Source organism: Nocardia sp. NPDC101769 (genome assembly GCF_044766925.1).
GTDB lineage: Bacteria > Actinomycetota > Actinomycetes > Mycobacteriales > Mycobacteriaceae > Nocardia.
In genome coordinates this window covers 1-217,802 of record NZ_JBIWMX010000014.1, presented here as the reverse complement: position 1 = coordinate 217,802, position 217,802 = coordinate 1, and the positions used below count along the sequence as shown (strand labels likewise).

The 217,802-nt window shown below is 68.0% G+C and carries 210 protein-coding genes, 8 pseudogenes and 3 riboswitches; of the genes and pseudogenes, 119 read left to right on the top strand and 99 right to left on the bottom strand.

What is annotated here, in order from left to right; genetic code table 11:
- The first annotated feature begins 178 nt into the window (after nt 1–178).
- The 6 genes from ACIRRA_RS22975 (at nt 179) to ACIRRA_RS22950 (ending at nt 6,138) form a co-directional block, all read left to right on the top strand.
- Entirely contained in the window at nt 179–874 is a 696-nt protein-coding gene (locus ACIRRA_RS22975) for a DUF2993 domain-containing protein (RefSeq protein ID WP_402771429.1), read from the top strand.
- Between the two features lie 90 nt (nt 875–964).
- Complete coding sequence (locus ACIRRA_RS22970) at nt 965–1,399, top strand: DoxX family protein (RefSeq protein WP_402771426.1); 435 nt, start codon at nt 965–967, stop codon at nt 1,397–1,399.
- A gap of 49 nt (nt 1,400–1,448) precedes the next feature.
- Complete coding sequence (locus ACIRRA_RS22965) at nt 1,449–1,991, top strand: dihydrofolate reductase family protein (protein ID WP_402771423.1); 543 nt, start codon at nt 1,449–1,451, stop codon at nt 1,989–1,991.
- Nucleotides 1,992–2,062: 71 nt separating this feature from the next.
- Nucleotides 2,063–3,763 (top strand): protein kinase, encoded by a 1,701-nt coding sequence (locus ACIRRA_RS22960; RefSeq protein ID WP_402771420.1) that lies wholly within the window; start codon nt 2,063–2,065, stop codon nt 3,761–3,763.
- 144 nt (nt 3,764–3,907) lie between these two features.
- Nucleotides 3,908–5,305, top strand: a complete 1,398-nt coding sequence (locus ACIRRA_RS22955) for a polysaccharide pyruvyl transferase family protein (protein WP_402771417.1) — start codon at nt 3,908–3,910, stop codon at nt 5,303–5,305.
- Nucleotides 5,302–6,138: a glycosyltransferase family 2 protein gene (locus ACIRRA_RS22950; protein WP_402771414.1), complete on the top strand. Its 837-nt coding sequence runs from the start codon at nt 5,302–5,304 to the stop codon at nt 6,136–6,138. Before ACIRRA_RS22955 ends, ACIRRA_RS22950 begins: the two co-directional genes overlap by 4 nt.
- 6 nt (nt 6,139–6,144) lie before the next feature.
- Here the strand turns inward: ACIRRA_RS22950 and ACIRRA_RS22945 are convergent, their stop codons facing one another.
- Together ACIRRA_RS22945 and ACIRRA_RS22940 are read right to left on the bottom strand one after the other, a co-directional pair.
- Nucleotides 6,145–6,768 carry an MspA family porin gene (locus ACIRRA_RS22945; RefSeq protein ID WP_402771412.1) on the bottom strand — a complete coding sequence of 208 codons (624 nt, stop codon included), beginning with the start codon at nt 6,766–6,768 and terminating at the stop codon, nt 6,145–6,147.
- Nucleotides 6,769–7,008: 240 nt separating this feature from the next.
- Nucleotides 7,009–8,106 carry a transferase gene (locus tag ACIRRA_RS22940; RefSeq protein ID WP_402771409.1) on the bottom strand — a complete coding sequence of 366 codons (1,098 nt, stop codon included), beginning with the start codon at nt 8,104–8,106 and terminating at the stop codon, nt 7,009–7,011.
- Nucleotides 8,107–8,120: 14 nt separating this feature from the next.
- Between ACIRRA_RS22940 and rfbC the strand changes: the two genes are divergently transcribed.
- The gene (gene rfbC / locus ACIRRA_RS22935) at nt 8,121–8,690 is read left to right on the top strand and encodes a dTDP-4-dehydrorhamnose 3,5-epimerase (protein ID WP_402771407.1); all 570 of its coding nucleotides are present in this window, start codon (nt 8,121–8,123) and stop codon (nt 8,688–8,690) included.
- Here rfbC and ACIRRA_RS22930 read toward each other — a convergent pair.
- The 4 genes from ACIRRA_RS22930 to ACIRRA_RS22915 are packed head-to-tail and all read right to left on the bottom strand — an operon-like array spanning nt 8,674 to nt 12,397.
- The gene (locus ACIRRA_RS22930; RefSeq protein WP_402771404.1) at nt 8,674–9,702 is read right to left on the bottom strand and encodes an NAD-dependent epimerase/dehydratase family protein; all 1,029 of its coding nucleotides are present in this window, start codon (nt 9,700–9,702) and stop codon (nt 8,674–8,676) included. The genes rfbC and ACIRRA_RS22930 overlap by 17 nt on opposite strands.
- Nucleotides 9,703–9,705: 3 nt before the next feature.
- A complete protein-coding gene (locus ACIRRA_RS22925; RefSeq protein ID WP_402771401.1) occupies nt 9,706–10,356 on the bottom strand; it encodes a PIG-L deacetylase family protein in 651 nt (216 codons plus the stop codon).
- The gene (locus ACIRRA_RS22920; RefSeq protein ID WP_402771400.1) at nt 10,353–11,135 is read right to left on the bottom strand and encodes a sugar phosphate nucleotidyltransferase; all 783 of its coding nucleotides are present in this window, start codon (nt 11,133–11,135) and stop codon (nt 10,353–10,355) included. The genes ACIRRA_RS22925 and ACIRRA_RS22920 overlap by 4 nt, the downstream gene beginning before the upstream one ends.
- Nucleotides 11,132–12,397, bottom strand: coding sequence for a methyltransferase domain-containing protein (locus ACIRRA_RS22915; RefSeq protein ID WP_402771452.1), 1,266 nt, complete (start codon nt 12,395–12,397; stop codon nt 11,132–11,134). Before ACIRRA_RS22915 ends, ACIRRA_RS22920 begins: the two co-directional genes overlap by 4 nt.
- 517 nt (nt 12,398–12,914) lie before the next feature.
- Between ACIRRA_RS22915 and ACIRRA_RS22910 the strand changes: the two genes are divergently transcribed.
- The 3 genes from ACIRRA_RS22910 to ACIRRA_RS22900 all read left to right on the top strand — a co-directional run bounded on the left by ACIRRA_RS22910 (nt 12,915) and on the right by ACIRRA_RS22900 (nt 16,612).
- Nucleotides 12,915–14,426 carry a sugar transferase gene (locus ACIRRA_RS22910; RefSeq protein ID WP_402771397.1) on the top strand — a complete coding sequence of 504 codons (1,512 nt, stop codon included), beginning with the start codon at nt 12,915–12,917 and terminating at the stop codon, nt 14,424–14,426.
- A 159-nt stretch (nt 14,427–14,585) separates the two neighbouring features.
- On the top strand, nt 14,586–15,812 hold the full coding sequence (locus ACIRRA_RS22905; protein ID WP_402771395.1) for a cytochrome P450: 1,227 nt from the start codon (nt 14,586–14,588) through the stop codon (nt 15,810–15,812).
- A gap of 71 nt (nt 15,813–15,883) precedes the next feature.
- Nucleotides 15,884–16,612 (top strand): TetR/AcrR family transcriptional regulator, encoded by a 729-nt coding sequence (locus ACIRRA_RS22900; RefSeq protein ID WP_402771392.1) that lies wholly within the window; start codon nt 15,884–15,886, stop codon nt 16,610–16,612.
- 12 nt (nt 16,613–16,624) lie between these two features.
- Here ACIRRA_RS22900 and ACIRRA_RS22895 read toward each other — a convergent pair whose 3' ends face one another.
- The 3 genes from ACIRRA_RS22895 to ACIRRA_RS22885 all read right to left on the bottom strand — a co-directional run bounded on the left by ACIRRA_RS22895 (nt 16,625) and on the right by ACIRRA_RS22885 (nt 20,865).
- A complete protein-coding gene (locus ACIRRA_RS22895; protein ID WP_402771389.1) occupies nt 16,625–17,083 on the bottom strand; it encodes a GNAT family N-acetyltransferase in 459 nt (152 codons plus the stop codon).
- 21 nt (nt 17,084–17,104) lie between these two features.
- Nucleotides 17,105–19,333, bottom strand: a complete 2,229-nt coding sequence (locus ACIRRA_RS22890; RefSeq protein ID WP_402771386.1) for an MMPL family transporter — start codon at nt 19,331–19,333, stop codon at nt 17,105–17,107.
- A 140-nt stretch (nt 19,334–19,473) separates the two neighbouring features.
- Nucleotides 19,474–20,865, bottom strand: coding sequence for a threonine/serine exporter ThrE family protein (locus tag ACIRRA_RS22885; RefSeq protein WP_402771449.1), 1,392 nt, complete (start codon nt 20,863–20,865; stop codon nt 19,474–19,476).
- 132 nt (nt 20,866–20,997) lie between these two features.
- Between ACIRRA_RS22885 and ACIRRA_RS22880 the strand changes: the two genes are divergently transcribed.
- The 5 genes from ACIRRA_RS22880 to ACIRRA_RS22860 all read left to right on the top strand — a co-directional run bounded on the left by ACIRRA_RS22880 (nt 20,998) and on the right by ACIRRA_RS22860 (nt 25,932).
- Nucleotides 20,998–22,896, top strand: coding sequence for an acyl-CoA dehydrogenase (locus ACIRRA_RS22880; protein ID WP_402771384.1), 1,899 nt, complete (start codon nt 20,998–21,000; stop codon nt 22,894–22,896).
- A 224-nt stretch (nt 22,897–23,120) separates the two neighbouring features.
- The gene (locus ACIRRA_RS22875; protein ID WP_402771381.1) at nt 23,121–23,417 is read left to right on the top strand and encodes a hypothetical protein; all 297 of its coding nucleotides are present in this window, start codon (nt 23,121–23,123) and stop codon (nt 23,415–23,417) included.
- Nucleotides 23,418–23,535: 118 nt separating this feature from the next.
- Complete coding sequence (locus tag ACIRRA_RS22870; protein ID WP_402771379.1) at nt 23,536–24,603, top strand: catalase family peroxidase; 1,068 nt, start codon at nt 23,536–23,538, stop codon at nt 24,601–24,603.
- Nucleotides 24,600–25,232 carry a cytochrome b gene (locus tag ACIRRA_RS22865; RefSeq protein ID WP_402771376.1) on the top strand — a complete coding sequence of 211 codons (633 nt, stop codon included), beginning with the start codon at nt 24,600–24,602 and terminating at the stop codon, nt 25,230–25,232. The genes ACIRRA_RS22870 and ACIRRA_RS22865 overlap by 4 nt, the downstream gene beginning before the upstream one ends.
- Before the next feature lie 31 nt (nt 25,233–25,263).
- Entirely contained in the window at nt 25,264–25,932 is a 669-nt protein-coding gene (locus ACIRRA_RS22860) for a phosphatase PAP2 family protein (RefSeq protein WP_402771373.1), read from the top strand.
- On the opposite strand, the gene ACIRRA_RS22855 is transcribed toward ACIRRA_RS22860, so the two are convergent.
- A complete protein-coding gene (locus ACIRRA_RS22855) occupies nt 25,907–26,797 on the bottom strand; it encodes a nuclease-related domain-containing protein (RefSeq protein ID WP_402771370.1) in 891 nt (296 codons plus the stop codon). The two genes, ACIRRA_RS22860 and ACIRRA_RS22855, sit on opposite strands and share 26 nt — an antisense overlap.
- An 83-nt stretch (nt 26,798–26,880) precedes the next feature.
- Entirely contained in the window at nt 26,881–28,575 is a 1,695-nt protein-coding gene (locus ACIRRA_RS22850) for a GMC oxidoreductase (protein ID WP_402771367.1), read from the bottom strand.
- Nucleotides 28,576–28,790: 215 nt separating this feature from the next.
- Between ACIRRA_RS22850 and ACIRRA_RS22845 the strand changes: the two genes are divergently transcribed.
- From ACIRRA_RS22845 to gcvP, 7 genes are all read left to right on the top strand, one after another.
- Nucleotides 28,791–29,408 carry a CDP-alcohol phosphatidyltransferase family protein gene (locus tag ACIRRA_RS22845; RefSeq protein ID WP_402771364.1) on the top strand — a complete coding sequence of 206 codons (618 nt, stop codon included), beginning with the start codon at nt 28,791–28,793 and terminating at the stop codon, nt 29,406–29,408.
- A 62-nt stretch (nt 29,409–29,470) separates the two neighbouring features.
- The gene (gcvH, locus tag ACIRRA_RS22840; RefSeq protein WP_402771362.1) at nt 29,471–29,869 is read left to right on the top strand and encodes a glycine cleavage system protein GcvH; all 399 of its coding nucleotides are present in this window, start codon (nt 29,471–29,473) and stop codon (nt 29,867–29,869) included.
- A gap of 185 nt (nt 29,870–30,054) precedes the next feature.
- Nucleotides 30,055–30,522, top strand: coding sequence for a glycogen accumulation regulator GarA (gene garA, locus ACIRRA_RS22835; RefSeq protein WP_354850581.1), 468 nt, complete (start codon nt 30,055–30,057; stop codon nt 30,520–30,522).
- A 44-nt stretch (nt 30,523–30,566) separates the two neighbouring features.
- Entirely contained in the window at nt 30,567–31,352 is a 786-nt protein-coding gene (locus ACIRRA_RS22830; protein ID WP_402771358.1) for a MerR family transcriptional regulator, read from the top strand.
- A 147-nt stretch (nt 31,353–31,499) separates the two neighbouring features.
- Complete coding sequence (locus tag ACIRRA_RS22825; RefSeq protein ID WP_040807814.1) at nt 31,500–31,973, top strand: bifunctional nuclease family protein; 474 nt, start codon at nt 31,500–31,502, stop codon at nt 31,971–31,973.
- 207 nt (nt 31,974–32,180) lie between these two features.
- Entirely contained in the window at nt 32,181–32,747 is a 567-nt protein-coding gene (locus ACIRRA_RS22820) for a MerR family transcriptional regulator (protein ID WP_402771355.1), read from the top strand.
- Nucleotides 32,748–32,886: 139 nt separating this feature from the next.
- Nucleotides 32,887–32,982: riboswitch (glycine riboswitch) on the top strand.
- A 163-nt stretch (nt 32,983–33,145) separates the two neighbouring features.
- Complete coding sequence (gcvP, locus tag ACIRRA_RS22815; RefSeq protein WP_402771352.1) at nt 33,146–35,986, top strand: aminomethyl-transferring glycine dehydrogenase; 2,841 nt, start codon at nt 33,146–33,148, stop codon at nt 35,984–35,986.
- 153 nt (nt 35,987–36,139) lie between these two features.
- Here the strand turns inward: gcvP and ACIRRA_RS22810 are convergent, their stop codons facing one another.
- Complete coding sequence (locus ACIRRA_RS22810) at nt 36,140–36,751, bottom strand: TetR/AcrR family transcriptional regulator (protein WP_402771350.1); 612 nt, start codon at nt 36,749–36,751, stop codon at nt 36,140–36,142.
- Between the two features lie 75 nt (nt 36,752–36,826).
- Here ACIRRA_RS22810 and ACIRRA_RS22805 point away from each other — a divergent pair, with 75 nt between their 5' ends.
- The 3 genes from ACIRRA_RS22805 (at nt 36,827) to ACIRRA_RS22795 (ending at nt 39,673) form a co-directional block, all read left to right on the top strand.
- Nucleotides 36,827–37,849, top strand: a complete 1,023-nt coding sequence (locus tag ACIRRA_RS22805; protein WP_402771347.1) for a GlxA family transcriptional regulator — start codon at nt 36,827–36,829, stop codon at nt 37,847–37,849.
- Nucleotides 37,850–37,961: 112 nt separating this feature from the next.
- A complete protein-coding gene (locus tag ACIRRA_RS22800; RefSeq protein WP_402771344.1) occupies nt 37,962–38,927 on the top strand; it encodes an alpha/beta hydrolase in 966 nt (321 codons plus the stop codon).
- A 29-nt stretch (nt 38,928–38,956) separates the two neighbouring features.
- Nucleotides 38,957–39,673 (top strand): alpha/beta fold hydrolase, encoded by a 717-nt coding sequence (locus ACIRRA_RS22795; protein WP_402771341.1) that lies wholly within the window; start codon nt 38,957–38,959, stop codon nt 39,671–39,673.
- 127 nt (nt 39,674–39,800) lie between these two features.
- On the opposite strand, the gene ACIRRA_RS22790 is transcribed toward ACIRRA_RS22795, so the two are convergent.
- The 5 genes from ACIRRA_RS22790 to ACIRRA_RS22770 form a co-directional block, all read right to left on the bottom strand.
- Entirely contained in the window at nt 39,801–40,211 is a 411-nt protein-coding gene (locus ACIRRA_RS22790; protein ID WP_402771338.1) for a hypothetical protein, read from the bottom strand.
- A gap of 85 nt (nt 40,212–40,296) precedes the next feature.
- The gene (locus tag ACIRRA_RS22785; RefSeq protein WP_402771336.1) at nt 40,297–41,991 is read right to left on the bottom strand and encodes a VWA domain-containing protein; all 1,695 of its coding nucleotides are present in this window, start codon (nt 41,989–41,991) and stop codon (nt 40,297–40,299) included.
- Between the two features lie 130 nt (nt 41,992–42,121).
- Nucleotides 42,122–42,388, bottom strand: a complete 267-nt coding sequence (locus tag ACIRRA_RS22780; protein ID WP_356996389.1) for a WhiB family transcriptional regulator — start codon at nt 42,386–42,388, stop codon at nt 42,122–42,124.
- Nucleotides 42,389–42,465: 77 nt separating this feature from the next.
- The gene (locus ACIRRA_RS22775) at nt 42,466–43,011 is read right to left on the bottom strand and encodes an HNH endonuclease (protein ID WP_402771333.1); all 546 of its coding nucleotides are present in this window, start codon (nt 43,009–43,011) and stop codon (nt 42,466–42,468) included.
- A 53-nt stretch (nt 43,012–43,064) separates the two neighbouring features.
- Entirely contained in the window at nt 43,065–43,190 is a 126-nt protein-coding gene (locus tag ACIRRA_RS22770) for a hypothetical protein (RefSeq protein WP_402771331.1), read from the bottom strand.
- 275 nt (nt 43,191–43,465) lie between these two features.
- Here ACIRRA_RS22770 and ACIRRA_RS22765 point away from each other — a divergent pair, with 275 nt between their 5' ends.
- From ACIRRA_RS22765 to ACIRRA_RS22755, 3 genes are all read left to right on the top strand, one after another.
- Complete coding sequence (locus ACIRRA_RS22765; protein WP_402771328.1) at nt 43,466–44,455, top strand: LysR family transcriptional regulator; 990 nt, start codon at nt 43,466–43,468, stop codon at nt 44,453–44,455.
- Complete coding sequence (locus ACIRRA_RS22760) at nt 44,403–45,215, top strand: amidohydrolase family protein (RefSeq protein WP_402771326.1); 813 nt, start codon at nt 44,403–44,405, stop codon at nt 45,213–45,215. Before ACIRRA_RS22765 ends, ACIRRA_RS22760 begins: the two co-directional genes overlap by 53 nt.
- 83 nt (nt 45,216–45,298) lie before the next feature.
- Nucleotides 45,299–46,441, top strand: coding sequence for an RNA-guided endonuclease TnpB family protein (locus ACIRRA_RS22755; RefSeq protein ID WP_402771446.1), 1,143 nt, complete (start codon nt 45,299–45,301; stop codon nt 46,439–46,441).
- 80 nt (nt 46,442–46,521) lie between these two features.
- Here ACIRRA_RS22755 and ACIRRA_RS22750 read toward each other — a convergent pair whose 3' ends face one another.
- Nucleotides 46,522–46,746, bottom strand: a complete 225-nt coding sequence (locus ACIRRA_RS22750; protein ID WP_402771323.1) for a hypothetical protein — start codon at nt 46,744–46,746, stop codon at nt 46,522–46,524.
- Between the two features lie 134 nt (nt 46,747–46,880).
- Between ACIRRA_RS22750 and ACIRRA_RS22745 the strand changes: the two genes are divergently transcribed.
- Genes ACIRRA_RS22745 through ACIRRA_RS22710 form a run of 8 tightly spaced genes read left to right on the top strand, consistent with a single transcriptional unit; the run spans nt 46,881 to nt 58,039 of the window.
- Nucleotides 46,881–49,607 carry a phosphoenolpyruvate synthase gene (locus ACIRRA_RS22745; RefSeq protein ID WP_402771320.1) on the top strand — a complete coding sequence of 909 codons (2,727 nt, stop codon included), beginning with the start codon at nt 46,881–46,883 and terminating at the stop codon, nt 49,605–49,607.
- Entirely contained in the window at nt 49,604–53,143 is a 3,540-nt protein-coding gene (locus tag ACIRRA_RS22740; RefSeq protein WP_402771317.1) for an AMP-binding protein, read from the top strand. Before ACIRRA_RS22745 ends, ACIRRA_RS22740 begins: the two co-directional genes overlap by 4 nt.
- Nucleotides 53,140–53,421: an acyl carrier protein gene (locus ACIRRA_RS22735; RefSeq protein ID WP_402771314.1), complete on the top strand. Its 282-nt coding sequence runs from the start codon at nt 53,140–53,142 to the stop codon at nt 53,419–53,421. Before ACIRRA_RS22740 ends, ACIRRA_RS22735 begins: the two co-directional genes overlap by 4 nt.
- A complete protein-coding gene (locus ACIRRA_RS22730) occupies nt 53,418–54,527 on the top strand; it encodes an SDR family oxidoreductase (RefSeq protein WP_402771311.1) in 1,110 nt (369 codons plus the stop codon). Before ACIRRA_RS22735 ends, ACIRRA_RS22730 begins: the two co-directional genes overlap by 4 nt.
- Nucleotides 54,524–55,459, top strand: coding sequence for a nucleoside-diphosphate kinase (locus tag ACIRRA_RS22725; RefSeq protein WP_402771309.1), 936 nt, complete (start codon nt 54,524–54,526; stop codon nt 55,457–55,459). The genes ACIRRA_RS22730 and ACIRRA_RS22725 overlap by 4 nt, the downstream gene beginning before the upstream one ends.
- On the top strand, nt 55,456–56,463 hold the full coding sequence (locus ACIRRA_RS22720) for a ScbA/BarX family gamma-butyrolactone biosynthesis protein (RefSeq protein WP_402771306.1): 1,008 nt from the start codon (nt 55,456–55,458) through the stop codon (nt 56,461–56,463). The genes ACIRRA_RS22725 and ACIRRA_RS22720 overlap by 4 nt, the downstream gene beginning before the upstream one ends.
- Nucleotides 56,463–57,095: a nitroreductase family protein gene (locus ACIRRA_RS22715; RefSeq protein WP_402771303.1), complete on the top strand. Its 633-nt coding sequence runs from the start codon at nt 56,463–56,465 to the stop codon at nt 57,093–57,095. Before ACIRRA_RS22720 ends, ACIRRA_RS22715 begins: the two co-directional genes overlap by 1 nt.
- Nucleotides 57,092–58,039 (top strand): hypothetical protein, encoded by a 948-nt coding sequence (locus ACIRRA_RS22710; protein WP_402771300.1) that lies wholly within the window; start codon nt 57,092–57,094, stop codon nt 58,037–58,039. Before ACIRRA_RS22715 ends, ACIRRA_RS22710 begins: the two co-directional genes overlap by 4 nt.
- Before the next feature lie 5 nt (nt 58,040–58,044).
- Here the strand turns inward: ACIRRA_RS22710 and ACIRRA_RS22705 are convergent, their stop codons facing one another.
- Both ACIRRA_RS22705 and ACIRRA_RS22700 read right to left on the bottom strand, forming a co-directional pair.
- A complete protein-coding gene (locus ACIRRA_RS22705; RefSeq protein WP_402771299.1) occupies nt 58,045–58,824 on the bottom strand; it encodes an ABC transporter permease in 780 nt (259 codons plus the stop codon).
- On the bottom strand, nt 58,821–60,098 hold the full coding sequence (locus ACIRRA_RS22700) for a glycosyltransferase (RefSeq protein ID WP_402771296.1): 1,278 nt from the start codon (nt 60,096–60,098) through the stop codon (nt 58,821–58,823). Before ACIRRA_RS22700 ends, ACIRRA_RS22705 begins: the two co-directional genes overlap by 4 nt.
- A gap of 119 nt (nt 60,099–60,217) precedes the next feature.
- On the opposite strand from ACIRRA_RS22700, the gene ACIRRA_RS22695 reads away from it, so the two are divergent.
- Complete coding sequence (locus ACIRRA_RS22695; RefSeq protein ID WP_402771293.1) at nt 60,218–62,770, top strand: cytochrome P450; 2,553 nt, start codon at nt 60,218–60,220, stop codon at nt 62,768–62,770.
- A gap of 12 nt (nt 62,771–62,782) precedes the next feature.
- Here the strand turns inward: ACIRRA_RS22695 and ACIRRA_RS22690 are convergent, their stop codons facing one another.
- Complete coding sequence (locus ACIRRA_RS22690; protein WP_402771290.1) at nt 62,783–64,000, bottom strand: cytochrome P450; 1,218 nt, start codon at nt 63,998–64,000, stop codon at nt 62,783–62,785.
- A gap of 99 nt (nt 64,001–64,099) precedes the next feature.
- Here ACIRRA_RS22690 and ACIRRA_RS22685 point away from each other — a divergent pair, with 99 nt between their 5' ends.
- From ACIRRA_RS22685 to ACIRRA_RS22650, 8 genes are all read left to right on the top strand, one after another.
- Nucleotides 64,100–64,525 (top strand): hypothetical protein, encoded by a 426-nt coding sequence (locus ACIRRA_RS22685; RefSeq protein ID WP_402771287.1) that lies wholly within the window; start codon nt 64,100–64,102, stop codon nt 64,523–64,525.
- Nucleotides 64,519–64,746, top strand: coding sequence for a helix-turn-helix transcriptional regulator (locus ACIRRA_RS22680; protein WP_040857236.1), 228 nt, complete (start codon nt 64,519–64,521; stop codon nt 64,744–64,746). The genes ACIRRA_RS22685 and ACIRRA_RS22680 overlap by 7 nt, the downstream gene beginning before the upstream one ends.
- Nucleotides 64,743–65,705, top strand: coding sequence for an NAD(P)-dependent alcohol dehydrogenase (locus ACIRRA_RS22675; protein WP_402771284.1), 963 nt, complete (start codon nt 64,743–64,745; stop codon nt 65,703–65,705). The genes ACIRRA_RS22680 and ACIRRA_RS22675 overlap by 4 nt, the downstream gene beginning before the upstream one ends.
- Before the next feature lie 104 nt (nt 65,706–65,809).
- Complete coding sequence (locus tag ACIRRA_RS22670; protein WP_402771282.1) at nt 65,810–66,289, top strand: ester cyclase; 480 nt, start codon at nt 65,810–65,812, stop codon at nt 66,287–66,289.
- Nucleotides 66,286–66,783, top strand: a complete 498-nt coding sequence (locus tag ACIRRA_RS22665) for a DUF3237 domain-containing protein (RefSeq protein ID WP_402771279.1) — start codon at nt 66,286–66,288, stop codon at nt 66,781–66,783. The genes ACIRRA_RS22670 and ACIRRA_RS22665 overlap by 4 nt, the downstream gene beginning before the upstream one ends.
- Nucleotides 66,780–67,493, top strand: coding sequence for an aquaporin (locus ACIRRA_RS22660; RefSeq protein WP_402771277.1), 714 nt, complete (start codon nt 66,780–66,782; stop codon nt 67,491–67,493). Before ACIRRA_RS22665 ends, ACIRRA_RS22660 begins: the two co-directional genes overlap by 4 nt.
- A complete protein-coding gene (locus tag ACIRRA_RS22655) occupies nt 67,490–67,837 on the top strand; it encodes a hypothetical protein (RefSeq protein ID WP_402771274.1) in 348 nt (115 codons plus the stop codon). Before ACIRRA_RS22660 ends, ACIRRA_RS22655 begins: the two co-directional genes overlap by 4 nt.
- A 338-nt stretch (nt 67,838–68,175) precedes the next feature.
- On the top strand, nt 68,176–68,427 hold the full coding sequence (locus tag ACIRRA_RS22650) for a hypothetical protein (protein WP_402771271.1): 252 nt from the start codon (nt 68,176–68,178) through the stop codon (nt 68,425–68,427).
- A 34-nt stretch (nt 68,428–68,461) separates the two neighbouring features.
- On the opposite strand, the gene ACIRRA_RS22645 is transcribed toward ACIRRA_RS22650, so the two are convergent.
- The 3 genes from ACIRRA_RS22645 to ACIRRA_RS22635 form a co-directional block, all read right to left on the bottom strand.
- Entirely contained in the window at nt 68,462–69,511 is a 1,050-nt protein-coding gene (locus ACIRRA_RS22645) for an alkylmercury lyase family protein (RefSeq protein ID WP_402771268.1), read from the bottom strand.
- Nucleotides 69,508–69,912, bottom strand: coding sequence for a MerR family transcriptional regulator (locus ACIRRA_RS22640; RefSeq protein ID WP_402771266.1), 405 nt, complete (start codon nt 69,910–69,912; stop codon nt 69,508–69,510). Before ACIRRA_RS22640 ends, ACIRRA_RS22645 begins: the two co-directional genes overlap by 4 nt.
- 106 nt (nt 69,913–70,018) lie before the next feature.
- Nucleotides 70,019–70,858 (bottom strand): alpha/beta fold hydrolase, encoded by an 840-nt coding sequence (locus ACIRRA_RS22635; protein WP_402771263.1) that lies wholly within the window; start codon nt 70,856–70,858, stop codon nt 70,019–70,021.
- Between the two features lie 109 nt (nt 70,859–70,967).
- Here ACIRRA_RS22635 and ACIRRA_RS22630 point away from each other — a divergent pair, with 109 nt between their 5' ends.
- Nucleotides 70,968–71,942 carry a helix-turn-helix transcriptional regulator gene (locus ACIRRA_RS22630; RefSeq protein ID WP_402771260.1) on the top strand — a complete coding sequence of 325 codons (975 nt, stop codon included), beginning with the start codon at nt 70,968–70,970 and terminating at the stop codon, nt 71,940–71,942.
- A gap of 55 nt (nt 71,943–71,997) precedes the next feature.
- Here ACIRRA_RS22630 and ACIRRA_RS22625 read toward each other — a convergent pair whose 3' ends face one another.
- From ACIRRA_RS22625 to ACIRRA_RS22615, 3 genes are all read right to left on the bottom strand, one after another.
- On the bottom strand, nt 71,998–72,591 hold the full coding sequence (locus ACIRRA_RS22625) for a TetR/AcrR family transcriptional regulator (RefSeq protein ID WP_402771257.1): 594 nt from the start codon (nt 72,589–72,591) through the stop codon (nt 71,998–72,000).
- 88 nt (nt 72,592–72,679) lie between these two features.
- On the bottom strand, nt 72,680–73,267 hold the full coding sequence (locus tag ACIRRA_RS22620) for a Uma2 family endonuclease (protein ID WP_402771254.1): 588 nt from the start codon (nt 73,265–73,267) through the stop codon (nt 72,680–72,682).
- Between the two features lie 102 nt (nt 73,268–73,369).
- Nucleotides 73,370–75,553 carry a malate synthase G gene (locus ACIRRA_RS22615; protein ID WP_402771251.1) on the bottom strand — a complete coding sequence of 728 codons (2,184 nt, stop codon included), beginning with the start codon at nt 75,551–75,553 and terminating at the stop codon, nt 73,370–73,372.
- Between the two features lie 183 nt (nt 75,554–75,736).
- Here ACIRRA_RS22615 and ACIRRA_RS22610 point away from each other — a divergent pair, with 183 nt between their 5' ends.
- From ACIRRA_RS22610 to ACIRRA_RS22600, 3 genes are read left to right on the top strand one after another with little or no spacing between them, the layout of a single operon-like run.
- On the top strand, nt 75,737–76,483 hold the full coding sequence (locus ACIRRA_RS22610; RefSeq protein WP_402771248.1) for an SDR family NAD(P)-dependent oxidoreductase: 747 nt from the start codon (nt 75,737–75,739) through the stop codon (nt 76,481–76,483).
- Entirely contained in the window at nt 76,480–77,121 is a 642-nt protein-coding gene (locus tag ACIRRA_RS22605; protein ID WP_402771246.1) for a TetR/AcrR family transcriptional regulator, read from the top strand. The genes ACIRRA_RS22610 and ACIRRA_RS22605 overlap by 4 nt, the downstream gene beginning before the upstream one ends.
- A gap of 2 nt (nt 77,122–77,123) precedes the next feature.
- Entirely contained in the window at nt 77,124–78,413 is a 1,290-nt protein-coding gene (locus ACIRRA_RS22600) for an acyl-CoA dehydrogenase family protein (protein ID WP_402771244.1), read from the top strand.
- 67 nt (nt 78,414–78,480) lie between these two features.
- Here ACIRRA_RS22600 and ACIRRA_RS22595 read toward each other — a convergent pair whose 3' ends face one another.
- The 5 genes from ACIRRA_RS22595 to ACIRRA_RS22575 all read right to left on the bottom strand — a co-directional run bounded on the left by ACIRRA_RS22595 (nt 78,481) and on the right by ACIRRA_RS22575 (nt 83,323).
- The gene (locus ACIRRA_RS22595; protein WP_356996420.1) at nt 78,481–78,984 is read right to left on the bottom strand and encodes a DUF4231 domain-containing protein; all 504 of its coding nucleotides are present in this window, start codon (nt 78,982–78,984) and stop codon (nt 78,481–78,483) included.
- Between the two features lie 102 nt (nt 78,985–79,086).
- Nucleotides 79,087–79,809: a PaaI family thioesterase gene (locus tag ACIRRA_RS22590; protein WP_402771241.1), complete on the bottom strand. Its 723-nt coding sequence runs from the start codon at nt 79,807–79,809 to the stop codon at nt 79,087–79,089.
- 145 nt (nt 79,810–79,954) lie between these two features.
- A complete protein-coding gene (locus ACIRRA_RS22585; protein ID WP_402771239.1) occupies nt 79,955–80,953 on the bottom strand; it encodes an adenylate/guanylate cyclase domain-containing protein in 999 nt (332 codons plus the stop codon).
- 133 nt (nt 80,954–81,086) lie between these two features.
- Entirely contained in the window at nt 81,087–81,749 is a 663-nt protein-coding gene (locus ACIRRA_RS22580) for a DUF305 domain-containing protein (protein ID WP_402771238.1), read from the bottom strand.
- Nucleotides 81,746–83,323 carry an LVIVD repeat-containing protein gene (locus ACIRRA_RS22575; RefSeq protein WP_402771236.1) on the bottom strand — a complete coding sequence of 526 codons (1,578 nt, stop codon included), beginning with the start codon at nt 83,321–83,323 and terminating at the stop codon, nt 81,746–81,748. Before ACIRRA_RS22575 ends, ACIRRA_RS22580 begins: the two co-directional genes overlap by 4 nt.
- Nucleotides 83,324–83,545: 222 nt before the next feature.
- Between ACIRRA_RS22575 and ACIRRA_RS22570 the strand changes: the two genes are divergently transcribed.
- Nucleotides 83,546–83,824, top strand: a complete 279-nt coding sequence (locus tag ACIRRA_RS22570; RefSeq protein WP_402771233.1) for a hypothetical protein — start codon at nt 83,546–83,548, stop codon at nt 83,822–83,824.
- A gap of 92 nt (nt 83,825–83,916) precedes the next feature.
- On the opposite strand, the gene ACIRRA_RS22565 is transcribed toward ACIRRA_RS22570, so the two are convergent.
- Nucleotides 83,917–84,252, bottom strand: coding sequence for a winged helix-turn-helix transcriptional regulator (locus ACIRRA_RS22565; protein ID WP_402771230.1), 336 nt, complete (start codon nt 84,250–84,252; stop codon nt 83,917–83,919).
- Between the two features lie 74 nt (nt 84,253–84,326).
- Between ACIRRA_RS22565 and ACIRRA_RS22560 the strand changes: the two genes are divergently transcribed.
- A complete protein-coding gene (locus ACIRRA_RS22560; RefSeq protein ID WP_402771227.1) occupies nt 84,327–84,899 on the top strand; it encodes a carboxymuconolactone decarboxylase family protein in 573 nt (190 codons plus the stop codon).
- Here the strand turns inward: ACIRRA_RS22560 and ACIRRA_RS22555 are convergent.
- The 4 genes from ACIRRA_RS22555 to ACIRRA_RS22540 form a co-directional block, all read right to left on the bottom strand.
- Nucleotides 84,879–85,850, bottom strand: a complete 972-nt coding sequence (locus ACIRRA_RS22555; RefSeq protein WP_402771444.1) for a 3-methyladenine DNA glycosylase — start codon at nt 85,848–85,850, stop codon at nt 84,879–84,881. The genes ACIRRA_RS22560 and ACIRRA_RS22555 overlap by 21 nt on opposite strands.
- Nucleotides 85,850–86,914 (bottom strand): hemolysin family protein, encoded by a 1,065-nt coding sequence (locus tag ACIRRA_RS22550; RefSeq protein ID WP_402771224.1) that lies wholly within the window; start codon nt 86,912–86,914, stop codon nt 85,850–85,852. Before ACIRRA_RS22550 ends, ACIRRA_RS22555 begins: the two co-directional genes overlap by 1 nt.
- The gene (locus ACIRRA_RS22545; RefSeq protein WP_402771441.1) at nt 86,907–88,283 is read right to left on the bottom strand and encodes a hemolysin family protein; all 1,377 of its coding nucleotides are present in this window, start codon (nt 88,281–88,283) and stop codon (nt 86,907–86,909) included. Before ACIRRA_RS22545 ends, ACIRRA_RS22550 begins: the two co-directional genes overlap by 8 nt.
- 338 nt (nt 88,284–88,621) lie before the next feature.
- Complete coding sequence (locus ACIRRA_RS22540) at nt 88,622–90,058, bottom strand: GuaB1 family IMP dehydrogenase-related protein (protein WP_356996428.1); 1,437 nt, start codon at nt 90,056–90,058, stop codon at nt 88,622–88,624.
- A 95-nt stretch (nt 90,059–90,153) separates the two neighbouring features.
- Between ACIRRA_RS22540 and ACIRRA_RS22535 the strand changes: the two genes are divergently transcribed.
- Complete coding sequence (locus tag ACIRRA_RS22535) at nt 90,154–90,594, top strand: nuclear transport factor 2 family protein (protein WP_402771216.1); 441 nt, start codon at nt 90,154–90,156, stop codon at nt 90,592–90,594.
- A gap of 8 nt (nt 90,595–90,602) precedes the next feature.
- On the opposite strand, the gene ACIRRA_RS22530 is transcribed toward ACIRRA_RS22535, so the two are convergent.
- The 7 genes from ACIRRA_RS22530 to ACIRRA_RS22500 form a co-directional block, all read right to left on the bottom strand.
- Complete coding sequence (locus ACIRRA_RS22530; protein ID WP_356996430.1) at nt 90,603–90,986, bottom strand: hypothetical protein; 384 nt, start codon at nt 90,984–90,986, stop codon at nt 90,603–90,605.
- Nucleotides 90,987–91,200: 214 nt separating this feature from the next.
- Entirely contained in the window at nt 91,201–92,910 is a 1,710-nt protein-coding gene (locus ACIRRA_RS22525; RefSeq protein WP_402771213.1) for a DEAD/DEAH box helicase, read from the bottom strand.
- Nucleotides 92,903–93,844 (bottom strand): M48 family metalloprotease, encoded by a 942-nt coding sequence (locus ACIRRA_RS22520; protein WP_402771210.1) that lies wholly within the window; start codon nt 93,842–93,844, stop codon nt 92,903–92,905. Before ACIRRA_RS22520 ends, ACIRRA_RS22525 begins: the two co-directional genes overlap by 8 nt.
- A gap of 43 nt (nt 93,845–93,887) precedes the next feature.
- Complete coding sequence (locus tag ACIRRA_RS22515) at nt 93,888–94,289, bottom strand: BlaI/MecI/CopY family transcriptional regulator (RefSeq protein WP_354831823.1); 402 nt, start codon at nt 94,287–94,289, stop codon at nt 93,888–93,890.
- 78 nt (nt 94,290–94,367) lie between these two features.
- Nucleotides 94,368–95,195 carry an ABC transporter ATP-binding protein gene (locus ACIRRA_RS22510; protein WP_402771206.1) on the bottom strand — a complete coding sequence of 276 codons (828 nt, stop codon included), beginning with the start codon at nt 95,193–95,195 and terminating at the stop codon, nt 94,368–94,370.
- Entirely contained in the window at nt 95,192–96,262 is a 1,071-nt protein-coding gene (locus ACIRRA_RS22505; protein WP_402771203.1) for a FecCD family ABC transporter permease, read from the bottom strand. The genes ACIRRA_RS22510 and ACIRRA_RS22505 overlap by 4 nt, the downstream gene beginning before the upstream one ends.
- A gap of 191 nt (nt 96,263–96,453) precedes the next feature.
- Nucleotides 96,454–97,491, bottom strand: a complete 1,038-nt coding sequence (locus ACIRRA_RS22500) for a FecCD family ABC transporter permease (protein WP_402771200.1) — start codon at nt 97,489–97,491, stop codon at nt 96,454–96,456.
- 113 nt (nt 97,492–97,604) lie between these two features.
- On the opposite strand from ACIRRA_RS22500, the gene ACIRRA_RS22495 reads away from it, so the two are divergent.
- Complete coding sequence (locus tag ACIRRA_RS22495) at nt 97,605–98,309, top strand: hypothetical protein (RefSeq protein WP_402771197.1); 705 nt, start codon at nt 97,605–97,607, stop codon at nt 98,307–98,309.
- Between the two features lie 55 nt (nt 98,310–98,364).
- Here the strand turns inward: ACIRRA_RS22495 and ACIRRA_RS22490 are convergent, their stop codons facing one another.
- From ACIRRA_RS22490 to ACIRRA_RS22465, 6 genes are all read right to left on the bottom strand, one after another.
- Nucleotides 98,365–98,664 carry a hypothetical protein gene (locus tag ACIRRA_RS22490; RefSeq protein WP_402771195.1) on the bottom strand — a complete coding sequence of 100 codons (300 nt, stop codon included), beginning with the start codon at nt 98,662–98,664 and terminating at the stop codon, nt 98,365–98,367.
- Nucleotides 98,665–98,680: 16 nt separating this feature from the next.
- A complete protein-coding gene (locus tag ACIRRA_RS22485) occupies nt 98,681–99,418 on the bottom strand; it encodes an LpqN/LpqT family lipoprotein (protein WP_402771192.1) in 738 nt (245 codons plus the stop codon).
- 239 nt (nt 99,419–99,657) lie between these two features.
- Entirely contained in the window at nt 99,658–102,735 is a 3,078-nt protein-coding gene (locus tag ACIRRA_RS22480) for a BTAD domain-containing putative transcriptional regulator (protein ID WP_402771189.1), read from the bottom strand.
- A gap of 119 nt (nt 102,736–102,854) precedes the next feature.
- On the bottom strand, nt 102,855–103,865 hold the full coding sequence (locus ACIRRA_RS22475) for a nucleotidyl transferase AbiEii/AbiGii toxin family protein (RefSeq protein WP_402771186.1): 1,011 nt from the start codon (nt 103,863–103,865) through the stop codon (nt 102,855–102,857).
- Nucleotides 103,862–104,512, bottom strand: coding sequence for a hypothetical protein (locus ACIRRA_RS22470; protein WP_402771183.1), 651 nt, complete (start codon nt 104,510–104,512; stop codon nt 103,862–103,864). Before ACIRRA_RS22470 ends, ACIRRA_RS22475 begins: the two co-directional genes overlap by 4 nt.
- Before the next feature lie 54 nt (nt 104,513–104,566).
- Nucleotides 104,567–105,991 (bottom strand): amidase, encoded by a 1,425-nt coding sequence (locus ACIRRA_RS22465; RefSeq protein ID WP_402771180.1) that lies wholly within the window; start codon nt 105,989–105,991, stop codon nt 104,567–104,569.
- Between the two features lie 157 nt (nt 105,992–106,148).
- Between ACIRRA_RS22465 and ACIRRA_RS22460 the strand changes: the two genes are divergently transcribed.
- Both ACIRRA_RS22460 and ACIRRA_RS22455 read left to right on the top strand, forming a co-directional pair.
- Nucleotides 106,149–107,126: a LuxR C-terminal-related transcriptional regulator gene (locus ACIRRA_RS22460; protein WP_402771178.1), complete on the top strand. Its 978-nt coding sequence runs from the start codon at nt 106,149–106,151 to the stop codon at nt 107,124–107,126.
- 357 nt (nt 107,127–107,483) lie between these two features.
- Complete coding sequence (locus ACIRRA_RS22455) at nt 107,484–108,467, top strand: AraC family transcriptional regulator (RefSeq protein ID WP_402771176.1); 984 nt, start codon at nt 107,484–107,486, stop codon at nt 108,465–108,467.
- A gap of 12 nt (nt 108,468–108,479) precedes the next feature.
- Here the strand turns inward: ACIRRA_RS22455 and ACIRRA_RS22450 are convergent, their stop codons facing one another.
- On the bottom strand, nt 108,480–109,439 hold the full coding sequence (locus ACIRRA_RS22450) for a helix-turn-helix domain-containing protein (RefSeq protein ID WP_402771173.1): 960 nt from the start codon (nt 109,437–109,439) through the stop codon (nt 108,480–108,482).
- A 492-nt stretch (nt 109,440–109,931) separates the two neighbouring features.
- On the opposite strand from ACIRRA_RS22450, the gene ACIRRA_RS22445 reads away from it, so the two are divergent.
- The 7 genes from ACIRRA_RS22445 (at nt 109,932) to ACIRRA_RS22415 (ending at nt 114,886) form a co-directional block, all read left to right on the top strand.
- Nucleotides 109,932–110,801 (top strand): helix-turn-helix transcriptional regulator, encoded by an 870-nt coding sequence (locus ACIRRA_RS22445; RefSeq protein WP_402771170.1) that lies wholly within the window; start codon nt 109,932–109,934, stop codon nt 110,799–110,801.
- Nucleotides 110,802–110,997: 196 nt separating this feature from the next.
- Entirely contained in the window at nt 110,998–111,441 is a 444-nt protein-coding gene (locus ACIRRA_RS22440; RefSeq protein ID WP_402771167.1) for a PaaI family thioesterase, read from the top strand.
- Nucleotides 111,442–111,570: 129 nt separating this feature from the next.
- The gene (locus tag ACIRRA_RS22435) at nt 111,571–111,873 is read left to right on the top strand and encodes an urease subunit gamma (protein WP_356996447.1); all 303 of its coding nucleotides are present in this window, start codon (nt 111,571–111,573) and stop codon (nt 111,871–111,873) included.
- Between the two features lie 5 nt (nt 111,874–111,878).
- Nucleotides 111,879–112,190 (top strand): urease subunit beta, encoded by a 312-nt coding sequence (locus ACIRRA_RS22430; protein ID WP_402771164.1) that lies wholly within the window; start codon nt 111,879–111,881, stop codon nt 112,188–112,190.
- On the top strand, nt 112,190–113,911 hold the full coding sequence (locus ACIRRA_RS22425) for an urease subunit alpha (RefSeq protein ID WP_356996449.1): 1,722 nt from the start codon (nt 112,190–112,192) through the stop codon (nt 113,909–113,911). The genes ACIRRA_RS22430 and ACIRRA_RS22425 overlap by 1 nt, the downstream gene beginning before the upstream one ends.
- 121 nt (nt 113,912–114,032) lie before the next feature.
- Complete coding sequence (locus ACIRRA_RS22420; protein WP_402771161.1) at nt 114,033–114,704, top strand: O-methyltransferase; 672 nt, start codon at nt 114,033–114,035, stop codon at nt 114,702–114,704.
- A 44-nt stretch (nt 114,705–114,748) separates the two neighbouring features.
- A complete protein-coding gene (locus ACIRRA_RS22415; RefSeq protein WP_402771158.1) occupies nt 114,749–114,886 on the top strand; it encodes a hypothetical protein in 138 nt (45 codons plus the stop codon).
- A 41-nt stretch (nt 114,887–114,927) separates the two neighbouring features.
- Here ACIRRA_RS22415 and ACIRRA_RS22410 read toward each other — a convergent pair whose 3' ends face one another.
- Entirely contained in the window at nt 114,928–115,482 is a 555-nt protein-coding gene (locus tag ACIRRA_RS22410) for a PadR family transcriptional regulator (protein WP_402771155.1), read from the bottom strand.
- 87 nt (nt 115,483–115,569) lie between these two features.
- Here ACIRRA_RS22410 and ACIRRA_RS22405 point away from each other — a divergent pair, with 87 nt between their 5' ends.
- Nucleotides 115,570–115,977, top strand: a complete 408-nt coding sequence (locus tag ACIRRA_RS22405) for a nuclear transport factor 2 family protein (RefSeq protein WP_402771152.1) — start codon at nt 115,570–115,572, stop codon at nt 115,975–115,977.
- 4 nt (nt 115,978–115,981) lie between these two features.
- Nucleotides 115,982–116,392, top strand: a complete 411-nt coding sequence (locus ACIRRA_RS22400) for a YchJ family protein (RefSeq protein ID WP_402771149.1) — start codon at nt 115,982–115,984, stop codon at nt 116,390–116,392.
- A 30-nt stretch (nt 116,393–116,422) separates the two neighbouring features.
- On the opposite strand, the gene ACIRRA_RS22395 is transcribed toward ACIRRA_RS22400, so the two are convergent.
- From ACIRRA_RS22395 to ACIRRA_RS22380, 4 genes are all read right to left on the bottom strand, one after another.
- The gene (locus tag ACIRRA_RS22395; protein WP_402771146.1) at nt 116,423–117,364 is read right to left on the bottom strand and encodes a formylglycine-generating enzyme family protein; all 942 of its coding nucleotides are present in this window, start codon (nt 117,362–117,364) and stop codon (nt 116,423–116,425) included.
- An 11-nt stretch (nt 117,365–117,375) separates the two neighbouring features.
- Nucleotides 117,376–119,727 carry an arylsulfatase gene (locus ACIRRA_RS22390; RefSeq protein ID WP_402771143.1) on the bottom strand — a complete coding sequence of 784 codons (2,352 nt, stop codon included), beginning with the start codon at nt 119,725–119,727 and terminating at the stop codon, nt 117,376–117,378.
- 179 nt (nt 119,728–119,906) lie between these two features.
- A complete protein-coding gene (locus ACIRRA_RS22385; RefSeq protein ID WP_402771140.1) occupies nt 119,907–120,497 on the bottom strand; it encodes a cadmium resistance transporter in 591 nt (196 codons plus the stop codon).
- Between the two features lie 409 nt (nt 120,498–120,906).
- A complete protein-coding gene (locus ACIRRA_RS22380; protein ID WP_402771137.1) occupies nt 120,907–121,575 on the bottom strand; it encodes a TetR/AcrR family transcriptional regulator in 669 nt (222 codons plus the stop codon).
- 113 nt (nt 121,576–121,688) lie between these two features.
- Between ACIRRA_RS22380 and ACIRRA_RS22375 the strand changes: the two genes are divergently transcribed.
- A complete protein-coding gene (locus ACIRRA_RS22375) occupies nt 121,689–123,188 on the top strand; it encodes an MFS transporter (protein WP_402771135.1) in 1,500 nt (499 codons plus the stop codon).
- 74 nt (nt 123,189–123,262) lie between these two features.
- On the opposite strand, the gene ACIRRA_RS22370 is transcribed toward ACIRRA_RS22375, so the two are convergent.
- Nucleotides 123,263–123,400, bottom strand: a complete 138-nt coding sequence (locus ACIRRA_RS22370) for a hypothetical protein (protein ID WP_402771133.1) — start codon at nt 123,398–123,400, stop codon at nt 123,263–123,265.
- Nucleotides 123,401–123,512: 112 nt separating this feature from the next.
- Between ACIRRA_RS22370 and ACIRRA_RS22365 the strand changes: the two genes are divergently transcribed.
- Entirely contained in the window at nt 123,513–124,415 is a 903-nt protein-coding gene (locus tag ACIRRA_RS22365; RefSeq protein ID WP_402771130.1) for an SDR family NAD(P)-dependent oxidoreductase, read from the top strand.
- Here ACIRRA_RS22365 and ACIRRA_RS22360 read toward each other — a convergent pair.
- Complete coding sequence (locus ACIRRA_RS22360; RefSeq protein WP_402771127.1) at nt 124,404–125,381, bottom strand: zinc-binding dehydrogenase; 978 nt, start codon at nt 125,379–125,381, stop codon at nt 124,404–124,406. The two genes, ACIRRA_RS22365 and ACIRRA_RS22360, sit on opposite strands and share 12 nt — an antisense overlap.
- Nucleotides 125,382–125,585: 204 nt before the next feature.
- Here ACIRRA_RS22360 and ACIRRA_RS22355 point away from each other — a divergent pair, with 204 nt between their 5' ends.
- From ACIRRA_RS22355 to ACIRRA_RS22340, 4 genes are all read left to right on the top strand, one after another.
- A complete protein-coding gene (locus ACIRRA_RS22355) occupies nt 125,586–125,813 on the top strand; it encodes a hypothetical protein (protein WP_402771126.1) in 228 nt (75 codons plus the stop codon).
- Between the two features lie 61 nt (nt 125,814–125,874).
- Nucleotides 125,875–126,507, top strand: a complete 633-nt coding sequence (locus ACIRRA_RS22350) for an urease accessory protein UreF (RefSeq protein ID WP_402771124.1) — start codon at nt 125,875–125,877, stop codon at nt 126,505–126,507.
- 67 nt (nt 126,508–126,574) lie between these two features.
- Nucleotides 126,575–127,288: an urease accessory protein UreG gene (ureG, locus tag ACIRRA_RS22345; RefSeq protein WP_354831895.1), complete on the top strand. Its 714-nt coding sequence runs from the start codon at nt 126,575–126,577 to the stop codon at nt 127,286–127,288.
- Nucleotides 127,278–127,928, top strand: coding sequence for an urease accessory protein UreD (locus tag ACIRRA_RS22340; RefSeq protein ID WP_402771439.1), 651 nt, complete (start codon nt 127,278–127,280; stop codon nt 127,926–127,928). The genes ureG and ACIRRA_RS22340 overlap by 11 nt, the downstream gene beginning before the upstream one ends.
- Nucleotides 127,929–128,139: 211 nt before the next feature.
- Here ACIRRA_RS22340 and ACIRRA_RS22335 read toward each other — a convergent pair whose 3' ends face one another.
- Nucleotides 128,140–129,150: a nucleotidyl transferase AbiEii/AbiGii toxin family protein gene (locus tag ACIRRA_RS22335; protein ID WP_402771120.1), complete on the bottom strand. Its 1,011-nt coding sequence runs from the start codon at nt 129,148–129,150 to the stop codon at nt 128,140–128,142.
- A 151-nt stretch (nt 129,151–129,301) separates the two neighbouring features.
- Here ACIRRA_RS22335 and ACIRRA_RS22330 point away from each other — a divergent pair, with 151 nt between their 5' ends.
- The gene (locus tag ACIRRA_RS22330) at nt 129,302–129,502 is read left to right on the top strand and encodes a hypothetical protein (protein ID WP_402771117.1); all 201 of its coding nucleotides are present in this window, start codon (nt 129,302–129,304) and stop codon (nt 129,500–129,502) included.
- A gap of 66 nt (nt 129,503–129,568) precedes the next feature.
- Here ACIRRA_RS22330 and ACIRRA_RS22325 read toward each other — a convergent pair whose 3' ends face one another.
- The 3 genes from ACIRRA_RS22325 to ACIRRA_RS22315 are packed head-to-tail and all read right to left on the bottom strand — an operon-like array spanning nt 129,569 to nt 131,245.
- On the bottom strand, nt 129,569–130,414 hold the full coding sequence (locus ACIRRA_RS22325; RefSeq protein WP_402771114.1) for a helix-turn-helix domain-containing protein: 846 nt from the start codon (nt 130,412–130,414) through the stop codon (nt 129,569–129,571).
- Nucleotides 130,411–130,935, bottom strand: coding sequence for a DUF6879 family protein (locus ACIRRA_RS22320; protein WP_402771111.1), 525 nt, complete (start codon nt 130,933–130,935; stop codon nt 130,411–130,413). Before ACIRRA_RS22320 ends, ACIRRA_RS22325 begins: the two co-directional genes overlap by 4 nt.
- Nucleotides 130,907–131,245 carry a hypothetical protein gene (locus ACIRRA_RS22315; protein WP_402771109.1) on the bottom strand — a complete coding sequence of 113 codons (339 nt, stop codon included), beginning with the start codon at nt 131,243–131,245 and terminating at the stop codon, nt 130,907–130,909. The genes ACIRRA_RS22320 and ACIRRA_RS22315 overlap by 29 nt, the downstream gene beginning before the upstream one ends.
- A gap of 23 nt (nt 131,246–131,268) precedes the next feature.
- On the opposite strand from ACIRRA_RS22315, the gene ACIRRA_RS22310 reads away from it, so the two are divergent.
- Together ACIRRA_RS22310 and ACIRRA_RS22305 are read left to right on the top strand one after the other, a co-directional pair.
- Nucleotides 131,269–131,733: a helix-turn-helix domain-containing protein gene (locus ACIRRA_RS22310; protein WP_402771106.1), complete on the top strand. Its 465-nt coding sequence runs from the start codon at nt 131,269–131,271 to the stop codon at nt 131,731–131,733.
- Entirely contained in the window at nt 131,730–132,095 is a 366-nt protein-coding gene (locus ACIRRA_RS22305; RefSeq protein ID WP_402771103.1) for a hypothetical protein, read from the top strand. The genes ACIRRA_RS22310 and ACIRRA_RS22305 overlap by 4 nt, the downstream gene beginning before the upstream one ends.
- A gap of 298 nt (nt 132,096–132,393) precedes the next feature.
- On the opposite strand, the gene ACIRRA_RS22300 is transcribed toward ACIRRA_RS22305, so the two are convergent.
- On the bottom strand, nt 132,394–132,954 hold the full coding sequence (locus ACIRRA_RS22300) for a TetR/AcrR family transcriptional regulator (RefSeq protein ID WP_402771100.1): 561 nt from the start codon (nt 132,952–132,954) through the stop codon (nt 132,394–132,396).
- A gap of 100 nt (nt 132,955–133,054) precedes the next feature.
- Between ACIRRA_RS22300 and ACIRRA_RS22295 the strand changes: the two genes are divergently transcribed.
- The 7 genes and pseudogenes from ACIRRA_RS22295 to ACIRRA_RS22265 form a co-directional block, all read left to right on the top strand.
- Nucleotides 133,055–133,489, top strand: a complete 435-nt coding sequence (locus ACIRRA_RS22295; RefSeq protein ID WP_402771097.1) for a DoxX family protein — start codon at nt 133,055–133,057, stop codon at nt 133,487–133,489.
- A gap of 6 nt (nt 133,490–133,495) precedes the next feature.
- Complete coding sequence (locus tag ACIRRA_RS22290; RefSeq protein WP_402771094.1) at nt 133,496–133,654, top strand: hypothetical protein; 159 nt, start codon at nt 133,496–133,498, stop codon at nt 133,652–133,654.
- A gap of 51 nt (nt 133,655–133,705) precedes the next feature.
- Nucleotides 133,706–134,311: pseudogene (locus tag ACIRRA_RS22285) on the top strand (enoyl-CoA hydratase-related protein); the annotation flags it as partial.
- Nucleotides 134,311–134,799: pseudogene (locus tag ACIRRA_RS22280) on the top strand (acyl-CoA dehydrogenase family protein); the annotation flags it as partial. The pseudogenes ACIRRA_RS22285 and ACIRRA_RS22280, both read left to right, overlap by 1 nt.
- A 154-nt stretch (nt 134,800–134,953) precedes the next feature.
- Nucleotides 134,954–135,454: an acyl-CoA dehydrogenase family protein gene (locus ACIRRA_RS22275; RefSeq protein WP_402771091.1), complete on the top strand. Its 501-nt coding sequence runs from the start codon at nt 134,954–134,956 to the stop codon at nt 135,452–135,454.
- A 24-nt stretch (nt 135,455–135,478) separates the two neighbouring features.
- Nucleotides 135,479–136,224: pseudogene (locus ACIRRA_RS22270) on the top strand (SDR family NAD(P)-dependent oxidoreductase).
- A 13-nt stretch (nt 136,225–136,237) separates the two neighbouring features.
- Nucleotides 136,238–136,812 (top strand): annotated as a pseudogene (locus tag ACIRRA_RS22265) (AMP-binding protein); the annotation flags it as partial.
- On the opposite strand, the gene ACIRRA_RS22260 reads toward ACIRRA_RS22265, so the two are convergent.
- The gene (locus ACIRRA_RS22260) at nt 136,770–137,240 is read right to left on the bottom strand and encodes a hypothetical protein (RefSeq protein WP_402771436.1); all 471 of its coding nucleotides are present in this window, start codon (nt 137,238–137,240) and stop codon (nt 136,770–136,772) included. The pseudogene ACIRRA_RS22265 and the gene ACIRRA_RS22260 sit on opposite strands and share 43 nt — an antisense overlap.
- Between ACIRRA_RS22260 and ACIRRA_RS22255 the strand changes: the two genes are divergently transcribed.
- Nucleotides 137,148–137,390, top strand: coding sequence for a hypothetical protein (locus ACIRRA_RS22255; protein WP_402771455.1), 243 nt, complete (start codon nt 137,148–137,150; stop codon nt 137,388–137,390). The genes ACIRRA_RS22260 and ACIRRA_RS22255 overlap by 93 nt on opposite strands.
- The gene (locus ACIRRA_RS22250; RefSeq protein ID WP_402771088.1) at nt 137,380–138,252 is read left to right on the top strand and encodes a VOC family protein; all 873 of its coding nucleotides are present in this window, start codon (nt 137,380–137,382) and stop codon (nt 138,250–138,252) included. Before ACIRRA_RS22255 ends, ACIRRA_RS22250 begins: the two co-directional genes overlap by 11 nt.
- Before the next feature lie 231 nt (nt 138,253–138,483).
- Here the strand turns inward: ACIRRA_RS22250 and ACIRRA_RS22245 are convergent, their stop codons facing one another.
- Complete coding sequence (locus tag ACIRRA_RS22245) at nt 138,484–139,353, bottom strand: hypothetical protein (RefSeq protein ID WP_402771085.1); 870 nt, start codon at nt 139,351–139,353, stop codon at nt 138,484–138,486.
- Between the two features lie 316 nt (nt 139,354–139,669).
- Between ACIRRA_RS22245 and ACIRRA_RS22240 the strand changes: the two genes are divergently transcribed.
- Nucleotides 139,670–139,873, top strand: coding sequence for a PadR family transcriptional regulator (locus tag ACIRRA_RS22240; protein WP_402771082.1), 204 nt, complete (start codon nt 139,670–139,672; stop codon nt 139,871–139,873).
- A complete protein-coding gene (locus ACIRRA_RS22235) occupies nt 139,873–140,376 on the top strand; it encodes a hypothetical protein (RefSeq protein WP_402771079.1) in 504 nt (167 codons plus the stop codon). The genes ACIRRA_RS22240 and ACIRRA_RS22235 overlap by 1 nt, the downstream gene beginning before the upstream one ends.
- Before the next feature lie 554 nt (nt 140,377–140,930).
- Here the strand turns inward: ACIRRA_RS22235 and ACIRRA_RS22230 are convergent.
- From ACIRRA_RS22230 to ACIRRA_RS22210, 5 genes are read right to left on the bottom strand one after another with little or no spacing between them, the layout of a single operon-like run.
- Nucleotides 140,931–141,962, bottom strand: a complete 1,032-nt coding sequence (locus ACIRRA_RS22230; RefSeq protein ID WP_402771078.1) for an ABC transporter ATP-binding protein — start codon at nt 141,960–141,962, stop codon at nt 140,931–140,933.
- Complete coding sequence (locus tag ACIRRA_RS22225; protein WP_402771075.1) at nt 141,959–143,530, bottom strand: ABC transporter permease; 1,572 nt, start codon at nt 143,528–143,530, stop codon at nt 141,959–141,961. Before ACIRRA_RS22225 ends, ACIRRA_RS22230 begins: the two co-directional genes overlap by 4 nt.
- The gene (locus ACIRRA_RS22220; protein WP_402771073.1) at nt 143,527–144,549 is read right to left on the bottom strand and encodes an iron ABC transporter substrate-binding protein; all 1,023 of its coding nucleotides are present in this window, start codon (nt 144,547–144,549) and stop codon (nt 143,527–143,529) included. Before ACIRRA_RS22220 ends, ACIRRA_RS22225 begins: the two co-directional genes overlap by 4 nt.
- Before the next feature lie 56 nt (nt 144,550–144,605).
- Complete coding sequence (locus ACIRRA_RS22215) at nt 144,606–145,898, bottom strand: Dyp-type peroxidase (RefSeq protein ID WP_402771070.1); 1,293 nt, start codon at nt 145,896–145,898, stop codon at nt 144,606–144,608.
- A gap of 8 nt (nt 145,899–145,906) precedes the next feature.
- Complete coding sequence (locus ACIRRA_RS22210; protein ID WP_402771067.1) at nt 145,907–147,124, bottom strand: hypothetical protein; 1,218 nt, start codon at nt 147,122–147,124, stop codon at nt 145,907–145,909.
- Between the two features lie 238 nt (nt 147,125–147,362).
- Between ACIRRA_RS22210 and ACIRRA_RS22205 the strand changes: the two genes are divergently transcribed.
- The 5 genes from ACIRRA_RS22205 to ACIRRA_RS22185 are packed head-to-tail and all read left to right on the top strand — an operon-like array spanning nt 147,363 to nt 153,496.
- Nucleotides 147,363–148,883 carry an ABC transporter substrate-binding protein gene (locus tag ACIRRA_RS22205; protein ID WP_402771064.1) on the top strand — a complete coding sequence of 507 codons (1,521 nt, stop codon included), beginning with the start codon at nt 147,363–147,365 and terminating at the stop codon, nt 148,881–148,883.
- On the top strand, nt 148,868–149,878 hold the full coding sequence (locus ACIRRA_RS22200) for an ABC transporter permease (protein ID WP_402771061.1): 1,011 nt from the start codon (nt 148,868–148,870) through the stop codon (nt 149,876–149,878). Before ACIRRA_RS22205 ends, ACIRRA_RS22200 begins: the two co-directional genes overlap by 16 nt.
- Before the next feature lie 20 nt (nt 149,879–149,898).
- Nucleotides 149,899–150,687: an ABC transporter permease gene (locus ACIRRA_RS22195; RefSeq protein ID WP_402771058.1), complete on the top strand. Its 789-nt coding sequence runs from the start codon at nt 149,899–149,901 to the stop codon at nt 150,685–150,687.
- On the top strand, nt 150,684–152,255 hold the full coding sequence (locus tag ACIRRA_RS22190) for an ABC transporter ATP-binding protein (RefSeq protein WP_402771055.1): 1,572 nt from the start codon (nt 150,684–150,686) through the stop codon (nt 152,253–152,255). The genes ACIRRA_RS22195 and ACIRRA_RS22190 overlap by 4 nt, the downstream gene beginning before the upstream one ends.
- The gene (locus ACIRRA_RS22185) at nt 152,252–153,496 is read left to right on the top strand and encodes a hypothetical protein (RefSeq protein WP_402771052.1); all 1,245 of its coding nucleotides are present in this window, start codon (nt 152,252–152,254) and stop codon (nt 153,494–153,496) included. The genes ACIRRA_RS22190 and ACIRRA_RS22185 overlap by 4 nt, the downstream gene beginning before the upstream one ends.
- A 270-nt stretch (nt 153,497–153,766) precedes the next feature.
- Here ACIRRA_RS22185 and ACIRRA_RS22180 read toward each other — a convergent pair whose 3' ends face one another.
- The 3 genes and pseudogenes from ACIRRA_RS22180 to ACIRRA_RS22170 form a co-directional block, all read right to left on the bottom strand.
- Nucleotides 153,767–154,312 (bottom strand): ferritin, encoded by a 546-nt coding sequence (locus tag ACIRRA_RS22180; RefSeq protein ID WP_402771050.1) that lies wholly within the window; start codon nt 154,310–154,312, stop codon nt 153,767–153,769.
- A gap of 615 nt (nt 154,313–154,927) precedes the next feature.
- Nucleotides 154,928–155,380: pseudogene (locus ACIRRA_RS22175) on the bottom strand (transposase); the annotation flags it as partial.
- 728 nt (nt 155,381–156,108) lie between these two features.
- A complete protein-coding gene (locus ACIRRA_RS22170) occupies nt 156,109–156,729 on the bottom strand; it encodes a TetR/AcrR family transcriptional regulator (RefSeq protein ID WP_402771047.1) in 621 nt (206 codons plus the stop codon).
- A 121-nt stretch (nt 156,730–156,850) separates the two neighbouring features.
- Here ACIRRA_RS22170 and ACIRRA_RS22165 point away from each other — a divergent pair, with 121 nt between their 5' ends.
- From ACIRRA_RS22165 to ACIRRA_RS22155, 3 genes are all read left to right on the top strand, one after another.
- Complete coding sequence (locus tag ACIRRA_RS22165) at nt 156,851–157,360, top strand: anthrone oxygenase family protein (RefSeq protein ID WP_402771045.1); 510 nt, start codon at nt 156,851–156,853, stop codon at nt 157,358–157,360.
- 54 nt (nt 157,361–157,414) lie between these two features.
- Nucleotides 157,415–157,807, top strand: coding sequence for a hypothetical protein (locus ACIRRA_RS22160; RefSeq protein ID WP_402771042.1), 393 nt, complete (start codon nt 157,415–157,417; stop codon nt 157,805–157,807).
- A gap of 185 nt (nt 157,808–157,992) precedes the next feature.
- Nucleotides 157,993–158,577 (top strand): DJ-1/PfpI family protein, encoded by a 585-nt coding sequence (locus tag ACIRRA_RS22155; protein WP_402771039.1) that lies wholly within the window; start codon nt 157,993–157,995, stop codon nt 158,575–158,577.
- Nucleotides 158,578–158,828: 251 nt separating this feature from the next.
- On the opposite strand, the gene ACIRRA_RS22150 is transcribed toward ACIRRA_RS22155, so the two are convergent.
- The 6 genes from ACIRRA_RS22150 to ACIRRA_RS22125 all read right to left on the bottom strand — a co-directional run bounded on the left by ACIRRA_RS22150 (nt 158,829) and on the right by ACIRRA_RS22125 (nt 164,542).
- A complete protein-coding gene (locus ACIRRA_RS22150; protein ID WP_402771036.1) occupies nt 158,829–159,557 on the bottom strand; it encodes an MgtC/SapB family protein in 729 nt (242 codons plus the stop codon).
- Nucleotides 159,558–160,217: 660 nt separating this feature from the next.
- The gene (locus ACIRRA_RS22145) at nt 160,218–160,886 is read right to left on the bottom strand and encodes a phosphate signaling complex PhoU family protein (protein WP_402771033.1); all 669 of its coding nucleotides are present in this window, start codon (nt 160,884–160,886) and stop codon (nt 160,218–160,220) included.
- A 63-nt stretch (nt 160,887–160,949) separates the two neighbouring features.
- The gene (locus ACIRRA_RS22140; protein ID WP_402771031.1) at nt 160,950–161,075 is read right to left on the bottom strand and encodes a hypothetical protein; all 126 of its coding nucleotides are present in this window, start codon (nt 161,073–161,075) and stop codon (nt 160,950–160,952) included.
- Between the two features lie 96 nt (nt 161,076–161,171).
- Nucleotides 161,172–162,914 carry an NRAMP family divalent metal transporter gene (locus ACIRRA_RS22135; RefSeq protein ID WP_402771028.1) on the bottom strand — a complete coding sequence of 581 codons (1,743 nt, stop codon included), beginning with the start codon at nt 162,912–162,914 and terminating at the stop codon, nt 161,172–161,174.
- A 92-nt stretch (nt 162,915–163,006) separates the two neighbouring features.
- Complete coding sequence (locus ACIRRA_RS22130; RefSeq protein ID WP_402771025.1) at nt 163,007–163,189, bottom strand: hypothetical protein; 183 nt, start codon at nt 163,187–163,189, stop codon at nt 163,007–163,009.
- Between the two features lie 330 nt (nt 163,190–163,519).
- Nucleotides 163,520–163,691, bottom strand: a riboswitch (M-box (ykoK) riboswitch).
- Between the two features lie 107 nt (nt 163,692–163,798).
- Nucleotides 163,799–164,542: a hypothetical protein gene (locus ACIRRA_RS22125; RefSeq protein ID WP_402771023.1), complete on the bottom strand. Its 744-nt coding sequence runs from the start codon at nt 164,540–164,542 to the stop codon at nt 163,799–163,801.
- A gap of 283 nt (nt 164,543–164,825) precedes the next feature.
- Nucleotides 164,826–164,997: riboswitch (M-box (ykoK) riboswitch) on the bottom strand.
- A 760-nt stretch (nt 164,998–165,757) separates the two neighbouring features.
- Between ACIRRA_RS22125 and ACIRRA_RS22120 the strand changes: the two genes are divergently transcribed.
- The 3 genes from ACIRRA_RS22120 to ACIRRA_RS22110 all read left to right on the top strand — a co-directional run bounded on the left by ACIRRA_RS22120 (nt 165,758) and on the right by ACIRRA_RS22110 (nt 169,750).
- Complete coding sequence (locus ACIRRA_RS22120; protein ID WP_402771020.1) at nt 165,758–168,307, top strand: DUF4118 domain-containing protein; 2,550 nt, start codon at nt 165,758–165,760, stop codon at nt 168,305–168,307.
- Nucleotides 168,308–168,600: 293 nt separating this feature from the next.
- Complete coding sequence (locus ACIRRA_RS22115; RefSeq protein ID WP_402771017.1) at nt 168,601–169,302, top strand: SDR family oxidoreductase; 702 nt, start codon at nt 168,601–168,603, stop codon at nt 169,300–169,302.
- A gap of 28 nt (nt 169,303–169,330) precedes the next feature.
- Nucleotides 169,331–169,750, top strand: coding sequence for a tautomerase family protein (locus tag ACIRRA_RS22110; RefSeq protein ID WP_402771014.1), 420 nt, complete (start codon nt 169,331–169,333; stop codon nt 169,748–169,750).
- A gap of 195 nt (nt 169,751–169,945) precedes the next feature.
- Here the strand turns inward: ACIRRA_RS22110 and ACIRRA_RS22105 are convergent, their stop codons facing one another.
- From ACIRRA_RS22105 to ACIRRA_RS22085, 5 genes are all read right to left on the bottom strand, one after another.
- Entirely contained in the window at nt 169,946–170,077 is a 132-nt protein-coding gene (locus ACIRRA_RS22105) for a hypothetical protein (RefSeq protein WP_402771011.1), read from the bottom strand.
- Nucleotides 170,078–170,329: 252 nt separating this feature from the next.
- Nucleotides 170,330–170,854 (bottom strand): hypothetical protein, encoded by a 525-nt coding sequence (locus ACIRRA_RS22100; protein WP_402771009.1) that lies wholly within the window; start codon nt 170,852–170,854, stop codon nt 170,330–170,332.
- A 120-nt stretch (nt 170,855–170,974) separates the two neighbouring features.
- On the bottom strand, nt 170,975–172,423 hold the full coding sequence (locus ACIRRA_RS22095) for an NAD(P)/FAD-dependent oxidoreductase (protein ID WP_402771006.1): 1,449 nt from the start codon (nt 172,421–172,423) through the stop codon (nt 170,975–170,977).
- 215 nt (nt 172,424–172,638) lie between these two features.
- Entirely contained in the window at nt 172,639–173,529 is an 891-nt protein-coding gene (locus ACIRRA_RS22090; RefSeq protein ID WP_402771003.1) for a tat pathway signal sequence, read from the bottom strand.
- 89 nt (nt 173,530–173,618) lie between these two features.
- On the bottom strand, nt 173,619–173,771 hold the full coding sequence (locus ACIRRA_RS22085) for a hypothetical protein (protein ID WP_326361853.1): 153 nt from the start codon (nt 173,769–173,771) through the stop codon (nt 173,619–173,621).
- Nucleotides 173,772–174,002: 231 nt separating this feature from the next.
- Between ACIRRA_RS22085 and recC the strand changes: the two genes are divergently transcribed.
- Genes recC through recD form a run of 3 tightly spaced genes read left to right on the top strand, consistent with a single transcriptional unit; the run spans nt 174,003 to nt 182,894 of the window.
- Nucleotides 174,003–177,323: an exodeoxyribonuclease V subunit gamma gene (gene recC, locus ACIRRA_RS22080; RefSeq protein WP_402771001.1), complete on the top strand. Its 3,321-nt coding sequence runs from the start codon at nt 174,003–174,005 to the stop codon at nt 177,321–177,323.
- 49 nt (nt 177,324–177,372) lie between these two features.
- A complete protein-coding gene (locus ACIRRA_RS22075) occupies nt 177,373–181,005 on the top strand; it encodes a UvrD-helicase domain-containing protein (RefSeq protein ID WP_402770998.1) in 3,633 nt (1,210 codons plus the stop codon).
- A complete protein-coding gene (recD, locus tag ACIRRA_RS22070) occupies nt 181,002–182,894 on the top strand; it encodes an exodeoxyribonuclease V subunit alpha (protein ID WP_402770995.1) in 1,893 nt (630 codons plus the stop codon). Before ACIRRA_RS22075 ends, recD begins: the two co-directional genes overlap by 4 nt.
- Before the next feature lie 67 nt (nt 182,895–182,961).
- Here recD and ACIRRA_RS22065 read toward each other — a convergent pair whose 3' ends face one another.
- Nucleotides 182,962–184,656 (bottom strand): serine/threonine-protein kinase, encoded by a 1,695-nt coding sequence (locus tag ACIRRA_RS22065; RefSeq protein WP_402770992.1) that lies wholly within the window; start codon nt 184,654–184,656, stop codon nt 182,962–182,964.
- Between the two features lie 493 nt (nt 184,657–185,149).
- Here ACIRRA_RS22065 and ACIRRA_RS22060 point away from each other — a divergent pair, with 493 nt between their 5' ends.
- Nucleotides 185,150–185,992, top strand: coding sequence for an alpha/beta fold hydrolase (locus tag ACIRRA_RS22060; protein WP_402770990.1), 843 nt, complete (start codon nt 185,150–185,152; stop codon nt 185,990–185,992).
- Between the two features lie 34 nt (nt 185,993–186,026).
- On the top strand, nt 186,027–187,481 hold the full coding sequence (locus ACIRRA_RS22055) for a flavin-containing monooxygenase (RefSeq protein ID WP_402770987.1): 1,455 nt from the start codon (nt 186,027–186,029) through the stop codon (nt 187,479–187,481).
- 35 nt (nt 187,482–187,516) lie between these two features.
- Here the strand turns inward: ACIRRA_RS22055 and ACIRRA_RS22050 are convergent, their stop codons facing one another.
- Nucleotides 187,517–188,056, bottom strand: a complete 540-nt coding sequence (locus tag ACIRRA_RS22050) for an SRPBCC domain-containing protein (RefSeq protein ID WP_402770984.1) — start codon at nt 188,054–188,056, stop codon at nt 187,517–187,519.
- Nucleotides 188,053–188,364, bottom strand: coding sequence for an ArsR/SmtB family transcription factor (locus tag ACIRRA_RS22045; RefSeq protein ID WP_402770982.1), 312 nt, complete (start codon nt 188,362–188,364; stop codon nt 188,053–188,055). The genes ACIRRA_RS22050 and ACIRRA_RS22045 overlap by 4 nt, the downstream gene beginning before the upstream one ends.
- A 75-nt stretch (nt 188,365–188,439) precedes the next feature.
- On the opposite strand from ACIRRA_RS22045, the gene ACIRRA_RS22040 reads away from it, so the two are divergent.
- Nucleotides 188,440–188,784, top strand: a complete 345-nt coding sequence (locus tag ACIRRA_RS22040; protein WP_402770979.1) for a hypothetical protein — start codon at nt 188,440–188,442, stop codon at nt 188,782–188,784.
- 226 nt (nt 188,785–189,010) lie between these two features.
- Here ACIRRA_RS22040 and ACIRRA_RS22035 read toward each other — a convergent pair whose 3' ends face one another.
- Genes ACIRRA_RS22035 through ACIRRA_RS22025 form a run of 3 tightly spaced genes read right to left on the bottom strand, consistent with a single transcriptional unit; the run spans nt 189,011 to nt 190,960 of the window.
- Entirely contained in the window at nt 189,011–189,850 is an 840-nt protein-coding gene (locus ACIRRA_RS22035) for a helix-turn-helix domain-containing protein (protein ID WP_402770976.1), read from the bottom strand.
- Entirely contained in the window at nt 189,847–190,383 is a 537-nt protein-coding gene (locus tag ACIRRA_RS22030; protein WP_402770974.1) for a DUF6879 family protein, read from the bottom strand. The genes ACIRRA_RS22035 and ACIRRA_RS22030 overlap by 4 nt, the downstream gene beginning before the upstream one ends.
- On the bottom strand, nt 190,361–190,960 hold the full coding sequence (locus tag ACIRRA_RS22025; RefSeq protein ID WP_402770971.1) for a hypothetical protein: 600 nt from the start codon (nt 190,958–190,960) through the stop codon (nt 190,361–190,363). The genes ACIRRA_RS22030 and ACIRRA_RS22025 overlap by 23 nt, the downstream gene beginning before the upstream one ends.
- 183 nt (nt 190,961–191,143) lie before the next feature.
- Between ACIRRA_RS22025 and ACIRRA_RS22020 the strand changes: the two genes are divergently transcribed.
- The gene (locus ACIRRA_RS22020) at nt 191,144–191,551 is read left to right on the top strand and encodes a hypothetical protein (RefSeq protein ID WP_402770968.1); all 408 of its coding nucleotides are present in this window, start codon (nt 191,144–191,146) and stop codon (nt 191,549–191,551) included.
- Here the strand turns inward: ACIRRA_RS22020 and ACIRRA_RS22015 are convergent.
- From ACIRRA_RS22015 to ACIRRA_RS22005, 3 genes are all read right to left on the bottom strand, one after another.
- On the bottom strand, nt 191,499–192,416 hold the full coding sequence (locus ACIRRA_RS22015) for an NADP-dependent oxidoreductase (protein WP_402770965.1): 918 nt from the start codon (nt 192,414–192,416) through the stop codon (nt 191,499–191,501). The two genes, ACIRRA_RS22020 and ACIRRA_RS22015, sit on opposite strands and share 53 nt — an antisense overlap.
- A 62-nt stretch (nt 192,417–192,478) precedes the next feature.
- Nucleotides 192,479–192,841, bottom strand: a complete 363-nt coding sequence (locus ACIRRA_RS22010) for a hypothetical protein (RefSeq protein WP_402770963.1) — start codon at nt 192,839–192,841, stop codon at nt 192,479–192,481.
- Between the two features lie 50 nt (nt 192,842–192,891).
- Entirely contained in the window at nt 192,892–193,599 is a 708-nt protein-coding gene (locus ACIRRA_RS22005) for a TetR/AcrR family transcriptional regulator (RefSeq protein WP_402770960.1), read from the bottom strand.
- A gap of 90 nt (nt 193,600–193,689) precedes the next feature.
- Here ACIRRA_RS22005 and ACIRRA_RS22000 point away from each other — a divergent pair, with 90 nt between their 5' ends.
- The 3 genes from ACIRRA_RS22000 (at nt 193,690) to ACIRRA_RS21990 (ending at nt 196,771) form a co-directional block, all read left to right on the top strand.
- Nucleotides 193,690–195,261, top strand: coding sequence for a succinic semialdehyde dehydrogenase (locus tag ACIRRA_RS22000; RefSeq protein WP_402770957.1), 1,572 nt, complete (start codon nt 193,690–193,692; stop codon nt 195,259–195,261).
- 34 nt (nt 195,262–195,295) lie between these two features.
- Nucleotides 195,296–196,123, top strand: a complete 828-nt coding sequence (locus tag ACIRRA_RS21995; RefSeq protein ID WP_402770954.1) for an SDR family NAD(P)-dependent oxidoreductase — start codon at nt 195,296–195,298, stop codon at nt 196,121–196,123.
- Nucleotides 196,124–196,357: 234 nt separating this feature from the next.
- A complete protein-coding gene (locus ACIRRA_RS21990; protein ID WP_402770952.1) occupies nt 196,358–196,771 on the top strand; it encodes a VOC family protein in 414 nt (137 codons plus the stop codon).
- A gap of 112 nt (nt 196,772–196,883) precedes the next feature.
- Here the strand turns inward: ACIRRA_RS21990 and ACIRRA_RS21985 are convergent, their stop codons facing one another.
- A complete protein-coding gene (locus ACIRRA_RS21985) occupies nt 196,884–197,915 on the bottom strand; it encodes an alcohol dehydrogenase catalytic domain-containing protein (RefSeq protein WP_402770949.1) in 1,032 nt (343 codons plus the stop codon).
- Between the two features lie 232 nt (nt 197,916–198,147).
- Nucleotides 198,148–198,546 carry a VOC family protein gene (locus ACIRRA_RS21980; protein WP_402770946.1) on the bottom strand — a complete coding sequence of 133 codons (399 nt, stop codon included), beginning with the start codon at nt 198,544–198,546 and terminating at the stop codon, nt 198,148–198,150.
- A gap of 103 nt (nt 198,547–198,649) precedes the next feature.
- On the opposite strand from ACIRRA_RS21980, the gene ACIRRA_RS21975 reads away from it, so the two are divergent.
- On the top strand, nt 198,650–199,645 hold the full coding sequence (locus ACIRRA_RS21975) for a helix-turn-helix transcriptional regulator (RefSeq protein ID WP_402770943.1): 996 nt from the start codon (nt 198,650–198,652) through the stop codon (nt 199,643–199,645).
- 24 nt (nt 199,646–199,669) lie between these two features.
- Here ACIRRA_RS21975 and ACIRRA_RS21970 read toward each other — a convergent pair whose 3' ends face one another.
- A complete protein-coding gene (locus tag ACIRRA_RS21970; RefSeq protein WP_402770940.1) occupies nt 199,670–202,933 on the bottom strand; it encodes a protein kinase in 3,264 nt (1,087 codons plus the stop codon).
- 282 nt (nt 202,934–203,215) lie between these two features.
- Between ACIRRA_RS21970 and ACIRRA_RS21965 the strand changes: the two are divergent.
- Nucleotides 203,216–203,403, top strand: a pseudogene (locus ACIRRA_RS21965) (helix-turn-helix domain-containing protein); the annotation flags it as partial.
- A 94-nt stretch (nt 203,404–203,497) separates the two neighbouring features.
- Here the strand turns inward: ACIRRA_RS21965 and ACIRRA_RS21960 are convergent.
- Nucleotides 203,498–204,757 carry a PucR family transcriptional regulator gene (locus tag ACIRRA_RS21960; protein WP_402770937.1) on the bottom strand — a complete coding sequence of 420 codons (1,260 nt, stop codon included), beginning with the start codon at nt 204,755–204,757 and terminating at the stop codon, nt 203,498–203,500.
- 89 nt (nt 204,758–204,846) lie between these two features.
- On the opposite strand from ACIRRA_RS21960, the gene ACIRRA_RS21955 reads away from it, so the two are divergent.
- From ACIRRA_RS21955 to ACIRRA_RS21930, 6 genes are all read left to right on the top strand, one after another.
- Entirely contained in the window at nt 204,847–205,788 is a 942-nt protein-coding gene (locus tag ACIRRA_RS21955) for a TauD/TfdA dioxygenase family protein (protein WP_402770934.1), read from the top strand.
- 93 nt (nt 205,789–205,881) lie between these two features.
- Entirely contained in the window at nt 205,882–207,327 is a 1,446-nt protein-coding gene (locus ACIRRA_RS21950; protein WP_402770931.1) for an aldehyde dehydrogenase, read from the top strand.
- A gap of 65 nt (nt 207,328–207,392) precedes the next feature.
- Nucleotides 207,393–208,757: an MFS transporter gene (locus tag ACIRRA_RS21945; protein ID WP_402770928.1), complete on the top strand. Its 1,365-nt coding sequence runs from the start codon at nt 207,393–207,395 to the stop codon at nt 208,755–208,757.
- A gap of 64 nt (nt 208,758–208,821) precedes the next feature.
- Complete coding sequence (locus ACIRRA_RS21940) at nt 208,822–209,121, top strand: alpha/beta hydrolase (RefSeq protein WP_402770925.1); 300 nt, start codon at nt 208,822–208,824, stop codon at nt 209,119–209,121.
- A complete protein-coding gene (locus tag ACIRRA_RS21935; RefSeq protein WP_402770922.1) occupies nt 209,121–209,381 on the top strand; it encodes an alpha/beta hydrolase in 261 nt (86 codons plus the stop codon). Before ACIRRA_RS21940 ends, ACIRRA_RS21935 begins: the two co-directional genes overlap by 1 nt.
- Nucleotides 209,378–210,142, top strand: a complete 765-nt coding sequence (locus ACIRRA_RS21930; protein WP_402770919.1) for a hypothetical protein — start codon at nt 209,378–209,380, stop codon at nt 210,140–210,142. The genes ACIRRA_RS21935 and ACIRRA_RS21930 overlap by 4 nt, the downstream gene beginning before the upstream one ends.
- 154 nt (nt 210,143–210,296) lie before the next feature.
- Here ACIRRA_RS21930 and ACIRRA_RS21925 read toward each other — a convergent pair whose 3' ends face one another.
- Nucleotides 210,297–210,749, bottom strand: a complete 453-nt coding sequence (locus ACIRRA_RS21925; protein WP_402771434.1) for a MarR family transcriptional regulator — start codon at nt 210,747–210,749, stop codon at nt 210,297–210,299.
- Nucleotides 210,750–210,890: 141 nt separating this feature from the next.
- A pseudogene (locus ACIRRA_RS21920) lies at nt 210,891–211,013 on the bottom strand (helix-turn-helix domain-containing protein); the annotation flags it as partial.
- 225 nt (nt 211,014–211,238) lie between these two features.
- Between ACIRRA_RS21920 and ACIRRA_RS21915 the strand changes: the two are divergent.
- The 6 genes and pseudogenes from ACIRRA_RS21915 (at nt 211,239) to ACIRRA_RS21890 (ending at nt 217,571) form a co-directional block, all read left to right on the top strand.
- Nucleotides 211,239–212,138, top strand: coding sequence for an alpha/beta hydrolase (locus tag ACIRRA_RS21915; RefSeq protein WP_402770916.1), 900 nt, complete (start codon nt 211,239–211,241; stop codon nt 212,136–212,138).
- 352 nt (nt 212,139–212,490) lie between these two features.
- Nucleotides 212,491–212,817: a helix-turn-helix domain-containing protein gene (locus ACIRRA_RS21910; protein ID WP_402770913.1), complete on the top strand. Its 327-nt coding sequence runs from the start codon at nt 212,491–212,493 to the stop codon at nt 212,815–212,817.
- Nucleotides 212,818–212,933: 116 nt separating this feature from the next.
- A complete protein-coding gene (locus ACIRRA_RS21905) occupies nt 212,934–213,476 on the top strand; it encodes an ATP-dependent Clp protease proteolytic subunit (protein WP_402770910.1) in 543 nt (180 codons plus the stop codon).
- A 586-nt stretch (nt 213,477–214,062) separates the two neighbouring features.
- A complete protein-coding gene (locus ACIRRA_RS21900; RefSeq protein WP_402770907.1) occupies nt 214,063–215,214 on the top strand; it encodes an alpha/beta hydrolase family protein in 1,152 nt (383 codons plus the stop codon).
- A gap of 289 nt (nt 215,215–215,503) precedes the next feature.
- Nucleotides 215,504–216,507 (top strand): annotated as a pseudogene (locus tag ACIRRA_RS21895) (alpha/beta hydrolase).
- Between the two features lie 44 nt (nt 216,508–216,551).
- Entirely contained in the window at nt 216,552–217,571 is a 1,020-nt protein-coding gene (locus ACIRRA_RS21890; RefSeq protein WP_402771432.1) for an alpha/beta hydrolase, read from the top strand.
- Nucleotides 217,572–217,802 lie beyond the last annotated feature (231 nt).

Genomic DNA, 217,802 nt, shown 5'->3' with positions numbered 1-217,802 from the left:
CGCTGAACGCCTTCGACATCACCTTCGAAGGCCGACTCACCGCCGGACGGAAATAACTCAATCAACCCGAGTTACACCGTTATCTGGACAGACCCTACGCCGGACCCGGTGGCGGGTCGGAGGCGGCGGATGGTCGCGATCGACAGCATGATGGTGGGATGGCTGAGCGGGTGAGTGTATGCGTGCGTTGTTGATGTTGGTGGTTGTGCTCGCGATTGCGGCGGTCGTGGGCGACCGGGTCGGGGTCGTGGTGGCGCAGAACGAGATCGGGCGCCGGATTACCACCGGGTACAACCTTCCACAGCAGCCGCGCGTGGAGATCGGTGGCTTCCCGTTTCTGACGCAGGCTTTCGACGGCAGTTTTCATGACATCGATATCAGGGTCGGCGACTGGAGTGGACAGCAGATTTCTGTTCACAATCTCGATGTCAGCCTGACCGATGTATCTGCGCCGCTGAGTGATGTGGTGCACGGCCGTACCTCGAATCTGGTTGCTGCGACGGCGACTGCGACAGCTCTGGTTCCGTACGACACCGTGCAGGCTTCTGCCCCGGAGGGGGTGGAGTCGATCTCCTATGCTCCGGACGGACTGCGCGTCACGGGAACGTTTTCGGTGGAGGGTCTTTCGGTGCCCGCGACGGTGGTCGTCACTGTCGCGCCGACCGAGGACGGCATCGTGGTCACTCCGGTCTCGGTCCAGGCCGCAGCCGGTGGCCCGACGATTCCGCTGGCCCTGCTACAACGAAATCTCACCTTCACCGTGCCATTGCAGCGGCTGCCGCTCGGCGCCCAGCTGACGTCCATTCAGCCGAGCGCCAACGGCCTGCAGGTAACCGCCGTCGCTCACACCGTGCGCTTCTCCGACCTGGCGTAAGAACACTCCCGCCCCGGGCGCTGTCACATTTCCCGCGTGTCGATGGTCGAGGAGATGACACCGAAGAGTGCATCTCGACAGGAGAAGACCATGGCCACCATCACGCAGCAGATCTCGCACCGGACCACTCCGGCCGCGCGGGGCCGGATTCGCACGTACGCCTACTGGGCGTGCACGGTGAGTCTGGCGTTCATGATGGTCAGCGGCGCCTACGGCGAGTACACCCAGCAGTACGGGACCCTGGAAACCCACACGATTCTGGGGTATCCCATCTACTTCCTCACACTCATCGCAACGTGGAAACTGCTGGGCAGCGCCGCGATTCTGGTTCCCGGCTTCCCGCGCTTGAAGGAATGGGCCTATGCCGGAATGTTCTTCAACATGACCGGAGCCTTCATCTCGCACCTGGTCGAGCGCGACTACGGTGCCGCCGGCATGCATCTGACCGTCACCGCCGCCATCGTGGTACTGGTCCTCGCGTCCTGGGCGCTGCGGCCCGCGGACCGCATGCTCCCGTGCCGATAGTCCCCGCCGCCGTCGATGAGTTTGCGCCTCCCGACCCGTCTCCACCCCCATGATGCAGGTTTTGTGGCACATCACGATGTCAGTGGACGGGTTCATCGCACCGGAGGACGACTCCACCGAGTGGATGTTCGGGCACGGGGCCGCGGGCCCGCTCGGGGTGGAGGCGATGCGGCGGACCGGGGCCGTCTTGTCCGGGCGACGCGGATACGACCTGGGCAACAGGCCCGGGACCGGCGATCGGAAACTGTACGGGGGCATGTGGTCCGGGCCGATATTCGTGCTCACCCATCGGCCCGGGGAGGCGCCGCACGATCCCGATGTCACTTTCTTGTCCTGCGGTGTCGCGGAGGCGGTCGCCACGGCGAAGGCCGCCGCGGGGGAGGGCGACGTCGGTATCTTCGGCGCGAATCTGGCCCGGCAATGCCTCGAAGCCGGGCTCGTGGACGAGATCGTCATGCACCTCGTGCCGGTTCTGCTCGGTCGTGGAGTGCGTCTGTTCGAAGGGACCGCGCCGGTTCGGCTGCGCAAGCTGCGCTGCGATGACTCCGGCCAGATCACCGATCTCCGATTCCAGGTCGAGCCCGGCGATTAACGCCGACGCCGCGCTGCCGGATCTGGGTTACGGTGATCGGCGGGCACGATGTGGTCGGAGGTAGGCAGGCTGTGGGGCGGACACTCGTGCAGGGGCAGGTTTTCGCGGGGTACACCGTTGAACGGCTGCTCGGGGTGGGCGGGATGGGTGAGGTCTATCTCGCGCAGGACCGGGATCTGCCACGCTCGGTGGCCTTGAAGCTCTTGGCTTCCGGCAAGGCCGACGATCCCGAGGTACGGGCGCGCTTCCTCCGGGAGGCCGATACCGCTGCGCGACTGTCGCATCCGAACATCGTCGCGGTGTACGCGCGGGGCAACGACGACCACCGCCTCTGGATGGCCATGCAGTACGTCGAGGGCACCGATGCGTCGGCGATCCTGCGGGAGGGCCCGATTCGGCCCGACCACGCGGTGCGCATCATCGGGGAGACCGCGCGGGCACTGGACCACGCGCACCGCGCCGGCGTGCTGCACCGGGATGTGAAACCAGCCAATATCCTACTGGCCTGGGGCCCGGATCAACGGGTGTACCTGGCGGACTTCGGCATTGCGAAGGCCGTCGACCACACCAGCGGGTTGACCCGGACCGGCGAAATGTACGCCAGCTTCCAGTACGCCGCACCCGAACAGTTCGAACTGCGCAGCGACACCGACCATCGGGCGGACGTCTACGCCCTGGGCTGCACGCTGTTCCACATGCTCACGGGTCGGCTGCCGTATCCGGGCGAGAGCACGGCACAGCTGGTGGCGGCCCACCTCGGCGCCGAGATTCCCCGGCCGAGCCTGGTGCACTCCGGCGTTCCCGCCGCCTTCGACGCCGTCATCGATCGGGCGCTGGCCAAGAACCGGGACCAGCGCTTCGGCAGCTGCGGGGAACTGGCCGCGGCCGCCGAGCAGGCACTCACGGCCACCGCGGGCCCCTGGGGGCCGGGGTTCCGCCAGGATGGACCCGCCGAGCAAGGCAGCCTGCCGCCGAATCCCGCTGCGGCGCAGTGCCGGATGGGCTTCGACCCCAGCAAGTTCACCGGCGCGACCACCGAACCAAGCATGCCCACCCAGCCCGCGCCGGTCCCGTACGGTGAGCTGCCGACCGAGCTCAATGCGCAGCGTCCACGGTTCGCGGCGCCGCAGACCCAGATCACGCCTCAGCAGGTCCCGCCCACCGCGCCGCCGCTGCGGTACCACGGCCCGGCCGGCAGCGACCCGCATCCCGTCGACACCACCTCTGCTCCGCCCGCCTCGCCGCGCCGCCGCGCCCGCAAGGTTCTCCTCGGCGCCTTCCTGGCCGCCCTGCTGCTCGCCGGTGGATTGGGCGTCGGATTCGGAACGGGCGCAATCCATTTCGGTAACCGAGGCGGCGGCTCCATCTCCCCGCCGCCGGTAGCCGGTGACGCCTCCCAGGCCGCAGCCACCAAGGCCGCCTGCGACTACGCCGAACTCATGACCACCTACGACTACAGCAACGGCGACGACTGGCAGTCCAAGGTCATCGCGGGCGCGACCGGCACCTGGAAATCCGAGGCCGAGACGCTACTGCCGACCATCCGCGTGCTGCTGGAGTCGGATTCCGAGCACACCCGCGCCGCCGACGCGGCCTGCACGGTGACCTCGGGCAGCAACACTCATTACGATCTGGCCGTCGACGTCACCCAGATCAACTCCACCCAGGGCAAGGCCGACACCACCAACCACCAGAAGATCACCCTGTCCATGGACTACGTGGACGGTAAGTGGCTGTGCAGCAATCTGGTGAGCCCCCTGTTCCCCAGCTGACCGGTCGGTTCGCCCGCGTCGATGATCCTGCAACTGAAACGTTTTCGCACTCTGGGACCCCCGCTGTGTATAGCGCGAAGCACTGGACGTGCGATAGATTCGCTGCGGATTCGTGCTCGGAGCGGGCGTCGGAAGGAATCGAGCGTGGGGAACTCTGGCGCGGGGGATGGTGCCGGGAAAATAAAGGTGCTCGTCGACAATGGCGAGTACTGGTTACGCAATCGCGGCGACATCGCCATGATGGTGATGACCGTCGAACGCCTACGGGAACGCTGGCCGCACGCCCGCATCGGCATGCTCACCGACGAACCCCACGTTCTGCGCGGCGTCCTGCCGCAGGCGGAACCCGTGCCCGCCCACGCCGGCGGGCACTGGGGCAGGAGCGGTCTCGCGGGTCGGCTGGAGGAGGCGGCCGGAGTCCACCTGCTCGGCCCCGCCGCCATGCGCTGGCGCTCCGCCACCGAGGTGCCCAAGCACTATCTGCGCGGGGCCAAGAACTGGGCTCGCAAGGAGGTCCGCGTCCTCACCGCGGGCGGTCGGGAACCCGAACCCGCCGGCATGCCCGACCTGCCGCCGGTGCCCGCCGCCCTCGTCGACGCGGACCTGGTCATCGCCCAGGGCGGCGGCTACATGACCGATGTCGACCTCTACCAGGCTCATCGCACCCTCAATCTGCTGGAAGCCGCCCAGCGCCATGGCATTCCGAATGTCATGATCGGCCAGGGGTTGGGCCCCATGCGCGATGCGCACCTGCTTCGCCGCGCCGCCGAGGTGCTGCCGGGCGCCGATCTCATCGCCCTGCGCGAGGGTCGGCGCGGCCCCGAGCTGCTGGCCGAACTCGGCGTCGCCGCCGAGAAAATCGTGGTCACCGGCGACGACGCGGTGGAGTTCGCCTATCGCCTGCGGCGGCCCGGCATCGGCACCGATCTCGGCCTGTGCCTGCGTATTTCGGACTATTCCAAGGTGAGCGACTCGGCCCGCGACACCCTCGGCGTGGTGGTGCGCCGCGAGGCCGCCGAGCTGAACACCGCGCTGGCCCCGCTCATCATCTCCGAATACGATGACGAGGACCGCCGGCACACGCTGCCGCTGCTCACGGGCGCGGCGAGCACCCGGCCCGTCATCGGGCGTGCGGGCACCGCGCAGGACGTGGCGCGTCAGGTCTCGCGCTGCCGGGTGCTGGTGACGAGCGCCTACCACCTCGCGGTTTTCGCACTCTCCCAGGGCATTCCAGCCGTGGCTGTAACGGCGTCGGAGTACTACGACGACAAATTCTATGGGTTGGCCGACATGTTCGGCGCGGGCGCGGCCGGGGCCGGTCTGCGCATCGTGCACCTGGACGTGGACAACCTCGACGCCGAACTGTCACGTGCGATTCGCCAGTTGTGGGAGTCCGCGCCAGAACTGCGGGATACGCTGCAGCAGAGGGCAGTTGAACAGATCGACGCCGGCCGCGCGGGTCTGGATCGGGTGTACGGGCTCGTGGCAGGAGGTGAGGGCGCACCCGGCGAACCAGCCGAACCAGTTCAGGGGGAACGATGAAGAACCTTTCGGTGTGCGTCCCGGCCTACAATTCCGGCCGCACCCTGGAGACGACGCTGCACTCGATTCTGGACCAGGACACCGACATCGAGGTGCTCGTCCTGGACAATGCCAGCTCCGACGACACCGGCGCCATCGCGAAATCCTTCGACGACCCGCGGGTGCACGTCCACCGCAACGAGGACACCCTGCCCATCGGTGAGAACTGGAACAAGGCCGTCTCGCTGACCTCGGGCCGCTTCGTGAAGGTGGTCTGCGCCGACGACATCCTGCTGCCCGGCTCTCTCGACAAGCAGCTGGAGATCATGGGCGACAACGGCATCGCCATCTGCTCGTCCAAATTCCAGGTCATCGACGAACACGGCGCGGTCGAGGAGACGGACCTGGGCCTGCCGAACCTGCTGGGCCGCCGCAACGCCCGCGCCCTCATGCGCACCATCGTGCACCGCGGCCCCGCCGACTTCGGCCCCACCGCGGCGGCGATCTTCCGCCGCCAGGACTTCGATCGGGTGGGCGGTTTCCGCGGCGATCTGGTCTTCCCGATGGACGTGGACCTCTTCGCCCGCGTGTGCGCCTTCGGCGACTTCTACGGCATGCCGGACATCCTTGCCGCCTGGCGTAATTCGAGTTTCAACCTGTGCAGCCAGACCTCGACGGTCAGCAAGCTGACCGAGATGCTGCGCTTCCATCACCGCCTGGGCGCGGAGTACCCGCAGTACGTCGGCCGCGGCGCGGTCCTCGGCGGCGACTGGCGGCTGGTGCGCGCCGCCGCCGAGCGGGTGCGGGTCCGGACGATCGCGACCGCACTGCGCCGCCCGGACCTGCTGCACTGACAACCGCTAGATGCTCGACAGCGGCCCGTAGGCGACAACGGTGTCGCCGCCGCTGCTCACCAGCCGCACGAACGGCCGGATGGTGGTGGTGCCCAGCACCCCGGACACGGTGCCGTGGAAGCCGGACATGGTGATGCAGCCCTCGGTGCCGGACACATCGCCGCCAGCGGCGTCCACCGACTGGATGCCCGGGCCGAAGCCGACGTCGAGGGTCACGCCCAGCGTCGGAATCAGGTTGAAGACATCGGCTTTGGGGTCATTGCCGATCTCCAGCTCCAGGCCGGGAGTCTGGTACTGGAATTCCAGCTTGCCCGACAGCGTGGCCGGATAGCCGACCTGGTAGCCGAGGGTGATGTGGCCGGTCCACGGGTCGCCGGCCGGGAGGCCGACCTTGAAGCAGGCCTTGCCGCTGTGGAACCACTCCCGGGTGAGCGGATTCCCGTCCAGCGGCGGCACAAAATCGATCTTGGTATCTGCGGAGATGGCCTGGACCGTCCGGCCCTGCTGGTCGACGATCGAATTGGTGGCGTCGACTGCGGCCGTGGAGGCGCCGCCGCTCAGAACCAGGCCGATGGTGCCCGCTACCGCGACGGTCGCGGTGCGAGAGAGCGCAGTCATGTTGTTGCGCATGATGAATCCCATTCCCTCATCAGGTATTGCTGCGTATTGCCCACGCGTGTTTGATGATTCCCCAGTGCTACGGGACGCGAGACGACGTCCCCGGTCCCCTCGGCCGATGATCGACCCCCACGCTGAGACTATCCCACTCGATTACCCTGCGTGTGGCCGCAATCGCATGATCGGTATCACAGGCCGACGTGGTGCGTGCCCGGCGGATTCAGGCGTGTGCCGGGCGAGATTTGCTGACTTTCATAGCGATTCGGTCACGTCGGTCACCCACTTCCCCTGAAGTTCGGGCCACCGGGACGAAACCTCCGGCAACAGATCGGGCAAAGTCAGGAAAACCCGATCCGGCTGGGCGGCAACGAGTTCCGCCGGAGACAGGATCGGGATGTCGGTACCGGGCATGCGGCGGCCCTGCTTTCCCGGGGAGGCGTCCGCCACCCCGGCCAGCAGGCCGCGATGCGCGCCCGCCAGATGCAGCAGCGCGACCGCGCGCGAGGCCGCCCCGTACGCGTAAACGGTTCTACCGGAGTCGGTTTCGGCCTCCATCCAGGCGCGCAGGGCCTGCGCCTGCCGGTCGGCGGCCCGCTGGAGCCCGCGCACCACCACCGGGTCCGCCACCGCCGCCTCCGCGGCGCGGATCCGCACGATGGCGGGGTCGGGAGCAGCGGGCGCGTGCACCGCCGCCACCAGCACCGTGCCGCCATAGAGCGGGAACTCCCACGCGGTCACCGCCACCAGCCCGGCCGGGTGCAGCAAGCCCTGTAGCGAAGCCATCGTGTAGTAGGCGAAATGCCCGTGCCGCAACGCATTCCACTGCCCCTGCCGCACGATGGCGTGCAGGGAGTGGAACTGCAGCAGCAGCACTCCGCCCGGCGCGGTGGCCGCCGCGCGCTGCGCGAAGGCGACCCCCTGATGGGGCTCGTGCATGATGCCGAAGCAGTCGATCACCACATCGGCGGGACGATCGGTGACCCGGTACCCGAGCTCGGTCAGCAGCGGCAGCCAGCTGCCGCCGTGCGGGCTGCCGAACTCTCGCACCGTCCCGCCGCCCGGCAAAAGGCCCGCCGCGGCCACCCGGGCCACCGCGTCCGCCGCCTGATCCCGCAGCGCCTGCGGCTCCACACCACGCGGTTCGGCGGTGACGGTGTCGTCCTCGGCCAGCTGCGCCAGCCCGCACATGGCGCACATGTCCATGGCCAGCGGATGCGCCGCCTCGGCCGTACCGGCCGCCGAGTCGAGACTCGGAAAGTTGTCTGCCGCAGGCATTTTCCCGAGATCCAGCACCCGGACCAGTGGTCCCAGCCCGCAGCCGCGACACCCGTACCGCGGTTCGCCGGTCATGGCACGATGACCTGGTGCGTATCGAATCGACCGACCTCGCCGACGTCCTGATCCTGATCCCGCAGCCGTTCCGCGATGATCGCGGCCTGTTCACCAGAACCTTCGACGCCGAGGAGTTCGACGCCCACCTGGGCACGCCGGGGGTGTCGGCGACTTTCGTGCAGGACTCGCAGTCGCGCTCGCACCGGGGCGTCGTGCGCGGTATGCACGGCCGCTCCGGGCGCGGCGAGGCCAAACTGGTGCGCTGCGCGCACGGCGCGGTGCACGACGTGCTCGTCGACATCCGCACGGATTCGCCCACTTTCGGCCGCCGGCAGGCATTCCTGCTGGACGACACCGACTTCCGGCACCTCTACGTCCCGCCCGGCTTCCTGCACGGCTTCCAGGCTCTCACCGAGGTGGCCGATGTGTGCTATCGCATCGACCGCCCGCACGACCCGGCCGAGGACTTGGGCGTCGCCTATGACGATCCCGACCTGGCCATCGCCTGGCCGCAGCCGGTGACCGTGGTGTCGGAGCGGGACGCGGGCGCGGGCTCGTGGCGCGCGTTGCTCGCCGCCCTTCACCTCACACCCCGGTCCTGATCCGGCGCAGCTCGTCGTTCAGCACCCCGGTCTCCTTGAGCGACTTCAGCCACGCCAGGCGGGTGAAACGCTGGAAGAAGGCCCCGGCGGTGAGCCCGCGCGCGAGGTACTCCCGATACAGCTCGGCCGCGCCGTCCGGAATGCTCCACTCCGCGTCGAAGCCGAGTTCCTTGCGGGCATAACCGAAGTCGACCCGGTACGAGCGCGGGTCCGCGCCACTCTCGCCGGTGATGACCAGCGTGGATTCCGGGACCACGTCGACCACCGCCTGCGCGATCTGCGCGACCGTCAGATTATTGGCCTCGGTGCCGACGTTGTAGGCGCGGCAGTGCACGGCCTCGTCGGGCGCCTCCAGACAGGCGGCGAAGGCGCGCGCGATGTCCTGCGCGTGCACCAGCGGCCGCCACGGCGTGCCGTCCGAGAGCACCTTCACCTCACCGGTCAGCACCGCGTACCCGACCAGATTGTTGAGCACGATATCGGCGCGCAGGCGCGGCGAGAACCCGAATGCCGTGGCATTGCGCAGGAATACGGGGGAGAACCCGGAGTCGGCGATGGCGGCCACATCGTCCTCGACCCGGACCTTCGACTCGGCGTAGGGGGTGAGTGGACGCAGCGGTGCGTCCTCGGTCACCAGGCCGTCTCCGGCCGCCCCGTACACCGAACACGTGGACGCGTACAGGAATCGGCGCACCCCGGCGTTCTTGGCCAGCCCCGCCAGCCGGACCGACGCGTGATGGTTGATGTCGTAGGTGATCTGGGGCGCCAGCGCGCCCAGCGGATCGTTCGACAACGCCGCGAGATGCACCACGGCATCGAAACCGGCGAGCTGATCGGCGCTCACATCGCGCAGATCCACCGCGAGGGCGGGCGGCGCGGGCGGTGCCTCGCCCAGCACGCAGTCCGCGAAAAGGCCGTTGTCCAGCCCTGTCACCTCATGACCGGCCTGCTGTAGCAGCGGAACCATGACAGTACCCAGATACCCCTGATGCCCGGTGACGAGCACGCGCATGATTTATGCACCTCCGAAAGTGATGGTGGCCTTCTCGAGCAGAAACGCCTCGGCGTGCTGGGCGCGGCACTGCACCCCGCGCAGCCGGGACAGGGCGAGGAAGGACTGCTCATCGAACCAGTCCCGATTGCGCTGTGAGGGATAGTGTTTCACCAATAGCGCGGCTTTGCGCTCCGCGCAGCCCGCGGGCAGCGGATGGAACACCGCCGGCTGCGGGGTGTCGTTCTCCCACTTGAGGATCTCGTAGCCGAGGATCAGGTGATCGCGGAACTCGGTGGGCGCCAGCTCGGCCAGTAGCCGGTGGTCCTGATGGGCGTCCCCGCGCTGCGGCGCGAACACCACCTGGGCCGCGCTGTCGCGGCGCAGCGCGCCCACCGCGTCCTTGACCCGCGCCCAGTGCGCGGGCGCGTAACCGTCCGGCACGTCCAGGATCCGCAGCTCCAGATCCGCACCGGGACAGAAGGATTCGAGCGCGGCCCGCTCCTCGTCGGCGCGCTCGGTGCCCGCGCCGGCGAGCACCACCGCTCGCACCCGCAGGCCCGGCACGGCCTCGGCCAGTGTCAGCAGCGTCCCACCCAGCCCGATGGCGAGATCGTCGCAGTGGGCGGCCAGCAGCGCGATCTCGGTGATCGCACCGGTGTCGAGTCGGATCATGCGGTGCGCTGCTCCCACACCATCCACGGGCGGTCGCCCTGTAGATAGCCGGTATCCAGCTCGGCGCGCTCTTTGAAGGTGTCGGCGGGCTTCCAGAACCCGTGATGCTGATAGCCGAACAGCCGGCCCTGCGCGGCCAGCGCGCCGCAGGCGTCCTCCACCAGATCCCCGCCGGCAGGCAGATGCTCGAAGATCTCCTGCGTCAGCACGAAATAGCCGCCGTTCTCCCAGATCGGCAGCTGCGAGACCGGGGTGATGTTCTTGACCTCCCCGGCCGAGTTCACGTCCACGCAATGGAAGGAGGACTGCGGCGGCACGATCATCATGGCGGCCGCGGCCCCGGAATGCTGGAACTGGGTGATCATCTCGTTCAGTGGGGCGTCGGTGAGCACGTCGGCGTAGTTGGCCAGGAAGTACCGCTCGCCCGCGAGGTGATCGCGCACCCGGCGCAGCCGCTCACCGATGGGCGACTCCACCCCGGTGTCGACGAAGGTGATGGTCCAGTCGCTGATGTCGGACTGCAGCAGCTCCACTTTGCCGCCGCGGATGACGAAGTCGTTCGACACCGACTCCTGGTAGGTGAGGAAGAAGTTCTTGATGTGCGCGGCGCCGTAACCCAGGCACAGCACGAAGTCCTTGTGCCCGAAATGCGCGTAGTAGCGCATGACATGCCAGATCAGCGGGCGCGGGCCCACCATCTGCATCGGCTTGGGGATCACGTCCTCGGTGCCGTTGCGCATCCGCATGCCGTAGCCGCCGCAGAACAGTACGACCTTCACTTCGCTTGCCTTCCTGCATGAGTGGATGCGGCGGCGTCGTCGAGCGTCGCATGATGAAGGTGGGGGAGCGGGTAGACGATCTCGCCACCCCAGTCGGTGACGTGGCGCAGCTGTGCGGTGATCTCCCGTTCCAGATTCCAGGGCAGCACCAGCACCACGTCGGGGCGGTCGGCGTCGATCCGCTCCGGTTCGTGTATCGGAATGCGGGTGCCGGGTGTGAACCGTCCATGTTTGTAGGGGTTGCGGTCGACGGTGTACTCGAGCAGGTCGGTGCGGATGCCGCAGTAGTTGAGCAGGGTGTTCCCCTTGCCGGGGGCGCCGTAGCCCACCACGCGCTTGCCGGATGTCTTGGCGTCGAGCAGGAATCGCAGTAGATCCTGGCGCACCTGCTCGGTGTCGGGTCGCAGTTCGAGGTAACCGGCGACCTCGTGCAGACCGGCATCGGCCTCCAACTGCAACACCTCGGCAACCCGGGTGCCGGGGGTGCTCACGCCCTCGGGGCGAGCCCAGACGCGCAGTGAACCGCCGTGTGTGCCGATCAGTTCGCAGTCGACCACGGCCAGGCCGGCGGTGGCCAGGGCCCGCTGGGCCGACAGCAGCGTGTAGTACTGGAAGTGCTCGTGATAGATGGTGTCGAACTGGGCCAGCGCTACCAGGTTGAGCGCGTGGTGCACCTCGATGGACAGCCAGCCGTCGTCGGCCATGAGCGCACGCAGTGATCTGGTGAACCCCAGCAGATCGGGGATGTGGGCGTAAACGTTGTTGGCTACCACCAGGTTTGCCGGTCCGCGTTCGGCGCGCACCCGGGCGGCCAGGTCCTCGTCGAGGAAGGCGGTTTCGGTGGGTACGCCCTTGTCGCGTGCTGCCGCACCAACATTCACCGACGGTTCGATGCCCAGGCACGGGATGCCGGCGGCGACGGCGTGCTGGAGGAGATACCCGTCGTTACTCGCCACCTCAATAATGAAACTATTATAGGTCAGATTTAGCTGTGTGATTGCCTGATCTACGAAGTGGTTTGCATGCTGAACCCAGCTATCCGAAAATGACGAAAAGTATGCATATTCCGTGAACGTTTCCTCCGGTGTGATGAGCGCCGGAATCTGCAGCAGCAGGCAGTTTTCACAGAGCCTCAGGTGCAGCGGATATGTCGGTTCGCACAGGTCCAGTTCGTCGGCGGTGAGGAATTTTTCGCACGGCGGTGTGGCGCCTAGATCGAGAATGCTGCGCAGACGATCGGAGTGGCAAAGACGGCATTGCACGAAGTTCCCCACCTTTCACCGAGTTCGGGCTGCCCGCGCAGCTCCGGATGACCTGTGGTCGGCTCGGTCCGGCCTTACGTTACAACAGGATTGCGTGGTGTTCGGGTGCCGGGCGAGTGACCGATGGTGCCAAAACAAGTGAATTTCTGCGACCCGCAGAACTTGGCGTCCGGTCGGCAAACGCTCGAGCCTTGCAGTGCAAGGGTTTCGACCAGCTCACACGGTGGATCTTGCGTAGTTCAACCTGCGATTTTGCGAATAGGGGAAATAGGGGGATCGGTACGGGGAACCGGTCGTCGCGAAACCCGTTACTTTTCGGAAACGTTGGGGCCCTGTGGGTTACATCCTGCGCGCCACCGTGGTTGTGTAACATTCGGCATCTGGCCACCGAAACACTCGGCGGCCACATCGGTTGTCATGGTCCTGAAAGCCCTTGGGAAACCGGCGTCAGCCCGTCGTGGAACTGATCAGCGGGGATCGGAACCGAGTTCTCCCGTGGGGGAGGTGCGTTCGTTTCATGAGTTACGAAATTTCTGCCGGTCGCGCCGTGCACGCGTATCGGCCTCCACGTCCCGAGCCGCGCTCGGATCGTGAACGCTGGCAGGCGGATTACGCGCGCCGGCTGTTTATTAGTGACTTAATCGTTCTAGTTCTTTCCATCGGATTTGCCCAATGGATTCGCTTCGGCGGCGCGGGGGCCGAGCCGCCACTGGCCTCCCAGTTGCCACTGGAAGTTCGCTACACCATGGTGTCGGCCGTGCTGGCCCTGGCGTGGTCGATCACGCTGACCCTCAGCGGCACCCGATCGCCACGCGTAATCGGCAGTGGCACAGAGGAATACCGGCGCGTGGTGGCCGCGTCCCTGAAGCTGTTCGGTGGGATAGCCATTGTTTCGCTGCTGCTTCGGGTCGACATCGCTCGCGGCTATCTCGCCATCGCCCTGCCGCTCGGCATGATCGGTCTCATGGTGGAGCGGCGGATCTGGCGGCGCTGGGTGGCCGGGCGCCGCGCCCGCGGCCACTACCGCACCGCCATGCTGGTGGTCGGCAGCCCGGAGGCGGCGCGGGCCATGGTCGCGGCCTTCTCCCGCGATCGTGACTCCGGATATCAGGTGATCGGGATGTGCACCCGGGACGAGGGAGCGCACGCGGACGCCGCGCTGGAGGTGGGCGGACGGGAGATCCCGGTTGTCGCAAGCGATCACGCCGTGATCGAGGCGGTCCGGCGGACGGGGGCCGACACCGTCGCGGTCACCGCCACCGACAACCTCGGCCCGGCCGACTTCCGCCGGATGGCCTGGGAGCTGGACGAACTGGGCGCCGAACTGATCGTGACACCGGGTCTGGTGGACATCGCCGGCACCAGGCTCACCCACCGGGTGGTCGCCTCCATGCCCATGCTGCACGTGGAGAAGCCGCAGTACGACCGCGCGAAGTCGATTCGCAAGGGTGTCTTCGACTTCTGCTTCGCCTGCGCCGCCCTGCTGGCCATCGCCCCGGCGCTGGCCGTCATCGCGCTCGCGGTGAAGGTCACCAGTCGCGGTCCGATCTTCTACCTCTCCGAGCGGATCGGCCGGGACGGGCGGCCCTTCCGGATGATCAAGTTCCGCAGTATGTACGCCGACGCCGAGGCGCACATCAACGCGCTCATCGAGAGCAACGGCGGCAACCCGCTGTTCTTCAAGGTTCGCGATGATCCGCGGGTGACCTCGGTGGGCAAGGTCATCCGCAAATACTCACTCGACGAGCTCCCGCAGTTCTTCAACGTGCTGCGCGGCGAGATGAGCATCGTCGGCCCGCGTCCCCAGGTCCAGCGCGAGGTCGACTCCTACGACGGCGTCATGCGCCGCCGCCTGCTGGTGAAACCCGGCGTCACCGGTCTCTGGCAGGTCAGCGGCCGGTCGGATCTGACCCCCGAGGACGCCATGCGCCTCGATCTGTCCTATGTGGAGAACTGGTCCATGGTCCTGGACCTGCTCCTGATCGCCAAGACGATTGGCACGGTGACCAGGGGCGATGGAGCGTACTGACCGCTAATTCCGAAACCGTCGCGCCCGCTGCCTTTCTCGCAGCGGGCGCGTCTTGTTCCGGTCCGGCAGAATCTAGTGAACGGGTTTTAGTAAAAGGTGTTCACAAACCCTGGTGTGGTGTGGTTCACTCGTTGTCGAACGTGTTCCAAAGGAGGTTCCGTGTCCGCGCCGTCCATCCCCACCGGTTTCGACTTCACCGACCCTGACCTGCTCGCGCAGCGTCTGCCGGTCGAAGAGTTCGCAGCACTCCGCAAGCAGGCCAAGCCCTTCTGGGTGCCGCAGGCCAACGGCCTCACCGGCTTCGACGATGGCGGTTACTGGGCCGTCTCCCAGATGGATGACATCAAGGAGATCTCCAAGAGCCCGGAGACCTTCTCCAACGAGGAGAACACCGCGGTCATCCGCTACTACGGCGACATCGCCCGCGAAGAGATCGAGGTGCAGCGCTACCTGCTGCTGAACATGGACCCGCCGCGCCACACCAAGCTGCGCCGGATCATCTCCAAGGGCTTCACCCCGCGCGCCATCGAGTCGCTGCGCAACGCGCTGCGCGAGCGCGCCGAGCGAATCGTGCACGAGGCCAAGAAGAACGGCTCGGGCAACTTCGTCGAACAGGTCGCGTGCGAACTGCCGCTGCAGGCCATCGCCGAGCTCATCGGCATCCCGCAGGAAGACCGCGGCAAGATCTTCGACTGGTCCAACCAGATGATCGGCTACGACGACCCCGAGTTCAACGGTGACCACAAGGTCGCCGCCGCCGAGGTCATGGGCTACTCCTGGAACCTGGCCGAGCAGCGCCGCGCCTGCCCGATGGACGACATCGCCTCCACCCTGCTGGAGGCCGACATCGACGGCGAGTCGCTGGCGTCGGACGAGTTCGCCTGGTTCGTGATCCTGCTGTCGGTCGCCGGCAACGAGACCACGCGCAACGCCACCACACATGGCATGAAGGCCTTCGTGGACAATCCGGATCAGTGGGAGCTCTACAAGGAGCAGCGTCCGCGCACCGCTCCCGACGAGATCGTCCGTTGGGCCACCCCGGTCATCGCCTTCCAGCGCACCGCCATCGAGGACGTCGAGCTCAGCGGCCAGCTGATCCAGAAGGGCCAGCGCGTCGGCATGTTCTACAGCGCGGCCAACTTCGACGAGAACTACTTCGAAGACCCGTACAAGTTCAATGTGCTGCGCAACCCCAACCCGCACGTCGGCTTCGGCGGTACCGGCACCCACTACTGCGTGGGCGCGAATCTGGCTCGCCTGCAGCTGGATCTGATCTTCAACGCGATCGCCGACGTCATGCCGAACCTGCACCAGATCTCCGAGCCGGTGCGGCTGCGCTCGGGCTGGCTCAACGGCATCAAGAGCTGGGAAGTCGCGTACGAATGAGCGGCCGGGCCCCGAGGAGGTAGTGTGCGTAATCCGGTAGGGGCCCCGTTCTTTCGAAATATGGAGTCAGCATGAGTGAACCTCGCCGACGCGGGCGGGTGCCGGCGGTCAGCGACGCCGACATCCGTCGCGTCGCGCGGTCACTGCTGGTCGACCAGGGGCCCGACGCGATCACGCTGCGGGCCATCGCGCGGGAGCTGGGCATCACCGCTCCCGCGCTCTACCGGTACTACGAATCCCGCGACGACCTCGTCGCCGCCGTCCGCACCGACGTATGCGCCGATCTGGCAAAGGATTTGGAAGCCGCCATCGAGGGTCTCCCCGACGACGCGGGCGTCCGCTTCTTCGCCATCTGCCGCGGCTTCCGCCGCTGGGCCCTCGCCCACTCCCGCGAATTCACCCTGGTCTTCGCCTCCCCGGTCGGGGCCGGAATCACCAGCGCCATGCAGCAATTCGGCGAACCGGTCGGCCGCATCTTCCTCGGCGCCGCCGGCCGCCTCCTCACCGACTACGACGTCGTCACCCCGCCCACGGCCCTCATCCCGCCCGAACTCCGCGACGACCTCGTCAAATTCCAGACCGACCTGCTGCGCGTTCTCGCCGACTCCGGCCAGAAGTTCCCCGCCGAAAAACTCGACCTCGGCGTCAGCTACGTCATGATCCAGTTCTGGGCCCGCCTCTACGGCCACGTCACCCTTGAGGTCTTCGGCAACTACCCCATCCCGGTCAGCCACCCCGACGTCCTCTTCGACTCCACCCTGGCCGACATCGGCCGCGGCATCGGTCTCGTCGCCGACTGATCAGCCCACTTTTCAGTGGGCGCGGCGCATGAAGCGTTCGCAGTCGTCGTCGGGTGATGGTCCGGCGTCGACGAATCCGTGGCGGAGATACAGGGCGATCGCACTGTCGTTGCCGGACTTGACCGAGAGCACGACGTCGCGCCGGCCCGCCCAGTCCACGACCGCACGCACGGCCGCGTCGCCCACCCCGCGGCCGCGAGCCGACTCGGCGACCCACAGCGAGATCAGTTCTGCCGCATCGTCGTCCCGGATGTAGGCGCCGGCCATCCCGACGGGTGTGCCGTCCAAACGAACGATGAAGTTGAGGGGGACATCGGTCAGACGGGCGCGCCAACGCTTTTCGGTGTCGCCGGGGCCGCTCCACTCGGCGAGGGTCGAACCGAAGGCCGACGCCGATTCGGTGAGGGCCCGCAGCCGCAGCTCGCGCCAGAGGGGCCAATCGTCGGGGCGGAGGGCCTGGATTTCGATCATGATCTCGGGTCCTGGGATGAATCAGCTTCGGGCGTCGGCCAATTCGGTGCGGAGGTGGGCGGGTTCGTCGCGCAGGACGGGTTCGCTCAGGCCGACGCGCTGCTGGATGCGCTTCATCCAGGCCGGCGCCCACCAGACGCGGTCGCCCAGGAGCTTCATGGTGGCGGGGACCAGGAGCATGCGCAGGACGGTGGCGTCGATGATCAGGGCGGCGATCATGCCGTAGGCGATGTACTGCATGAGGACCAGGTCGGAGAAGGCGAAGGCGCCGGTGACCACCAGCAGGATCATGGCGGCGGCGGTGATGATGCGGCCGGTCTGGGCGGTGCCGGAGCGGATGGCCTCCTCGGTGGTCGCGCCGCGCGCGCGGGCTTCGACCATGCGGGACACCAGGAAAACCTCGTAGTCGGTGGAGAGGCCGTAGATGATGGCGATGATCAGGAACAGGATGTTGGCCTGAATCGGCTGGGGGGTGAAGTTCAACAGGGTCGCGCCGTGGCCCTCGGTGAAGATCCAGGTCAGGATGCCGAGCGTGGACCCCAGGCCGAGCACGCTCATGAAGGCGGCTTTCAGCGGGAGGACCAGGGATCCGAAGGTGAGGAACATCAGCAGCGTGGTCATGGCCAGCACCAGCAGGATCATCAGGGGCAGCCGTTTCAGCAGCGCGGCGATGGCGTCGTGCTGAACCGTCGGCACGCCGCCGACCAGCACGGTCATATCGTCGGGGACCGGCAGCGCCCGCAGATAGTCGATGGTCTTGTCGTACTTGGTGGAATCGATCAGATACGCCTGGCTGCGATAGACATTCGGCTGCGTCTGGGAGCGGGTCGGAATCTCGAAACCGGTCGAGAGCCCGGTGGTGACCAGCCCGGGAGCGCGACTCGCCTGTTCGATGAAGGGGCCGACCTCGGTGCTGTCACTGGCGGTGATGAGCAACTCGATCGGGTCGGGCTTGCGGAGCGGGAAATAGGTGTCGATCTGCTGCTGGGCAACACGAGTCGTATTGTCCGGTGGCAGATACTTCTCACTGAAGCCGCCGAAGGCGATATTGCGGACCGGCACGATCAGTACCAGCAATCCGAGGATCAGGACCGCGGTGATCTCGCGGGGATGCCGCATCACCCAGCTGGTGGACCGGCCCCAGAAGCCCTGCTCCACCTCTTGCGCCGAATCGGTACGGCGGAATCGCTTGATGCCCAGGGCATTCACCCACGGCCCGAGGATCGCCAGCATGGCGGGCAGAATCGTGACGGCCGTCAGCGCCGCCAGAGTGACGGTGGCGATCGCGCCGTACGCGATGGACTTGAGGAAACCCTGCGGGAACAGCAGCATGCCGCCCAGGCTGGCGACGATCATCGTGGCCGAGAACAACACCGTGCGGCCCGCGGTCATCACCGCGCGCCGCACTGCTGCGGGCGTGTCGTATCCGGCGGCCACTTCCTCGCGGAACCGGCTCACGATGAACAACGCGTAGTCGATGGCCAGGCCCAGGCCGATCATCGAAACGACCGGCGCCACGAAGGAATTCACCTCGGTCACATTGGTGATCGCCCGGACGATGCCGTTCGCGCCCAGAATCGTCAGCACGCCCATCAGCAGCGGCAGCGCCGCGGCGACCACACCGCCGAAGATGAAGAACAACAGCACCGCCACCGCCGGAATGGCCAGCAGTTCCATGCGATGGGTATCGGCCGAAATGGTGTCGGTCAGGGCGGTCGAGACCGGCTGCAGGCCACCGACGTACACCTTGATACCCGGAATCGAGAACGCGTCCTTCACGGTCGTGGCGGCACCGTCCTTCAACGCGACGGAGGCGACCGCGCGGGTCCGGTCCTTGGTGGCGAAGGCCGCGGAGGAACCCCGGATGGCGGAGACCTCGGGCCAATACGTGGCGTACACGCCGGCGATGTCGTTCGGGAAGTGCTGGGCGAGCCCGTTGAGGCTCTCCACGATCGGCTCGCTCACGTCCGGATCGTCGACGGTCTTCCCGTCGGGCGCCTGATACAGCACGATCACATCGGCGGCGTGGTTCGGTCCGAACGCATTGGCGGCCAGCACCGCGGCCTGCGCGGACTCCGAGTTCGGATCGTCCAGACCGCCCGCGCTGAGTCGGCTCTCGAAACCCCAGGCGTAGCCGCCGAGACCGAGCAGGGCGGCCGCCACGATGCCCAGAACGAGAAAACGGTGGTTGGCTACGAGTTTTCCCCATAGCGCGAAGACATCGCGGTCACGCGGGCCTCTCGTGGTCATACTGCACGGTAGCAGTCAAGATCACGAGGAGTGAAAAGCGTTGTATCAGAATACAATAAGTGAATTCAGAAACGTGATATAGCGATAGAAAACAAGTATGGATCGTGGTGAAAAGGCCATGTCGAATCGCCGTGTTGTGATCACCCGGAGCTGAGCCGTGGACGGCGCAGCGAGCCCATGCGCTTCACGATGCGGGGCCGGCGCAGATCGCGGGCCATCCACTCGCCCAGGGTGACACCGGCCGCCAGCGCCAGGCCGACGGCGAACGCACTGAACAACTGGTTGAGCCCGACGATCAATTCGTCATTGAGCAGCGCGTAGAGGCCGCGATAGACGCGCAGACCGGGAAGCAGGGGAGTGATCCCCGCGACCGCCACCACCAGCGGGGGAGTCAGGGCGCGGCGGGCCAGCAGACCACCGGCCAGGCCCACCACCGTGGCCGCCACACCCGACGACACGATCGGGCCGAATCCGAAATGCTGGACCAGAAGATAAACGATCGTGGCCGCCGCACCGCTGAACGCCGCCGCCGCGACGGCCCGCCGTTCCGCATAGCAGGCGAGCGCGAAGGCCGCCGAGGTGAGCGCGCCCGCGAGCAGCTTCAGCGGCAGATTGTTCAGATCGCGGGTCGAGGTCATGTCGGCTATCGGAACCGTCGCCTCGAACACCTCCGCCACCCGCAGGGTGAACGCGATACCGGCGATGATGCCGCCGGTCATCATGATCACTTCCAGCATGCGCGCCGACGCCGTTATCGGCGCGCCGGTAATGGCGTCCTCGACCGCGCCGACCAGCTGTAAACCGGCCAGCAGCACCGTGATTCCGGCGGCGATGATGAGCGCGGGGTCCAGATGCAGGCTCTTGGCGAAGGTGGAGACCAGGACCGCGGGCACGGTGGCGATGATGCCGCCCACCATGTGCTGGAAGAAGAACGGCAGGCCGCGCCGATTCAGGACCCGGTTGGTGCGATCGATCATGGTGGTGGCCGCGAAGCTCAGCAGGGCAACGAGCAGTCCGCCATTGAGCAGCAGCGCCACCGCCGCGGCCATGACCGCCCAGCCGACCGTCGCGAGCCACCGCGGATACGGATGCGGCGCGGTGGTGATCTCGTCCAGCGCCGCGAGCGCCTCCTGCGGCGGCACCAGTTCACGGCGGATGCGGCGGGTCAGCCGGTCGGCCGCCGCGAGGCGGGTGAAGTCGAGCGATCGGTAGTGCACGACGCGCATGGTGCTGTAGGGCGGCAGACGCGGTCCCCGGTCGGCGGAGATGCGAATCGAGTTGTAGGTGACGTCGATATCGCATTTGGACAGGCCGTAGGTGGCGGCGATGAATTCGATCTGAGTGGTGGTGTCCATGACCGCGGTACCGGACGCCAGCACCACCTCGCCCACCCGCTCGGCCAGATCCATCACCTCGGTGACCGTCGCGTCATCGGTGAGGTCGATCGGCTGCACCGGGGCGGGCGCCTCGACCACGGTGTCGACGGTCGCGCGGCGGTCCGCGACCAGCCGGTCCACCGCTCCGTCCAGCATCCGCCGCCACCGGGCGCGCAGCCCGGAGGGCGCCTCCGACTCGGTAGCCACATCGGTGCTCACATACAGAAACGTACACGGGTGCGAGAGATCACCGGGGCGAGCAGGTCCAGGGCAGTAGTGTTTTCGAGTATGCCGACGAGCGGCGTTTCGATTGCGGACGAGCTCCGCGCGGCACTCGACGGCCCCTGGCGTGACGTGCGCGAACGAGCGCGGGGCATCCTCGACGACGATCGCCTCTACGGCGACCCCGCCCTCGACATCAAGGCGGCGCGGGCGCGCGTGCTGGAACAGATGCAGCTGGTCGCCTCCTTCGGCTGGGTCGAGGGTGGCTTCCGCCACCCGGACGGCAGCCCTGGTGACCCGGGAGCGGTGGTCACCGCGTTGGAGATGCTGGCCTACACCGACCTGTCGCTGTGGGTGAAAAGCGGTGTGCAGTGGGGTCTTTTCGGCGGCGCGGTCGAGAACCTGGGCACCGAGCGCCACCGCGAGTACATCGACGAACTGATTCCACTGCGCCTGCTCGGCTGCTTCGCCATGACCGAGACCGGGCACGGCAGCGATGTCGCCAACCTGGAGACCACCGCCACCTACGATCCGGCGACCCGGGAGTTCGTGGTGCACAGCCCGACTCTCTCGGCCCGCAAGGACTACATCGGCGGCGCGGCCGAACACGCCCGTGTGGCAGCGGTTTTCGCGCAGCTGATCACCGGCGGCGAGAGCAAGGGCGTGCACTGCTTCCTGGTGCCCATCCGTGACGAGGCGGGCAGCGACCTGCCCGGGGTGACCACCTCCGACTGCGGCCTCAAGGGCGGCCTGCCGGGCGTCGACAACGGCCGAATCCTGTTCGACCAGGTGCGGATTCCGCGGGAGAACCTGCTCAACCGCTATGCCGACGTCGCACCGGACGGCACCTACAGCTCCGAGATCGAGAACCCCAGCCGCCGCTTCTTCACCACCCTCGTGCGCGGCCGCATCAGTGTCGGCGGCGCCGCCGCCGCGGCCGCACGGGTCGCGCTCAGCATCGCCGTCCGCTACGCCGAGCAGCGCCGCCAGTTCGCCGACCCCGACACCGGCGAGGAGACGGTGCTGCTGGACTACCGCAGCCATCAGCGCCGCTTGCTACCGCTCGTGGCCCGTTCCTACGCACTGGCTTTCGCGCAGAACGATCTCGTACACCGCATGCACCTGGTGCAGACCGGCCAGGCCACCGACCCGCGCGCCCAGCGCGCCCTGGAGAACCGCGCCGCCGGACTCAAGGTCGCCCAGACCCGCCATGCCACCCAGGCGATCCAGGAATGCCGCGAAGCCTGCGGCGGCGCAGGCTATCTCACCGAGAACCGCCTGGTCACCCTCAAGGCCGACACCGACGTGTTCACGACCTTCGAAGGTGACAATGTGGTCCTCACCCAGCTGGTAGCCAAAGACTTGCTGACTGCCTATGCCGATGAGGTCCGCGACCTCGACGCCCTCGGCTGGGTGCGCTTCGCGGCCACCATGGCGCGTGACGTGGTGCGCGAACGATCCGGTGTGCGGCAGATGATCCAGCGCCTGCGCGACCGCAGCGACGAGTCCGTCGACGAGGGCGACCTGTCCCGGCGGTCGGTCCAGTTGCAGCTGTTCGCCGATCGCGAGGACTACATGGTCCGCACCGCCGCGCACCGGCTCCAGGCCCGCGCCGAGGAGACCGGGCCCTTCGAGGCGTTCAACAATGCCCAGGACCACATCCTCGCCGCCGGCACCGCGCACATCGAGCGTTTGGTGCTGGAGGCCTTCATCGACGGCATCGCGGAGATCGAAGACCCGGACGCGCGCGCCCTCGCCGATTCGGTGTGCGACCTGTACGTCTACTGGACCATCGAGCAGAACCAGGCCTGGTACATCATGCACCGGTTCATGTCCGTGGAGCGGGCCAAGGCGGTGCGCCGCGGCGTGAACGAACTCGTCGATCGGCTACGGCCGCAGGCGCTCACCCTGATCGAGGGACTCGGCGTGCCGGAGGGCATGCTGCGCGCCGCCGTGCTCGGCTGACCCCGATCGCCGCCGCAGCTGAATTATATTGCCTCCGTGCATCATTGAGAGGTTGCACACACGCCCCGCCATGATCGGCAGACTGATCGCACCGGCGCTGCGGACACCGAAACCGGTGCCGGCCCTCGTCAGGATCGCCTTGGACCCGGCAACCTGCACCTGACCGTGTCCACCCGCCTCGGCCCGTATTCCGATGCGGCGAAGCGGCAATCGGACGCCTGCGGGTGGTCGACGTGCCCGCGCCGGTGCTGTTCGGCGGTCTCGCCCAGCAGAACGCGGACACGGGGCAGGGCATCGCCCAGGGCTTCCCGAAACCCGTCGCCTGGATCACGGCCATCACCTTCGTGCTGCTGCTCCTGCTCACCGGCAGCGAGGTCCGGGCCTGGCGATGGCCGTGCTCATGGACGCCGCACTCGTCCGCATGGTCCTGGTGTCCGCCTTCATGCGGCTGCTGGGAATCGCCAACTGGTGGACCCGGGCGTCCGCGTCCGCTCCTGGAACGGGCGGCGCTGCGAGAGTGACTCGCGAGTTCTTACGGAACCATGAAGTCATGCCGATACCCGCCGTGTCGGTTGGTGTCCGCAGCCGCCCGCAGGGCATCGTCTCTCTCGTTTCGACGATCGACACGAGGAGATACGAATGGGCGAGGAGAACGGTCCGCTACGCCTGAATCGGCGCGCGCTGCTGGCCGCGGCGGTGATCGCCGGTGCGGGAACCGCCGGCGTCGGCGGATTCCTGTTCGCGGAGAATGCCGTCGGCCCGGCGCGGCTGACCGCCCGGCGCATCGTCGACGGCCTGCAGGCCGCCAACGGTTTCGTCCCGGGCTATCGGCGCAACCATGCCAAGGGCGTCGCGGTGGCGGGACGCTTCGAGAGCAGCGGGGCCGGCACGGAGCTGTCGACGGCCGCGGTGTTCCGGCCCGGCAGCTACCCGGTGAACGGTCGGTTCTCGCTGGCGGGCGGCAAGCCGTTCGCGCCCGACGTTCTCGACGCGCGCCGGGGGCTCGGACTGCGGGTCACCCTGCCCGCCGGTGAGGAATGGCGGCTGGCTCTGCTCAATATCCCCGTCTTCACCGACGCCTCCGCCCAGGACTTCCATGACCGGACCGCGGCCTACGCGCCCGACCCGGCCACCGGGAAACCGGATCCGGAGCGAGTACGCGCCTATCTGGCCACGCATCCGAAAACCGCTGCCGCACTGGAGGTCATCAAGCGGAACCCGCCGACGGCGAGCTTCGCCACCTCGACCTTCCACGGCCTCAACGCCTTCGAATGCATCGACGCGCACGGCACCCGGACTCCGGTCCGCTGGCGGCTCGAACCCGAAACCACCGGTGCCACCGGTGCATCAGGTGACGATCAGCTCTTCACCGGCCTGGTCCGGGACCTCCGCCGGGAATCGCTACGTTGGAAACTGATCGCGGTGGTGGGCACTCGCGGCGCCGATCCGACGCACGACCCGACCATCCCCTGGCCGGCGGAGAGGCGCGGCATCGACACCGGCACACTGGTTTTGACCGGCGTCACGAGCGAGTCCGCGGCCAATGTGCGGGATGTCAACTTCGATCCGCTGGTACTGCCGAACGGCATCGCAGCCTCGGACGACCGTGTGCTGCAAGCGCGCTCGGCCGCCTATGCCGAGTCGTATCGACGCCGGGCGGGCGAGACCGCGACCCGGCAGCCACTGCGGGTGGAGGGTTTGGCATGAGCGGGGCGATGGAACCGGCCGTGACCACGGTCGAGGAATCGGATCCGACGACACCGGACGTGCCGGAAGCCGACGCCACGGCGCCCGCCGAACCCATCGCGCGGGCGGGCCATTTCGACCTCACCACGCGGGTGCTGCACTCGCTGATGGCCGTGCTCCTCGTGGCCATGCTGTTCCTCGGAGCCGCCCTGGTCGGATCGGTCGGGGATTACGGCGTGCTGCTGAGCGTCCATCGGACGGTCGGCATCGCCATCCTGGTGCTCGGCGTGGCGCGGCTGGTCAACCGGTTGCTGCGTCGGGCGCCCGCCCCGGCGGCGCTGTCACCGGCCGAGCGCCGGATCGCGATGGCGTCGGAGCTGTCGTTGTACGTGCTGTTCCTGCTCCAGCCCGTCGTCGGATGGGCGCTGGTGTCGGCTTCCGGGATTCCGGTGCGGATCGGCGGCGGCCTCCACCTGCCCGCGATCGCGCCGGAGAACGCACACCTCTACGCACAGTTGCGCACCCTGCACTCCTGGCTGGCCTATCTGCTGCTGGCCCTGTTCACCGCCCACATGTCCGCCGTGCTGTGGCATGCGATCGGGCTGCGTGACGGGCTGCTGCGGCGCATGCTGCTCATGCGCCGATCCTGAGGCGCGGGCGGGCCGTCGGTATCGTGCAGCCGTGACTCGATCGACCGCGCCCGCCCCCACCCAGCCGGATCAGCGGAGACGCCGTGCCGCCCTGCCCGCCATCGTGCTGGCGGGGGTCATCGTCACTGTCCTTGTGCCGCTGTCGTTTCCGGCCGGCGGCGGGTCGACGAGCGCGGATCTGGTGCTGGAGCGCGATATCCACTCGGGGCTGGACGCGCACACGTGGGTGTACCGGATCCTGCTGTTCCCCAGTAACGGTTATGTCGTCCTGCCGCTGCTGTGCGCTTCCACGGCGTGGTTCGCCTACCGGCGCCAGTGGTGGCAGGCCGGATTCGCCCTGGTGGCCCCCGAGCTGGTGGTGGCCGTCAATACCTTTGCGCTCAAACCGTTCTGGGACCGCAGGCTCGACCACTATCTCGCCTACCCCAGCGGGCACACCGTCCAGCTGGTCGCGGTCGTCACCGCCTTCGCCCTCGTGGCCGAATCCACGCGCGTGCGGACCGGCACGGTGGTCGTCATGGTCGTGGTGCTGCCCGCCGTCATGATCGGCATGGTCGGCTTCGGATACCACCATCCGACCGACGTACTGGGCGGAACGGCGGCCGCGGTCGCGCTCGTGACCGCCCTCTACCTACCGTTCCGCTACTTCGCGGCTACACCGGTCGCGGCGTCGTCTAGTACGACGCCGCAACCGCGATGATGAACCACACCACCCACAGCGCGGCCACCACGAAACCCAGCGTCAGCATCACCCGCATGAGTCCGCGGGTCACCTCGATCCGGTCACTGCGGCGCGGATAGAGCTTGCGCGGGCTGAACCACGGCTCGGGGATGTTCAGACCGCGCCCGGCCGAGCCGCGGTCGTGCTCCAGCCGCGCCTGCTCCTCGGCGAAGGCCTCGGCCTGGGCCTGCTGCGGACCGCCGTGCCACAGCGTCGGATCCACCGGGCCCAGGAAGCCCTCGTTCAGCAGGTCTTGCGGCGCGGGCAGATACGGCAGGATGCCCAGGCCGCGGAACGCCCAGGCCACGTCATTGGCGGACCACTGCGGCCGCCCCCGCGAGAGCAGGCTGGTGAAGTGGTCGCGCAGCCGCCGCTCATCGCCCAGCAGCACCTGGAAACTGGGATCGTTCCACAGCTGGGTGATCCGTAGATTCGAGCCGGGCGCCGGCACCACCAGCACGATGCCGTGGATGACGCGCTGCCCGAGCCCCCGCTCGGCCAGCCAGTTCTGCAGCGCGAAGGTGTGATCGCGGGACTTGTCCAGCGGACTGCGCTTGTCGCCGCCCTCGAAGGCGATGATCCGGTCGCCGACCCGCCAGGGGCCGTTGACCGGAACCTCGAGCTCACCGTCCATGCGCTCCGACAGCGCCTCGGCCTCGATCACCACACAGCTGGTCGGCGTCCACACCACCGCGTCGAACGGATGCAGCTTATCGCCGTGGAACAGACTGCAGTTGACGGTGGCGACGCCCTTGGGGTCGGTGCTGCCCTTCCAGGTCCGCAGCCAATCGATGAGCACCTTCTCGGCGTGGGTGCCGGCGGTGTTCTGCACTCGGACGAGCATCGGCTCTCACCTTCCTCGTCGAATCGATACCGGGAATGGTACGGGCACAGCACCCCAAACTACCGCCGGGCACGCCGCCGCGCTCAGTTCGCGGAGAGCTCGTGATCGTTCGGGAACAGGGGCAGTCGCAACGCGCCGGGCGCGAAGTCCGGCACCACCGCGTGCTTGGGCGCGACGGGGCGGATCCGACGATACGCGGCACCCAGCGCGGGCCGCGGATCGGCCTCGTTTCGGTTGGGCCAGAACGCCATTGCGCGCTCGGCCTGGGCGGTGATGGTCAGCGACGGGTTCACGCCCAGGTTCGCCGTCACCGCCGAGCCGTCGGCGATATGCAGGCCCGGATGGCCGTACACGCGCTGATACGGGTCCACCACACCGCTTTCCGGGCCCTCCCCGATGACGCAGCCGCCGATGTAGTGGGCGGTGGCCGGGATGTTGAACACGTCCATGGCCAGCATCTGCACGTCGCCGTCGACCTTCGCCCCGAAGCGGCGGCCGACGTCGTGCGCGAGCGGGATCCAGGTCGGATTCGGCTTGCCCATACCCTGTTTGGTCCTCAGCTGCCCCCAGCGGCGGAACGAGGTCAACGAGTTGTCCAGCGACTGCATGACCAGCAGGATGACCGACTTCTCCGATGCCCGGCGGGCATTGAGACTGCGCGCGAACACCACCGGGTGCAGCAGCATGGCCAGCAGGAAGCGCAGGAACCGGAACGCGCCGCCGTCCACCAGTGGCACCGAGAGCGGGAACAGGCCGTTCTGGCCCTTGCCGTAGTGGCACACCTCGACATGGGTGTCGGGCTCGGGATGGATCGAGGAGGTGATGGCGATGCCCTCGGCGAAGTCGTCGCGGGCCTTGCTCACCACGTTCAGGATGGCCTCGGAGTTGGACCGGGTCAGCTCGCCCAGCCGCGGCGACAGGTTCGGCAGCACGCCCTCGTCCCGCATCTTGTGCAGCAGCTTCTGGGTGCCCAGCGCGGCCGCCGCGAACACCACCTGCTCGGCGGTGAACACCTTGCGCCCCTTGCGAACCCAGCGATCCGAGCGCTGCGTCTCGATGGCGTAGCCGCCGCCGGTCATGGGCCGCACCTTGGTGGCCGTGGTCAGCTCGAACACGTGCGCGCCCGCCTGCTCGGCCAGGTACAGGTAGTTCTTGGGCGTGGTGTTCTTGGCGTTGTGCGGGCAGCCGGTGAAACAACGCGCGCAATGGATGCAGCCGGCACGCCTCGGACCCGCCCCGCCGAAGTACGGGTCGTCCACCTCCTCGCCCGGCGCGGCCTCGTTGAAGAACACACCCACATTGGTGGCGTGGAAGGTGTCGGCCACGCCCAGATCCTGTGCCACCGAACGGATCACGTCGTCGGCCGGGGTCATGCGCGGATTCGGGGCCACGCCCAGCATGCGCTGCGCCTGGTCGTAGTACGGCGCGAGCTCCGAGCGCCAGTCGGTGATGTGGGCCCACTGCCGGTCGGTGTAGAAGGCCGGCAGCGGCTCGTAGAGGGTGTTGCCGTAGATCAGCGACCCGCCGCCCACGCCCGCCGCCGAGAACACCGCGCACTTGCCCAGAATGCTGATGCGCTGGGTGCCGGTCAGCCCCAGCCGCGGGGCCCAGATCGACTTGCGCACATTCCAGTTCGTCTTGGGGATGTCCTCGGCGTTCCAGCGGCGGCCGGATTCCAGCACGGCCACCCGGTAGCCCTTCTCGCTCAGGCGCAGCGCGCTCACGCTCCCCCCGAACCCGGAGCCGATAACGACGACGTCATAGTCGAAGTCGGGCATGGCATTTCCTCTCCCTGGGCTGTACCGATCAGCCTTCACCACTCGGGTCCGAACCGCAGCACGCCCGCGAATTCACACCCACCAATACAATGAGAAGATACTAATGTCATTCTCTCACCGAGTGGGCATGGCAGCGACCATACCGGTCGGCTCCGGCGGCGGCGCGGCGGCGTGCCCGGATGGAGATGGCGCAGCGATTGGGGTATGACCGGGTTGTGACAACCGAGCGGAACGCCGAGCCGGTCTACAGCGACCGCATCTTCACCGTGCCCAACGTGCTCAGCCTGATCCGGCTGATCGGCGTCCCGGTTTTTCTGTGGCTGCTGCTCGCCGAGAAGGCCGACGGCTGGGCCTTCACGCTGCTGGTCGTCAGCGGCATCACCGACTTCCTGGACGGCAAGCTGGCCCGCCTGCTGGACCAGTCGTCCAAACTGGGCGCCATCCTCGACCCGCTGGTGGATCGCCTCTATCTGCTGGCGACCCTGGGCGGCTTCCTGATTCGCGGCATCCTGCCCTGGTGGGTGGTGCTGATCCTGGTCGGCCGCGACGCGATCCTGACCCTCACCCTCGGCATCTACCGGCGCCGCAACCTCCCCCCGCCCGAGGTCATCTACCTGGGCAAGGCCGCCACCTTCGCGCTGATGTCCGCGCTGCCCTGGCTGCTGGCGGGGCAGATGGACTGGGCGGCCGCAGGTTTCGGCCGCGCCTTCGGTGGGGCATTCTTGATCTGGGGCACGGCGGTCTACGTCTGGACCGGACTGCTGTATCTCCGCAAAGCCGTCGCCGTGGCCCGAGCGATACCGCCCGTGCCGCACCATGATCATTCCCGATAGTGTGTGCGGCGGACGGATCGACGACGATCCCGAGAGGAACGCCCGTTGAAAGGACACTGCCAGTGACCGCAGTACCCGAGGATTTGCGCTACTCCGAAGAGCACGAGTGGGTGAGCAAAGTGGGTCCGACCCGGGTACGGGTGGGTATCACCGATTACGCGCAGTCGCAGCTGGGTGACGTCGTGTTCGTGCAACTGCCGGCGGTGGACTCCGACGTGGCGAGCGGTGACAGCATCGCCGAGATCGAATCCACCAAGAGCGTGTCCGACATCTACGCCCCGCTGGCCGGGAAAGTCGTTGCGGTGAACGATCTTCTGGATGCCGAACCCGAGACGGTCAACTCCGACGCCTACGGCGACGGGTGGCTCTTCGAGGTCGAGGTGGAGTCCGCCGAGGCGCTCGACGCTTCGCTCGGAAAGCTCCTCGATGCTGCGGGTTATCAAGGAGTTATCGGAGGCTGAAGGAGCCTTCACAGTTCTACCTGCACGGGTACGCCCTGGCAGGGTACGGTCAATGCCAACAGAAGTGCGCGCAGCCGGTGTCCGGATTATCCGGACCTACCCGAAGCGGGGAGCGGCCGGAGTGCCGCATCGCTGAGGGCATCAACTGCTTGCATGGATTATTCGGTTCGAGGAGGAGAGCAAGGGTGAGCGAGAACAAGGACCCGGGTTACCAGGAAACGGCAGCAGAGACCACTTCGGTGTTCCGTGCCGACTTCCTGAACGAGGTCGACACGTCGCGCACCGAGCAGACCGGCGAGCAGCCGGTGCAGGGAGTGGAGGGCCTGCCCGCGGGCGCGGCCCTGCTGGTGGTCAAGCGTGGTCCGAACGCCGGCTCGCGCTTCCTGCTCGACCAGCCGACCACCTCGGCGGGACGCCATCCCGACAGTGACATCTTCCTGGACGATGTCACCGTCAGCCGGCGTCACGCGGAATTCCGCCAGGACGACGACACTTTCCAGGTCGTCGATGTGGGCAGCCTCAACGGCACCTATGTCAACCGGGAGCCGGTGGATTCCTCGGAGCTGCAGAACGGTGACGAGGTCCAGATCGGCAAGTTCCGTCTCGTCTTCCTGACGGGACCGCGACCGGCGACGAGCGACTCGGGTCTATAGGACCGAGCGGAATGACTGGCGCAGCGCAGTGGACGCGCGGAGGCATGTCGATCGGCTCCGTGCTGGATCTCCTGCGTCCGGATTTTCCGGACATCACCATCTCCAAGATCCGATTCCTGGAGTCGGAGGGCCTGATCAGCCCGGAGCGCACGCCCTCGGGGTACCGCCGCTTTCATGTGGCGGATGTCGAGCGCCTGCGCTTCGTGCTGACCGCGCAGCGGGATCAGTACCTGCCGTTGAAGGTGATCAAGGAACAGCTCGAAGCGATCGACAGTGGGGCGGCGACGCTCGGGGTCCGGGAGGCCCGGGCCCGGGCGAACGCCGTGGGAGGGTCCGTGCCCGATTCCAGACCTGGGCCCGGCACGAGAGATGGTCTGCCGCCCAATGGAGGCGGCCGCCTGCGGCGGCTGAACGCCGTGCCCGGTGAGGTATCGCCCGAGGAGCTCCGGTTCGACCACGAAATCCGGATCACCCGGACGGATCTGCTCGAGCAGGCGGGCATCGACGAGAAGTTCCTGACCGAGCTGATCCGCGCCAACCTCATTACCCCCGGCGCCGCAGGCTATTTCGACGGCGACGCCGTCACGCTGGCCCGCACCGCCAAGGCTCTGAGCGAATTCGGTTTGGAGGCAAGGCATCTGCGCGCTTTCAAACTGGCCGCCGATCGCGAGGCCGCCATGGTCGCGCAGATCGCGGCGCCGATCGCCAAGAGTCGCGACGCGGATGCCCGCGCCCGGGCCGAGGAGACGGTCCGCGAGTTGGCGGCATTGTCGCTGACTCTGCACACCTGCCTGGTGAAGACCTCTGTGCGCGCTTCCCTCGGGGGCTGAATTCTTCGCCTAGACTCGGTATTACAGCCGGGTTGGGCGGCCGGTGAGGATTTTGGGAGGCAGTGCCATGAGTGAGCGCAGCGAGCGAATCATTGGATACAGCGCACCTTCGCGCATGGTCGTGGCGATCGCTAGCGAGGCACGGTCATGAGCGAAATGCGTGTGATCGGCATCCGTGTCGAACAACCACAGAATCAGCCCGTGCTGTTGCTCCGAGAGGTCTCCGGCGACCGCTATCTGCCTATTTGGATCGGCCAGGCCGAGGCTACCGCGATCGTGCTGGAGCAGGAGGGCGTCACGCCCATCCGCCCGCTCACCCACGATCTGATCAAGATCCTGATCAAGGAGCTCGGGCACACCCTCAAAGAGGTGCGGATCGTGGATCTGCAGGAGGGCACCTTCTACGCGGACCTGGTCTTCGAGAACGATCTACGCATCTCCGCGCGGCCCTCGGATTCGGTGGCCATCGCGCTGCGGGTGGGCTGCCCGATCTATGCCGAGGAGCCGGTGCTGGAAGAGGCCGGACTGGTCATGCCGGACGAGCGTGAGGACGAGGTCGAGAAGTTCAAGGAGTTTCTCGAATCGGTATCTCCCGACGACTTCAAGGCCACGGACAGCTGACCAGTTTCTGACCGGGTGATGATCTCGAAACGGGACAAAACAGCGTCTCTACCTCAGGTTTAGGGTTAAAAACACGCGGCCGGTCAAGCTTTGACGGTGCCGATTCTGCCGCGACAATCAGGGGAGTAGCCTCGATTGTTAGGCCAACGCTCCAGAGTCGATTGACAGAGCCCGAGCCCTGATAGGTAAGCAGTAAGGGAGTAGTCAGTGGGAGATCAACCGCAACCTCAGGATGTGGTGCAGCCAGGGCTGTTCCCCGATGACACGGTGCCCGACGAACTTGTCGGCTACCGCGTGCCCAGCGCTTGTCAGGTGGCCGGCATCACCTACCGCCAGCTCGATTACTGGGCCCGCACCGGACTGGTCGTCCCGTCCATCCGCAGTGCCACCGGATCCGGCAGCCAGCGTCTGTACTCGTTCAAGGACATCCTGGTCCTGAAGATCGTCAAGCGGCTCCTCGACGCCGGCATCTCGCTGCAGAACATCCGCATCGCCGTGGATCACCTGCGCAGCCGGGGCGTCGAAGACCTCGCTGGGATCACCCTCTTCTCCGACGGCACCACCGTCTACGAGTGCTCCTCCGCCGAAGAGGTGGTCGATTTACTGCAGGGCGGCCAGGGCGTGTTCGGCATCGCCGTCAGCGGTGCCATGCGCGAACTCACCGGAGCCATCGCCAACTTCCCGGCCGAGCGCGCCGAAACCGCCACCGCCTCGGACCGTCCCGAGGACGAGCTGTCCTTCCGCCGCAAGGCCCGGATGAGCAAGACCGGGTAGACACCCCTTTTCGAACGCGCGTCGCCTCGAGCGGCGCGCGTTTCGTGTATCGGGGGCCGGTCGTTCGGAGCGCGCCACGGTGTGAAACCGGCCCAGGCAACATTCTTGTAACGTGGCGCCGCTTAGACTGGCAGTGCGTCGCAGCCGTGCGGGAGAGTTCCGGGGATAGTCTCGGACGCCGAAGGAGCAGCACCTCCCCGTCAATCTCTCAGGCACCAGGGACCGTGCGGAGTTTCGACGCCTCTGGAAAGTGGTGACCTCGCGTCACCCGCCCATGGTGAAAGGTCAACGGCCGCAAGGCCGGGGTCCGAATCTCTCAGGCATCGAGGACAGAGGGGGAGGGCAGACGACACGTCGGCCGTCGGGCCGACCCCCGCCCACCCCTTTGGAGAGCAGCCGTGATCTGGACTCGATCCTTCGCCGACCGCCACATCGGCCCCGACAGCGGCCAGACCGGCCGCATCCTGGAGACCGTGGGCGTCGAGTCGCTGGACGAACTCGCCACCAGGGCCGTGCCCGCCAGCATCCTGGACGCGCCCGAGGGCAATGGGCTGAACGCGCTGCCCGCCGCGCTTTCCGAGCACGAGGCGCTCGCCGAGCTTGCGGCGCTGGCGAATTCGAACACCGTGGCCACCTCGATGATCGGGTTGGGCTACTACGACACCCTCACCCCGCCGGTGCTGCTGCGCAATCTGATCGAGAACCCGGCCTGGTACACGGCGTACACGCCGTACCAGCCGGAGATCAGCCAGGGCCGCCTCGAGGCGCTGCTGAACTTCCAGACCATGGTCGCCGACCTGACCGCCATGGAGGTCGCCAATGCCTCCATGCTGGACGAGGCCACCGCGGCGGCCGAGGCCATGACGCTGCTGCAGCGGGCCAACCGCAAGAGCAAGTCCGAGCGGCTGCTCATCGACACCGACCTGTTCCCGCAGACCCGGACGCTGCTCTACACCCGGGCCGAGCCGCTGGGTATCGAGATCGTCGAGGCCGATCTGGCGGGCGGGGAGCTGCCCGAGGGCGATTTCTTCGGCGTGATCGTGCAGCAGCCGGGCGCGTCCGGCCGGATCGTGGACTGGGTTCCGGTCATCGAGGGCGCGCACGCGCGGGGCGCGCTGGTGGCGGTCGGCGCGGATCTGCTTGCGCTGACGCTGATTACGCCGCCGGGGGAGCAGGGCGCGGACGCCTGTTTCGGCACCACGCAGCGCTTCGGCGTGCCGCTGGGCTTCGGCGGGCCGCACGCCGGCTACCTCGCGGTGCACAGCGCGCACGCGCGGCAGTTGCCGGGCCGCCTGGTCGGCGTCTCCGTGGACGCGGACGGCAACCCGGCTTACCGGCTCGCCCTGCAGACCCGTGAGCAGCACATTCGCCGGGAGAAGGCGACCTCGAACATCTGCACCGCGCAGGTGCTGCTGGCCATCCTGGCCGCCATGTACGCCTCGTATCACGGCGCGGACGGGCTGCGCTCGCTCGCGCGCCGCGTGCACGGGCACGCCCAGTGGCTGGCGGCCGGGCTCGGCGACGCGGTGGTGCACCAGACCTTCTTCGACACCGTGCTGGTGAACGTGCCCGCGGGTGCGGAAGCCATTGTGGCCAAGGCGAAGGGGCGCGGGATCAACCTGCGGCTGGTCGATGCCGATCATGTGGCGATCGCCTGCGACGAGGTCACCACCGACATCCATGTGGTCGACGTGCTGGACTGCTTCGGCGTGGAGATCCCGGTCGGCCCGGAGGGCGCTCTCTTCCACGGCAAGCAGCGCCCGCACATCGAGGTCCGCACCTCGGAATATCTGACCGCGCCCGCGTTCACCAGGTACCGCACCGAGACCGCGATGCTGCGCTACCTGCGTGCGCTGTCGGACAAGGACATCGCCCTGGATCGCAGCATGATTCCGCTCGGCTCCTGCACCATGAAGCTGAACGCGGCCGCCGAGATGGAGTCCATCACCTGGCCGGGCTTCAACCGCGTGCACCCCTACGCGCCCGTCGAAGACGCGCCGGGCCTGATCAAGCTGATCGAGGACCTGGAGGGCTGGCTGTGCGCGGTCACCGGCTACGACCGGGTTTCCTTGCAGCCCAATGCCGGTAGCCAGGGCGAGTACGCGGGTCTGCTGGCCATTCGCCGCTACCACCTGGACCGCGGTGACTCGCACCGGGACACCTGCCTGATCCCCTCCAGCGCGCACGGCACCAATGCCGCCTCCGCCGCCATGGTGGGCATGCGGGTGGAGGTCGTGAAGACCCGCCCCAACGGCGATATCGACCTCGACGACCTGCGCGCCAAGATAGCCGACCACGCCGAGCGGCTGGCCTGCATCATGATCACCTACCCGTCCACCCACGGCGTGTACGAGCATGAGGTGGCCGAGCTGTGCGGGCTGGTGCACGAGGCCGGCGGCCAGGTGTACGTGGACGGCGCGAACCTCAATGCCCTTGTCGGACTGGCCCGTCCGGGCAAGTTCGGCGGCGACGTCAGCCACCTGAACCTGCACAAGACCTTCTGCATCCCGCACGGCGGCGGCGGTCCGGGCGTGGGCCCGGTCGCCGTGCGCGAGCACCTGGCGCAGTACCTGCCGGGCGATCCCCTCGAAAAGGGTTCGCACGCGGTGTCGGCGGCCATGTACGGGTCGGCGTCGATCCTGCCGATCACCTGGGCCTACATCCGCATGATGGGCGCGGACGGGCTGCGCCGCGCCACGCTGACCGCCATCGCCTCGGCCAATTACATTGCGCGCAAGCTGGATCCGCACTTCCCGGTGCTCTACACCGGCGACAACGGTATGGTCGCCCATGAGTGCATCCTGGATCTGCGCGAGATCACCAAGCGCACCGGCGTCACCGTCGACGATGTGGCCAAGCGCCTGGCGGACTACGGTTTCCACGCTCCGACCATGAGCTTCCCGGTCGCGGGCACCCTCATGGTGGAGCCCACCGAGAGTGAGAACCTCGAAGAGCTGGACGCTTTCATCGCCGCCATGATCGCCATCAAGAGCGAGATCGACCAGGTCGAGGCCGGGGTCTGGCCGGTGGAGGACAACCCGCTGCGCGGCGCGCCGCACACCGCCGAATGTCTGGTGGGCGACTGGAACCACCCCTACACCCGCGAAATGGCTGTCTACCCCCAGGGTGTCAAGCACGCTCGCGCCAAGGTCTGGCCGTCCGTCCGCCGCATCGACGGCGCCTACGGCGACCGCAACCTGGTCTGCTCCTGCCCGCCGCTGGACACCTACGCGGAGTGATCGCGAACTGAGCGCCGAAGCGCCCCATCGGTTTCCGCAACCGGTGGGGCGCTTCTCGTTGCGCCGCAGGCTGGATCTCGACCGGCTCGTCGGTGGCGATGGCTCGGATCACGACGTCGACCCGTCTTCCGCACCCGAGGCGGGTATCGAGGCTCAGTTCACCGGCAGGTCGGCCCAGGTCGCCGGGAGGATTTCGCAGGACACGTCGGCGATTTCGCGTAAACGGGATGGGGTGACGCTCATTCGGCTCAGTTGGATGAGGCCCTGGGTGGTCATGATGATGTTGGCGCTCAGGGTCGAGAGGAGGGCTTCGTCGACGGGGCCGGTGGTGCTCATGCTGTGGCGGAGGCGGTCGGCCACAGCGCTTTCCATGGTGGCCGTGGTGCGTGCGCCGATGGTCGCGACTTCCGGGATCCGAGTGCCGAGGTGGGCGATACTGCTGATCATCAGGCAGCCGCGGCGGTCCGGGTGTGCGGCACAATCGTCGATGACGGCGCGGAACAGGGTGCGTGCTGCGGCGCGGGCCGAGCCGGGGGCCGATTCGATGACCTCGCGGACGAAACGGGCGCGCTGCTCGCAGTATCTTTCGAAGGCGGCCAGGAACAAGCCGCGTTTGTTGCCGTAGGCGCCGTAGATGCTGCCATTGCCGATCCCGGTCGCGCGCGAGACGTCTTCCACCGATGTCGTATCGAAACCCTTGGTCCAGAAGAGTTCGACCGCGGCGGCGAGCAGTGCCTGCTCGTCGAACTGCCGTGGTCTGCCCATGGGGATCACCGTATCAATCTGCGATCTCGCGCACGATTCTTGTTCTGGAGGCTTGCCTCCATAATACTAGTGGACATGTCATCCATATCTTCCGATCCGACCCGCCGACGGGTGGGGATCCTCGTCTTCGATGGTGTGAAGATGCTCGACTTCGCCGGTCCCGCCGAAGTCTTCATGGAGGCCAATCAGGCGGTGAGCGGCTACGACGTGGTGTTGCTCTCGCCGGATGGGCGGGAGGTGCAGACCTCGATCGGGGCGCGGGTGGCGGTGCACGGCGCGGCGGCCGATGCCGGGCGGTTCGACACGGTGGTGATTCCGGGCAGTGAGCTGCCCGCCTCGGTGTTCGTGACGCCGGAGGTGCAGGCGGCGGCTCGGCATCTGTCCGCGCACACTCGACGGCTGGTCTCGATCTGCAGTGGGACGGCGGTGCTGGCCGAGCTGGGATTGCTGGATGGGCGGCGGGTGACCACCCATTGGAAGTTCGCGCCGGATCTGGCCCGCCGATTCCCGGCGGTGGAGGTGGACGCCGACGCGATCTTCGTTCGCGATGGGAACCTGTACAGCTCGGCCGGTGTCGCGGCGGGCGTGGATCTGGCGCTCGCGCTGGTCGAGGAGGATCACGGCGCGGATGTCGCGCGGCGGACGGCACAGCTGCTGGTGGTGTACATGCAGAGAGCGGGCGGGCAGTCGCAGTTCTCGGCATCGTTGAGCGGTCCGGTGCCGCGGAGTCCGCTGGTGCGCCGGGTTGTCGATCTGATCTGCGCGGATCCGGCCTTCCCGCATACGGTGCAGACCCTGGCCGCGCACGCGCAGGTCAGTGTGCGGCATCTGACCCGGCTGTTCCGGTCCGAATTGGAGCGCTCACCGGCCGAATACGTGGCCTTCATCCGCTTCGGCGTCGCCCGGGACCTGCTGCACGCCGGGTCCACGGTGACCGAGACCGCCATGGCCGCGGGCTTCGGCAGCAGTGAGGCGTTGCGCCGGGCTTTCATTGCGCGCCTGGGTATTTCGCCGCTCAAGTATCAGCAGCGCTTCCGGACGACCGGGTCGGCGAGCTGGGCGGACGCGCCGGAACCCGCCATCGCGGCCGTGTCCTGAATCGTGGATTTCGTGGCCGACACGGCGGGGCGGTGCGAGACGTTTCCGGCTGAAATGAATCCCATGGCGCCGACACCCCATTCCCGGCGCCGCGGAAAGGAGTCGATCGCCCATGTCCGGAAACCCGCATCACCTGTCGCTCGAACCGGCCGCCCAGGAGTTCGTGGACGCCACCTCGCAGCCGCCGTTCCTCTACCAGCTGCCCCCGGAGGAAGGCCGCAAAGCCGTTGACTCGGTGCAGGATTCGCCCATCTTCAAGCCCGAGATAGACGAGGAGTGGATCACCGTCGAGGGCGGTCCGACCGGATCGGTGCGGGCGCGCATCGTCAAGCCGCAGGGCGTGACCGAGCCGCTGCCGGTCATTGTCTACACCCACGGCGCGGGCTGGGTCTTCGGTGACGCCCACACCCACGACCGTCTGGTGCGAGACCTCGCGGTCGGCGTGCGGGCTGCGGTGGTGTTCCCGGAATACGATCGCTCGCCGGACGTGAAGTACCCGGTCGCCAACGAGCAGTCGTATCGAATCGCGCAGTGGGTCACCACTGATGGAGCGAGCAAGGGCCTCGACGCGTCGCGGCTGGCCGTCGCCGGCGACTCGGTCGGCGGCAATATGGCCATCGCGCTGACCCTCATGGCCAAGGAGCGCGGCGACGTCTCCTTCGCGCAGCAGGTGCTGTTCTACCCGGTGACCGACGCCAACTTCGACACCGCGTCCTATCGCCAGTTCGCCGAGGGCTACTTCCTCACCCTCGACGGCATGAAGTGGTTCTGGGATCAGTACACCACCAGCTCCGAAGACCGCGCCCGCATCGATGTCTCGCCGCTTCGCGCCACCACCGAACAGCTGGCCGGGCTGCCGCCCGCGCTGGTCATCACCGCCGAGGCCGATGTGCTGCGCGATGAGGGCGAGGCGTTCGCCGCGAAGCTGCGCGCCGCGGGCGTCCCCGTCACCCAGGCGCGCTACGGCGGCATCATCCACGACTTCGTGATGGTCAACGCCCTGCACGACACCCACGCCGCGAAAGCCGCTGTGGCGCAGGCCGTCGCGACCCTGCGCGCGGCGTTGTACCCGGCCTGATATCCGATCCCAGCTCAGGAGCAACCCACATGACCACCACCCCGACCGTCGTCCTGGTGCACGGAGCCTTCGCTGATTCCTCCAGCTGGAACGGTGTCATCGAAGCCCTTGCCGCCGCGGGCATCCCCGTACTCGCCGCCGCTAATCCATTGCGCGGCCTCACTTCCGATGCCGCCTACATCGCCTCCGTCGTGGACAGCATCGACGGCCCGGTGGTGCTGGCCGGACACTCGTACGGCGGCAGCGTCATCAGCGTTGCCGCGCAAGGAAAGCCACAGGTCACCGCACTCGTCTACGTGGCGGCCTTCATTCCGGAGATCGGTGAGAGCGCCCTGGAACTGACCGATAAGTTCCCGGGCTCAACCCTCGGCCCGACCACCCGCCCCGCGTCCTATCCCCAGGCCGACGGCACCGACGGCACCGAGCTCTACATCCGCCAGGACGAATTCCCGCGGCAGTTCGCCGCCGACGTCCCCACCGCCACCGCCGCCGCCATGGCGGTGACGCAACGCCCGGTCGCACTGGCCGCCCTCCAGGAACCGGCCACGGCCGCCGCCTGGACGACCATCCCAGCCCTCGCGCTGCTCACCACCGACGACAAGAACATCCCCCTGGAGGCCCAGCGCTTCATGGCCGAGCGCGCCCGGGCCGACGCCACCGAGGTCGCCGCGTCCCACGCGGTCTCGGTGTCCCGCCCCGACGCGGTGGCCGATGTGATCCTGCGCGCAGTGCGTCAGCCACACTGAGTCTCCCGTCCTGCGCGGGTTCAATGAGCAAGCGCCCCATCGGTTGTCACCTGATGGGGCGCTTCGCCGTTGTGCCGCAGGCACTATCGGCGCGGCGGTGCCGCGGGCACGGTCACCGCGCCGGGGCTCAGACGGTGGCGGGTTTGTAGGTGGCGATGGCCCAGATCACCACGACGTCGAGCGCGATGATGAGCAGCGACCAGGCCGGGTAGTAGGGAATCCAGAGGAAGTTCTCCACGATGGACAGGGCCGCCAGGATCAGGGCGGCGACCCGACCCCAGGTGGTGCCCCGGAGCAGGCCGATCGCCACGACGATCTCGATGACGCCGAGGACGATGTGGATCCAGCCCCATCCGGTGGTGTTCATCTTGTAGACGTAGTCGTAGCCGACGACCAGCAGGTCGTCCGACGCCACCGCGGAAATGCCCTGCAGGATCGACAGCGCGCCGACGACGAGCAGCAGGATGCCCGCCGCGATCGTCGTTCCGGCGGCGAAGCCCTGTTTCAGTGTGGGTTCGGGACCAGTGCTATGTGCCATTCGCCGAATATGCCACGGGTTTGCTGGCGAATACGGAAAGCGCTGTCGCCGTGTTGCCGTGCAGTCGCGCTGGAATTCGAGGCGGTCAGGGTGTTGTCAGCGCCTGCGAGACCGCGGTGCCGAATGGCAGGTCCGCGGTGGTGTTCACCTTGGTGTAGGTGCCGCCGGTGCGCTGGGTGAGGGTTTGCAGGGTCTGGGTGCCTGGGCCGCCGACCACGATGACGTCGATCCGCACCGGATGTGCCGGATCCGTCGCGGCGGCGATGTCGGCGAGCAGCTGATCGCCGGTGACAGTGGAGTCGTCCTCAGGGCCGTCGGTGATCAGCAGGATCGAATTGGTGCGGGCCGCGGCATAGTTCGCGAGCACATTCTTGTAGGCGGCCTCCAGCGTGGGATAGGTGCGGTCCGGCTTGGAGGTGCTCGCGGTGACGGTGGTCAGGGCCTGGCTGATGGCGGTGCGCTGATCATCCGACAGCGGGGCGGTCGGGGTGAGGACCTTGTAGGGGTTGTTCCCGTCGAGGTTCTTCGAGTACTCCCACACGCCCAGGCCGAAGTCCGGCGGCATGACGCCCATCGTGGACTCCAGTGCCGCGGCCGCATTGGCGAGGCGGGTGCCGAAGCCCTCGGTGGTGGACATGGAGGAGGAGACGTCCAGCAGCACGGTGGCCTGCACGCCGAGCACCGGATGGGCGAGGATCTGGCCCACCTTGTCCAGGACCGCCTTCGCCGGGACCGGGGTGGTGGCCGGGGGTGCGGCGCCGAAACCGTTGTCGGTGAACAGCTTCGACTGGTCGGGGGCGCGCAGGAAGTCGGCGAACAGGCCCGCGATCAGGTTCTGGGTCTGGTCCACCCAGGAGCCGGTTAGCTCGGCGGCCGGGTAGTCGGCGACCGGGCCCGCGCCGTCCGGGCGGAAGGCGGTCAGGCCGTTGTGGGCCCGGATCTGCTGCTCGGTGGCGGCCACCGCGTGCACCGCTGCACCTCCCTGTGCTCGAGCGGCGGCCGGGTCGGCGGCCCCCGACAGATCGGTGAGCGCGCCGGTCACGTCCTTGGCGGCGGGTGCGCCCGCGGCCAGGCCGGAGATGGCCGAGACCACCTGACCGGTGGCGACGGCCTTCTCGTCGAGGGGATCGGTGCCGGAGACGCCCGAGCCGACCGCGGCCGCGACGGCCAGCGAGCCGTCCCCGGCGGGCATGGCCAGGCGCAGCTTTCCCCAGGTGGGCAGCCCGATATCGGCGAGCGAGCCTTCTTGCAGCCGGGGCAGGTCCGACCAGTGCACCTTGGCGGTCTCGAGCGCGCGGCGCAGGTCGTCGGGGACGGCCAGGGAGATGGGGCTGACCGCGATGGGGGCCGGGGTGCCCGCGATCAGGCCCGGCACGCGCATCTGCTCGACCGAGCGGGAGGAGTCCGGAATCCAGAGCGCGGGCTGCGGGCCCAGTGCCGGATCCCACGCCTTGCCGGAGGTGAAGGCCGCGACCATGGCGGCCGAGGGCTGTGCGGCCACGGTCACCTCGGCGCAGTGGTCGCGCACGTGTGGTTTGGTGGCGTTGAAGCGGTCGGCCGCGGCCCTGACCGGGGCGAGGATGTCCGGATCGACGGTCACATCGAGGGTGGCGGTGCCCTCGACGCAGGAGGCGGCGGCGCGGCTGTCGCGTTCCTTGGACCGATCCGACAGCCAGGCCCAGCCGACGACGGCCAGCGCCAGCAGGATCACCACGACGACTGCGATAACCGGTCCCTTGCTGATACCTCGTGACCCGCCCGCGGCGCGATGAGTTCCCACGAGCGAACATCCTATGTTGACGGGTCGGTAGCCACCTGTGCCAGGCGGCCACGCGAAATCCGGCCGGCCTGGACCCGGCGGGGCAGCGACGACAACGGCGGTGACTCCGAGGGGAGTCACCGTCGAGGTGTCAGTCGCGAATCAGCTTGCCGCGGTCGTACTCGTGACCGCCCCAGACGCCGGACTGGCCGGTGCGGGCCGCGAAGTCACCGCATTCGCGGCGGATCGGGCAGGCCGCGCAGATGGTGCGGGCGTAGCCGAAGTCCTGCGAGGGGTACGGGAACCACGCCTCGTGGTTCGGGTCACCCTTGCAGGCCGCGCGCTGCCAGTAGTCCTTCGAGTCGGAAATGGGGAGCAGATCCGCCAGGGTCGGCTCCCGAAGTGCAGTGTTCGTCATCGGATCTCGCTCCTCTCATGTCCGATCACGCGGTGCGGGCGTTCTTCGTTCATCGAGATCGGGCCCTGTCCTCGGATTCAGGACGCCGCCAGTTCCTTCCAGACCTGACGCTGGGCCCGCTCTCTGTCATTGGGGGCCTTGGGCTCCCACAGCAGGCGCATGCCGGCCTCCTCGGGGGTCCGGTCCGCCTTGTAGGTATTGCAGGGACCGCAGGCGGCGACGAGGTTGGCCCAGGTGTTGGGCCCACCCTTCGAGCGCGGGCGGATGTGGTCGACGGTGCGGGCCCAGTCGTTGCAGTACCCGCAGCGGTAGCGGTCGCGGCGCAGGACCGCGGCCAGGGTGGCGCGGCTGTCGTCGTCGTGCGCGAGGATCCGGTGCTCGAGGTAGATGTAGCGGTGCAACCGGATGGTCTCCGGCAGCGCCAGCTCCAGGTGCTTCGAGCGGATCGGGAAGTGCGGCCGCCGATCGGTGACGGTCTCGGCGGCGCCGCCGAGCAGCAGCACCACCGCGCGCTCGGCGCGGATCGTGGTCAGCGCCTCGTAGGAGGCGTTGAGCAGCAGCACTCCGGCGTGTATCCAGTTGTCGGTGGTTATCTCCGGGTCATCGGCGTGGCGGAACAGCATGGGGGTCACCATGTTTCGTGAAAGGGATCGAACAGAAAGAGGGAGTTGCCCGCTTACGCGTGGGCCTGGAGACGGCCGATGTTCCGGTCGTCGCCGCGCAGGCTGCGCTCGGCGTGGCGCACGAGTAGGGCGTGCTGTTCGGGCGAACGCGAATACTGTTCGCTGAACATCGGATTCAATGCCGTCTCCTCCTTTCCTGCTGGTCACGACCTTGGCGGTCGGCTGATCATCGGTGAAAAACATGGTGGCACAACGGACCTGCCGTTGTCGGGTGATTTTTCGCCCCCTGACTCCGAGGTGCCCGCGTGGAGCGCGGATCTGGAGCCGTGCATGTACAACGAACGCCACCGGCCATTTGTTCCAGGGAGAGCAGCAATTCATCACCGGTTACCCGCCGGGGCTAGCGTTGCTGTTATCGCGACGAGCATGGCGGGTATTACAGAGGAGTCGGCCCATGGAGATCCGACATCTGGTCTCGTTCATCACCCTCGCCGAGGAGCTGCACTTCGGGCGCGCGGCACAGCGGCTGCATCTGACACAGCCGAGCCTGAGCGCGCAGTTGCGGAAGCTGGAGAAGTCGATCGGTGTGACGCTGGTGGCGCGGAACTCCCATGAGGTGCGGCTCACTCCGGCCGGGCGGGAGTTCGAGGTGCAGGCCCGGCAGATCGTGGCGCAGCTGGACCGGGCGGCGCGGGCGGCCCGGGCCCTGGCCGACGGCCGGGTGGGGACGGTCGATGTCGGCTACAACCTGCCCGCGAGCCGGCACGTGCTACCGGACACGCTGGTGCGGATGACCGACCGATATCCCGACATCGAGGTGTCGCTGTGGGAGAAGCGGACCGGCCCCCAGCTCACGGCGCTCGCTGAGGGCGCGCTGGATGTGGCCATGGTGTACGGGCATCCGAGCACGCCGGGGTTCCGGTACCGGCGGCTGCTGCATCGGGTGCCGCTGGTGGCGGTGGTGGGCACGCGGCATCGGTGGGCGGACCGGGCCGGGGTGCCGTTCGCGGAATTGCAGGACCAGGAGTGTGTGCTGTTCGCGCGGGAGCAGTGCCCGGCCATGTACGACAACATCTTCCGGGCGGCGGCGCAGTCGCGGATCTCGCTGCATATCACGCAGTACGCCGATGATCCCGGAGCGACCGCGCACATGGTGTCGGTGCGGCCGCTGGTGGGGTTCGCCTCGCTGCCGCGCGCCATCTCCATGGGGATGGGCGGGCCGGGAAGTATGTCGGTTGCCGTGAAAATCGTGGATCCGGTGCCCACACTGGATCTGTACGCGGTCTGGCGCAGTGCGGAGACCAATCCGGCGGTGGCCGCGTTCCTGGAATGTCTGGACGGTCCGGAGCCGGCGGGCGCTGCGGACCCGGAGAGCAATGGGGTGGTCAGTGATGACGATCGACGCCTGGGCGCAGCATCCGACGGGTCGCTTTCTCGCGCGTGACATCTTCGACTCGCTGCGGCGGTGGACCGGGGACGTCATCCCGTCGGAGGAGATTCCACTGAAGACCACGCTGGCCGCCATGGACGCCGGCGGCGTGGACCGGGCACTGCTGTCGGCGTGGTGTGCGCCGGAGGGGGTGCTCATCTCGAATGACGAGGTGGCCGAATGGGTTTCGGAGGCGCCGGACCGGCTGATCGGGGTGGCCTCGGTGGATCTGCGACGGCCGATGGAGTCGGTGCGGGAACTGCGGCATCGGGTGCGGGAAGAGGGGTTCAAGGCGGTGCGGGTGCTGCCGTGGCTGTGGGAGGTGCCACCGACCGACGCGCGGTTCTATCCGCTGTACGCGGCGTGCGTGGATCTGGGGATCCCGTTCTGCACGCAGGTCGGGCACACCGGCCCACTGCGGCCCTCGGAGCCGGGGCGGCCGATTCCCTATATCGACCGGATCGCCCTGGATTTCCCGGAGCTGACGATCGTGTGCGGTCATGTCGGTTATCCGTGGACCGAGGAGATGATCGCGGTGGCACGCAAGCACGAGAACGTGGTCATCGACACCTCGGCGTACACCACCAAGCGGCTGCCGGCGGCGTTGATCACGTATCTGAAGACCACGAGCGGGCGGCGGAAGGTGCTGTTCGGTACCAACTATCCGATGATCCTGCCGCAGCACGCGCTCGACGGGCTGGAGCAGCTCGGGCTGGACGACCAGACGCGGGAGCTGTACCTGGACGGGAACGCCCGCCGGGTGTTCGGGCTGTGATCCAGGTACGTAGCGCGCAGACCCCGTTCTTCAGGGCGGGGATAGCGCATCAGGTGGCACGCTAAGGTGCAATCGTGCCAGAAATGGGCGACCGAGTGGTGAAGCGGGCGTACAAGTACCGCTTCTACCCCACGCCCGAGCAGGCCGAACAGCTCGCCCGTACCTTCGGTTGTGTCCGGTACGCGTACAACCGGGCGTTGGCGGAGCGTTCCCGTGCCTGGACTCAGGTGCAGCGGCGCGTCAACTATGCGGACACATCGCTGATGCTCACGCAATGGAAGCGTGACCCCGAAACCGAGTGGCTGACAGAGCCTTCCAAGGGGCCGTTGCAGCAAGCCTTGAGGAACCTTCAGGGCGCGTTCGACAAGTTCTGGCGCAAGCAAACCGGGTACCCGCAGTTCAAGAAGAAGGGCCGGTCGAAGGACTCTGCCACCTACTTCTCGAACTGCTTCACCTACCGCGACGGCCGGATCAAACTCGCGAAACAGGCGGAGCCACTGGACATTCGCTGGTCTCGTCCGCTGCCCGAGGGTGCTGTCCCGTCGCAGGTCACGGTGTCACGCGACGGCGCGGGCCGGTACCACATCTCGATCCTGGTAGAAGAGGGGGTCGGCGAGCACGCCCCGACAGATGCGACGATCGGTGTCGATGCGGGCATCACGTCGCTGTATACGTTCTCGACCGGGGAGAAGGTGTCCAATCCCCGGCACGAGCGCAAGGACCGCGCCCGGCTGGCGAAAGCCCAGCGGGTGTTGTCGAAGAAACAGAAGGGCTCGACGAACCGGGCGAAGGCTCGTTTGAAGGTCGCTCGGATTCATGCCCGTATCGCCGATCGTCGGCGGGATCATCTGCACAAACTCTCGACTCGGTTGGTGCGCGAAAACCAAGTGATCGCCATCGAGGATTTGAGTGTGCGGAACATGGTCCGGAATCGGTCGTTGGCGCGGGCGATCTCGGATGCGTCATGGACGCGGTTCCGAAACATGCTGGAGTACAAGGCGGACTGGTACGGGCGCACCGTGGTGGCGATCGACCGGTTCTATCCGTCGTCCAAGACTTGCTCGACGTGTGGGCGGATCGCGGACAAGATTCCGCTGAACATCCGGGAATGGTCGTGCCCATGCGGCGCTGTCCACGACCGGGATGTGAACGCGGCGAAGAACATTCTTGCGGCCGGGCTGGCCGTGCAAGCCTGTGGAGATGGTGTGAGACCGCCCCGCAGCTGATGCGAGGAGGCAACCGTCGATGAAACAGGAAGCCCCTGTCGTGAGGCAGGGAATCCCGGTCCTTCAGGGCCGGGAGGAAGTCAATCCCCATCACGTAGAGCGCGCGCACAACACAACAACACGCGCACCGCACCTGCGACCTGCGCGCCGAGTTCGGCCGCCAGCGGTTCCACGGCCGCGCGCAGCCGCCGATATGCCTCGGGCACAACGGTATCGGCCAGATCGCCGGGGACTATCGGGGCTTTTTCGCGCCATCCGGCCGTGTCACACTCGCTGTGCGAATTGCACGGCGTGGCTTCGGCCATGATGGTGGCTCGAGGAACCGGGGTGAGGCAGACCCAAGAACCTTGGGCTGGTGCGCGTTTGAAACGTGGACTACTCAAAGTAGAACCCCTGATCTTGCTCCGGCATTCGCTGTGATGTGACTGGCCTCAGGGGGATGGGAGAGGTTGTGCGATTGCTCGGCCCTTGGTCGGATTCGGTGGATGTCGCCGCGTATGGGGGCGGGAAGGCGCGGGGGTTGTACGCGTTGGGGGAGGTGGGGGTCCGGGTGCCGGAGTGGGTGGCGCTCGGCACGGAGGTGTTCGACGGGTTCGCGAGCGGGGCGGGTCTGACGGGAGAATTGGAGCGGTTCGCGGCGCTCGGGGAGGTCGAGGCCGCGGTGGCGCGGGCCGCCGAGTTGCGTGGGGCGCTGGCGGCCGCGGAGGTGTCCGTGGCGGCGGTGGCGGTGATCGGCGAGGCATGGGAGCGGCTCGGGCCGGAGCCCATCGCGGTGCGGTCGTCCATGTCGGCCGAGGACGGGGCGGAGCATTCGTTCGCCGGGCAGTTCGACAGCCACCTGAACGTGCACGGTCTCGAAGCGGTGATCGCCCGGGTACGGGATTGCTGGGTGTCGGCGTTCTCCGAGCGTGCGGTGCGATATGCGTTCGCGCACGGCCTGTCTCGCGCCTACATGCCCGCTGTGGTGTTACAGCGATTGATCTCGGCGCGATCCAGTGGTGTGGTGTTCACGCGGAATCCGATGACCGGCGCGGACGACGAGCTGGTGATCAGCGCCGTCTTCGGGCTGGGGGAGGGGCTGGTGTCCGGCGCAGTGGACGCCGACTCGATGATCCTGGACCGGGACACCGGTGCACTGCTCGATATCACACTGGGGGACAAGGATATTCGCGTCGAGCCGGGCGACGGGCAGGGCTGCGCGACGGTCGAAGTCGAGGCCGCCCGGCGCGGCGCGCGGGTGCTGACCGACGCCGAGACGGCCGAGCTGGCCGAGATCGCCCGGAAGGTCGAAATATCGTGTGGCGCACCGCAGGACATCGAATGGGCCATCGACGACACCGGCGTGTGGCTGCTGCAGACCCGGCCGATCACCGCGACGGCGTCGACGCTGTCCGCGCGCGAGGTCGAACTGCGTGGCGCCGGTGAGCGGGTGGGTCCCGGCGAGACACGAATCTGGGACAACTCCAACATCATCGAGAGCTTCAGCGGCGTCACCTCGCCGCTGACCTTCACCACCGCCGCCGACATCTACGGCCGCGTGTACCGCGGCTACGCGGCCTCCCTGGGGGTGCCGCCCGAGCAGCTGCGGCAGACCGATGCGTGGACTCCCGTGCTGCTGGGCAGCTTTCACGGCCGCGTCTACTACAACCTGCTGCACTGGTACCGCATGGTCGGCATCGCGCCCGGCTACCCGCTCAACCGCCGGGTGCTCGAGGCCGCTCTCGGCGTGGCCGAACCGCTGCCGGCGGATATCGCGAAGACGCTGCGGCCCTTCGAGTTCGACAGCACGGCGGCCCGGCTGCGCTCGCGCGCGCTCACCACGATGATCTACGCGCGGCGGCTGTTCGGCATCGACGACCTGGTCGAAGGGTTCATGACCGACTTCTACCGCGTCTACGACGAGTACGACGCAGTGGACTACACCGCGCTGACCGGCGAGCAGGCATACCGCTCCTATCGCACGGTGGAGGGCGATCTGGTGCGGCGGTGGGGCCCGCTCATGGTGCTCGACGCCATCCTGCTCACCTGTACGGGCCTGATGTTCCTGCTGACCAAGCTGTTGCTGCCCAAGGCGCCGGAATGGTTCCTCTACGCCGTGGTCGGCCCCGGCGCGGATGTCGAATCCGCGGAGCCGGCCCGCGCCATGACCGAACTCGCCCGGGTGGTGCGCGCTGATCCGGAACTGAGCGACATCATCAATTCGGCTGCGCCGGAGGCGATTCACGACGCGCTGCGGGCCGCCGAGCGCACCGAGTTCCTGGCCGCCCTCGATGACTATCTGGATCGCTACGGCTACCGCAGCCTCGACGAACTCAAGCTGGAAACGCCTGATCTGCGCGAGGATCCGGCCAATCTGTTCGTCATGCTGCGCAGTGCGGTCGGCCGTGTCGGCGACACCGTGACCGCGAACCGCGCCGGGGAAGCCGACGCCTACCTGGACGCGCATCTCGGCCACGGCGCCCGGCGGCGCGTCTACGAACGACTGCGCGCCAAGGTCTCCCGCTGCGCCGCCCACCGTGAGCGGCTGCGCTTCTGCCGCACCCGCGCCTTCGGCATGGTCAAGCGCATGATCCGGGTGATGGGCCGGGATCTGGCGGCGCACGGCGTCATCGACGAGTTCGAGGACGTGTTCCAACTGACCGTCGAGGAACTGCGCGGCTGCTACGAAGGCGCCGACACCGGCCGTCTGCGCGAGGTGGTGACGGTGCGGAAGTCACTGCGCGCCAAGGATTCCACGCTGGTGGCCCCGGCCCGCTTCCGCACCGTCGGCCCGCGGCTGGGCAATGCCGAACTGGCCGAGCAGGGCTGGATTCCGGTCACCGCGACGGCCGCGGCCACCCCCGGCACGGTGCTCACCGGAACCCCGTCGGCGGCGGGCATTGTCGAGGGCGTCGCGGTGATCGTGGACGAACCCCGCGACGTGGCCGGCGGCATCCTCATCGCCTACCGCACCGATCCGGGCTGGGTGGCGGCCCTGCCCTCGGCATCCGCGCTGGTCATCGAACGCGGCAGTCCGCTCACCCACGTGGCCATCGTGGCACGTGAGCTGGGCGTGCCGACCGTGGTCCAGCTGCCCGATATCACCCGCCAATTGCGCAGCGGCATGCGTATTCGAGTCGATGGGGCCGCCGGCACCGTCACCGTGCTTCCCGAAGGAGACCAGTGATCGACCACGTGAACGACGAAGCGACCGTGCGCAGGTGGCTGATCGAGCCCTCGGCCGGCACCGGACTGTACCTGGCCGACGAGGCCGACGGATGGGAGTACCGCAGCTATCGGGACCTGGCCGACCAGGTGTGGTCGATCGCGGAGCTGCTGCGAGCCGCGGGACTCGGCAGCGGTGACGGCGCGTGCGTGATCATGCCGACCGGATTCCCGTGTGTGGCGGCCTTCTACGCGGTGTGGGCGTGCGGCGGGGTGTTCACCCCGGTCGCACCGCCCATGTTCGGCGACCTGGAGCAGATCGTCGCGCATATCGCGGGCATCGTCGAGCAGGCCGCGCCCCGCCTGGTGGTCACCTCCCCGGAGTTCGAGACCTTCGTGCGCAGCGCCTGTCTCGCGGCCGGTCGCACCGACGAGCCGGTGGTCGTCCATGCCGCGGCGCTGCCCGCCGCCCCCGCGACGCGCGAACTCGCCGAGGTGTCTGAAGTGGCACTGCTGCAGTTCACCTCGGGCTCCTCGGGCGCACCGCGCGGTGTGCGGGTGAGCTGGCACAACCTGGCCAACAACATCGCCATGATCACCCGCCTCATCGACTGGCAGCCGGGCGAGACCATGGTGTCGTGGCTGCCGCTCTACCACGACATGGGGCTGGTCGGCGCGTTCCTGCAGGGCGTCACCAACCAGGCCGACCTGTACCTCATGCGCCCCGACCAGTTCGTGCGCGACCCGCTGCGCTGGCTGCGCGCCATGACCCACGCCCAGCACGCGCCGTCGCCGTCGTTCGCGCTCGGCTATGTGGCGCACCGGGTCCGGCCCGAGGAGATCGCCGGCCTGGATCTGTCGGGCTGGCGGACGCTGGCCATCGGCTCCGAACCGGTCGAGGTGGCCGACCTGCAGGCCTTCGCGAATCTGACCGGCCCGCAAGGCTTCTCGATGGGCGCGTTCACCCTCGCCTACGGGCTGGCCGAGGCGACGCTCATGGTGACCTCCTCGCCCACCCGGCGGCCGATCACCGCGCTGCGGCTGGACAATCCGAATCTGCGCTTCGGCGAACGGGTTCCGGTGCTCGAGGAGGCGATCCTCGACGACACCCACCGGGTGGCGGGCGCGGGCTGGATCACCGGGCTCGGCTTCTCCACCCCGGAATCCATCGTGACCGTGGTCGACGACGAGGGCCGGGAACTGCCCGACGGCGTCCTGGGTGAGATGGTGGTGACCGGAGACTCGGTGGCGCTGGGCTATTCCGGGGAGGCGAGCGCGACCTCCTCCACCCGCCTGGAGAACGGCCGCCTGTACTCGGGTGATGCCGGATTCCTCTACAACGGCGAGGTTTTCGTCCTCGGCCGCATGGGCACCAGCATCAAGGTGCGCGGCCGCTCGGTGTTCATGGAGGACATCGAATCCCGGGTCGCCCAGGAAACCGGGCTCACCAAGGGCAAGCTCGCCGCCGTCGGCCTCGTCGAGGCCGGAGTCCAGGGCGTCGCCCTCTTCGCCGAGACCGCGCCCGGCGACTGGATTCCGCAGGCCCGCGACCTCATCCGCGGCCACCTCGGGCCCGCCCAGACCGTGCACATCGTCACGGGCCCGCGCGGCCTCATCCGCCGCACCTCCAGCGGCAAACCCCGCCGCCGCCACATGTGGCAGCTGCTGCGGGACGGCGCCCTGGAGGGCGCGGTGCTGCACGAGATGGATACCGCTGCGGGGCAACCCACTTCCCTCAAGTCGGAGGGTGTGGCGCGCCCGGCGCAGGCCGTGCCGCGACCCGGGATGCCGATGGACAGGCTGCGACAGCTCCTGGACGGAGCTCTGCGGTCGGTCGCCGTTCCCGAGGACGCCGCTGTGCTGTTCGAGGGCTCTCTGGCCGAGGGTTTCGGCAATGCGGGCTCCGACATCGACTTCCTGGTGGTGGCCCCCGGCGCGGACGAACTACCGACGCTGCCGACCGTCCTGTTCCTCGACGGCCGCCGCGTCGAGGTCCGCACCCGCTCGGTGGCCCAGCTGCGCCGGCAACTCGAGCGGGCCGCCACCGACCCGGACGAGGACGGCCTCAACCGTTGCCAGCGTTTCCTGCGCGCCACGGTCGTGCGACCCGGCACGGTCGATCTGGACCAGCTGCGCGGGCTCCTCACCCACGACGCCTTCACCATCCTCGTGGCGGACTGGTGGACCGCCCGCGCCCGCCACGCCCTGGGCTACGCCATCGCCCTGCGTGCCTTCGGAGCCCACACCGAAGCCGACGCCTGGGCCGAAGACGGTCTCAGGCAAGCCATGAAGGGCCGGCTCGCCCGCCGCGGCGAAACCTACCTCGAAACCAAATGGCTGCCACAGCAACTCGATCGCACCGCCCCCGACGCGCTGATCGACCGCTACCGTGAGCTGACGGGTGCCGCCGACCGGGAGCGCGCGGGTAGCGAGGGCGATTCCGGGCGGCTCGCGCCGCTCGAATCGACCGAATCATCGGATTCCGGTGAGGAGATGGCTGGGACGATCGCCACCACCGCCGATGCGGAGTCTCGGGACCGGGGCGGTGCGCGGTGGGCTGCCACGGTGGCCCTGGCCACAGATCTCGGGGTGGCGGGCGTCGCGGATGACCCGCACGAGCTGATCTTCACGCGGCGTCCCGCCGTCACCACCTGGCCGCTGGCCGGACGCCTGCACGTGCTGCGTTCCGACAGTGAGGTTTTCGTGCTGTCCGAGGCTGGAGCCCAGGCGTGGCGGTCGGTGGTGTTCCGGCAGTCGATCCGGGATGTCATGGCGCGCGCTCCGCGCGATATCGGGGCGGAGCTGGCGGAGTTCGTCCGGCTGGGGTTCGTCGGATTGCAGTGGCGGGGCGGCGAGGTGCTCGAACCGGCACTGGCCATGTGTAAACCGGTCGAGGCGTACACGCCGGTGGCCGTGGCGGCGACGCCCGCACTGGGACTCACCGGCGCGGCGCGCGGGGAGGGGGTCGCGACGCTATCGGCGCTGCCTGCCCGGCGGTTCATCGGAGCCGGGTTGAATCTGGTGTGGTCCAACGTGGTGCTGGAGAATGCCCGCGAGGATCTGGTGGGTGCGGTCAAGGACGCGCAGGGCGAGGTTGCCGATATCGCCGGTCACCGGCTCATCGCCATGAGTGTGCGAGTGCTGTTGAGCGCGTTCGGCATTCATCCGCTGCCCGCCGATGTGGATCCGGTCGGCACGGTCGCCGGGCTGCTGCCCGTGCATGCCCCCGAGCGGGACACACTGATCGCGGCGCTGGAATCGGCCGTGCGCGTGCGGTTCTCGCGAACCCTGCGAAACGGCGGCGACGCGCTGAACGATCTTGCCCGTGTCGACGCCGTCGTCGCCGCGGTGCGCCGCCTGGCCGCGGATACCGCTGCGGGCCGGGACTTTCCGGCCTCGTTCGATTCCCGCGAGCAGTGGCAGCGCACCCTCACCCTCGGCTACGACTGGCTGCGGCTGGCCGGGTATCTCGACGCCGACCTGCCGCTGGACGAGGCCCGCGACCTGCTGGCCAGCGGCGGCCAGCAGCCCCACCTGCGAGAGAGCGAGCAGTCATGACCATCGAAACCACTGTCGCCGAACGCGTCCGGCACATCATCACCACCATGGCCCCACGGCCCGCGGAACTCGGCGGTGCCGCCGACGCACTGCGACAGGGTGACGAGCTGCGCCTGATCGAGGACCTCGGCTTCGACTCGCTGCGGCTCATGGAATTGACCGTGGTGCTCGAACAGAGCTTCGCGCTGCCGCGCTACCGGCCCGAACAGCTGATGGGAGTGCTGCGGGTCGGCCAGGTCGTCGATCTGGTCACCCGCACCCTGGAGGTGAGTGCATGAGCGACCGGAACACCGTCCTGCTCACCGGCGCGAGCGGACTGGTCGGGTCGGAAGTGGCCGCCAGGCTCAGCGGCGCCGGCCGGCCGGTAGCAGCCGTGCTGCACAGCAATTCGGATATCCGCCGCAATGACGGCAGCGGGTACGAGCCGGACCTGCGGATCACCGGCGACATCCGGCGGCCGGTCTTCGGGCTGGACCCTGCGACGGCGGCCGATCTCGCCGGCCGGGTGGGCATGATCGTGCACTGCGCCGCCACCACCGCCTTCGACGCCACCGCCGAGACCTACGACGAGCTCAATGTGCGCGGTGCGGAGCACGCCGTCGCGCTGGCCCTCGCCTGGGACGTGCCGCTGCTGCACGTGAGCACCGCCTATGTGTGCGGTCTGCGGCACGGCGTCATCCGCGAGGACGAACTGGATGCCGGCCAATCCTTCGGAAACGGCTACGAGCAGAGCAAATTGCGGGCCGAACAGGTGATCAGGGCGGCCGGGGAGCGCGGGCTGCGGTGGGCGGTGGTGCGGCCCGGCATCGTCACCGGCGCACTGGGCGACGGCGTGATCCGCGAGTACAAGAACCTCTACACCGTGGTGAAACTGATGGTCGAGGGCAAGCTGCGCACCCTGCCCGGCCGCTACGACGCCACGCTCGCCCTGGCCCCGGTCGACCATGTCGCCGACGTGATCGCCGCCGCGGTCACCGATTTCGACAGTGTCGCCGGATCCACCCTGCACGCGGTGGGCCGGGACACGCTGTCGCTGCGCGAGGTCTCCGACGTGCTGGCCGAGTACCCGTCCTTCGAGGTCGCGACCTTCGTCCCGGAATCCTCCTTCCACAGTGAGGATCTCGACCCCATCGAGCGCGAGTACTACCTGCGCATCGGCGCGCTCTACACCAGCTACTTCCAGCGCCGCCTGTCCTTCGACACCAGCAATGCGGACCGCCTGCTGGACCGGCTCCCACCGCAGACCGGCAAGGACTACCTGCGGGCGCTGCTGGACCACTGCCTCGAGTCCGGCTACCTGGGCGCGCCGCTGCCGTCGATCGCGGAAACCCTGGCGCGCACCGGAATCGGCGCGGCGGCGCCGGGAGCGGGGGCCCGGCCGTGACAGACGACGCCCTGCGCACCCTGCTCGCCGACGCGACACCGTCGAAGGAGAAGGTCGACGCCTACCTCACCGACACCTATGTGCTCGAGACCGTAGAACAGGCACAGCGGCTCGGCATCGACGCCGGCGCCTTCGCCCGCGAGCACTCGCTGCTGTTGCTGAAACCGGACGCCATCGTGGCCCGGGCGGTCGAACCGACCCTGACCTGGCTGGCGGACAACGACTTCCAGGTGGTGGACGCCCGCCGCGTGGTGGTGGACCGGCACGTGGCCCGTGCCCTGTGGTACTTCGCCTGGAACATCGCCTCCCCGGAACGGCGGCGGCTGGCCGATCTGCTGGTGGGGATCTCCGACGTCCTGGTGCTGGTCGTCCGCGGCCCGGTCGCCGGGCTGCCGACACCGGTGCGCCTCACCGCCGCCAAGGGCGCGACCGACCCCCGCAAACGGCAGCCCGGTGAACTGCGCTACCTGCTCGGACGCCACAACTACCTGCTCAATCTCGTCCATTCCCCCGACGATCCCGCCGATGTCCTGCGCGAACTCGCCATCTACTTCGACGAGACCACCCGGGCCCAGGTGTTCACCCACGCGCTCGAGGCGCGCGACCGCACCGACGCGGCCGCCGCGCTGGCCCGCGATCTCTACGACCGGGCCCCCGCCCGCAGCTTCGAGCGCTCCGACGCCATCGCCCGGCTGTGTGCCGAACTGGGTTCCGCCGCAATGAAATCCCTGGACGACCGCATCTCCGCGACCGACCCCGGCTCCCCGGCCGATCAGGCCGCGCTGCTGGAGGCGGCGTGGTCCAGTGGACGCGAGCTGGACCCCTGGTCGGTCATCGTGCTCGGTTCCTACGTCCTACCCATGCGCGCCGGGACCGGGTCGCAGACCCTGCGCCCGGTCAGCGCGACCGATTGGCTGGAGGCCAGACCATGACGACGACACAGCCACCCAGAACCGCGCACCCGCTCACCCGGGCCGCCGCCGTGCGCGCCACCCACCTGCGCACCATCCCGCGCGCGCTCGCGCACCGGCACGCGGTCGCGGAGGTCTTCGTGACCTCGCTGGAGGCCGAGACCTCGGGCGCCTTCGTGGCCGGGGCCCAATTGCCGCGCATGCACGGCCATTACGGCGATCACGCCGGCGCGCTGGGCCTGCACCACGACCTGATCGCGGTCATGGAGGCCGCCCGGCAGGCCTCCATCGCGGTGACCCACGAATTCTTCGACGTGCCCACCGACCGGGCCTTCCTGGTGCGCACCTTCAACGGCACCGGCATCGACGGCGCGATCTGGGAGATCGGTTCCGCGCCCGCCGATCTGGAACTGCGGGTGCGGGCGCTGCGCGAACACCGTCGGGGTGAGCGGCTGGAGGGCCTGGACCTGGTCCTCGACATCAGCTGCCGGGGAGTTCCGATGGGTACCGTGGACGGCTCCTTCTCCTGGGTGGATCCCCGGCAGTGGGCCGCCATCCGCGCGGGCTACCGGAAGCACCTGGGCCTGGGGCCCTTCGAGATTCCCGCCTCGCCGGGCACGCGGGCCGCCGCGGCACTGGTCGGCCGGGAGAATCCCCGCAATGTGGTGATCGGGCCGCCGCAGTTCACCCCGGGCCGGTCCCGCGCCGCGCTGGTCGCCGACACCACCCATCCGATCCTGTTCGACCATCAGCTCGACCACGTGCCCGGCAACCTGCTCATCGAGGCCTGCCGGCAGACCGCGCTCACCACCATGGGCCCGCAGCCCTGCCGATTGATCAGCGTGACAAGCGCTTTCGACCAGTTCGTGGAGCTCGACCTGCCCGCCGTGTGCGTGGCCGAGCGCACCGACTCCGGGGTGGATGCCACCGTGGTGCACTGCGAGATCCGCCAGGCGGGCACCGTGGCGGCGCGGATCGACCTCGAATTCGCGGGGGACCCGGCGCTGTCGGAGGACGGCGACTGATGGACATCGATCTGCTGACCGGCACTCGCGCGATCCGCAAACGCCTCGACCTGCATCGGCCCGTCGACGACCGGGACCTGCGGGAGTGCCTGGAGATCGCGGTACACGCGCCCAGCGGCTCGAACCGGCAGCCGTGGCGGTTCGTGGTGGTGCGCGACCCCGGACTCAAATCCCGGATCGGCCAGTACTACCGGAAAGGGTTCGCCGCCAACCTCTCCGGCCGCACACCCCGGCCGGATCAGCTGGCCGATCTGGCATCGGGGCAGTACCTGGCCGACCACCTGGCCGAGGTGCCCGCGCTGATCCTGGTGTGCGCGCTGGGCCGCCCGCCCGCCGAACCCTCGGCGCTGCGGCTGGCCAGCTTCTACGGGTCCATCTATCCGGCGGTGTGGAATCTCCAGCTGGCCTTGCGCGCACGCGGTCTCGGATCGACGCTGACCACGGCGCATCTGGCCTACGAGCGCGAGGTCGCCGAGCTGCTGGGCATTCCGTTCGAGGAGGTCACCCAGGTGGCCATGCTGCCGGTCGCGCACCTGCTGCCGGGCGGCGGCAAACCCGTGCGCCGCACACCCGCGGCGGAACTGACCGGCTGGGACGGCTGGCCGACGCCGGAGGGGGTGGCGGCGCCGTGACCGATCTCGCCGAAATTCCGTCCCGCACCGGCCTTCTCACCTCGGTGGGCCGGATCGCACGGTTCACCAGGGTGATGTACAAGCCGCACTACCTGCTGTACGGCATCCTCTGGGTGCTGGCCCTGGAAGGCACGGCGGCACTGCTGACGCAGCGGGGCGTCGCCTGGCATCCGACCGGCGCGACCGCCGCCCGCATCGGCATCGTCGCGATCGTGCTGCTGTACCTGCGCATGGTCGACGAGCAGAAGGACCTCGAGTACGACCGGGTGCACAATCCGGACCGGCCACTGGTCACCGGAGCGGTGAGCGCGCTCGAATTGCGCAGTGCCATGGGGGTGATCGCGCTGGTGTCGATCGCGGGCAGCCTCGCGTTGTCGGTGCGCTCGGCGGTGGCCATCGCGGCGGTGCTCGCCTACGGCCTGATTCTCTGGGCGCTGGAACAGCTTTCGGAGACGGTGCGCACCGACATCATGCTCAACCTCGTGGTCACCTATCCGGTGCAGCTGCTGGTGACCGCGTATGTCGTGCTGTCGGCCATCGACACCGGCGAGGCGGCGGCCCACGGCCGGGTCGCGGTGGTGGCGATCGTGTTCGCCGGTGCCTTCCTGCAATTCGAGTTCGCCCGCAAGACCTCGCGCAGCACGCGGCCGGGGGAGATGTACTACTCGAACGCGCTCGGTGCGCTCGGTAGCGCCGCGGCGTCGGTACTGTGCGCACTGGCGGCGGCGGTGTGTGAGATCGCTGTCGCGAAACCGTGGGAGTGGCACGGCGCGGCCGCCGTCCTCGGCTGGATTCCCCTGGCGCTCACGCTGATCCCGGCCGTCGGAGCCTGGCGGTTCGCGCGGTCGCGGGACGACGAATACCCGGTACTGCCCGCGGTCCTGTTCATCCTCACCCTGTACCTGACGCTCATCGCGCAGGCAGTGGCGGCCACCCGCGGCTGAGCGGCTCAGCGGTAGGACAAACGCCGGAAGGACACGGCGGCACAGGCGAATCCGACCGCCGCGATGGCCAGGCACCACAGCACCGCCGCCGGCGCCCGGTCGGCGGCGGTGCCGTCCAGCAGCGCGCGCACGGTGTCGACCACCGGGGTCGCGGGCTGCCGGTCGGCGATACCGCGCAGCCAGCCCGGCATGGTGCGGGTCGGCACGAACGCGCTGCTGACATACGGAATGAACGTGATGGCGTAGGTGAGCCCGCCCGCGGCCTCCGGATTGCTCGCCGCCATGCCCAACGCCACCGCGATGGCCGTGATCGCGACCACGAACAACGCGATCAGCGCGGCCGCGCCCAGCCAGCCCAGCGGCCCCGAACCCGGCCGGTAGCCCAGTGCCACCGCGACACCCACCGCGATGGCGATGGCCGCCATGGTGCGCACGAGGCCCTCGCTCAGATGTCCCGCCGACAGTGCCTGCCGGAACATGGGCAGCGTCCGGAAGCGGTCCATACTGCCGCGCGTCATATCGGTGCACACGCTGGTCGCGGTGATGGACGCGCCGAAACCCGTGCACAGCAGCATGATTCCCGGCACCACATAGTTCAGGTACGAGCCGCCGACCTCGATCGCGCCGCCGAACACGTAGGTGAACAGCAGCATCATCAGAATCGGCATGGTCAGTGAGATGACCAGCGTGTCCGTGCTGCGCAGAGTCCGGCGGGCACAGCGCCGGAACATGACCAGGGTGTCGGGGACGAAATGGCGTGCCGCCGAGAGTGTGGGAACCGTCACCGGGCGGCGGCCTCGATGAGATCCGCGGTGTGCTCGGCCACCCCGGTGGTCCGCAGGGTCGCCGCGAAACCCTCGACGCGCTGCCGGGTGCGCGCGTTCAGCAGCGGCGCCAGCGCGCCCGTCAGCCGGTCGGCGGTCATGGCGGTGAACGGAAGATGCGCGCCCACACCGAGTTTCTCCACCTGCCCGCCCCACATGGGCTGCTCGAACGACACCGAACACACCACCGTGGGCAGTCCGGCCCGCAGGCTTTCGAACAGGGTGCCGATGCCGCCGTGGTGCACGGCCGCCGCGCAGTGCGGGAAGACCAGGTCGTAGGCGAAATTGCCGACCAGCTTGATCCGGTCGCCCGTCACGATGTTCGCGACATCCAGATCGCTCCACCCCGCGTGCACCAGGGCACGCACCCCGAGCCGCGCGGACACCTGCTCCACCATGGCGAACACGGCGGCGGCATCGCGAATCGGCATGCTGCCGAAGCCGAAGAACACCGGCGGCTCGCCCGCGTCGACCCAGGACAGAATGTCGTCGTGGCTGCCCGACAGCTCGCCCACCGCCGCGCGGGTGGCCCGATCGAGGGTCAGGAAGCCGGTGAAGGGGCGGCGGCCGTCCCACTGCTGGGGCAGACCCGGCACCAGGGCGGGATCGTAGATCTGGATCTCGGGCACCCGCGCCCGCGCGAGCGCCGCGGCCGGGCTGGTGTACGACTTCGGCAGCCCCAGCACGCCGCGCAGCTCGTTGAGGTAGCGCAGGAACACCACACGGCGCAGGTTCTCGGCCAGCAGCCAGGTGGCCCGATTGACCGGGGCGGGCGGATTCCAATGTGCGGGAAGCAGACCCGGGAACGGGTAGGCGCTGTTCATGCGCGCCGGGTAGTAGTGCAGGCTGACCAGCGGCACGGCCATGGCCTCCGCGATCGAGGACGCCCGGTCCTCGGTGACAGTGCTGGCCACGATCAGATCGGCCTTCTCGCACACGCGGATGACCTCACGGTTCATCCGCTCGCCGTACTCGGCCATCTGCTTGCCGACCAGCTGCATCAGCCGCAGTGTATTGCCCGCGGCCAGCGCGCGCTGGCCCTCGTCGGAGCTGTAGAGCCGCTGCACGTCCGGTCCGCAGTCCTGCGCGGGAAGCCCTGCGGCGGTGACGAATTCGACCAGATTCGGTGGCGCGCCGATCAGCACCTCGTGGCCGCGGCGCTGCAATTCGACGCCCAGGCCCACGATCGGGTGCACATCGCCCCGGGTTCCGGTCAGCGGAATCGCAATGCGCATGCGGCCTCTCTCGGCAGGGGGACGGGATCCCTTGACACTGGGGTGCTCTGCGGGCCGGCGTCCAGACGCAGGAAATGTGGGCATTTCACAGCGGGGCGGCGCTGCGTAGGGTTGCGCTGATGCACATCGCCATGTTCGTGGACTACCATCCGGCCTCGCTCGGCGGGGTGCAAACGGCCGTCACCGGGCTGCGCCGTGGACTAGAGCGCGCCGGGCACCGGGTGACTGTGTTCACAGTGCCCGACCCGGCGGCCGCGCCGGACCCGGATATCGTTGCGCTGCAACCGCTGCCGGCTCCGGCCGTGAACGGATTCGCGGTCGTCGCACCGACCCGGCGCAATGCCTCGCTCATCGACGCCGCATTCGCCGCCCGGGGGCCCGTCGACATCGTGCACACCCAGAGCACCTACGGCGTCGCCATCGCGGGCATGAAAGCGGCACGGCGGCACCGGATTCCGCTAGTGCACACCGCGCAGAGCCGCGACGACGCCTTCATCGAGCACACCTCGCCCGCGCCGTACGCCACCGCGCTGGCGCTGCGGGGGCTGCACGGCCGCTGGGTGCCGCACGAGCATCACATGCCGCACCGGGCCGGGGAATCGGCCGCGGCCCGGCACGCCTGGTGGACGATCAGCGGGCAGGCCCAGGCCGCCGATCAGGTGATCGCGCCGACCCGGCACTTCGCGGACCTGCTGCTCGCGCACGGGCTCACCCGCCCGATCACCGTGGTGTCCAACGGTGTCGACGATGCGCTGCTCGACGAGCGCACCGCGGTGACGCGCCCCGCGGACGGGCCGCTGCGGCTGGTGTGGTGCGGACGGCTGTCGGCAGAGAAGCGGCTGCTGGAATCCATCGAGGCGGTGCGGCGCACCGACAACTGCGTGCTCGACATCTACGGCGAGGGCGACCTGCAGGGCGCGGCCGCCGGACGCATTGTGGAACGGCGGCTCGGGGAGCGAATCCGGTTGCACGGCAGGGTGAGCCAGGCCGCCTGCCTCGACGCCATGGCCGCGGCCGACGCACTGCTGTTCCCCTCCAACGGATTCGACACCCAGGGCATGGTGCTGCTCGAGGCCGGCGCCGTCGGACTGCCGGTGGTGTACTGCGATCCCGATCTCGCCGAATCGGTGCCCGCGGGCATCCGGTCGGCGGATCCGTCGGTCGAGGCGCTGAGCGAGACCCTCACCAAGCTGGTGGCGGACCGCTCGGTGCTCGCCGATCTGCGTGAGCAGCTGGCGGGTCAGGTCGACACGGTGCGCCAATCGCACCAGATCGCACGGGTATTGGAGGTCTATCGGGACGCAAGCGCCGGATTGGCTTCCGCGCCGCCGCCCGTCATGCCACGGAGCCTGGCGGACATCCCCACCGCGCCGGGCAGCGTGCCGGTGCTGGGGCACAGTCTGCGCGCGCTCACCGACGCACCCGGCTTCGTGACCTCGCTGCCCGCGCTCGGGCCGATCGTGCGGGTGCACTTCGGCCGCCAGACCGGCTATGTGCTCACCACCCCGGATCTGCTGCGCGAGGTCAATCTCAGCGATGCCGAATTCGAGCGGGAAGATCTGCGCGAGGCCATCGACGATATCGCGGGCGGGGCGGTCAATGTCCTGCGCGGGCCCGAACACCGGCTGCGTCGCCGCATGATCTCGCCCGCGCTGCGGCAGAGCAGGCTCGCCGAGTACGCCGAAGCCGCCGCCGATATCGCCAATGCCTGGGCCGCCGCACTGCCGGTCGATCAACGGGTGAACCTCATGGACGAGGCGCACGGCCTGGTACTCGACACCGTCTCGGCAACCCTGTTCACCGCCGACTTCGGCGACAGCGCGCGGCGCGAGATCCGTGACAGTGTGCCGTGGCTGCTCAGCCAGGTCATCGTGCGCACCGCACTGCCGCCGCGGCTGCGCAGGCTGCGGGTCATCGCGAACTACCGGTGGCGCAGCAAGTCCCGGCACCTGCGCGCCGCCGTGGGGGCGGTGGTGAGCGAATACCGCAGGCGCGACGAGGATTTCAACGACGTGGTGTCGGCGCTCATCCGGCACACCGACAGCGAGACCGGGGCGCGGCTGTCCGACGACCACATCATCGACGAGGCCATCCTGATGCTCGCCGGCGGCGTCGGATCCATGGCGTCGCTGACCGGCTGGCTGTGGCACGAGGTCAGCCTGCGACCGGCCATCGCCGAACGCCTGTACGCGGAACTGGACGCCGTGGTCGGCAGCGGTGACGTGCGGCCCGAACACCTGGCCGCCATGCCGTACCTGAAACAGGTCGTCTCCGAGACCATTCGATTCTGGGGACCCTGGATCAGCGCCGCCAACGCCAGCGCCGACCTGAACGTCGGGGGCGTCACCATTCCGGCGGGGGCCGCGATCATGTTCAGCCCCTATATGGTTCAGCACGACCCGCGATGGTTCACCCACCCCGAATCCTTCGATCCGGAGCGCTGGTCCGCCGAGAATGCCGCCGACACCGCCAAGAAGGCGATGATCTCCTTCGGCGTCGGCCGCCGCCGCTGCCTCGGCGACCATTTCGCCATGCTCGAAATCGCGCTGGCCTCCGCCGCACTGCTGTCCCGCTGGCGGATCACCCCGGTGCCGGGACATCGGGTGCGGGCCTCCAACCGGGATTTCGTGCTCTCGCCGTCGGCGCTGCCGGTCACCCTGCGGGCCCGCTGATCCCGGCGGGTACTACAGCAGCACCGGCAGCTCGTGCATCCCGTGCATGAGGGTGCTCGGATGCCAGGCGAGCGCCTGCGCGGCGGGTGACAGGCGCAGGTCCGGGAACCGGGACAGCAACGCGGCGAAGGCGACCCGTGCTTCCAGGCGGGCCAGCGGGGCGCCGACGCAGAAGTGGATGCCGTGGCCGAAGGCCAGATGGCCGGTGGTGTCGCGGGCGGGATCCAGGGCGTCGGGGACCGGGTAGCGGTCGGGGTCGCGGTTGGCGGCGGCCAATGCGACGAAGACGAGTTCGCCCGCGGGGATGTCCGTGCCCGCGATGGTGACCGGTTCGGCCGTGTGCCGGATGGTGGTCATGTTCACCGGGCCGTCGAAGCGCAGGAATTCCTCCACCGCAGCGGGAATCGCCTCGGGGTCGGCGCGCAGGGCCTGCAGTTGCGCCGGATTGCGGAGCAGGGCGAGCGTACCGTTGGCGATCAGGTTGACGGTGGTGTCGTGCCCGGCGACCAGCAGCAGGAAGGCCATGCCGACCTGCTCGGACTCGGTGAGGGCATCGCCGTCGTCGGCGGGGACGGCCAGCGCGGACAGCAGATCGGCGGCGGGCTCCTCGGCCTTCGCCCGTACCAGCTGGGTCAGGTAGGCCGCCATGGCCTCGGAGGCGCGGGCCCGGTCCTCTTCCAGGCCCGCGACCGCGACCAGCGCTCGGGTCCACTCCTGGAAGTCGGCGCGATCGCCGAGCGGCACACCGAGCAGCTCACAGATCACCGTGATCGGCAGCGGCTCGGCGAATTCGCGCAGCAGATCCGCCTCGGACCTACCCTCGAGGGCATCCAGCAGCGAGCCGGTGATCTCCTCGATGCGCGGGCCCAGCGCGGCCACCCGGCGCGGGGTGAAAGCCCGGGTCACCAGCTTCCGCAGCCGGGTGTGCCCGGGCGGGTCGGTATTGAGCATATGGGAGAGCAGCGCCAGCGCATTCGGATCCGACTGCGGCACACCGCGTTTACGGCTGAGCAGTGCGTCGGTGACCGCGGCGGCCTTCTGCAGGCGCGGATCGGACAGTGCGGCCCGGCCCACGGCGTAATCGAGGATCACCCAGCGAATGACGCCGTCGGGGAATCGGACTCGCCGCACCGGCCCGTGCTCGCGCCAGCGCCGGTAATGGGCGTGCGGATCGGCGAAGAACTCCGAGCCGATGGATTCGATCCGGTCCGGGGCTTCGATATCGGCCATACCGCGACCATAGTCGATGGAATGGCATGCGGCGAACGGCAATTCGTCGCGATGTAAAAGATTCTGTACATCGAGTCGTGTTTTCTTTACACTGGGCTCATGCCCTACGAGGAGAAGCGAACCTGGATCCTGGGTGTCGCGGCCGTGGTCTCGTACGTGATCTATGTGATCGTCGTGCTGGCGCGTGCGCGGCACACCGCGGTGGTGGACGTGGCCTATGTCGCGCCGTTGCTGTGGGCGGTCGGCGGGTCCATCGTGGTCTCGATCGTCGCCAGCATCGCCGTGGCCATCGGGTCCCGGGATCGGGACCGCACAGATCAGCGCGACCGTGAAATCGATATGCGCGGAGCAGAGGTCGGTAATGCCTTCGTCGTGCTCGGCGCGGTCGCCGCACTGGTGCTTGCCATGGCGAACGGCGACCGGTTCTGGATCGCCAATGCGATCTACCTCGGCTTCACGCTCTCCGCGGTGGTGGGCGCGGTCACCAAGATCGTCGCCTACCGGCGGGGGACCTGGCCATGGTGAAACCGACCAGGGTCACCAACAACATTCGCGCGCTGCGCTTCTCGCACGGCGAGATGACACAGGCCGAACTGGCGGACCGGCTCGGGGTGACCAGGCAGACCGTCAATGCCATCGAACAGGGCAAGTACTCGCCATCGCTGGAGATGGCGTTCCAGATCGCCCGGGTGTTCCGTGCACCACTGGACGAGATCTTCGAGTATCCGGAAGAAGACCAGCCATGAAGGCTATTGCGCAAGACGCGTACGGCACCGTCGACATGCTGTCCTACATCGACATTCCCACGCCCGACACCGGACAGGACGGCGTGCTCGTCCGCGTGCGCGCCGCGGGCGTGGATCCCGGCGTCTGGCATTTCATGACCGGCGAGCCGCGGATCGCCCGGCTGGTGCTCGGGCTGCGCGCGCCCCGGGAACGGGTCCGCGGCTGGGATGTCGCCGGCGTCGTCGAAGCGGTCGGGCCGCAGGTGACCGAATTCCAACCCGGCGACGAGGTTTTCGGCACCGTCCCCGGCTCCTACGCCGAATTCGCCTGCGCCCCCGCCGCCAAACTCCAGCACAAACCCGTCAATCTGAGCTTCGAACAAGCCGCGGCTCTGCCGATCTCCGGCATGACCGCCCTCACCGGCCTGCGCGACGCGGGCCGCATCGAGGCCGGACAGCGAGTGCTGATCATCGGCGCGGCCGGCGGGGTAGGACACCTCGCGGTCCAGCTCGCCAAGCACTACGGCACCGAGGTCACCGGCGTCTGCTCGGGCGCGTCCATCGCCTTCGTCACCGAACTCGCCGCCGACCACGCCATCGACTACACCACTGAAACCCTCACCGGCCATTACGATCTCATCCTCGACATGGCCGGAAACCGTCCCCTCCCACTACTGCGCTCCCTGCTCACCGCCACCGGCACCCTGGTCCTCGGTGGCGGCGAAGGCGGCGGCCGTTGGTTCGGCGGCCTGGGCCGCTCCCTCCACGCCCAACTCCTCTCCCCCTTCACCCGCCACCGTCTGCGCTCCCTGCTGGCCCTGCCCAAACCCGAAACCCTGAGCACCCTGGCCGAACTCGCCACCGCAGGCGCGCTCACGCCTCGCATCGAGCGAACCTTCGCCCTCCCCGAAGCCGCAGCCGCCATCACCCACCTGGCCGCCGGACACTCCACGGGCAAGTCCGTGATCGTGGTCGGCTGACGCGGAGACGCGCGAACCCTTGATTGTAGATACGGCCGTACGTATATTTTCGTGGTGACGGGTGGATGCGCACCCGAGACTCCATCGATCGAAGGGTGCCGACCATGGACGGTCATCGCATGTTCGAACTCGCCCAGGCCTTGGCTGTGGCGAAGAGCAAGCAGGATCTGCCTGCCGCGTTGCGCCTGCTCCACCCCGAAATGGTGCTGGAGAATCCGGCATTTGGGACCACGGCCCGCGGGTTGGCGGAGAACGAGCAGGCGCTCGCCAGGTTCTTCGCCATGTTCCCCGACTACCAGGTCGAACTCGCGGGCCATGCCGACGACGGTGAGATCCTCGTCTGCTGGGGCACGGCGCGAATGACCTTGACCGGCACCCGATTCGACGTCGAGCCCAACGGTGAACGTGCCGAGCTGCCGGTGTTCATCACCTTCACTTTCGCCGATGACCTCATCGTGGGCGAGCGGTTCTTCTTCGATCTGTCGGCTCTGTGCGCACAATCGGGTGTCTCCACGGATGCGGTGCGCCACAAGCTGTTCGGCGACATCGCACGGCCCACGAGCAGGACTGGAGATCGGCGATGACCATCGATACCCGGGTGAGGTCCGTCGAATCTGTGAAGACCACACCACTTTTCGACATCGTCGTCGATCTGCACCCACGATTGGACTTCGGCGCCGACGGCCCACTCGGGCAGCGTGTCCTGTTCGGGGCCGCCGGCGGCTCGTTCCAGGGGCCACGGCTGCGCGGTGAGGTCGTGTCCGGCGGCGGTGACTGGGCACTGTTCCGTCCCGATGGCACAATGCTGCTCGACGTGCGGTTGACGCTGCGCACCCATGACGATGCTCTGATCCACATGAGCTATGGCGGCCGCTGGGTCATCCCTCCGGATGTACGCACCGAAATGACCGACCACGCCACCCGCCACCATATCGACCCCGCCCGCTACTACTTTCGCACCAACCCTCTCTTCGAAACCGGGTCGCCTCACCACGGCTGGCTCAACGACATCGTCGCCATCGGAACCGGATACCTGATCGATGGGGGCGTCGCCTACCACGTCGAGCAGGTGCTATGACCACCACATCGGCGGAATTCTCTGCGGTGCAGGCATTTCCGCTGACACGGCGGATGGCGGCGGAGGCGCTGGGCACCGGGTTCCTGCTCACCGCGGTCGTCGGCTCGGGCATCCTCGGGCAGCGCTTGGCCCAGGGGAACACGGCCATCGCGCTGCTGGCCAACGCGCTGGCCACCGCGGCGGCGCTGTTCGCGCTGATCGAATGGCTCGCACCGATCTCGGGCGCGCACTTCAACCCGGTGGTCACCGCGGCTCTCGCAGTGCGTGGTGACCTGCCTGTGCGTGCCGCCATCGGGTATGTACCGGCGCAGGTGTGCGGCGCGGTGCTCGGAGTGGCGGTAGCGGATTCGATGTTCGGTGTACCCATCTGGTCATGGTCGGACCATCCCCGACACGGCGCCGGGTCCTGGCTCGGCGAATTCGTGTCAACTTTCGGTCTGGTCGGTGCGGTATGGGTGTGCACACGCACTCGCCCCGCGACCGTGCCCGGGGTCGTCGCGGCATACGTCGGCGGCGCATTCTGGTTTACACCAACCGATTTCGCCAACCCCGCCGTGACCATCGCGCGAACTCTGACCGACACCTTCTCCGGCATCCGCCCGGTCGACGTGCCCGGTTTCATGCTGTCCGAGATTCTCGGCGCCACTGGGGCAGTCTTCTTCTTCGACTGGCTCGTGCCCAGGGTATCCAACACCGAAAAGCAGCCATGACGATGATCGAGCGCGAGGCGTTCCAGTCCGGCATCGATCAGGACGGCCACCACCGTCAACGGCGCGGGACGCAGTCACGCCGACTCGTGACTCGGCACGCTGCCGACATCGCCTCGGTCGACGGCCTCAATCGACTCAGCTTCGGCCGCCGCGCCGACGATCTGGGCATAAGCAAAGCGGGAGTCAAAACTCTGTTCCGCACAAAGGAGAACCTCCAGCTGGCGACGATAGACACAGCACGCGAACTCTTCGTCGACTCGGTCATCCGTCCAGCGATGACAGCACCCGAGGGCACGCTCCGGCTACGCGCGCTCATCGCACACTGGATCACGAATAACATTTAGATGAGGTGAATTGCCTTGCAACAGAGCATGATCCGCACCACACTGATTGCTTCCGCCGCCACCGCTGCCCTCGGGTTGACCACCGGGACCGCCGAGGCCATGACCGCTGATGCGTGCGAAGGATTCGGCGGTCACGTGTATCCCACTACCGTATTCGAACTCCCCGACAGCGCGAAAGCTGTAGCAGGCGAGGCGTACTGCGTGTGCAGGCATGACGGCGATACCGCGATAGACGGGATGCCCGTATGGGGTGACTGGATTTGGGTCGGCAGCGTGACCAGCGGCGCTACTCCCGGGTTCTATCACTGCGCCAGTCCTACGGGGTAGCATCGCCCGCCATGACCAGCGAAGACCAGACCCCTGCTATCTCGGTCGGCAAGCATCTTGGTCCGCCGCCGGGCGAGTTCGCCCCCCTGATCCAAATCGGCCGGCCGCTACCGTGGCCCGACACCCCGTTCGTGGGATGCGTGGTGCGGATCAGGGGCCGCGAGGACATGGTGGCCGCCGGACCCACCGCCGCCGAAGCGGTGACGAACGCGATCCGTACTGTCAACGATGTTCTCGAACACCGACCCGAATGGCTGGGCTGAGGCGTCATGCGATATGGGTTGGCGCAAAGGTGAATTAGTGCTGCGGGGGAGCGGGACGCGACAGGGTGGCCGGGTGGTCGGAGGTCGCGGCGAGTTGAGCGCCGAAGATGTCTTCGCCGAGCCGGCGGGCCGCGGCCAGATCGAGGATGGCGCCGTCGAGGTGGGGATGCGCGTCGGACCAGCGCTGGGCGGTGTCGCGGTCGGTGAAGAAGTTCAGGTCGTTGCAGCAGGAATCGGCGGAGGGGCCCTCGCCGGCTCGGGCGCCGAGGAAGACGACGGTGGTTGCCGGTTGGGCGGTGAGTTCGCCTGCGCGGATGGTTATCTGGATGGGCTCGGAGGTCACCGGGTCCGCCGAGGTGATGACCGCATCGGTGCCGAGCATTGCGGGCATGCCCAGAGCGTCGACCGCGCACATCGCGTAAACCGTTGCGCCGTCGTTGATTCGAACGCGGTGCGGGGTCGGCGACGTCGAGAACGGGTATGCCGAGGCGATAGCGCCGGTGGTATCGAGACGGATAACGTCGGCTGCGTGTAGTCGCGCCAGGACCGATGCGGCGGAGACGTCGAATCGCGCGGCGATGCGGGCCAGCTCCGCTGCGCTCGGTGGTCGGCCCGTGGCGGCGAAACCGCGCAGCACAGCCTGGTGGATCGCCTTTTCGGCGGGATCCGCCGGTTGTGCGGCACTTCGCCACGTCGTGAGTCCGGACGCGGGGCAGTCCGCGGTGTCCGAGGGTGGGCAGCAGTCGCCGGCAGCCCGGGAGTCCTCCGGCGTATCGCTCGGCCCGAGCCGCAGGGCCGCGCGGAGAGCGCCGACCGATGGGGCACCGTCCATGCCGCCGGATTCGGACCGGTACAGGCGGCACGAGACACTCGGGACCTGGCCCGGCACAGCGAACGGGTCGACGCCGTCGACCAGCAGCGTGGGCGAGCCGGCCATGCCCGCGGCGGCCGCTTCGTCGGGATCGTCGATCACACGGTGACTGATCTCGAGGACGATCGGATGGCCCTCCGTCGCCCGCCGGATGCGGTCCTCGAGCACTGCCACGCTCGGGCAGTCCGGGACCTGCAGTATCTCGAGCTTCACGGCCGATCTCCCTTCTCGTGCAAGGTCTCCAGCAATGAGCAGCAGCGGTCCTCGCGCGGGCGCTCGCAGGTCGCCACCAGCTCGGCCAGCGATCGCCGCATGCGTTGCAGGTCGGCGATGCGATCGGCGAGCAGGGTCATCCTCGACTCGGCCAGCTCCCGGGCCGTGTCACAGTCCTCGGGGCCGCCCGCGGCGAGCTGCAGCAGCACCTCGACCTCGTCCAGACTGAACCCGTGATCCTGCGCCCGCTTGACGAATCGGACCGTTGCCACCGCGTCCGCGGGATACGCGCGGTACCCGCCCGCCGAACGCGGCGGCTCCGCCAGCAGACCTCGCCGCTCGTAATACCGCAGGGTCTGCACGTTCACGCCCGCCCGGGCGGCCACCTCGCTGCTGCGCATACCGCCATTCTCAACCCTGTACCCGGGTACAGAGTCAAGGGTGGGCGTGGGCCCTGGCTGCCGGACCGGTGTCGAGCGGGCGGCAGCCGGGGGTGGAGCGAATTCGCTACGCCGGGGCCGGAATCGGGGTTTCGGCGAAGGCGAGGAGGTCGCGGGTGAGGCGTTCCGGGTGGGTCAGGTAGAGGCCGTGGGGGGCATTTTCGTAGATGACGAGCTCGCTGTCCGGGATGAGAGCGGCTTGGCGGCGGCCGCCGAAATCGAGTGAGATCGAGGCGTCGGAGTCGCCGTGGATGATCAATGTCGGGACGGTGATCGTGCGCATCTCGGCGCGGAAGTCCGTTTCGACCACTGCGCGGTTGCATTCGACGGTCGCCCACATCGATGTTCCCGCAATGGATTGCAGGACGCGGTCACGGGCGATCGCGGAGACCTCGCAGCCGGGCAGGCCCGCGCCGATGTAGGGATCGGCATTGTCGGTGAGCCAGCGGTCCTGATGGTGGTGCCAGGAATCGCGCAGGGCATCGGCGGCCGCGCGCGGGGCGCCGTCCGGGTTGTCGTCGGTGGCCAGCAGGAACGGCAGCGCGGCCGCCACCAGCACGATGCGATCCACCCGGGCGCTGCCATGACGGGTCAGATAGCGGACGATCTCGCCGCCGCCCATGGAATGGCCGACCAGCAGAAGATCACGCAGGTCCAGGTGGTCGATCAGGTCGGCGACATCATCGGCGAGGGTGTCGTAGTCGTAGCCGTGCCCCGGATCGTCGGAGCGGCCGTGGCCGCGGCGGTCCAGGGCGATGGTGCGATAGCCGCGCCCGGCCAGATCGGCCATCACACCGCGCGGTTCGGTGCTGTCCATGCCGGCCGCGGCCAGGAACAGCACCGGGCGGCCGGCGCCCCAATCGCGGTAGAACAGCGAGGTGCCGGTGCGGGTTTCGGTGAAAGGCATTGCGGTGTCTCCTCATTCGATGGTCGGAGGGGGTCCGTTCGGAACGAGGAGCACAGTATGTCGGCTTCACTGACATCTAGTGTCAGTGGATTCCGGCAGAATTTCGGGTATGCGCGCCAGCCGTCTCATGTCGATCCTGTTGCTGTTGCAGACACGCGACCGGGTCACAGCCCAGGAGATCGCCGGCCAGTTGGAAGTCTCGATCCGCACCGTGTACCGCGACATGGAATCCCTCTCCGCCGCCGGCATCCCCGTCTACGGCGATCCGGGCCACGACGGCGGCTATCGTCTCCTCGACGGCTTCCGCGCGAAACTCGAGCTCTTGACCACCGACGAGGCCGGATCCCTGTTCTTCGCCGGACTCCCCAGCGCCGCAGCCGATCTCGGCCTCGGTGCCATCGTGACCGCCGCCAACCTCAAGGTCATGTCCGCCCTGCCCCCGGAATTGCGCGACCGGGCGGGCCGCGTCGCCGAACGCTTCCACCTCGACGCCCCCGGCTGGTACAGCGAAGCCGAGCCGACGCCCCACCTCACCACCGTCGCCGACGCCGTCTGGAACGAACACGCCCTGCGCTTCACCTACATCCGCTGGGCCACACCACATCTGGTCACCCGCACCGCCGAACCCCTCGGCCTGGTCCTCAAATCGGGCAACTGGTACCTGGTGGGCCACACCGGCACCGGCCTGCGCACCTACCGCATCTCCCGGATCATGGAACTCGAGGTCCTCCCCGACTCCGTATCCCGCCCACCCGACTTCGACCTCGCCGCCTACTGGGCCATTTACCTGGAATCTTTCGACCAACGCCGCCACCACCATTCGGCCCTGATTCGCCTCACCGCCGAAACCTTCGAACGCCTACCGGAACTCCTCGACCCCGCCACCGCGCAGGCCGCCCGCGACTCGGCCACCGGCCCCACTCCGACCGGCTACCGCGACATCCGCCTCCCCATCGAATCCACCGACCGCGCCATCCCCGACCTGCTCCGCCTCGGTGCCGGTGCGGAAGTCCTGGCTCCCGAATCGCTTCGCGACCGGATCGCCACCGAAACCGCGGCGATGGCCCGCCGCTACGGCCACTGAAGCAGACCGCACACGAGCTATCGGCGCCGATCCGGTTGCGTCGCACGGTGTTCCGTCATGAGGCAGGGCTGTTCTGCTGATAGGACGGCCAGTTCGACAGCGTTCGGTGCAGCGCCTCGACAATGTGCGGCCAGGAATCATCGGTGGAGCGTGAGTGAGCGAAGCCGCCGCCCGACTCGAGGGTCGCGAATCCATGAAAAGTACTGCGCAACAGTCGAGCCGCGTCCAGTCCCTCCGACTCTCCCAACCCATATCCACGCAGCAACGCCATGGTCAACTCCACGCTGCGCAGCAGCGCAGGCTCACCGGCCACCTCGGCGGGATCGATCCGAATCTGCGTGGCCGCATACCGTTCTGGATACTCGAGCACATATGCCCGATACGCGTCCGCGAACGCCACCAGCGCGTCCTTCCCGGAGCGCCCGAGCACAGCCGCCCCGATCCGCTCATTGAGCTCCGCACTGGCCAGCAGCGCCACCCGCACCCGCAGATCGTGCAACCCCCGCACGTGCACATACAAACTCGGGTCCTTCACCCCGACCCGCTTGGCCAGCGCCGACAACGTCAGCTTCTCGAACCCGATCTCATCGACGAGCTCGGCCGCCGCCCCGACAACCCGCTCCGTCGTCAACCCAACCCGCGGAGACATCCACGCTCCTTCCTATGAGTACTAAGAATGAACCTAGTAACCATAGGGGTCGGCTGAGGTAGCCCGGGCGAGCCCGCCGAAGAAAACGTCAGGAGAAGTCGGCCAAGCGGGAGAGCGGGAAGGAGATCGGGAACGGGTCGGAGACCTCGAGGACGTCTGCTTCCTCGAGGATGATCGGATCTCCGTAGACGCCCGCGTTGAGACGCCGAATCTGGATTCGTGGGCGCGGGTCGAAATCGACCAGCCAGTACTGCTCGATTCCGGTGCGGGCGTACTCGATCACCTTGCGGCCGCGGTCTTCTCGCTCGCTGCCCGAACCGCGCGAGACGATCTCTATCGCCAGCTGGACATCACGGCCGGGGACCAGTGAAAGCCCGAGATCGTGAACTGTTCGAGCAGCTGCCATGCTCATCAGCGCGACATCGGGTTTCCGGGCGCCAGAGGGCGTTGAGATGTCCATCGGGGCTTGGACGTAGACATCGACTCCAGAGTCCTCGGCAGCACGTTCCAGGATGCGCGTCAATACCTTTGCGAGGTGGTCGTGGCGGAAGCTCGGCGACAATTCGATCAGCCAGCCATCGACGAGCTCGTGCGCCTTACCTTCATCGGGAAGATCGTGGAGATCCTCCACCGTGTACGGCCCGTAGCCGTATTCGCCCTCGCACGCGACACTCACTGGCTCCTGTCCTTTCATCAGGGAACTCTCGCCAGTCTAGGGCGAATCCCCGGCCGACATGGTCGACCGGGGATTCCTTTCATGAGCCGGAGCGGATGTGTCCTACACGGACTTGTTGAAGGCCTTGGCCTCGCGGCGGCGGCGGTGCAGGATCGGCTCGGTGTAGCCGTTGGGCTGCTTGGTGCCCTCGAGGACCAGTTCCTTCGCGGCCTGGAAGGCGATGGAGGCGTTGAAGTCCGGGGCCATGGGGAAGTACGACGCGTCGCCGGCGTTCTGGCGATCGACGACGGGGGCCATGCGCTCGAGGGAGGCGATGACATCCGCCTCGGTGACGATGCCGTGGCGCAGCCAGTTGGCCATCAGCTGGCTGGAGATGCGCAGGGTGGCGCGGTCCTCCATGAGGCCGATGTCCTTGATGTCGGGCACCTTCGAGCAGCCGACGCCCTGGTCGATCCAGCGCACCACGTAGCCGAGGATGCCCTGCGAGTTGTTGTCCAGCTCCTGCTGGATCTCCTCGGCGGACCAGTCGGTGTTCGGGGCGAGCGGGATCTCGAGGATCTCGTCGACGGTGGCGCGCGGGCCGCCCTTGGCGATCTCGGCCTGCCGCTTGAACACGTCCACCAGGTGGTAGTGGGTGGCGTGCAGCGTGGCGGCGGTGGGCGAGGGCACCCAGGCGGTGTTGGCGCCGGACTTCGGGTGGCCGATCTTCTGGACCAGCATCTCGGCCATCAGATCGGGCATGGCCCACATGCCCTTACCGATCTGCGCCTTGCCCGGCAGGCCGGTGGCCAGACCGGTGTCGACGTTCCAGTCCTCGTAGGACTTGATCCACTGCTGGGCCTTCATCTCGGCCTTGCGGACCATCGGCCCGGCCTCCATGGAGGTGTGGATCTCGTCGCCGGTGCGGTCCAGGAAGCCGGTGTTGATGAAGACCACGCGGTCCTTGGCGGCGAAGATGGACGCCTTCAGGTTCACCGTGGTGCGGCGCTCCTCGTCCATGATGCCCACCTTGAGGGTGTTGACCGGCAGGCCCACGACCTCTTCGACGCGGCCGAACAGCTCGTTGGTGAAGGCCACCTCGTCCGGGCCGTGCATCTTCGGCTTCACGATGTAGATCGAGCCGGTGCGGGTGTTCTTCAGCCGGGTCTCGCCGTTCAGGGCGTGCTTGGCGATCAGGACGGTGATCAGGCCGTCCATGATGCCCTCGGGCACCTCGTCGCCGGCGGCGTCGATGATCGCGTTGGAGGTCATCAGGTGACCCACGTTGCGCACGAACAGCAGCGAACGGCCGTGCAGCACAAGATCACTGCCGTCGAGGGCGGTGTACACGCGGTCCGGGTTCATGGTGCGGGTGAAGGTCTTGCCGACCTTCGACACCTGCTCGGCCAGATCGCCCTTCATCAGGCCCAGCCAGTTGTGGTAGCAGAGGACCTTGTCCTCGGCGTCGACGGCCGCGACCGAGTCCTCGAAGTCCATGATCGTGGTGACCGCGGACTCCAGCACCACGTCCTTGACGCCCGCGGTGTCGGTGGAACCGATCGGGGAGGCCGGGTCGATTTGGATCTCGATGTGCAGGCCGTTGTGCTTCAGCAGCACCGAGGTCGGGTCGGCCGGGTCGCCCAGGTAGCCCACCAGCGCGTCGTTGTCGGCGAGGCCGATCTCGGTGCCGTCCTCGAGGCCGACCACGAGCTCGCCGTCCTCGATCGAGTACTTGGTGGAGCCGACGTGCGAGCCGGTGATCAGCGGCACGGCGTCGTCGAGGAAGTTGCGGGCCCACTCGATGACCTTGTCACCGCGGACCTTGTTGTAGCCCGAACCCTTCTCCGCGCCATTGGCCTCGGAAATGGCGTCGGTGCCGTACAGGGCGTCGTACAGGGAGCCCCAGCGCGCGTTCGCGGCATTGATGGCGAAGCGGGCGTTCATCACCGGCACGACCAGCTGCGGTCCCGCCTGGGTGGCGATTTCGGCGTCCACGTTCTCGGTGCCGATCTGGAAGTCGGCCGGTTCGGGACGGAGATAGCCGATCTCGGTGAGGAACTGCTTGTAGGCAGCCTTGTCGTAGCCTGCGCCCGGGTTCGCGCGGTGCCACTCGTCGATCTTGGCTTGGATGTCGTCGCGTTCCGCCAGCAGTGCGCGGTTGCGGGGAGCGAGGTCATTGATGACGGCCTCGGCACCCGACCAGAACGCGGCGGAATCAACACCGGTGCCGGGAAGGGCCTCGTTCTCCACGAAATCGTGGAGCACCTTGGCAACCTGCAGCCCGCCGACCTGAATCCGCTCTGTCATCTACTGCCTCATTTCGAGAAGCCGGGTGGAAAAAGTACGGGCGTCATATTACTCGCGGTTACCGGGCGGTATTTCACGGCCTCGGGGTTGAGGCCTCGGACGATGAGGGTTGATTGTATCGATCGGTACATTTAATGTACTGGTTGGAACATTTTCCGGCCGCTCGGAGCGGAGGTGCGATTCATGGGAAAACCCTTGTCGGGCAAGGTCTCTGTGGTAACAGGCGGCAGTCGCGGGCTCGGGCGCGAGATGGTGCTCGCGCTCGCGGAGGCCGGATCCGATGTCGTCATCGCCAGCCGCAAGCTCGAGGCATGTGAGGAACTAGCCTCCGACGTGCGCGCGAAGACCGGGCAGCGGGCGCTCCCGGTGGCCTGCAATGTGGGCGACTGGGAGCAGTGCGGGACGCTCGCCGAGGCCGTCTACGGTGCGTTCGGGACGGTCGACGTGCTGGTCAACAATGCCGGGATGTCGCTGCTCTATCCCAGCTTGGATCAGGTTTCCGAGGCCATGTTCGACAAGGTGATCGCCACGAATCTGAAGGGGCCGTTCCGGCTCTCGGTGCTCATCGGCGCGCGCATGGCGGCGGCGGGCGGCGGATCGATCGTGAATATATCTTCGATCGAGGCCGCGCATCCGGAACCGCTGGCGGTGCCCTACGCCGCCGCGAAGGCCGGTCTCGAGGCCCTGACCGTGGGTTTGGCGCGCACCTACGGGCCGTCGGTGCGGGTGAACACGATCCGCTGCGGCCCCTTCGACACCGATATCGCCAAGGCGTGGCCGCCGCAGATGCGCGCCGAACTGGCCCGGCACACCGCACTCGGCCGGATCGGAGCGCCCGCCGACATCACCGGGGCGGTGCTGTTCCTCGCCTCGGACGCCTCCGCCTACTGCACCGGCGCGACCCTGGCCCTGGACGGTGGATTCCGATGACGGCCGCCGTCCCGGCCCGCCGCCGCGGCCGCCCGCCCGCGTCGGCGAGCGGGCCGGGGGAGACCCGGGATCGGATCGTGCGCGCGGCGCTGGAACTGTTCGCGGAGCAGGGTTTCCACGGCACCGGCGTCGCCGAGATCGGGGATCGGGCCGGTGTGCAGCGCGGGGCGCTCTACTACCACATCGGATCCAAGGAGGAGTTGCTGTGGCAGATCCTCGCCGACTACACCCGGCTCATGCTGGCCGAGGCCGAGCAGATCGCAGACGGCCCCGACTATCCGGTCACCAAGCTGCGCAAGCTGATCCACAGTCACGTGCGGCTGATCATCGACAATCGCCGGGCCGTGGCCATCCAGCTGCGCGACGTCACCGCGTTGACCGGGGAACGGGCGCGGGAGCTGCAGCGGCTGCGCGACCGCCTGCAAGCGCTGTGGCAGCAGGTCATCGACGCCGGCCGGGCCGCGGGCGTGCTGCGCACCGACGACCACGTGGTCACCAACAGCGTGCTGGGCATGCTCAATTCGGTGACCTTCTGGTACCGGCCCGACGGGCAGCACACCCCCGACGAGATCGCCGACATTCTCTGCACCACCGTCCTGGACGGACTCATCCAACCGCGTAAGCGCACGAAAGGCTGATCATGGCTTGGGATTTCGAGACGGACCCGGAATACCAGAAGAAACTGGACTGGGTCGCGGAGTTCGTCAGGACCGAGGTGGAACCTCTGGACCTGCTCTACCCCAACCCCTACGACCGCCAGAACCCCGAGATCCGGGCGCTCATGAAACCGTTGCAGGAGAAGGTGAAACAGCAGCAGCTGTGGGCCTGCCACCTGGGACCCGAGCTGGGCGGTCCGGGCTACGGGCAGCTGAAGCTGGCCCTGCTCAACGAGATGCTGGGCACGTCCCTGTGGGCCCCGCTCGTCTTCGGCTGTCAGGCACCGGATTCCGGCAACGCCGAGATCCTGGCCCACTTCGGCACGCCCGAGCAGAAGGCGAAATACTTGCAGCCCCTGCTCGATGGCGAGATCGGCTCGTGCTACGTCATGACGGAGCCGACCGGCGGTTCGGACCCGACGACCTTCCGGACCCGCGCGGTGCGCGAGGGCCAGGAGTGGGTCATCAACGGCGAGAAATGGTTCAACTCCGCCGCCGAATTCGCCGCCTTCCACATCGTCATGGCGGTGACGGATCCGGACGCGCCGCCGCATCAGCGACTGTCGATGTTCATCGTGCCCGCCGACGCCCCCGGTCTCGAGATCGTGCGGAACTTCACCGTCCCCGGTTTCAGTGAGCACGAGGCTCACCTGCGCTTCACCGACGTGCGCATTCCGGCGGATGCGCTGCTGGGTGCGGAGGGTCTCGGCTTCGTCGTGGCCCAGACCCGCCTGGGCGGCGGTCGCGTCCACCACGCCATGCGCACGGTCGCGCTGGTGCGCAAGGCCTTCGACATGATGTGCGAGCGGGCGGTGTCGCGGCCGATGGGCAAGGGCGTGCTCGGTGGTAAGCAGATGACCCAGGAGAAGATCGCCGAATCCTGGATCGAGATGGAGCAGTTCCGGCTGCTGGTGCTGCGCACCGCCTGGCGCATCGACAAGGAACAGGACTACCGCAAGGTCCGCCACGACATCGCCGCGATCAAGGTGGCCATGCCCAAGGTCATGCACGACATCGCCCAGCGTGCCATGCATCTGCACGGTGCCATCGGCGTCAGCACCGATCTGCCGTTCCTCGACATGATGAACTACGCCCAGGTGATGGCCATCGCCGACGGGCCGACGGAGGTGCACAAGATCACTCTGGCGAAGGAGGTCCTGAAGACCTACGCGCCCGCAGATCCGGTCTACCCCAGCGGTTTCCGGCCCGCCCTGCGCGAACAGGCGCGTCAGCTGGTGGCCGACCGGCTCGAGCACGCCGTCGGAAACCTCTAGCCCGCCTGATCCAACGGCCCACGGACGAGGGTGATCCGGTGCATCTCGTCCGCGGGCTGATCGGCGATCAGGGTGCCGGGGTGGGATCGTCGATGGTCTTGATGTAGTCGTCCACGTAGGTGGAGAGGATCTGCTCGACACTGAGCAGGAACTTGGTGGCGTTCGCGGCGGTGGGGCCACCGGTGTAATCGCCCGCACCCGCGACGAAGCGCCAACCCTCGGACAGCAATAGCTGCTGGGTGCGCCGGTTGGTCGCCACCCGCTGATCGGCGTGGAAGATGGCGGCGCTGCCGGTGGCCACCACGGCCACCCCGCCCGCGAAGGCGGTGGAAGCTCGGATGAGGGAGCCCTCGAATCCGGCCAGGCCCGTCACCACGGCGCTGGCGACCATTGCGACGAACCGGAGAATCTGTCCCCAGCTGCGGAATCGGCCGGTGAGGTGGCCGGTATTGGTGACCTCACGAGCGTAGGTGCTGGTCCAGAAATCGTGAAATGCGGGGCCGACGGTATTCCAGTCGATGACCGCTGCCATGGCGTCGGTCTGGGCTTGGGGCGACGAGGATCCTGCCACCCGGTCAGTGTGGCACGAGTACCGCTGCCGCGCTCAGCGGTCGCGGCGAGTCCGCCTCGCGGTCAACGGTATTCGGCGGCGTGGCGCGCCCGGCGAGTCGGCTCAGCCCTGGCGCGGCTCGATCCAGAGCGCTTCGGACAGGGCGCAGAGTTCACCGTCGGGGGTCGAGAGCGCCACGCCGACCGTGTGTTTGCGGCCGTCGCGCGCGACCACCCAGGCGTGCGAAATGTAGTCGGCCCCGGCGTACATCGGTCGCAGCTGTTGTGAGGTCATGGCGGCGGTGAACGCGCCGCTGCCCATTCGTGAGAAGACGAACGCGGCCCGGCCGCCCGGGCAGTCGAGCGCCGACCAGACCACCTCGGGCGGGAGTTCCCCGGTCTCGTCGGCGAGCCCGGCGTCGGGGGTCCAGGCGGCGGCCATCATCTGCTCGCCGGGCAGCTCCGACGGGAACAGCAGCAGCCCGCGGCCCGGCTCACAGGCCAGCCCGCAGCCGTAACAGTCGGTGACCGTCCGATCGCCCGACAACCCCAGTTCGACAGCGGATTTCGCCGCTGCCCAGGCGGGTGCCGGCCGCGGGTCGAGGGTGAGCGCCGCGGGCGCGGCCTCGACAAGCAGAGTGTCGTCGGTGGCGGTGAAGGCGGTCCGGCCGTCGCCGGGGCGCGAGAGCAGGATCGGGGTGTCGACCGTGACGGCGCGTCGGAAGTCGACGCGCACGGTGTCGGCGCCGGCCTGGGCGGCCAGCAGGCCCGCGAGGTAGCCGCCGAACGCAATTTCCGGATAACCGTGGATGTGCGTCGGAATGGTGAGCGCCTCGGCCCGAGTCATGCTGACAGTCAACCTCTCCCGGCCGCTCGGCCGATCATCCCTTCGACCATACCCAGGGTGGGCCCGGGCGCCGCCGGTGAGATTTCGCACTCTCGGCGAGAGCGATGACGAGGCCGGGCCTCCGCCGGAACTGCCGAGGCCCGGGCTAGCGGCGCTTGCGCTCGCGGACCAGGTGGGAACGCAGGCGGGAGAAGCCCTTGACCCGCACGCTGCGCAGACGTTGGAGAGCCAGATCATCGTCGTCGTCGAGTTCGATCGCCGCGCCGTCGTCGACCAGGACCGTACCCGGGCGGGCCACACCGGTGAGCCGGGCGGCGATGTTGACCACCGTGCCGTAGAGGTCGCCGAAGCGGGTCAGGACCGGTCCGTAGGCCAGACCCACCCGGATCTGGGGCATCTCCGGAATCGTCTGGGCCGCACGGACGATCGCCGCATTGAGGTCCAGCCCGATGCGGGCGCCGGTGCGGGCGTCCTCCGTCGCGAACATCACCTCGTCGCCGACATTCTTGATCACCCAGCCGCCGTGCGCGGTGATCACCTCGGTGGTCGTGGACTCGAAGGTCTCCAGCAGTTCGGTCAGCTCATCGGGGTCGAGGTGGCGGGACAGCCGGGTGTAGCCGACCATATCGGCGAAGCCGACCAGCAGGTGGCGGGTGCCTCCGCCGGACGCGAGCGAGCGGGTCAGCGCTGCGGCCATGTGCCGTTGCCAGGCGTAGTCCTGCAATTCGGCGAGCACCGTGATGGCTTGTTCGGTGGCCTCCCGGCCCGCCTCGGGCCGACCGGTGCCCGCCGCGATCCGGCCGCCGATCTCGCGGGTGATCAGATCCGCCTGCCATTCGGCGAGCCGCGCCATCGCCTGACCCAGCGTGCGGGCGGCGGCGATCTGGCTCTGCTCGTTCGCGATCGAGGCATGGTCCAGGCTGGCGAAGGCGCGAATCGCGGCGACATCGTTGTCGGTGAACGCCACCTCGTCGTCGCTGGCCGCGGCCGGAAAGCCCAGGGCCACCCAGAGCTTGCGGGCCCGATCGGCGGGTACGCCGGACAGCTCGGCCACCTGGGCGCGGGTGTACCGGCGCGGGCCGCCGAGCAACGACCGTTCAACCACCGCGTCGACCGCCTCGGTCAGGCCACCAGATTCGATCATGCCGCCAGTACAGCACATCGAGTGGCGGAGACAGGGGCGTCCCGCGACAGCATCCGATTCCGCCATTCCTGCGATGGAAACTCCAAAACCGTTGCGGCCGTGGGCGACAGGCGACCACCACAGCTCGCGCACCTCAGGACATGGGTTGGGCGTCGCGTTGGGCGAGCATGATCGTCATCAGCCCGGATTCCTGCGACTGGGCCGTGATCATGCCCCGCGCGGCCTCCTTCACCGGACCCGACGCGATGAGCTCGTCGGCCGCCTTCGCCATGGCCACACCGCCGCGGTGGTGGCGCAGCATGAGTTGCAGGAACAGGACCTCGGCCGCACTGCCGCGCGCGGTGGCCAAGGAGTCGAGCTCGGCCTGGGTGGCCATCCCCGGCATGGACGTGCCGTTCGCCCCGGTCATCGAATGGTCGTGCGCCGCAGTCGAAGCCGAGTTCATCCATGCCATCGGATGCTTGGAGTCCGGCGCGGCGTCGGCCAGGCGCAGCCAGCCGAGCAGGGTGCCGATCTCCATGCGCTGGGCGTCGGCGATCTGCTGGGCCAGCCGGCGCACCGTGGGATCCACGCCGGAATCCAAGCGCTGCACCATGATCAGCGCCTGCTCGTGGTGGGCGGCCATATCCTGGCAGAATCCGATCTCGACCCGGCTGAGCACCGGTGGCGCGGAACGGCTCTCGGGAATCAGCACCGGGCGCAGCAGCACACCGGCCGCGATCAGAGACAGGACCAGAACGGCGGCGCCCAGTGGTCGACGGAGTCGATTGCCGTGGCGGGCAAAGCGATCCGTCACGATCCCACCACGGACTGCTGGTCGGCGGGCGGGGTGTACACGTCGTCGGCGAGCTGCAACACCATGAAGCCGTTGTCATTACAGGTGGCCCACAACTGGTTGCCGTGCCACTCCGGCGGGGAGAAGCACCAGTCGGTGGACAGGTCACCGAACGCGACCATGCCGGACCGCGACGAGAGCGCCTTGTTGGGATCGAACTTGCCCTCCAGCATCGCCCGCGCCGCCGACGGGAACTCCATCACCGGGACGCCGATGAGCGAGGCCAGGGCGTGCGGGGAGTTCCACAGCTCCAGGTTGCGGCCCTTGCGGGCGGGCGGATTGAAGTATGCGATCTCCTTGGCGTGGAACGGATCCCGCACATCGAACACCCGGATGCCGGATTCCTCCCAGCCGCAGGCCAGCGCGGTCGGATTCTCCGGCCGATCGGCGGCACAGTAGTGGGCGTCGTAGGAGAACACCGAGCCGCCCATGGCCGAGGCCAGCATCGAATCCTGATGCTCGGGCAGGTTGATCTCCAACTTGATCTTGGCCGCGACCGTCGGGTTGGTCTCGTCGGAGATATCGATGAGCTTCACCCCGCCCGCACCGCCCTCGTCCACGGTGAACAGGTACGGCTTGCCGTCATAGGTGACCGGAATGCTGTGCTGGGTCGCCCAGCCATCGGTCCAGAACACCCGTCCCAGATGGTTGACCTGCGGGTTCGGATCCCGGCGTTGCACCGCGCTGATGTCCAGCACGGTGAAACCGGCCAGCGCGGACAGATACATGCGGTTGCCGTCCGGGCTGATTCCGAAGCCGTGCGCCTCGATGCCGGTGAGGCCCTGCCAGATCACGTGCGGATTCGCCGGGTCGGTCAGGTCGACCGCGCTGACGAAACCGGGCGCGATGCCCGAGGCCCAGTAGGTCCGGCCGTCCGGGGAGAACCCGCCCTCGTGGGTCGTGATCGGCAGCGGCATCAGCAGATTGGTGCCCGCACCGGTATTGAGCAGCCGCGGGTGCGCGCAGTCGGAGATGTCGTAGACCGACAGGTAGCCGGCGCCCTCACCGACCGGAACGCCGGTGCCCACCAGCAGCTTTCGCTCGGCGTTGACCTTGAGTGATTCCCACGTGCCGGCGAGCATGGCGGGCTCGGTGAGGCTGCCGGTCACCACCGGGTTCGCCGGATCCGAGACGTCCAGCACCTGCACACCCTGCGCGGGTCCGAGAATATTGCCCGGGAACATCGACCCCGTGTACGAGCAGTGGTCATAGGTCGCCGAGGTGATTCCGGCGCCCCTGCCCACATAGCCGCCGACGAACGACAGATTGCACCGATACCCCAGCGTGCTGCGCCCGCTGTTGCGATCCTCCGCCGGAACGTCGCCCTGCAGACCGGTTTCCGGCAGCGCGTTGTCCCCGCAATCCGCCCGCGGCACCGAGGTCCGCCCGACATCCAGGAACTGCTGCACCTGATTCGCGATGTCGGACTGCAGATCCGCCGTCGCGCCCTGCATCGGCAGCAGAGCCGCCCCGAGCAGCGTCACCGCCAGCACCGCCGCCGGCTTGGACCGGCGCACGCCTGTGAACCGCTTCATTGCGGTTACCCCCCGTCTTCTTCCGAAAGTTCGTGCAGTGACCGGTGGCACAGACAGCTGCGCAGTGTGGTCACAGTTACATCTCGGAACGCTAACCCATAAACTGACTGATCGGTAGGGCCGGTGACAAACAAGTGTCTGTGACACGACCGATAAATCGGGCTCGTCGTCTCAGGAGGCGGGCGAAACCCTTTGCCGCACTGTGTAACCGGCTGCCCCGGCGTGGACGAAATCACCGACACCGGCACGGTCATCCACGCCGACCGCACCCTCAACGGCTACATCGGCGGCCTCCCCGCCGGCACCGACACTCCGCCCGTCGTCGTCAAATCCGGCCACCCCGCCCACGCCATCGCCGAAGGCACCTCCTACGGCCCCTCCAGCAAACCCGACCCCAAAATCGTCAAAACCGAAGTAGCCGCCCCCAACTCAACCGACACCCGAGCAATAGACGCCACCGGCTACACCTGTCCCCTCAAAATCCACCCCGTCACCGAGTAACGCGTTGGCTGCCGGCGTCTTCGCTCCGCGTTCACGATGATCACGAACAGGACAGTCGAGACGCCGGCGCGATGGTCGCGGTGCTTTGCGAGTCAGTCTGTGCTGGAATGGGTTTCGCCCCACCTGTTGGCCCAGGTGTCCAGTGGGTCGAGTGCGCCGCGCAGTGCGGCGCCCAGCGGGGTCAGCGCGTACCCGTCCTTGTCTGCGCACAGCACGCCGGCCTCCGTGAGTTCCCTCAGGCGTTGATACAGCACGCTGGACGACAGTCCCTCGCATCGAGAGAGCAGACCCCGCGCTCCGACCGGACCGTCCTGAAGTTCCCAGATGATGCGCAGGGTCCACCGCCGTCCGAGCAGGTCGAGCGCCGCCATCAGCGGACGTCCCGTCGACGAACCGCGTACCGGTCTTCCGGGCCGTGGGACTCCCATCGCACTCCTTGCGTTTCGAATATCGAAACACTAGCATCCGTAGATGTTTCTATTTTCGAAACATGGGAGTTGGGATGTCCAGAATCGAACCTCTCGAGCCGCCGTACGCCGAGGGAACCGGCGCACTGCTGGCCCGAATGATGCCCGGCGGCGCGGCCCCGATCGGCCTGTTCCGGCTTTTCGTCAAGAACCTGCCCATGGCCACCGCGATGCATGGCTGGGGAGGCTATGAGCTGAGCAGGGAGCTGTCACTGAGCCTTCGCGAACGTGAGATCGTCGTCGACCGGACCACCGCGCGCTGCGGTTGTGAATACGAGTGGGGTGTGCACCTCGCGGTTTTCGCGGGGCGTGCCGGGCTCACCCCGGAACAGCAGATCTCGCTCACCCACGGTGAGGCCGACGATCCTTGCTGGACAGTGGAATCCGAACGTCTACTGATCCGCGCGGTCGACTCCTTGCACGACGAGTGCGATATCGATGACGGTCTGTGGGGCGCACTGGCGAAGGAATTCGATGAGCAGCAGTTGCTGGATCTCGTGCTCCTCTGCGGCTGGTACCACGCGATCAGCTTCGTCGCGCGTGTGACCAGATTGCCGAACGAGCCCGGTACGCCGAACTTCGCCGATCTACTGGCGACCGCGGGATAGACCCACCGCCGTTCCGCTTCCCGACGGGGGCTCGATCACCCCGGTCAGCAGTTCTCGGCAGGCGTCGAGGAGGCGGGTGCGGAGGAGTTCGGCGCGGGCCGCGATGTCGGCCTGGGCGCGGACGTATTCGGCTCGGCCGGCGGGGGTTTCGATGCGGATGGGGGTGTAGCCGTAGTCGAGGAGGTCGTAGGGGCTGGCCTTCATGTCGAGTTCTCGGGCGGCGCAGGCCAGCTCGAAGGCGTCGAACAGTAGGTCGGACGAGATCAAGGGTGTCAGTTTGAAGCCCCACTTGTAGATGTCCATGTTGGCGTGGAGGCAACCCGGTTGCTCGCGGTCTATCTGCGATTCGCGGGTCAGGGGTTCGATGTTGCGCGGAGCGGCTTCGGGGGTGAAGAAGCGGAAGGCGTCGAAGTGGGTGCAGCGCAGTTGCATCGACTCGACGACGGTGTCGGTGCCCTGGTGGCCCAGACGAAGGGGGACCTGTTGGTGGCGGACGTCGTCGGTGCGGTAGACCATCGCCCACTCGTGCAGCCCGAAGCAGGAGAGCTGGGCGGAGCGGGTGGCGGTGGCCGCGAGGAGCCGAGCGACGAATTCGAGGGTGTCGCGGCGCTTTTCGAGGAACGCGGGGTCGGCGGTCCAGCCGGAGGTCGGGGCACCGGCGGGGTCGGTGGCCGAGATCTGGTGGTAGCCGCGGGAACCCGCGTAGTCGTCGGCGTCGGCGAGCGCAACGCCGAAGCCCGGATGCCACTTTCGGAGCTGGGCGGGCTTGTGGCCGTAGTACGTGAACAGGAAGTCGATCACCGGGTGCTTCGAACCGGCCGCTCGGCGTTCGAGATACGGGCCGACCAGGGCGTCGACGCGGTCGCGGTGGGCGGCCGCCCGGCCCCGCCAAGCGGGGCCGGACAGCCATTCGGGTCCGGGCGACACGGTGGAATCGGTGCGCGCGTTCATCATTCGGCGAGGCGGTGGGTGGCGTCGCGGACCGTGCCGACGAACTCCTCCACCAGGTCTTCCAGGGCCACGATGCCGACCGTATTGCCGCGGCTGTCGACCACGCGGCCCAGATGCGAGTTGGTGCGGCGCAGGCGGGCCAGCGCCTCGAACAGGGTGGTTCCCATGCTGACGGTGGGCAGCGGGCGGATATCGGTGCGGGGGATGGGGGTGCCCGGGCCCGCACTGTCGTCGGCGGTCAGATCGAGCACGTCCTTGACATGCAGGTAGCCGACCAGGGAACCGTCGCCCGCGCGCACCGGGTACCGGGAGAAGCCCGTCTCGGCGACGGCGGATTCGATATCGCCCAGCGTGGTCCCGTCCCCGCGCAGCGGCACCGAGCGGGTCTTGGCCAGCGTCACCATCACATCGGCCACGATCCGGTCGCTCGAGCCCAGCGCCTGGGTGAGGCGGCGATGCTCTTCCTCGTCCAGCAGGCCCACCGAACGCGACTCCCCGAACATCTCCGCCAGCTCCACCGACGACACCGTGGAATCCAGCTCGTCCTTCGGTTCGATCCGCAGGGCGCGCAAGGTGATATTGGCCGCGAAGTTGTAGATCGCGATCAACGGCTTCGCCAGCCGCAGCCACATCAGATGCAGTGGAACCAGCAGCAGCGCCGACCGTTCCGGCCCGGCGAGAGCGATGTTCTTCGGAATCATCTCGCCCAGCAGAATGTGCAGGATCACCACGATGGTCAGCGCCAGCGCGAACGAGATCGGATGCAGCAGCGAATTCGGCACACCCACGAGATCGAACGGCTTCTCCAGCAGATGCGCCACCGCCGGCTCTCCCACGCGACCCAGCAGGATCGAGCAGATCGTGATGCCCAGCTGCGCGGCTGCCAGCATCATCGACAGGTTCTGACCCGCCTGGATGACCGTGTTGGCACTCCGCTTGCCCTGCGCCGCAAGCGCTTCCAGCCGGTCGCGGCGCGCGGAGATGAGCGCGAACTCCGCGCCCACGAAGAACGCGTTGCCCAGCAGCAGCACCAGCGTGAGCAGGACGGCGTACAGGTCACCCATGGCTGTGCTCCCAGGTCGCGAGGGTCTCGGCGTCGACGGGCCGGATCAGGACGCGGTCGATGCGCCGGCCGTCCATCCGCTCCACGCGGGCGATCCAGCCGCCCTTGGTGTGCGGCTGCTCCAGCTGGTGGTTGCCGGGCTGCGGCAGCAGCACCTCGTCGCCGGTCTCGGGGATCCGGCCCAGCCGGGTCAGCACCAGGCCGCCGATGGTTTCGTACTCACCCTCGGGTGCGTCGTAACCGGTGGTGCGGGAGACCTCGTCGGTGCGCAGCAGGCCCGAGCAGTTCCAGCCGTTCGGGGTGCGGCGCACATCGAGTTCCTCCTCGTCGTGCTCGTCGCGCACGTCGCCGAGGATCTCCTCGATCAGGTCCTCCATGGTGACGATGCCGGCGGTGCCGCCGTACTCGTCGACCACCAGCGCCACCTGCATGCCGTCCCGACGCACCCGCTCGAGCACCTCGTCACCGTCGAGGCTGGCAGGCACGATCGGCACCGGCTGGGCGATCGTCTTCAGCTTGGTGCTGCGGCGATCCTTCGCCGGGTACACGAAGGTCTGCTTCACGTGCACGAAGCCCAGGGTGTTGTCCAGATCGCCGTCGATGACCGGGAACCGGGAGTAGCCGGTCTCGCGGGCGGCGTCGACCAGATCGGCGAGAGTGCAGTCCTGATCGAGGGATTCGATCCTCATCCGCGGCGTCATCAGCTCCTCCGCGGTGCGCTCACCGAACTGCAGCGAGCGATCCACCACCTGCGCGGTGCGCTGATCCAGCACCCCGTGCAGGGCGGAAGTCCGCACCAGCGAACCCAATTCCTGCGGCGAACGCGCCGAACGGAGTTCTTCCGCGGGCTCCACGCCCAGCCGACGTACCGCCCAGTTGGCGGCCCCGTTCAGGAAATTGATCATCCACTTGAACACGGTGGAGAACGCGATCATCGGCCCGGCCGTCAGCCGGGCCATGGACAGCGGATTGGCGATGGCGATGTTCTTGGGCACCAGCTCGCCGTAGACCATGGACAGCGAGGTCGCGATGAGCAGTGCCAGCGCCAGCGAAATGCCCTGTGCGGTACCGGCGCTCACCCCGAACGAGCGGAACATCGGCTCCAGCAGCCGCGCCAGCACGGGCTCGGCGATATAACCGGTGATCAGCGTGGTGATGGTGATGCCCAGCTGGGCGCCCGACAACTGGAAGGAGAGCGTGTGATGCGCCTGCCGCACCTGCCGGGCCCGGCGGTCGCCGTCGCGGGCGTGCGCCTCCACGGTGGAGCGTTCCAGAGCGGTGAGCGAGAATTCGGCGGCGACGAACAGTGCCGTGCCGGCGGTCAGAGCGATGAATCCGAGCAGACTGAGAACGGTGAGCAGGACCGACACGGTCAGCACCACCTGGCCGTTTCCGAAGCCGGTATTGCGGGGAAGCCGGGTTCGTCACCCGGCTCGGTAGAGGAGCCCTCCTGTGAAGCGCCCTTGGACGCGGGTGACAACTGGTTCCTTTCGCAGGGGTTGCTGGCGGAGATACGCCACGGATACCCATTTCTTGGGTCCGGTGAGGCCATGGTACCGGGCCTCTTCCACGGCTTCCGCACAGCGGGGCCATATCACATCCGGCGGCGGCCTCGCATCGCCGCCGGGCCGGGCCCCGCATACGCGAAACCCGGCGGATCCCAGAGGGACCCACCGGGTTCGGGTTGTGCAGTACCAACCGGTGGTGATCACCAACCGGAGGGCAGCGGCCGGCCCTCGGCGAAACCGGCGGCCGACTGCACGCCCAGCATGGCGCGCTCGTGGAACTCGCCGATGGTGCGGGCGCCGGCGTAGGTGCAGGAGCTGCGCACACCGGAGGTGATGTGGTCGATCAGGTCCTCCACGCCCGGGCGCTCGGGATCGAGGCGCATGCGCGAGGAGGAGATGCCCTCCTCGAACAGTGCCTTGCGGGCGCGGTCGAACGCCGAGTCGGTGGCGGTGCGGGCGGCCACGGCACGCTTGGAGGCCATGCCGAAGGACTCCTTGTACCGGTTGCCGTCGCGGTCGACGCGCAGGTCGCCGGGCGACTCGTAGGTGCCCGCGAACCACGAGCCGATCATCACGTTGGCCGCGCCGGCCGCGAGGGCCAGGGCCACGTCGCGCGGGTGGCGAACGCCGCCATCGGCCCACACGTGCTTGCCGAATTCCTTGGCGGCCGCGGCACATTCGGCCACGGCCGAGAACTGCGGGCGGCCCACGCCGGTCATCATGCGGGTGGTGCACATGGCGCCGGGGCCCACACCGACCTTGATGATGTCCGCGCCGGCCGCGATCAGATCGCGGGTGCCGTCGGCGGAGACCACATTGCCCGCGACCAGCGGCACGCCCAGATCCAGTGCGGCCACCGAGGCCAGCGCCTCCAGCATCTTCTGCTGGTGGCCGTGCGCGGTGTCCATGACCAGGACGTCGGCGCCCGCGTCGACCAGGGCCTTGGCCTTGGCCGGGATGTCGCCGTTGATGCCGACGGCGGCCGCGATGCGCAGCCGGCCATTGGCGTCGGTGGCCGGGGTGTAGATGCCGGTGCGGATGGCGCCGGTGCGGGTCATCACGCCCGCGAGGGTGCCGTCGGCATTGACCAGCACGGCCAGGTGGGCGTGCTTGGCCTCGAGCAGATCGAAGATGTCGCGCGGCGAGGAGTCGGCCGGGGCGCTGACGAAATTGGCGTCGGCGACCACGCTCAGGCGGGCGAAGCGGTCCACGTCTGCGCAGGCGCCCTCGGTGACCACTCCGACCGGCTTGCCGTTCTCGACCACCACGACCGCGCCGTGGGCGCGCTTGTGGATGAGGGCCAGCGCATCGGACACCGACTGGTCAGGATCGAGCACCACGGGGGTGTCGGCGGTGAGGGAGCGGCTCTTGACGAAGGCGATGGTGTCGGAGGCCGCGGGGATCGGAAGATCCTGCGGCAGTACCACGATGCCGCCCCGGCGGGCGACGGTCTCGGCCATGCGGCGGCCGGCGACGGCTGTCATATTGGCGACCACGAGCGGAATGGTCGTGCCGGTCCCATCGGTGGTGGAGAGATCGACATCGAACCGGGACGCCACATCCGTCCGGCGGGGGACGAGGAAGACGTCGTCGTAGGTCAGGTCGTAGGGCGGAGTCTGCCCGGGAAGAAACTGCACGTTGGACCATGGTAGCTGAATGCTGAGAGTTCGCGGTGCGATCAGGCGGGGAAAATGCCAGGCGGGTGCCAGCGACGTCTCCTAGGTTGGCGTCCGTGACCGACCTTGCGGCGCTCGCCGATCGACTGGATGTCAGCGACACCATCACGAAACTCTTCGTCTACTGCGACCAGGCCCGCTGGGCCGACCTGCGCGAGTCGGTGTTCGCGGAGGAGGTGTTCTTCGACAACGGCTTCGGCGGACCCGTCGGCCCGCGGTCCGGCGCCGACATCGCCGATGCCTGGGCCACCGGCCTGGGTGCGCTGGACGCGGTCCAGCACCAGGCCGGCAATCACCTCGTCGAGATCACCGGCGACACGGCGCTGGCCCACGCCGACGCCATCGCCGTGCACGTGAAGAACGACGCCGCGGGCGGCACCACCCGATGGTTCGTCGGCAGCTACGTCCTCGGCCTGCAGCGCACCGAAAAGGGCTGGCGCATCGACCGTTTCGAATACAAGCTGAAGACCATCGACGGCAACGCCGACCTGCTCTGAGCCTCGGCTCAGGACGCGGTGGGGATGAACAGCGCCTCGAAGGGCGGTTCGCCCACCGCGACGGTCGTGTGACCGCATCCCCCGGTGTCGGCGGCCAGCACCAGATCACCCGGTGCGAACCGCCGGCGCTCACCGTCGGAGGTGGTCACCTCGATCGCGCCGCGCAGCATGACCACCCATTGCCGGGCCGGGGCCGGATGCGGCTCACTGTCGAAGCCCGCGCTGCGCAGGTAGGACACACCCGCGGTCGAGGGCATGCCGCCGACGGCCATGGCGGGCACTCCGACCGCCAGAGTCCGCTCGGTCAAAGGGATTTCGGCGTCGGTGAACTTCGAACCACCCTCGTTCGTGGATTCGATGACGGTGTAGCGCAGGTTCTTTCGTTCGCTCATGACTCACATGCTCACCGCTCGGCGGCGAGTTCGCGATTCCCTGCGGGGAATGACGCGGAGGCTGTCCGCTCCCGATACCGAGCCACCCGAGTTCGTTTGCTAAAAGATTGCTCCGGCTCGTTTCGGGCTCGGAGTTATCTCAATCTCGTCCGATTTGCCGGGAAACTCGCGCGATTTCACGCGCGTGTCGTAGGAACATCCAAACGTGTTGGCGTCAGCGGGACGAACGCCGCGCCACGCCCGGCTTGCGCTTCTTGTTGTGCGGCCGGCTCTCACCCTTCGGCCGCTGCCGGAACCGCGGCTGCTCGCGCGGAGCCTCCGCCGCGGGCGCGGGCGGCGCCGAAGGGTCCGGCACCGGTCGGCCGCTCGGCCGACGCGCCCCCGTGATCTCGAGCAGCCGCCGATCGCCGGGCCGCACTTCCACGTCGGTGAGCGTCACCGAGGCCCGCTCCGCCAGCCGCGCGGCCTCCTCCCGGTCGTCCGGGGTGACGATGGTGACGACCGTGCCCGACGCGCCCGCCCGCGCGGTTCGCCCGGTCCGGTGCAGATAGTCCTTGGGATCCGCGGGCGGATCCACGTGCACGACCAGCGAGACATCGTCGATGTGCAGCCCGCGGGCGGCCACATCGGTGGCGACCAGCACGGGCGCGGTTCCGTCCGCGAATGCCGCGAGCATGCGATTGCGCTGGTTCTGCGCCTTGCCGCCGTGCAGCGCGACCGCGCCGATCCCGATCTCGCGCAGCTTGCGCGCCAGCTTGTCGGCACCGTGCTGGGTGCGCACGAACAGCAGCGTCCGGCCTTGCCGCGCGGCGATCTCGCTGACCACCGCCCGCTTGTCGGACCGCCGCACATGCAGGGCGTAGTGCGCGATATCGGGTCCGGCCGCAATGCTCCCGAGCTCGCCGCCCGAATCCGCGCCTGACACCGTGGCGTCCACCGGCTCCGGCACCGTCGCGGCCGGAACGGCGCCGATCGCATGGGTCGCCGGTTCCCGCAGGTACTTCCGCACGAGTCCGTCGACCGTCTCGTCGAGGGTCGCCGAGAACAGCAGTTGCTGCGCCTCGCCCGGCACCTTGTTGAGCAGCGCCGTCAGCTGCGGCAGGAAGCCCAGCTCGGCCATGTGGTCGGCCTCGTCGACCGTGACGACCCGAATGTCGCCCAGCTGCACCGCTTTCCGCCCGAGCAGATCGGTCAACCGCCCCGGCGTCGCGATGACGACATCAACCCCGCGCGCCAGCCGCTCCTCCTGCTTCTTGATCGGCAACCCGCCGACCGCCGTGGCCAGCCGCAACCCCAATGACAGCGCGGGCTCGTCCAGCGCGCTCTCGATCTGAATCGCCAGCTCCCGGGTCGGGGCCAGAATCAGCCCCCGCGGCCGCCGCGGCGCACTCGGCGCACCGAACAGCCGCACCAGCATCGGCAGCCCGAACGCGAGCGTCTTCCCCGAACCCGTCGCCGCCCGGCCCAGCACGTCCCGCCCATCCAGAATGTCCGGAATCACCGCTGCCTGAATGGGAAACGGCTTATCGATCCCGCCTCGCCGCAGCGCCTGCACGAGCACCGGCGGCAATCCCAGATCCGCGAACCGCACCTCGCCGCCCTCGGAACCGGCCCCGGCGCGGTCGTCCACCGGGCTCGTGGTCCCGGCCGGGTCGCGCTGGTCCCGCCCGCTCTCGCGGGCGCCGGTCCGGCGTCGGGCTTCGGCCACCCTGTCGGTCGGCGGAGCCTCGGCTGCGGGTGACGAGTCGGTGGCGATGGTTTCCTCCCGGGCTGAAGTGGGTGTCGAAGTCGGAGTGGGCGCGGGGTCGCCGCTGGTCGCGGGCGATGGCGAAAGGCTCTCGCCCGGGCCGGAATGGGCCGCGGACATGGCGGATTGCGGCGCGCCCGAGCCGGATTCGGGGGCGGGCAGGCGGGGATCAGGCACGGCTGACCAGGCGGCTGAGTTCGACCAGCCAGGGGATCGCGACGGCGAGGGTCGGGACGACCAGGATCGCGGCGGCGGCCACGTAGGCGGCGACGGCGATGCGGAGATCGCCGATGGGTCCGGCCAGGCGCTGGATCCGGATCAGGGTGGTCGGGCCGCCGACGGCCATGGCGCCCTGCGGGGCTGGGGAATTGGAGCAGGCCACCAGGGCGCGTGCCAGGGGAGTGGGACCGGTGACCTTGACCGCGGAGTCGTCGGCGAGCAGTTCGATGAGCAGCTTCACCGAGTCCAGCGCGGATTTGGAGCGGACCACCCGGGGGAACGCCTCGTGCGCGGCGGTGAAGGCCTCGAGCACCAGATCGTGGCGGGCGCGCAGGTGCGAGCGTTCGTGGCTGACGATGGCGGTGAGTTCCTCGTCGGACAGGTTGGTGACGGTGCCCTGGCTGAGAACCACGCGCCGCCGCAGACCGGGCAGGCAGTAGGCGATGGGCTCGGTAGCGGCCAGTACTCGGATGTCGGCCGATTTCCGGTGCACGCCGGACTGATCCAGCAGGTCGACCAGCATGCGGTGGCGGGCACGGCGGCGGCGGGTGTGGATGCCGACCCGGATCACCGACCAGATCAGCCGTGCCCCGACGAGCAGGGTGAGCGCGAACACCAGGACCAGGGCCAGCCACAGCGGCAGACCGAGGGCGTCGATCTCCTTGCTGGGCGTGGTGGTCGGACGGCCGTCGCCGCCCGGGACGAGGAGCCGGGAGGCGATGGCGAGTCCGGAGCCGAAGGCGCTCAGCACCGCGGCCAGCGCGATCGCCTGCCACAGCACCAGCGCGGCACGGGGACTGCGATAGGGCCAGGTCGCCCGGCTGAGCAGCGCTGGAACCGGTCCCGCCAACAACAGGGCGAGACCGGCGAAAACCGGCGCTGTCCAGTCCATGTCCTCAGCTCACTGCGTTGTGGGGCTCGGGCCGAGGCTACGGCTATTTGGACTCGGGTTTGTCCTTGCGCGCCACCTCGGTGGCTTCGAGCTTAGCGAGTGCGTCGCGCAATGCGGCAGCCTCGTCCGCACCGACCTGTTCGACGAAGTGCACGAGCGCGGCGCGCCGGCTGCCGACCTCGTCCGCCTGCTGCAGCGCGTCGACCATGAGGCTGGCGACGAGTTCGTCGCGAGTGTGCACCGGCGCGTACCGGTGTGCGCGGTCGTCGCGCTGCTGGACCACTAGATTCTTCTTCGCCAAGCGTTGCAGAACGGTCATCACCGTGGTGTACGCGAGTTCACGACGCTCAGCGAGGGCTTCATGGACCTGCCGGACCGTTTGCGGTTCGTCGGCCGACCACAACTGGTCCATGACCGCTTTCTCGAGTTCACCAAGACCTGCCATCCCACAAGTTTACGGAGACAACGACAGGAATGCGTACTACAGCCCGTCGTAACCGGCGAGTTGCTGGTGTGGTATTGCTCATACCCCGGCGTCCGCCGGCATGCCTCCGGATCGGGAGTCGCGCACGTGCCGGTCGCCGATCGGCACGATCATCGGCCGCCCCGACACCGGGTCCTCGAGCACCTCGGCGCGCAGGCCGAAAACCTCGCGCAGCAGTTCGGCGTCGATGATGTCGGCGGGGACGCCCTGGGCGACGATGCGGCCGGCGTGCATGACGATGAGGCGGTCGCTGTAGCGGATGGCCAGATTCAGATCGTGCAGGACCATGACGACGGTGCGGCCGAGATCGTCGTGCAGGCGATCGACCAGGTCGAGGACCTCGAGCGAATGGGCGAGGTCGAGGTAGGTGGTCGGCTCGTCGAGCAGCAGGATGTCGGTGCCCTGGGCCAGCGCCATGGAGATCCAGGCGCGCTGGCGCTGGCCGCCGGAGAGCTCGTCGAGGGTGCGGCCCGCCAGGTCCCCGATGCCGGTCTGTTCCAGCGCGGCGGTCACCTCGGCCTCGTCGTCGGCCGACCACTGCCGCAGCCAGGACTGATGCGGATGACGGCCGCGGGCAACCAGATCCGCGACGGTCAGGCCCTCGGGCGCGACCGGCGTCTGGGGCAGCATGCCGACGATGCGCGCGATGTCCTTGGTCTTCATGGTGGAGATGGCCTTGCCGTCCAGCAGGACCCGGCCGGACCGGGGCCGCAGCAACCGGCCCAGGGAGCGCAGCAGCGTCGACTTGCCGCAGCCGTTGGGGCCGATGACGGTGGTGATCAGCCCGGGCTCGATCCGCACCGAGAGCCCGTCGACGATGACCCGATCGCCGTAGCCGAGGGTGATGTCTTCCGCAGCGAGAGTCACGGTGTCGCCTTCCGGTTGGTGCGAACGAGCAGGTAGAGCAGGAACGGTCCGCCGACGGCCGCGGTGACCACGCCGACCGGCAGTGAGACGGGAAAGGCGGTGCGCGCGAGCAGGTCCGCCCCGACCACCGCGATGGCTCCGACCAGTGCCGAGGCGATGACCGGTTCCCCGGGGGCCCGCAGCAGTCGCCGCGCGATCTGCGGTGCGGCCAGCCCGACGAACCCGAGCGGGCCCACCGCCGCGGTCGCCAGCGCGGCGCAAGCGACCGCGGCGGCTATGAGAATCGCCTGCTGGGTCTGGATGCGGACGCCGAGGATGCGCGTGGTGTCGGTGCCGAACCGCAGCGCGGCCAGCGTCCGCGCCGACCCGGCCGTGACGAGCAGCGCGACGCCCAGGCCGATCGCGGCGGGCACGAGGGTCGACCAGTCCGCGGTGTTCAGCGATCCGGTGAGCCACTGCTGGGCCTGCGCGGCATCGGTGAGCGTGGCCCGGGTCAGCAGCCAGCTCACCGCCGACAGCAGCGCCGCGTTCACGCCGATCCCGATGAGCACCAACCGGAATCCCGTGACCCCGCTGTCCCCGCTCGTGGTCCGGCTCCAGGCCAGCAGGTAGATCAGCACGGCGGTGAGCAGCCCGCCGGCCAGTGCCGCCGCCGAAACGCCCAGCGCCGCAGCCGTGCCCGTCCCGACGCCACCCATCCCGACCAGCACCGCGACCGCACCACAGCTCGCTCCGGAGGTGATGCCCAGCAGATCCGGGCTGGCCAGCGGATTGCGCAGAATCGACTGCGTCACCGCGCCCGCCAGTCCCAGTGCCGCTCCGACCGCGATCGCGGTCAGCGCCCTGGGCAGCCGTGAATCCATGATCACGAACCGCTGCGCGCGAGTCCCTCCGCCGCCCAGCACATCCAGCACTCGCCCGAGCGGAATCCGGAACTCGCCCACCGCGATATCCAGCGCGAACAACCCGAACAACAGGGCCGCCAGCGAGATCACGGTGAGTAGCGCACCGATCCGCAGCACCGCCGAGAACCCGCCCACCCGCACCGCGGGCCGGACAGCGCGCAATTCGTCAGCGTGAGCCCGGTCGCCGCTCCCGAATGGTTCCGCGCTTCCGGGAGTGCCGGGGTGATCGGAGGCGATCGGCGGTGTTGCCGGTGTGAGCCGGGCGGAGGGTGATCCGGTGCTTCCGGAGGCGTTTGCCGTGGGGTGGCCAGGGCTCACAGGGGCTGCGGTGTCGTTGGGAGGTGTCGGAAGAGTCACAGGCTCACCAGCTTTCGGCGGCGGACCAGAAGGATGAAGAACGGCGCTCCCAGGGCGGCGAGGGTGACACCGGCCTGGAGTTCGCCCGGCCGGGCGATGAGGCGGCCGGCGGTGTCGGCCAGCAGCAGGACCAGTGCGCCGAGCAAGCCTGAAAAGGGGAGCAGCCAGCGATAATCGGGGCCGGTGAGGGCGCGCGCGAGGTGGGGGACGATCAGGCCGAGGAAGGCGATCGGTCCGACGGCGGCGGTGGCCGCGCCCGCGAGGAGGACGACGGCGGCCAGACCGAGCGCCCGGCTGCGGGTGACATTCACGCCGAGACCGCGGGCGACATCATCGCCGAGACCGAGCAGGTTCAGGGCGGGGGCGGACGCCAGAGCGAGGATCGCGCCCAGGGCGAGGAAGGGCAGCACCTGGCCGAAGGTGGAGGCATCGTGCCCGGCCACGTCGCCGACCACCCAGTAGCGGTAGGTATTGCGGGCCGTGCCGTCCAGCAGGACAACGATATTGGTCATGGCCTGGAGGAATGCGGTGACCGCCGCGCCCGCGAGGACCAGGCTGAGCGGGCTCGCCCGGCCGCCCCCGAGCGAGGAGACGCCGAACACGACCAGGCCGGCGAGCAGGGCGCCCGCGAAGGCGAACCAGATGTACTGCGCGGGCGTGGTGAGGGCGAGCAGGTGAATGCTCAGCGCGGCGAGGAAGGCCGCGCCCGCATTGATGCCCAGTAATCCGGCGTCCGCCAGCGGGTTTCGGGTGTAGCCCTGGATCAGGGCGCCGGCCATGCCGAGCGCGAGTCCGGCGACCAGGGCGAGTCCTGTTCGCGGAAGGCGTAATTCGCGCACGATCTGAGCGGCCGAGCCGTCCGCGGGACACGAGAGTGGCAGTCCGCCAGGGCAAATGAGCGCGTCGTACACGGTTTCGAGACTCAGATTCCGCGAGCCGAGGGCAATGCTGGCCGCGACGGCACACAGCAGCAGGGCGGCGAGAACGAGAAGTCCGGACAGACGTCGCCGTCTGGTGGTGACTACGGCGGGCACGGTGACGAACTACTCCTGACGCGTTCATTGCTCGATAAGTCTGGTAAGCCTAACCTATCTTCCCGTGCTCGTTGTCCCGCATTGGTCGAATAGTCGATGAATGAGGAGGTTCGATGCTCGAACCCGTAACCGTGTCCACGCCACGCGATTCCAGGCTCGCCTTCGGGACGGCCTGTTCCCGCCTGCGCGCCCTGCAACCCGAACACCCGCGCGTCTACGCCGTCGCCGCCATGGCCGAACAGGGCAAACGTCGCTGGTGGCGGCTCGCCGACGGCATCCGCGAGGGCCGGATCGAGGTGATGTACCGGCGGCACGCGGCCGAGATGAGCAATGCCGACATCGCGGCCGAGGTGGTGGCCACGGCGCTGATCCACGCGGTGATCGGACGGGTGATGGCCATGGTGGTGTCCGAGGGCCGGGCCTGGGATCCGGGCCTGGAGAACCTGTGGATCCACACCGACAACGACGGCGGCATCGACTGGGCGGGCCTGTCCGACACCACGATCCGCGTGATCGACGGCGACCTCCTCACCCGCGAGGACGGTGTCGTGGCCCTGCCCTGTGAGCCGGCGCTCTACGTCTGGCTCGCCCACCGCTGCCTGCCGGCCCTGTCCCTGGTCCAGGAGGCGATCGCGCGCTGCGCGGGTCTGGGCGTGCGCCGCTTCTGGGGCCTGGTCGCGGAATCCATTGTGGGCGCGGCGACCTACGTGCCCGCGCTGTCGCGTACCTCCTCCTCGGAGGGCTCGCGCCGCGGCCAGGCCATGCTGGCCGCGTTCGAGGACCGCGGTCTACCGGTCCGCCGGGCCTGCATCAGGTAGGTCCGACCCGCACCCGGCGTCGGCCGGTCGAGACCGGATCCGGTCTCGACCGGGGTCAGCAGACGGACACCGGCCCCGCTGCGTCGTCCGCGGCCTGGGTGGAGCCGGGCCGCCGCCGGGAATGCAAGGGCCAGAGCAGAACCCACAGCACGCCGTAGAGCACTGCCACCGCGAGCATCAGCACCAGCCACGCGGGATAGAGCACGATCAGGCACAACTGGAGGAACTGCTTGACGCCGATCGGATAGTCAGCGGCCTGGGACAGCACGAACGGCAGCCCCGCGGCCCTCAGGAACATCCGCAGGAGCGACTCGGCCGGTGTTCCGGGCAGCGAATCGGATTCCGGGACAGACATTGTCGGGCCTCGCTCCTCAGACCGTGATGGTGATCTGCTGGTCGATGGTCTCGATGGCCGACTGCAGCACGCCGGCCTGGTCCTGGTTGCTGGTGGCGTTCAGCTGCAGGACGTAATAGACGCCGCCCGCACCCGGAATGACCACGGTCTCCTGCGCGGACACCGCCGGAATGCCCTGCAGCGTGTAGGTTCCCGCGATCCGGTAGGCGGGGAATCCGGAGACGGTGGTGACCGACCCGGCGCCGATCTGGGTGAAGCCGGGCAGGTTCTTCATCTCTCCGGCGGCGTCGGTGATCAGCTTCTGCGGATCGACCGTGCCCTGCAGTTTCGACAGCAGCGCAATGATATTCGGGGTGTAGTTCGCCCCCGCCGCCTCCGCGCCGTCGTAGACGATCGCGCCGATGGCGTAGTCGGGGGTGTCGGCCCCGGCGTTGGCCCAGCCGTCGGGGAAGGGCAGGCCGATCGCCGGCGCGCCCGGATCGCCGTTGTGCACCGGGGTTTCGATGATGTGCTGGTCCTTGATGTAGTCGGCGATCGTGTAGTTCGAGCCACCGGTGGTGTCGAGCGTGCGCGGGGAGAGTTTGCCGCTGGCCGGATTCGCCGATGTGGTCGGCTTGGCCGCGCTCGAGGTCACCGACGCCGAGGACGCCGGGGCGCTCTTCGCGCTGTCCTTGCTACCGCAGCCGGTGAGCGCCACGCTCACTGCCAATGCCGCCACGGCGACCCCGATCAGGCCGCGATTTCCCATCATCATGGGCACCTCCTTGTCGAATCGAGCCGTCGAAAGGTAGCCACGCGGGATTGGGATTCGATTGGAACAGCCGTCCATGCCGGTTCCAATCCGCGCCGATTACCGTCCGCGAGAGCCGGCGACGAGCCGATACAGCGGAACCCGAGGAGCGGCCATGCGCGAAGGCCTGCACGGGGACGATGCCCGGCGAGTGAACGGGTAAGTGGTCTCGCTGGTCCCGTCACTCGTGCCCCGCGGTCGTGTCACTCGTGCGTGGCGACCCCGCGCAGGCCGGCGATTCGGGCCGACAGCAGCGGGTCCCACGCGTGCTCGCCGGTGGTGTCCGCGATGCCCTGTGCTCGGGCGAGCAGTCCGAGCGCCTCGGCGGTGCGGTGGTGGCGCGTCTCGATATCGGCGAGCAGGGCCAGGAAGAACGGGGCCATGACGGTGCTGCCGTCCTCGGTGATGGCCTCGAACGCCGCGAAGGCGGCGGCCGGATCGGTGTGGTCGCCGGTGAGTGCGCGTGCCCAGACCTCGACCACCTTGGCGCAGGCCGCCCACTGTCCACCGCCCGCTGCGCTGAGTTCCTCGTACACCGCCGCGGCGGCGCCCGCGGTGCCCTCGGTGACGCCCAGCACCGCGTAGACCTCCACGAAGGTCAGCCGCGCGGCCAGGATATTGAAGACGTCACCGCGAGTCCGGGCCAGCTCCAACGACATCCGGCAGCATTCTTCGGCCGCGGCCCGGTCGCCGCGCAGCGCCTCCATCAAACCCATCCAGCAGTACACCCGGGGATGGAAGAAGTGTGTCGGGTCGCTGACCGTCTCCGGTGGCGGGAAGGTCTCGAGCATGCGCTGGGCGCGGGCCAGCATGTCGTCCCGGTCGCCCCGCAGTGCGGTGGTCATGATGTCCACGAAGTGGCTCGCGACCCCGGCGGCGGGGTCGTTCGAGGCCCTGTACCGGGCCCGGAGGCCGTTGGCGATGACCTCGGCCTCGTCGAGCCGGCCGCGGGCGCACAGCATCATGCAGCGCATGGCCGCCGCGCCGTAGAAGTCACCTCCGTCGATCTGCTCCCCGAGTTCGAATGCGCGTTGCACGGCGGCCAGGGCCGCGGCGCTGGTCTGGCCGTGCAGGATGCCGCGGGCCCCGGCCAGGTGCAGCCACAGGGCCGACTGTCGTTCCAGCAGTTCGGGTTTGGCGGGCAGGCGGCGGCAGATCTGCAGCGCGTGCTCGACCAGGGCGACGATGTCCGCGTAGGCGGAGCGGGCGAGGGCACGCTGGATCACGGTCTCGTGGATCTCCAGGGCCGCATGGGTATTGATCTCGGTGCCCGCCCGCCACGCGTGGTCGGCGGCGGCGATGGCCTCCTCATAGAGCGAGGTCGGCAGCGCGGCAGCGCGATCCGACGCGATGGCCGCGTGCGTGGCGGTCCGCTCCGCCACCGGAATCCGCACCAGCACCGCGTCGCGCAGCAGGCCGTGACTGAAGCAGAACACGCCCGGCCGTTCCCGGTGCTCGTCGAGCAGACCCGTTTCGTAGGCCGGGCGCAGCCGGTCCCGGACCGACTGGACCGGGGAGTCGAGGATGCCCGCGAGCGTCGCGACATCGAACTCCGGGCCGATCACCGCGGCCGCGGCGAGCGCGCGCCGGCCGGGCTTGCCGAGCACCGCCAGCCGGCGACCGACCGCGGCGGCGATGGCATCGGGGACGGCGTCGAGGTCGGGCACGGCGGGGCCGCCCGGTTGTTCGCCGGCCGCGAGTGCTCGCACCAATTCCTTGATGTAGAAGGGATTTCCGCGGGCATGCGCCCACAGGTGCTGCGACAGTTCCGGGGTGGCGGGCGCGCCGGTGAGCCGCTCGATCAGCTCGCCGGCCGCATCGCGGTCCACGCCCCGCAGGGGCACGGTCGAGATCTCGCTCGACCCGGTGAGCTTCTCGTACAGCTGCCGGTTGACCGGGCGGCCGCTGCCGAAATACGTCCAGGTGCAGACGATCTGGATGGGCAGGCGGGCGATGCGTGCGGTCAGCAGGAGCAAGGCGCTGCCGGAGGCGGCGTCGGCGAGGTGCAGGTCGTCGATGATCAGCAGCAGCGGGCGCAGGGCGGCCAGCTCGGCCAGGGCGGTCACGATGCCCTCGAAGAGGGGGAAGCCGGTCGCGGCGGGCCCGGGCGTGGCCGCCGCCGCGCCGGTGTGCCACTCGGGCACCAGCGCGTCGATGACGCCGGGGGCCTTGTGGCGCACCGCGTTCCGGCCCGCCTCGCCGAATTCGTCGCCCAGGCGGCGCAGGATCTGGATCCATATCCACAGTTGGGGGACGCGAATACCGGTGGGGTGGGCCGCCCAGGCGACCGTCAGACCGGCCTCCCCGGCGCGGCCGGACACCGCGTCGGCCACGGCCGTCTTGCCGATTCCGCTCTCCCCGGTCACCACGATCAGACCGCCCGACCCGGCGTGGGCGCGTGTCACCGAGTCGGTGAGCGCTTCGAGTTCGACGGCGCGGCCGACCAGGGCCGGTCGGCGGACGTCCGGTCCGGTCACGACAAGTGGTGCGGGCGAGGGTCTTTCGAGCAGCAGCTCAGTGCTGTTGTCGCTGATCTTGCGATACAGGGTGCGCAGCTCGTCGCCCGGCGGTGCCCCCACTTCCCGGTCGAGCGCGTCGCGGGCGCGCTCGAAGGCACCCAGCGCGTCGGGTCCGCGTCCGGTGCGGAAGAGCACGAGCATCAAATGGCCCCACAGCTTTTCGTGCACCGGATCGTTCGCGAGGGCGGCCTCGATTTCGGGTATCAGTTCACTGCCGCCGCCCAGCCGCAGCGCGGCGCCGAATCGGGACTCGATCGCGAGCCTGCGCAGCACCGAGTACCGCAGCACTTCCGCATGGGCGAACTCGTGATCGGCGAATTCGCCGAAAGGCCGGCCGCGCCACAGTCGCAACGCCGTGGTCAGCTTGTCGAACCCGAGTTCCGCGTCGTCGCGGCCGAGCGCCGCGCGGCCCTCATCGACCAGGTGTTCGAAGGTGGCGAGGTCGAGCCGATCCTCGCCCAGCAGGGTCAGCCGATAGCCGAGCGGCAAGGTCTCCAAGCGCGTCACCGGGGCATCGGTCCCGGCGGCCGTCAGGCACCTGCGGAGATTGGAGACATAGGACCGCAGTGATACCAGCCCTTTGGCGGGCGGCTCGTCGTGCCACAGCGCGTCGGTGAGCCGGTCGACGCTGACGACCGTGCCGCGCTCGGCCAGCAGTACGGCGAGCACACACCGCTGTTTCGGCCCGCCCAGGGCCGCCGGGGCCCCGTCGACGCACGCCTCGATCGCGCCGAACAGCGAGTACTCGACCGGACCGGTCATGCGGATGCGTCTCTCTCGTACGTGCGGACACGGCGAAAACCGCAGAATTGGTTTGTAACACGTCCCGCCGCGCCCCGCCCACAGGTCATGGAAATTCAGCGCATGAGCGGCAATCCCCGTCAGTGCTCCTCATCGACATCTCCCGGGTGAAAGGCCGGCGCGAGGGCTTCGGTCAGCCGCCGGGCGAAGGTCTCCTGCTGGTCCGCCAGGTCCGGGCGGTCCTTCGCGAACTCGGCCCAGTCGGCGGCGAGGGCGATGTGCGGCAGCTGGATGAACCGGGTGTCCGGGGTGACCGCGCGGAGCAGTTCCGGCGCCGGCGTGCAGTGCTCGGCGAGCAGGACGGCGTCGTAGAGGTCCTTGCCCTCGGGGAAGCGGTCGTCGGTGAGCCACAGCAGTTTCCACGCCAGCGACAGTTCCGGGCCGGCCGCGAGCACGGCGGCGGCCGGGCCGGGGCGGCCGAGGCGAGGGATCTCGGTCCAGCGCGGCGGTTCGGGCAGGTGCTCGTTGAACACGAAGTCCAATTGCACGGTGCCCGAGGGGATCCGGGCATCGGTGGCGGTCCAGGGCACGACCAGGCGGCGACCGGGGACCCGGTCGTAGGTCCAGATGTCGGCATCGACGGCCTCGCCGACGCGGAGACGGATCGACTCGGAGGCTTCGGCGGACGCGGCCGCTCGGGCGGCGATATCGGCGAGCATGCTGTCGGTGAGGTCGCTGTGGAACTCCCACTCGGTGGGCAGCACAATGAAATCCACGTCGCCGGGCTCGCGGGCCAGGTCGCCGAACCAGGCGCCGAGCAGGACGCTGCCGCGCAATACCAGGTGGTCGGTCCAGGGGGAATCGGCGATGGCCTCCAGCACGGTGTCGAGGGCGTCGCGGCGGGCGGCAAACCAGGCCGCGGCCAGGTCCGCATCGTCGAAGTGCGGTTCGCTCAAACGCATTCCCATGCGATGCGCCGCCATGGCGGGATCGAAGACCGGCCGCTGCAGGACGCCGTCACCCGCGACCGGCAGTAGCGTGCCGGGCAGGTCGCGCAGTTCCCGGTCCGCTCCGGACGGCGGCTGGGCCGGGACGACGGCGGTGGGCTCCCACGGGCCGGGGCCCAGTGCGGTCCACGGGTTGGTTGTCATGGCCGATTCCCTCCCTCGGTGATCCAGCCGGCGTCGATCGACTCGTCGGTGTCGAGGACGACGAATTCACGTTCGGCGGACAGTACTTCGTAGTCGTTCGCCTGTAGCGCGGTCAGCAGGGCGGTGTGCCGGGCGGTCGCGGTGCTGTTGCCGACCAGCCGGCAGCGTTGGGTGACGAACCGCTCGGTGCGGCCGTCGGGGCGGGTGCGGCGGGCATTGGCGGAGAGGTGTGCGGTGTGGGCGATGGCGAGCCGGGCGAGTGCGTGCGCCTCGGTGCCGGGCGTGAGCAGCAGTTTGATGTGGTGCTCGAAGTAGTAGGCGGCACCCAGTGCGACGGCCGCGTCGTCGGTGGTGGGCACGCCCGCCGCCCAGGGTGTCGCCTCGATCTTGGTGCGGATCACCTCGAATCCCGCCGCGTCGAGGCGCGCGGTGAGTGCCGCAACCGAATCCGCAACCGCGGGAAGCGGTCCCGCGGCGCGGACGGTGAGTATCGGCTGATCGATGACGCGGCCGCGTTCCAGCACGATGTGCACGAACTTCAATTCGTGTGCGGCGGCGTACCGTTCGAGGCGTCCGGCATCGGTCGCGCGCACGGTGAGGTGGGCTTCGAAGTCGCCGTCGAAGATCGGGGGAGCGGTCGCGGTCACCGCGCCATCCTCGCAAACCCATCGCCGTGCCGTCGCAGGGTTTTCGGCGGGGGATCAGTGCGCGTAGATCCCGGGGCGCTGCTGATGCCAGGGGAGTCGGCGCTCCAGGTCGGCGGCGATCGCGAGCAGGGTGGCCTCCCTGCCGTAGCCGGCCACGAACTGCACGCCGACCGGAAGGTTCGAGGCCGATCGGCCCAGCGGCAGCGAAATCGCCGGGTTGCCCGTCGCATTGAACAGCGCGGTGTACGAGCCGAATTCGAAGATCTTGCGATACCACTCGGGTGCGGTCAGCGCTGGATCGTCGGCGTCCAGGTGGCCCAGCGGCAGCGCCGGGCGCGCGGTGGTGGGGGTGAGGTACAGGTCGTAGTCGGTGAGCAGCCGGGCCACCGCGCGGCGTGCCGTATTGAAGGTCGACTCGACCGCGTACAGATCGGCCGCGGTGCGGGTGGCGCCGTAGGCGACACAGGCGCGGGTGGTGGCCTCGAGGTGATCGGCGCCCGGCGTGACGCCCAGCGCGGACGCGGCGGTGGTGACGGCGTCGGCGAGGAAACTGCACCAGGCGTCGAGGTTGGCGCGATGGAACGCCTCGTAATCGATAGCGGGATCGGCCAGTTCGACCCGATGCCCCATGGCAGCCAGCTCGCGCGCGACGTCCGCGACCGCCCGCGCACAGTCCGGATCGGCCTGCGACAGGTCGGCGGTCACGGCGATGCGCAACACGGGCGCGGGCCGTGTGATGACCGTGCGGAAGTCGGACGGCTCGGCGGGGAACAGGTACTTGTCCCCGGGTTCGCTGCCGTGCACGGCGTCGAGCAGGCCCGCGCAGTCCCGCACCGTCCGGGTGACCGCGAACTCCACGCCCATGCCCAGCAGCGGATCGGCGTAATCGGGTGCGGCGGAGACCCGTCCACGACTCGGCTTCAGCCCGACCAGACCGCACACCGCCGCCGGGATGCGAATCGATCCGCCGCCGTCATTGGCGTGCGCGACCGGCAGCGCCCCGGCAGCCACCAATGCGGCTGCGCCACCGCTGGATCCGCCCGCGCTGCGCGCCGGATCCCACGGATTGCGGGTGGGCGCACCGTAGGCGCGGGCCTCGGTGGTGGCGTTGAAACCGAGCTCGGGGGAGGTGGTCACCGCCATGGTCGCCAGGCCCGCCCGCCGGAATCGGGTCATGAGCGCGGTGTCGTGGGGGTGCGCGACACCGTCGCCGAACAACCGGCTGCCATTGCGCTGCGGCACGCCCGCCGCGTGGATGATCAGATCCTTGATCGCGAACGGCACGCCCGCGAACGGACCGGACGGGTCGTAGTCCAGCGGCCGGTCGAACACCTCGCCCACGACCGCCCCGAGCTCGGGATCGACCTGGGCGATCGCGGCCGTCGCCGCGGCCTGGACCTCGGCGGCCCCGGCCTGCCCCTGCCGCATGAGGGTGGCGAGACCCGTCGCGTCGTGTGCCGCGTAGTCGGCGATATCCATCGGAAACCTCCCGGTGCTGTGTGCTGGTGCGCCAGAACGTAGGTCGCCGCGCCGGGCGCGGCGTCCGCCGATCGACGGACGCGGTTCAGCGGTCCGGGTGCTGTCTGCACACCCATCCCGCGACTCCGGGAATCGTGACCCGCGTCATACTGGCCGGATGATTGCCGCATCTGATGAGGGTCTGGACCCGGCCGTCGCCCTGCGGGTCCGGTCGTCGATCGAGGCGGCGGCACCGGACCGGCCGGGTCTGGGCCGGGTGCTTTTCGAGCTGTCGCGGGTCGTCGCCTTCGAGCACGCGGCGCTGTCGCGGTTCGATCCGGTCGCCGGAGCGCACCGCACCGCGGCCAGCGTCGGCTATCCGCCGGGTGCGCTCGAGGTCATCGATACCTGCCTGCACGCGCACCCGATGTTCGCCCGGCTTCGCGACGAGCGGGTACCCCTCGAACTGGGTGCGGTTCCGGCCGCGGCCCGCTCCGGCCCGGTGTTCGAGCGGGTTATCGTGCCGCTCGGCTACCGGCAGGGCCTCACCCAGCCGCTGTTCGGCGTGGACGGCCGCTACCTGGGCATGCTGAACATGAGTGGCACTGCGGGCGTGCCGTTCTCGCGGTCGTCGATGACCGCGCTCGCGCTGCTCGCCGACGTGGTCGGTGCGGCGCTCGATCCGTGCCGCAGCCCCGAGACCTGGGTCGATCCCGGGGAATCGGCCGTGCTCGTCGGCCCCGGGAACGCGGTGCACGCGGTGACGGAGTTCGCCGAGCCGGGATTGTTCGCGGCCGGCACCGCGGGATTCCAGCTCGCGCGGTCGGTGGCCGAATCCGGCTGTCCGCGTGACCATCTGCTGATCGTCGGCGGGGAGGTCCACCGGACCCGGATGCGCCCGGCCCGGTCCGGCGGCACCCGGGTCGACTACCGGCGGATCGATCCGCCGCACGCGCTCACCCTGCGCGAACTCGAGGTGCTCGCACTGCTCCCGGCGGGCGGATCCAATGCCCGGATCGCCGCGGACCTGGGCGTCGAACCCTCCACCATCGCCACCCATATCGAACGCATCCTGCGGAAACTGAACGCGCCCAACCGAACCGTCGCCGCCACCACCGCGGTGCGCTGGGGCCTCGAGGTCGATGTCGCCGGCTGATCGGCCCGGAACATGAAGGGGCTGTGGGCTTCCGGGAAGCTCGTGACTGTGGGACCCCAGTCCGCACGGTGGTGAACCCGTGGTCGTGTCATGACTGCCGACACCGCAGCCGATAGTTTGCTGTTCGCGGTGGCGTGCGGGCCTGCCGCGTCGATGGTGCCCCTGGTTCGCCGAGTGGTAAGCATCCTGTGCGGCAGGGGATCTCGTCATTGTCCCGACGGCGGGGCCAGGGTGCCGATCCAACGCCGACGTCATGTGTGCTGGACGCTTGCTGTTACTCTTCACTGCGGCGGCTTCGGGTGTATTCGGGACGCCGTGTGATGGGAGCGACGGTCGCGTCGAGATGGTGAGGACGGGATGGCTGTCGTATTCGACACCGGGTCGCTCGCGCGGCACGAGCGGGCGGACGCCATGGCCACCGCGACCGCCGAGGAAGTGGCCGGCGCGGATGTGCGGTTCACCGATCCGCGCGCGGTCCACGGCCGGTTCGAGGAGTGGATCTTCGGGCCGGTGCGCCTGCTCCGGGCCGAATTGTCCGGCCTCGAGGTGGTCAGGACGTCCGGGCACATCCGGGCCAGTCCGGCGGGCATCCTGTCGATCGCCCGGCAATCCGACGGTGTTCGCGTGCACGAGCATTTCGGCGTGCAGGAGGTGCTCACGTCCGGATTGTGCGGTGCTCTCGATACCGACACCCCGTTCGTGTCGGTGACCCGGGGACCCTCGATCAGCGTGAGCCTGCGCATCTCCCTCGACGAGCTGGGGCTGCCGGGAGGATCGGTGCGGGCCGCCGCCCTCGGGCTGCGGCACAGTCCACTGCACCCGATGGTCTCCGCCTTCATCGCCGATCTCGTCGGCCGCGCGGATGAGATCGAATCCGATTCCGGTGCCACGGATATCGGGGGAATGTGCGCGGATCTGATCCGGGCACTGGTGTTTTCGGCCGCCGGTGGACTCGCCGCGGACGGCTGCGGCGCCGCCCTGCCCGGTCCGCTGCTGCTGGGCCAGATCGAGAGCTACCTGCGTTCCCACCTGGGGTGTCTGGATCTCACGGCGGCGGAAGTCGCTGCGGTACACAATATTTCGGAGCGGCAGCTGTACCGGCTGTGGGCCGATGCGGGCCGTTCGATGCGGCAGTGGGTGATCGCCGAGCGGCTCGAGCTGGCACGTCGGATCCTGTCCGACCCGCAGCACGCCGGCCGCACCATCGGCTGGGTGGCGCGAACGGCCGGTTTCCGCGACGCGAGCCACTTCACCCGCCGATTCCGTGCCGTCTACGGGGTCGGCCCGCGGGAGTGGCGTGTGGTCACGGGGGCGACTGCCCGCGGCGCAGGCGCGGAGTGAGAGCGGCGGTAGTCATCCGGCCGTCGTGGCGTATCGCCAGTCGCGCGGAGTCATGCCGTAGGCCGCGCGGAAGCGGCGGGTGAAATGGGTCGCGTCGCGGAATCCGACGGTGTGGGCAATGGCGCTGATGGTGCGGCTGCCGTGGGCGGGATCCACCAGCAGGGCGCGGGCCGCTGACAGCCGTTCGCCGATGATCCACTGCTCCAGCCGGATTCCCGCCGCCGCGCACAGCCGGTACAGATAGCGAGAGGAGATGTTGTGCGCGGCGGCGATCTGCTCGACCCGCAGGTCCGGATCGGCCAGATGCTCGCGCACATAGGTCTGGACCGCGCGGACCACGGCCTGGTGCGGGATGGCCGCGGCGCTGTCGCCCGTGTGCCCGGACGCCGAAAGCAGCAGGGCCCGTATCATTTCCACGCAGCACTGGCCGATCATGACCGCGGCGGGATCCCGTTCGAGCGCGTCGGCGCCCTCGATGAGTTCGGTGATCTGCCCGGCGATCATGTCGTGCAGTGGACTGTGGCGCAGGCGGCCGGCGGCCGCGGCGACGGTCTCGCCGGAGAGCCCGATCCGATTCCGGGGGACGGCGATACACCACGATTCGCCGATGCCGTCCCAGCCGGCTTCGAACGGCGCCGTGAAGTCCCAGACCGCGCATTCGCCGGGTGCGGTGGAAGTGTGCCGTCCGCGCTGATACTGATGCCGCACCGATTGTCGCTGCAACATCACCGCGACCGCCGAGGACGGCGTTCGATGGACCTGGGCGGTGGTGCGGCGCACCCGAACCGAGGAGATCCGCACGCGATGCAGGGTGGCCACCCCCAGCCGCCACCGCTCGTGGCGGGCGACGATCCGCTCCGGTGGATCCAGCATCTCCGCATCGACCTGCAGAGCAACCGATTTCGCCAGTTCGGTGACCACGGTGGGCCGGTGCTCGATCGGGTACGACTCCACGTCCAGGAGGACGGCCATCTCAACTCCCCTCGGAACTCGCCCGACCTCGAGCTCCACATCCGTGCCGAACAAAACGACTGGCCTGATTTTATGGAGGCCCGGGCAAACTTCGTGCATCGGTGACGGCCCATTACTAGGAACGGAATGCCGGAAAATCCGCCGACCGGATCCGCCGATCGAACCCGACCTGCTCGTTCGCCTCCCGGAGCTGGTGGCACCGGACCAGGCGCTGGCAGTCGTAGGCGACAACTGTGCGCCCACAGCACAATTGCGGGTTCGGATGTCGCACCGGTCGCCCGCACCGCTGACCCCCGGACCGCGGGCAGTGCACACCTGCCGATCCGGAGTCACTGCGAGCCGATCCGATTACCCACACCGGGCGCGGACGGAACCCACAGGTCGCTGTCAGCCGATTGGCTGGCACGCACAGCACCCTGTCGGCCCCGCCCGGGGATCTAGCGTGAGAAGCGGCCGGGGTCTCACAGTAGCTGGCAAGGAAGAGGGTTGGGCGTGGCGAACAAGCAAGGGTCAGTGGGGATCTCGATTGCGGACGGCCTCTCGATCGGTGGTGGCCACGGGCAGGTGTGCGTGCGGGGACAGCTGGAGCTGAAGGCGCCGATGGATGCTGCGGTGGCCGTGGAGCCGCCGAGTTTCGGGGAGGTGCTGCGTCGGCTTCGCGACGAACGGCGGGTGTCGCGCGAACGGCTGGCGATGGCGGCCGGGGTCAGTGCCAGCTACATCACCCATCTGGAACTCGGGCGGCGGGGCCGGCCGACGCAACCGGTGGTCGAGGCGCTGTTCGGGTGTCTCAACCGGGTCCGTCCGGTGCCGCACCGATCGCGGCGATATCTGTTCGATCTGGCCGGATTGCCGGACCGCGCCGCTCCGGAACCCGCCGCGTTGCGGGCCGCCGTCACACCGGCCATGCTGCGTCGCCTCGAACGGCTCGACCCGGATCCGGCCGGCTATGTCGATTCGCGGTGGAATGTGCTGGCCCTGAACCGGTCCGCGCGCCGCGCCTTTCCCGGGCTCACCGAGGAAGGCTGCTGGCTGACCTGGCTCCTCGAGGATCCCCGGTCCGCCGCGGCCGTCAGCGACCGGGACGCGGCGGCGCGTGCCTCGATTGCGGTGCTGCGGGCGCGAATCGCGACCCACGATGCTCAGGAATGGTCCATCCCGTATCTGCGTGAGCTGGGCCGGAATCCGGAGTTCCGGCGACTGTGGTCGGAATCCGGGGACTCCCACGATGCCGGTGAGCGCGTCGTTCGTTTGCGTGGTCCGCGCGGCGGCACCGGGGTCCCGCTCGACCTGCAGCTCTACGACGTGGAGAGCGCCCGATACCCGGGATGGATCCGGATGCTGTGGGGCATGGCCGGATAAGACGAAGGTGGTGGGTTCCGTTGAACGATCACCGTCGACGGAACCCACCACCGGCAGGGGATCGGGGCCACCGCAGCCCTCGGGGCCTCGCTCGATCCTGACGCCGAATCCAGTATAGGTCAGGCTTACCTAACTGGACAAGTAGTGGTGCCGACCCGGCGGTTCGGATCAAGATCCCGCGTGCGAACGTGGAGCCATGAGCGACGACTTCTCCTCGATCAAATCCCTGGCCGATATCACCCCGGAGCTGATGAACAAGCTCAGCGAGGGCACCTTCACCGACCTGCTGGGGCTGAAGTTCACCGCGCTGAGCGGTGACGGAGCGGCCGCGGAGTGGGTGGTGACGCCGCAGCAGTATCAGCCGGCGGGGATCGTCAACGGCGGTGTGTACTGCACGGTCATCGAGACCCTCGCCAGCGTGGCGGCCGGAGCCTGGCTGGGCGATCGCGGGACCGTGGTGGGCGTCAACAACAACACCGACTTCCTGCGCGCGGTGCGGGAGGGCAAGCTGAACGGTGTCGCGAGCCCGATCCACCGCGGGCGTTCTCAGCAGCTGTGGCAGGTGGTGATCACCGACGAGCAGGATCGGACGGTGGCGCGCGGTCAGGTCCGGCTGCAGAACCTCAACCCCCAGAACTGAAGGCGCGGAACCGGAATCGCCGCGTCGGAACGAGGCGTCCGCGGGTCGTGGATCACCGAAACATGCTGGTAACGCGGGTCGTGCCAGAATGACCGACGATCCGTCCCCGCGATTCGACGAGGAGTCCGAATGCGACTGTCGCCGCACGAGCAGGAGCGCCTGCTGCTGAGTTACGCGGCCGAGCTGGCCCGGCGGCGACAGGCCCGTGGACTGCGGCTCAATCATCCCGAGGCGATCGCGATCATCACCGACCATGTGCTGGAGGGCGCCCGCGACGGGCGCACCGTCGCCGAGCTGATGGCCTCGGGCCGCACCGTGCTCACCCGCGCCGACGTCATGGACGGGGTACCGGAGATGATCCACGACGTGCAGGTGGAGGCCACCTTCCCGGACGGTACCAAGCTCGTCACCGTCCACCACCCGATCGGATGACGGCCATGATTCCTGGCGAATACCTCTGTGCCGAAGGCACGATCGAGCTCAATGCGGGCGCGGAGCGCATCGAACTGGACGTGGTCAATACCGGTGACCGGCCGGTTCAGGTCGGCTCGCACGTGCACTTCCCGCAGGCCAATGCCGCGCTGGAATTCGACCGCGCGGCTGCCCACGGCCGCCGCCTCGACATTCCCGCCGGCACCGCGGTGCGCTTCGAACCCGGTCTGGGGCAGCGGGTTTCGCTGGTCCCGCTGGGCGGCGCCCGCGAGGTGCACGGAATCAGCCTCACCCCACCCGGAAAGCTGGATGCCTGATGGCCGAACTGTCCCGCGCCCGTTACGCCGAACTGTTCGGGCCCACCGTCGGCGACCGAATCCGCCTGGCGGACACCGATCTGCTCATCGAGATCACCGAGGACCGCAGCGGCGGACCGGGTCTCGCCGGTGACGAGGCCGTCTTCGGTGGCGGCAAGGTGCTGCGCGAATCCATGGGCCAGGCCCGTGCCACCCGCGCCGAGGGCACCCCGGATACCGTCATCACCGGCGTGGTGATCGTCGACTATTGGGGAATCATCAAGGCCGACATCGGTATCCGTGACGGCCGCATCGTCGCCATCGGCAAGGCGGGCAACCCCGACACCATGAGCGGGGTGCATCCGGATCTGGTGGTCGGGCCCTCGACGGAGATCATCGCCGGCAACGGCCGCATCGTCACCGCGGGCGCCATCGACTGCCATGTGCACTTCATCTGCCCGCAGATCCTCGACGAGGCCATGGCCGGCGGCATCACCACCCTCGTCGGCGGCGGCACCGGACCGGCCGAGGGCTCCAAGGCCACCACCGTCACCCCCGGCGCCTGGCATCTGGCCCGCATGCTGGAGTCCACCGACTCCTGGCCGGTGAACATCCTGCTGCTGGGCAAGGGCAATACCGTGCGCGAGGACGCGCTGTGGGAGCAATTGCGCGGCGGTGCCGGCGGTTTCAAACTGCACGAGGACTGGGGCACCACCCCGGCCGCCATCGACCACTGCCTCACCGTGGCCGACGCCTCCGGCGTGCAGGTGGCGTTGCACTCGGACACCTTGAACGAGGCCGGATTCGTGGAGGACACCCTCGCCGCCATCCGGGGCCGGGCCATCCACTCGTATCACACCGAGGGCGCGGGCGGCGGGCACGCGCCCGACATCATCACCGTCGCTTCGCATCTCAATGTGCTGCCCAGCTCCACCAACCCGACGCGGCCACACACCATCAACACCCTCGACGAGCACCTGGACATGCTCATGGTGTGCCATCACCTGAGCCCGTCCATTCCGGAGGATCTGGCCTTCGCGGAGAGCCGGATCCGGCCCTCCACCATCGCGGCCGAGGATCTGCTGCACGATCTGGGCGCGATCTCCATGATCGGCAGCGACGCGCAGGCCATGGGCCGCATCGGCGAGGTGGTCATGCGCACCTGGCAGACCGCGCACGTCATGAAGCGCCGTCGCGGCGCGCTGCCCGGCGACGGCGCGGCCGACAACAACCGGGTGCGGCGCTACATCGCGAAATACACCATCTGCCCGGCGGTTACGCACGGCCTCGACGCCGAGATCGGCTCCATCGAGGTGGGCAAACTGGCCGACCTGGTGCTGTGGGAGCCTGCCTTCTTCGGGGTCCGCCCGCACGCGGTCATCAAGGGCGGCACCATCGCCTGGGCCGCGATGGGCGACGCCAATGCGTCCATTCCGACTCCGCAACCGGTGCTGCCGCGCCCGATGTTCGGGGCCGCACCGAGCGTGGCGGCGGGCACCTCGCTGCACTTCGTGTCCGAGCAGGCCATCGAGGACGGCCTCGCGAACCGGCTGCGGGTGAACCGGAAACTGGTGCCGGTGGCCAATGTTCGCAGCCGCACCAAGGCCGACCTCCCCAACAACGACGCCATGCCCCGCATCGAGGTGGAGCCGGATACCTTCACGGTCCGGATCGACGGGGAAGTATGGGCCGAACAGCCCGCCACCGAACTGCCCATGGCACAGCGGTACTTCCTGTTCTGAACGGACCCGGTGCCGGGTGCGCTGAGAGCGCGCCCGGCACCGAGCCCGGCCCACGAGTGCGAAATCTCTCAGCGTGAGCGCAATGCTGGGAGTGCGCCGGAGGCGGTGGCAGACTTCGGGTATGACGACTGCCGATTGGGCCGAAGTTGATCGCTATCTCGTCGAAACCCTGGTGGGAGACGAGGATTCGGAAACCTTGCGGGCGAACGCGGCGGCGGGACTGCCGGCCATCGACGTCTCGCCGCCGCAGGGCAAATTCCTGTATCTGATCGCGAAATCCGTGCGGGCACGGCGGGTACTCGAGGTCGGCACGCTGGGTGGATACAGCACCACCTGGCTCGCGCGGGCGGTCGGGAAGGCCGGTCGGGTGGTGACCCTCGAATACGAGCCGAAGCACGCCGAGGTGGCGCGCCACAATCTGGATCGCGCTGGTGTGGGGGAGCGGGTCGACGTCCGGGTCGGTGCGGCGCTGGACTCGCTGCCGGTGCTGGCCGAGGAGCAGCCGGAACCGTTCGATCTGGTCTTCATCGATGCCGACAAGGTCAACAACGCCGACTACGTGCGGTGGGCTTTGCGGCTGACCAGGCCCGGGTCGGTGATCATCGTCGACAATGTGGTGCGCAATGGCGGCATCGCCGACGCGGCGTCGGCGGATGCGGCGGTGCGGGCCAGCCGGGAGGTCATCGAATTGATCGCCGCCGAGCCGCGACTGGACGGGACCGTATTGCAGACCGTTGGCGGAAAGGGCTGGGACGGTTTCGCTTACGCGGTCGTGCTCGACGAGGACGACTGAGTTATAGGTCACTTGACGGAGGGTGAACTGGGCATGCGCTGGTCATGACGGTGGGTGTGCTCGCGGTCGTCATCTATCGCGGCGAGCACCCGCCCGCCGCCGATCCCGGCCGGAACCAGCGGGCCGGCGTCTGCACCACCGTGTCGGCCGGCCCGGTGATCCCGGTCGTGCACGTGTCGTAATGCCCTGCAGGGCAACCACTGTCGTCTGCCCTGCGGGGCGATCACGGTCGCGGACCGGGCGCTTCGTCCGGGTTCGCGGCCAATTCCTCCCAGTAATCCACGTACGCCTGCTCGTGCATGATGCCCAGCCGCAGCACGCGGGCGCGTGAGGTCGCGCGCTCGCTGTCGTCCGGATCGATCTCGCCGTAGAGCCTCCGATACAGCTCCAGCCAGCCGCGATGCTCGGCGGCCTGATTGCGGGCCAGTGCCACCACGTCACCGGGCTCGCCGAGATCGGCGAAGAACAGTTTCAGCTGCGCGGGATCGCGGGTCTCCGGCGGCGGCGAGGTCGGGTCGCCCAGCCAGCGGGTCAGTTCGGCGCGGCCGGCGTCGGTGAGATGGAAGACGCGGCGGCGTCGTCCGCTCTCCTCGGCCTCTTCGCGCAGCAGACCCTGCTCGGCCAGGCGCGGCGGGACGCGATAGAGCTGGGCGTGCGGGATGGGCCAGAACTTGTCGACGCTCTCCTCGAGGCGGACCTTCAGGTCGTAGGGCGTCAGCGGGCCGTGCCGGGCGATGAGGCCCAGCACGATGTGGTCCTGCGGGCCGAGGTCGGTCATTAGGCAACTCCTCTCGATTGACACGGTATCGCTGAGACTATACATTCATTCCCGTCATACCATATCAATGAGACTATTGGAGTTGGAATGCGCGACGACGCCATCGACCTGTACAACCGCTGGGCCGCGCTGTGGAACGGCGACCTCGCCATCGCCGGCGAGATCATGGCCCCCGAATTCACCCTCCGCTACGCCCAGCCCGGCGCGACCGTCTTCGACGACGTCCACGACCCCGCGGCCCTCGCCGCCGTCATCGACACGTTCCGCGCCGAACGGCCGGGCCTGGAGTATGCCCCGCAGGGTGTGCCCGTCGTCGACATGGCCGATGGCCGAACCGGACTCATCGCGCAGCCCTACGGCGCCCGGGTCGTCGATCCGGACGGCACCGTCGTGCGCGACATCAGCGGTACCGACATCCTGCGATTCGAGAACGGGCGGATCGTGGAGGTCTGGTCGGTGTCCGGTGGACCCGCCGGACGCAGCTTCTACGCTTAGGCCCATGTCGAAGCGCCGCACTCCCCGTCCCGTGCCCGAGGACTGCCCGTGCGGGCTGCCCGCCGCCTACGCCGACTGCTGCGGGCGCCTGCATCGCGGCGAAGCCGATGCGAGCACCGCCGAACAGCTCATGCGGTCGCGCTTCAGCGCGTTCGCGGTGCGGGACGAGGCGTATCTGCTGCGCAGCTGGGCCCCCGAAACCCGGCCCGCCGACGTGGATTTCGACCCGGGGCTGCGCTGGGACCGGCTCGAGATCCTCGGCACGACCGGCGGGGGACCGTTCCACACCGAGGGCACGGTGGAGTTCCGTGCCCACTACCGCGCCCACGGCAGGGCGGGGCAGCTGCACGAGAACAGCCGCTTCCGCCGCGACCACGGGGCGTGGGTCTACCTCGACGGCGAGATCGAGAACTGATCAGCGAGTTCGGTTCGGGCGCATCGCACGTCACGGACCTCCATCACGCACGACGCAACGGAAACCGAGATGGCAGGTGGCGGTGTCCTCGGTCTGCCCCTGCCGGGCGGCCGGGCGGTAGCGCAGACAGTAGTCGGCCGCGCACAGATATGAGCCGCCCTTGACCACGCGGCGTGGAAAGCGTTGCGCCGCTTCGAGTTCGGGTGTGTCCACGCGTGGGTTGAGTGGAGCGCAACAGGACGACGCCGAGTGCCCGGGGCGAAAGAAGTCGACTGTCCACTCCCACACGTTGCCGGTCACGTCGTACAGACCGTAGCCATTGGGCGAATAGGTGCCGACCGCCGTGGTCCCGGGTGTGGACGTCTGTCCTCGGCCGGGATGGAACTTCCAGGGGAATGCGCCGACCCAGACATTGGCCAGGTGCCGGCCGGTGGGTTCGAATTCGTCACCCCAGGCGTAGATGGCCGAATCGAGTCCGCCGCGCGCCGCGTACTCCCATTCCGCTTCCGTGGGCAGCTGTTTGCCGGCCCAGGCCGCGTAGGCCGCGGCGTCCTCGTAGGCGACCTGGGTGACAGGGTGACGGTCGAGCCCGTCGAGTGTGCTGCCCGGCCCGTGCGGATGGCGCCAGCTGGCTCCCGGAACGTACCGCCACCAGCGGCGCCAATTGTCCAATGACACCGGACGCGAGGTGGGCCGGAACACCAGCGCGCCGGGTGCCAGGTCCGCCGGCTCCGCATCCGGGTAGTCCTCGGCCGCCGGAATGCGTTCGGCGACCGTGATGTATCCGGATTGCTTCACGAATCGCCGGAAGGCGGCATTGGTCACCGGGTGCGGGTCGATCCAGAACGAATCGACTCGCACCCGATGCACCGGCCGCTCCTCGGGGAAGTAATCCTCCGAACCCATGCCGAAGTCGCCGCCGGCTATCCGGACCATGCCGCGGTGGACCTGTGCGCGAATCGCGGTGGCCATGGGTGCTCGCCTCAATCGCGCGAAAAGGCCGCAGCCGCCGCCATTTCCAGATCCTGGTACGGCTTTCCGCTCACGTCCTCGATGACCTGGTGCATGGTCCCCCCGGTGAACGGGAACGGTGACCGGTACCGCGCCGAAACGGACTGACCGGTGTCCCGGCCGACCCGGACGCCCTCCCCGACACCGGAGAACACGGTCGGCTGGATCCGCATGTCACCGAGTGAACCCACGGGGTTCTCATCGATATAGAGGACGGCCTCGCCCGTGGGCGTGTAGTGGTCGGGCCGGGTGCCGTGCCGTTCGTACCGAACCCCGAGGATGTGATCGCCGAGCGGTACCCGGCGATCGGAGACGATGGCCTGTTCCTCCTCGCCGAGGAAGTTGTAGATGTAGCACAGGCGGCCGTCCTGGACGAACAGGGCGTGCCCGCCGAGCCGCCCACCATGGGCGAACAGCACTCCCTGCGCGTCCGGGCTGGTGATCGTCGTCTCGGCGAGCAGCGCGAACGAGCGTCCCAGAATCTCGAGTGCCGCGCCCGGTCCGACCTCCGCGCTGTCCGGGTAGTAGACGGCCCGGTCCAGGCCCTTGGCGTAGGTCGGGCGATAGCGCACCATCGCGGAGACGATGTCGAGATCATTGAGCGGCATCCCGTTGTATTTCGCGGCCTCCGAGAACCACAGTGCCTTCAATTCCTCCAGCTTCCCGGGATGAACCTCGGCCAGATCGTGCATCTGGCTGCGGTCCTGCTCGAGATGGAACAGTTCCCAGCGGTCCTTGTCGAAATGTCCCCAGCCGGACGGGCATGCCGCGTGAATGGTGTCGGCGAACCACCCGCGATGCCAGATTCCGCGCGTGCCCAGCATCGAATAGAACTGGGTGTGCTTGCCGACATCGGTGTCGGCGTCTTCGAACAGGGCCCGGAAGCTGACCCCCTCCAAGGGGCGCTGCTCCACGTTCTTCACCGTGTCCGGCGGTGTGATGCCGAGCAGTTCGTAGACCGTGGGGGTGACGTCGCAGACGTTGAGGTACTGGTGGCGGACCTCGCCACGGGCCGGGATGCCGGCCGGCCACGACATCAGGCATGGATCGGCTATGCCGCCTTCGTGCGAGGCGTACCGCTTGTACAGCTTGTAGGGGGTGTTGAAGGCCATCGCCCACCCGATGCTGTAGTGGTTGTACGTGGTCGGCATACCCAGCTCGTCGAGCTTGGCCAGACTGTCCTCGATCGTGTCGATGTAGCCGTTGAAGAACTTCATCTCGTTGACCGAACCGTTCGGACCGCCCTCGCCGCTCGCGCCGTTGTCCGAGAAGGCCACGATGATCGTGTTGTCCAGCTGGCCGCTCTCCTCGAGATAGTCCAGCAACCGGCCGATCTGCGCGTCCGTGTACGACAGGAATCCGGCGAACACCTCCGCCTGCCGGGAGAACAGCCGTTTTTCGTTCTCGGACAGCGAATCCCATGCTCGTACCGTGTCCTGCGCCGGCCACGGCTTGCCATCGGCACTGGTGACGTCGATGTACGGGTTCATGGGCGACAGCTCGGTGTTCTCCGGCACCAGACCCAAGCGCTTCTGGTTCCCCAGCACTATCTCGCGATACTTCTCGTAGCCCATGTCGAACCGGCCGCGGTATTTGTCGGCCCACTCGTGCGCAACGTGGTGCGGGGCATGCCCGCATCCCGGGCACAAGTACATGAACCACGGTTTGTCGGGGGCGATCACCTTGGCGTCGCGAATGAACTCGATCGACTTGTCGGCGAGATCCTTGGACAGGTGATATCCGTCCTCCGGCGGATACGGCTGCGAGATCGGGTGATTGTCGTACACCAGATTCGGATACCACTGGTCGGCCTCGCCGCCCAGGAAACCGTAGAACCGCTCGAACCCACGCCCCAGCGGCCAATGCCGCTTCGACGCCGCGAGATTCTCCTCCTCGAGCGGCGTCATGTGCCATTTACCGACGGCGTACGTGTTCCACCCGCGCTCGGCGAGAACCTCCGAACACAACGCGGTGTCGGCAGGGATGCGGCCCGACAGGCTCGGGAATCCATCGCTGAATTCTTCGATCGTCGCCATACCGACCGACGACGCATTTCGCCCGGTCAGCAGCGAGGCACGCGTGGGCGAGCACAGCGCGGTGGTGTGGAACTGCGTGAACTGCACGCCCTGATCGGCGATCCGCTTCATATTCGGCATGTCGACCAGACCGCCATAGCAGTCCCAGGTAGCGATTCCGATGTCGTCCCACACCAGATACAGCACGTTGGGCGCACCCTGCTTCGCGGTCGGCTCTGCGTACGGCCCCCAGTCGGCGACCGAGTCACGGATATCGAGAGCGATATGTCCTTCGAACTTCCTGGCCATCATTCACCTCTGGAAAGGAGAATCGTTGGTGGTGGTACCCAGCTCCGGCGATACCGCTGGGAGTTCATCGATGTTCGATTCGACGCGTGGGTGACCATGCCATTCCTGGACTGGGTGTCCGGAACTCTCGCTGGTCGCCAATCTCTCGTACCCATAGAAGAGTACCGACCGGAATGGACTCATAGCGGCAGTTGACCGAACACGAGCCCCGAACGGTCGATGATGTAGAGCCCGAGCGCGATGAGCACGAACGGGATGACCCAGCGGCTGTAGCGTCGCTGGATTTCGACCAGCCGGCGATGGGATGTCAGCACCATGCCGGCCGAACACCAAGCAGCGGTGAGGATGGCGAACACCAGGACGGTGAGCAGCGCATCCGCCGGCCCCATGATGCGAAAGGCCGGAGTGTAGACGGAAACATTGTCCCCGCCGTTGGCGACGGTGAGTCCCACCACCGACCACAGCCCGGTGCCGACCGGGGGCGGTGTGCGATCGCAGCGCCGACGGGCCCTGACCAGCATTCCGACCCCCAGGCTCAGCGGGACCAGACCGAGCAGCCCGATCCACTCCACCGGGACGGCGCAGAGTCCCAGCGCCGCTAGCCCGGACACCGCCACGATCAGTCCGACGCCGAGGTATTGACCGGCCCAGATCTGCCACCGCCGCGGGATCCCCGTGCTGTGCGAGGTGACGTTGAGCACCGTCAACACGACCGCATCGTCGATGTTGGTACCGACGAACATCGCCGCGGCGGTCACGACGGTGGCCATCTCCGCCAAGCCTCGGTGAGCACCGGGTGGGTGCGGGCGCGGTTCCGAGTTCGGTACACATCGACCACCGATCGATGGACGGAACGGATGCCGAATCAGGTTGACGGCGAAAGCATGTGGCCTCGGGCGACCTGTCGGCGATGCGCGGTGGCAGTGCGAGCGCCACCCCAAGACTGCCGGCGCCGGGGTCCGCTGGATATCGCGGTCTGCGACCCGGACGGCCTTGCCTAGGAACTCGAAAGTGAGTTTTCGAGTGTACGAGTGATCGAACGGGGGCACAAGACGCCGCCGCCGATCTGCGCAGCAGCCGGGCGGACCGCATCGTCCGCAGGATTGCAGTCTGCGCAAAGGTGCAGACGATGCCGTGCAACGGGATTCGACGGTGCCCGTGCCGGTGATTTCGGGCGGATCAGTGAACGGCGCGGGCCTCGAAGCCGTCGCACAGCGCGGTGAGGCCGGTGTCGAGCAGGTGCTCCGGATTCAGCAGGGAGGTGTCGCCGGTGCCGACGAGGTCGGCCAGCGGGGGCGGGGTGGGCCAGCGTGGGTCGCCGTCGAGCAGGGCGGTGAGCCCGGAGCGCTCGTCGGCGCTGCTGTCGCGGCCCTGCAGCAGCCGGGCGCTGACCTCCTGCAGGGCGACCCCGGCGATATAACTCCACACCGACAGTGACATCCGGGTCGCCTCGCGGGTGTCGACGCCCAGCTCGGCGAACCCCTCGACCAGCCAGCCCAGCACCACCAGGCTGTGCTCGCCGAAGTTGTAGCGTGGCACCGCGAAAGTGAACAGCACCCACGGATGTTCCTGGTAGAGCCGCCAATCCACCTCGGCCGCGATGCGCACCCGGTCCCGCCAGGTCCAGCCCTGGCCCTCGGCCGGCGGGTAGGGGTTGCGCCGCGAGACCTCGTCGGTCATGGCCGCCAGCAGGGTGTCCTTGTTGGGGATGTGCCGGTACAGCGACATGGCGCCGGAGTTCATACGATCGGCGATGCGGCGCATGGACAGGGAATCCAGTCCGGACTCGTCGGCCAGGGTGATGGCGGTGTCGACGATGGCGGCCCGGGTGAGCTTGGCCTCGGTCATCGGACGAATTGTTCCCTTCCCGCGCTGGGTGTGCGTACACTGTACTCGCGCTCGTGCGTACAACGTACGCGCGCATTTTCTTGCAAGCCCGAAATCAGCCCGAAGGATAGGTCATGACGAGTACCCTCGCGCGTCCCGACGTGAAGACGCCGCGCCGCGCCTGGGCGGGCCTGGCGGTTCTGCTGCTGCCGGTGCTGCTGGTGTCGATGGACATGTCGGTGCTCTACCTGGCCATGCCGACCCTCACCCGGAGCCTGGATCCCTCCGCGACACAGCAGCTCTGGATCCTCGACATCTACGGGTTCATGATCGCCGGACTGCTCATCACCATGGGCAATCTGGGCGACCGCATCGGGCGCCGCAACATTCTGCTCGCCGGCGCCACGGTCTTCGGAATCGCCTCGGCGCTGGCCGCTTTCGCACCCAGCGCGGGCGTGCTCATCGCGGCGCGGGCGCTCATGGGCATCGGCGGCGCGACACTGCTGCCGTCCAGCCTGGCACTGATCTCGACGCTGTTCCCGAACGATCGGGCGCGCGCCACCGCCATCGGCGTCTGGACCGCGTTCTTCGCGGGCGGGTCGGCGGTCGGGCCCATCATCGGCGGCATCCTGCTGCACCACTTCTGGTGGGGCTCGGTGTTCCTCATCAATACCCCGGTGCTGCTGGTGCTCCTGGTCTTCGGTCCGCTGCTGCTGCCCGAGCACCGGGACGCCGGGCGTGGACGCCTGGACTGGGTGAGCGTGCTGCTGTCCATCGGCGGCATCCTGCCGCTCGTGTACGCCGTCAAGCATTGCGCGGCCGAGGGATTCGACCTGCCGGCCGCCGGCATCGGGATCTTCGGCGTGCTGCTGCTGACCGCGTTCATCCGGCGGCAGCGCACGCTGGACGAGCCGCTGCTGGATCTGAGCCTGTTCCGGCGCGGGCTGTTCTCGGTGGCCATCGGGTCCAGCACGGTCTGCATGCTGGCGCTGGCCGGCATGAGCTACCTGACCAGCATATATCTGCAGTCGGTGACCGGCCGCGACGCGTTGCAGTCGGCGCTGCTCGGGATTCCGGGGGCCGTGGTGGTGTTCGTGTTCTCGATGAGCGGCGCGCGGATCGGGCGCAGGTTCGGCACCAAGACCACCTTCGTGCTGGCGCTGAGCATGGCGTCCCTGGGCAACCTCATGCTGCTCGGGGTCGGCGTGGACGGCGGGATCGGCTGGTACATCGCCGGTTCCGTGGTCGCGGGCGCGGGCTTCGGCATCGCGTTCACGCTGGTGTCGGATGTGGCGGTGTCGTCGGTGCCGCCCGAGCGGGCCGGATCGGCGGTCGGCATCTCCGAGACCAGCTTCGAACTCGGCAACGGGCTGGGCCTTGCGCTGCTGGGATCGCTGGCGGCCCTGGTGTTCCGCTCCGGCGGGGACTTCGGGCCGACGCTGGGCGAGACCGTCGCCCAGGCCGGTGACAATGCCGCCCTGGTCGAGTCGGCCCGCGAATCCTTCGTGACCGGCATGCACGTGGCGACCACCACCGGTGCGGTGCTGCTGGCCGCCATGGCGGTGGTGGCGTTCTTCGCCAAGTCCGGCGCCACCACGACCAGCGGTGCGGTGCCGGGCGGTTCCGCGCACTAGCCGCCGAACCGCGTGGTCCACACCTCGGCGATGCGTGCTGTTCGGCCGGCGGGTGGCCACCACTGTCGTCCGCATCACGGTGGTGGCTCCCGCTCGAGCGCCTCCCACACCAGACGCGGCGGCACGGACAGCACCAGCACGATGCCGCGTGCGATCCAATCCGGGATCGAGACGTGTTCCGGCGTCGGCTCTTCCGGCGCTCGATGCGACATGACGGGTTCCCCGCAGACCGCCTCCCATCCCGGTGCCGGAAAGTGGGCTGCGCCCAGGGTATTTCCACTCAGTTCCCGATCACATACCGGTCCGCCGGTTAGGCTCGGAAGCGTGGCTGAGCAAGACGCTCCGAACAGTGCGCGACCGGCCGGGGCGAACGGACGTCCGCTGGCGGAACGCGTGGCGACCAGAATCTTCTATCCGACCTCACGGCCGCGTGAGAAAGTGCTGCGCGAGGCCGTGTCCGGCGAGGTCATCCTGGTGACCGGCGCGTCGCACGGCATCGGCAAGGCGGCCGCGCGGAAACTGGCGGCCGCGGGCGCGACGGTGCTGCTGGTGGCGCGGTCGCTGGAGGCTCTCGAACAGGTCGCCGCCGAGATCGGGGAAGCGGGCGGGACGGCGCACGTGTATCAGTCGGACATCACCGAATTCGATGCCGTCGAGGCCCTGGGGCAGCGAGTGCTGGCCGAGCACGGCCGGGTCGACGTGATGATCAACAACGCGGGCCGCTCGATTCGCCGCCCGATCGACGAATCCTATGACCGGTTCCACGATTTCACCCGCACCATCGACGTCAACTACCTCGGACCCGTGCGGCTGCTGCTGACCCTGCTGCCGAGCATGCGCCAGCGCCGGCGCGGTCACATCGTGAACATCTCCACCTGGGGACTGCGCATGCCGCCCGCGCCGCGATGGTCGGCCTACGGTGCGTCCAAGGGCGCCTTCGACATCTGGTTGCGCACCGTGGCGACCGAGATCGCCGCCGACGGTGTCACCACCACCTCGGTGTACATGCCGCTGGTGCACACCCGCATGAGCGCGCCCACCGATTTCTCCGGCGTGCCCGGGCTCACCGCCGACGAGGCGGCCAATCTCATCTGCCATGCCGTGGTGGCGCGGCCGCTGGAGATCTCGCCCTGGTGGACCGGTCCGGTGCAGGCGTTGTCGGATCTGCGGCGCGGGGCCGCGCAACGGTTCATGGAGCGCAGCATGGGTCGCTGGTCAGGGGAGTAGCACCACCTTTCCGCTGGTCGCGCGGGACTCCAGGGCCCGGTGCGCGGCGGCGGCCTGCGCGAGCGGGAAGGGCTGGACGGCCGGGCGCAGACGACCCGCCGCGGCCTCGGCCAGCGCGCGAGTCTCCAAGGCACGCAGGCCGCCCGCGCGTTCCAGCATGGGCGGACCGAGCACGACCTGCGAGGTGATGCCGCGCGCGGTGAGGGCGGGCTCGTCGAGGTCGACCTGTCCACCGGACCAGCCGAACACCAGGCGCACGCCGCCCACGCCGAGCAGATCGACCGCGGTGCGGGCGATCTCGCCGCCGACACCGTCGAACAGCAGGGTGGCCGGGCGGTCGCCGTAGCGGGCGCGCACCACGTCCGGCCATGACGGATCCAGGTAGTCCAGCGCCAGATCCGCGCCGTTCTCGTACACCAGATCGGCCTTCGCCTTGCCGCCCGCGAGCCCGATGACGGTTGCCCCCGCCGCGGCCAGGTACTGCACCAGCAGGGTGCCGATACCGCCCGCCGCGGACGGCACGATGGCCACGGTCTCGGCGCTGACCTCGGCGAAGCCGAGAATCCCGAGCGTGGTGCGCCCGGTGCCGATCATCGCGACCGCGGCCCCGGCATCGACGCCGTCCGGAATCGCGTGCAGCCTTTCGGCTTCGGTCACGGTGAGTTCCGCGTATCCGCCCGGCGCCTGCCCGATGTGGGCGACGACCGCGCGGCCCAGCCAGCTGTCGTCCACTCCGGGACCCACCCGGTCCACCCTCCCCGCCACCTCCCGGCCGGGGATGGTCGGCAGTTCCGGCATCGGCATCGGCGATCCCGAGAAGCCCTGCCGCAGTGCGGTATCCAGCAGATGCACCCCCGCCGCGCGGACCGCGATCCGCACCTGGCCGGGACCGGGCTCGGGGTCGGGGACCGTCTCGTACCGCAGATTCTTCGCAGGTCCGAACTCGTGAAGACGGATGGCGCGCATGGCAACTCCTGGTCTCGGCAATGAACGTGCCACCAAGCCTGCAACCTGAACATTCGTTCAGGTCAAGTTTCCTTTCCGGGGTAGGCCGACCGCAGCGCTGAATTCGCCCCGCAGTTTGAAACGAATTGCCTTCACACTCACGGGTTTTGGGTTAGTCTCGCTGCGCTCTGCTTCCTGTGAGCTTGCTGTGAGAGAGGACGATTCATGAAAACCGGTGTGCTGAAAGCCTGTGCGATCGCGGCCATCGGCTCCGGACTCGGCGCGGCCCCGGCCCTGGCCGCTCCGCTGTCGCTGCAACCCGCCGCCCCCGAACCGGCCGCGGTGAACCCGGTCGCCGGGCTGGTCCCCGAGACCGGTTCCGCGGGCACGCTCAATTCCTTCACCTGCGCCCTGAAGAGCATCTCGGCCTCGCTGCCCTGCCTGCTCACCTAGCCGGGAGGACGCGGCCGGGCACGGCCTAGGATCGGGCCATGCGATATCCGGACGTGCGGCGATGAGCCTGGCCACCCTTCTCACGCTCGCCGATTCCCGGCTGCCGATCGGCGGGCACGTGCATTCGGGCGGAGTCGAGGAGGCGGTCGCCTCGGGTCTGCTGCGTGACGTCCCGAGCGTCGAGCTCTATCTGCGGCGACGCGTCCGCACCTCCGGGCTGGTGGCGGCCTCGCTGGCGGCCGCCGTCTGCGCGGGGACCCTCGAACCGGGGCGCGCCGAGCTCGAGGCCGACGCGCGGACGCCGTCGCCGTCGGCGCGCACGGCGTCGCGGGCCCAGGGGCGGGGGCTGCTGCGGCTGGCCAAACAGGTCTGGCCGCAGGCCGATTGGCGGGCGCTCGGCGCTCGGCCGCATCTGTCCACGGTGTTCGGGGTGGTCGGCACGGTGTGCGATGCCGCACCGGAGGACATCGCCGCCGTCACCGTCTACACCACCATGACCGGGGCCGCGACGGCCGCGCAGCGCTTGCTGGCCCTCGATCCCGCCGCGGTCGCCGCCTGCACGGTCCGGCTCGCCGAGCTGTGCGACGCCACCGCGCGGCAGGCGGCGAAATCGCTTGCCGCGCTCTCCGACCCGCTGCAGGACGTGCTCGCCGAGCGGCACCTGCGGCGGGACATGCCGCTGTTCGCGTCCTAGCCGGTCGCCGGGTTGGTAACAACCGGTTTACGTGGCTGGGCAAGGATGGGGGTGAAAGGAGCCGCACATGCCACCTCACCTCATCGATGGGGAACCGCACGACCACAGCCACGACCGGCCCAAGCGGGAGCGGACGCCGGGGGAGCCGCTGCGGATCGGGATCGGCGGGCCCGTCGGGTCCGGGAAGACGGCGCTGACCGCGGCCCTGTGCCGGCAGCTGCGAGACGAGCTGTCGCTGGCCGTGCTGACCAATGACATCTACACCACCGAGGACGCGGACTTCCTGCGGCGGCACGCGGTGCTGCCCGACGAGCGGATCACCGCGGTCCAGACCGGCGGCTGCCCGCACACCGCGATCCGTGACGACATCACCGCGAACCTGGACGCCATCGACGACCTGATCGAGGCGAACCCGCCGCTGGATCTGATCCTGGTCGAATCGGGCGGCGACAATCTGACCGCGACCTTCTCCTCCGGCCTGATCGACGCGCAGATCTTCGTGGTCGACGTGGCCGGCGGCGACAAGGTGCCGCGCAAGGGCGGACCGGGTGTGACCTGGTCGGATCTACTGGTCATCAACAAGACCGACCTGGCCCCCATGGTCGGCGCGGATCTGGCTGTCATGGACCGGGATTCGACCAAGGTGCGCGAGGGCCGGCCGTTCGTGTTCACCTCCCTCACCGAGGACCCGGCCGCGACACCGGTCCTGGCCTGGGTGCGCGAACAGCTGCGCGTGGCCGCCGAGCAGGATGCGGCGGCGGGCAGTGCCCATTCGCACTGAGCTCCGCATCACCGCGACCGCCGGGACGCTGCCGCACATCCACGCGGTCGGCGGCCTGACGGCGCGCCACACCGGTATCGACACGGTGCACGTCATCGGCACCGCCGCCACACCGTTGGGCGGCGACGTGCTGGACATCGTCGTCTCGGTCGGTGAGGGCGCACGGCTGACGGTCCGGTCGGTGGCCGCCACCATCGCGCTGCCCGGGCGCGAGACCCGGAAGTCCGTGGCGCACTGGCGCTTCGACGTGGCCGCCGGCGGCGAACTCGATGTCGACCCCGAACCGACGGTGGTCGCCGGCGGCGCCGAGCACGACACCTTCACCACCATCCGGCTGGAAGAGGGTGCGCGCCTGCGTATTCGGGAACGCATCCAGATCGGCCGCACCGGCGAGGACCACGGCTACTGGAGTGGCGAGCTCACCGCCGACATCGGCGCCACCCCACTCCTGCGCCACCGCCTCGAACTCGGCGCCGACACCACCACCGACGACACCCTCTCGGCCCCGCGCGCACTGGAAAGCATGCTCACCTACCCCGACGACCGCCCAGCCGACACCACCGGCCTGGATGCTTCACTCCTACCCCTCGCCGCAGGCGGCACCCTGTTCACTCGAACGGGTCGCCTGCTGACCCGCTGACTTGCAATTCCGTTCTCGGAGACAACTCTTCGTCGATGTATCCGTGAGTGGATCGGTTTCCGGAATCGCGCTCTGCACGCGATTCGAGACGAGGTCGAGTCCATCGTCGGTGCCGTCCAGGCCCCGCAGCCCGGGCTCGGTCGCTGACGCCGGGTCACGGTACGACTCTGCGTGATCCCGGATTCCCGGTAGCCGAACCTCAGCATGATGCCTACGGGCGCAACGAAATACGTCGGACGGCCGGGGCGAGCCGTTCGAGCCATTCTTGCAGGCTGCCGGTGACGTTCGGATGGTTCTCCAAGAACGCGTCCCATTGCACGCGCCAGGTGAGGATGTCGTCGGCCTCGAAATCGTCGGCCGCTTCGCCGAGTGCTCTGCGCAGCAGCGGCCGGGTGAGCCGGATGCGTGGGGACTCGGCGAGGTGTACGGCGTCGTAGAGATCCTTGCCGGCGCCGCCTTCGCGGATTCCGGCGGAATCCGACGTTGTGCTCGATTCGGTGAACAGCCACAGGAGTTTCCATGCCAGGGACAGTTCCGGGCTGGCCGTGGCGCAGGGGATGGGGGCGCTGCCGTCACCGCGTGGCACGAGGGTCCAGACGGGGGAGTCGGGAAGGGATTGGTCTGCGGCGAAATCCAATTGGACCTCGCCTGCCATCGCGTCGGGGCCGGTCGTGTACCAGGGCACCCGCACTCGGAGGCCGGGGGTGTCGTAGTAGTCGAAGGCGTAGCTCCCGTCCGCACCGCCCTCGATACCGTCGGCATTCAGGACCACACCTGCCTGGGCCGCCGGCCGCTGCCGGATCGTCTCGATCAGGTTGTCCAGCAGGGGACTCCAGGTGTGGTTCTCGCTGTAATCGACCGGGTCCACCCAGTGCAGCCCCTCCGGCGGCAGGATCGGGCGTAGCCCGAAGGACTCGAGCTGCTCGTCCTCCCACATCTCGTCGGTCACCGCTCCGAACACGGCCTCGGGCCAGTGCTGCACCCAGGACAGGTCCTCGACGTAGGGGAACGGGTCGGCCGGATCGGCGAAGGCGATATCGGTCGGGTCGGGGACGATCCAGTCCAGATCGGCCGGCGGCCTCGCCTTGTCGCCGACCCACGCGGCCATGGTGATACTCCCGCGCAACACCAGGCCCCGGCCCCACGGTGATTCGGCGATCAGCGCCAGCATGTGATCCAGCGCCGCCCGATGAGCGGCCCGGAACCGCGGTATCCTCTCCACCTCCCTGACGCTAGAACAGGGGTGTGACACAGTCGATTTCGTCACCCGGACCGGTGGGCTCCAGTCCGCGTCGGCGATCTCCGGCCGACGCGCGGACCGCCGTAGCGTGCGCACGACGTAGACGGCGAGGAGGAGCGCCCCGGCGATACCGATGCGCGCCCAGCGGGGGCGCTCGGCTCTGGAGCATGTCGACGAAATAGCCGGTGTCGCCTCCGAAATACAGGTGGCTGGAATCAGCGAGGAGGTGATGCACTACAGCACGAAGATCACTCGCGGAAACCGCGAGCAGACGCCCATGAAGTCGAAGTCATTCCAGGTCGTACACGGCGACCAGGATGCCGTGGCCGGATAGCAGATGTCGGATGAGCTGTTCGATTCGGTCCCAGGTCCCGCGGCGAGGCCACAACCGAGATGACCGCTACTGACCGACGGCGTGGCGGCGTTGGACCGCGGCGAGAACGAGCGCGCGTGCTGCGTCGCCGGTGATCGAGAGCTCGGCGAGCATGTCGAATGTGTGTCCATACACTGTGATCTCGCGTGGTTGGGTGATCGTCAGCTCGGCCGTGATGGTCTCGACAGTAATCATGCGGTCGTCGAACATGACGAAATTCGTTGTTTGCTGCGGAATCTCAGCGGTTGCGGGGACGATTCCGACGGTGACCCGGGGCAGTCCGATCGCGACGAGCAGGCGATCGAGTTGTCCGATCATCACGGAGTCGTCGCCGATGGTGGTCAGGAGGGCCTGCTCGGCCAGCAGGATATGAAACCGCCGGTCGCCGTGGTAGAGAAACTGCTGACGTTCCATGCGTTTGGCGACGCCGGCGTCGATGTCGTCGGTCAATCCGTGCCGGGTGATGGACCGTTCCAGGATTGCCCGTGCGTACTCCGGTGTCTGCAATATGCCCGGGACAAGCACGTTTTGATAGATGCGGGTGAGTCTGGTCCGTTCGGCGAGCCGGACCAATACATCTTGGCTGCGCCCAGTGCCGCCGCTGAGCAAGCGCCGCATTTCCATGTACGCGGCGTCGATGTTGTGCAGCGTGGCGAGCAGGTCGTCGAGCTGGTCCTCGGCGTGGGCGTGCGTGCAGTAGGCGCGTACGTCGGCGTCGGACACGCGCAATTTGCCGTACTCGAGCTTGGACACCTTGGACTCGTGCCAGCCCGCCAGCTTGGCGAGCTGACGTCCGGAAAGCCCTGCCCTGCGCCTGATCTCGCGCAAACATTGGCCGAGGGCTTCCCGGGCGTCCTGGGCAGCGTTCGTCACCGGAGGACGGAGTCGACGTACTCGGCATACGGCGTCGCGATGGACCAGAGCCGGTCCCGCACACCGCGGCAGTACGCCGCGATGTTCACGTCGCTGGTTATCGCCATTCCGGCGGGTCGACCGTCGTCGTCGACGAGGTTGTACGCGACGAGTACGTCGTCGAACAACCACCAGTCATCCGGCGGGATATCTCCGGCGAGATGCCGCGGGACGTACCGGATGTCTTCGCCGACGGCGATATTGCTGCCGGTGATCGACAGCAACCACCGCTGATAATCCGAGTGCGGGACGGTCACGACTCGCACCCTACGCACCGCGACGCCGCGGCCGGTTGTATCCCGCATGAACTGCGCCCACGGCCGCTCGTCGTAGTCGGTCGCAGCGGGCTCACCTGCCAAAAATCGTCTCAGCCCTTCGGATTCCGACGCGACCGCGTACGTATCGCGCACCTCGAGGTGAAAGGCCTCGCGCTGCGCTTCACGGAACAGATCATCACCGGTGGGTCCGTGGACTATCAACACCGTAGAACGTCCTCTCTCGCTTCGGCACCTCGACCGCGGTCTCATCGGCTGCCAAGGCGAGCTGGCACAGCGTTTCGGCGTCGGTGATCGGTCGGCCCGACACCGTGAACGTGCCGCGCCCGGTGTCGGTCATGGTCGCACCGATGAACGTATCGGGGTCCGCGAAACCTGGCAGTAGATGCGGGATTTCGATCGTGTCGGTTCGGTCGGTCTTCCAGCCCTGGACGAGAAAACTGTCGTGGTCGGTGGCGTACAGGGTCGGGCAATCACGATCTCCGGACCCGCCCTTGCCAAGGAATGTCAGCCGCATGATTCGGCTCCCTCAATTGTTGAATGCGCGGTGTTCCCACGCATTCCCATCATCCGCCGTGTGCAAGAACCTGGTTAGCTCTTGGGGAATTCTTCCAAGTTCTTGCAAACTCCTCGCCGGGGCCTGCGCCCGACTCCTACCGTCGCGGTAGGCGCTTGGGGCCGGTGCTCGTCGTCGCGGTCCCGAGCCGCCGCCCAGGCAACGAGGACGACGAGACAACGGGGACGACCATGGCCTTAACCGAGCCCGAAGCAAGAGTTCTTGGCGCACTTCGTATTTCGAGCGTCGAGAGTGCACTCACCGTGCGGGAGCTCAGCCGCGAAACAGGGCTGCCCGAGACATCGATCCGCCGCGCGCTGCTCCGCCTGGTGCGGACCGGCCTTGCGGTTGCGACTGTGCAAGGTCCGGCGCGATGGCGCTCGACCGACCGTGGCCGACTCACGATCTGCCGAGCGGGATATCAGGAATACACAGGGGTGCCACGATGATGCGAGCGATCGGATTCATCCTCCGGTCTACCTCCGGTGAACACGTCCGCACGCATGAGGCCGAGATGGAGCGCGAGGCCATTCGCCTCGGCTTCACATGGGCAGCGACGTTCTTCGCCGATGCACACCGCGAAGGCAACTATGTACAAATGGTCAATCGGATCATCCGAGAGGATGCCGACGCAGTCTTTCTACCCGGTGTAGGACACCTGAGCGGCGAGGACATCGCCGTGCTCGTGACGCACTGCGATGTGTACTGCCTCACCGAAGGCGAGTGGCACACGATCCGGACCGAGGACGACCCCGGGCCCGAGGGCTCGCTGCTCGTCGTGAACTACAAGGCTCAGAACGTCAGCGGATAATACGTGCCCGAATTGTCCGCATGCATAGACCCGCGGCAGCGTTGCTGAACTCTCGCCGCACGTTCACCGAGCGGACCGGATGAGAGCCCCTGGCGCACTTCCGTTCACGTTTCCGCTCTGCTGCTCGTCAGTTGCGGAACCGCCGACGAGCTGCGCCCAGCTCGCCGCCCGCCAGTACGGCGACCGCGCTGGCCAACACTGCGCCCGTCCAAGTCCGGGCGAGGCAGCCTCGTGGAGCCGATTGGGTCCGAGGCGGGGGTCGGCGACCCGGTGCTGTGGCGGTGATCTCGTGGACCGTCTATCTGAGGTCGACGGCCGCGACCATGTAGCGGGCCAGTTCCTCGGGGTTCTCTGCGCCGAGTTCGCTCTGGGTGAGCGCGCCTGCGCGCCAGAGCGCGGCGAAGCCGTGTACCAGGGACCAGGCGGCGAGCTGGGTTGCCCTCGAGTCCGCTACGGGGTTGTCCAATTCTGTGACACCGGTGCGTAATTCGCGTCCCGATCCCTCGCGTGCCGCGATCAGGCGTTCGTCATCCGCGGCCAGGAGATCGGTTCGGAACATGACGTCGAAATGACCGGGGTGCTGCAGCATGAATCGGATGTAGGCGACCGCCATCTCGCGGAAATTGCCTGCGGCGGAGTGTAGTTCCTGTTCGAGCAGGCCGTACCCCTCGATGGCGAGTTCGGTGAACAGGCCCTGGCGGTTTCCGAAATGATGGGCGGGCGCCGCGTGTGAGACGCCGACGCGCTGGGCCAGGGCGCGGAGCGATATCGAGTCGACACCGTCGTTCGCGACCTGGTCGGCGGCCGCCGCGAGCAGCGTGGCCTTCAGATCGCCGTGGTGGTAGGCGCTCTTGGACATGCAGTAAGGATCGACCAATATCTTGCCATTGACAAGTTTCGCGGTCCTGCCTAATCTAGCCACTGTCAAGTTTCACCTCGGCCCGCTTCAGGAGCCCGTCATGGCGCCGACCATCGCTTTCGTTCTCGTCACCGCCGCAACTCGATTCGCGGGCCGGCTGGGCTGGTCCACCTGGCTCGACTCGTGGCCGCACGCCGCTCGATGCGGCCTGGCCATCATGTTCCTGCTCGGCGCCAGCGCCCATTTCCTGCAACCCCGCCGCGATGCCCTGATCGCCATGGTCCCGCCGGTGTTCGCCAACGCGAGTGCTGTGGTCACTTTCACCGGCGTACTCGAAATCCTGGGCGCTGTCGGCCTTCTCATCCCCTTGCTCGCCCCGGCGGCCGCGGTCGGCCTGGCGATCCTGCTGGTGGCGATCTTCCCCGCGAATGTCCGCGCCGCGCGCACCGGCGAGGGGATCCAGTCCATGCCACTGCCACTCCGCACGCTGGTGCAGGTTGTCTTCATCGGTGCCTGTGTCGTCGCGGCCCTCTGACTCCGGGTGAGAGCCCCTGTCTTCTCCGCTGATACGCGCACGGCCGTGCTGACCTGGGACACCGTGCGCGGTGCGGTCACCTGCTCGGCCGAGGTGCGGTACGAGACCGACGGCTGGCGCGGTATTCCCGCGGACGGAGCCGTCATCGCGGAAAGCGGCTGGTGACAGCAGCCCTCTCGCCCGTTGCCCATGCGTCGGTACTCGCCGGGCCCTGACGGCGGCGACGTGAAGCAGCGCGCGGAAACCGGCGACTATGGGCCGACCGAGAGCGGCATGTTCGAAATCGGCTACCTGCACAAGCTGATTCGCGACATTCCCAAGCCGGTGATCGCGGCCGTGAACGGTCTGGCGGTGGGGGGCGGGCACGTGCTGCACGTGCTCTGCGATGTCTCGATCGCCGCGGACACCGCCCGGTTCGGTCAGGCCGGCCCGCGGGTCGGTTCGTTCGACGCCGGGTTCGGTTCTGCCTATCTCGCCCGTGTCGTCGGTGAGAAGAAGGCCCGTGAGATCTGGTTCTGGTGCCGGTTGTATTCGGCGGGCGAGGCCGAGCGCATGGGTCTGGTGAACCTGGTCGTACCGGCCGCGGAGTTGATGGCGACGGCGAAGGCGTGGGCCGCCGAGGTCGCCGAGAAGAGCCCTACCGCAATCCGGTTCCTGAAGCAGTCCTTCAACGCCGACACCGACCATCAGGCCGGTCTGTCAAATATGGCCATGACGGCCCTGGACCTGTTCACCGCCTCGCCGGAGGGCCGGGAGGGCGCGGCGGCCTTCGCGGAGAAACGCCCCGCCGAATTCGCCGCCCACGTCGACTGGCACTACTGATGGACTTCGGATTCTCCGACGAGGAACTGGCCTACGGTCACGAATTACGCCGATTCACCGCGAAAAGTCTTGCGCCGCATTACCAATCCGACGACAAGGCGGCCCGGCTGCGCCCCGGTCTGATCGCCGGCATGGCCAGGATGGGATTGACCGGACTACGCATTCCGGAGCGGCACGGCGGTCAGGAGTCGAGCGCGGTCGTGGCGGGCCTGGCCGCCGAGGAGATCGCGCGCGGCGACTTCAACGCGGGCTATCTCATCGTGGTCAACGCGCTGATCAGTGACATCCTGTCGCGCAACGCCACCGAACAGCAGCAGGCGGCCTGGCTGCCCCCGATCGCGTCGGGCGAGGTCCTGCCCGCGTTCTGCGTCACCGAACCCGAACACGGCACCGATGCCGCGGCGCTCGAGACGAAGGCCGTGCCGGACGGCGACGGGTGGCAGATCAGCGGCGAGAAGACCTCGATCACCCTCGGCATGTCGGCGCACACCGCGCTGGTGCTGGCCCGGACCGGCGGTCCCGGCGCGCGGGGTCAGCGCGTTCTGTGTCGAACTCGACGAAAGATACGTCTCACGCTCGGGGTTCGACGATCTCGGCAGCCGGTCCATCGGCCGGGCGTCGCTGCACTTCGACGGTCTGCCGGTGCGCGGAGACCAGCTCATCGGCGCGCAGGGCGAGGGATTCGTCTCGGTCATGCAGGGATTCGACTACTTGCGCGCCATCATCGGGCTCGCCTGTCTCGGTGCGGCGCAAGCGTCTCTGGACGAGGCCTTGCAATGGGCTCGCGACCGCGCCGCGTTCGGCCGGCCGATCGGAACCTTCCAGGGCGTGGCGTTTCCGCTCGCCGAGCAGGCGACCTATGTGCGGGCCGCGCGCCATCTCTGCTATGAGGCGTTGTGGCGCAAGGACAACGGCCTCGAGCACAGTACCGAGGCCGCGATGGCCAAGTTCTGGGCTCCGAAGCTCGCCGTCGACACCATCCACCAGTGCCTGCTGACCTTCGGCCACCTGGGCTACTCCACCGAGAGCCCGATCGGCCAGCGGTTGCGTGACGTGATCGGCCTGGAGATCGGTGACGGCACCGCGCAGGCGTCGAAACTCGTCATCGCCCGGAATCTGCTCGGCCGCGCTTTTGCGCCCTGAGCCACCTTCGAGAGGACAACCCCTATGGGCAAATTGAACGACAAGGTCATCATCGTCACCGGCGCGGGACAGGGCATCGGGCGCGGCATCGCCGAGAAGCTCGCCCTGGAGGGCGCGACGGTGGTGGTCACCGATATCGACGCGGACAGCGCGGCGAAGACCGCAGCGGCGCTGGGTGATCCGGCCGTCGGCATGCGGGCCGACGTGACCACGCGGAATCGGTACGGCAGATGGTCGATCACGTGATCGACCGCTTCGGGCGTATCGACGTGCTGGTCAACAATGCCAGCTGGGACAAGGCGAGTCCGTTCGTCGATTCCGACCCGGCCGACTGGGACCGGGTCATCCGGATCAATCTCTACGGTGTCCTCAACACGGTGAAAGCGGTGCTGCCGCACATGATCGGACGCGGCGCGGGTGCGGTGGTGAACATCGCGTCTGACGCCGGCCGCGTCGGTTCCTCCGGGGAGGCCGTGTACTCGGCCACCAAGGGCGGCGTCATCGCCTTCGGCAAGTCGATCGCCCGCGAGGTCGCCCGGCACCAGATCACCGTCAATTCGGTGTGTCCCGGACCCACCGATACGGCTCTGTTCGCATCGATCGGCGGTGACGACCCGAAACTGCGCAACGCGCTGACCCGGGCCATTCCGTTCCGGCGGCTCGGACAACCCGGCGACCTCGCCAACCTGGTCGCCTTCCTGGCCTCCGACGAGGCCGCCTTCATCACCGGCCAGACCGTCAGCGTCAGCGGCGGCCTCACCATGATCTGACCCGGAGACCGGCATGTTCGAGACGATCCTCAACGACGAGCAGATCGAAACCTATACCCGCCAGGGATATTGGCGGAACCGCACCATCATCGAATGCCTGCGCAAAGCGGTGGGGCGAACCCCTGAGAAGACCGCGTTCATCGATTCGCGCCGCAGTATCACCTACGCCAAGTTGTGGAAATCGGTCGACCGCTGCGCGCTGGGACTACTGGAACTCGGTGTGCGGCCTGGGGATGTGGTGTCCTACCAGCTGCCGAACTGGATCGAGTCGATCACGATCCATCTGGCCGCCTGCCGGATCGGGGCGGTCAGCAATCCGCTGATCCCGATCTATCGCGAACGCGAGCTCGGTTTCATGATGGGGCTGCCCGGTCGAAAGTCCTTGTCGTGCCGCGGGAATTCCGTGGTTTCGACTATCCGGCGATGGCAGAGCGCCTGCGTCCGCAGCTGCCGGATCTCGAACACGTGCTGGTCGTCGGGTCGAGCTGGGACGAGTTCGCGGCCACGGCCTGGGAAGATCGCCGCGACGCGGCCGAGCTCGAGACTTACCGCCCCGACCCCAACGACATCACATTGGTGATCTTCACCTCCGGTACCACCGGTGAGCCGAAGGGCGTGATGCACACGCACAACACGTTGTTGGCGGCCAACGATCCGCTGCCCGCGCGGGTCGGCATCACCGCTGCCAGCGTCATCCACATGGGGGCGATGGTCTCGAGCGGCGGCGTCTGTTCGCCGGGGACTCGGAAGATCGCGTTCACCTCGGCCCCGCCGGAGAGCACGGTCACCCACGAGGTGTCCGGCCGGTTCGCCAAGCCCCGCGCGAGTGATCGGGCGCTGTCCGGGTGAACCCGCAAACGGACCAGCCATTCCGCCTGACCCAGGCGGCGACTGTCCGGCACGGCGGTCACACGTAGCAGCCCGTGTGCCCGCAGACGGGCGAAACGCCGTGCGGCGGTGCGGTCGGAAATATCGAGGACCGCGGCGATCCTGCTGAACGGGGCTCGTCCGTCGATCTGCAGGGCGTGCAGCAGCCCGAGATCGACGGCGTCGAGCATGACGAGATCCACCAGGCCAGCATAGGGTGGTGTCGGATTGCGGCGCCGCTCGCCGATTTCATCGACGCCAGTACGGTTCCCACCAAAGATCGGCGTCATGACAGATGACATCCACGGTCTGCACCACGCCGGCATCCTCACCCGCAACCTCGACGGACTCGAACACCGCTACACCGCACTCGGTTTCACGCTGAGCCCACGGTCGAGGCATCTGCTCAGCGCAGGACCCGGTCAGCCGCCCGTGCCCGGATGCACCGCCAACCTGTGCGCGCTGTTCGGTGATTCCTACATCGAATTGCTCGGCATCGTCGATGACACGGCGCCGGATCCCTGGCATACCAGGTCGATGGCCGACGAGTACGAGGGATTCCGCATACTCAATCTCGAGACCATCGATGCGGCGGCCACCGATCACCGGCTGACCGAGCACGGGCTGCCCACCTCGGGTGTGCTGGATCTGGCGCGCGACATCGATACCGAGCTGGGCGTCCGCACCGTGCGGGCCCGCGCGGTGCACATCGATCCGCGCTCGACGCCAGAGGGGCATCTGGGACTCGCGCAGCATCTCACCCGCGAATACGTTCACCAACCGCGGTATCTCGACCACGCCAACGGTGCGCTCGGTGTCGCAGCGGTGCTTATCGTCGCCGAGGACCGGGAATTCGAAGGGATCGTCGACAGGTACTCCCTGATCCTGGGCCGGCCCCCTTACCAGAAGGGTCCGCTCACCCTGCTCGACGCCGGTTCTGTCCAAGTCGAACTCGTCCGTGCCACCGCCGCCGAGGAAGTGCTCCCCGGCGAACCCGCCCCCGCCGCTTCGTATCTGGCTGCGATGACGATTCGGGTCGCCGACGCTGTCCGCGCTCGCGAACTCGTCGAGGCGGGCGGCACGGCGACCCGGGGCACCTCCGACGGGTTCTTCGTCTCCGCCCGTGATGCCTTCGGTGCCGCCCTGTTCTTCACGGCCTGACTACTCGAGCGTGCGATCCAGCCGCGGTTCGCCGACCGTCACGGTTCCCACGAGTCTGCTACCGCTGCCACGAATTCCGGCTCAGAGGTTGAGGTGTGATGTCAAGTGAATGGCATTGCGAGGCTTGGTGTGTCGTGGTTGGCGCCGCGGAGCGCCTGGTAGAAGAGGTTTGTCACTGCAAGACAACCCTTTGGGCTGAATCTCGAGCCGGTCGGTCGGCCCGGGTCGAAGCTACACGCAATCGATCCTCCAGGCTTGGCCCGGACTGCCCTTGGTGCAGCCCGTCAATGTGCCGTCCATATCGGTCCAGTAGGTGTCGTCCACCTCCATGCCGGACCGGTCATCAGCAGCCCAGATGCGGGTACCATCGGTCACCCATCGACAGCTCATCGACTCCAAGCGCTTGAACACGTTGCTGTGCAATATCATTGGCGAAACAACGGTGAAGGTTGTCTCATCTTCGGCCGCCTGGTCCGGCAGGGGCGGATTCTCCTTCGCGTCGGTGTCGGCCACGAGGTGGTATGCCGCGAGTGCTTCGATCAGGCCGGTCGTATCTCCGTCCCAGCGGCTACCTGCCGTGAACATCAGATCGCGCCGGATCCCCTCGCCGAGCGTAGTGTCCGCACCGGCTGATTCGACATAGCCTTCATTCCAGCTCCACCCCGACCACTGATAGAGATCCGCCCACTGCTCGTTCCCGGCGTTCCACTGCGGGGGCGCGGGCAGACGCGAAAGCCGGTCGAGTTCTCGTTGCCCGGCCCGCTCCACACGAAGCTCGGCAGCGATATCCTCCCGGCTACCTTCGCTGACGATCCAGACACACATCTCGCCCATGTCCTGTTTCCGCTGCACCGCTTCGCTGACGATCCGGCCGACCGGCACCCCGTCGATGGGGTCGAGGGCAGTGTCGTAATACCACTGGTATTCGATGCTGCCGTCGTCGACACCCATCCCGACCGTCGGAGCATCCGGCCCCGACGGAAGGTATTCGGCGCCTTCCTCGTCGTCGCCCGCGTCTTTCATCACGCCGAGAAACACGCGGACGCTGCGTCCGGTCTCGACGTTGGTGATCGTGAACCTGGCTTCGGGGAAATCCGCCATTGCCAGAATGTACTGCGGCCAGAATGTTCCCCTATCGGCAATAGCCGACTTTCTGCACCGCAACAGGTTCCGGGCGCCAGCGCCTCGCGCCCGCCGGATCGGTCAGCGCGGGAGCCAGAAGAGGACACTCGGTTGCGAGACGGCGGGTCCGCGGGAAATTCAGATACCGACTACAAGCAGGTGTTTGTGGAGTTATGCGTTGGCCGTGCCGTCGCGGATCTCGATGTAGCCCAGGGGGCATACGTCGGCGCCTCCACCTTCGGCTCCGTCGCTGGACCCGGTTCGGCCGAATCCGAACCGCGCCTGTGCGACGGGAATGACGGTGTTACCACTTCTTGCTCGGCTATCGGACGGCGGGTTGCTGGAAACCCGGTGGGAGGACAGCCGGCCGGCGGGAAGGCCACCGCGGCATCTGTACCGACTGACCGCCGCGGGCGCGGAAATCGCGGCCGAGTCAGCCGAATTCGTGAAGGAGGCCGTGCGGCGGCCACTGGGGCGCCCGGTCCTGGGGGAGGCGTGATGGCCCAGTGGGGTCGGTGGCTGATGCGGTTGTTGCCGCCCCAGCGAAGGGAATTCGCCGATGCTCTGCTGGCCGAAGCGGAGTATCTGCCCGACACCGAACGGGCCCGCTGGCGGGCCGGAGTGGTGTGGTTCGTTCTTCGAGAGGTGATCATGCACAGGATGCTCTACCCGTTCGGGCTCGCTGCGGCGGCTGCGATCGTGATCGCTACCAACTACTTCGCGACCTCCGACGACTCGTCCCAGGTCGTGGTGCTGGTGCTGATGATCGCGGCGTTCGTGCTCGGGCTCGCGGTGCCACGGCGGGCCTGGCTATCGGGTGCCGTGCTGGGTTCGGCCCTGGCGGTCGCCAGCGCATCGACGCTGATCATGAATCCGCGGGCGACGGTGCCGCAGCCCGGCGGGTTCGCAGGCGCCGCAACGCTACTGGTACTCATCATCCCGGCCCTCGCCGTTGCCGGGCTGGGTGCCCTCATCGGCCGTCGCCGTCCAGCCCACGCCTGACGGTGACTCGCAACCCTGCGCACCACGCAGTCCGGCCGGCCCACCGCCGAACACGTTTCTCGACACCCGGACTCGGGCCGCAATCCCACGCTGAAGTTCGTCGGATTCTCGGCGGAAGCTATGGCCGATCGCGCCGGTGATTGGGCGCAACGGGCGACCGAAGCGGGCCTGGTTCTGCGTTCGATACCGCCGGATCGCTGATGATGAACACTCAGGACCGCAACCCGGTGTTCTGAGCCGTCTCCGCGCGCATGCAGTGGATCTGCGACGACCCGCGTACGCTCGAATCGCATGGCGTGCGGCGTCGTGAATCGCGGACCTTCGCCACCCCGCAGCGAGCTCTCGCCTCCACCTGGCCGATCCGATACCGGCTGGGCCTCAAGGCGATTGGCTGGACTGCCCCCGTGCGAAGCTACAAGGTCAATCTCTTCGTTACCGACGGTCCGGCAGCGGCTGCGGACTGACGCACGGTAGCAGCGGGGGCGCTGGTGTCGAGCGAAGATCCCTCATTACCCTCGCTCGACACCAGCACGATCAATGGGGCCGGGTATCGCTCATCGGCCGGTCTTCGGCTGTAGTAGGTGTGGCTCTCCACTGACCTGGACGTTGACGACAGTGCCCACGGGCGGGGGAGCCGAGTCGGCGGCCGCATAGGCGATGAGTCGATTTGGAAGGGCGACACCAGATTCCGGCGTGAGCTCGACGCGGTGGTCGTAGCCACGGAAGTGGCTGCGCTCGATGCGGCAAGGCACTGACGCCGGTGCGGGCTCGTCGCTGAGCCGGAGTTGTGGCGGCCGGACCAGGAGGTATGACCCCGGTGCGGCGGTCGCTTGGAGGCCGAGTGCGGTCAGCGTCGCCGGTTCCGTGGGGATCAGGTTGGCCTCGCCCAGGGTGCGGGCCACCTCGGCGTCGACGGGGTGGTGGAACAGTTCGTGGGGTTCGCCTGCTTGGGCGATGCATCCTTCGCGCAATACCGCGATGAGGTCGGCGAAGGCGAGTGCCTCGTCGACGTCGTGGGTGACCAGGATGGCTGTGGCGCGGGTCTGGTGCAGCAGGTCGGCGACTTCGGTGCGCAGGTCGGCGCGGAGTGCGGCGTCGAGTGCGGAGAACGGTTCGTCGAGCAGCAGCAGGTCTGGGCGCGGGGCCAGGGCGCGGGCAAGGGCGACGCGTTGTTGTTGCCCGCCGGAGAGCTGGTAAGGGTGGCGGTCGCCGAATCCGTTGAGGCCGACCAGATCCAGCATCTCGTCGATACGGTCGTTGCGTTTCGCGCGGGCCAGGCCGAAGCCGATATTGGCGGCGACGCTCAGATGCGGGAACAGCGCGCCGCTCTGGGGCACGTAGCCGATGCGTCGCTGTTCGGCGGGAACGTGGGTGCGGCCGTCGTCGAGGACGCGGCCGCCGACGGTGACGGTGCCGCCGTGCGCGCGGTGGAATCCGGCGATGACGCGAAGCAGGGTGGATTTGCCGCAGCCGGACGGGCCGAGGACGCAGGCGAGCGCGCCGTCGTCGACAGCGAGGTCCACACCGTGCAGAACGGTGTTACGGCCATGGATCGCGGTCAGATTGGCGATTTTGACGCCGGTCATCGGGCACCTTCTTCCGTGCGCAAGGTTCGTGTGGCCACCATCAGCACAGCCGGGATCGAGAGAGCGGTCATCACCACGGCGTACGGTGCGGCCGCGCCCCACGCCAATCCCGAGGTGTAGACCCAGAATTGGGTGGCCAGGGTCTGGGTTCCGGTGGGCCGCAACAAGAGGGTGGCGGTCAACTCCGTCGTGGCGGTCAGCGCGACCATGGCGAAGGCGGCCCCGAGCCCCGGGGCGATGAGCGGCAGGGTGACCCGCCCGAGCACCATCCACCAGCGGGTGCCCAGAGATCGGGCGACCTCCTCCACGCCGGGTGGCACCTGGGCCAGCGATGCGCGGACCGCGGTGAGGGCGAGGGGGAAGAACAGCACGACGTACCCGGCCACCAGCATCGGCGGCTGCTGATACAGCGGCTGCGCGTAGCGAATACCGAAGTACACCACCGCCAAAGCGACGGCGATGCCCGGCAGCGCCCGGGTCAGGTAGGCGGCACGTTCGATACCGCGCGCCAGTCTGGTGTCACGCCGCCACGCGTACAGCGCGACCGGGACGGCGGCCACGGTCGCGGTCACGGCCGCGGTGAGGGCGTAGCCGACGGTCGTCATGGTCTGCGCCCAGATCGAGGCGGGCGGCAGGGTGCTCGAGTTGCCGCGCACCAACCAGTAGCCGAGGGCGAAGATCGGGACGCCCAGCGTGATCGCGGTCACCGACAGTAGACCGAGGATCACGGGAATCGTCGCCCAGCCCAACGCGATCGGCGGGCAGGCGCGGCCCGTCGTGCCCGTGGTGACGATCCGTCCGCGTCGCCCCACGCGCGCTTCCGCTGTCACGACCAGCAGCGCCAGGCCGATCAGGACCAGGGTGAGCATGCTGGCCGACGCGGTGTCGAAGGCCGTCGCGTACTGGGTGTAGATGGCGGTGGCGAAGGTGGTGAACCGGACCATCGCGAACGCGCCGTATTCCCCGAGCAGGTACAGCGACACCAGCAGTGCGCCACCGGCCAGCGCGGGCCTCGTCAGCGGAAGTGTCACCCGCCACATCGTGGCGATCGGGCCGTGACCGAGGCTGCGCGCGACCTCTTCGGCCGATCCGTCCCCGCGTCGCAGCACAGCGGCGACCGGCAGGAAAACCAGTGGGTACAACGCGGATTCGATCAGCACCGCGCCCCAGAAGCCGTGCACGGAGGGGAACAGCGACACCCAGCAGTAGCCGTGGACGAACTCCGGCACCGCGAGCGGCATGGTCAAAACGACTGTCCACCACCGTTTCCCGGGCAGATCGGTGCGCTCGACGAGCCAGGCCGCGGCGAATCCGATCAGCGCGGTGATCAGCGTGACGACCACCGCCAGGCTCAGCGTGTGCCAGAGCAGGGTCGCCATCAGCGGGCGGCCGAGCAGCCGGTGCACGGCGCGCCATCCGGAGTGATACGCCTGCAGCACAACGAAGATCAGCGGGCTGATCACCAGCAGGGTGATCAGCCCGGCGACCACGCCGAGACCGGGCAGCGGGCGGCGTGCCCATTCCCGAATAGGGAATGCGCGCACTCGCTCGGCTGCGGGGAGTGTCACGACAGCAGGCCGGTTTCCTGCATGAGCTCGATGGCCTGGCTGCCGTCGCCCAGGTCACTGGCCTTGGCGATCGGGCCGGAGTCCTGCAGGGATCGGGTCAGTCGCGTGTCGGTGACGCCGGAGACCAGCGGGTATTCGAAGCTTTCGGAGGTGGCGATGATCTGCTGGGCGGGCTGGCTGACCAGGTAGGCCAGCCACTTCTGCGCCGCGGTCTGGTGCTTGCTCGACGCCAGCACCGCCGCGCCCGAGATGTCCACGAGTGCACCGGGATCGCCCTGGGCGAAGTAGGACAGCGCGCTGTGGATGTTGCCTTCGCCCTTCTCCTCGCGCAGGCGGTACCAGTAGTAGTGATCGACCACGCCGCCGTCGACCTCACCGCGGTCGACCGCGGCGATCAGGTCCTCATTGCTCTCGTAGACCTTGCCGTTGTCCTTGAGCCCCTGCAGCCAGGCGCGGGTGGCGGGCACGCCCGACGCGGTGATCATGCGCGACACGATCGGCGCGAAGTCGGTCTCGCTCGGCGCGACACCGAGGCGGCCCTTCCACGCGGGGGTGGCCAGATCCTTCACCGAGGTCGGCGCCTGCGCGGCCTGGAGCTTGCCGGTGTTGTAGACGAACGCGGCCGAGCGCGCCGACACCGCCACCCAGTCGCCCTTGTCGGAGCTGACCCCGGCGGGCATCGCCGACAGCGTCGAGTCATCGACCTTGGCAAGTTTGTTCTTGCCTTCCAACAGGTTCAGGGCGGGCGGGTTCTCGGCGAAGTAGGCGTCGGCGGGGGTGGCGTCGCCCTCGGACAGGATCTGGTTGGCGAGCTCCGCCTCATCGCCGGAGCGCACGTTCACGCTCACGCCGGTGCGCTGCTGGAAGTCCTTGACCAGCGCGGTCACGGTCTGCTCGTGCTGGCCGCTGTAGAGGGTGATCGAGTCCGACGAGGACTTGCTGCCGGAGCACCCGGCGATGGACAGCACGGCCGCCGAGGCCGCGGCGAGCGCCACGACGGTGCGAAGGGAGCGGGACATGGGAACCTCCGAAAAGAACTTGCGTTCGAGTGTGGGCTGAATTGTGGTGGCGCGGTTCAGGTGAACAGCGCGGATCCGATGTAGTCGCCGTCGTCGCGCGCGCCGGGCGGCACGGCGAAGATGCCGGTGGCCGTGTGCGTGGTGAATTGGCTCATGGCGTCGCTGACGGCCAGTTTCTGGTTGACCGGGATGAAGCTGGTGCGCGGATCCTTCTGATAGGCGAGGAACAGCAGACCGGCGTCGTAGGCGAGGGTCTGCCGCCACGGTGGCCAGCGTTCGGTGAACGGGGTGGTGCCGTTGTTGTAGGAGAACGCGCGCCGCAACATGACCGCGCCGTCATTGTTCTCCGGTGCCGCGAGCCGCACGTGCGCGTCCGCCGGGATCACCGGGTTGCCTTGTGCGTCTTTGGCCGCGAAGTTCCTGGTGTCGAACTCGTGGCTGCCGCCCAGGGGTGCGCCGCTGATCTTGTCGCGGCCGACCATGCGCGACTGCACCCCCGGGTCGAGCCGGTCCCACCGCTCCAGCGAGATCCGGATACGCCGGTAGACCAGGTAGCTGCCGCCGCGCATCCAATCCGGACCCTCATTGCCGGACCAGACGGTGGCGTCCAGATCCGCGGGCGGGTGGCCGTTGGAGTTCACGGTCCCGTCCTTGAACCCCATCAGATTCCGTGGCGTGCCGCCGGTGTCGGCGGGCGAGAAGCCAATCTGGGTCCAGCGCAGGGTGGCCACATCGGGTGCGATGCGGGCCAGGCTGCGCACGGCGTGGAAGGCGACCTGGGGGTCGTCGGCACACGCCTGGACGAACAGGTCGCCGTGGCTGGCCGCCTGGTCGATCTGATCGCCGGGAAAGCGCGGCAGGTCGACCAGCTGCGTTGGCCGCTTGCTCGCCAGGCCGTAGCGGTCCTTGCCGTCCTTGACGAACATGCCCGCGCCGAATCCGATTGTGAGCGTGAGCCGCTGGGCCCCGAGCTGCCAGGCGTCGAGCGAATCGTCCGGTGTCGGCGGGTGGGAATCGGCGGCGAAGGCGTCGGCGGGGGAGCCCTTGCCCTGATAGGTCGGCACCTGCACCGACCGCCCCTGGCTCAGGGCGGCGGCGAGGGTGGTCCATCGCTTCAGGACCTCGACGATGTCGGCGCGGTCGCTGGAGTACAGGTCGAACGAGGCCAGCACCGCATGCCGCTGGGTGCCGGTGACGATGCCGGATTGGTGTGCGCCCCAGAACGGTTCGGTATCCGAAGCCGTGTCACGGTGTCCGACCCAGCGGTCCGCGGCCGCGCCGATCGCGCCCGCGGCCGCCGCGCCGGAGCCGAAGAGCAGCCCGCGACGCAGGACCGAGCGACGATCCATGCCGCTCATCAGCGCAACACGGACAGGGTGTTGTTGTCGTCGCCGACGAACAGCACACCGGCGCCGTTGGATTCGACCGCGATGCCGAACAGGTCGCCGTTTCCGGCCGGGTGCTGGGCCTCGTCGTGGATGGCATAGAACTCGCCGACCTGCCGTCCGTCCGGGGCGATTTCGACGATCTTGCCATTGGTGGCATTGGCCGCCAGGATATTCCCGTTCGGAGCGATCCGCACCGCGAGCGGGTTGGCCAGCTGGCCGTCGGCGCTGAGCGTTTCCCCCCGGCCCGCGGAGTCGGTGCGGGTCAGCGCGTTCGGCACCTTCGCGATCCGGTTGCCAACATTGTCACCGATGTAGAGGTTGCCCGCGCGGTCCAAGGCCACGCCGGTCGGGCCCTTCACCAGGGCACCGGCGTCCTCGCGCTCGAGCAGCCCGGTGGCCACCTCGGTCGCCCCGGTGACATGCGGGGGTGTGGTGGCGGTCTGGGCCAGCGACAAGCGGACCACGGTGCCCTGCTCGACCGACTTGCCCTTTGCGTCCTTCACACCGCCCAGGGTGTTGGAGACGAACAGGGTTGCGGTGTCACCGTTGTCGGCGAGCGCGGCATCCCACGGTCCGTTCAGGTGCGGATCGGTGATCGTGCCCGCGACCTTGCCGGTCGGATCCAGTTCGATCAGGCAGCCCGCGCCCGTGGTGCCGATCTTGCCGTCGGTGGTGGGCAGACTGCCGACCAGCACCCAGCCGGTCGACAGTTGCACCATCGCGGTCGTCAGGCCGATACCGCCTGGGCAGCCAGCGAGATTCTTCGGGATGTCGGCGAACACCGTCACCGACTTGTCCGGATGCACATCCACGATGGTGGTGCCGGTGCCCTGGTTGTTGGTCTTGTCGTTGAAGTTGTCGACCAGGACGTCGCCCGCGGCCAGCGACCCGCCCGCACGGGTGATCGGCAGCACCGCATACGGGTTCGCGTCGCCATTGGCGGGTGTGGTCGAGGCGAGCGTGGTCAGCGTGGTCTTGCCGTGCAGGAACGCGCCCGGCTCCGGATCCAGGACCGAAGCGGCCGACTGCTCATCGATCGACGATGCGTCGGCGGCCTGAGAGGTCGGCGCGATACCCGCCGGATCCTTCGACTTGTCCGAGGACCCACAACCCGCGACCCCTGCCACGGCGACCAACCCCGCTACCGCGCACCCCACCGCGCGCACACGACCACTCGATACGATCATCGACCTGCCCATTTCCTGCAACACTCGCGGCAGAATCACCGCACGAGCGGAGGTTAGCATTACCTAAAGGGGGAAAGATAGTGCAGCCTAACCTTTGCTTCTCAGCGTCCTCTCAGTGTGTTTGTGCATCGACGTGAACCCTGGAGTGAGGGTGATTGCGGATTTGTTCGCGTGGGGCCCGAAGGGTGAGTTAGGTTAGGCATCCCATACTTGAGACGGTTTAGGTGAAGGTGCGTTCGTGAAGCTTTCTCGTCGGCAATTCATCGCAGCCAGCGGCCTGGGTGCCGGGGCTTTGTTCGCGACAACGGCATGCGGATCGTCAGGTTCGTCGTCGAGTCCGCGCTCGGGTGGAACATTGCGGGTCGGTGCGCTGGGCAAGGCGTCCAAGATCGAGCGTGATCCGCACAAGACGCTCAGCAATGAGAGCGACTTCCTGATCGCCTCACTGGTTTTCGATCCGTTGACGGTGCCTGGTGCCAATCCGAACGTGGCACCGCGGTTGGCGTCGGCGTGGACTCAGCTGGCGGATCCGCGGCAGTGGCGATTCACAATTGCGCCCGGTGCGGTGTTCCACGACGGCAGCCTGGTCACCTCCGACGATGTGGTGTGGTCGTTGCGGCGGTTGCACGAGATCGCAGGGGAGACAAAGGTTCCCGTCGCCTCGGGCGAGGCGATCGCCGCCGACGGACCCGGCGTGGTCATCGTGACGACCGCCGTGCCCAATCGTGATCTGCCGCTACTGCTTCGGCTGATGACCTTCACGGTCAAGAACGGGACGACGGATTTCACCACCGCAGTGGGCAGCGGCCCGTTCAAGGTCGAGTCCTACAACGATGGCAACGCTCGCCTGGTGCGCAACGACCGCTGGCACGGAGGTGCGCCACGCCTGGACGCCGTCGAGGTGCACCGCTTCGAGAGCATCACCGCATTGAGCAACGCGGTGATGGCCGGACAGATCGACGTGGCGTCCAATGTCGGTGCGGTCGCGGGCCGGGTCGCCGACGGACGCCGGGATCTGACGGTGGTGCGCCGCAGCAACGACGTGGTCATCCCGATCGTGATGCGCACCGCGGACGGGCCGTTCGCCGATCCTCGCGTCCGTTCCGCGCTGCGGCTGGGGACCGATCGCGACGCCATGGTCAAGCAGATCACCTCCGGGTACGGGACGGTCGCGCACGACGTCCTGGGAACGGCGGACCCGACTTTCGACACCACGCTGGCCCCGCGCACGCGCGACCTCGACCGGGCGCGCGCCCTGCTGAGCGAGGCGGGCTTCGACGCCGGCCACACCTATCAGCTGTTCACCAAGGACGAAGCGGTCGGCGAGGTGGACTCGGCGCGACTGTTCGCGACACAAATGGCCGCCATCGGCGTCAAGATCGATGTCGTGGTGCAGGAAGCGAACGTCTTCTACGACGACACCTGGCTGAAAGCCCCGCTCTACACTGCGAATTGGGGCACCAACGACTCGGTGATCTTCTTCGCGAGCAAGACCATGGTCTCCACCACCAAGTGGAACGAATCCGGTTTCCACGACCCGCAGTTCGACGCGGCGTACCTGCGCGCGGTGTCGGCGACCGACGACAACACGTATGCCGCTGCCAGCCACGAGATTCAGCGCATTCAGTACGAGCGGGGCGGATATCTGGTGTGGGGCGTCGCGGATGGGATCGATGTCGCCTCGGCACGCGTGCGGGACCTGCCCACACTGGGCGGATACGGGCGCGTGCAACTCGAACGAGCGTGGCTGGCACGGTGAACGGCGCACGCGCTGCGATCTCCTCGCGAAGCCTCCCCGCCGCACGGTGGTGGCGCGGAGAGAGCTTCGTCGCGCGGTGGAGCTCGCTGATCGCGGGTCGGCTCGTGTGCCTGGTGATGGTGCTGACCGTCGTGTTCGCCACGGTCGAGCTCTTACCCGGCGGCGGTGCGACCGCCGTGCTCGGCCGTGACGCCACCCCGGCGCAGATCGCTGCGTTCCGCACCGTGCGAGGGCTGGATCATCCTCTGCCGCAGCGCTTCTGGAACTGGCTGTCGGGCCTTTTCGCCGGTGACCTCGGCACCAGCTTGCGGGGAGCCTCGATCAACGACATGCTGGCCGCGAAGGTCCCGAATACGATGCTGCTGGGCGGGACGGCGTTGATCGTGACCGCGGTGGTGTCGATCGTGGTCGGCGGGTGGTGGTTTCTGCGTCCGCGGGGAGCGGCCCGACTGCTCGGGCCCGGCACCACCGCGGCGGTCGCAGTCCCCGAGTTCGTCATCGCGACGCTGCTGGTGTTCGTGTTCGCCCTGGCGCTCGATTGGCTGCCCGCGGTCACCGTCACCGACGACAGCGGCCGGCCGGCCGGCCTCACCGCGCTGATACTACCGGTGGCAGCTTTGGCGATTCCACAGTGCGCGTGGAACATTCGCGCCACTCGGGCAGCACTGGACGACGTGGCGGCCCTGCCGCACGTGCATGCCGCCGTACTCGACGGGTTCACACCCACACACATCCTGAGACGACATGTCCTGCCGGTCGCGGCCCCGACCATTGCCGCCTCGCTGGCCACCTCGGCGGGGACGCTGCTCGGCGGCGCGCTGGTGGTGGAGGCGGTCTTCAACTATCCCGGCGTCGGTTCGGTGCTCGCGGGGGCGGTTGCCGACCGCGATGCGGCGGTCGTGGCCGCGGTGGTGGCGGTGACGGGCGTGGCGATCACCGTTGTCTTGATCGCGGCGGATCTGGTGCGCGCCTGGTCGATTCGAGAACGCGTATGAGGTCGATGCCGCGTGTGACGATGGCACGACCCGTTCTGGTCGTGCTTCCAGCGATCATTGCGCTGGCCCTCGCGGTGATCGGCCCACTGCTGGCTCCGCGCCCATCGCGCGAGAGCGGCAGAATCCCTTTCGCGGCACCGGATTCGGCAGCCTGGCTGGGCACCGATCACCTCGGGCGGGACGTTCTGAGCGCTGTGCTGGCCGGGGGACAGGCGCTGGTTGTGGTGGCCGCGGCGATCGCCGCGGCCGTGACCGCTTGTGCGGCGGTGTTGGGTGCGGTCGCCGCGCTGCGCCCGCGCCTCGGTGTAGTGGTGCAGCGGGTGACGGACATGTTGATTCTGGTGCCGCCGGTGCTCGCGATCCTGTTGGTGACCTTGTCGTGGCCCGGAGCGGGGACCTTCGGATTGATCGCCGTCGCCACGATCATCGGTACCCCCTACGCCGCACGGGTGTTCACCGCGGCCGCCGGTCGGGTGGCCGCGAGCGGATACGTCGAAGTGGCGATCGGTAGCGGCGAGTCGCTGACCCATCTGGTGACCCGCGAGCTGCTGCCCAACCTCCGGCCCACGATTCGGACCCAACTGGGACTGCGTTTCGTGGAGGCGATCTACCTGGTCGGCACCGCCGCGTTCCTGCAGTTGCCCGGTGGTCTCGGCGAGGCCAACTGGGCGATCATGGTGCGGGAGAACAGCTCCGGGATTCTCTTGAATCCGTGGGCCGTCGTCGCGCCCGCTCTCGCCATCGGCGTCGTGGCGGTCAGCGTGGCCTTTGTGATCGGCGCTCTGGGACGACGGGAGAACAACCGATGAGTACCGAACTCGTCGCGGTGCGCGACCTCACGCTGATCGACACTCGCACCGGCACACCGGTGCTGGATCATGTCCTGCTGACCATGGCCGCCGGTTCGGTCACCGCGCTGACCGGGGCCTCCGGATCCGGCAAGACCACGCTGATGAAAGCCATCCTCGGCTGGCTACCTCCGACCGTGCGCCACAGCTCCGGCAGCTTGAACGTGGCCGGACACGACGTTCTGACACTGGATCCCACAGCGCTGCGGCGCCTGCGGAACACGCGCCTGGCGTTCGTCGGACAGGACCCGGGCTCGGCCCTCAACCCGACCATGCGCGTGAGCACACTGCTGCGCGAAGCCGCCAGGACCGATGGGGAGGCGCGCCGGGCATTGACGCGAGTCGGTCTCCCGCAGGACATTTCGACCCAGCGACCCTCGGACTTGTCCGGCGGGCAGCAACGGCGGGTAGCGCTGGCCCGCGCATTGTTGCGAGGCGCACGGATCGTGCTGGTCGACGAGCCCTTCGCCGGACTGGATGCCACCGCTCGGCAGGAGGTCGCGGATGCCTTGCGCGACTTGGCCGAACGGGACCAGGCGGCGGTCCTGGTGTCCGGCCACGATCTCGTCAGCCTCGACGCGCTGGCCGATGAGAGACTCCACCTCGGTGACCGACCCGACTCGGCATCGGTGGGTTCTCAGTCCTCGGTTCTCGAAATCGAGGAGACCACAACAGAACACAACCACCGTTCGGGTCTCGTCGCCACCGGACTAGGTGTGATCCGAGACGGTCGTGTTCTGCTGTCCGGGGCCGAGATCGCCGCGCGACCCGGGACGGTGACGGCGGTGCTCGGCGAGTCCGGGGCCGGGAAGACCACGCTGGCAAGGATTCTCGCGGGCCTCGAATCACGGGCAACCGGAACCCTCCACCTGGACGGCGAGGCGGTCGCGATTTCGGTCCGTAAACGGTCGAGGGCTTCAGCGCTGGATGTTCAGCTGATTCCGCAGAACCCGCTGTCGACATTGAATCCTCAGCGAACGGTCGGACAGATACTGGAACGCCCGCTACACCGTCGCGCGGTCCGGACACGGTCGGCACGCTCGGCCCTGGTGAAGGCCGCTCTCGATTCGGTTGAACTCAGCGACACCTTGATCGACCGTCGCCCGCACGAACTGTCCGGCGGACAACGCCAGCGAGTCGCGATCGCGCGGGCGCTGGCCTCCCGACCGAGGGTGCTGATCGGCGACGAAGTGACCTCAGCTCTCGACCCTGAGACGGCAGAGCACGTCATGACCCTGCTGACGATGGTCGCGGCCCGCGAACACATCGCGTTGATCGTGATCGGCCACGACCTCGACCTGCTCTCGAGGCATTGCCACCAGGGCATCCTGGTGCACGAAGGGACGGTGCGGGCGCACGGCGCGCTCCCCTTTCTGCTCGAGCAGTGGCACGCGCGTCGGCCCGCCGGGGATGTCCCGGACGCGACGCACCCGGTGCCGCGTCCGACCGGGCGAATCCGGCATCCGGCTGCCGCTCTCAGCGTCATCTCAGCGAGTGATCGGTACGGTCGCGCCCTGTGGCGGACATGACGATATCCGAGGTGGGCCAGACCCGGCGCTTGCTGAGCAAGGTGCCAGACGTCACGGTGTGGTTCTGGATCATCAAGATCCTGTGCACCACGGTGGGGGAGAGCTTCGCCGACTGGATCAACACCTCGCTGGGTGTGGGATTGAACCTGACGGCCCTGCTGTTCACGGTGATCCTCGCAGCGGTGCTGATCTGGCAAATGCGCCTGGACCGGTATGTACCGTTCGTCTACTGGCTGACCGTGGTGGTGCTGAGTGTGACCGGCACGCTGTACACCGACATCCTCACCGACAACCTGTCGGTCCCGCTCGCGGTGAGCACCAGCGTCTTCGCGGTGGCCTTGGTGGTGGTGTTCGGCGTCTGGTTCGCGCGGGAGCGCACGCTGTCGATCCACAGCATCGTCACCCTGCCCCGCGAATTGTTCTACTGGCTTGCGGTCCTGGTGACCTTTGCCCTCGGCACCGCTGTCGGCGACTGGACCCTGGAGGTGACCGGCTGGGGACCTGGAGTGTCGGTCCTGCTGCCCGCCGGACTGATCGTCGCGATCGTCGTGGGTTGGCGACTGGGCGCGAACGCGGTGCTGTCGTTCTGGCTGGCCTACATCCTGACCCGTCCGCTCGGTGCGAACCTCGGCGACTGGTTCGCCTCACCCACCGATGAGCACGGGCTCGGCGTGGGCACGGCCCTCACCAGCGTGATTTTCCTCGCCGCGATTCTGGTGACGGTCATCTACCTGACTCGCACCCGTCGTGACGTCATCGCCGACCCACAGCGGTCCGTGGCCCCGGCGGCGACGGACAACCCGCTCCGTGAGCGAATCATGTTGGGGTACTACGCGATTGTCGCGATCCTCGCCGGCTCTCTGCTGATGTGGGCGGCAAGCCAACCCCATACCGCCGCGGCGGGCGAGGAGGACTCCGCGAATCCGCCGGCGAGCGTATCGACAACGCCCGGTTCGGCGACCTCGCATTTCCCGGCGGGGGAGATAGCCAAGTTCCGCACCATCACCCAGGACACCCTGACCAAGGTCCAGGCCGGTCAACAGGGTGAGGCCAAGGCGCGGATCAAGGATCTCGAAACCGCTTGGGATGAGGATGAAGCGACGCTCAAACCGATGGACAAATCCTCCTGGACACTTCTCGACGGCCAGATCGACGGCGCGCTGAAATCAGTACGCGCGAGCAAGCCGGACACGGCGACCGAGACCCGCGCACTGACCACACTGCTCACCACCCTCGGATAATCGGGCTGTGGGACTCGGCCCGGAGTCGTGAAATCCGGGCCCCCCGGCGCGCCGATCCCGACCTCGGTACCCGACTCCCCGCTGGCCTTCGCCGCACCGCCGCCGAATTCGATATCGCCTCTTCCGGCTCCAGGTCGACTGGGCCACATGGGATCGCTCCCGCTTGAACAAAGCGGACGTCAGGCCCGGTCCTGGGAAGGACCGGGCCTGACGCGGGTGACGATCATCGCGCGAGCGTCGCCGTATTCGGCCGGCTGCTCGCGGCGGAGGCTACAGGGAACCCCCGGCGGCGTGCGGGGCGCCCGAAGCATCCTTCGGACTGCTCATTTCCCGCTGCACGAAATTCTCCAGATCGAACAGGTTGGCGCTGGCGCGCTCGGCGACGGTGAGCAGCGTCTTCATGGTCGCGACTTCCTCGACCTGTTCCTTGAGGAACCACTGCATGAACTGCTCGCCCTGATAGTCGCCCTCTTCGCGAGCGGTCTTGGCCAGCTGGACGATCTGCTCGGTGACCGACTGCTCCAGGCTCAGCGTGAGCGCGAGGGGCTCCTTCGCACTCGCGAATACCGAAGTGGCGGCATCGATTCCGGGCATCTCGACCGTGATGTCATGATCGATCAAATACTGCGCCATCATCATCGCGTGATTGCGTTCCTCGACGGCCTGCTTATAGAAATACTTCGCGAGGACCGGAAGATCGGCATTGTCGAACCAGAAGGCGATGGCCATGTACTGCTTCTCGGCGTGGAATTCGTTATGGATCTGATCCTGCAGCAGACCGTAGAACTTGCTGCTCTTCGTCTGGGTTCGGGACATGTGGAAGACATTAATCCTGGCCACACCACGTGTCATGTAAGTGTAACCTTATTTAGCGCAACCTAATTGGGGTGCACATTCCCTGGTATTCGGTCGTATGTGGCCGTGCATTGTTTTCCGTGAATGGGCCTGATTATCCCGAATGCTGTCCTGGCGGGTGCGCTGCGGTGCCGTAAAGTCTTGCCTCCGAACGGATGTGGTCACCGGGCCGGACCCTGTTATCCCGGGGTTCTGCTCAGCCTCACGCGGTGGTGATGCATTGGCTGGCGATCTCATAGACGTTGCCGAACGGGTCTCGCACCATGGCTCGGTGGTCACCGTACGGCGTGTCGAGCGGTATTTCCATGGTGGCTGCGGCAACGCGCCACCCCGATCCTGAGCGCCCTGCGCTCCACCCGCCCCGACTCGGCCCTGACCAAGATCCGCGGCCGCGTTCCCCGACTGTTCGCGGCTTGGCAGCGTGGCCAGGGCTACAACCATCTTATCCGTAATGTTCTTCTGAACCGGACCGATCATTCTTCACTGCTGCCGACTCGCGAAGAAGGCCGATTTCCTGCGAAATCGAAGGGTGACCGTGCTGTGGTGACCACCGGCGGAGGTGAGGTTTCCGTCGAATCATGCAGTGTCAGTGCGGGTTTCCAGCGACGCCATGTAGCCGAGGGCTTCGAGTTGCGCGACCGCGCGGGCTTTCGCCGGTCCGGGCTTGCGGACGGTGAAGTAGTCCGGGCCCGGATCGCGGTAGAAGTTGCCGTGGGTGAGCATGGCGTGCGCGGCCACGACCATGGCGCGTTCGATGGCGACGATGGCTTTCATCGGGCCTCGCCGGGTGGCGATGCGCCGGTATTTGGCCCCGGAATAGGTGTTGTTGGACCGTGAGACCGAGATCGCGGCGATGCCCAGCGCGGCCTTAGATACCGGTCGCTGGGGCGGGTTTTGGTGGATCTGATCCGGCCGGGGACTCGTTGGCGCCGGGACACACCCCGGTCCACGACGCCAGATGCCCGCCGGTCGCACGCTCATGTCGCCACGGGTCTCGGCCAGAAACAACACCTCGGCCACCGTGGTCGAGTGATCAGCCGAGGGACAGAAAGCAGATCTTTGTTGCGTCGTGGCGGGCTCGCGGGTTCGGCTCAGACCTCGGGTATGTCCGATCTCACCGGATTCTTGCCTGCCGGGCATCGACAGTCTTGTGGGGACGTCGATGTGTTCGATTATGGCGGTTGCGAATTCGTTGGGGTGGGTCAGCTGTGGCGCATGCGCGCACCCGTGGATAACGTGCAGGATGGCGTCTGGGATGGTGTCGGCCAGGATGCGCGTTACCGGTGGGTACCAGGGCAATCCACGGTCACCGTGTGTGATCAGGGTAGGTGTGGAGACGGTCGCCAGTAGCGTGGCTTCCAATGCCAGCCGGTCGGGATCGCGGGCTTGGTCGAGCCAGGTGTCGGCGTGGTCTCGGATGGCGGTCGCGAGTTGGCGGACCGCCAACCCGAAACGGCCACGCGACGATCCGCAACGCAAGCGCAGACCGGCAGGCAGCACTGTGTGCGGCCTTGTTCGACACCGTCTCGGCGGGTTCACAGTCGTTACCGCCGAAGGCTGTCCGATACGTCGATCGTCGGTCGCGAAGTGGTGATCGCGTTGCGGGTCGGCAGGTTGTTCTGTGACAACTTCGACTGTGGGAAAGCGGACGTTCTGCGCCGCAACAGGTTCCGGGCGCCGGCCGCCCGGCCCTGTTCGAGCCGGACATAGAGCTCGGTGGAGATGTGGGCGAGGGCCGCGACTTCCCACGCGTTGACTCAATCGCGCAGCAGCGCCGCGACCAGCAGCTCCGACAGCCAGGCTTCGTATCGTTCAGAGCTCCAGCCTCTTTCGATGACAAGCATGCGATAGGTCTCGCGGCCGGACAGCGTCCACAGGATATCGCGGGCGGTCGGCACGTCGAGCTCGGCCTTGAGCCGGCCAGAGTCGACGAGCACGTCGATCACGGCAGCCTGCTGCTCGAAACGCATCTGCTCCTTCTCCAGGCCGATCGCGGCCAATTCCGGCGACACCGCCGCGGCACCGTGCAGCAGGTACATCTCGGAGCGTTCCGCATCCAGCACGCGGCGCGCGATCGCGGCGACCAGGTGCAGCCGCTGCACGGGATCTGTGGTCTCCTTGGCGGTACGGACGGTGTCGAGGTAGCCGTCACTGAAGCGGGCGTGGTCCATCAGCTCGGCGAGAATGCCCTTCTTGGATCCGAACACCGCATACACGGTCTGCGCCGAAACACCTGCGGCGCGAGCGATTTCGGCGATGGTTGCGCCGTCGAACCCCCTCTCGGTCATGAGATCGCGCGCCGCGGACAGGATGCGCTGCCGATTCTCCTCGGCTTGCCGTCGGCGGTTCGTCGACGAGTAGCGACGTGGCGTTGACACAGGAGTCTCCCGGAGGCATGATCGACTACATTCGATAGAGCTTCCTCTATTGAATAGATTCTGCTAAGGCAGTGTATCCGGCCGATCGACCGACGCTGCCATGGAACATCAAGGACACACCATGATTGTTCGCTACCTTGCCGCCACCGCCCTCGCCTGCTCGGGATTTCTGGCCGGGGCGTTCTCCTACGGATCACTGGTCGTGCGGCCCGCCTACTGGTCCTCACCCGACGCCGTGCACAACGCCTACCGCGCACAGTTCATCCCGCACAACAGTCCCGTCATGCCGACGGCCCAAATCCTCGGCGTCGCACTGGCTTTGCTGCTGGCCGTCGTCACCCGCGACATGATCGGGCGTGTACTGTCCGTCGGCGCAGCCGTGGCGACATTGGCATGCATCGTGGTCACCAAGTTCGGAAACGTCCCCATCAACAACAAGATTCGCTCGTGGAACCCAAACAATCCGCCCGCCGACTACCTGACCATGCTGCACCGCTGGGACACCTACCACGATATCCGCACCGCCTCCGTCGTCCTCGCCTTCATGCTCGTCATCGCGGCGACGGTCCGCATGATCGGCGCACCGGCGCGGCAGCCCTCCTCGGCGCCGAAAACCGTTGTTGCCGTTTAGTCGACCGACATTCAGGAGGAGCCCATGCTTCGTCACCGGCCCACGATGACTGCAATGCACTGGGGGATCGTCTCCGACGGCGGCGTCAAAGTGGCACTCGCCGCCGCGTACACCATCGGCGGGGGGACGCTCGGTCACAGGCTCGGCGTGGAGACCTGGCTGATGGCGGCCTCAGGCGCGGCGCTGCTGATCGCCGGAGGAATCGAGATCACCTACTTGCGCCGTCGCCCGCTGCGCACCTACCTGCGGATGATGGTCGCCTACGACAGCGGCTGGGTGGCGGCCACGGTCGTTGGCGTGCTGCTCGTATGGAGAGGTGACAGCACGGCTGGTGTGGTGTGGATCGGATACCAGACGGTGGCTCCACTCGCACTCGCCGCACTACTGGCGGCCGCCACCCCCGCGCAGGCCACCACGGCCACTCACACCGCAGACCGCACGCGCTGACAACCCTCGCCACGCTGCGGCCAACAGGACTGGAGGACAGGACAAATGGAACGACGAGACGCGTTGCGGGCGCTCATGACAGTCGGAGGTGCCGCCCCCTCGCCGCCGCCTCGCCCGGCATCGGATCGCCGCAAGCGACGGCGGACGAGCAACCCCCGATCGGGCCCCTACGCGTCCACATCGTCATGTTCGACGGTGTCGAGGAACAGGACTTCATTGGGCCTTTCGAGGTGTTCTCACTCGCCGCCATGCTCGCCGAGCGTGGCGTGGACGTGCGATACGTGACAGCGGGCCAACCCGGAACGGTTCGCGCGGCCTACGGCACCGTCGTCCAGGTCACGCAGCCATGGGCACCCCAGGACGCCGATGTGCTCGTCGTCCCGGGCGGCGGCTACACACACCGCGACAGGCCAGGCGTCTGGGCCGAGATCGATCGAGGTGTCCTGCCCGCGGCCCTGGCGGCCGCGCCGCGCAACGGGCTGACGATCAGCTCATTGTGTACCGGCGCACTACTTTTGGGCGCGGCCGGACTGATCCGGGGCCGACCCTGCACGACCCATCACGGTGCCCTCGACACGCTGCAACAACAGGGTGGCGTTCTCACGAAGGCCCGCGTCGTCGACGACGGCGAACTGGTGACAGCCGGTGGCATCACCTCGGGTCTCGACCTGGCACTCTGGCTGGTGCGCCGCGAGCTGAGCGCCGACACCGCGACCCGTGTCGAGGAGATCCTGGAATACGAGACACGCGGGCCGATCTGGACCCGATGACCCGAACCGATACACCGGGCCGTATCCGAACTTCCGCCAATTCCGGTGGGGTTCAATTCGGGTTCAGAATCTGAACCTCGATCCACCGATCGTCGGCGCCACCTGAGGGTGCGACAACACCGCCATCTACCGCTGCGAGAGCCGACCGCCGGTCCCATATAGCGCACCAACATGCTTGCACCGTCAACGGATTCCCCGCCGTGACACCTCGGGTCTGTCCGAACTCGGCGGAGCCGAGGCCGTGGCGGACATCAGGAGTCGTCGTCGGCCCCGCGGAAAGTGTCGGCGGATTCGAGGACGTGCCAGCCGACGCTGGTCACCGACGGCTCCAGGCTGAGCCTGCTCACCGCGGCCTCCATCTGCCGATCGTCGCGCTCGTCGGCCGCGAGTTCCGCGCGCACCTCTACGCGACCCGCGGTGGCGGTGTTGGTGCTGGCGACCGAGGTGAGCCGAAAGTCGGTGCGGCTCAATGCTTGCACGAGCAGGGCACGCACGTGTGCTTCGCTCGCGTCGTCGGTGACCGCGGCGAAGTCATAGCGGGTGGGCTGCTCGGACCCTGCTTCGGGACGGCGGTCCACGACCCTGCCCACGGCCCGCAACACGGTATTGACCACCACGACGACCGCCGTGCCCGCGGCGGCGACCGAGAACATCCCTGCCCCGGACAGTGCCCCCACCGCGGCCGCGCACCACAGCGTCGCGGCCGTGTTCAGTCCGCGCACGCTCAATCCCTCCCGCAGGATCACACCCGCGCCGAGAAAGCCGATCCCCGAGACGATCTGCGCCGCCACCCGCGTGGGATCGGCTGTGGCACCGTTGAATCCGTACGCGGACAACAGCACGAACAGTGTCGCTCCGGCGGCCACGAGGGCATTGGTGCGCAGTCCCGCCATCCGGGCGCGATACTGCCGTTCCACGCCGATCACCGTGCCCAGGCCGACACCCGCCCCCAACCGCAGCAGCATCTCCAGGGTCGTCATTGCCACCTCCGCATCCGCTTCACCCAGCGGTGCCGGAGGTTATCTGGCCCGAAGGGCGTCCGTCATCTGCCGGAGATTGTAATCCGGTGAACTCTTGGCGAGCGGCACCTCGCTGGGCGAGGCTGGCGGGGTGGACGGTGTCTTGGTGCGGGTGGCCGAGGTGGGAGGAATCGTTCGAACAGGCCGGCGAATATCTGCCGCTCGTTGGCGGTCCAGCCACGCATCGCCTGGCCCAGCGAATCGCCCTGCCGCCGAGTGACTTCCGCGACCAGCGCGCGGCCCTGATCGGTGGCGGTGAGCAGACAGATGCGGCCGTCCCGGGGATCGCTGCCGCGCCGCACCAGGCCCCGGTCGACAGCGTCGCGACCTGCCTGCTCATGCAGAGCGGTCAGTGCCGACTCGGTCGGCGAGCACCGCGGAGGCGATCGGTCCATGGGCGACCAGCGTCGTCGAACAGATCAGAACCGCGTGCTCCGCTACCGATTCGTCGTGGCGCTGGCGCCAGTTGTGCATATGCCGGACTCGGGTGATGCACGCGCCGATCCGGGCCAGCTGAATCGAGATTGTGCGTGCTGGGCCGCGTCGATGCCGCTACGCACCCGTCCAGTCTCTCGCCTGGAATTTCTTTATGGCCCACTGTAATTCGAGGGTTTGCGCAGACTACGGTGCCTGCTCGGCAGCTACTTGCCGCGGTGGCCGGCCGGTGGCGACGAAGACGGTCCAGTGGCCGACCCGCACGGCGTGGTCGGCGAACCGCTCGTAGTACCCGGCCAGCAGTGCGAGGTCGACCGCCACGCCGATCCCGTAGCTCCAATCGGGTCGTAGCACGGACCCCAGCACCGCGTCGCGCAATTCGCCCACCACCGCGTCCCGGTTCGCCAGCCGTGTGGCTTCCACGGGGTCATGGGAGTCGAGCAGGGCGGAGGCACCGGCTGCCATGGCGACCGCGCCTTCGGCGATATGGACGATCGCGGGACGCACGGACGCCGGAACCCCTTGCGCGGGATGTCTGCGACGCGCGATCAGTGCGATGCGTTTGGCCTGTGCGCCCATTCTGGCGAGGTCGGTGACGAGGTGCAGGGCGGTCACAACCTGGCGGAGGTCGCTCGCGACGGGGGCCTGCAGGGCGAGCAGTCGCGTCGCGGCGCGCTCGCTGTTCTGGCACAGGGCCGTGATCCGCCCACACATGTCGATTGCTCGTTCGGCCGCCGCGAGATCGGCGTCGAGTAAGGCGCGCGTCGCGGTTGCCAAGGCGGTGCGGTCGAGCAGACATATCGTGCGCAGTTGTTCGGACAGCTCGCCGAGATCTCGACGGAACCGAGTTCGCATGCCGCGCTCCATGTTCGGTGGATGCCAGACGAGCCGGCCGGGGGATGAGGTCGCGGGGAGAGATCAGCGGCATCGGCCGAGGAGTACGCCGATGACGAGCACGATCACCAGGATCAGGAGCACGATGGCGGTCCCGATGTGGATCGCGTGCGGACTGTAGGTCGGCAGGGTGGTTGCGGCCAGCGTCATCGGCGCTGCGCCTCTCGTGGTCGTGGCGGGGTGCGCGTGGTGCCGACAGCGGCGGCAAGGATCGAGATCCTCGCCGCCGCACCCGGTCCCTTCCGGCTAGCCGGTGATCTGCTGGTAGATCTTCACACCGACCAGCGCAACCGCGATGAGCAGATAGCCGCGTAGGGCGATCATGCCCGCCATCCGCGCCGGGGAGAACGCGGGCCGCTCCAGAGTGTCCAGCGCGGGAGTGCGCCAGGAGTCGCGGTCGGCGTCACGGATGGCCTTGCGCTCGGCCCGCGACAGCGGGGTCGAGTCGAGTTCCTCGATCTGGTCCGGGTCCAGACCGCCGAGTTCGGCCGCGGTGCGCTCGGTGGCCTTGCGACCGGAGCGGCCGTGCGCCGCCAGGATGACGGCACCGCCGAGAACGCCGATGAGAGCGCCGACGCCGAAGCCGATTTCGAGGGTCTTGGTGGACAGGTCGGGGAAGAAGGTGGCCGCGGTGAGCGCCAGCGACAGCAGCACCAGCGACCAGACGATGATTCCGGCGACGATGTTCTGACGCAGGGTGTTCACCCACGGGCCGAGGACCGCCTTGTCGTTGCACAGCAGGACCAGGAACACGGTGGCCGAGGGCAGCAGCACGCCGGCGAGGGCCTGCACACCCTGGGTCAGCAGACCCAGCACGTGGTCCGGGCTGAAGGACACCGCCGCGGCGATGGCGAGCAGCACGGCGTACCCGGCGTAGAACACCGGCGCTTCACTGATCTTCCAGTGCAGCGAGTGCCTTCTGCCGAGGGTGTCGCCGAGGGCGTAGGTGGTGGCCAGCCCGACCGCGTTCGCGCCGATCAGCGAGGCGTCCAGCAGCAGGATCGCGAACAGCGCGCCCACGGTCTTGCCCATGTTGTCGTGCAGCCCCTGGGCGACGGCGCCCGCGTCGGTGAAGTTGCCGACGGCGTCGCTGCCCAGGCCGAACGCCGCGGCGGCCATGATGGCCACGGCGCCGATCATGACGATCGCGATGCCGACCCACAGGTCGATGCGCTCGTAGCGGATCCACCGCGGGGTGATGCGCTTGTCGACGATGTTGGACTGCTGGAAGAACAGCTGCCAGGGCGCGACGGTGGTGCCGACGATGGCGACGATGAGCAGCAGCAGCGTCGAATCCAGCCCGCCGGGGAAGGACGGGATGATGCCCTTGGCGGTCGTGGTGATGCTCGGGTGCACCATGAACGCGAGCGGGAACAGCACGATGTTCACGGCGATGAGCGCGAACAGGAAACGCTCCCAACGCCGGAACGAGCCACCCGCGACCACCCCGAACAGCAGCACCGCCGCCAACGGCACCGAGATGCCCTTGGGCAGCCCGAAGTAGTTGAGCGCCAGCGAGACACCGATGAATTCGGTGACGATGGTGAGCGCGTTGACGATGAACAGGTCACCGACACTGAAAGCGCCCCAGAACTTTCCGAACCGGGAGAAGATCAGCCGGGCGTGGCCGACTCCGGCGACCGCGCCGAGGCGGACCACCATCTCCTGATTCACATACAGCACGGGAATCAGCAGTGCCAGGGTCCAGACCAGCGCCATGCCGTAGTTCTGTCCGGCCTGGGCGTAGGTGGCGACGCCGCCGGCATCGTTGTCGCCGACCATGACGATCAGTCCGGGGCCGATGACCGCGAGCAGCATGCGGAAACGCTGCCAGCGGGTGCGGCCTTCGAGGGTGTCGTGCTGGCCGATGGTGCCCAGCGCGCCCTGGATGTCGCCGACGTGGGCGCTGTCCATGACCGCACCCGGGGTGGATACGTCGGCGACGGTGGTGGTGTTACGGCGGTTCGCGCCGTCGGAGAAGAAGGCCATGACCGTTTTCTCCCTCTCTGAATCATGTTGCAGTACTGCAAGTTTAGGAATGCGAGCGGCGGCCGAGGGGTTCCGCCGCCGCTCGCGACCCGCTACCAGTGGTAGGGGTGGCCGCCGAGAGAGGCGGTGTAGAGGGCGGCCCGGGGCCGGGCCGCTTGCATGTGGGCACGCTCCTGATCGGTCAGCCGGACCTTGGTGCGGAACCGGCGGAAGAATTCGCTCACCGTGGCGGTCGGCGAGATGGTGTCGTGGGTCGGGAAAGCGATCACGGCCATGACATTGCTCCTTGGCGAAAAGCTCGCTGCTGCAATATCTCCCGGCACGCTGACGGGCCCTGCGAGGCGCGCAGGGCATGCGGAATCCGCATCGACCCCCTCATTCAGGCGCGTTCACGCCGAACCTGGTCGATGCTCGGATTTCTGCGGTGTCAGGCGTTCACGGGGCCGCAGCAAGCTGGGAACGAAACAGATTTTCGAACCGGACTCGGGTACGGACTATCGCCGGACTTCATTGCTCGTCCCTCACCTCCTTGCAGCCGGGACGTACGCGGACGTCACTATTCGTCGCGCCAGAACAAGGGGAAAGCCCCAGGGAAATCCTGTGGGCGAGCACCCCTCTCGTCAGAGCTTCGGCACTGCACGACGTATCCCACTACGCGGGAAGCCACCTGGGGTTACCCCTTAATCCGGGGAAACCTGTCCTGAGCCTGGGCGTCTCTCGACGTCGTCGGATCAGTGGCCTGTGTTCGTACAGGAGCCTCGCCTAGCGAGGTGCTGACTCAACGAGTTTGACCCTTTCGCCAGTCGCAAGTCAAGTGCTACCGATCGCGTTTCTATGGGATCCGGTTGTGCCGGTGTGGCTTTCAGCGGCACAACCGGGCCCGCCTACGCGGCCGGGGCAGCGGCCGGGTCGGCGGGAGCCGGTGTGGCCGCGCTGGCGGCCGGGGTGGAGTCCGGCGCGGTCAGGCGCTGGGCCAGGCCGACGCCGACCGCGATCGCGGCGGGCACACCGGTCAGCACCAGACCGGCAGCCGCGCCCAGTGGGATGCCGATGGCCGCGCCGGCGACACAGCCCGCGATGCCGGTCGGCACCGACATCACCACGACACCGGCGATCGCGCCGCCCGCGGCGCCGATCGCACAACCCGCGACGCCACCGATGAGGGTGCCGAGCATGGTGCCCATCGAGGTGACGATGCCGAACTGGTTGACGGCGGCGGAGAAGGCGGCGTCCTGGTCGGCCTGGTTGGCGACGTCCCTCAGCGCGGGGGCGGGGAGGGCCGGGGCCGGGACGACGGCGGCCGGGTCCATGTTCGGGGTGAAAGTGGCGGTGTTGCCGTCGATCTGGGCAGCGATCGGGTGCGCGCCCGCGTTGTCCAGCCAGCTGAGCGGGAACTGGGTGACCAGGCCACCGTTGTTGTCACGCACCTGGAACTGGCCGTCCTGGGTGGTCAGCGAGCCCGCGTCGGTCTTCAGCACCACCGAAGCGCCGTCGATCTTGGTGTCCCAGTGGATGCCGGGAGCCGCCGAGGTTGCGGCGGGGGCATCGGCACTGGCGTCCTGGGCGTTGCAGCCGACCACACCGAGGGTGACGGCGGCGGCAACGGTGTAAGCGGTGATCTTCCTCATCGAGATAAACCTTCGAAATTCTGGGGACGGTGAATTCGAATGGGGGTGAAAAGGCCAGCACGAATTACACGTCCGCGCAAGGGAATACGCGTCGCGTCAGATGTGGTGAAACGTCAGAGTCGTGTGGCGCGTTTCCACCCGCAAACGGGTGAGTGGAACGGATGACTCGGATACGGACTATCGCCGGGGGCCATGGGTCGTCCTCACCTCCTTGCGGCCGGAGCGCACGAGGGCGCTGAGCACGGGTGCACACGAGGAGTCGCCCCGGCGGAAGACCGGAGGGCGAGCACCCCTCTCGTCAGAGCTTCGGCACTGCACGACGTATCCCACTACGCGGGAAGCCACCTGGGGTTACCCCTTAATCCGGGGAAACCTGTCCTGAGCCTGGGCGTCTCTCGACGTCGTCGGATCAGTGGCCTGTGTTCGTACAGGAGCCTCGCCTAGCGAGGTGCTGTATTACGGCGCAAAGCTTGACACCGAACGAGTCATTCGTCAATTCGGACATTTGCGATGAAAAGCGTTGCTTCGTCTGTCCGATACCCGTGGTTCGGCCAGAATTCGAGTGATAGCACCGGCTGCGGTGCGTGGTGTGGCCGTGGCCGCCGGTTCGGTGCGGATCGAATCATATTGTCGGTCAACAAGATTAGACCTGCACGCGTTCGAACGCCGCGAGGGCGGGTGCTGCTGAAGGCGGACATCCTCGGGCATCGGCTCATCGACGTCCCGACCATCGAACGGCCCGGACCAATGGGGCGAAACCCGCACCACCCCAAAGGATGTCGTGACCATCTACCGCTAGATCACCGCGGCGGTCTCCGCAGCGGCCCGGGAGGTCATCATGACCGGATCGCGCGACACCAGCCGCATCGCCGCCTACGGCACCGACCAACACTTCCAAGGACGGTGTGCTGACCGCGCTCGAACACCGCTATCGAGGCGCTGGATCGCCCTGGCAGCCCTCGACCCTCACAACACGGTCCTGCTCGGCGGATCCTGGAACACCGTCGACGGAAACTCTGACCGGACTACTGACCCACCACCTCGAACAGTACGGGTCGTAATCGGTCCTACAGGCGCGACTCCCTACGCCTCGGGCCTGGCAAGCACCTTCCCGAGCGCAACGTCTGCCCGGACACCGGGCTGACTCGACCGGCCTACGACCAGGCCCGCGATCTATTCGACGCGGCCACCGCCGTCGACGGGCACCATGGAGCTATGGCTACCGCGCGCGGTAACCTCCGCATTTACCTGGGAGCCGCACCGGGGGTTGGGAAGACCTACTCGATGCTCGAGGAGGGCCGTCGGCGCCGAGGACGTGGGACCGACGTGGTGATCGGCTTCGTGGAAACGCACGGCCGCGCCCGTACCGCCGACCAGATCCAGGATCTGCCGGTCATTCCGCGGCGGATCTGCACGCACCGTGGAATGACCGTCGAAGAAATGGACATCGACGCGGTACTGGCCCGGCGTCCGGCCGTCGCCCTCGTCGACGAACTCGCCCACACCAACGCACCCGGCAGCCGCAATGCCAAACGCTGGCAGGACATCGAGGAAATGCTCGCCGCCGGGATCACCGTAGTCTCCACGCTCAACATCCAGCACTTGGAGAGCCTCAACGATGTGGTCGCGCAGGTCACCGGAATCACCCAGCGCGAAACCGTGCCCGACGCCGTCGTGCGTGCCGCCGAACAGATCGAACTCGTGGACATGACCCCGGAAGCCCTGCAGCGCAGGATGATTCACGGCAACATCTATCCGCCCTCACGGATCGACGCGGCCCTCGGCAACTACTTCCGCATCGGTAATCTGGCCGCGCTACGGGAACTGGCGCTGCTGTGGGTGGCCGACCGGGTCGAGGAAGGCCTCGACGACTACCGCCTCCGGCACGGCATCACCCAGCCCTGGGAGACCCGGGAACGGGTATTGGTCGCGGTCACCGGCCACCCGGACGACGAACCGCTGGTGCGCCGCGGCGCGCGTATGGCCGCCCGGCTGCGCGGCGAACTGCTGGCCGTGCACGTACGCGAACTGGACGCCACCATCCAGGCGCGACCGCCGGCACTCGATCACCTGCGGGCCCTCACCGCCGACCTGGGCGGCAGCTTCACCGAGATCACCGGCAACGACGTGCCCAGCGCACTGCTCGCCTTCGCGGCCACAGAAAACGCCACCCAGCTGGTGCTGGCGCGCAGCCGGAGGGGCTGGCTGCGCCGGTGGCTGCACGGATCGATCACATACGAGGTGCTGCGTCGGGCAGGGCCGATCGACGTGCACATCATCGCGACCCCCGCACGCGAACCGCCCTCGCTACCCAAGGCTGCGCACCCAGGCCATCCGGTCCGCATGCCACCGCACCGCAGGCGGCTGGCGTGGGCCCTGGGCACGGCCGGAATCGCCGCCCTGGCGACCGCGTTGTCGCCGTTGCGGACCGTGATGGGCCTGCCCGGCGCGCTGCTGTGTCTGCTGCTCGCAGTGGTCGCGGTCACCGTGCTCGGCGGCTGGCGCCCGGGACTGACAGCTGCCGTAATCGCTTGGCTCGCAGCGGATTTCTTCTTCACCGAGCCCGTCTACAGCCTCTACATCGCCGATACCACCGATATCGCGGCACTGATCGTGTTCCTGGCCGTGGTCGCCGTCGTCAGCGTGCTGGTAGACCGTCTCGCCCGGCAAACTCTGCAGGCTGCCCGCGCCCGCGCCGAAGCGGAGACGCTCGTGCGACTGGCCGGGCAGACCGTCGATGCCGGCGCCCGCGCACTGCCCGACTTGCTGGCCGATCTGCGCCGCACCTTCGGCGCCGACAACGCGGCGGTGCTGGTGCGCGACAACAACTCCTGGCACCCGCTCGTCACCGATGGCAGCGATCCCCCGCAAGAACCCAAGGAAGCGCGATTCGCCGCCGAGCTGGGCGGCGGGGCGGTGCTCACCCTGTCCGGACCCACGCTCAGCGGAGAGGATGCCCGGCTGCTCGGACCCTTCGTCACCCAGCTGCGGCTGGCGCTCGAACGGGTCCGATTGGAGGGCGAAGCGTCCGGCGCCGCCGCGCTCGCCGAGTCCAACGCACTGCGCGCCAGACTGCTCGAGGCGGTCTCGCGCGATCTGTGCACGCCGCTCGACACCATCAAAGCCGCGGCCACGAGTTTGCTCTCCCCCGAAACGGCGGGGGATCGCGACAGCACCATGGAGGTCCACCGGACCATCGACACAGAGGTCGACCGACTCACCCACGTGGTCGCAAATCTATCGGACATGAGCCGATTACAGGCCGGCGCACTCCCGCTGACCATGACCGACACCGACATCACCGATGTGCTCCGCCGCGCGGTCAACGGTCTGACCAACGCCGGCTCGGCCATCGCCATCGAAGCCCGCGAGCTGCCTGCGGTCCGCACCGATGCCCGGTTGCTGGAGCGCGCCATCACCAATGTCATGGTCGATGCCCAAACCTGGTCGCCGCCCGGCCATACCGTCCGAGTCCAGGGCGGTGTCAGCGGCGACCGGGTGGAAGTGCGCGTTATCGACCAGGGCCCCGGAATCCCGCCCGAATATCGCAGGCAAACTTTCGAACCTTCCCAGCAGCACACCACCAACGGCAGTCGTGCTCGCGGGCTGGGCCTCGACCTGGCCATCGCCCAAGGATTCACCCGCGCCCTCGACGGCGAACTGACCGTCGAGGACACTCCCGGCGGTGGAACGACATTCGTCTTCTCGCTGCCCCGGACGCCGGAGCCGGAGTCCGGGGCACCTCAGCACACAGTCCGGAAATGAGCACCATCCGGTCGTCGACGACGAAATCCCCTTCCCGCACACGCCAATCTGCGCCGCCGCTCTCCCGACCTCGAGGGGCCCGGTATCAATCGCGGAAAAGCAACGCGGATCGGTACACCGCGCGAATCAGGGAGGTGTTGCTGCGGAGTTACGCCTCGTCGGACAGGGCCTCGACCGCCACGGCCGGAATCCGCTGACAGCTACGACGGCAGATCCGTAGCCTGCCGCCGCTCGCACATGTTGACTATAGTTAGATATAGTCAGATGATCGGCGACGAATCAAGGAGGCGGATATGACGACCATCGAGGGTGCGAATGTCCTGGTGACGGGCGGGCAGCGTGGGCTGGGCCGTGCGTTCGCGCAGGAGTTTCTGGAGCGGGGTGCGGCGAAGGTGTACGTGAGCGCGCGCAAGCCGGAGTCGAGTGACGATCCGCGGGTCGTGCCGCTCGAGCTGGAGGTCACCGACCCGGATTCGGTTGCCGCGGTGGCCGCGCGGGCGGGCGATGTGAGCATTGTGGTGAACAATGCCGGGGTGCTGCGGCCGGCTCCGCTGTTGCGGACCGAGATGGCGGATGTGGTGGAGACGTTCGAGACGAACGTCTTCGGGCCGCTGCGGATCGCGCGGGCATTCGCGCCGATCCTTGCCGCGAACGGTGGCGGGGCGCTGGTGGATATCCACTCGGTGCTGTCCTGGAGTTCGGGGGCGGCGGCGTACGGCGCGTCCAAGGCCGCGCTGTGGTCGATCACCAATTCCCTGCGGATCGAATTGGCGGGGCAGGGTACGCAGGTGGTCGGTGTGCATCTCGGGTTCGCCGACACCGACATGGTGAAGGCCATCGCGGCGCCGAAGATCAGCCCGGCCGAGGTGGCGGCGGCGGTCGCCGACGGGCTGGAGCAGGGGGCGACCGAGGTGCTCGTGGACGACTTCACCCGGCAGGTGAAGGCCGCGCTGTCGGGGCCGGTCGAGGGTCTCGTGTTGTCGTTCGGTCGCTGAAAATCCGTCTCTTTCAAGGGAGTTCATCATGCCGCTGTGGCACATCTATCACCCCGCCGACACTCTCACGGCCGAGGACAAACAGAATTTCGCCAAGGACATCACCGCCTACTACGCGCACTTCGGGCTGCCGGAGTTCTACGCGGTGGTGCTCTTCCACGAGGTCCCGGCCGACTCCTTCTACGTCGGCGGCGTATCGATCCCCGCGGTGCGGATCACCGTCGACCACCTGGCACGCCAACTCGACGACCCCGACCTGCGCAAGCGGATGAGCGAGCGCCTGCACGACCTCATCGCCCCGTACACCCACGATCGCGGGCTGCATCTCGAGTTCAATATCAACGAGGTACCCCGGGACACCTGGATGATCGGTGGACTGTTCCCGCCCCCGCCCGGCAGCCATGTCGAGCGCGGCTGGGCCGAGGCGAACAAACCCATTCCCTACTGACCGAGAAGGCGGCAGCGGCGGCCGGGAATGTAGCTGCTGAGGCCAGCGGAATCCCTCGCGGGTGCGAGGGATTTCGCCGGGGGCCGCAAGGCGTGGCCCGTATCGGGGCGGCGGGCGCCGGTGGGAACCGGACCTCACCGCCGGTTCCCACCGCGAGCACAGCGGTGCTCGAGAGAGTTGCTTCGGCGGCGAGGGTCAGTCGCCGACGACGCGCGGTGGAGCGTTGACCACGCCGACCGCGACGCCTGCGGCGGCGGCCGGTGCCGCGTTCGCACTGCCCGGTCCGGCGATCGCCAGGACTAGTGGAACCGCTCCCGCCGCAACCACATTGCCTACCTTGTTCCGGTGGGGGTTGAGTGCTCGGTGCTTACCTCCGGCCATGCAGAACCTTTCTGTTCAGGCAGAACATCCGCGGGTACATCGACGCTCGACATTCGACCCCGCCGGTCGCCTGGATTGGTGACAAGGTGGACAACCGGAAATCGTTGCCGTAACTGGGAAATCGCCGATGTGTTCGCGAAATGCCATGAAAGAGGCCGGAATCCCAGTTCAGGGATTCCGGCCTCAGTAGATCCGCACTTACTCCTGGGTTGCCGACTCGTCCGCGATTGTTCCGCCGACGGGTGCGAAGTCGTCGATTCCGCTCGCCGACTGATCGGCCGGCGCCCCCGGGGCCAGGTAGCCGTTCACCGCGCCCACGGCCGCGCCGATGGTCGCGGCGGGCACCGCGATGATGGAGGCGGCGACGGTCGCGCCCGCGGCCGGGCCGAAGACCCAGCCGGCCGGCAGGCCCGCGATGGCGCCGACGGTGGCGTCGAGGTAGGTGTGCGCGCCGTCGGCCATGGCCTGCGGCACCGGCACGACGAACTGGCCGAACGGGGTGTCCACGACCATGCCCGGCTGCGCGGTGGTGCGGCCCGGCCGGGTGGTGGCGGGCTGGTTGTCGACCACGGCCGGTTGGGACTCATCGGACGAAACCGGTTCCGCCGCACTGGTTCCGGCCGCGGCGAGGGCGGCGACCAGCGGCAGCGCACTCGCGACCGCCAGTGAACCCGGACGTCGTCGCCGTGGCGAAACAGAATCGACCTGTTGGCGTTTGCCCATGGGTGGACCTTTCTTCCGAAATATCAACGAATGTCGAACATTCGGATCCGGCGGTGCGCCGGATTGGTCGGGACACACAGCCCGGTCAGGCCCCTATCGGGCCCCATGGGAGAAATACTGTCAGCCCGCGCGCTGCTGCGAGGATTTCCCCGTTTCCGCATTCGCCACGGATTTGCCATTGCCCGAAGTGCTTTCGCCGCCGATCTGTTTGGCGAGCTGACGCGCCTCGACCGGATCGTCGAGGGCCTCGAGCGCCAGCCGCGCGAACACCCACTGCTCGGTGGCGGCCATCTGACCGCGGTGGCGGCCCAGGAAGGAGACGAACCACTCGAGCACGGTGACGAAACGGCTGCGGAAGCCGACCAGATACCACAGGTGCAGGCCCAGCCAGGCCAGCCACGCGAAGAAGCCGCTGAACTCCAGCTTGCCCACCTGGCATACCGCACTGAACCGCGACACCGTCGCCATGGAGCCCTTGTCGAAGTACTTGAAGGGTTTGCGCTCGGCGACCGTCTGCTTGCCCGCGACCTCGGCCTTGATGGCCTTCGCGGCGTAGGTGCCGCCCTGGATCGCGCCCTGGGCCTGCCCGGGCACGCCCGGTACCGACATCAGGTCGCCGACCACGAAGACGTTCGGGTAGCCCTTGATGGTGAGGTCCGGTTCGACGATGACGCGCCCGGCCCGGTCCACCTCGGTGCCCTTGGACCGGTCGGCGAGGATCTTGCCCAGGCCGCTGGCCTGCACGCCGGCCGACCACACCTTGCAGGCGGATTCGATGCGCCGCTCGGAGCCGTCCTGGTCCTTGATGGTGACGCCGCGCGCGTCGACATTGGTGACCATGGCGTTGAGCTGGATCTCCACGCCCATCTTCTCCAGCCGCTGCTGAGCCTTGCCGCCGAGCTTGGGGCCCATGGGGGCGAGTACCGCGCCCGCGCCCTCGACGAGGATGACGCGCGCATCGCGGGTGTCGATATTGCGGAAGGAGCCGTCCAGGGTGCGGTCGGCGAGTTCGGCGATCTGCCCGGCCAATTCGACGCCGGTGGGCCCGGCGCCGACCACCACGAAGGTCATGAAGCGGTCGCGGACTTCGGGATCGGTGGCGAGCTCGGCCTCTTCGAAGGAGCCCAGGATGCGCGCGCGCAGTTCGAGGGCGTCGTCGATGGTCTTCATGCCGGGCGCGTAGGTGGCGAAGTGGTCGTTGCCGAAGTAGGACTGCTGCGCGCCGGTGGCCACGATGAGGCTGTCGAAGGGGGTGGCGTAGTCCTGGTTGAGCAGGCGCGAGGTGACGGTGCCGTTGGCGACGTCGATGTCGGTGACCTCGCCCATGACGACGCGCGCGTTCTGCTGCTTGCGCAGCACGATGCGGGTGGCGGGCGCGATCTCGCCGGTGGAGAGGATGCCGGTGGCGACCTGGTACAGCAGCGGCTGGAACAGGTGCGTGGAGGTCTTCGAGATGAGGGTGATGTCGACATCGGCCTTGCGTAGCTGCTTGCAGGCGAACAGTCCACCGAACCCGGACCCGATCACCACCACGCGATGACGCTGTGCGACGGATTTCTCGGCGTTCATCTAGTTCCTGCTCCTCGCCAGACGGTGAAAGTACGACAACTCACCCGTAACGGTAATGCAGTGTGAGTAGCGCAGACCAATCAGGACCGACTGAAAACAGACCGCTTAGACAACAACCTCGAAAATACAATATGGGCGATCGTCCAGCGAGGATTGCCGGAAAGCGCGCCGCGGGCGGCCCCGGCCGTGCCGGAACCGCCCGCGCAGCGCCGGTGTCAGCGCCCCTGGAACAGCAATTGCGCCACGTGCGTGGTGGTTTCGGAGCCGTCGGTGTAACCGCCCTGATCGCCCTGCTCGGTCATGATGGCAAGGGTGTAGCGCTCACCCGGGCCCGCGAAGCCGACCGAATTCACCACCCAGCCGCCCTGCTCGTCGGACCAGCCGTTCTTGAGGCCCGGGTTCATGGCCGCACCCGCGCCCCACACGCCCCAGTGCTGGTTGGTGTCCACGTGGCGCATGCGGTCGAGCAGGTAGGCGCGGTCGTCCGGGTGCATGCGGGTGAGGACGTTGTCCATCAGCCGGTCCAGGTCGGCGGGGGAGCACTGCTGGAAACCCCAATCGGGGAACAGCTTGACCTGCTCGATTGAGGTGGTGGGCGGCATGGGGACCAGACCGGTCATGCCGTTGGCCCGGAAGGCGTTGTTGAACGACATGCGGTCGAGGCCGGCGTACTTGTTCCACAGGATATCGGCGGCATTGTCGTTGGAGGTTGCCAGCATGGACTCCATCAGCGCGCGGTCGTCGGGGCCGAGCTGGATGGCGCCGACCCGGGCGCGGTTCAGCAGATCCTCGGCGATTGCCAGCTTGATGGTGGAGGCGGTCCAGAAGTTGGTGTCCGCGTTGCCGTTTCGATAAATGCCGCCGGTGACGCGGTCGCGCATCACGTAGCCGGTGACGCCGGGGCGGGTGCCCAGGTAATTGTCGACAGCGGCGATGCGGCTGCTCATATCGGCGTCGAATCCCGCGATCGGGCCCTGGGTGTGTACCGGTGCGGCACCGGCCATGGGCACGAAGGCGGGGGCGGCCGGAATGAGGGCCGCGGCAGCGAGAACGCAAGCGGAGGAGGCCACGCGCCGGGCCTTGTGGGAACGCACGAGGGAACACAATAGAGGGGACAATGCCCGATACGCACGTCTTGAGCGGAATCGTTGCGTGTGTTATCGAATCGACACTGTTGCACGGACTTTCGCGCACGTCAGTGGAAAGCCGCCTGTAGCTCTTCGATGCTGCGGCCATTGAGGCGGTAGCAGTGCTCGAATGCCTCGGTGTGCCGCTCCCGCGGCCACGACTGCAGAACCACGCCGCGGCCGTAATGCCGCGAGTTGACAAGTTCCCAGCGGTCTCCCACCCGCCGAACCGTGAACCCGGTTCTGGGCATGAGCGGAATCACCGACGCAGACATCGACGCGGACCAGCCTTTCCTGAGAACTTCGAACCTCCCCGAAAGGCACTGTCGCATACCACACTCGAATTTCGGGGTGACGCGCCCTAGCAAATCCTGGGCGTGTGGCAGGTGTCACCCGGCGAGCCGGGACGCTCGGTGTTTGCATGTCGTTCGCCGACTGTATAAACACAGCTCGTGCACATTCACCGGGCCGAACGAGCGGATACGCTCGCCGACGCGCTGGCCGAGCTGCTCGCCGATCCGCTCGGCGATCCGTTCACCCCGGAGGTGGTGGCGGTCCCCGCCAAGGGGATCGAGCGCTGGCTGAATCAGCGGCTGGCCACGGTGCTCGGCAGTGGCGCGGCGGGCGACGGTATTTCGGCCAATATCGATTTCGCCGATCCGGCGGCCCTGGTGGCGGCAGTGCTGGCCGAGGCGACAGGGGTGGATCCGGAGGAGGATCCGTGGTCGCCGGAGCGGCTGGTGTGGACGGTGCTGCCGGTGCTGGACGAGGTGCTGGCCGAGCCGTGGGCCGCGGTGCTGGCGCGCCATCTCGGGCACGGGGACGCGGGCGGCCATCGGGTCGGCCGCCGGTACGCGACGGCTGCGCGGATCGCATCACTGTTCGACAGCTATGCCACCCAGCGCCCGGCCATGATCACCGACTGGGCCGACGGCCGCGATACCGACGGCGCGGGCCGGGCGCTGCCCGCGGATCTGATGTGGCAGCCGCTGCTGTGGCGGCGGCTGCGCAGCGTGGTCGGGGTGGCGAGTCCCGCCGAGCGCCTGGGCGCGGCGTGCGCCCGGCTGCGGGTGGAACCGTCCATCGTGTCACTGCCGGAACGGATTTCGCTGTTCGGCGTGACCCGGCTGACCACCGATCAGCTGGAGGTGCTGTCGGCGCTGTCGTCGGGGCGGCAGGTGCACCTGTGGCTGGTGCACCCCAGCCCCGCGCTGTGGATCAAGCTGGCCGATGCCGAGGTGATCCCGAATACCGGTGTGCGCGTGCGGCATCCACTGCTGGCGGCGCTGGGCCGGGATGTGCGGGAGCTGCAGCAGCGGCTGTCGGGGTACGACCACATCGATACCTATCACCCGCGCCCGGAGACGGCCGCGCCGCGCACGCTGCTCTCGGAATTGCAGGCCGCGATACGGCAGGACCGGTGGTCGCTCATGCCGGAGCCGAGCCTGGCCGATGGCACCATCGCGGTGCACTCCTGCCACGGGCCGTCGCGCCAGGTGGAGGTGCTGCGCGACGCGCTGCTCGGACTGTTCGCCGCCGACCCGACGCTGGAGCCGCGCGACGTCATCGTCATGTGCCCGGATGTGGAGCGTTACGCGCCACTGGTGCGCGCGGCCTTCGGGCAGTGGTCCCTCGACGGGGCCGAGCCCGGGCATCCGGCGCACGGACTGCGGGTGCGGCTCGCCGATCGCGCGCAGCGGGCGGTCAACCCGGTGCTGGATGTGGTCGGCACGCTGCTGGAGCTGGCCGACGGGCGCGTCACCGTGACCGAGGTGCTGGATCTGTGTGCGGCCGAACCGGTTCGGGTACGCTGCGGCTTCGACGACGACGATATCGAGCGGCTGCGGGAATGGGCCGCCGAGACCGGGGCGCGCTGGGGAATCGGGCAGCGGCAGCGGCAGGCGTTCGGCCTCGGGGACTTCGCACAGAACACGCTCAATGCGGCAGTGGATCGAATTCTGCTCGGGGTGGCGGCCGGGGAATCCAGTGAGGACTGGCTGGATCTGGTGCTGCCGCTGGACGACGTGGACAGCAATGACATCGATCTGGCCGGCCGGTTCGCCGAATTCGTGGACCGGCTGGCGGTGTGCCTGCGTGATCTGCGCGGATCCACGCTGGAGGAACCGGCGGGCACCGCGCGGCCCGCGGCCGAGTGGGCGTCGGTGCTGGGGCGGGCGCTGGACCTGCTCACCGAGATGCCCACGAGCCAGGGCTGGATGGGGGTGCAGGCGCGCCGGGAACTGGCGACCGCGCTGGAGCCCGCGGGCGGGATTCCCTTGCGGCTCAGCGATATCGGGGCGCTGCTGACCGCCCGGCTGGCCGGGCGACCCTCGCGTGCCAACTTCCGCACCGGCGAGCTGACGGTGTGCACCATGGTGCCGATGCGATCGGTGCCGCACCGGGTGGTGGTGCTGCTCGGCCTCGACGACGAGGTGTTCCCCCGCGCGGGCGGCGTGGACGGCGACGACGCGCTGGTCCGGCACCGCTGCCCCGGGGATCGGGATCCGCGCAGCGAGGACCGGCAGCTGCTGCTGGACGCCATCATGGCCGCCGGGGAACGACTCGTCCTGCTGCACACCGGATCCGATCCGGTGTCGGGTGCGCACCGCCCGCCCGCGATTCCGCTGGCCGAGCTGCTCGACACGGTGCGCGCGCATGTCGGCGCGGCTGCCCTGGAGCGGGTGGTGACGCGACATCCGTTGCAGCCCTTCGATCGCCGCAACTTCCGGCCCGGGCAGCCGTTCAGCTTCGACACCGTGGCGCTGGCGGGCGCCCTGGCCGCGGGGCGCTCGCCGCAGCCGCGGCCGTTGTTCCTGGGTACGCCGCTGCCCGCGCGTGAACGCGGCGATGTGGAGCTGGCCGATCTGGTGGCCTTCGCGGAGCATCCGGTGCGGGCATTCCTGTGGCAGCGCCTGGGGATCCGGGTCCCGGAGGACGACGAGGAGATCGCCGACCGCCTCCCCATCGAGCTCGACGGCCTGACCAAATGGAACATGGGCGAGCGCATGCTGTCCGCGCGCCTGACCGGTGTGGACCCGAACGTGCTGCGCGCGGCCGAATGGCGGCGCGGCACCCTGCCGCCGTTCACCATGGGCGCGGCCGTGCTCGACGAGGTGGAGGGCACCGTCGACCAGCTGGTGCGGGTGGCCCGGCCGCTACACGAGATCCCCGCGCGCACCGTCGACATCGCCGTGGACCTGGGCGACGGCCGCCGTCTCACCGGCACCGTCCCCGACGTCCACGACGACGCACTGCTGCGCACCACGTTCTCGCGACTGGCTCCGAAACACCGGATGGCGGCCTGGATTCGCCTGCTCGCGCTGGCCGCGACCGGGACCCACCAGTCGTGGCGGGCCATCACCATCGGCCGCGGCAAACACCATCGCCCCGCCTGGCAGTCCACCTTGACCTCGCCCACCGCGCCCCTGGCCCGCGGCATCCTGCGCGACCTGGTGCTGCTGCGCGACGAGGGCCTGTCCGAACCACTGCCCATCGCCCCCTCGGCCTCGGCCACCTACGCCGAACGCCGCCTCGCCGGTGCCTCCGCCGAGGACGCCCTGGACGCCGCCGGACAGGACTTCGACGACCGTTTCGGCGAACACACCGACCGCTACTTCCGCCACATCCTGGGCCGTTCTCCGCGCTTCGACCAGCTCACCGAGGCCGCCGCATCCGGACTCCCCGGCGTCGACACCGAACCCACCCGCTTCGGCGAACTGGCGCGCCGTCTCTGGAACCCGTTGCTCACCAACGAGAATCAAGGTCAGCCATGACCACCCCGAGGAGGAACCCCCTGCCCGTCACCGCTCCCGGGAGCCCCGCATGACCGACGACCTCTTCTCCCTCACCGATCCGGACCTGGCCCCGCGCCCGGTGACCCGCACGCGCCGCCGTTCCGACGGTCCCGCAGGTGAGAACCGCCGCCGGGACATCGCATCCTCGGGCCGCGACGCCCCGGACCTGTTCGATCTGCCTGCCGCCGAGCCGGATCCGGCGATGCCGGGCGGCGAATCGGACCGCGATCATTCCGGGACCGCCGACGACGGGCTGTGGGATGCGGCCGCCGAAGTCGGTGATGATGCTGGGCTGCAGGATGATTCGGTCGCAGTGCCCGCAATTTCCCATTCGGTCGGGGATTCCGGGAATCGGTTCGAGCTGACGGGGCCGTTGCCGGTCGGGACCACCGTGCTCGAGGCGAGTGCGGGGACCGGGAAGACGTATGCCATTGTGGGGCTGGCGGTGCGGTTCGTGGCCGAGCTGGGGGTGGATATCTCCGAGTTGCTGCTGGTGACGTTCAGCCGGGCGGCGACGCAGGAGTTGCGGGAGCGGACGCGGGATCGGTTCGTGGGAGTGGCGGCGGCGCTGGGGGATCCGGAGCGGGCGCCGGCGTCGGGGGATGAGCTGATCCGGCATCTGGCGCAAGGGAATCCGGGAGAGATCGCGACACGGCGGGAGCGGCTGCTGGCGGCGCTGTCGGACTTCGACGCGGGAACCATTGCCACCACGCACAGTTTCTGTCAGCGGATGCTCGACGAGCTGGGGCTGGCGGGCGAACAGGATCCGGGGGCGCGGCTCGTGGAGGGGATCGAGGATGTGGTGTCCACGGTCGCCGATGACCTGTATCTGAGCCGGTATGCACGTGGCGGAGCGCCGTTCGGTCCGGCGGACGCGCAGCGGCTGGCCGCGGCGGCGGTCGGGGATCCGCACGCCATGCTGCTGCCCGAGGCCGAGGGGGAGGAGGATCCGGCGGCCGAGCGAGTGGCGTTCGCGACGGTCGTGCGGGTGGAAACGGCTCGGCGGAAACGGCTTTCGGGCCTGCGGGACTTCGACGATCTGCTGGTGCTGCTGCACGAGGTGCTGGCCGACCCCGAGCACGGGCCGCGCGCCTGTCAGCGCATCCGGGACCGGTACCGGGTGGCGCTGGTCGACGAATTCCAGGACACCGACCCGCTGCAGTGGGACATCCTGCGCCGCGCTTTCCACGGGCACGCCACCCTGGTGCTCGTCGGCGACCCGAAGCAGGCCATCTACGCCTTCCGCGGCGCGGAGGTGCTCAGCTACCTGGACGCGGTGGCGCACGCCGACAGCAAGCGCGAGCTCACCACCAACCGGCGCAGCGACGCGGGCCTGCTGACCGCGCTCGAGCATCTCCACGGCGGTGCCGCCCTGGGGCACAAGGAGATCACCGTGCACCGGGTGGCGGCGACCAGGCCGTTCTCACGGCTCTCCGGTGCGCCGGAGCGGGTCACGCCCCTGCGACTGCGGTGCCTGCCGCGCAGTGGTGCGGGTCCGCTCAACAAGTCCGGGTATCCGACGGTCGGCCGCCAGCGGGAACGGGTCGCCGTCGACGTGGCCGCCGATATCGTCGGCCTGCTCGAATCCGGGGTGCTCATCGACGCGGGCACACCCGGCGAAAGGCCGATCGGACCGGGCGATATCGCGGTCCTGGTCCGCAACCGGAACCAGCTGGAAATGGTGCGCACCGAACTCGAGGCGGCCGGTGTCGCCTCGGTGCTGGCGGGCGGCGCGAGCGTGTTCGGCACGCCCGCGGCCACCGAATGGCTGTGGGTGCTGCACGCTCTGGAACAGCCGCACCGCGCCGACCGAGTCCGTCTGGCCGCCGGCACCGCCTTGCTCGGGCTGAGCGCCGAGGAAATCGACGCCGGGGGAGCGGATCTGGTCGGCCGCCTCAGCGCCGAACTACGCGACTCCGCCCGGCTGTTCGCCCGCGCGGGCTTCGCTGCCGTAGCCGAAAAGCTCAGCGCCGAAACCGCATTGGCCCCTCGCCTGCTCGCTCTCGAGGGTGGCGAGCGCCAGCTCACCGACCTGCGCCAGATCGCGCAGCTGCTCGACGACGCGGCCTTGCGCGAGGGCCTGGGCCTGTCGGCGCTCACCCGCTGGCTGGCCGACCGGGTGCGCGATCCGGCCTCCGGCAGCGTCGCCGACCGCAGCCGCCGCCTGGACCGCGACGCCGCGGCCGTGCAGGTCGCGACCGTGCACGCCAGCAAGGGCCTCGAATTCCCGGTCGTGTACCTGCCTTTCGCGTGGGACGCGGCCAAACTGCGCAATCCGCCCACCCTGCTGTTCCACGACGAGCAGGGCCGCCGCGTCCTCGATGTCGGCGGCCCCGACGCGCCCGGCTACAGCTCCCGCCGCCTGCGCGCCGAGGCCGAGGAACAGGCCGAGGAACTGCGCCTGCTGTACGTGGCCCTCACCCGGGCCGGCGCGCAGATCGTGGCCTGGTGGGCCCCCGCCTACGACACCCAGACCGCGCCTCTGCACCGCATGCTGCTGGGCCGCGAGCCCGGCAGTCCGGCCGTCGCCGACAAGACGCCGGTGCCCGCGGATTCGGTACTGCTGGAACGCATCCGGGAGTGGGCCGCCACCGCCGCGCCGGGCCTGATCGCCGTCGAGCCGGTGCGCGAGATCACCCGCGCCCGCCTGCCCCTCGACGCCACCGCCACCGCCACCGAGCCTTTGGCGGCCGCCCACTTCGGCCGTGCCCTCGACCAGGCGTGGCGGCGCACCTCCTATTCGGCTCTGACCGCGGGCGCGCACGACGCCCTGCCCGCCGCCGACCTGCCCGAGGGCAGCGGAGTCGCCGACGAACCGGCCACCCCGTCCGTGCTCGCCGAGGACCTCACCGCCTTCGCGGGATCCCGGCCGTCGCTGATGAATTCGCTGCCCTACGGCGCGGAGTTCGGCACGCTCGTGCACGAGGTCCTCGAATACGTCGACACCGACGCGCCCGACCTGGCCGCCGAGATCCGCGCCCGTGTGCTGCACGCGGTGAGCGAGCAGATGTTCGACGCCGACCCGGACGTCCTGTCGGGCGCGCTGCTGGCGGTCATGCACACGCCCATCGGTTTCGGCGCGCTCGCCGACTTCTCGACCCGGGATCGCCTGAGCGAGCTCGACTTCGAGCTCCCGCTGGCCGGTGGCGACCAACCGGTCGCGGCGCGGGTGACCGTCCCGCGCATCGCCGACCTGCTGCGCCGCCACCTACCCGCCGACGATGTCTTCGCCCCCTACGCCGACCAGCTGGCCCACCTCGACGACACCCCGCTGCGCGGCTACCTCACCGGCAGCATCGACGCCGTGCTGCGCACCACCGGACCGCGATTCGTGGTCGTCGACTACAAGACCAACCGCCTCGGCGCCGGCGACCTCACCGTCGCCCACTACACCCACGAGCGCATGGCCGCGGAGATGATGCGCTCGCACTACCCGCTGCAGGCCATCCTGTATTCCGTTGCCCTGCACCGGTATCTGCGTTGGCGGCTGCCCGGCTACGATCCGGCCGCGCACCTCGGCGGCATCCGCTACCTGTTCGTGCGCGGCATGGTCGGACCCGACACCCCGGACGGCTGCGGCGTTTTCGACTGGCTCCCGCCCGCGGACCTGATCGTCGAGCTGTCGGCCCTGCTGGCAGGGGACCCGGAGGTGGCGCGATGACCGCGATCCAGCTGGCGCAGCGCGGCACCGGCCCGCTGCAGGTGTTCAATGCCGCCGGGGTGCTGTCGGCGGCCGATGTGCATGTGGCGCTGCGGCTCGCGCGGCTGGGCGGCGAGCGGTCCGCGGCCGTCGTCTTCGCCACCGCGCTGGCCGTGCGCGCGGTGCGATCCGGGTCGGTGTGCCTGGAGGTCCGGCGTATGCACGAGATCGGTGTCGACGCCGAGGGCGCCGAGGAATCGGCGATCGACCCTGCCACCCTGCCGTGGCCGGACGTGGAATCGGTCATCGCCGCGCTGCGGGTGAGTCCGCTGGTGACCGGCAGCCCGTCCGGGCCGCTGCGCCCGCTGCGGCTCATCGACCCGCCCGGCGCGAACGCCTCGGGCCCGCTGCTCTACCTCGACCGGTACTACCGGCAGGAAGAGACCATCCGCCGCGTCCTCACCGAACGCGCCGCCACCCATCCCATGGTGGACGCCGAACTCGTGCGGCGCGAACTGGATCGGCTCTTCCCCGACCACGCCGGACCAGGCGAACCGCCGGACCGGCAGCGGCTGGCGGCCGCCCTGGCCACCACCCAGTGGACCACCGTGATCGCGGGCGGCCCCGGCACCGGCAAGACCCACACCATCGCCCGCGTACTGGCCCTGCTGGTCGCACACCAGCAGGCCGTGGCCGGCGCGCCCGCCCTGCGCATCGCCCTGGCCGCCCCGACCGGCAAGGCCGCCGCCCGCATGCAGGAATCGGTGCGTGAGCAGGCGGGCGAGATCGGCCTGCCCGAGCTGACCGCGGCCACCCTGCACCGCCTGCTGGGCTGGCAGCGTGGCGGCGCGGGCCGGTTCAAGCACACCGAGTTCAACCGGCTGCCCTACGACGTCATCGTGGTCGACGAGACCTCCATGGTGTCGCTGACCATGATGAGCCGCCTGCTGCCCGCCGTGCGGCCCGACGCCCGCCTCGTGCTGGTCGGCGACCCGGACCAGCTGGCCTCGGTCGATGCGGGCGCGGTGCTCGCCGACCTGGTCGCGGGACCCGTTCCGGGACAGGCGAATCCGGCGCTGGAACGCATTCTCGGCGGCGACCCGGCCGCCTCCACCGCCCATCCGGACGCCCTGTCCGGGCACGAGCGGGAACGCCTGCGCGGCGGCATCGTCCGGCTCACCCGCGGCCGGCGCTTCGGCGGGCGCATCGCGGAGCTGGCCGTCGCGATCCGGGCCGGTGACGCGGACTCCGCCCTGTCCCTGCTCGCCGACGGCGGCGACGAACTGTCGCTCTACGCGCCCGACGACATCACCGAGGTTCGCGCCGACGTCCTGCGCGCCGCCCGCGAGGCCACCGACGCCGCCGTCTACGGGAACGCGACCGCCGCGCTCACCGCGCTGGAATCCCATCGTCTGCTGTGCGCCCATCGCCAGGGCCCCTACGGTGTCGAACGCTGGGATCGCCTGGCCGCCGGCTGGGTCACCGCCGCGGGGATCAGCGCTGATCCCGGTGCCGGGCACTGGTATCCGGGCCAGCCGCTGCTGGTCACCGCCAATGACCACGAGGCCCGCATCTACAACGGCGACACCGGTGTCATCGTCCGCGCGGCCGACGGCACCCTGCGTGCCGCCCTGCAGCGCGGCACCGAGCCCTACCTGGTGCACCCCACCCAGTTCCCCGGCGTGACCACCGTCTACGCCATGACCATCCACCGCAGCCAGGGCAGCCAGTACGACACTGTCTCGGTCGTGCTGCCCGGACCGGAGTCCACGCTGCTCACCCGGGAACTGCTGTACACGGCCATCACGCGTGCCCGGCGTCACGTCCGCATCCTCGGCACCGAGGAATCCATCCGCTCCGGCATCGCCCGCCGGGTGCTGCGCGCCAGCGGCCTGCGCAACCGGGAGTGACTCGCCGCGCCGAGGTTGTCATCGTTTCTGTCGTCAGGTCGCTGGTCTGTGCGCACCTGCACCCGAGTCAGCGCCGCGGCTCGATCACCGACACCGAATGTTGCAGGTAGTTGGCGGTGTAGACGGTGTGCGTGCCCGGGTCGACCGCCACACTGTTCGGTCCCCTATCGACCGGGATGGTCGCGGTAACCGTGTGGGCCGGGTCGATCACCGACACCGAATCGCCGTCGTAGTTGGCGGTGTAGACGGTGTGCGTGCCCGGGTCGACCGCCACACCGTTCGGCCCCTTACCGACCGGGATGGTCGCGGTAACCCTGTGGGCGTCCGCGTCGATCACCGACACCGTAGCGTCCTGATAGTTGGCGGCGTAGATGGTGTGCGTGCCCGGGTCGACCGCCACACCGTTCGGCCCCTTACCGACCGGGATGGTGGCGGTGACGGTGTGCGTGCCCGGGTCCACCGCCACACCGAGCGGCCACTTACCGACCGGGATGGTCGCGGTAACCGTATGAGCGGCCGCGTCGATCACCGACACCGAATTGTCGTCATGGTTGGCGGTGTAGACGGTGCGCGTGCCCGGGTCCACGGCCACAAGGGCCGGCCCGTTGCTGACGGGAATGGTGGCCGTGACGGTTGTGGCCGTGGTCGGGTTGCCGACACTCTCGGACAGTTTCCAGTAGGCGATCCCCCCGCCTGCGGCGGCTGCCAGGAGCACCGCGGCCAGGACTGGGATCCATCGTCGCCGCAGGAGGTTCGACGCTCGCCGCGATGGCGTCGGCGGTCGGCTGGGTAGCGGACTCGAGGGCGGCGCTTCCGGAGGTGGACCGCCTGCTGTGGTGGTCGGCTGTTTTGGTGGGTGCGCGCTCGTCGGGGTGATCGGGGTGGCGACGCTGGCGAGGATGGTGGAGGCGATGTGCTGGTCGGTGTCGGTGAGGGCGTCGTGGGCGGCGCGGGCGAGGTCTCCCGCGCTGGGGTAGCGGTCGGCGGGATCCTTGGCCATACCGCGCGCGATGACGGCGTCGAACGCCGTCGGGGTGCCCGGATGTACGGCACTGGGTCGGGGGATCGGGTCGAACAGGTGGGCGGTGATCACCACCTCGACACTGTCGGCACGGTAGGGACGGGTGGCGGTCAGGCACTCGTACAGCACACACGCCAGCGAGTAGATGTCGGCGCGGTAGGTGACCTCATCCCCCGCGAACCGTTCCGGGGCCATATAGGAGTAGGTGCCGACCGCGGTCCCCGTGCCGGTCAAAGCAGTGCCGGTGGTGGAGTGGGCGATGCCGAAGTCGACGAGGTAGGCGAAGTCATCGTCGGTGACGAGGATGTTGGCGGGTTTGATGTCGCGGTGGATCAGCCCGTCGGCGTGGGCGGCGTCCAATGCCGCGGCGACCTGGGCGATGATCGCGACCGCGCGGGCCGGTGCCATCGGGCCCTGCCGGGTCAGGAGTCTGCCGAGGTTTTCGCCTTCGACGAGCCGCATGTCGATGAAGAGCAGGCCGTCGATCTCGCCGTAGTCGTGGATCGGGATGATGTGGGGCTCGTGTAGACGTGCGGCGGTGCGGGACTCACGCCGGAACCGCTCGCGGTAATGGGTATCGGTAGCCAGATGCTCGGGCAGGAGTTTAAGGGCAACGATGCGGTCCTTGACGGTGTCGTAGGCCTCGTACACCTCACCCATACCGCCCCGGCCGAGCAGCTTCCGCAGCTGGTAGCACCCGAAACGGGTACCGACCCGCGATCTGTATGCCGGCTCGCTCATGTCAGCACCCCTGGCCCCTCGCATGATTGCCCGGACTCACTGTCGTGTGCGTTGATCAACGCTAAACCGCCGGGACCGATCCCCGAAAGTCGGAAGCTTCAACCGGCCGTTGCGGCGTGACCATTGCTGGAAGCTCGCATGCAAGGTGGACCAGTCGGTGAGTGAAAATAAGCTAGCTGCCGACTTCTCTGATCGTCGCATCCGTCCCGCACCCATGTCCTGAAATGCCGCATACCGCGCTGGCCGAACCGGCCAGTCCGGGGCATCGGAAGATCGATGGGCGGAGCGTCGTATGGCGGGCGGCAGTGCTCGCTCCTGCTGATGTGAGATGAGTTGTGGTACAGGCCATCCGGAATGTTGTGAGGTATGCCTCAGCTTGGTGAAAGACGTCACCTCATGTAGCGTGGACGGGGTCCGATACGGCTGTCGCCGTGGTCTTTCGGAGTGCATACGGCCGAAAAAGGCGCGTGCGGCCGAAAGCGGAAGGTTGCCCATGGCCGAGTGGGAAGGCGAGCGGACCACGGATGCCGTGGTGTCCGCGGACGGTACACGGATCGCCTACGTGACCGAGGGAACGGGGCCGGGGGTGATCGTCGTACCGGGGTTGCTGTCGCTGGCGCACGGGTACAGCGGGTTCGCCGACGCGCTGGCCACCGCGTTCACGGTGCACACGATCGAGCGGCGCGGGCGCGGGGACAGTGGTCCGCAGCGGCCCGGCCACGGTGTCGAGGACGACTGCGCGGATGTGCGTGCGCTCCAGGGCAAGACGGGTGCGGCGTTCCTGGTGGGGCATTCGTACGGCGGGTTCGTCGCCCTCGAGGCGGCGCGGAACGATCCGGGCATCCGGAAGGTCGCGGTGTACGAGCCGGGCCTGTCGGTGCGGGGTTCGATGCCGGCCGACTGGATGGGTCCCTACGAGAAGTACCTGGCCCAGGGCAAACCCCTCGACGCCTTCGTCGAATTCATCCGTGCGATCGGTCCGGACAGCGCGCGCAAGGTCCCGCGCTGGATGTTCCGCCGCATGATGCCGATGTTCATGGACGCGCCCGAGATGGACATGGTCATCGGGCAGCTGGCGCAGAACCTCACCGAGCACCGGCAGTACGTGCGGTTCGACGGTACCTACCGCCACTACGCCGAGATCACCGCCGAGGTGCTGCTGCTCGAGGGCGACCGGGATCGGCGCGCGTGGACGGCCTCCGATCAGGAACTGCTGGCCTCGGTGATCCCGCACTGCGAACGTGTCACCGTGCCGGGACTCGACCATTTCGGCATCGACAAGGGCGATCCGGATCGGGTGGCGGGTTTGGTGGGCGAATTCTTGTCGCGTTCGTAGTGGGTTCGCTCACCGCGGTCGATAGGCTGGGGCTATGGCCACTACGCCCGAGCACGTCGACGTGCTGATTGTCGGGGCCGGACTGTCCGGTATCGATGCCGCCTACCATCTGCAGCGCGCCTTCCCGTGGCGGACCTACGCCATCCTGGAGATGCGCGAGGCCAGCGGCGGCACCTGGGATCTGTTCCGCTACCCGGGGATTCGCTCCGACTCGGACATGTTCACCCTCGGCTACCGGTTCCGGCCGTGGCTGGGGGAGAAGGCCATCGCCGACGGCGGCTCGATCCTGGAGTATGTGCGTGACACCGCGGCCGAGAACGGAATCGACGCGCACATCCGCTACCGGCACAGGGTGGTTCGGGCGGAATGGTCCTCGGCGGACAACCGCTGGACCGTCACCGCCGACCATGACGGCCTGTCGGTCACCATGACCGCGAATTTCCTGTTCAGCTGCTCGGGCTACTACCGCTACGACGAGGGCTACACCCCGGACTTCACCGGCACCGAACGCTTCCCGGGCCCGATCATCCACCCGCAGCACTGGCCCGGCCATGTCGATGTCGAGGGCAAGCGGGTGATCATCATCGGCTCCGGCGCCACCGCCGTCACCCTCGGCCCCGCCCTGGTCGAGGAGGGCGCGCACGTGACGATGCTGCAGCGGTCGCCCTCGTACATCATCTCCCTGCCTTCCCGCGACGGCTTCGCCGACCGCGCCCGCGCATACCTGCCCGCGCGCCTCGCCTACGGCCTGGCTCGCGCCAAGAATGTCGCCCTCAGCACGCTGATGTACCAACTGTCGCAACGCTATCCGAAGCGCATGCGGACCTGGATCCGCGGCTGGCAGCAACGCTGGCTGCCCGACGGCTACGACATCGACACCCACTTCAACCCCACCTACGAGCCGTGGGATCAGCGACTGTGCCTGTCGCCCAACGGCGATCTGTTCCGCGCCATCCGCGAGGGGCGGCTGGATCTGGTCACCGATCGCATCGAGACCTTCACCGAGACCGGCCTGCGCCTCGAATCCGGCCGCGACCTCGAGGCCGATATCATCATCACCGCAACGGGTTTGAACCTCATCCCCTTCGGAGGCATCGAACTGGTGGTGGACGGCCGCAAGGTCCACCTCCCGGACACCATGGCCTACAAGGCCACGATGCTCTCCGATGTTCCCAACTTCGCCTTCATCATGGGCTACACCAACGCCTCCTGGACGCTGAAGGCGGATCTGGTGTGCGAGTACGTGGTTCGCCTGCTTCGCCACATGGACGCCCACGGCTACGCCACGGCGACCCCTGTGCGCGACCCGTCCATCGGCACCGCGCCCTTCCTGAACTTCGAGCCCGGCTACGTGCTCCGGGCCCTCGACATCCTCCCCAAAACGGGCGACCGCGCCCCCTGGCGCCTCTACATGAACTACCTCCGCGACCTCCCCAAACTTCGCTACGGCCGAATCACCGACCCCGCCATGCGTTTCGAGCGGGCCTGACCCCGGTGGAATCAAATCCATTGCAGTTCAGGTGATCAGCTCTTCCGGGTGGGGCGACTGACGGGCAGCGACCGCCCGGTCTCCAGCAGGGATTTCAGGTCGCTGAGCATGAACGGGTAGCCGCCGCCGAAGCCTTCCGATTCCAGATCGCCGGAGGCGATGATCGAGATGAGCGGGGCGCCGGCCACCTCGTGGATGACGGTCAGGGCGCAGGTGCCGTCGCCGCGATCACGAATCTCGTATCGCAGATGGGTTTCCGGCTGTGCGGCAAGGTTCTCATCGCCCAGGAAACGTATGCGGGCACCCCACGACACGGGCGGATCGTAGTCGGTGACCGTGCCGCGGATGATGACCTCCGGTTCGCTGTCGATCGGACGAGGTCCGGAGGGGGCGAACACCGTGAAGGCGCCACCGACCCGGGGTTCGATCACGCTGCGGCCGCCGAATCCGTAGCGCACGGTCCAGTCGGGATCGGTCACGGCTTGCCAGATCCGCATGGCCGGTGCGGCGATGATCACGCGATGTATCTGTGTCGTCTCCGGGCGCGCACGCGAGAGAACATCCTCGAAGCTCACGATTCCAGGTCCTTTTTCAGATCGGCCAGTGCGGAGAGTTGTTGCTCGGTGAATTTGTCGATCCATCGATCGTGAATCAGCCGGATCGGCACGGGATTGAGGTAGTGCAACTTCTTTCGCCCGCTGCGGACCACCGTCACCAAGCCCGCTTCCTCGAGCAGACGCAGGTGCTTGCTGATGCCGAAGCGGGTCATCTCCAGCCCGGACTCCAGCTCGGTCAGCGTCTGGCCGTCTTTGGCGAACAACGCGTCCAGGAGATGCCGTCGGGTGCGATCGGCCAGCGCCTTGAACACCACGTCCTCGTCCACGCCCCCACTCTATACGAGACCAATTGGTCACATGATCGTTGACATGTGACTATTTGGTCACCTATTGTCGCAAACATGAAGCGCTACATAGTCCTCTACCTCGCACCCCTCTCGGTCGCCGAACGATTCGCCCAGGCCACACCTGCGGAAGCCGCGAAAGGCATGCGGCTGTGGGCGGATTGGAGCAACCGGATCGCCGCCGGCCTCATCGACGCGGGCAAACCCCTCGGCAATGCGCGCCGCATCACGCCGGCCGGTATCACCGAGACCGACAGTGGAGTGATCGGGATGTCCATCCTCCAGGCCACCTGCATGGACGAGGCGCTGGAAATGGTCGACGATCACCACCACCTGCACTGGGCCGAGCGGTGCGAAATCGTCGTCCTCGAAGAACAACCCATTCCCGAGCTGCAGCAATGAAACAGTGAGCTGACCCGATCGGTGGCTCAGCCGCACTCGGGTGCGTGGATGGTCGCGGCGTCGGCGGTGCGGGCCTAGCTTGGTGTTCGGTGAGTCCCATTGTGCGGCGATGGGTTTCGTGGCCGTATGCCGCGCCGCGCGGCGAGTATGCGCAGGGCGGTGTGGGCGTGCCGGGCCCACCATCTGCCGACCTGGTAGTGGCCGAGCCTCACCTCGAGGGGCGCATCTAGACGGCGCGACGGCTTCGTATGGCTGCGTTGATCAGTTCGCGAGCCGAACGGCCGTAGACCGCTTGCGCTTGCAGTGCTTTCCACACGCGCTCGTACAAAGCCAGCTCGGTAGCCGTGACGACTGTCAGTTCGGCGCTCACGGTTTCGATCAGCGCGAGGCGATTATCGAAGAGGTCGAACGATGTTGTGATGTAGGTGAATTCGGCCTCCTTGGGGACGATTCCGAAGAGCACGCGCGGCATGTCGAACGCTGAATCGAGCAGGTATTGGAGCTGATCCACCATCACAGCGGAATTTGCGACCGTCGTGTACAGGGCCGACTCATCGGCCAGCAGGTTGAATCGGTGTCGCGGCTTCAGGAGTACTTGCTTGCGTTCCATCCGAGCAGAGACGGCCTCGTCGAGGTCGTCGGGAGTGCCCAGGAACCGAATGCACTGGGCCAGAACGGCACGTGCGTAGCTCTCGGTCTGCAATAGGCCGGGCAGAACGACTGGCGCATAGGTCCGTTGGAGTGCGGCGCGGCTCTCGATTTCGACCTGTCGGCGTTGTCGGCGACTGTGCCCCGCTGCGGCGATCCGCTTCCACTCGGACCACTGCGCCTGGACATTGCGCAAGGTGGCAAGCAGATCGGGCAGCGCGAGGCGGGCGTCGCAGATCTCGCACCAGGTTTCGAGATCCGACTCGCTGGGCGTCTGCCTACCGAGTTCGATACGACTGGTCTTGGACTTGTGCCATCCGGCTTCGGAGCTGAGCTGGACAGCGTCGAGGCGAGCATCCTTACGGAGCTCTCGCAGACGCGCGCCCAGCGCAACACGTGCGCGCAAAACTTCGGTCACGTCGTGGCACGTCCCAGGTACTGGGCGTAGGGAGTTGCGATCCGCCACACACGGTCTCGGATAGCGACCGTATTCGCAACGAGGACCGGATCCTCGGTGACTGCACCGCCGATCCAGATCCCGCCTGCATCGAACAGGCTGTAGACGACTGTGCGGTCGTCGAGGAGCCAGAAATCCTCGGTGATCGCGTCGTTGGATGCCGCCACGTTCCGGGGCAGATAGCGCACGTCCTCGCCTGCCTCGACGTTGTAGCGGGTGAGGGCGAGCAGATAACGGGTATATGCCGTGTGGGACCGGGTGACGATACGCGCCCGCTGGACGCCCACACCGCGGCCGACCATGCGACGGACCTGGTCGGTCCACGGGGTGAACCAGTCGCCGCCGGGGTCGATGGACTCGTCGGCGAGAAATGCTCTCAGCGAGTCGGTTTCGGTCTCGGCGAGGTAGTCATCGTGCGTTTCGAGGTGGAATGCGCGGGTCTTCACCTCGTCGAGCAACCGGTCGAAATCTTCACCCCCGAGGACCTGGCGCATCGGGGGTCACCTCCTGCGTGATGGGGACCTCGACTGCTGTTTCATGGTTGGGGATCTTCATGATCTCCAGGGCTTCCGGATCGGTTATCGGGGTTCCGGACAACAGGAACGTCCCGTGCCCGGTGTCCCGGAGACCAGCGATGCAGGTGCCGGGACGAGCGTGCACGAGCAGTCGGTGAGGGATCTCGATTCGGTTGGCGCGCACCGTCTTCCAGCCCTGCACGGCGAACGTGTTGCGATCGGTCAGATACAGGCGCGGCGATCCTTGTCCCCCGGAGGGGCCGCCCAGAAACTCAACATGCATGGCGAGAACCTTGCTCGAGTGGTTGCGTGTGAGGCCCTCGGATTTTCCCAGCTCCCCGCGATGGTGGTCAATGAAATGCGCAACTTGGCGCAACTCTCTGGCCTCGCGGCCCTGCGCAGCCCTACCTTCGCTGGTACGAGCCGCAAGCGGAATCGCGTTCGCTGCCGACGAGTCCCGTATCGATGAGTCGCGAGGGGTGCATATGGCGCTGACAGAACCAGAGGCAAAGGTATTGGGAGCGTTGGCCGTGCTGGGCGTGATGGAATCGGTCACGGTCGAACGGTTGTGCGTGAGTACGGGTCTTGCCGAGACGTCGACGCGCCGTGCGTTACTGCACCTGTTGCGGGCCGGCCTCGTGATGAGCACGCCGGCTGGACCGGCCCGATGGCGTGCGACGGACCGCGGTCGGGTCGCGATCAGGCGGCCGGGCTATCGCGAATATGCGGGGACGCAACCATGACCGACTACGCAATCGGATACCTGCGCCGAGACGTATCGGGTGTGAACTGGCAGCGGGACGAGGCACGAATCCATGCCGCCGCCGACGAACGGCGATGGACCGTGATCCTCGTCGTGCTCGCCGATCCCATACGTCAGGGCGCAGCGATCAACCGCCTGATGAACCTTGCCTACGCAGAGGGAGTCGACGCGGTAATCGTGCCGGGTCTCGCCCATTTCGAGCACGGGGACATCTCGGCGCTGGTCAAGATCGCCGACGTGGTCTGCGCCGATACCGGCAACCGGTACACGGTCCCCATGGATGCGATGGGAGACGCCGACGATCCGGTATCGATCGTGATCGGCGAGCGGCTCAGGGCTGGAGGATCATTCGGCCGGGCAGGCCGCCGGCGGCCTTGGCGCTGAAGGCTTTCACTGCTTCTTCGAGCGGGTAGACGGCGCCGACCTGGGGGCGGAGGTTGCCCTCGTCGATGAGGCGGGCGAGTTCGGTCAGTTGAGCGCGGTTGGATTCCTGGACGAAGACGACCTTGCGGATGTCGTCGCGGTCGGTGGGGAATTCGGCGGCTGCCTTGATGGTGATGAGGGTGCCGTTGGGGCGGAGCAGGATCGAGGAACCGGTGAGGACGTCGCCGCCGATCGTGTCGACCACCAGGTCGGCTCGACCCGCGGCGTCGGCCAGTTGCTCGGTGTCCAGGGCGAGGTAGCGGTCGGCGCCGAGTTCGGTAGCGAGCGAACGGGAGTGCTCGCGGCCGGTTCCGATGACGTGCGCGCCTGCCCAGTGCGCGAGCTGGACGGCCATCGAGCCGACCGCGCCGCCCGCACCGTGGATGACGACGGTCTGGCCCTTTTCGAGGTGCCCGTGGTCGAAGAGGGATTGCCAGGCGGTGAGTCCGGCACGCGGGACCGCCGCCGCCTGGATGTGGTCCAGGGTGCGGGGTTTGCGTGCGATATTGCGGGCTTCGACGGCGACGTACTCGGCGGCCGCGCCGTTGCGCAGCTGGTCGGTGAGGCCGAAAACCTCGTCGCCGACGGCGAACCCGGCGGTGCCGTAGCCGAGCGCGGCGATCACACCCGAGACCTCGTTGCCGGGAATGACCGAGTCCCGCGGGTGGCCGGCGCGGCAGTTCCAGATGGGCCAGTCCAGTTCGTTGTGCGTGATACCGCACGCTTCGACCTTGATCAGGACGTCGCAGAGACCGGGTTTCGCGTCGGGGACATCCTCGTAGACCAGTCCGTCGATGCCGGGCTCGCGGGTGCGAATAGCCTTCATACTCAGCTCTTTTCGTTGTACGAACGAAATCGACGATAGGACGGGCGGATGCGTGGTGTCGGCTAATTTCCTGGGAATTCGATGGCAGGATCCTGATCCGAGCCGAGCAGGAAGTGGCCCAGGAACACGACGTCCTCGTCGAGGGCGTCGAACTGGGCGATGCGCACCGCCTCCGGCTCGAAGAACACATCGCCGGGCCGCAGCACGACCAGCGGTTCGCCCTCGATCCGGTAGGCCACCGAGCCGGACACGATGCTGCCCACCACGGGACCATTGTGCGTGTGCAGGCCGGCCGCCGTGCCCGCGGGCATGGAGATGCGGCGGGTCTGGATGCGGTCGGTGCGCTTGGCGGGCGTCACCGTGACGTCCTGGATGATGGCGCGGGTGACAGCCGAGAAGGCTTGGGGCGGCGTGGTTTCCGGCATGCGCCGAGCCTAGCCCCGGAGCGGCGTTGTTGGCTAACCGGCTGGACGGGTTAGTCCTCGGTGGATTCGAACAACCCCGGAATGGTGAGCGCGTACTCGACATCCGCGCGCGTGCCGAGCATGGTGAGCACCCCGCGGATCATGGTCAGCCGGGCCGCATCGATGGTGGCCTGATCGGGTTCGCCGTGCGGTGCGTCCGCGGAGATGCGGTAGACGACGAATTCGCAGGTCTGCAGTGCGGTATCGAGGTCGAGATCGGTGGGGGCCCGCCGCCCCAGGCCGGTGATCTTGGCGCGTACCAGGACCCGGATGTCGTCGATGGCCTGCTCGCGATAGGCCGACACCGGCGAGCCCGGATCGTGCAGCTCGGCGAACAGCGGCGCCAGCATCGGGCCGTGACCGCCCGCCCAGTGCAGATACGCCTCGATCATATTGATGCCGAGTTCGACCGGTTGCTCGCTGCGTTCCAGCGCGGACCGGATGCCGCCGACCAGATCCTCGTTGGAGACCGTGAGCACCGCGTGCAGCGGCTCGACGGCGTTGGCGAAATAGCGGTAGAACGTGGGCCGCGCCAGCCCGGCCTTCTCGATGATCCGTGCCACGCTCAGCCCGCGCGAACCCTGCTCGGCGAACACCTCGGCGGTAGCCAGCACGATACGGGCGCGCACCTGGTCGGCCTGCTTCTCCGTCTGCGGCGGGCGGCCGCGGCGGGCCGGGGTGCCTTTGCCTGCCGGAGGGCTTGACATGGTGTGTGTCACGTCCATTAATCTAACACCAGTGTTCATGTAACACCGATGTTCAGTTAATAATGGGTTCCACCCGCACCCGACTCCTCGAGAGGGCGACCAATGACGACTGCCCCGCAGCTCGCCGCCGCCGATGCGCTGCCTTTTGACCTGGTCCAGCGCCTGCTCGGCCACGCCGTCGCGGGCGGAGCGCCCTCGGTGGAGGTGTTCGCGCCCGCCACCGGCGCCAAGATCACCGACCTGCCGCAGTCCTCGGTCACCGATATCGAGGCCGCCTTCGCCACCGCGCGCGCCGCGCAGCAGGAATGGGCGAAGGTAGCGGTCGGGGAGCGGGCCGCACTGCTCGGCCGCATCCACGACCTGGTGCTCGCCGAGCAGGACACCATCCTCGACATCATCCAGCTCGAGACCGGCAAGTCCCGGGTGCATGCCTTCGACGAGGTCTCCGACGTCGCGGTGAACACCCGCTACTACGCCGCCGAGGGCAAATCGATTCTGGCGCACCGCAAGCCGCGCGGCGTCATGCCGGTCCTCACCCAGGTGGAGGTGCGCAACCGGCCCAAGGGGGTGGTCGCGGTCATCTCGCCGTGGAACTATCCGCTCGCGCTGGGCGCCTCCGACGCGCTGCCCGCGCTCCTGGCCGGCAATGCCGTCATCGGGCGGCCGGACAACCAGACCGCGCTGACCCTGCTCTGGGCCATCGATATCGCCGAGCGCGCCGGTCTGCCCAAGGGCCTCTGGCAGGCGGTGCTCGGGCGGGGCGCGGTGGTCGGCACCGAGGTCATCGCGCGTGCCGACTACGTGGACTACACCGGATCCAGCGCCACCGGCCGCACCATTGCCCAGCAGGCCGGGGAGCGGCTCATCGGGTACTCGCTCGAGCTCGGCGGCAAGAACCCGCTGCTGGTGCTCGCGGACGCCGACGTCTCGTCCGCCGCCAAGATCGCGGTGCGGGCCTGCTTCGCCTCGGCCGGGCAGCTGTGCGAATCGATCGAGCGAATCTATGTGCACGACACGGTATACGACCGGTTCATCACCGAATTCGTGGCCCACACAAAGAAACTGGGCCTCGGCAGGACCCTCGACTACAGCTACGAGATCGGGTCGCTGACCTTCCCGCGTCAGATCGACACAGTCAGCAGGCACGTCGACGACGCGGTCGCCAAGGGCGCGACGGTCCTCGCCGGCGGTACGGCGCGACCGGACCTCGGCCCCTACTTCTACGAGCCCACCATTCTCGCGGGCGTGCGCGAGGGCATGACCGTCTACCGCGAAGAAACCTTCGGACCGGTCGTGTCGGTCTACCGCGTGTCCAGCGACGACGAAGCCGTCGCCCAGGCCAACGACACCGCCTACGGCCTCAATGCCAGTGTGTGGAGCCGAGATACCGCCCACGGCCGCGAGGTCGCCGCGCGGGTGCGCGCCGGATCGGTGAACGTGAACGAGGGCTTCATCGCCGCGTGGGGCTCGGTGGCCGCGCCCTCGGGCGGGCTCGGCATCTCCGGCACCGGCCGCCGGCACGGGCCCGAGGGCCTGCTGAAGTACATCGACACCCAGACCATCGCGGTGCAGCGGGTGCTGCCCATCGCGCCGCTGCCGGGCATGTCCGAACAGCTGTGGGCCAAGACCATGACGCTCTACCTGGGCGTCATGAAGACACTGCGCCAGAAGTGATTCCGCAGATCATTCGACAGGGGTACAGAGGGGTATGAAGACCGTAGCGGGCAAGAAGGTCCTGGTCACCGGGGCGGCTATGGGCCTGGGCAAGTCGTTCGCGCAGCGCGCGGTGGCCGAGCAGGCCGCCGTCGTGGTGCTGTGGGACGTCAACGAGCGGGCGCTCGAGGAGACCGCGGCCGAGCTGGCGGCGCTGGGCGGCAGCCGGATTCACCACTATGTGGTGGACGTGTCCGACCCCGACGCCATCGCCGAGGCGGGCGCGGCCGTGCGCGCCGAGGTCGGCGGAATCGACGTGCTGGTCAACAATGCGGGCATCGTGCGCGGCAACGGGTATTTCTGGGAGACCGGCAACCGTGCCGACATCGACAAGACCATGGCGATCAATTCGCTTGCGCCCATGTATATCGCGCTCGAATTCCTGCCCGCCATGGTGGCGAATACGGGCGTCGAGGGCCGCGTGCTGAACATCGCCTCCTCCGCCGGGCTGGTGGCCAATCCCCGCATGAGTGTCTACGCGGCCTCCAAGTGGGCGGCGCTGGGCTGGTCGGACTCGGTGCGCCTGGAGCTCGAGCAGTCCGGCAACGAGCACGTGAAGTTCACCACGGTCTGCCCGACCTACATCAACACCGGAATGTTCGACGGCGCCAAGGGCTTCTGGTTCACTCCGATCCTGGACCAGGAGGACGTCGTCGACACCTCCTGGACCGAGATGAAGAAGGGCTCCGCCCTGGTCGTCCTACCCTGGACCTCCCGCCTCAACCGCGCCATCTCCGGGCTGCTACCGCTCAAGGTCCGCGACTTCTACCTCAACACGGTGGGCGTCTACCACTCCATGGACGAATTCACCGGCCGTAAATAGCGATTCGAGCCGGATCGGCTCGAAGTGAGCGATTCGATCCAGCCGGGGCCGGTGCCGCAGAATCCGCGGCGCCGGCCCCGGGCCGTTTCCTGGTCGGGAATGTGCCGGCCGAAACGGCCATGGCGAGTGTGCCGGTGGCCGGAACCTGGTGCGGTACAGAACGTCGGTTACTTCTCGCGGGCTCAGTGGCGATCGAACCAGCGGGTAGGACAGCGGTGTGTAAGCATCGGTGCCATGTCGATCTCAGTGGAGTCCATCGCTCATATCCGCCTCACGGTCTGCGACATCGAGCGATCACGGTCCTTCTACGAGAGGATTTTCGGATGGCCTGTGGCGCTGGAGATTCCGGCCGACGCCGATGCTGAAACACGGCAGCGGCTCGGTTTCCTCTACGGCGGAGTGATCTATCGCATGGAGCACGGATTCCTCGGGCTGCGTCCCGCCGGTACCGATCGCTTCGACGAGAACCGCGTCGGGCTCGACCATCTCGCGTTCTCGGTCGGATCCCTGGCCGCGCTGGAGGCCGCCGCCGCACACCTCGATGCCTGCGGTGTAGTGCGCGAGGACATCAAGGACATCGGCGTCAGCTACATCCTGGAGTTCCGGGACCCTGACAACATCGCGCTGGAGTTGATCGCTCCGAAATAGGGCCAACGGGGCACCCCGGCATCCGGCGGGACGGCCAGGCTGCACGACGGTCCCTGGGCGCTGACCGAACATCCTGTGATGCCGAATCGCACGCAGACCGAATCCGCCGATCTCAGTAGGTGATCACGGCGCGGAACCGCACAGCGCCGCTGGCCACGCGTTCGTAGGCGTCGGCGGCGTTCGCCAGCGGGTAGGTCTCGACCATCGGCGTCACCTTGCCGGTGGCGACGAATTCGAGTGCCTGGGTGAGGTATTCGAATCCGCCGTGGGTCGCGCCGATGATCTGGTTGCGGTTGACCACGAAATTGATGCCGGTCTCGGGTGGCGGAATGATGAAGTCGGTGTCGTGCGGCAGACCGACCAGCACCATCCGCCCTTCCGGTCGCAACCCGTGCATACTGTCCATGGCCGCGCGGTTGGAGTTGCCGGTCATCAGGATGATGTCCGCGCCGCCCATCGCCTTCAGTTCCTCGCCGTTCGAAACTACTTCATCCGCACCCAGTTTCCGTGCCAGTGTCTCCTTGTCCGATGAATGCGTGATCGCGATCGTCTCGAACCCGGCCGCCTTCGCATACTGCACCGCCATGTGTCCGAGCCCACCGATACCCAGCACGGCGACCCGCTCGTGCGGCTGCGGATTGCCCGCGCACAAAGCGCTCCACGTGGTGTAGCCCGCGCAGGCGACCGGGGCGGCCAACTCGAAAGACAAACCCTCCGGCAACAACACCGTGGCAGCCTCGGGCGCGGCGAGATACTCGGCATGCCCGCCCTGGACGCTGAACCCGCTGGTTTTGGGTGCGGCGCAGCTCAATCCGGCCACCCCGGTGACCGGCTTGTTGAGCCGACAGTACTCACACCGGCCGCACGTCTGCAGAATCCAGGTCGTCGCGACCCGGTCACCGACCACTCGCGAGTGCACGCCCTCGCCCACCGCGACGATCTCGCCGACCGTCTCGTGTCCGACCACCCCGGGCACGCCCGTCGGGATCACTCCGGTGGTGGACCAGATGTCGGTGTAGCAGATGCCGCTGGCCCGCACCCGGATCAGTACCTCGCCGGGACCCGGTTCCGGCCTGGGCAGTTCGCGCACTTCCCACACCGCATCGACCGCCGGTACGTAGGCGGCCCGCATCGTCGCTGTCATTTCCGTCATGGTCGTGAATGCTGTCCGACGGTGCTGGCACTGCGCTGTCAGCCACTGCCAGCGAGCCACTCACGGTGACCTGGCGCCGCTCGATCAGGCTGGCTTACCCGACAAAAGTTTCCGCTGGCCGGATAGTGCGCGGCCCGAACCGGCCGGCGCGGGCCCGTGGAAGATCGACGGGCCGAGCGCCTCACAGGTCCCCGCTGTGCACACACATGTCGACGAGCGGATGTCAGCGGGCAAATTTTGCGATGGCCTGCGCGGTGACCGGAGTGAAGAGATTGATCAGGTTGCCGTCGGGATCGCGGAACAGCAACGACCGGTTCCCCCACGGCATCGTCGTGGGCTCGTTGACGAAATCCTCGACCGTATCCCGCAACCGCCGGTAATCGGCATCGACGTCGGGGACCAGGAATTCGATGATCGCGGTGTGGTTGTCGGCTGGGCGCGCGCTGCCCGCCGCGAACAGCGCCACGGTGCGGGTGCTTCCGATCGCGAGTGTGCAGGCCGGTGTGGCGATTTCGGCGAAATCCGGTGTACCCCAGGTTGCTTCGACACCGGTCACGTGCTGATAGAAGCCGACCAGCCGTTGGATGTCGTCGGTGATCAGGCGGATCGAGACGAGATTCATGGCGTACTCCTGTTGTCGGATGGGGCGGAGGTTCCGCCGCCGCAGGCCACGTTAGAGTCGATACCGGACAGTTTCCGCCCGGTATGGATGCGAGAATTTCCCGATGACACGCCCCACCGCCCGAGTGCTGGCCCTGCTCGAGCTGTTGCAGACCGGCGGCACCCATACCGTCGGTGAACTCGCCGGACGGCTCGGCGTCGATGAACGCACCGTCAGGCGATACGTCACCCATCTCACCGACCTGGATATCCCCGTTCGATCGGTGCGAGGCCGCTACGGGGGATACCGGCTCGCGCCGGGGTACCGAATGCCGCCGCTGATGCTGACCGACGACGAAGCGGTGGCCGTGTTGCTCGGACTCCTCACCAGCCGCGGCGTCGGCCGATCGACAACAGCCGCCCACGCGGCCGACAGCGCCACGGCCAAACTCCGTCGCGTCCTGCCCCCACGTCTGACGGCCCGTCTGGACGCACTGCTGAACACCGCCGAATTCACCGCCGACGCCCGCTCGGAGGTGGCTGTCGAGACCTCCGTCCTGCTCCGGCTCGCCGAGGCCACCGGCGAGCGCCGACCGGTCGCGATCGGTTATACCGACCGGAACGGGCGCCGCAGTGAGCGGACCGTACACCCATACGGGCTCGTCGCCCACTCCGGCCGGTGGTACCTGACGGGGATGGACAGCAACAGCGACGAACTACGTCAGTTCCGGCTCGACCGCATCACCGCGGTGACCACGCTGCCCGGAACGTTCGCTCCGCCCGCCGGATTCGAGCCGGCCGCTCATCTGCAGTCCGCACTCGCCACGGCGCGCTATCGGCACGAGGTATCGATCCGAGTGCAGGGCACACTCGCCCAGGTCCGCCCGCTGCTCCCCGCGACGATCGCGACCGTGCACGAGATCGACTCACCGCCCGCTGACACCCACCCGTGGGTCCAGGTCCGAATCCGGGCCGAACAACTCGACTGGATTCCCCCCGTCCTGGCCGGCCTGAATCGGCCGTTCGTCATCGAACACCCCGACATACTCAACGACGCCGTGCGCGCCCTGGCCCGCCGACTCACGGCGGCCGCCGACGGTCGATCCGAAGCCCACCGGTAGACCCTGGCACCACAGGGCACGCGATCAGCTCTCGCGCCGGGCCGCGTCCACGATCCACGCCGCGACCTGGGCGCGAGAGGTGAACCCGAGCTTGGACAGGATGTGCTCGACGTGGGCATCTGCGGTGCGCTGGGAGATCACCAGCCGGGATGCTATCTGCTTGTTGGTGAGCCCTTCGGCGACCAGGTCCGCCACCTGGCGTTCACGTTTGGTCAATGTCGTCGGGCCGGCGGGTGGTGTGTCGGCCGGTTGTTCTTCGTTCAGCGCGTAGGCGACCGCGGCGTTGATTCTCATTGTCTGGCCGCGTCGCCACGCCGCATCGAAGCGCGCTTCACCGAGCGCGCGACGCACGATTCGCTCGCAGTCGAGGTGGGCCTCGACCATCTGCGGGAAGTAGATCGCCACGCCGGGGGAGGTCTGCATCATGTTCGCCGCAGCGCCCATCAGCACGGCGGCTCGCTGGGCGTCGGCGCCGGCCGCGATCCACGCCAGCACTTCGAGATCGAGCGCCGCGACGAGAAGGCTGCGCATGCGCTGGTTGAGCTGCAGCGATTCCCGTAGCAAATCCTGTGCGCGGGAGTTCTCACCCTGCTGCCACGCCGCGATCCCGGTCATCCCCAGCGTGGTCGACCGGAACAACGACTCACCGCACGCCTCGGTGATGGACAGGATCCGCTGGTAACACTCGAGAGCCGGTCCGGTGTCGCCCTGCTGCGCGTGCGCCACACCGAGCAACAGCAACGCCACAACGTGCAGACATCCTCGCGGGTCGGAGCTCAGCACCTCGATGGCTCGATTGATACACGACACCGCGCGCGCAGGCTCCTCGCGATAGAGAGCCAGATCGCCCTCCGCATAGGCGATCAGCGCCTGATTCATGGGCGTGGGGTCCTGCTCGGCGAGCGCACGCCCCTGCGCGAGCAGGGTGGCTGCCGTCTGGAGGTCCCATTGCCGCGTGGCCATGAAGATGCTGGCATGTAGCGCACGGATCTGGTCGGTTGTCGAACGTGCGCAGGGATGGGCCAGGGTGCGGTCGAGCCAGCGGCGGCCTTCACCGAACAAGCCACGGAAACTCCAGAACACGAAGGAGGCGGCGGTGATGCGCAGCCCCGCTTCGGCTGACTGCTCGGTCGGGTCGGACATGCAGAATTCGAGCACTGCACGGATGTTCGCCTGCTCGCGGTCGAGCCGGGCCATCCAGTCGAATTGCCGGTCGCTGATCCAGTCGGCCTCGGCATCGAGCACCAGCTGTCGGTAGAAGTCCCGGTGCCGACGCTGCAGATCCTCGTCAGCACCGGCCTCGCGCAGCTTGTCCTGCCCGTAGTCCCGGACGGTGTCGAGCATCCGGAAGCGGACCGCACCCGTGGGTTCTTCCCTGATCACCACCGATTTGTCGACCAGCCCCGCCAACACATCGAGCAGCTCTGACACCTCGGTATCGGCGCCGCACACCGCCTCGACGGCGTCGAGTTCGAAACCACCGGCGAACACCGACAACCGGGCCCACAACTGCTGCTCGGCCGGGGTGCACAGCTGATAGCTCCAGTCGATGCACCACCGCAGGGCCTGCTGCCGTGTCGGCGCGGTGCGGTGGCCCCGGGTGAGCAGCGTGAACCGGTCGTTGAGCCGCTGCAGGATCTGCTCCGGCGACATGGTGCGCATCCGGGCCGCGGCGAGTTCGATCGCCAATGGCAACCCGTCGAGACGGGAACAGATCCCGGCCACCGCGGCCTTGTTCTCCTCGGTCAGTGCGAAGCCAGGCACGACTGCTGCGGCACGGTCGGCGAACAACGTCACCGCATCGTATTTGCGCAGCTCTCGCAGCGTCGGCTCGCGGCCGGCGGCAGGAATGCTCAGCGGCGACAGCCGCCGGACCGCTTCTCCGCCGATATCGAGCGGCTCGCGGCTGGTGACCAGGATCCGCAATCCCGGACACGCCGACAACAACGTCTCGGCCAGGCTCGCCATCGACTCGGCAACCTGCTCGCAATTGTCCACGACGAGCAGGGTTTCACGGGATCGCAGAAACTCGACCAGCGTGTCGTCGACCGGCCGGGCCGAATCGGCCCGCATGCCCAGCGTGGCAGCGACGATGGGGGCCACCAGCGAGGGATCACGTACGTCGGCCAGATCGATCGCCCACACCCCGTCGGCGAAATCGCGTCGAACGGCCGAGGCCGCCCGCATCGCCAGTCGGGTCTTGCCCACCCCGCCCATCCCGGCCAGCGTCACCAGCCTCGACACGGTCAGCAGGTGCTTGAGCTCGGTCAGCTCGGCGCGCCTGTTGACGAAGCTGGTCAACTCGGGCAGCACTTTGCCGCCGCGTCCTATGGTTCGCGACGAGGTCGGCTGACGGTTCTGCGGCTCGGGGTGGCGGGCGGCGGCGGGGTCGCTGGGCCGGGCCATCTCGCCAGTCGGGTAGCCGTAGCGTTGCTGCACCTGCCGGATGGCCTCACCGAGCTCCGCTGCGGAGGGCCGCTGCTCGGGGTCGCGGTGCATCGCCGATTCCACGAGCGTGGACACCTCGTCGGGGAAACCGCTATCGCGCAGGTCCGACACCGGCCCCCGGCTGATCCGCACGAACTGGGCCACCAGTTGCTCGCCGCTGCGCCGCTCGTAGGCGGCATGCCCGGTCAGCGCGCAGAACATGGTGGCACCGAGCCCGTAGACATCGGCGGCGGGAGTCGGAGTGTCGCCCTCGAGCACCTCCGGCGCGGTGAACGCCGGCGACGCGATCACAATGTCGGCAGCCGTTTCGAACCCGCCGGGGATACGCGCGATTCCGAAGTCGGTCAGGGCAGGTTCACCGTAGTCGGTGAACAGAATATTGCCCGGCTTCACATCGCGATGCACGATGCCCAGCCGATGCGCGCTCTCGAGCGCCCCGGCGATCCCGGCCCCGATCCGCAGCACATCATCCACCGGAAGCGGACCGTGCCCCCGAATCCGCGCGTCCAGCGAGTCCGAAGGGTAATACGGCATGACCAGATAGGGCCGCCCGCCGCTGGTGACACCGGCCTCGAACACGGTGGCGATATTGGGATGTCCGGTCAGCCGGCCCATCGCCCGCTGCTCGCGCACGAACCGCGCCCGGTTCTCCTCGTCGGATTTCCCGGTCAGGACCTTCACCGCGACCGTGCGATTCAACCCCACCTGCCGACAGCGATAAACCGCACCGAAACCGCCGGAACCGATCTCTTCGGCGTCCTCGAAGCCGACCGAACGCAACTCCTCCGCTACCGTCATGCTCACGTCACGGCGGGTACGGTTCGCGGCGTCGTCGATCATCAGCCGCGCGCAATCCTCTCGGTATGGCTGTGAGCACCGGACATGATCAACTCACCTTTCGACGGAGCCCAGCCTATCGCCCATGACGAGCGGACATCCAGCTATTCGGTGGATGCGGCACGGCCGTACACGGGTGCCTCCGCGCCTACCGCAGCACCGGGAAGCAATCCCAAGAGGTCGATATCCGAGGCCCTCACCATCGCCCTGGTACATCGCGACCACGACCAGCAGACGGCGCGGTGGCCACCGACGTCGGCATGGCGTGTTCCGCACAACGGCCCTGAACGTCCGCTTCTACGCCAACGCGAAGGCATCGCCGAAGCCGAAGCCCGCGGCGCCCACAAGGGCCGCAAACCCTCCCTCACCACCGAACAGCCCATGCCCTGCGCGCCCGTGCCGCGGCCGGCGAACCGAAAGCCACGCTGGCCAAGGAATTCGGGGTCCACCGCGACACCGTCTACAGCTACGTCAACGCCGGCCTACGCTGCCTCCGGCTTCGCCGCAGCGCGCTGGCAACACTGTCCCGGCACCGACTGTGGCGCGGTCCGGGGTCTGCCGCTCGGATCACTGGCGGGTGTCGGCGAGCCGCTGCGCGATGAGCGCGGCCTGCAGCGCCGTGATCCCGTCGACGGTGAAGGGGCTGTGCGGCGATATCTCCGCCAGGCGGTTGAGCCGGTTGTTGACAGTGTTCGGGTGTACGGCCAGCGTTCGCGCGGTGCGCTGGCGATCCAGATCGCAGTCGAGGTAGATCTGCAGGGTCTCTAGCAGCTCGGGATGGCTCAGTACCGGCGCGAGTGATTCGAGCAGTCGCTCGACCCCGGGGCCGGGGCGGCTGAGTTGGTAAGCCACCGAAACATCTGCCAAGCGATAGATGCCAGGAGGGCGGTTCAACGCGCGGACAAGGTGCAGGATCTTGTCAGCTTCGTCTGCCGCGTCGTGGAGCACTGCGACGTTTACGTTCTCGACGATCGCAGCGGTCACTGGCGCACCTGCCGCGGACTGCATGGCGGTGATCAGCCACGCCGTCCGCTCGCGCGGGGCGTCCGCCGCCGTGACGGCGGTGGACGGGAGCAGGACGTGCCCACCCGAGCGGTCGAGGAGCGGAAGCACCGACGGCCCACCACCGGGACTGAGCACCCGTAGCATCCGGTGTAGTTTCCGGCGTCCGGCGACAACGCGGCTGTTGTCCTCGGAGGCGAGTTCGCCGGGGGTGAATCCGAAGTTCAGCGCCAGAACGTCGTAGTGCTCGGCGAGTATCACGTCGAGCCGTTCGGCGTCGGCTCTGGCATCGTGGCCGAGCAGCAGGAGGCGCCCGACGAGCTGGGCCGCACCCGTTTGTTCGGCCAGCAGCACAGCCTGCTCATGCTGGTATGCGTCCAAGAGCTCGGCCACGAACGCCTCCTGCAGACGCAGCGTCACGGACCCGATCCAACCGAGCGCCTCCGACTCGGCGCCGGAGGCGATGGTTCGGCACTCGGAGAAGAACTCCTGGAAGCCCCGTTGCCACAGGTGCAGCAGCAATGGCAGGGGCACTCCCTCGCGGGCACGTTGGGCCGCCCGCTCGCGCAACTCACGTAGGTCGTCTTCGTCTGGTGTGCGTCCCTCGAGCAGCCTGTGGAGTACGAGCAGAAAGTAGCGCCGTCCGATCGTCGGGAGCTCGGAGTCGCGAACTTCCCTCGGTAGCTGTTGCGTAGTCACGTTGGTGACGGCGCTTCGCTGGGCGAGGAGGTTGATGCGGCCGCTGACCGCGTTCAGGATGCGCGAAACGCCCGCGGGAGGTTCCTGGTCGTCCTCGAGCAGCGAGCCGTAGTGGTGCACGTGCATCTCGGAATTGTGCTACCGCACATCCATCCGGGTCGCACATTCAACTAATGCACACTCGCAAGTCTCGTGATGTCCATCACGCTTACAGAATGAAAACGACCTCCATGGAACGCACGTTCATCTGCATCCCCAACGTTGGCGAAAGTGGTTACCCTCGTCTCTACTCCGGTGCCCGTGAACTGCGCAAACAGTCGGATTTCGTGCCCGAATCCGAGCCGTACACGGTGTGCTCAGTCCATCCGTTGACGCCGTTGATCGGCGCCGTCGTCGAGGGTGTCGACCTTCGGGAGGTCGACGATGCAGTGCACGCGGAATTGCATCGAGCACTGCTGGAGTGGAAGGTCCTGTTCTTCCGTGATCAGCTGCTCGATGGGCCCGAGCACATCGCGTTGGCGAGGCGGTGGGGCAACATCGAGGTCAACGACTTCTTCCCCAACGGAGACGTACAGGCGATCTCGCGGCTGGCGAAGGGCCCCAAGTCGATCGGCCAGGAGAACATGTGGCACAGCGACACCTCGTTCCGCCGGGATCCGTCGAAGGTGTCGATCCTGCGGGCGATCGACGTGCCGGCCACCGGCGGCGACACGATGTGGGCGGACATGGCCGCGGCCTATGACAATCTGCCCGGGTCCGTGAAAGAGCAGATCGATGGACTGAAGGCGATTCACACCTTCACCAAGTCGTGGGGGCTGACGATGGCCCCGGAGCAAGTCGCAGCAATAGCGGAAATTCACCCGCCGATAGCGCACCCCGTGGTCCGTACACACCCGGAGACCGGCCGCAAGCTGCTCTATGTCAACGAGCCGTTCACCACGGAGATCGTCGGACTGCCCCGCAACGAGGGCGATGAGCTGCTGGACTACCTGATGTTTCAGGCGCGGGTGCCGGAGTACCAGGTCCGCTTCCGCTGGGAACCCGGCTCGGTGGCCATCTGGGACAACCAAGCCACTCAGCATTACGCGATAAACGACTACTACCCGCAGCGCCGCGTCATGGAGCGAGTCACCGTCGCCGGCGACCAGCCGTTCTGACGGTGAGCCGGCCGCCTCGGGGTGCGGGTCCCGTACCCCCGAGGCCGATCCGCTCACCCATATCTCACCCTCGAACCACCGGGAGAACCCACCGTGCTGGAATATCGCACCCTGTTTCTCGACGGCGTGCAGGCCGCACCGTCGTCGACGCACTCGATCACCGTCCGCTCGGCGGCGACAGAGGAAATCATCGGATCTGTTCCCGCGGCGGTGGAGGCGGACGTCGACGCTGCGGTCGCTGCCGCACGCCGCGCACTCGACGACCACCGCGGGTGGAGCGGCTGGCACCCCGCGGAGCGTGCCGCGACGCTCGACCGTCTCGCGTCCGAGTTCGAGGCGCGCGGCGAGGAGGTCGCTGCGCGGGTGGCGCAACAAAACGGGATGCCGATCTCCACGGCCCTCGCGTTGGAATCCGCGCTCCCTGCGGCCGTGTACCGGTACTACGCGGAACTGGTGCGCAATACGGAGTTCGAGGAACTCCGTGCCGGGTTGCTCGGCGGCGCGGCCCACGTGCGACGCGTGCCCGTCGGAGTGGTGGGCGCGATCATCCCGTGGAACTACCCGAACCTGTTGACCTCCTTCAAGGTGGCCCCGGCGCTCGCGGCCGGGTGCGCGATCGTACTGAAGCCGAGTCCCGAGACCACGCTCGACTCCTACCTGTTCGCAGAGGCCGTCGTGCGATCCGAGGTGCCCGCCGGTGTGGTCGGGATCGTTCCGGGTGGCGCCGACATCGGGCGCTACCTGGTGTCGCACCCTGGTATCGACAAGGTGACCTTCACCGGTTCGACGGCGGTCGGCCGCGAAATCGGCGGCCGCTGCGGTGAGCTGTTGCGTCCGGTCACCCTGGAGTTGGGTGGCAAGTCCGCCGCGATCATCCTCGACGACGCCGACCTGACGCTCCACGCCGAGGGTCTGTTCCAGGCCACACTCCTGAACAACGGGCAGACGTGCGTCGCGAACACCCGCATCCTGGCACCGCGGGGCCGATACGCCGAGGTCGTCGACTTCTTCGCCGAGATGGTCAAGGGTTGCAGCGTGGGCGATCCGCTGCTGCCCGAGACGCAGGTCGGGCCGCTGGTGTCGGAGAACCATCGGCGACGGGTCGAGGGATACATCGCACGTGGCATCGCAGATGGTGCGCGGCTCATCGCAGGCGGAGGGCGTCCCGCGCACCTGGACCGCGGATGGTTCGTCGAGCCGACCCTGTTCGCGGACGTCGATCCCGCGAGCGTGATCGCGCAGGAGGAGATCTTCGGGCCGGTGCTGTCGGTCATGCCGTACGACTCGGTGGCCGACGCGGTGCGGATCGCGAACGACACCGGATACGGCCTTGCGGGCACCATCTGGACCGCAGATGTGGATGCGGCGCGTGGCATCGGCCGCGCCGTGGACTCGGGGACCCTCGGGATCAACCACTACATGCTCGACCCGGTCGCGCCGTTCGGCGGGATCAAGGCGAGCGGCCTCGGCCGGGAACTGGGACCCGAGGGGCTCGCCGCGTACCTGCAATCCCGGACCACCTACCTCGCGCCGGCCTGATCCCCACCCCATTCTCTGAAGACGCGCGGCCCCGCGCCCTCGCACCGCCCTGTGGAGGCACCGACATGTCAGTCAACCCGAAGGTGGCACTCCCCACCGCTGAGCCTCGATCGGAACCGCCCCTGCGGTACTCGCTGCGGAGGGCGTGGCTGATCACGGCTGCACTCACCCTGTTCATGGTCGTGAACTGGGGTGACAAGGCGGCGCTCGGGCTTACTGCCCGAGCCCTCGAGGCGGACCTGGGACTCACGCCCGCCCAGTACGGCCTTCTGGCAAGCTCCTTCTTTCTCCTGTTCGGGATCGGGACAGTGCTGGGAGGCGTGCTCGTCAACCGCATAAAGACCCGGTGGATGCTGCTCGCGATGGCCCTCGTCTGGGCGGTTGTGCAGTTCCCCGTGCTCGGGGCCGCGTCGTTCTCGGTGCTCGTGGCTTCGCGGGTCGTCCTCGGCTTCGCCGAGGGGCCGGCTTTCCCTGTCGCACTGCACGCGGTGATGAAGTGGTTCCCGGACGAGAAGCGCGACATCCCCGGTGCCATCGTCGTCGCGGCGTCGGGCGTCGGGCTGGTCGTGGCCGCCCCGGTCATCTCCTTCATCCAGGTCACATGGGGATGGCGATGGTGCTTCGGAGCAATGGGCATCGCCGGTCTGATGTGGATTGTGCTGTGGCTGTGCATCGGACGGGAGGGCCCGTTCGACAACGAGACGAGCCAGCCGAAGGCTCCCGTGCGGCCCGGAACGGAATTCCGCCACGACCCCGAGGTCGCCGAACCCCGGGTGCCGTACCGGCGGGTGTTCTTTGCCCCGACCTGGCTGTGTTTCGCGCTCGCAGGATTCGCCTGCTATTTCGTCACGGGTCTGTCGACGACGTGGCTGCCGGATTACCTCGATTCGATTCGGGGGATCAGCACGATTGCAACCGGCAATCTCGTTGCCGGGATGGCCGCTTTCGGTGCGCTGGCGATGTTCGGACAGGGAGCGATCTCCCGCCACCTGATCGCGCGGGGCGTCTCGACCCGATGGTCCCGCGCCGGTGTGGCCGGTGTGGCGGTGATCGTCTCCGGTGTGGCCCTCGTCGGCTTCCCGTTCATCGGGGGCCCGCTGCAAGGAGTGCTCATGCTTCCGGCGTTCAGCCTGTACACGGCGAGCTACGCCGCATCGAGCGCGGCGGTGGCGCAGATCTCGCCGGTCGCCCAGCGCGGCGCGGTGTTCGGCGTCCTCTTCGCTGTTTTCGGAGCGGCCGGGGTCGTCGCACCGTTCGTCACGGGACGGCTGGTGCAGGCGGCGCACGGATCGGCGAGCGGCTACAACATCGTGTTCCTGATCAGCGCGGCCCTGCTCATCGTCGCCGGCCTGTGCGTGCTGCTGTTCGCGGACCCGGAGCGAGATGCACGGCACCTGGCACGGTCACGTTCGAGTCATGAATTTCCTTGAGCAGCACCGTGAACCACACCCCCCGCACCGATCGTCGTTATCGTCCCCGGCCTCGGCGGTCACAATGACAACCATTGGCAGAAACCGGATCGCCGCCGCAGTTCCCGGCACCCGCACCGTGCGCAGGCCACTGGGCGCGTCGTTGAACCGCGACGCCTGGGTTACGGCACTGTCCACCACCCTGCGGGAAATACCGCAGCCGGTCGTGCTGGTAGCGCACAGCGCCGGTGTGCTCACCACCGTGCGCTGGGCCAAGCACCCCACCCGCAAAATCCGCGCAGCCCTGCTGGTCACACCGCCGGACTTCGAAAACTCACCCGCAGAGAATCCACGGATCCGGCAGCTCGGTACGACACACGGCTGATGCCCGTCCCACGCCGTCCGCTGTCTTTCCCGACCATCCTGGCCGCCAGCACCGACGACCCGTTCGCCACCGCTCGGCGCGTCACAGGCCTGGCCGAAGCCTGGGGCAGCCGACCGTCGACCTCGGCCCGGTCGGGCACCTCGACCCCACGGCCGAATACGCGCCATGGCCGCGAGCAGAACAGCTGCCCGCCGAACCGGCCTCGCCCGCAACACATCCCACTATCGCAGTACACCGATGAAACAAGGAAAAACCGATGAGGAAAACCACCACCGCCGTGCTCGCCGCGACCACCCTCGCGCTCGCCACCGCGACGGCCAACGCCACCCCGCAACCCAGCGACGACAACACCGCCGTGCACTACGAGGTCACCCGCCAAGGCGACGCCGCGGTACTGAGCATCAGCGGCGGCGAACTGCAGGTCGCCGGAGACCAACTCGTTCTCACCGGCCACGACAAGCAACCCGTCGCCGCGATCCCGCTCACCTACCGCATCGACAACACCGCCTACCCGATCGACGCCCGAATCGACGGCGCCACAGCGACACTCACACCCAACAAGACCGCCGGACAACCCGTACCGTCCGCACAGGCCGTCACCAACGGGCAGACCATCACCACCGATCAAGCCGCCACCCAGATCGCCGAATCCTTCACTCCCCGCGACACCCAAGCCCTCGGCGTGTTCGCCCAACGCACCACTATCGGCGCCGCCGTCAGCGCCGTCCTGGGTGCCGTCCTCGGCGCCGGTGTCGGCTGCCTCGTCGGTGCCGCCGCGGGTGCCGTGATCACCAGCCCCGTCCTGGCCCTGCTCGTGCCCTTCGTCGGCGCCACCATCGCCGGCTGCGTCCTCGGTGCGGCCACCCTCGGCGCCGTCGGCTCCATGATCGGACTCGTCGTCGCCGGCGGCCCCATCACACTCTTCGCCGCGATCCAATACTTCTCCACAATCCTCGCCCCCTGCCCACCCGACACCGCCTACTGCAAAGACCCCGCCCAAGCCACCGCGCCCAGCAAGTAACAACCCACGACACGACCGAACCCCGTCGGCCGCCACACAGTGTGGCGGCCGACTATCAGGGCCATCGTTCAGGCGGCGTGGCCGGCGTTCGCCAGTCACGGCGCGGAGCAGGTCCACCCCGCCATGCGTTCGCCTAGCATTGGGCCGCTCCGTATCAGTGATCGTCGAGTTGCGTCCTTGATGTGTGCCAGCGTTCAACGGCCTGGACCATCTCATGGCCGAGGTAGTCGAGGTATCGGCCGATCTCGGTCAGGCGGAGACCGGCAGGGGTTGTTGCACCGAGGATTTCGGCACCGCGGCGGGCGGCCTTGACCTTTTCATCGGAGGCACGGGCAAGGTTGAGCGTGGTGCGGTACCAGGTGCGATCGTCGATGTAATAGCGGTCGCGGCGCGACGAATCACGTTCCCGGCGAATGAGATCCCGTTTCTCCAGTGCGCAGACGGCTGCCGAGATGGAGGCCGGGCTCACTCCGAGGCGGTGCACCAATTCGGCGGCGGTGAGACTGCCGGAGTCGGTGAGGTGTAGACAGGTCAGCACCCGTGCCTGCATTCGGGGCATCCCGTCGTACACGAACAAATCGGTGAACTGCGCCGCAAACGCATTCACGGCATCGTTCGGGTTGGACTCGGCCGGTGGAACCGAGACCGCGTGCGAGGGAGCGGTTGTCTTACCCCTTCGCGATCGTGCTGCGGTTGCTCGGTGCGCTCGGTCGGCGCGATACCGACCGGGGCCGCCGTTACGGGTCACCTCGCGGCTGACCGTCGATGCTGGCCGCTCGAGCTGGCGGGCGATCTCGGTGTATCCCAGTCCGTCGGCCAGACCTGCTGCGATGCATTCCCTTTCCTGCAATGTAAGTCTGCCTCCCGGCATGGGTGCGGTTCTCCTTCGGCGTCGTAGTGCCGTGTCGGCATGCATTCAGCGACATCTCATTGCAAATCGAATGGTGGTTCTTGCGTTTTCCAGCATGGTCATTGCATTCGCGATATTCGCTCTATCTGCGGAAACTGAAGTCTCCCACAGCGTTCTCGTTGAGCGTTGACGGAACGCGACCTAACGTTCGGCGCACAGTGAAGGTTGAGTGCTGGAAGGAACCCGATGACCGAACCCGCCCACCATGATGCCGAAACAGCAACCGCTGCTCCGACGTTCGTGTTCGTACACGGCCTGATGGGCAATAGTTTCTATTGGGCTCCTGTGGTCCGCGAACTTGCCTTGCTCGGCCATCGCAGCCTGCCGGTGGATCTTCCCGGACATGGGCTCGATGCCTCGATACCACTGGCCTACCAGATGCAGGACATAGCCACATTCGCCGCGTCGTCGTCACCGATGGCGGCAATCACGGTGCAGGACAACGTTGCCCACGTCATCGACGTGGTGCGGAAGGTGCGTCGACACGGACCGGTCATCCTTGTAGGGCACAGCCTCGGCGGCATCACGATCGGATTGGTCGCCAACGCCATATCCGAGGCCGTCCACCGCCTCGTCTACCTCTCCGCATTCTGCCCGTCCACTCCAGATGCACCCAGCGCCATGGCGCTGAGCCAGACCCCCGAGGCCATGAAAGATGTGCCGATCCCGAACTCCGGCCACTCACTGTTTCTGGGAATGGAGCCGGTATCCCGCGGCCTCATCCGCTTCAACCTCCGTTCCCCCGATCCCGAAGCCCTGGAAGACTTTCGGCTGACCAACATGCCCGAAGCCACCCTGGAACAGACATTGACGGTGATCAACTACGGCATGCAACCCGAAGACGGGGCGCAGACCAGCTTCGCCGACGCCCGAGTAGAAGCCGACACGTGGGGACGGATACCCCATAGCTACATCCGCCTCACCCACGACAACGTGATCTCTCCGGCCCTGGCCACCAAAATGATCGATGACGCCGACCGCCTCACCCCGGACAATCCCTTCGACGTCCACAGCCTGGCAGCCGGACACGTGAGCGTCGTCCTGCAAGCCCGCGAACTAGCCGCCATCCTCGACCGCCTCGCCTGAACCAACAACGGGCTCTCCAAGACACCCACGAGTGCCGGATCGGCACAACAGCAGCGGCGATCGCAGCACCGAGACCACCACTCGGCACACTGCCCGACCGACAGCTGAAGTTCGAGCCGCATCGAACGCACTCAATTGCCGCATACCGCGCTGACCGAACCGGCCAGCGCGCGGCATCGGAAGATCAACTGGCCGTGCCGATCCGAGGCTGGCGGAACGTCCGCTACTGCCGATGACGCGTTAGAAGACGCGACAGTTGATCGTGGATTTCATCGGATCCTCTGCGTGAGTGCCGCTGACGGGCTTCGTTTCGGCCCTGGCGTTATATCTAAAGTGAGATATCGTTGTAGGTATGAGCGAGGAGGTGACCCAGTCGCCGGACGAGGAATCTCTGCCGGTGCTGCCCGGGTTCCGGGAGATGGCGTTGCGCAGGATCACGCAGGATCGTGCGCGGTTGATTGCTGAGCTGGCGGAGCGGCGGCGGGCAGCGGGGTTGTCGCAGACCGAAGTTGCTGCCCGTATGGGTACGTCGCAGTCGGCGGTGGCGCGGTTGGAGACGGAGAACGTCGATGTGCGGACCTCGACGCTGCAGCGGTACGCCGCTGCGGTCGGCAGCCGTCTCACCTTGCAAGTGACGAACACGACTGCTGAATCGAATCGGATCGGAGAACAGCCTTGAGAATCGAGACGAGCACACCTACTTCTCAGTGGCAGCCTTGGCCGCGGGAGTTTCCGAACTTCTACCCGGCACGTGAGGAACCGCAGCCTGTTCCTGCCCCGCCGCCGGCGAGGCAGGTGTGGATCGATCCTCACCCGAGCGGACCGGCGGAAGCGCCGCTGCTGGGGCGGACGCTGATCGCGCACGGGCACTTGGATGCTGCGGCTGCCACCGAGTTGTGCGCGCGGTTGCTGACGCTCGACGCTGAGAGCGCCCGACCGATCCGGCTCGAAATGTACGGGCTGGAAGCAGATCTGCCGAACGCCAGCACCGTCACCGATGTGCTGGACGTCCTTCGGGCGCCGGTGAGCGCCTACGTGAGCGGCACTCTTGGCGGTGCAGCGCTGGGAGTGCTCGCAGCGTGTGACCACCGCTACGGCTATAGAAGTGCCCAGTTCGTGTTGCGGGAGCCGTCGGTGCGCCTGGATGGCAGCCTCAGTCGTGTCGAACCGCGACTCGAGCACGCGCGGGCCATGTTCGACGGACTGCTCGCTCGACTGGCGCAAGTCACCGGTCGCAATACCGACCAGATCCGTGATGACCTGCAACAGCAACGGGTACTCACCACCTCCGCCGCTGTCGAGTACGGATTGATCGAGGGCCCCGCAACCCGCGAATAGTCGCGTCGAACGAACAAGCCGGCCGGCTTACCGATCCGCGAACGGGCATCCACCACCATCAGCCGGTGCTCGTTCGCCGTCGGTGACACACCGAGCCGATCGAACGTCCGCTCTTGCCGCAACCCGCGCTGACCGAACCGGCCAGCGCGGGGCGCCGGCGCCCGGAACCTGGTGCGGCGCAGAACGTCCGCTATTGCCGATGACCGAGCGTCGTCGAGATCAACTAGTCAACTGGCGACTGCAGCTCGGCCGCGTCGAGCCGACGGTGATTTCTCGATCAAGGGGTCGGCGGCAAACACAGGCAGAACGTATGGCCGACCGGCCCGGAAAACGGCCGCCCCATGTCGTGCAGAGAGCTTCATCGAGCAGTCGGTTCCAATCCGTTGGTCGCCTTCGGCTGTATCGTCGAGGTGATTCCGGCCTGCGGACCGCCATACCCCCCCAAGGGACTATGTCTTTCGTCAAGGAATGTCCGTTACGCAACTGACAACGATGGCTCTTCGCTTGCCAACTACCGACCTCGTTGACGAGTTCGGCGATGCGACATATGGTCGTGCGCCGACGCCGGATTCTGTTGGGGGAACATGTGATTGTCAGAACGGTGGTGGCGGCCACGGTCGTACTGGGATTGATCCTGCAGCCGTTGACGGCGTCGGCGCAGACAATGAGCGCCTTGCCGACACCCGGTGGCCAGTTCCAGATCGGAACCACAACATGGCATCTCATCGATGCCGACCGGATGGATCCACTGGTGGGCGCGACACCACGGGAGTTGATGGTGTCGGTCTTCTATCCCGCGACCGATACCGCGGGCCGACCGTCCGCGCCACTGTTGTCCACGCAGGTCCTCCCACACCTCGAGCAAGCACTCGGCGTGCAGATACCCGTCCTGCAGTCGCATTCGGTCTCCGATGCGCCAGTGGCATCGGGCCGGTTTCCCGTGATCGTGTACTCACCGGGCCGGGCGATGCCCCGCACCCTGGCCACCGGCGCTGCCGAGGAGCTCGCCAGCCGGGGCTACATCGTGGTGTCCATCGACCACACCTACGAGTCACTCTGCGTCGAATTCCCCGACGGCCGACTGGTCCAAAACACCCCTATCCCTGCGTCCGACACCACCCAGCAGCTGTACCTCGACACCCGGCTCGCCGACTCCAAATTCGTCCTCGACACCCTCGACACCGTCCGCGACGGCAACGACCCCGACGCCGAAAAGCACCCCCTGCCAACAGGGCTGGGTGAAGCACTGGACCTCACCCGGATCGGCATGTTCGGGCAATCGCTCGGCGGCTACACCGCAGTCGAAATGCTGCGCACCGACCCACGGATCAGCGCAGTGGTCGACCTTGACGGCGGAATCAACATCGGCGACACACTCGGTACCGCCGCACAAACCGGTATCAGCAAACCGATCCTGCTCATAACCAGCAGCGACGGGCTCGAAGACCAGCAAGCCACCCCCTCCTGGACCGCCTTGTTCGATCACTCCACCGGCTGGAAACACGAACTGACCGTGCAGAACTCGGCGCACAACGACTTCACCGACCTCCCCGTCCTGCTACCTGGCCCGATACCCATGCCGACCGGCCACTACTTCATCGGCCCCATCGCAGGCCCCCGGATCGACACCATCACCCGCACTTACCTCGCAGCATTCTTCGACCACTTCCTCCGCGACACCCCAAACACTCTCCTCGACCACCTCACCGACTTCCCCGAAGTCCAAACCCTCCGATGAGTCGCCCACCCAGGCCACGCTCATCCAATAGACCGCCAACGCACTGTCAAGTAGCCGCATACCGCGCTGACCGAACCGGCCAGCGCGGGGCGCCCGGAACCTGGTGCAGCGCAGAACGTCCGCTATTGCCGAGTTGAGGTCTTTTGCCGCAATCGCTGAACGGGGCTGTTGTGTAACAGCTTCGATTGGTCTGAGGACATAGGGTTTCGGGGGGATGGGCGGCCGGTCGGCCGGAAGTCACCTCGTGGATGTAACCGACGGCGACCCATGGATCGGAATTGACTGCTCGATGAAGCTCTCTGTACTGCGCGGCGCGGCCGTTCTCCGGACCGGTGTTTGCGCGCTCACCGCCGCACTATCCCTCACCGTGCTCGGTGGCACCGCGACAGCGGAACCGGAGAAGCCTTCCGGCATAACCTCACTCGTCAAGGACGGACGCACCTGGCATTTGAAGGTGTATTCGGCGGCGATGGGCAAGGACATTACCGTCGATGTGCAGCGGCCGGTCGACGAGTCCCAGCCGGCTCCGAACCTGTGGATGCTCAACGGCCTGGACGGCGGTTACGGCACCGCCAGCTGGAAGGCACAGACCCACGCGCTCGATTGGCTGGCCGACAAGCAGGTCAACGTCATTGAGCCGATCGGCGGTTACGCGAGCTACTACATGGACTGGGACAAGCCGGATCCCAGTCTGGGCGTGAACAAATGGAAGACGTTCTTCACCGAGGAGCTACCGCCATTGCTGGACACGACGTTGAACTCGACCGGCCTCAACGCGCTGGCAGGTCTTTCGACGTCCGGCACCTCGGTGCTGCAGTTGGCCGAGGCCAAGCCCGGCCTGTGGCAGTCCGTCGCCGCCTACAGCGGCTGCGCCCAGATCGCCGACCCAGCGGGCCAGACCTTCGTCAAGCTCTCGGTCAACCGCGGCGGCGGCAACACCGAAAACATCTACGGCCCCGACAACAGCCCCGAGTGGGCCGCCAACGACCCGGTCATCAACGCCGAAAAACTGCGCGGCACACGGCTGTACATCTCCAGCGCAGCGGCATCCCAGTCATGAACGACGTCGACTACTACATGAACAACGGCGGCCCGGAAACCCTCGCCCTCGGCATGATCATCGAAGGCGCCACCAACGCGTGCTCACACAACCTGAAGAACCGGCTCGACGGTCTGGGCATCCCGGCGACCTACCAGTTCACGCCGGTCGGCACCCACTACTGGCCCTACTGGGAGCAGGCGCTGCACGACTCCTGGCCGGTGCTCGCTCAAGGCATGGGGGTTGAATCGTGAGACGCCAATTGATCAGGCGTGCACTGTCATTCGCGGTGTCCGGTATGGTTCTCGCCGCCTCCGGTGCGGCCCTCGGCGCCGGATATGGTCTGGCCGGTACCGGGGATCCGATCGTCGATTCGAAAAAGCTGCTGGCGGATCCGGTTGCGCCGGACGGCTCGAAGCTCGTCTCGGGCACGATCGATGGTCGCAATCTGAGTTTGCAGGTCTACTCGGCCGCGATGGACAAGAAGATCACGGTCAAGGTCCAGCGGCCTCATGACGCCTCCGAGCCGCGGCCGGTTCTCTACCTGCTCAATGGGGCGGGCGGCGGGGTCGATGCGGCGACATGGTGGGCCAAGACCGATGTCGGGGATTTCCTGGCCGGCAAGGATGCCAATGTCGTCATGCCGGTCGGCGGGGCGTTCGCCTACTACACCGATTGGGAGAAGGACGATCCGGAGCTGGGGCGCAACAAGTGGCGCACCTTCCTCCTCGACGAGCTGCCGCCCTTGGTCGATGCGGCATTGGGCACCAACGGCGTCAACGCGATCGCGGCGAATTCGATGACCGCGACCGCGGTCCTGCAGATGGCCGAGGCGCGACCGGGCTTCTATCAGACCGTCGCCGGATACAGTGGGTGCGCACAGATTTCCGACCCAACCGGCAAGCGGTTCACCAAACTGGTCGTCGACACCTGGGGCGGCGGCGATGTCCGCAATATGTACGGCGACGATGACGACCCGGCCTGGGTCGACAACGATCCGGTCGTGCACGCCGAAGCCCTGCGCGGTACCCGATTGTTCCTCTCGACCGGCAACGGCCTACCCGGCCAATGGGACACGCTCAACGGCCCCCATGTCGCATCCGGCGCTGGCGGTCTCGCCAATCAACTCGTCGTCGGCGGCGTCATCGAGGCCGCGACAAACTGGTGCACCCACAACCTGCAGGATCGACTGAACCAACTGCAGATCCCCGCCACCTTCGATTACGCACCGGCGGGCACCCACTCGTGGGGCTACTGGCGTGATGCCTTCTATCAGTCGTGGCCGATGCTCGCCGAAGGTCTTGGAATACCGGCCTAGCGGATGAACCAATCACCAGCTGGCTGCCCTGTACCCCTGTAAGGCTCCGGTGCGTACCTTGGGCTGCTGCAGGATCGAGTGACAGTGTCACCTACCCCGCACCAGCCCCTGGCTCTAGCGAGCTCAAGTGCGCGCTATTGCCGCATACCGCGCTGACCGAACCGGCCAGCGCGGGGCGCCGATGGCCGGAACCTGGTGTGGTGCAGACCATCCGCTACTGCTGATGAGCGT

Bases quoted from the DNA above. Each gene is read 5' to 3' on its own strand.
- ACIRRA_RS22975 (WP_402771429.1), top strand. From the start codon at position 179: ATGCGTGCGTTGTTGATGTTGGTGGTTGTGCTCGCGATTGCGGCGGTC.
- ACIRRA_RS22970 (WP_402771426.1), top strand. From the start codon at position 965: ATGGCCACCATCACGCAGCAGATCTCGCACCGGACCACTCCGGCCGCG.
- ACIRRA_RS22965 (WP_402771423.1), top strand. From the start codon at position 1,449: ATGATGCAGGTTTTGTGGCACATCACGATGTCAGTGGACGGGTTCATC.
- ACIRRA_RS22950 (WP_402771414.1), top strand. From the start codon at position 5,302: ATGAAGAACCTTTCGGTGTGCGTCCCGGCCTACAATTCCGGCCGCACC.
- ACIRRA_RS22945 (WP_402771412.1), bottom strand. From the start codon at position 6,768: ATGCGCAACAACATGACTGCGCTCTCTCGCACCGCGACCGTCGCGGTA.
- ACIRRA_RS22940 (WP_402771409.1), bottom strand. From the start codon at position 8,106: ATGACCGGCGAACCGCGGTACGGGTGTCGCGGCTGCGGGCTGGGACCA.
- ACIRRA_RS22930 (WP_402771404.1), bottom strand. From the start codon at position 9,702: ATGCGCGTGCTCGTCACCGGGCATCAGGGGTATCTGGGTACTGTCATG.
- ACIRRA_RS22925 (WP_402771401.1), bottom strand. From the start codon at position 10,356: ATGATCCGACTCGACACCGGTGCGATCACCGAGATCGCGCTGCTGGCC.
- ACIRRA_RS22910 (WP_402771397.1), top strand. From the start codon at position 12,915: ATGAGTTACGAAATTTCTGCCGGTCGCGCCGTGCACGCGTATCGGCCT.
- ACIRRA_RS22900 (WP_402771392.1), top strand. From the start codon at position 15,884: ATGAGTGAACCTCGCCGACGCGGGCGGGTGCCGGCGGTCAGCGACGCC.
- ACIRRA_RS22895 (WP_402771389.1), bottom strand. From the start codon at position 17,083: ATGATCGAAATCCAGGCCCTCCGCCCCGACGATTGGCCCCTCTGGCGC.
- ACIRRA_RS22890 (WP_402771386.1), bottom strand. From the start codon at position 19,333: ATGACCACGAGAGGCCCGCGTGACCGCGATGTCTTCGCGCTATGGGGA.
- ACIRRA_RS22885 (WP_402771449.1), bottom strand. From the start codon at position 20,865: ATGCTGGACGGAGCGGTGGACCGGCTGGTCGCGGACCGCCGCGCGACC.
- ACIRRA_RS22880 (WP_402771384.1), top strand. From the start codon at position 20,998: ATGCCGACGAGCGGCGTTTCGATTGCGGACGAGCTCCGCGCGGCACTC.
- ACIRRA_RS22870 (WP_402771379.1), top strand. From the start codon at position 23,536: ATGGGCGAGGAGAACGGTCCGCTACGCCTGAATCGGCGCGCGCTGCTG.
- ACIRRA_RS22865 (WP_402771376.1), top strand. From the start codon at position 24,600: ATGAGCGGGGCGATGGAACCGGCCGTGACCACGGTCGAGGAATCGGAT.
- ACIRRA_RS22855 (WP_402771370.1), bottom strand. From the start codon at position 26,797: ATGCTCGTCCGAGTGCAGAACACCGCCGGCACCCACGCCGAGAAGGTG.
- ACIRRA_RS22850 (WP_402771367.1), bottom strand. From the start codon at position 28,575: ATGCCCGACTTCGACTATGACGTCGTCGTTATCGGCTCCGGGTTCGGG.
- ACIRRA_RS22830 (WP_402771358.1), top strand. From the start codon at position 30,567: ATGTCGATCGGCTCCGTGCTGGATCTCCTGCGTCCGGATTTTCCGGAC.
- ACIRRA_RS22825 (WP_040807814.1), top strand. From the start codon at position 31,500: ATGAGCGAAATGCGTGTGATCGGCATCCGTGTCGAACAACCACAGAAT.
- ACIRRA_RS22810 (WP_402771350.1), bottom strand. From the start codon at position 36,751: ATGGGCAGACCACGGCAGTTCGACGAGCAGGCACTGCTCGCCGCCGCG.
- ACIRRA_RS22805 (WP_402771347.1), top strand. From the start codon at position 36,827: ATGTCATCCATATCTTCCGATCCGACCCGCCGACGGGTGGGGATCCTC.
- ACIRRA_RS22800 (WP_402771344.1), top strand. From the start codon at position 37,962: ATGTCCGGAAACCCGCATCACCTGTCGCTCGAACCGGCCGCCCAGGAG.
- ACIRRA_RS22795 (WP_402771341.1), top strand. From the start codon at position 38,957: ATGACCACCACCCCGACCGTCGTCCTGGTGCACGGAGCCTTCGCTGAT.
- ACIRRA_RS22790 (WP_402771338.1), bottom strand. From the start codon at position 40,211: ATGGCACATAGCACTGGTCCCGAACCCACACTGAAACAGGGCTTCGCC.
- ACIRRA_RS22780 (WP_356996389.1), bottom strand. From the start codon at position 42,388: ATGACGAACACTGCACTTCGGGAGCCGACCCTGGCGGATCTGCTCCCC.
- ACIRRA_RS22775 (WP_402771333.1), bottom strand. From the start codon at position 43,011: ATGCTGTTCCGCCACGCCGATGACCCGGAGATAACCACCGACAACTGG.
- ACIRRA_RS22765 (WP_402771328.1), top strand. From the start codon at position 43,466: ATGGAGATCCGACATCTGGTCTCGTTCATCACCCTCGCCGAGGAGCTG.
- ACIRRA_RS22760 (WP_402771326.1), top strand. From the start codon at position 44,403: ATGACGATCGACGCCTGGGCGCAGCATCCGACGGGTCGCTTTCTCGCG.
- ACIRRA_RS22755 (WP_402771446.1), top strand. From the start codon at position 45,299: ATGGGCGACCGAGTGGTGAAGCGGGCGTACAAGTACCGCTTCTACCCC.
- ACIRRA_RS22750 (WP_402771323.1), bottom strand. From the start codon at position 46,746: ATGGCCGAAGCCACGCCGTGCAATTCGCACAGCGAGTGTGACACGGCC.
- ACIRRA_RS22745 (WP_402771320.1), top strand. From the start codon at position 46,881: ATGGGAGAGGTTGTGCGATTGCTCGGCCCTTGGTCGGATTCGGTGGAT.
- ACIRRA_RS22735 (WP_402771314.1), top strand. From the start codon at position 53,140: ATGACCATCGAAACCACTGTCGCCGAACGCGTCCGGCACATCATCACC.
- ACIRRA_RS22730 (WP_402771311.1), top strand. From the start codon at position 53,418: ATGAGCGACCGGAACACCGTCCTGCTCACCGGCGCGAGCGGACTGGTC.
- ACIRRA_RS22720 (WP_402771306.1), top strand. From the start codon at position 55,456: ATGACGACGACACAGCCACCCAGAACCGCGCACCCGCTCACCCGGGCC.
- ACIRRA_RS22715 (WP_402771303.1), top strand. From the start codon at position 56,463: ATGGACATCGATCTGCTGACCGGCACTCGCGCGATCCGCAAACGCCTC.
- ACIRRA_RS22700 (WP_402771296.1), bottom strand. From the start codon at position 60,098: ATGCGCATTGCGATTCCGCTGACCGGAACCCGGGGCGATGTGCACCCG.
- ACIRRA_RS22695 (WP_402771293.1), top strand. From the start codon at position 60,218: ATGCACATCGCCATGTTCGTGGACTACCATCCGGCCTCGCTCGGCGGG.
- ACIRRA_RS22690 (WP_402771290.1), bottom strand. From the start codon at position 64,000: ATGGCCGATATCGAAGCCCCGGACCGGATCGAATCCATCGGCTCGGAG.
- ACIRRA_RS22685 (WP_402771287.1), top strand. From the start codon at position 64,100: ATGCCCTACGAGGAGAAGCGAACCTGGATCCTGGGTGTCGCGGCCGTG.
- ACIRRA_RS22680 (WP_040857236.1), top strand. From the start codon at position 64,519: ATGGTGAAACCGACCAGGGTCACCAACAACATTCGCGCGCTGCGCTTC.
- ACIRRA_RS22675 (WP_402771284.1), top strand. From the start codon at position 64,743: ATGAAGGCTATTGCGCAAGACGCGTACGGCACCGTCGACATGCTGTCC.
- ACIRRA_RS22670 (WP_402771282.1), top strand. From the start codon at position 65,810: ATGGACGGTCATCGCATGTTCGAACTCGCCCAGGCCTTGGCTGTGGCG.
- ACIRRA_RS22665 (WP_402771279.1), top strand. From the start codon at position 66,286: ATGACCATCGATACCCGGGTGAGGTCCGTCGAATCTGTGAAGACCACA.
- ACIRRA_RS22660 (WP_402771277.1), top strand. From the start codon at position 66,780: ATGACCACCACATCGGCGGAATTCTCTGCGGTGCAGGCATTTCCGCTG.
- ACIRRA_RS22655 (WP_402771274.1), top strand. From the start codon at position 67,490: ATGACGATGATCGAGCGCGAGGCGTTCCAGTCCGGCATCGATCAGGAC.
- ACIRRA_RS22650 (WP_402771271.1), top strand. From the start codon at position 68,176: ATGACCAGCGAAGACCAGACCCCTGCTATCTCGGTCGGCAAGCATCTT.
- ACIRRA_RS22640 (WP_402771266.1), bottom strand. From the start codon at position 69,912: ATGCGCAGCAGCGAGGTGGCCGCCCGGGCGGGCGTGAACGTGCAGACC.
- ACIRRA_RS22635 (WP_402771263.1), bottom strand. From the start codon at position 70,858: ATGCCTTTCACCGAAACCCGCACCGGCACCTCGCTGTTCTACCGCGAT.
- ACIRRA_RS22630 (WP_402771260.1), top strand. From the start codon at position 70,968: ATGCGCGCCAGCCGTCTCATGTCGATCCTGTTGCTGTTGCAGACACGC.
- ACIRRA_RS22625 (WP_402771257.1), bottom strand. From the start codon at position 72,591: ATGTCTCCGCGGGTTGGGTTGACGACGGAGCGGGTTGTCGGGGCGGCG.
- ACIRRA_RS22615 (WP_402771251.1), bottom strand. From the start codon at position 75,553: ATGACAGAGCGGATTCAGGTCGGCGGGCTGCAGGTTGCCAAGGTGCTC.
- ACIRRA_RS22610 (WP_402771248.1), top strand. From the start codon at position 75,737: ATGGGAAAACCCTTGTCGGGCAAGGTCTCTGTGGTAACAGGCGGCAGT.
- ACIRRA_RS22605 (WP_402771246.1), top strand. From the start codon at position 76,480: ATGACGGCCGCCGTCCCGGCCCGCCGCCGCGGCCGCCCGCCCGCGTCG.
- ACIRRA_RS22600 (WP_402771244.1), top strand. From the start codon at position 77,124: ATGGCTTGGGATTTCGAGACGGACCCGGAATACCAGAAGAAACTGGAC.
- ACIRRA_RS22590 (WP_402771241.1), bottom strand. From the start codon at position 79,809: ATGACTCGGGCCGAGGCGCTCACCATTCCGACGCACATCCACGGTTAT.
- ACIRRA_RS22585 (WP_402771239.1), bottom strand. From the start codon at position 80,953: ATGATCGAATCTGGTGGCCTGACCGAGGCGGTCGACGCGGTGGTTGAA.
- ACIRRA_RS22575 (WP_402771236.1), bottom strand. From the start codon at position 83,323: ATGAAGCGGTTCACAGGCGTGCGCCGGTCCAAGCCGGCGGCGGTGCTG.
- ACIRRA_RS22565 (WP_402771230.1), bottom strand. From the start codon at position 84,252: ATGGGAGTCCCACGGCCCGGAAGACCGGTACGCGGTTCGTCGACGGGA.
- ACIRRA_RS22560 (WP_402771227.1), top strand. From the start codon at position 84,327: ATGTCCAGAATCGAACCTCTCGAGCCGCCGTACGCCGAGGGAACCGGC.
- ACIRRA_RS22555 (WP_402771444.1), bottom strand. From the start codon at position 85,850: ATGAACGCGCGCACCGATTCCACCGTGTCGCCCGGACCCGAATGGCTG.
- ACIRRA_RS22550 (WP_402771224.1), bottom strand. From the start codon at position 86,914: ATGGGTGACCTGTACGCCGTCCTGCTCACGCTGGTGCTGCTGCTGGGC.
- ACIRRA_RS22530 (WP_356996430.1), bottom strand. From the start codon at position 90,986: ATGAGCGAACGAAAGAACCTGCGCTACACCGTCATCGAATCCACGAAC.
- ACIRRA_RS22520 (WP_402771210.1), bottom strand. From the start codon at position 93,844: ATGGACTGGACAGCGCCGGTTTTCGCCGGTCTCGCCCTGTTGTTGGCG.
- ACIRRA_RS22515 (WP_354831823.1), bottom strand. From the start codon at position 94,289: ATGGCAGGTCTTGGTGAACTCGAGAAAGCGGTCATGGACCAGTTGTGG.
- ACIRRA_RS22495 (WP_402771197.1), top strand. From the start codon at position 97,605: ATGCTCGAACCCGTAACCGTGTCCACGCCACGCGATTCCAGGCTCGCC.
- ACIRRA_RS22490 (WP_402771195.1), bottom strand. From the start codon at position 98,664: ATGTCTGTCCCGGAATCCGATTCGCTGCCCGGAACACCGGCCGAGTCG.
- ACIRRA_RS22485 (WP_402771192.1), bottom strand. From the start codon at position 99,418: ATGATGATGGGAAATCGCGGCCTGATCGGGGTCGCCGTGGCGGCATTG.
- ACIRRA_RS22480 (WP_402771189.1), bottom strand. From the start codon at position 102,735: ATGACCGGTCCGGTCGAGTACTCGCTGTTCGGCGCGATCGAGGCGTGC.
- ACIRRA_RS22475 (WP_402771186.1), bottom strand. From the start codon at position 103,865: ATGACAACCAACCCGTGGACCGCACTGGGCCCCGGCCCGTGGGAGCCC.
- ACIRRA_RS22465 (WP_402771180.1), bottom strand. From the start codon at position 105,991: ATGGATATCGCCGACTACGCGGCACACGACGCGACGGGTCTCGCCACC.
- ACIRRA_RS22460 (WP_402771178.1), top strand. From the start codon at position 106,149: ATGATTGCCGCATCTGATGAGGGTCTGGACCCGGCCGTCGCCCTGCGG.
- ACIRRA_RS22455 (WP_402771176.1), top strand. From the start codon at position 107,484: ATGGCTGTCGTATTCGACACCGGGTCGCTCGCGCGGCACGAGCGGGCG.
- ACIRRA_RS22450 (WP_402771173.1), bottom strand. From the start codon at position 109,439: ATGGCCGTCCTCCTGGACGTGGAGTCGTACCCGATCGAGCACCGGCCC.
- ACIRRA_RS22440 (WP_402771167.1), top strand. From the start codon at position 110,998: ATGAGCGACGACTTCTCCTCGATCAAATCCCTGGCCGATATCACCCCG.
- ACIRRA_RS22435 (WP_356996447.1), top strand. From the start codon at position 111,571: ATGCGACTGTCGCCGCACGAGCAGGAGCGCCTGCTGCTGAGTTACGCG.
- ACIRRA_RS22430 (WP_402771164.1), top strand. From the start codon at position 111,879: ATGATTCCTGGCGAATACCTCTGTGCCGAAGGCACGATCGAGCTCAAT.
- ACIRRA_RS22425 (WP_356996449.1), top strand. From the start codon at position 112,190: ATGGCCGAACTGTCCCGCGCCCGTTACGCCGAACTGTTCGGGCCCACC.
- ACIRRA_RS22420 (WP_402771161.1), top strand. From the start codon at position 114,033: ATGACGACTGCCGATTGGGCCGAAGTTGATCGCTATCTCGTCGAAACC.
- ACIRRA_RS22415 (WP_402771158.1), top strand. From the start codon at position 114,749: ATGACGGTGGGTGTGCTCGCGGTCGTCATCTATCGCGGCGAGCACCCG.
- ACIRRA_RS22410 (WP_402771155.1), bottom strand. From the start codon at position 115,482: ATGACCGACCTCGGCCCGCAGGACCACATCGTGCTGGGCCTCATCGCC.
- ACIRRA_RS22405 (WP_402771152.1), top strand. From the start codon at position 115,570: ATGCGCGACGACGCCATCGACCTGTACAACCGCTGGGCCGCGCTGTGG.
- ACIRRA_RS22400 (WP_402771149.1), top strand. From the start codon at position 115,982: ATGTCGAAGCGCCGCACTCCCCGTCCCGTGCCCGAGGACTGCCCGTGC.
- ACIRRA_RS22395 (WP_402771146.1), bottom strand. From the start codon at position 117,364: ATGGCCACCGCGATTCGCGCACAGGTCCACCGCGGCATGGTCCGGATA.
- ACIRRA_RS22390 (WP_402771143.1), bottom strand. From the start codon at position 119,727: ATGGCCAGGAAGTTCGAAGGACATATCGCTCTCGATATCCGTGACTCG.
- ACIRRA_RS22385 (WP_402771140.1), bottom strand. From the start codon at position 120,497: ATGGCCACCGTCGTGACCGCCGCGGCGATGTTCGTCGGTACCAACATC.
- ACIRRA_RS22380 (WP_402771137.1), bottom strand. From the start codon at position 121,575: ATGACCGAGGCCAAGCTCACCCGGGCCGCCATCGTCGACACCGCCATC.
- ACIRRA_RS22375 (WP_402771135.1), top strand. From the start codon at position 121,689: ATGACGAGTACCCTCGCGCGTCCCGACGTGAAGACGCCGCGCCGCGCC.
- ACIRRA_RS22370 (WP_402771133.1), bottom strand. From the start codon at position 123,400: ATGTCGCATCGAGCGCCGGAAGAGCCGACGCCGGAACACGTCTCGATC.
- ACIRRA_RS22360 (WP_402771127.1), bottom strand. From the start codon at position 125,381: ATGCGCGCCATCCGTCTTCACGAGTTCGGACCTGCGAAGAATCTGCGG.
- ACIRRA_RS22355 (WP_402771126.1), top strand. From the start codon at position 125,586: ATGAAAACCGGTGTGCTGAAAGCCTGTGCGATCGCGGCCATCGGCTCC.
- ACIRRA_RS22350 (WP_402771124.1), top strand. From the start codon at position 125,875: ATGAGCCTGGCCACCCTTCTCACGCTCGCCGATTCCCGGCTGCCGATC.
- ureG (WP_354831895.1), top strand. From the start codon at position 126,575: ATGCCACCTCACCTCATCGATGGGGAACCGCACGACCACAGCCACGAC.
- ACIRRA_RS22330 (WP_402771117.1), top strand. From the start codon at position 129,302: ATGCGCGCCCAGCGGGGGCGCTCGGCTCTGGAGCATGTCGACGAAATA.
- ACIRRA_RS22315 (WP_402771109.1), bottom strand. From the start codon at position 131,245: ATGCGGCTGACATTCCTTGGCAAGGGCGGGTCCGGAGATCGTGATTGC.
- ACIRRA_RS22310 (WP_402771106.1), top strand. From the start codon at position 131,269: ATGCGCGGTGTTCCCACGCATTCCCATCATCCGCCGTGTGCAAGAACC.
- ACIRRA_RS22305 (WP_402771103.1), top strand. From the start codon at position 131,730: ATGATGCGAGCGATCGGATTCATCCTCCGGTCTACCTCCGGTGAACAC.
- ACIRRA_RS22300 (WP_402771100.1), bottom strand. From the start codon at position 132,954: ATGTCCAAGAGCGCCTACCACCACGGCGATCTGAAGGCCACGCTGCTC.
- ACIRRA_RS22295 (WP_402771097.1), top strand. From the start codon at position 133,055: ATGGCGCCGACCATCGCTTTCGTTCTCGTCACCGCCGCAACTCGATTC.
- ACIRRA_RS22250 (WP_402771088.1), top strand. From the start codon at position 137,380: ATGACAGATGACATCCACGGTCTGCACCACGCCGGCATCCTCACCCGC.
- ACIRRA_RS22245 (WP_402771085.1), bottom strand. From the start codon at position 139,353: ATGGCGGATTTCCCCGAAGCCAGGTTCACGATCACCAACGTCGAGACC.
- ACIRRA_RS22240 (WP_402771082.1), top strand. From the start codon at position 139,670: ATGACGGTGTTACCACTTCTTGCTCGGCTATCGGACGGCGGGTTGCTG.
- ACIRRA_RS22235 (WP_402771079.1), top strand. From the start codon at position 139,873: ATGGCCCAGTGGGGTCGGTGGCTGATGCGGTTGTTGCCGCCCCAGCGA.
- ACIRRA_RS22230 (WP_402771078.1), bottom strand. From the start codon at position 141,962: ATGACCGGCGTCAAAATCGCCAATCTGACCGCGATCCATGGCCGTAAC.
- ACIRRA_RS22220 (WP_402771073.1), bottom strand. From the start codon at position 144,549: ATGTCCCGCTCCCTTCGCACCGTCGTGGCGCTCGCCGCGGCCTCGGCG.
- ACIRRA_RS22215 (WP_402771070.1), bottom strand. From the start codon at position 145,898: ATGGATCGTCGCTCGGTCCTGCGTCGCGGGCTGCTCTTCGGCTCCGGC.
- ACIRRA_RS22210 (WP_402771067.1), bottom strand. From the start codon at position 147,124: ATGATCGTATCGAGTGGTCGTGTGCGCGCGGTGGGGTGCGCGGTAGCG.
- ACIRRA_RS22195 (WP_402771058.1), top strand. From the start codon at position 149,899: ATGGCACGACCCGTTCTGGTCGTGCTTCCAGCGATCATTGCGCTGGCC.
- ACIRRA_RS22190 (WP_402771055.1), top strand. From the start codon at position 150,684: ATGAGTACCGAACTCGTCGCGGTGCGCGACCTCACGCTGATCGACACT.
- ACIRRA_RS22185 (WP_402771052.1), top strand. From the start codon at position 152,252: ATGACGATATCCGAGGTGGGCCAGACCCGGCGCTTGCTGAGCAAGGTG.
- ACIRRA_RS22180 (WP_402771050.1), bottom strand. From the start codon at position 154,312: ATGTCCCGAACCCAGACGAAGAGCAGCAAGTTCTACGGTCTGCTGCAG.
- ACIRRA_RS22165 (WP_402771045.1), top strand. From the start codon at position 156,851: ATGATTGTTCGCTACCTTGCCGCCACCGCCCTCGCCTGCTCGGGATTT.
- ACIRRA_RS22160 (WP_402771042.1), top strand. From the start codon at position 157,415: ATGCACTGGGGGATCGTCTCCGACGGCGGCGTCAAAGTGGCACTCGCC.
- ACIRRA_RS22155 (WP_402771039.1), top strand. From the start codon at position 157,993: ATGTTCGACGGTGTCGAGGAACAGGACTTCATTGGGCCTTTCGAGGTG.
- ACIRRA_RS22150 (WP_402771036.1), bottom strand. From the start codon at position 159,557: ATGACGACCCTGGAGATGCTGCTGCGGTTGGGGGCGGGTGTCGGCCTG.
- ACIRRA_RS22145 (WP_402771033.1), bottom strand. From the start codon at position 160,886: ATGCGAACTCGGTTCCGTCGAGATCTCGGCGAGCTGTCCGAACAACTG.
- ACIRRA_RS22140 (WP_402771031.1), bottom strand. From the start codon at position 161,075: ATGACGCTGGCCGCAACCACCCTGCCGACCTACAGTCCGCACGCGATC.
- ACIRRA_RS22135 (WP_402771028.1), bottom strand. From the start codon at position 162,914: ATGGCCTTCTTCTCCGACGGCGCGAACCGCCGTAACACCACCACCGTC.
- ACIRRA_RS22130 (WP_402771025.1), bottom strand. From the start codon at position 163,189: ATGGCCGTGATCGCTTTCCCGACCCACGACACCATCTCGCCGACCGCC.
- ACIRRA_RS22125 (WP_402771023.1), bottom strand. From the start codon at position 164,542: ATGAGGAAGATCACCGCTTACACCGTTGCCGCCGCCGTCACCCTCGGT.
- ACIRRA_RS22120 (WP_402771020.1), top strand. From the start codon at position 165,758: ATGGCTACCGCGCGCGGTAACCTCCGCATTTACCTGGGAGCCGCACCG.
- ACIRRA_RS22115 (WP_402771017.1), top strand. From the start codon at position 168,601: ATGACGACCATCGAGGGTGCGAATGTCCTGGTGACGGGCGGGCAGCGT.
- ACIRRA_RS22110 (WP_402771014.1), top strand. From the start codon at position 169,331: ATGCCGCTGTGGCACATCTATCACCCCGCCGACACTCTCACGGCCGAG.
- ACIRRA_RS22100 (WP_402771009.1), bottom strand. From the start codon at position 170,854: ATGGGCAAACGCCAACAGGTCGATTCTGTTTCGCCACGGCGACGACGT.
- ACIRRA_RS22095 (WP_402771006.1), bottom strand. From the start codon at position 172,423: ATGAACGCCGAGAAATCCGTCGCACAGCGTCATCGCGTGGTGGTGATC.
- ACIRRA_RS22075 (WP_402770998.1), top strand. From the start codon at position 177,373: ATGACCGACGACCTCTTCTCCCTCACCGATCCGGACCTGGCCCCGCGC.
- recD (WP_402770995.1), top strand. From the start codon at position 181,002: ATGACCGCGATCCAGCTGGCGCAGCGCGGCACCGGCCCGCTGCAGGTG.
- ACIRRA_RS22065 (WP_402770992.1), bottom strand. From the start codon at position 184,656: ATGAGCGAGCCGGCATACAGATCGCGGGTCGGTACCCGTTTCGGGTGC.
- ACIRRA_RS22060 (WP_402770990.1), top strand. From the start codon at position 185,150: ATGGCCGAGTGGGAAGGCGAGCGGACCACGGATGCCGTGGTGTCCGCG.
- ACIRRA_RS22055 (WP_402770987.1), top strand. From the start codon at position 186,027: ATGGCCACTACGCCCGAGCACGTCGACGTGCTGATTGTCGGGGCCGGA.
- ACIRRA_RS22040 (WP_402770979.1), top strand. From the start codon at position 188,440: ATGAAGCGCTACATAGTCCTCTACCTCGCACCCCTCTCGGTCGCCGAA.
- ACIRRA_RS22030 (WP_402770974.1), bottom strand. From the start codon at position 190,383: ATGCGCCAGGTCCTCGGGGGTGAAGATTTCGACCGGTTGCTCGACGAG.
- ACIRRA_RS22020 (WP_402770968.1), top strand. From the start codon at position 191,144: ATGACCGACTACGCAATCGGATACCTGCGCCGAGACGTATCGGGTGTG.
- ACIRRA_RS22015 (WP_402770965.1), bottom strand. From the start codon at position 192,416: ATGAAGGCTATTCGCACCCGCGAGCCCGGCATCGACGGACTGGTCTAC.
- ACIRRA_RS22010 (WP_402770963.1), bottom strand. From the start codon at position 192,841: ATGCCGGAAACCACGCCGCCCCAAGCCTTCTCGGCTGTCACCCGCGCC.
- ACIRRA_RS22000 (WP_402770957.1), top strand. From the start codon at position 193,690: ATGACGACTGCCCCGCAGCTCGCCGCCGCCGATGCGCTGCCTTTTGAC.
- ACIRRA_RS21995 (WP_402770954.1), top strand. From the start codon at position 195,296: ATGAAGACCGTAGCGGGCAAGAAGGTCCTGGTCACCGGGGCGGCTATG.
- ACIRRA_RS21990 (WP_402770952.1), top strand. From the start codon at position 196,358: ATGTCGATCTCAGTGGAGTCCATCGCTCATATCCGCCTCACGGTCTGC.
- ACIRRA_RS21985 (WP_402770949.1), bottom strand. From the start codon at position 197,915: ATGACAGCGACGATGCGGGCCGCCTACGTACCGGCGGTCGATGCGGTG.
- ACIRRA_RS21980 (WP_402770946.1), bottom strand. From the start codon at position 198,546: ATGAATCTCGTCTCGATCCGCCTGATCACCGACGACATCCAACGGCTG.
- ACIRRA_RS21975 (WP_402770943.1), top strand. From the start codon at position 198,650: ATGACACGCCCCACCGCCCGAGTGCTGGCCCTGCTCGAGCTGTTGCAG.
- ACIRRA_RS21970 (WP_402770940.1), bottom strand. From the start codon at position 202,933: ATGATCGACGACGCCGCGAACCGTACCCGCCGTGACGTGAGCATGACG.
- ACIRRA_RS21960 (WP_402770937.1), bottom strand. From the start codon at position 204,757: ATGCACGTGCACCACTACGGCTCGCTGCTCGAGGACGACCAGGAACCT.
- ACIRRA_RS21955 (WP_402770934.1), top strand. From the start codon at position 204,847: ATGAAAACGACCTCCATGGAACGCACGTTCATCTGCATCCCCAACGTT.
- ACIRRA_RS21945 (WP_402770928.1), top strand. From the start codon at position 207,393: ATGTCAGTCAACCCGAAGGTGGCACTCCCCACCGCTGAGCCTCGATCG.
- ACIRRA_RS21940 (WP_402770925.1), top strand. From the start codon at position 208,822: ATGACAACCATTGGCAGAAACCGGATCGCCGCCGCAGTTCCCGGCACC.
- ACIRRA_RS21935 (WP_402770922.1), top strand. From the start codon at position 209,121: ATGCCCGTCCCACGCCGTCCGCTGTCTTTCCCGACCATCCTGGCCGCC.
- ACIRRA_RS21930 (WP_402770919.1), top strand. From the start codon at position 209,378: ATGAGGAAAACCACCACCGCCGTGCTCGCCGCGACCACCCTCGCGCTC.
- ACIRRA_RS21915 (WP_402770916.1), top strand. From the start codon at position 211,239: ATGACCGAACCCGCCCACCATGATGCCGAAACAGCAACCGCTGCTCCG.
- ACIRRA_RS21910 (WP_402770913.1), top strand. From the start codon at position 212,491: ATGAGCGAGGAGGTGACCCAGTCGCCGGACGAGGAATCTCTGCCGGTG.
- ACIRRA_RS21890 (WP_402771432.1), top strand. From the start codon at position 216,552: ATGGTTCTCGCCGCCTCCGGTGCGGCCCTCGGCGCCGGATATGGTCTG.